The sequence below is a fragment of the Nitrospiraceae bacterium genome (genome assembly GCA_021373015.1).
In the GTDB taxonomy this organism is placed as follows: Bacteria; Nitrospirota; Thermodesulfovibrionia; order Thermodesulfovibrionales; family UBA1546; genus JAJFTJ01.
In genome coordinates this window covers 115,344-346,029 of the sequence record JAJFTJ010000005.1, presented here as the reverse complement: position 1 = coordinate 346,029, position 230,686 = coordinate 115,344, and the positions used below count along the sequence as shown (strand labels likewise).

Below are 230,686 nucleotides of genomic sequence, written 5' to 3'. Positions count from 1 at the left end.
GTGATTTGATGCTCATTGTTCAAAAATACGGAGGAACATCAGTCGCAAATATTGACAGAATAAAGGCTGTTGCAGACCGCGTTGTAAAGACTGCAAAACAGGGCAATAAGGTTGTGGTTGTTGTGTCTGCAATGTCAGGAGAAACAGACAAATTAATAGGACTCGCTAATAAAGTTTCATCCAATCCAAACGAAAGAGAGATGGATCTTCTTCTTTCAACAGGAGAAAGAGTCACAACTGCCCTGACTGCAATGGCAATAGAAGAACGCGGTTGCAAAGCAATGGCTCTTACAGGCAGACAGATGGGAATAATAACAGACGATGTACATACAAAAGCGAAGATTGCAAAGATAAACGGAGAAAAGGCTAAAAAAGCTCTCGAAGAAGGCTATATAATAGTTGTTGCAGGTTTTCAGGGAATTACCGAAGATGAAAATGTTACAACACTTGGCAGAGGAGGCTCAGACCTTTCTGCAGTTGCAATAGCATCTGCTTTAAATGCTGATCTCTGCGAGATATACACTGATGTTGACGGCGTTTACACAACAGATCCGAACATAGTTCCTGAAGCAAGAAAACTGAATAAGATAACTTACGAAGAGATGCTTGAACTGGCAAGTTTAGGCGCTAAAGTACTACAGACAAGATCTGTGGAGTTCGCTATGAAATTTGATGTTCCTGTTGTTGTTAAATCCAGCTTTAATGATAATCCAGGCACACTCGTTACCAAGGAGGATAAAGATATGGAAGAGGTAGCAGTATCAGGAGTTGCATACGATAAAAATCAGGCAAAGATCACGTTGCTGGGAGTTCCTGACAAACCAGGGATAGCAGCAAAAATATTTAATGCAGTTGCAGATGCAAGCATAGTGGTTGACATGATAGTGCAGAACATAAGCAGTGATAACAAGGCAACTGATATTTCTTTCACAGTTCCAAGGACAGACAGCAAAAAAGCCTTGAAAATAACAGAAAATATTGCAAAAGAATTCGGGGCAAAAACAGTTTTGATGAGAGATGATATAGCGAAGATTTCGATTGTCGGGGTCGGAATGAGGACACATTCCGGAGTTGCGGCAAAGATGTTCGCTGCTCTTGCAGAGCACAAAGTGAATATAATGGCAATCAGCACATCCGAGATAAAAGTATCCTGCCTTATAGAGGCGAAATACGCAGAACTTGCAGTCAGAATTCTGCATGAGACATTCAATCTTGCTGAGGGGAAAGCTTAGTGGGCATTGTTGATTCTATAGGAAATACCCCTCTTGTAAAACTTGACAAGATAAATCCAAATCCAAATGTAAATCTTTACGTTAAGCTCGAGGGAAATAATCCCGGCGGTTCTGTAAAAGACAGAATAGCATATTACATGATCATGACCGCTGAAAAACAAGGACATCTCAAGAGCGGTTCAATAATACTCGAGGCAACTTCTGGAAACACTGGGATAGGACTGGCAATGGTAGGAAGCGCAAAGGGCTATAAGGTAAAACTTGTGATGCCTGCATGCGTCAGTATAGAAAGAAGAAGGATTCTTGAGGCCTTTGGAGCTGAGGTCATATTAAGCCCTGGGAATGAGGGCACTGACGGAGCAATAAGACTGGCACACAAAACATATGACGAAGACAGATCAATCTATTTCATGCCTAATCAGTTTGACAACGATGCCAACATAAGAGCCCATTACGAAACAACAGGCAAGGAAATATATGAACAGACTAACGGCGAGGTTAATGTTTTTATTGCAGGCATGGGCACAACAGGCACTTTGATGGGGGCAGGCAAAAGACTAAAGGAATATAACAGCAATATAACCATACTTGGAGTTGAGCCTGTGATTGGTCATAGGATTCAGGGCTTGAAGAACATGACAGAATGCATTGTGCCTAAAATATTTGACCCTAAGCGTCTTGATGAAAAATGGAGTATTGAAGATGATGATGCATTTAACACAACCCGCTTGCTTGCTGTAACAGAAGGCCTTTTTGCAGGGATGAGCAGCGGAGCTGCAATGTGGGCTGGATTAAAAAAAGCAAAAGAAATGAAAAGCGGAACAATTGTTGTGCTTCTGCCGGATAGAGGAGACAGATATTTAAGCACAGCACTGTTTACATCTGTCTGTGCAAAATGCCCGCCGTAGAAACCGATTCTTGCTCGATTCAAAATATTGAAGCTGGTTCTTTTCTTAACCTTTATTCATCTTTTATTTTTCAGCTCAATTCCAGAATTTAGAATTATCAACCTTGATTTATTTAAAATGTTACGATACATATTATGCAATTTGTTGATTATGTGACAGTTAATGTTAAGGCTGGAGACGGCGGCAAGGGATGCGTAAGCTTCAGGAGGGAGAAATATGTTCCAAGAGGCGGTCCTGACGGCGGAGACGGCGGAAGAGGCGGGCACATAATCTTCAGGGCAAGCAGGGAATTAAATACGCTCCTTGATCTGAGATATCAGCGCGAGTATAAAGCAGGCAGGGGCGGACACGGCATGGGGCAGAAAATGCACGGAAAAGATGGAGAGGATAGAATTATACCTGTGCCGGTTGGAACTATAATCAAGAACAAAAACACGGAAGAAGTTCTTGCAGATCTTGATAAAGAAGGAATGGATGCTGTTATTGCAAAAGGCGGAAGAGGCGGACAAGGAAATTCGCATTTTGCGACTGCTGTGAGGCAGGCTCCGAAATTTGCACAGCCCGGAGAAGAGGGCGAAGCAAGAGATTTGATTATAGAATTAAAACTGCTTGCAGATGTAGGATTAATAGGATTACCAAATGCAGGCAAATCAACTTTGATATCAGTTATCTCGTCTGCAAAGCCAAAGATTGCAGATTATCCATTCACAACATTAGTCCCAAATCTCGGAGTTGTAAAACTTAAGAATTATAGAAGTTTTGTTGTTGCAGATATCCCGGGATTAATCGAAGGCGCACACAAAGGCGCTGGACTTGGCTTCCAGTTTTTAAGACATGTTGAAAGAACATCGATACTGCTTCATCTTGTTGATGTGTCAGAAATGTCAGAAGACGACCCTGTTAAGAACTTTGACAAAATAAATAAGGAGCTTGAACTTTACAGTCCCAAGCTCCTTGAAAAACCTCAAGCAGTTGTTGCTGCTAAAATTGACATAAGCGGCAGCAAAGAAAAACTAGACAAACTTGCAAAATACTGCAAAAAACACAAGCTCGATTTTTTCGAGATTTCCTCTGCTACTGGTAAGGGCATTAATAAGCTTCTGGCTTATCTTGCCGCTAAACTTACTGACACTCAATAAAAGAAAAACCATCGCAATACTGCTGGTTGCATATCTTATTGTCTCCGATAACTATTGTTGGTGTGATATGGCCGATATCCCATGCAACTTTCCATGATTTTGCCTGTCTAAAGCCCATCTCTTTACAGAATCTGTCTGCTGCCGGTTTTTCACATCCTGTTCCCCAGTTCAGACATATATCAACCCTGTGCCCTTTGTACATTGGGTTATTGAATCCTTTTGTCTGGGGCTGCTGAGGAGGAATATATCCTTTTTTTGTCCATTCTGAACCGCCGAATCCGCCTGTTTTTTGTTTTGCAACTATTTTCCCTTCATTTATCAACTCAAGCAGAAGAGTGCCGCTGTTCATCATTCTGCCTTTTGGAACATCTGCCCATTGAAGATTGAGCATATTCCCGCTTATGGAACCATGCGAAACATTTGACCATGAAGGACTGTTTGGAGAATTTTCACCGTACCACCAGATAGTGTTCCCTAGTTGTCTAATGTAGTACTGGCCTCCGTCATTGCCCTGCCATGTGCCTGTTATATCTACTGCATAAGCACTGAAACAAAACATAAAGACAAAAATCAAAGACGCTAAAATTATTTTTTTGCTCATGATCCCTCCTCCATATTTTTACGAATTATTGAAGATTATATCAGAATCATTCCTGACATTTCATTTGTTAATTTCCCTTCAGTATAAGCAATTCCACCGTTGACTATAACATGATGTATTCCTTCTGATTTCAGAAAAGGTTTGACAAAAGTTGCTTTATCAATGATTTTTTCAAGGTCAAAAATAACTATATCTGCAAATGCATTTTTTTTAATCACACCTCTATTCTTAATCCCGAATGTATCAGCCGATAACATCGTTATTTTATGAATAGCCTTGCTCATCTCCATGAGTTTTTTATCTCTGACATACCTGCCTAAAAATCTGGGAAATGTCCCAAACCCTCTTGGATGGGGCTTGCCGTGTGATGTTATCCCTGATGAACACCGTGCAGAGCTGTCTGAACCTATCATTGTGTAAGGCAGAGAAAGGAATCTTATGAGATTGTCTTCATTCATAGTGGAAAATATTGCGCTGACTCTGAGCTTTTCTTCCAGAAGAATCTGGAACAAAGTTTCTATGTAATCTTTTTTAATTTTTTTTGAAATATAATGGAGTGTTTTTCCTTCCATCCATTTATTTTTTTTAGTTGAAATGCTTGATATGCTTACCCTTTCCCAATAGTCATTATCAGGATGCAATGCAATGATCTGTTTTTTTATGTTCTCTCTGATTAATTTTTTTTTCAGCCTTGTGATCTCCTGTTCTGTTCCTCCGTCATATGTCCATGATGGAAGTATTGTGTCAAGGTCTGTGCTTGATGCAGTATAAGGATATCTGTCGCATGTAATTTTAATTCCTTCAGACCGCGCATGTTCTATTAGAGATATTGCAGAATTAATCTTGTGCCAGTTATTTTTCCCGCTTGTTTTTATATGGGATATATGAATTTTCGTTCTCCCTTCTCTTCCTATACGTATTATTTCACTTATTGATTCTATGAGTCTGTTGCCTTCACTTCTCATATGTGATGTATAAATTTTTTTATTTTTAGGCATTTTTTTTGTAAGCTGCATAAGTTCTTCTGTGTCAGAATAAATTCCTGGCGGATAGATCAGGCCTGTTGATATGCCTATTGCTCCCTGTCTCAATGTCTCTTTGAGAATGTTCTGCATTCTGCTAATTGTTCTTGAATTATAGGCAGTGTCTTTATAACCGATTACAGATGCACGGATATTACCATGCCCTGCCAGTGTGGCAAAATTAAGAGCAGTTCCTTTTTTTCTTAAAATGTTTAGATATTCTTTTAAACTTTTCCATCGTTCTTTTATCCCAAGTTCTTTAAGGTCTTTCTCTCTATGTTCGAATGCCTCTTTCAATAAAGGAGCGGCTGACATGCCGCAGTTGCCGTTTATTTCTGTTGTAACACCCTGAGATATTTTCCCTTCTGCTCGCGGGTCAGCAAGAATAGTAAATTCAGAGTGTGAATGTGTATCAATAAATCCCGGCGAGACAGCGAGCCCTTTTGTATCTATGATTTTTTTGGCGCTTGAATTCGGAATTGATTTTTCTATAAGTGCAATTTTATTTTTGATTATTCCGATATCGGCATTAAAAGGTTTTTCCCCTGTGCCGTCGAATACAATACTGTTTTTAATAAGCAGATCAAAAGTTGACATTTGTATCCTCGAAAAAGACTTCAGGTTTTTGCAATGTCTCAATGAACATTGGAATAAGAGATTGTGATAAAATTTTGGCTTTTAAAAAAACATTGCCTTTTTTAATGCCCTCGCTGGTATTTTTGAAGTTTTCTGTAAAATATTTTTCTAATGCAGGAATGCATTTTACAGAAAGACTCATTGTCGAGAAAAACTCATCTACTGGCAGTCTGAGTTTTTTAAAAGGCTTGAATATAGCTGCTACAGAGCTGAGCAATGTTTCCAAAGGTATGCCTGCTGTCAGTATCTTAGCTCCGGCAACCATAAGAAATATCCTTGATGAACGTATTGTCGCAATTTTTATGGCTTCTTCTGTTATGAATATTGAACCAGTGCTGTAAATTATCTTTCCTTGGCTGTAAAATAAATTGCTTATAAATGTAAATAGGATGAAAAGTCCTATTGTGAAGCCTCCTTTTTTAAGGGATGAAATTTGAATCCTTGAAAGCAAAATGAAAATTATTAATAAGGCAAACAAATAAAACGCAAGTTTCTGTATGATAAAAAGTGAAATGATAAAGCAGATGTAAATTAATATTTTTATTTGAGGCTGCAAGGTTACCTTAGTTTAGCTATTTTTTGATCCGCAGAATTTTTAGATAGATAAGTATGAATGCCTTTTGCCAGAGCTTTTGCGATATCTCCTCTGTAAGAATCTTTCTTGAGCAGTTTTTCCTCAACAGGATTGCTTATAAATGAAACTTCTGCCAATACAGAAGGCATTTTTGCTCCGAACAATACAAAAAAAAGCGCATTTTTTACGCCAAGATCTTTAGTCTTGCTGTAGTTTTCGTCAAGGGTTGATACAAGTGTTTTATGTATATGCCCTGCAAGTTTAATGGATTCATCTCTTTTTAAGCCTCTTTTGAAATCACCCACTATCTTATCAACATCGCTTTTATATCTGTTCATGTGTTCCTTCATTTTTTTAACTGATATGGCATTTTCTCTTGCAGAGACCCTTATAGCTTCATTGTCAGTAGTCCAATTCAGGAGATAGGTTTCAACTCCTTTTGCATTGCGGGAAGGACTTGCATTTGCATGTATGGATACAAAAAGGTCGGCATTTTTAGTATTTGCAAAAGCTGTTCTCTCTACTAAAGGGATAAATACATCTCTGTCTCTTGTCATATAAACTTTTATATTCTTATTTTCTGATAGAACCTTTTTTAGCTTAAGCCCAATATCAAGGACTACATCTTTTTCATAAAGCCCTTTCCCTCCGACAGCTCCGGGATCATGGCCTCCATGCCCTGGATCGATCACGATAATTATAGGACTTATTTCAGGTTTTTGTGCCGGCTGTTTTGTTTTTTTTGTTGTGCCATAAACATCGATTACAAGTTTCGCAGGATCATCCATAAAAAAAGAATGGAAGTCATCTATTTCCTCAAGGTCAAGAACAACTCGGACAGTCTCGCTGTTGAATTGGCCAGCGCGAACTGTCTTAAGTATGCCGTCGCCAACAGGAAGTGCAGTGTTTATTTCTTTGGATATCTTTGTATTTTGCAGATCAAAATATAGTCTGTCAGGCCCAGATATGCGCTTTGAGATATAAGTTATCGGTTCAGAAAACTCAACAACAACCCTTGTATATCCTTTTGCTGACCAGTGTTTGATATCTTTAACTTCCGATTTTTTTAAAGGTTGATCATCAGCGAATGATAAAAAGGATGTTATCTGAAAAATAATAAATATGATTACAGGCAATAATAGCTTAAATTTTTTCTTATATCCTGTCATTTTATCCTTTTATTAGTTTCCAAAATTTGAATAATTATAAGGGTTACAGGGTATTTTATTCAAGAGTTACTTGAGTGAGGATTGTAGAGTGCGGATTGTATTTGACACATGTTTTTTGTATGGTATACTTTTAAATATGATTGGTTAATTATGACCGGGTTTTTCTAGAATGTTTAACAAATAAAAAGGGAGGTGAATTTTATGAAGATAGTAAAAATCACAAAGAAATCAGCTACAACTTGCAAGTGCAAGAGCTCATGCTAGTCTTTTACAAAAAGGGTCTTTAGTTTAAAAGGGAAAGCATATGAAGACTTTGAAAATGCTGCGTATTTTTTTCACAGAAATAAGCTGTAAATAGCTGTATTACAGGGAGAGAAATTCTCTCCCTGTTTGTTTTTGGGATTAAATCTCCTGTTTAAGAATGTAGGCGAACGAGAAATAAATTTGATTAAGAAAACTTTGAGTTTTTCATGATATGTTTTTAATTCATGCCTGACAAAGAACAAAAAGGAGACAGATAATATGCCATACACAGCGAAAGATTATTCAAAATTAGTAGGAATGGAAGGATTAAGCGAAACACTTTTAAAAAATCATTTTACACTTTATCAGGGATACGTGACTAATACAAACAAGTTGTTGGATACGCTGGATCAGATGCTTAAAGATGGCAAGACAGGACTTCCTGAATTTACAGAACTTAAAAGAAGACTTGGCTGGGAATTCAACGGAATGAGACTTCATGAATATTATTTTGAAAATCTCGGCGGCAGCAAAACAGATAAAAATAAAAAAATATTTAAGAAACTTATTGAGAACTTCGGCAGTTATGAAGCATGGGAAAAGGATTTTAAGGCAACTGGCACTATGAGGGGAATAGGGTGGGCAGTTTTATATGAGGATAAAATTTCAGGTAGAATGATAAATTTCTGGATAAATGAGCATGATGTTGCTCATCCTGCTGGATGCAATCCGTTATTGGTAATGGATTTGTTTGAGCACGCATTTATGCTTGATTATGGACTTAAGAGGATTGATTATATAGAAGCATTTTTTAAAAACATTGACTGGGATGCAGCAGAGTCAAGATTAAAATAAACTGTATTTTATACAATGGAGGTGCTATGGATGTCATTGAGGCGATCAAGAATAGGCGATCGATTAATTTCTTTGAAGAAAACAAGAAAATATCAGAGGACAAATTAAAAGAACTGTTTGAACTGGCGAATCTTGCTCCTTCATCTTTAAACCTTCAACCATGGAAAATTGTAGCAGTTAATGACACAGAAAGGAAAAAAATCCTGAGAAAATGTGCGTTCAACCAGCCTAAAATTGAAGAAGCTTCGATTGTGCTTATTGTTGTTGCTGACCCGAATGCAGTTGAAGAAAACCTGGAGACGGTGCTTGATAACTGGGAAAAGCTTGGATATATTAAACCTGATATGAAAGACACATATAGAGGAATGGTCAAAAATCTTTATGGAGAGAAAGACAGCATTAAAAGGAAAATCTTTGCAGTAAAAAATACATCGCTTTTTGCAATGAATCTTATGGTTGCAGCAAAAGGATTAGGATTGGAAACACATCCTATGGATGGTTTCGATGAAGACAGCGTAAAAAAAGAGTTCAATATTCCACGGGACACGGTTATCCCGATGTTAATAGCATTGGGTTATCTCAGAAGAGGGATCAATCTCCTTCCAAGGGCATACAGAAGAGATTTGAAGGATTTTGTGAAATTTAATTCTTATTAAAGGAGTATGTTAAAGACATAATGCTTACGGGAAAGGAAGATCTAATTCAGTCGCTCATTGAAGCGTATCTTATGGAAAAAGGCACAAAAGATTTTTATTCTGAGGCAGCTCAGAATTCAACAAACAAGAGCGTAGTTAAAATATTCACTGATCTCTCAGGATTTGAAGAAAAACATATGCATTTTATCCAATTTCTCTATCAATCTCTTATCGAAGATAAGGATATTACCGGCTTTGAAAATTTTAAGGACACTGCAGATGCATCTTTTACAGAGGCCGGTATTCCGGTGATAGACCTTGAGGCAAGACTTGAAAAACATATTTTCATAGATGAGAATCAAACGCTTAATCTTGCACTTGAAATTGAAGGCAAGGCATATAATCTATATCGAAAGTTTTCTATTTCAGCGCAAGACAATAATGCTAAAGTTGTTTTTAAGGAAATGATGGCTCAGGAGATAAAACATATAAAATATCTTAACGCATTAAAGAGAAAGCTATCTGTTTGAATAACAGGAGGTTTGTAATGACTGCAATTGAATTGGCAGTGAAAATGGAAACTGATGCAATAAAATTTTACAAAGAAGCAGCGGACAAAACAAAAAATCCCATAGGGAAAAAGATGTTTCTGAGTATAATGGCTGATGAAGAAAGGCATCTTGAAATGCTTTCAAAAATATTTAAGGGTTTGGATATATCTAATTCAGATACCACCCCCATGAGAAATATTAAAACAATATTTGAATTAATGAAAGATGCGATGCTGAAAAGGGTGGAGGCAACTAACTATGAACTTGATGCATTCAAGGTTTCTATGACAATGGAGAATGAAGGAATAAATTTTTATAAAAAAGCCTTGTCAGAGGCAAAAAAAGAAAAAGAAAAACTTTTATTTAAAAGGCTGATCAGCGAGGAAGAGGAACATTATAATATTTTTTCTAATACATATTCATTCATGTTGGATACTGGGAACTGGTTTATGTGGGATGAACACAGTATTGTGGACGGCGGTACTCCGTGGGCATAAAGCCTTTGATTTTTAAAAAAGATCCTCAAAAAATTCTTATAATAAAGCCCAGCTCTCTTGGGGATATTGTGCATAGCCTTCCTTTTTTAACCTCTGTGAGCAAAAAATTTCCTAAAGCTGAAATCCACTGGATGGTAGCAAAAGGACTTGAAGGTATTCTGCAGGGCAATCCAATGATCAGCAAACTTTGGATTATTAATAAAGATAAATGGAAAAAAATTAACAGCATTAATAACACATTCAGTGAAATTATTTCTTTGGTTAAAAATCTCAGAAAAGAAAAGTTCGATATCATAATAGACCTTCAGGGACTGTTTAGAAGCGGGATACTGACAGCATTAACCGGTTCAAAGTTACGACTTGGATTCAAAGATGCAAGAGAAGGAAGCAGTCTTTTTTATACACATAAGGTCATTACTGAATTAAATTCACACGCAGTTGAAAAGAATCTAAAAATAGCAGGGTTTCTTGACTGCCCCATAAGTAATGTTTCTTTTGATTTGCCATTTGTACAGAATAGATTTGATATATCAAAAATTATTCCTAAGAACGAAAAATATGCTGTCATTATTCCAGGAGCCAGATGGGAAACAAAAAAATGGCCAGCTGATAGATTTGGCGAACTAGCCTCAAAATTACGACTCAAGTCAATTATTGTCGGGGGAGAAGCTGATATAGACGTTGCTGCGGATATATCAAAAAAATCTATGAATAAGGGGATATCAATTGCTGGCAAGACTGATATTGGTGATTTAATTGGTATCATTAAAAATTCAGAATTTATTGTAAGCAATGATACTGGTCCGATGCATATTGCCGTTGCACTTGGTGTTCCTGTATTTGCTGTTTTCGGCCCTACAAATCCCATAAAAACAGGACCCTATGGGAAAGGTAATTTTGTTTTTAGAGCAGAAATCGAATGTTTGCCCTGCTATAAAAGAAAATGCAAAGATGTTAAATGTATGAAGATGATTCAAGTTGAGAATGTATTAAATGCAATAGAGAAACGATTTAACCATTGAGACATCAAAAAATATTCACGAAATTTTTAAAAATATGAAACTCGGGATATTAGTTAATACTGACAGACATCTGGATGATATTATGGGCATGACAAGTGCAGCCATATCAAAGGGGCATGAAGTTATTATTTTTGTAATGGACAAGGGTATAAATCTGATAAACAATCAAGTTTTTAAATTAGTGCATAAATTTGAGAGCGTTAAAGTTTTTGTCTGCAGTCAGGATGCTGTTGAAATGGGATTATCTATCGATAATGTATCTGAAGGGATTGTAATGGGCAGTCAGTATGATAATGCTCTTATGGTGCATGAGGCTGACAGGGTTATAGTGCTATGAAAATATTGTATATTTTTATTGATGAACCTACAGAATTATCAGACCGAGTTGTAAGCGTTCATATGAAAGATAATGAGGTTAAGGTTATTGACTTGTCTAAAAAGAAAGTGCCTTATGAAAAAATAATAGATGATGTATTTTACTTTGATAAAGTAATATGCTGGTGAAAATTAAAACAAACGATTGATGAATTTGATTTTTTTATGGGGGCTTAAAAGCCCCCATGTGGAGTGTCGAAACTATTTTTTAGCCTTAACTTCTGGTTTGAAGGTCTTAGGGTCTATAACATACCAGACATTATTTACTCCCTGTCCGAATGTATCACCTGGGTTTTTGTCTTTGAAGAAATAATAGAGGGGATACCCCTTAAATGTTGTCTGTTTTTTACCGTTTTCTCTGGTAATTGTGTTGAAATCTTTTGCCTTTAATCCTGCTCCTACAACTATTTTTTCTGCATAAAAAATAGGCCATTTTTCAAGACAGCCCTCAACGCAAACGCTTACTCCTGGAGAATCTTTTGTAAAATAGTAAAGCGCCATGCCCTTTGAATCAGCAATAAAATTACCAATGCCTTCTTTTGTTGTAAGCTGGATTGTTGATTCGCTGTAGGCATTCTCTGCCACTGATACATTGATTAACATAGACAAAAGCAAGAGAAGAAAAATAAAAGATTTTTTCATGAACCCCCCTTTATTCTAAGTTCTTACAGATAAACTAACCATACTAAAAACAAAAGTCAATGTCAAGCTGACCCCATGGTAAAAGTTTGACAGAATAGAATCTCTTTTATATAATAAAAACCTCCATTTAACTAGCAAAATATTCCCGGGTAGCTCAGTCGGCAGAGCAGGTGGCTGTTAACCACCCTGTCGGGGGTTCGAATCCCTCCCCGGGAGCCATTTTTTGCAATAATTTTCTCAAAATTTTTATTAAATTTCATTAATTTTATTTTTTTGTTTGACAAACTGAGGTCTAAATATTTAAATATACATTCTTTAAATTACACATAGATAGCTATTTAGCAGACAATCCAGGAGGCATTGAAAATGAATTTTTCGTTTAAGATGGATGATTATGAGGGTCTCAAAAAAAATTTTAAGCTTGAAGTTCCTGAATATTTTAATTTTGGATTTGACGCAATCGACCATTGGGCAGAAGATGAGAAAAAGCTTGCTCTTTTTTGGGTCAGTTCAACCGGCGAACAAGAAAATAAATTAACCTTTAGGGATATTTCGCTTGCATCAAATCGTTTTGCAAATGCGCTTAGAAACCTTGGTGTTAAAAAGGGAGACAGGGTTTTAATTATGCTTCCAAGGATCCCTGAGTGGTATTCAATACTTGTTGGTTGTCATAAACTTGGAGCTGTTGTCATGCCTGCTCCAGTAATGCTGTCAACAGCAGATGTTGAATACAGACTTTTAAAAGGCAAGGCTTCTGTGGTTGTTACAAACGCAGCTAATTTTACCAAGGTGGATGAGGCATGTAATAATTTAGGAAACTACAGCGTAAAACATAAAATTCTTATTGGAAGCGAGCAAGGCAGTTGGAGTAGTTATGAAAAAATAACTTCAGATTCGTCAGACAAACTTTCTCCTGATGACATTGAGAAAACATTATCAAGAGATCCTTTTTTAATTTATTTTACATCGGGAACTACAAAATATCCTAAAATGGTTCAGCATGTATGTTCATATCCAATTGGACATTTAAGGACAGCAGCGCTGTGGCATGGAGCAACAAAAGACGATATTATTTGGGTTGTTTCTGATACTGGGTGGGCTAAATCAGCATGGGGATTGTATGGGCAATGGGTTTTAGGAACAGCGCTTTTTGTTCATAATGCAGAGGGCAGGTTTAATCCAGACCTAACTCTCAAATTACTCACAACAAAAGGAATTACCATTTTCTGCGGCCCTCCAACAGTGTATAGAATGCTGATATTGGAAGACTTAAAGAAGTATGATTATTCGGGCTTGAAAAGATTTACATCTGCAGGCGAGCCCCTTAATCCTGAAGTTATCAGAGTCTGGCAGGAAGCTACAAAAAAAGTTATACAAGAAGGCTATGGGCAGACAGAATCCACTCTTCTCGTAGGAAACTATTCTTTCATGTCAGTAAAGCCTGGTTCAATGGGCAAGCCTGTACCTGATATCAATATAGATATTCTCGATGAAGATCTTAATTCTGTACACACAGGTGAAGTCGGCTATATATGTTTAAAATCTAATCCAAAAAGGCCAGCAGGTATTTTCGAGGGATATATTGAGGATCCCGAAGAAAACGCAAGAGTATTTCACAATGGCTGGTATAACACCGGCGATAAGGCCTATAAGGATGAAGATGGTTATTATTATTTTGTAGGAAGAGGGGATGACATAATCAAGGCATCAGGCTATAGAATTGGCCCTTTTGAAGTGGAAAGTGTTGTTCTTGAGCATCCTGCAGTTGCTGAAAATGCTGTTGTTGCAAGTCCCGATCCGGTTCGCGGAGAGATTATAAAAGCATTTGTTGTTTTAGCTCCTGGGTATAAACCATCTGATGATCTAATCAAGGATATCCAGAAATTTGTAAAGTCACGTACTGCTCCTTATAAATATCCAAGAGAGATTGAATTCATGGACGAATTACCAAAGACTGTGAGCGGGAAAATAAAACGTGCAGTTCTGAGAAATCGTGAAATTCAATTGAAGTCTGGCAGGCCAGCATCAGAGAATAAAACAAATAATAAATAATGCAGTAGTATGCTCTGAAATAAACAGGGGACAGATTATTTGGACCAGAATCTGTTCCTTTTCTTTTTGTCTGGTGGTATTTCTTCAGAAAGGTCAGCTGGATTGACTGCTAGTTTTTTGGTTGTGGAATCTTTAAGTTGATCAGCGATGTTTTTTACAGCAAGTCTGGTGCTTATAAGAACTTGGCTCATGTCTTTGAGCTTCTCCATTATCAGGTTCAGTTTCTCTTCCTGCGAAGCAAGGGTTTCCTCTAAAGCCGATACATGCATTTTATATGAATCCTGAGATTTTTTTTCTATCTCATATATTTCTTTTATTATTTCGTTTTCGTCGATCCCTTTCTGTTTGTTATCTTTTATTTGTTTTTCTTTAGATGTTTCTTGTGATTCATCCTCTATGTCCTTCTGAGTCTTTTTCTCTTCGTAAATGTTGTCTTCAAATTCAGGCCGGGTTGAAAGAATCAAAGGTTTTTCAGAGCCATAAGCTGGTATGTCTTCAACATACTGCTCTTCTATAATTTCTTCTTCGGGAGTTTTCTCAATAACAGCTTCAACTGGCTGTTCTTTTGGAGCAGAAAAAAGTATCTGTTTTTGATCAGACAACTTTTTTAGAATTAATTTGGTTATTGCCTGAAAAGTTTCCTGAACTCCCTTGCCGTTAACAGCCTCTGCTTCAATGTATGTATAATCGGACATGTTCAGATCGCTGTTTAATTCATTAACTGTCAGTATGTCGTATAAATCTCGTTTGTTATACTGCAATATTATTGGAATATCGTCAGGATCTATGTTGTTAAGGATGAAATTTTCCTGCATATTTGAAAAACTATCAATATTAGTTTCTCTCATGGCTTTCTGGGAATCAGCAACAAACACAACTGCATCAGCGCCCTTAAGCACAACCTTTCTTGTAGCATTGTAGCGTACCTGTCCCGGAACTGTATATAACTGGAATTTTATAGTGAAATCTTTCACCTTCCCGAGATCAATCGGAAGAAAATCAAAGAACAGGGTTCTGTCAGTCTCTGTTGCGAGTGAAATAAGCTTGCCTTTTTTGTCAGCTTTTAAAGCAGAGTGCAGGTGCTGAAGATTTGTTGTCTTCCCGCTCAGACCGGGGCCGTAATATACAACCTTTAATGTAAGTTCTTTTTTTGCATAATTAAAAAGTGTCATGATTTTTACGAGATTGCATAAACTCCATTTCGTGTAGTGTATTTTACTCTGTACATTGCTTCATCAGCTAGCCTCAGGAGGTCTTCCTTGGTCTTTGCGCTTTCTGGATATGATGCAACACCAAAACTTGCAGTCATTTTAAAAGAGTATCCTTCTTTTTTAAGAAAAACATTTTGTTCAACTGAAGCTCTTATTCTCTCTGCAGTCTGTGCAGCGTGTTTTGGCGATGTCTGAGGAAGAACAACAACAAATTCATCCCCTCCATAACGAGCCACAATATCAATGCTTCTAAGATTTTTTATGATAAGCTGCCCCATTTCTACAAGAATTTTACTGCCTACAAGATGGCCGTGTCCATCATTTATATGCTTGAAATAATCAATGTCTATAAATATCAGTGAGGTAGATGTTCTATACCTGTCTGAGCGATGGGTTTCCATATCTAGAGTTCGATTAAGATATCTGGTGTTGAATAGTTTTGTAAGATCATCAGTAATAACAAGTTCTTCCATTTTGTGATATAAAGAAGTCTTCTCTAGAGTGAGGGCAGCCTGATCTATAAGTCTCATGAGCAAGTTTAGGTCATCTTGAATGAACGTCTTGTCATCAGCTTTATTTACTACCTCCAGAACTCCTATCATTTTGTCCTTGCTTCTTATCGGAACACACATCAAAGATTTGGTTTTGAAATGTATTTTTCTGTCTATTTCTGGAGAGAATCTGGAGTCTTCTGCTACATTAGGTACAATCAGTGGTATTCCTTCTTTTGCAACCCAGCCTGCAATTCCTTCTCCTTGCTTTAATCTGTATTTTTCCATCTTCGATGTTTTCTTGTTGGATTCAGCCTGTTCAAATACCAGATCTCCAGTTTCCTCGTCTATCAAGAACACAGACCAAGCTTCTGCGCCTACCATATCTTTTGTTTTATTCATTATTGTCACAAGGATAGTGTTCAAATTTTTTGATGATGTCAGAATCTTGCCGACTTCTTCAAAAAAAGATATTTCTTTTTTAGCAATATAAAGGTCTTTTTTCAGTTCCTTATTTTCAAGATTGATCGAGTTCTGCTTCAGGATAAACTTAACATGGCGAACCAGTTCATTTTTTGAGGGGTTATATAATGGATATGAAAGAGGTGTCTTTAACCATAAACTTAAGCCTTTTGAAGAATAGTCAGAGGAAATTATAATCTTTGGTATTTCATCTGAGATTTTTACGAAATTTTTAAAAGATGGATTTTTGTACTGCTCTTTTTCAATTATTATTGCATTAATGCTGTCATTTATTCTTGGAAGGGCATTGTCTATTGACCGGAATTTGAAAATTTCAAACCCCTTTATTGAAAGGGGGTCTTCAAAATCTTTTTTTGGGAAGCTTAGTCCTATAAAAAATAGTTTAGGCATTTATACCACAGCATTTTTTAAATTTTTTGCCGCTTCCACAGGGGCAAGAATCGTTTCTTCCGACTTTTCTGCCTTTTTGCAAGGGCTGTTTTGTCCCTGAACCATCACCCTGATTATATACCAATTCCTGCTTTCTTGAAATCTTTCTTATTGGTTCCTCCTTGCTGACCTGAACCTTAAATATTCTGCTCAATGCTTCTGTCGAAATTCTGTCTGTCATGTCTGCAAAGACTTCAAATGCTTCTTTTTTATATTCAGTGAGTGGATCTCTCTGTCCATATCCTCTTAACCCAATGCCTTCTTTGAGGTGGTCCATTCCTAGAAGATGATCTTTCCATTGAGTATCAACAACCTGAAGCAGTATCATCTTTTCAATATACCGCATCAATTCGTTTCCTATTTCTGACTCTTTATTTTCGTATGCCTGTTTGATTGCAGAGATAACAGATTCTCTCGCTTCTTCTTTTGTTTTTGAAGCGAGAGTAAATGAAAACGAAAATGTGCCGTAAATTGCATCGTGAAGTCCTTTTGTGTCCCATTCCTCAGGATGAGCTTCGTCAGGACAGTATATGAACACTAACTCGTCAACGGTATCCTCTATCATTGTATGGATTCTTTCTTTTAAATCTGTTCCTTGAAGCAGTTCTTTTCTAAAGGAATATATTTCCGTTCTCTGTTTATTCATCACATCATCATATTCTATTAAATGTTTTCTTAGGTCAAAGTTGTGAGCCTCAACTCGTTTTTGTGCGTTTTCTATAGCCCTTGTTACCATGCGGTTTTCTATTGGCATGTCTTCGTCCATTCCCAATCTGGTCATGATACCCGAGATTCTGTCTGAGCCGAAGATTCTCATGAGATCATCCTCAAGTGATAAATAAAACCTTGATGAACCCGGGTCACCCTGTCGTCCTGAACGGCCTCTGAGCTGGTTATCAATTCTTCTTGACTCATGCCTTTCAGTTCCGAGAATATGGACTCCTCCTGCATTCACTACATTAGTCCTGTCTATGCTGCAGATATCAGCTGCCTTCTGTAAGGCATTTTTGTAATCTTCATCTGTGTAATCTTTTTTCTCAAGGATAAGCTGTTTTGCAAGCCCCTCAATGTTTCCGCCTAAAATAATGTCTGTGCCTCGTCCTGCCATGTTTGTTGCGATTGTAACAGAACCGCTTCTGCCTGCCTGAGCTATTATCTCAGCCTCTTTCTCATGGTATTTTGCATTAAGCACACAATGAGGGATTCCTTTTCTCTTCAGCATTTGGCTCAATACCTCGGATTTTTCTATTGAGATTGTGCCGACCAAGACAGGCTGTCCTTTTTTGTGCAATTCTGCAATCTCATTAACTACAGCGTTGAATTTACCTTTTTCTGATTTGTAAACCATGTCTGGATAGTCAGCTCTTATCATTTGTTTGTTTGTCGGTATAACCGCAACATCCAAATTGTATATCTTGCTGAATTCCTCTGCCTCGGTATCAGCAGTGCCTGTCATGCCTGCAAGTTTGTTATACATTCTGAAATAATTCTGGAATGTTATTGTTGCAAGAGTCTGATTTTCACTTTCTATCTTAACGTTTTCTTTGGCTTCGATTGCCTGATGAAGGCCGTCGCTCCAGCGTCTTCCAGGCATAAGCCTTCCTGTGAACTCGTCAACTATGACTACTTCTCCGTCCTTGACGATATAATCTACATCTTTCCTAAATAGCGTATGAGCCTTTAAACCCTGCAGAACGTGATGAACCAACTCTATGTTTTCAGGGTCATATAGATTGCCTGAATTAAGAAGTCCTTCGACTTTTATATTGCCTTCTTCAGTAAGAATAGCTGTCTTTGCTTTTTCATCAATTGTGTAATCGATATTTTTTTTAAGCCTTGGTATTATCTTGTCAATCTTATAATATTTGTCAGTTGAGTCTTCAGAAGGCCCTGAGATAATAAGAGGAGTTCTGGCTTCATCAATCAGGATGCTGTCAACCTCATCAACTATTGCGTAATTAAGCTCTCTCTGGACATATTGAGAGAGATCATATTTCATGTTATCTCTGAGATAATCAAAACCGAACTCATTGTTTGTGCCATAAGTAATATCTGAATTGTATTGAGTCTGTCTCTGTTCGTCTGTGAGCCCATGCACAATAACTCCAACGCTAAGGCCGAGAAAATTGTATATCGGAGACATCCAGTTTGCATCTCTCCTTGCCAGGTAATCATTTACAGTAACAACATGGACTCCTCTGCCTTCGAGTGCATTAAGATAAACAGAGAGCGTTGCCACAAGCGTTTTTCCTTCGCCTGTTTTCATTTCTGAGATTTTGCCTTCGTGAAGCACTATCCCACCGAGAAGTTGTACATCGAAGTGCCTCATCTTTAGTGTTCTGCTGGAGACTTCTCTGACAACTGCAAATGCCTCAGGAAGGATTTCATCTAAAGAAGCGCCAAGCTCCAGTTTCTTTCTGAACTCAAAAGTTTTATCTTTTAGGTGGTTGTCTGTTAAGGTAGTAATCACTGGTTCGAATTTGTTAATTTGATCGACTATAGGCCAAAGGCGTTTTAGTTCTCTCTCGTTTTTTGTTCCGAAAATCTTCTTAAGCATAATATTTATCATCGTCTATACTAAATTAATTATCTCAATATTTCAAGAAATCAGTCTGAATTATTAATTTTTGATATCAGATGACAACTAGTGCATATGTGATGTATAATTTTGCAAATGAAAAGAATCGTTGTAAAAATAGGAAGCAATATTCTTACTGATGGGAATAATGGCTTGGATACAAAACGCATCTCGGTCATTACTGCCGACATAGCTGAGCTTATAAAAATGGGCTATGAGGTTATGATTGTATCATCAGGGGCTGTTGCTGCAGGTATGTTTAAGCTGGGGTTAAAGGAAAAACCAAAAGACATACAGCTCAAACAGGCTGCGGCAGCAGTTGGACAGAGTAGTTTGATGTGGGCTTATGAGAAAAGTTTTGGAGACTTAGGAAAGAAAGTAGCTCAGGTTCTTCTTACAAGAGATGATATTGCAGATCGAAAAAGATATATTAATTCCAAGAACACACTTCTAACATTGATCTCATATGCTATTGTTCCAATAATAAACGAGAATGACACAGTTGCAACAGACGAAATAAAATTCGGGGATAACGACAACCTTGCTGCTTTAGTTGCAGGTCTGGCTGATGCTGAAAGACTGATAATACTTTCTGATGTGGATGGACTTTATTCTTCAGATCCAAACAGAACTGCTAATTCCGTCCTGATTAACAGGGTAGAGAAAATCACAGCAGAAATAGAAAAAACAGCAGGCAGTACCGGCAGCGCCGTGGGAACAGGAGGAATGTATTCAAAGATACTTGCTGCAAAGATGGCTATTAAGAATGGAATTATTGTAAATATAATTAATGGCAAAAAAGCAGGGATCATGCTCTCTGTTGTAAAAGGCGAATTGCAAGGCACTGAATTTTCGCCGATAAAGTGCAGGAGATCTGCGAAAAAAAATTGGATAGTCGATGGAAGCCGTGCAAAAGGCAGCATTAATCTTGATGCCGGTGCTGTTAAGGCGCTTGTTTTAAATTGTAAAAGTCTTCTTCCTTCAGGGATTTTATCAGTAACCGGTAAATTTGAAATAGGGGATGCTGTTTATTGTATTGATGAAAACGAAAAACGCATTGCTAAAGGCATAGCAAACTATTCTTCATCAGAAATAAAAAAGATCAAAGGCAAGAAAACCTCTGATATCGAAATAATACTTGGTTATAGATATTCTGATGAAGTTATACATCGTGATAATCTGGTTCTACTGTGATTGACCAGTATTTTCCTTATGCTTTTTTTACTAATTCACGTGCTTTTTCAAACATCTGAACAGTTTTTTCGTTCTGATAATCTGAATATGTGAATATTGACGGAATATATGTCTCGCCCTTTTTATAGATAAGTGTGGTTTCTGCGTATATTCCTTTGCCTATGTAAATTCTGTGTGAGTAATTTTTTGTTGTTGCAAGCACTACGTTGTGTAATGTGAGATACCCAGGGTCTATATTTACTTTTCTTCTATTATTTACAGACAGCATTTCTTCAATCTTGTTCGTCCTAGTCTTGATCTCTGCAAGTTCTCCTGGATTAATTAATTTTTCGAAAAAAAGAAACGTTCTCATAATATCCAATCCCATCTCTTCTTTATAATGATCAGAATAGTTCCACCTATATGGCTGCGTCTCCATTGACAGATAACCAAAAAGCTTGATCAATAATTCTTTGGACTCAATAAAATTGGTTTCATCAGAATATAAGATGCCGCAAAAAAGAAGTGCAGGTGCGGGAGATTTTATTTTAGCCATAGAGATTTTTTTAATCGAGAAGTTTTGTTATAAATGCAAATACATCAGGAGAATCCCATTTGTAAGGCCCAATTATTTTTTGTGCAAGGACCCCGCTTTTATCAACAATATATGTCTCTGGCACTCCTGTTAATCCATATGCTTTTGCAGCATAGTTATCAATATCAATCAGCACAGGGAGGTTGAAGTCATATTTTTTAAGATAAGCAAACGCATCTTTGGGATTATCCCTGTATAGTATTGTCAGCATCTTGAAGTCATTATTGTTTTTGAATTCATTATTAAGCAAGTTAAGTGATGGCATTTCATCCTTGCAGGGCTGGCACCATGATGCCCAGAAACTGACAAATAATACTTTGCCTTTTAGATCTTCTGGAGCAAGTCTTTTTTTACTCGCTGCGTCAATCAGCGATATCTCAGGCGCAGCTAACCCCACTGCAATAGGTTGTTTAACGTATAAATTATTTTTTGCAGCAATAAAAAGAAACAAAGACACTCCAGCTGCAAGTATGGCTATTAGTATTATTCCTTTTTTATTCATCTTTTGCTCCGAATTAAAAATTAATCAAGAGGGTGTCTTATACACCGGAAAGCACCTGGGATTCTTCTGCCTCAATAAAGGTCGGGGTTTCAGCCTCGATAATAACTTTTATTTTATTTATATTTTTAAATCTGCCCTTCAAAAGTTCTTCTGAGAGTGGATCCTCAATAACTTTCCGGACAGCTCTTCTCATAGGCCTTGCACCGTAATTAGGCTGATAATTGTTTTTCAGTATCCATTCTTTTACTGCCTGATCTACATCAATTAAGAGTCCTTGTTCAATCAGCTGTTTGTTGGTTTCTTGTATCAGCAGGTCAATAATTGAGAGCAGATGTTCTTTTTCTAAGGGATGGAAAACAACTATCTCATCCACACGATTGAGAAATTCAGGATTAAAAGTCCTCTTGAGTTCATTGAGAACATTATCTTTAATCTTCTGATACAAATCCTCATTAGTGGTTTTCTGGAAGCCCATAGGTGTTGATTTTTCTATGATCCTTGCGCCTACATTCGAGGTCATTATTATTACAGTATTTTTAAAATCAACTTTTCGGCCATAGCTGTCAGTCAGAACTCCTTCATCTAATACCTGAAGCAGAATATTGAACACGTCAGGATGAGCTTTTTCTATCTCATCGAAGAGAACTACGGAATATGGTTTTTTTCTTATTTTTTCTGTAAGCTGACCGCCTTCTTCATATCCCACATATCCGGGAGGAGCGCCTGTTATCTTAGAAACATTGAATTTCTCCATATACTCTGACATGTCGATTTTTACTAGCGCATTTTCGTCATTGAACATGAATCCAGCCAGGGCTTTTGCTAATTCTGTTTTCCCAACTCCAGTAGGTCCCAAAAAGAAGAATGAACCTATTGGTTTATTTCTGCTTTTTAATCCAGCTCTCGATCGTCTTATTGCCTTAGAAACAGCCTTGATTGCAGGGTGCTGCGCTATAATTCTTGAGTGAAGCGAATCTTCCATCCTCAATAGCTTTTCAGATTCTTTCTCTTCAAGCCTGAGCAAGGGGATGCCTGTCATCTTCGAGACAGTGTAGGTAATATCATCTTCCATAACAAAAGGAATGTCTTTAGTTAAATTATTTTTCCATTGTTTTGTTATGTGTTCGTGTATTTTTTTAAGCTTGTCTTCTTCAATGCGGACTCCTGCAGCTTTCTCAACATCATGAAGTTTTACGTATAAATTCTTTTCTCTGGAAAGTCTTGAAATCTCCTGCTCCAGGTCTTTAAGCTCACAGGGAGGTGTGTAGCGTTTAAGTTTTACCCTGGCGCCTGTTTCATCAATAACATCAATCGCCTTATCAGGCAGATATCTTTCTGTAATATATCTGTCGGAGAGTTTGGCTGCAGACACTACGGCTTCATCGCTGATTTTTATCTTGTGGTGGTTTTCATATCTGCTCTTTAGCCCATTTAGTATTTGTATGGTTTCATTAATTGTTGGAGGTTCAATATATATGGGCTGGAATCTTCTTTCAAGTGCACCGTCTTTTTCAATGTGTTTCCTGTATTCGTCAGGCGTTGTTGCGCCTATACACTGCATTTCGCCTCTGGACAAGGCGGGTTTTAACATGCTTGATGCATCCACAGAACCTTCTGCCGCACCAGCTCCGACCAGTGTATGTAATTCATCTATAAAAAGAATGATATTGTCTGAATGAGCGATTTCTTTCATTACGATTTTTAATCTTTCCTCGAATTGTCCTCGATATTTTGTTCCGGCAATGAGAGCGCCGAGGTCAAGAGATATAATTCGCTTGTTCAAAAGATTTTCAGGCACGTCGCCAGTGATAATTTTTTGTGAAAGCCCTTCAACTATTGCTGTTTTTCCTACGCCAGGCTCGCCAATGATTACAGGATTATTTTTTATTCGTCTGCCGAGTATTTGAAGAACGCGTTCTATCTCATCCTCTCTTCCAATAACCGGATCTAATTTCTCTTCTTTTGCCATAAGCGTAAGATCTCTGCCAAACTCATCAAGGGCAGGGGTAGTGCTTCTTTCTTTAATAGTGTGTGGCTGGGCGCGCATTGAAAGATTAATTGCGAGCTGTCTTGCAGCAAGGAGATTAGCGCCAAGCCCGCGGAGAGTTCTTCCTGCAATACCTTCATCTTCCCTGAGAATTCCCAGAAGCAGATGTTCGCTTCCTATATATCCGTGGCCGATGAGACGCGCTTCTTCAACAGAGAGTTCAAGAACTTTTTTTGCACGAGGTGTAAATGGGATATCTCCGAATGTAAGCAAATTTGTTCCGTATGGAAGTTTTCTTTCAATTTCCATGCGGGTTTCTTCTATGGAAATTCCCATTTTTTTTATAATAACAGCGCTTATTCCGTCTTCTTCTCTGAGGAGGGCTAAAATGAGATGTTCAGTTCCAAGATAGTCGTTTTGACGTTTCTCGGCTTCTTCTCTTGCGTAGATAATTACTTTTCTTCCGCGTTCTGTGAACTTTTCAAACATAGTTATAAGCTCCTTCTAAGAAGCTGCCTTGATTTAATTATTGCTGTTTTAAAGTCTGAAAGTCAACATCGTCATTTGTTAGGTGATTTAATAGATTCTATGGTAATAACCGTTTTTGTTATAGACGAGACAAACAGAAATCTAAAAACAACACATGTTGGGATTAGAAACAAAAACGGTTATTACATAATTTTTTTTTGAAAGAGGCGTTCATAAAAACTATTTGCCTTCTATCTTTTTCTTGCCATCTGTATCAGATGCAACTTCTTCCATACCTTTTTTGAATCCCCTTATTGCTTCACCAAGGCTTTTGCCAAGTGACGGAAGCTTGCTTGGTCCAAAAACCAGCAATGCAATAACGAGAACAACAATAATTTCGGGCATTCCTAATCCGAACATGGTACCTCCTGTGAAAATTTTTGCTAAATATAAAAAGTCTGAATAAAAATAAATTAGGATTATGCGGTTGGCGGAGCTCTATTTAAAGAGGGATTCTTATATAAAAAATGATAAATTTCAGTTTTAGATAATACGCTTACATACAGAATTCCTTCGTTGTGGTAAACAACAGCAGAATATTTTGCAGCAATATCAGGCGGACAGTTTGTATCAGTAAGGTCATCATCGTATAGGATTACGCCTAATCCTGCTATTGTGATTAGAGCAAAGCCTGCAAATAAGAGAGAGGTCTTTTTGTTACAAAAAATAAAGTACATTTTTTTTAACCCTGCTTATAATATTACTGCATCTATCTGCTTATTTGCAAGCTCTGATAGTAGTGAGTTATCTATCTAATTTCCAGACTCGAAAAAAAGAACGGGATCTCATAAGAAGCTGATTCCTTTGAATCTGAACCGTGAACTATGTTGCGTTCAATATCAGAAGCAAAATCTTTTCTTATTGTTCCGGGAGCAGCATTTGCAGGATTTGTTGCTCCCATGATATCACGAACCCTTGATATAGCATTTTCAGCTTCAATAACCATAACAACTATATGACCTTCAGACATAAAATCTGTAAGTGCGTTGTAAAAAGGTTTTTCCTTGTGGACAATATAAAAGTTTTTTGCATCATCTTTCGAGAGTTTCAACATTCTCAGTGCTGCGATTCTCAATCCTTTTTTTTCAAATCTTGATATTATTTCTCCAATCACGTTTTTTTTAACTCCGTCAGGCTTTACTATTGATAAGGTTTTTTCCATTTTTATCCTCTGTTATCCTGTTATTTTTAAGATCATATCTCTAACTGCATCGCATGATGACTTAAATTCTGTTTTTTCTTCTTGAGATAATTTTATTTCTATCACCTTTTCTGCTCCATCTCTGCCAAGTATTACCGGAACACCTATGTGTATGTTTTTTTCACCATATTCGCCGTTGAGGAGTACAGCACAGGGCAGTATTCTTTTTTCATCATTTAGGATTGATTTGACCATCTGAAATGTAGCTGCAGCAGGGGCATAATAAGCGCTTCCTGCCTTTAAAAGGCTGACTATTTCAGCTCCGCCGCTTCTTGTTCGTTTTATTAAGGCTTCAATCGCATCTTTGTTAAAAAGCTCTGTTATGGGTATACCTTTTACTGTTGTGAATCTTGGGAGCGGCACCATCTGGTCACCATGTCCTCCAAGCACAAGAGCTTCAATATCTTCCGGCGATGTCTTCATTTCCCATGCAATAAATGTTCTGAGCCTGGCTGAATCAAGTATCCCTCCCATTCCAATAATACGATTCTGTTTAAATCCTGTTGTTTTCCATGCCAGATGAGCCATAACATCCATTGGATTTGTCACAACTATGATAATCCCGTTTAATGATGTTTTTGCAATTTCTGATGCTACCGCCTTGATAACAGCAGCATTTGCATGAAGCAGATCATCACGTGACATGTTGGGTTTTCTTGGCAAGCCGGCAGTAATTACGATGATATCAGAATTTTTAGTGTCAGTGTAACTGTTTGTTCCTTTCACTGATACATGTGAATTCCATAAAGGACATGCCTCGGCTATGTCTAATGCCTTGCCTTGCGGTATGCCTTCTGCAATATCAAAAAGAACAACATCGGCAAGTCCTGATTGAGCAATAAGCTGCGCTGTTGATGCGCCTACATTCCCAGCGCCTATAACTGATACTTTGCTTCTCATTTTTCTCCTCTTGATTTTATAAAAAGATTAAAAAGGTCTGCAAATAAATGCAGACCTTTTATTACGATCGAGAATATTAGAACTTTTCTACATTTGAAGCTTTTGGGCCGCGTTCGCCCTCTACTATATCAAATTTAACCCTCTGACCTTCTGCAAGCGTCTTAAATCCTTCACTTGCAATAGAAGAATAATGGACAAATACATCTGGACCGTTTTCCTGCTGGATGAAGCCGAATCCCTTGCTCTCATTAAACCACTTAACTTTTCCCTCGAAAGACATGCTTCTTTATCCCTCCTTGAAATGAAAATAAAAATTATAGACTTTTATAGCATTTAGATTTTTCATTGTCAAGAAAAATTGACTGCAATGAAATATGGTTGTTTTTTGACATATTCAGGTGAGATATGGTATTTCTACTTGTGATATATGATAAAAACCTTTTTATTTTTACAGGAGAGAGACAATGCGTAAACCTTTTATTTCTGCAAACTGGAAGATGAATAAAACAATCAACGAGACCAAGGAATACTTCAGGGAATTTATACCTTCTGTAAATAATTTAACTGACAGGGAAATAATAATAGCACCTTCTTTCACATCTCTTAGCATTGCGTCTGAACTAGTAAGAGATACAAATATAAAACTTGCTGCTCAAAATATTTTCTATGAAGAAAAAGGCGCATTCACAGGCGAGATATCTCCTGCAATGCTTTTGAGCTGCGGTTGCACGTATGTTATTGTGGGCCACTCAGAAAGGCGACAGTATTTCAATGAGACAGACGAAATTGTAAACAAGAAGGTTAGTGCATCAAACAAAAATGGACTTAAAGTTATAATGTGCATCGGAGAGTCTCTGGAACAGAGAGAGTCGGGCGAGACTTTTGAGGTATTAAACAGGCAGATAGAAAATGGGCTGAAGAATATAAGCTCTGATAATATTGTAACTGCATATGAGCCTATATGGGCAATAGGCACTGGTAAAACAGCCACAATTGAACAGGCGCAGGAAGCTCATGCACATATAAGAGCTAGGCTGAAAATTTTGTATGGAAAAAAAGCTGATGAAATCCGTATAATATATGGCGGCAGTGTTACTCCGGAAAATGTAGATGCGCTGATGTCCTGCAATGATGTGGATGGCGCACTTGTTGGCGGAGCTAGCCTAAAGCCGGGAACCTTTACAAGGATAGTTAAATTTATGGGGGTAAAATGACAGCATTGCTTTTGATAGCACATATAGTTGTATCATTGTTTTTAATATTTATCGTTCTGCTTCAGAGCGGTAAAGGCGCAGAACTCGGAGCTGCATTTGGCGGTTCAAGCCAGACACTTTTTGGAAGCCGCGGCGCAGCAACTTTTTTCAGCAAGATTACGACAATTGCTGCAGTAGTTTTTATGCTGACGTCCCTGATGCTTGCAATTATTTCATCAAAAGGCAGTTCTGTTATTAAAAATATACCTGCAAAGGCTGATATGCCTGTACAGACTCCGGCAGCCCAGGGCGGAGGTTTTCAGCCTGTGCAACCACAGCAGCAACAGACACCTGCAGTCCCAGCTCAAAAATAATGAGCGATTGGCTGGTGATATTAGAAATCATAGTTCTCTGGCTGGTTTTGCAGTTTGTTGTTTTTCCTAAACTAGGAATACAGACCTGAATACCTAAATCTCCAAAGAGGTCGGGAACCTCAGACAAGACATCAGACAAAGAGCTCTGATACAAAAATAATTTCAACAGTTCCTATTTTCTTTTCTGCTTAAAATTTAGACAATGAATGCTTTTATTTCATACAAATATTTTGAATTCACCTGCAAAACTCCTTGTTTCACTTCAATTTTCTTCTGGCACGATACCTGCAATTAATGATAATTAAAAAAGAATATTGTGGAGGTCAATAATGAAAACTATACTTGCGGTTCTAGTGATAGCTTGTTTTTTTTCAATAGGGAATGCATTTGCTGAGCAGTCAGCACAGAATGCAGCAGCCTCAATCTCAAATATAAATACAGGCGATACAGCATGGGTGCTTACATCAACAGCGCTTGTTATGTTAATGACACCAGGCCTTGCGCTTTTTTATGGCGGTATGGTGAGACGAAAAAATGTACTTGGCACAATAATGCATAGTTTCATTGCCATAGCTGTTGTTACAATTCAGTGGATTTTTATCGGTTACAGTCTTTCTTTTGGTCCTGATGTGAAAGGAATTATCGGTAATCTTGAATGGTTCAGCCTGAATAATGTGGGAATCAGCCCGAACCCAGACTATGCTCCTACGGTGCCTCATATGGCTTTTATGATATATCAGGCTATGTTTGCAGTAATAACCCCGGCTCTAATAAGCGGAGCTTTTGCAGAACGAATGAAGTTTTCTGCTTTCCTCGTTTTCACTCTTTTCTGGTCAACTATTGTCTATGACCCTGTTGCGCACTGGGTATGGGGCAATGGCGGATGGCTAAAAAATCTTGGTGTGCTGGATTTTGCAGGAGGAGTTGTTGTTCATATAACATCAGGTATCTCAGCGCTTGCAGCAGCTATAGTTATTGGCAAGAGAAAAGGATATATGCGCGAGACAATGGCGCCTCATAATCTCCCGATGACAGTGCTCGGAACTGGTTTGTTATGGTTTGGCTGGTTTGGTTTTAACGGAGGCAGCGCTCTTGCATCAGGAGGATTAAGCACAATTGCTTTTGTTACTACACATATTGCTGCTGTGTCAGCAACTCTTGCATGGGTAATTGTAGAGTGGCTTCATAGGGGAAAACCAACAATGCTAGGTGCAGCAACCGGTTCTATTGCAGGACTTGCAACTATAACACCAGCTTCAGGTTTTGTTGGTCCAATGCCAGCGCTTGCAATAGGTTTGTTAGCAGGAGCAGGGTGTTATTTTGCATTGAGTAAAAAAGGAAAGCTTGGTTATGACGATTCTCTGGATGCTTTTGGAGTTCATGGAATTGGAGGCATTATCGGGACAATCGGCGCAGGCTTGTTTGCGCAGAAACTTATAAATTCAACTGGAGCAGACGGATTGTTTTTCGGTAATACAAATCAGCTTTGGATTCAGTTTCTAGCTATAGCAGTGGTTGCTGTATATTCGTTTGCTATAACTCTGGGACTTCTTAAGTTTTTAGACCTGACAATAGGTTTGAGAATTTCTGAGGAAGACGAGGTTATGGGTCTTGACTTAAGTCAGCATGAAGAAAGCGGCTATACCTCATAAGGCTTTCTGGTCTGTGCTAAAATATATGTTATGAGTATAACTTGCAGGTTAATCGCAGGTCTGATATTAGTAGTTTCGATTTATTCTTGCGCTAACGAACCAGAGGTCAAAAATCCCGATGCTATAACAATAGGATCGCTTGCTGATGCAAAGAGATTACTGCCTTTGCTTGCATCTGACAGTGCTTCTGGTGACATAAGCAACAGAATATTTAACGGATTAACAAAATACGACAAGAATATAAATATAACTGGTGACTTGGCACATTCATGGGATATATCTCCCAGTGGTCTTCAGATAACTTTTTATTTGAGAAAAGGTGTACTCTGGCATGACGGAATTGAATTAACATCAGACGATGTAGTCTTTACTTACAACACTGTTACAAATCCAAAAGTTCCAACACCATATGTCAGCAATTACGGGCCTGTTGACAAAGTCAAAGCTCTTGACAGATATACTGTTAGAGTCACTTATAAAGAGCCTTATGCGTCTGCATTAGAGTCATGGGGCATGGGAATTATACCTAAACATATACTTGATGGAAAAGACATAAGTTCCCAATATTACAATAGAAATCCAATAGGAACTGGACCATACAAACTTAAGGAATGGGTTACAGGTCAAAAGATTGTTCTAGAAGCTTTTGACAGGTATTTTGAGGGAAGAGCAGGCATAGATAAATACGTAACAAGGATTATACCTGATAATTCAACGATGTTTCTCGAACTAAAGTTCGGCGGAATAGATGTTATGAACTTGACTCCTCCCCAATTTAAACTTCACGCACGAACAGATTTTTTTAAAAAATATTTTCAAGGATTCAGATACCCGTCTTTTGGTTATACATATCTTGGATATAATCTGCTTGATCCCAAGTTTGCAGACAAGAGGATCAGGCAGGCTATTACATATGCAATTAACAAGAAGGATATTATAGACGGAGTTCTTCTTGGTTATGGAAGTCCTTGCACAGGACCTTTCCCTCCTGAATCATGGGCATACAATCAAGATGTAAAAGACCTGGAATATAATCCCGGCAAATCGCTTGAATTATTTGCCGAAGCAGGATGGAAAAAAGGAAAAAGCGGACTACTTGAGAAAGACGGAAAAATTTTTTCATTCACACTCTTAGTAAATCAAGGCAATGATGCAAGAATAAAAACTGCTCAGATAATGAAGGAAAATCTTATCCAAATCGGTGTTGAAATGAATATTAATGTTCTGGAATGGCAGGCTATGCTGCATGAGTTCATAGATAAAAAGAAATTTGAGGCCGTTATTATGGGATGGTCATTATCCAGAGATCCTGATCTGTACGACATATGGCATTCGTCAAAAATAAAAGAGGGAGAATTTAATTTTATCTCATATAAGAATGAGGAGGTTGACAGACTTTTGATAAAAGGAAGACATGTGTTTGACATAGAGAAAAGAAAAAAAATTTATCACAGAATTCATGAGATACTTGCTGAAGATCAGCCTTACACCTTTCTTTATGTGCCTGATGCTCTACCGGTACTTCATAAACGATTTAAAGGCGTTGAGAAAGCTCCATTGGGGATATGGTATGACTTTATACACTGGCGCGTGCCGAAGAATAAAATGGATTGGTACACGCCATAAGATTCTGTAGTATCATAATGCATGGACCTTCTCAGTGAGATCAGTGAACTGTTTGATAAATCAAACGGCAGAGAATTAACTGCTTTATACACAAAAAAAACAGACGATCTTCTCATCAATATCTTCAATTCAATCAAATCAAAAAACCCTATTGTGCTTATTGCAGTTGGCGGATATGGCAGGGCAGAACTCGCTCCTTTTTCTGATATTGATATAATGTTTTTCGCAAAAGACAAATCTGATTCAAAAAAAGTTGAAACAGTTCTTTATCAGCTGTGGGATAAGGGGCTGACAGTCGGCCATTCATTCAGAACTGCTGAAGAGTGCATTATAGAAGCCAAGAAAGACATTCGCACTCATACATCTTTGCTTGAATCCAGATTTATTGCAGGAGACAAAGAGCTTTATGACTATTTTACTGATAAAGTTTATTCGGAAATAGCATATAAGAATCAAAAAAGTTTTATAAAAGCAAAACTTTCAGAAATGGCTAAAAGGCATATTGATTACGGAGGTTCTGTTTTTTTGCTCGAACCAAACATAAAAGAAGGACAGGGCTGTCTTAGGGATGTGCATACAGCACTATGGCTTTCGAATGTTGTATTAAGACTTAACAAGCTTGAGCAGCTTGCAGGCGTAATAGAGAAGAATGAATTAAGAAGGTTCCTCAAGGCTTATGATTTTCTTCTGAAAATCCGATTTTGCCTTCATATCATCAATGAAAGAAAAAATGATTCTCTTTCTTTTAATCTGCAATCCAGTGTTGCTCTTAAACTTGGATTTAGAGATTCTAAAAAATTTCTTGGTTCAGAAAGATTTATGAGGTATTTTTATCTTAAGGCAAATGTTATTAAAGCGGTTACAAAAAGTCTGATAGAAGCATGTGTTGCTAAGAAGTTTTTTGTGCAAAGGAGATTTTTTAATAGTCTTATAAAGAAACGCATAACTGACAATTTTTATCTATGCACCAATGTAATTGCACATTATCAGCAGGATTTGTTCAGAAAAGAACCATGGAGAATAATTGAAGCATATTATGTTTTTTCTAAGACAGGCAGGGACTTCAGTAAAAGCCTCAGATATGAAATAAAGCAGAATCTTTTTTTAATAAATAAAAAAATCAGGAATTCTTCTAGGGCAGCAGCCTGCTTTATCAAAATTTTGAAGAGTGATAGAGTCTATGAAACTCTTAATCTTATGCATGAAACAGGAGTGCTTGGAAGATTCATACCTGAATTCGGAGCGCTGAGATCGCTTGTTGTGTATGAACCTTATCACAGATATACTGTTGATGAGCATACTCTTATTGCTATAAAAAATCTCGAGCTTTTGAGAAACACAAAATTCAAAAACCTTGAATATCTTTCGAAAATAATTAATGGACTTGAAGAAAAAGAAATATTGTTTATGGCGCTTCTTTTCCATGATATTGGAAAGGCAGCAGGGAGATATCATCAAGGAGAAGGATACAGAATAATAAAAAATATTTTAGAGCGGTTTAACATCCGGACTGATAAACGACAGAGGATAGAATTTCTCGTGAAGAATCATATTCTGATGTCTTTATTAGCCTTAAAAAGAGAAATAGAAGATACTGAACTAATATCTCAATTTGCTGATGCAGTTAGTGACGAAGAAAGTCTTAAGTCAATATATCTTATGACTTATGCTGACATGTCTGCTGTTAACCCAGGATTCTGGACCGAATGGAAGGCATATCTCTTAAACGATCTGTTTGATCATACACTTAACTATCTCAAGGGCATAAGAAGGAATACCCAGAAACATATTAATAAAATATTATCTTCATACATTGGCACAGATAAAAAAGAATTAGACAAATTCATTAAACAGATGCCTGACAGATATATGATCTCAACATCCATAGAAAAGGTATATTCTGATTTTAAACTTGTTTCTCAATTAAAAAATGATATTTTTACAGTTGAGATTAATTCCAAAACTGATTCATTAACAGAGATAATTATTGCAACGTGGGATAGGCCAGGTCTTTTCTCAAAAATTGTGGGATTTCTATCATCAAAATGGCTTAATATTGTTAGTGCAAGGCTATATACCGGGACGAATGGTCTTGTTATCGATAAGATTCAAATTTCAAACTGGAAAGAGCTGTGGTGGGATGGGATGGATGATACTATTAAGAAGGGATTGAGAACCTCTATCTTTGAGGATTTAATTTTTGATCTAACATATTCACGTAAAGAATCTGTTAGCATATTCGGGGTGTTTGTAGAGATAGATAATGAGACTTCCAGTGACAGTACAATAGCTGAATTTTTTTCTACAGACAGGTTGGGACTTTTATATGATGTATCAAATCTTTTTCTAGAAAAAGGGCTGAATATCATATCTGCTAAAATAAATACTGAACTAGGTATTGCTCAGGATACATTTTACATACAGGATGCTGGCAAAAAACTTGATGGGATTAAAACTTTTGATCTGGTTTCTTCAATATGGGAAAAACTAAAAAGATAATTTATATATCAACCGGCTTTTTGCTGCTGTTTACAGTTATCTTTATTTTGAGAGGTCCATACATATCAAATGCATTTAAGAAAGCAATCCTTCCTGAACTTGAAAATATTACAGGAAGAAAAGTAATAGCACAACAGATATACCTTAATATTTTCCCGTTGTTTATCGAGGCCAAAGGACTCAAGGTCTTTGATGAAAAAGGAAATAAAATCTTAACTGCTGAAAGAGCAAAGGCATATATAGGGCTGTCAAATATCCTGAAAAAAGAGATTTCGATTAAAAAAATTGTGATTAAAAAACCGGAAATTTGGACTGATGAAGAACAGATCGATGACATATCTGGAAAAATTAAAGAATATATAAATAAAAAAATAAAAAGCAAATTCAAGATAAAACTGAATCTGATGCAAGTTCAGGAAGGAATATTTGTTTTTGATTATCCTGAATATGACACTGTCTTGAACGGCAAGGGACTGAGCGGCGAATTTGTATTCGACGAAGTTCCGATTTTAAAAGCCAAGATAAAAGAATTCAGTATTAATGCAGAAAATATTCCTGATCTCAGATACGAACTTAACACAATGTTGCTTTTCAAGGATGAGAATATTGATGTAAGGAATTTGAGCCTGCGAATTAATGGGTCAGAAATTAAGAGTGAAGGATACTATTCAATGGAGAACAGCGGGTTATTTAAAACAAATGCTGATCTTTTGATTGACTCTATAAAAAAAGTTTTGAATCTTAAAAATAGAGGCGAGGGTAAAATTTCTGCAAGAGGCTACGTAAAGCTTGAGGAAGGCAAGCCTTTTGTAGATTTTAAAATAAAGGGCAGCTTTTATCTCCAGACAATAATGGAGATGTTTAAAATAAAGGAAAGATTGGAAGGCTGGCTTACAGTAGATACGAAAATAAGCGGAGCACTGTCTGATATTAAGGGCGAAGGTGAGGCAAGACTTAGAAATGGGAATCTTTTTGATGTAGATATAACAGATCTTAAGTGTAAGGTTATTTACAAAGATGGATATTTGAATTTTAAAGAAGGGAAGGGCGAGCTATACGGCGGCAAGGGAGAAGCAGAGCTGCTGCTTAAGATGCCTGATATACAGCATTACACCCTTAAGGTCAAGTTTGAGGATGTAGATGGTCCTTCTGCATTCAAGCTTGTAGGGTTATCCCCGGGTTTTTCAGAAGGCAGAGCTAAGGGAGAGTTATATACCTCAGATACAGAGTTCAATCCTGTTGGATGGTTTGATTATGAATCCAGCAAGACTGGTAAAGATTTCGCCAGCAGAATTAAAAAAATAAAGGGCAAGTATAAAGTTCTTGGCGATACACTAACCTTAGACGATGTAGTTGCAAACACAGACAGGACATCTATTGATATTAAAGGCAGTATCACCCTTTCTGCTTCTATCCTGAATCTTGACGGTAATCTGAAAACAGACGATATGTTGGATATATCATCACCATATTTCACCAGAACACAAGGAATCGGAGAAGCAGCATTTAAAATACTTGGCACTTTTGACGATCCTCTTTTGAAGGGTTTTTTGAAGTTAAATTCAGTTTATCTTGACAAATTATTTATCGGAAATGTTTTCAGCGAAATATCTTATAGAAAAAAACTTCTAGAAATATCAGAATTGACTGCAGAAAGCAAAAATCAGCTGTACATTATTACCGGGAATATAAGATTCGATCATGCGAAAAATCTTTTTGATTTTAATCAGCCTTTTTATAATCTGTCAGTTTCTATGAATAACGCAGATTTAGAAAAGCTAACCGAGATTTTTTATAAAAAGCTCCCTGTTAAGGGCAGAGTTAAAGCTGATATTAAGATAAAAGGCGAAGGTTCCAATCCTGAGTTTTCCGGTTATGCAGCTGCTTCTGAGCTTGATTTGTATTCGATGCAGATTGATTCAGTATCAACAGGATTTAAGTATGATCACAAAAATGTGGTCATCGATAATGCAGTAGTAAAGAAAAATGGCTCTCTCTTGTCATTCAGCGGGAGAATGAATGATAACAAAAATTTTTCATATAAATTATTCTCGGAAAAATTAGTGCTAAAGGATTTTGGAATTAAATGTCTCCCATCTGACTCAATATTCCGTATAGTATCCGATGGAAAGGGCACATTAGACAATCCTGAAATAAATTTTACTTCGACACTTTCAGGAGGAACCTTTAAAGGGAAACCGCTCGGCAGCGGAATGATAAGCGCTTTTGTAAAAAATAAAATTGTAAATGTAGATATATCTCTTTTCAATAAAAAAATAAAAATAATCGGGAAAGCTTATCTGGATGAGAAACTGCCGTGGAATATTAATATTGATGTGGGTAGCGGAAGATATGATTTCATGCTTGTTGAATTCCTTAAGGATGTTCCTGACGATTTATTGCTCAACTTAAAAGGACACGCTGAGCTGTCAGGGACAAGAAATACTATTTCTGGCTCTGCAGTAATAGATCAGATCAATATTGCTCTGTTCGGCCAAAGTTTTTCAAACATAACAGCTCTGGAATTTGGAATCTCGAATAAAAAAATTACTTTCCCAGTGTTTGAAATAAGGAGCGGAACATCTGCATTCAATACGAGCGGGAATATTGAAATCGGGCGCTCATACAACATTGCACTGGAAGGCAGTTCTTCGCTTTCTCCTCTCAAGGCCTTTTCACGAAATATTTCTGTGCTAAGAGGCGACTCTGAGTTCACTTTGAGTATTACCGGTGAATGGGGAAAACCACATCTAAACGGAAGTCTCTGGATAACCGATGGTCAATTTGCGTTAAGGGAATTTCACCAAAGAATAAGTTCTATAGAAGGTAATTTTTATTTTGATGAAGACAAGATAACCATGCAAAGGCTTTCAGGCAAGATTGGCGGAGGAAACATTAACGCTTCAGGTTTTATATACTTGAACGGTTTTGAAATAAAAAGATTTTATCTCGATACAAAACTTGAAAATATCACTACAGCTATCTCTAAAGATTTCTTGGCTAATTTTAATGGAAGTATCTTTTATAAAGGGACGCTTGATTTGCAAAAAATCACTGGTGATTTAAGATTGAACAGGGCCAGCTACAAAGAAAGGGTTGAATGGAAAAGCTGGCTTCTGAAGGCAAAGCCCAAAGAAAAAACAAAAACAGAATTAACAAGATTTGAAAAAGCAGGCCTTAATATAAAGATATCAGGAGAAAATAATATTATTGTTGATAATAATATTGCACGAACACAGCTGAAAGTTGATACTGTTCTAAGGGGGACTGTAGGGCATCCCTTGCTCTTCGGGAGAATCGAATCAAAAGGCGGCAAGGTATACTTCAGGAATAATGAATTTAAAGTGCTTAGTGCTAGCGCTGATTTTACTGATCCCAACAGGATAAATCCGTTGATGGAGATTGTTGCCCAGACAAGTGTTAAGGGTTATAACATTAATCTTTCATTAGAAGGTCAGATAGAGAGGTTCACTTTGTCTTTAGTTTCTGATCCGCCGTTGGAAGAGACAGATATTCTCAGCTTGCTTACAGTAGGTCAGATAGGAAAACAAACAAAAGGGCTGGAAGGCGGTATAGGAGCTGGTGAGGCAGCAGGTTTTCTAACCGGGAAGACCCAGGATATTATTGAGGACAGAATGAAAAATTTAACAGGATTTGACAGAATTCAGATAGACCCTTATATTTCTAAAACAACTGGTACTATAGGTCCAAGAATTACTGTTTCGAAAAAACTTTTAGGCGACAGGCTTTTTGTTACTTACTCGTCAGCTGTTGGCTCGACAGAAGAACAAATATTGTCATTGGAATATTTGCTTGGGAAAAATGTGTCATTAATTGGAGCTAAAGACGAAAGAGGAAGCGTTGGCGGTGACATTAAATTCAGGTTTGAGTTTAAATGATTAGAATAATAATTTTTTCTATCATATTAGTGTTTTTTATCCCTGTTCAGGCAGATTGTGCTGTTATCAAGAAGATAGATATTCAGGGTTTATATTCAATAAGCAGGGAAGAATTCCTTGACATCCTTAATATAAAAGAGAATATTGAACTTAACTCTGCTGCTATCCGAAACGGGATAAGGCTTGCATTTCGCAAGGGAATATTCGAAGACATATCCGTAGAATTTGATTCCGACAAATCAATATTAAAGATAAATGCCAGAGAAAGAGATATTATTGACAATATATATATTACTGGTAATGACCGCATAAAGAAAAAAACCATTCTTGGAGATTTTTATTTTAAGGAAGGTCAGTCAATGAGATATGACTTGATAGAGCGTTCAGTGACAGAGCTTAAAAAATCCCTATCTCAGAGAGGATTCCCTCACGCAGATATAAAGATGTTTACGAAAAAAACAAAAAATCCATACCGTGTTAATCTTTTTTTGACTATAAATGAAGGCGTGCCTGAGATAATAAAAAGTATTGTTATTTATGGCCCAACAGAAGCAAGAGATTTAATGAAATTAACTGAAGGCGACATATATGATCAGACTAAAGTCAGCAAAGACCTGGACAGAATTAAAACATATTACAAAAATAATAATTACATCAATCCTTCTGTGGGTCCGTATCATTTTTCTTCAGATGGAGAATTAGGCATTGATGTTAACCCTGGCAATAGAATCGAAATATTGTTTTTGGGAAATGACTCTGTGAGTGCAAAAGAATTAATTAAAGAAGTTCCTTTTTTCGATGCAGAGGATTTCAGGGATGACCTTGTTGAAGAAGTAGTTTCTAGAATAAGTTCTTTATATCACACCCATGGCTATCCTTCAGTGCAGGTCGCACCTGTTATTTCTAAAACTGAAAATATTATTAAAATCAGTTTCTTTATACATGAAGGACGGCAAATCACAATTAATAATGTTGAATTTAAGGGCATAACACTGCCTGCCACGAAACTCAAGGAGATTATGTCTCTGAGAGAGGGGGAGTTGTATAACTCGGATTTTATTGATCCCGACGTGAAAACACTTACAGAGCTGTATAATGCGCTTGGTTATCTGGATGTAAACATAAGCGATCCTGAAATTAAAATTAAAGATAACTTGGCAGATATATATATTGTTATAAATGAAAATGCGAGAATCTCTATCGAGAGCATTGAAATAAAAGGTTCCAAACTTGTCACAAAAGACGAGATTAATAAAGCTATTCTGCTAAAACCAGGAGATCCTTACAATGAAGTGGATGTTTCAGACACAAGATACAAGATTATAGATTTATATGGGAATCGCGGTTTTGTAAACACAAAGATTGATATAAAACAGGAGATTTCAGATAAAGGAGTAAAAATTATTTTTGAGATCAGTGAAAAACCACCTGCTTTTTTCGGCTCAACTGTGATTAGCGGAAATTCAACAACAAACTATGAGGTAATAAAAAGAGAAATAAGATTTGAAAGAGGTTCTCCTTTTAGTTATGGTCTTTTGAATAAAACACGCCAGCGGTTGTATAAACTTGGTCTTTTTAATGATGTTGACATGGAGTCTATAGACAGGGATGACAATATTAAAGACACTCATATCAAATTGAAGGAAGGAAATGCCGGTGCTGTTGATTTTGGTCTGGGTTATGGAGACTATGAAAAACAAAGGGGATTTTTTGAAATAAGTTATAGAAATCTCTTTGGCATGAACCGTCTGATATCATTCAGGACAGAGCTAAGCACCCTGGAAGAAAGGTTTATCGTAAATTATATTGAGCCATGGTTTTTAGAATCCGATACGCCATTTAGAGTTATATTTCTGAAAGAAAGTAAAACAGAAAAAAATTTCGAAACAAAAGATATTCTGTATAAAATTGAAAGATATAGCGCAAGCGCTGGATTTGAAAAGAAGTTCACTGATAAATTTAAAAGTGAACTTTTTTATGATTTTTCTTTAGTAAAAACATATGATGTAATGCCGGATGTGATTTTGACAAAAGAGGATACAGGCACCCTTGTAATTAGTTCTATAAGGCCGGGGATAGCTTATGATTCCAGAGATAATCCATTTGACCCAAGAAAGGGAATGCTCGCCGGAATATCCCTGAAGGCAGCATCAAATTACATTTTTTCACAAACGGATTTTATAAAAATTATTTTAAATTTTAGCGCCTATCAAGAGATAAGCAGAACCTTTGTTTTAGCAGCATCTCTTAAGACCGGTATTGCAGAAGGTTATGGAGACACGACTGACTTGCCTTTAGTTGAAAGGTTTTTTCTTGGCGGACGCACGACAGTTCGCGGTTATGAGCAAGACATGCTTGGACCCAAGGGGACCAATAATTCCCCTATCGGTGGTAATGCATTCTTTCTTGCAAATTTTGAATTGAGAACCTCAATCACGAAAAGTTTTGGTATAGTTACGTTTCTTGATGGCGGTAATGTTTGGGCAAGGGCTAATGATATGAACCTATCAGGTCTGAAATATACTACAGGACTTGGACTTCGCTATTATACCCCTGTTGGACCGGTAAGACTTGATTATGGATACAAACTTCAAAGAGAAACAGGAGAGAGTTCAGGAGCAATACATTTCAGTATTGGCCATGCATTTTAATTGATATGATTGTTAAGGAGATGTCTTTTGAATAAGAATTATATTTTATTTGTTTTTGGTTTTTTGTTCTTTGTTTTGTGTTGTACTGCACATAGCGAGCTCATTGACAGAATTGTTGCATTTGTTGACGATAGGGCAATACTGCTTAGCGAGCTTGAAGAGACCTATAAGGACACTAAAAAAATTAAATCTGATATAACGATTGAAGAAGTTCTTAACACATCAATCAACAGAATATTGCTTTTGAGAGAAGCGAAAAAACTTAGAATTGAAGCGCCAACAAAAGATGCAGTACTTCAGGAATATATAGAGTTGAAACTAAGAACATTTATCAAGGTGACAGAAGAAGACATCAAAGATTTTTTTGAAAAAAACAAAAAAGAGTTCGGCAACTCTCCTTTAGATGAAGTAAGGGATAAGATTGAAAATTATATAATTGAAAATGAAGTTAACTTAAGGCTCAAAAAACATATAGAAGACCTGAAATCAAAAGCATACATAAAAATACAGCTAAACGAACAAAAATAAACTTAAAGATGAAAAATATAGGCGGCAGGAACATCTAATGCTTCAAACAAACAAAACAACAATTGCATTACACGAGTATTTAGGGGTAGTATTTTATACTTATAAGGAGAAAGATAAATGATTCTTGGAGTTAATGTTGATCATGTTGCAACCGTAAGAAATACAAGGAATGCTTTTGAACCCGATCCTGTAATGGCAGCAACCATGTCAGTACTTGGCGGAGCTGATGGGATTACAGTACATCTAAGAGAAGATAGAAGGCATATAAAAGACAGAGATTTAAGGATTCTTAGAGAGGTTGTGCTTCTGGAATTGAATCTTGAGATGGCTGCTACAAAGGAGATGGTAGAGATTGCCATAAGGACAAAACCTGATCTTGTTACCCTTGTGCCTGAAAAAAGAGAGGAGCTTACTACAGAAGGCGGATTGGATGTACAAAAGCAAAAAACAAGGTTAAAAAATATTGTAAGTGTGATTAATGACGCAGGCATACCAGTAAGTCTTTTTGTAAATCCATTGATTGATGATGTAGATGTATCTAAAGACATTGGGGCTCAGATGGTTGAAATACATACAGGTCTTTATGCAAACGCAAAAGGAGAAAGAAAAGAAAAAGAACTCATAAAAATAAAAAAAGCAGTCAGAGACAGTATGACTCTTGGTTTAAAGGCTAATGCCGGACATGGTCTTGATTATTCCAATGTCAGGCAAATCGCAGATATTAATGACTTGAGGGGCTTATACATAGGACATAGTATTATCTCCAGAGCTGTGCTAGTTGGAATTGAAAGGGCAGTAAAAGAGATGAAGGAAATAATAAAAAGATGATTTATGGCATTGGGATAGACATTGTAAAAATTGAACGAATGAAATCTGTAGTTGAGAAATGGGGGGGCAGGTTTCTTAAAAAAGTTTTCACAAAAGTTGAGATTAATTATTGTTATGAGAAGAAGAATCCTCATCTTTCTTTTGCTGTTCGTTTTGCTGCTAAAGAAGCTTTTATAAAAGCTATTGGTGCTGAAATAGCAATCCCGCTTACTGATGTCGAAATAATAAATGCAGAAAACGGAAAGCCTTGTATAAATATGAACGGAAAACTTGGGGGGTTTTTAAAAAACAAAGGAATCAACGGTGTTCTTCTTAGTCTGAGTCATGAAAAAGAATACGGAGTTGCATGTGTTGTACTTGATAAATAACTTGCCTCAATGCTGCAAAAGGGTTTAGACTTAATAAGTTTTTATATTGTTTCAGTTCTGTCTCTTCCAAGTTTTTTTGCTTTATAGAGTCCATCATCAGCTTTTTTGATAATATCATCTAGGGTTTTATCAACAGACGAGAGGCTTGAAACGCCTATGCTTACGGTAATATTAAGATTATGCGCAGGTTCTTTTTCAAGGTGAAAGGGTTCCTTTATTTTTAATCTTATTTTTTCTGCTATAACCATGGCTTCTTCGAGTTTGGCGTCAGGCAGGACAATAAAAAATTCATCTCCTCCGTAACGTCCGAGTATGTCGTATATACGAACTGAATTTTTTATTCTGCTGGCAACAGAGATTAAAATTTTATCTCCGACAAGATGACCGGATTTATCATTGACTGATTTAAAATTATCTATATCAACAATAATCCCGCTTAAATTCTTTTTTAATCTTTTGGCTCTTTCAAACTCTTCTGCGAATCTTGTCATCAAATGTCGTCTGTTGTGTATTGTTGTCAGGTCATCTGTTGTTGCTAACTCCCTGATTTTCCTTTGACCCTTAAGTATCTTTTTCATAAGTCTTTCTGTAAAGATATAGATAAGTGTTAACAATAACGAGATAGTTAATACAGCAAAGATAGTCATTTTGGTCGCATTTGATTTAAGCTTTTTCTGAACCTCTTCAATATCAAACGTTACGCTGATTCCACCTCTTATTTCGCCTATTTTATATCTTTGTTTTGCATGACATTGCAAGCACGATTCTTCTATCAAAAGAGGAGCCATGTACCTGAAATGAATTCTGTTGTTTATGAACTCATTTTTATAAAATTCAATTTCTCCTCTCTCAAAGCGAAACAGGGCATCTGTTTCAAAAGAATCCGGCTTGTTGTTTGGATTGAGAAGTTTGAGGCTTGTAATGCGAAACTTGAATAGTCCTTCTTTTTCAGCATATTCTGATATTTCTCTTGTCATTAATGCAGGATTTTTATTCGTATAACTTTTCCCATTAGCTGCCTGGATGTCAGGATTATCTAAATAGGGATTTGATTCAACGCCTTTCTTTTTTTCAACATATACACCGCCGTAATGTGCATTCCATTTTCTGGTTAATACAATGCCGTTGAATAGTGTCCGCGCCTGCGCGAGTTTTTCTTCATTAATCAGTTCTTGGATCCTTACAGTGATAAACCAGAACATGCCTGATAAAATGACAGCGATAACAATGCTTGTTGAATAAATGAATGTTTTATAAATTTTTGATTCTCTTGCCATGAATTATTCTACTATAGCAAGACCTGTAAAATACATCTAAGAGCTATTAAAAAAATAAATATTCCCAGCACTGGTTTTATTATATGTTCTGGAACATATTTCTGAAGTCTTGCTCCGGTATACATGCCTATAAGCCCTCCAATTCCAAAAATAAGCCCTAATGGCCAGTCAGGTGCTGTTTGAATATCTGTTTGCAATGGAACAGTGCTGTAAAAAATTACCCCTGCTGCTGAGGCTAAAAAAGCTCCTAATAATGAAGCTCCTGCAACTGTGTGCACAGGCAGCCTAAAAAGTGCTATGCATATTGGAGATATCATTGCTCCACCGCCAATTCCATAAGCTCCACCAGCAATGCCTATAATTAAAGATGCTGATATCATTGAAACAGTACTGAATGAATATTGCTTATTGCAGAACTCATACTCAATTTTTGAAGCATTAAATTGAGTTGTTTTAACGACTAAGTCTTTTTCTGAAATAAACTGCTGCTTCTTTTGTTTCGAGATGTTCTCTTCACAATCTGTTTTTTTAAATAAAACTCCATGTAAAATTATTACGCTTATATAAAGGAGCACCAGCCCTACAAAAACACTAAAACTCTTTGTGTCAGACAGATAAAATATTCGAATATAATAACCTATAAAAATGCCAGGCAGTGTTCCGATAGTTATTGTTAAAGCAAGAGGCCAGACCATTCTGCCTTCTTTTATGTAGCGGTAAATACCGCCAGGAGTGGCGATAATATTAAAAATAAAATTAGTGGCGCTTGCCGAAGGCCCTGAAAAATTAAAGAAGAACATCTGGAATGGCAGTAAAAGAAATGCCCCTGCAATTCCTGCCATGGATGTAAAAAATGAAATCAGCATGCCGGCAAAGAACGGTATGAAGGCATATGTCTTTACTGACGAAACAGAGAAAAATACATATAAAAAATCCATGTGATATTATAACTTAACTTTACAAAGTTGAAGCCTTAAATTATTATTTATCTATGAAGACATTACGCATTGCGCTTGCACAGATTAATCCAATTGTTGGAGATATTGAAGGCAATACATCCAAAATATGCGATTACATGGAAAAGGCAAAACAATTTGGAGCCAAAATAGTCGTTTTTCCTGAACTTGCAATAACAGGTTATCCCCCAGAAGATCTTCTCCTTAAAAAACATTTTATTAATGACAATCTCAATGCCCTTGATCGCATAAACAAAAATACTGACAATATAACTGCAATAATCGGTTTTATTGACAGCAATAATGGAATTTATAATTCAGCTGCAATTCTCAGCAATCAAGTTTTGATTGGTAAATATCACAAAACATATCTCCCTAACTATGGGGTTTTTGATGAATTTCGTTATTTTAAGGCTGGAACAAGCACCCCAGTATATAAAACTGAAGATATAACTATAGGAATTAATATATGTGAGGACATATGGAGTGAGCAGGGGCCTGTAAAATCTCAAGCAGCTCAAGGTGCAAAACTTATTTTTAATATAAGCGCATCGCCCTATCATATGGGCAAGATTCTTTTAAGAGAACAAATGCTCTCATCAAGGGCAAGCGAAAACAAGGTTGTTATTGCATATCTCAATACAGTTGGCGGCCAAGACGAGCTGGTTTTTGATGGAGGCAGCTTAATAGTAAATGAAAAGGGATTGACAATAGCAAGGGCGAGACAGTTTGAAGAAGAGATGGTTGTTAAGGATTTAACATTCCCAATGGAAGTAATTGAAAATATCTCCGCTTGCAAATTGTCGATTGAAGAAGAAGTTTACAAGGCACTTGTGCTTGGGACAAGCGACTATGTTAAAAAAAATGATTTTAAAAAAGTTGTAATAGGGATCAGCGGCGGGATAGATTCAGCGCTTGTTGCATCAATTGCTGCTGATGCAATAGGCAGGGAAAATGTGATCGGTGTTTTTATGCCGTCTAAATTCACATCAAAAGAGAGCAATGAAGATGCAAAGGAACTTGCTAAAAATCTATGTATAAAAATCTTAGAAGTACCTATAGATGCAATATTCAAAAGTTATCTTAAGATTCTAAACGTAGAATTCAACAAGACTACCGTGGATATAACTGAAGAGAATCTTCAGGCTAGAATCAGAGGCAATATTCTCATGGCTTTTTCTAATAAGTTTGGGTGGTTGGTTCTTACAACTGGCAATAAATCTGAAATGAGCGTTGGTTATGCCACTCTTTACGGAGATATGGCAGGAGGATTTGCTGTTATAAAAGATGTCCCAAAAACCCTTGTATATGATTTATGCAGATGGAAAAATTTTAATGAGGGCAGGGCGGCAATACCAAACAGAGTAATAACAAAGGATCCCTCCGCAGAACTGAAGCCAGAGCAGAAAGACTCGGACACCTTACCGCCGTATGCTTTGCTTGATCCAATACTTAAAGCATATATCGAAGATGACAAAAGCTTTGAGGATATTATTTCAGAAGGATACGACAAGGAATGTGTTGAGAGAGTTATTAAAATGGTTAATAAAAGTGAATACAAGAGGAGACAATCTCCGCCTGGAATTAAGATAACGCCTAAAGCATTTGGAAAGGATAGAAGATTTCCTATTACAAATAAATACAGGAGTTATTAACATGGATGAATTAAGAGAATGTATAAACTGTAATTATCAAAAAGGGTTTAACATTTTTTTTAAACGAACAAAAGGCAAGATCAAGATATGCTTGGTTTGTTCAAACTGCGGACAGTCATATGACCTTGACTGGATAACAACAAACATCAAGGATTTTAAGACAGAAAAAGGCCTTATGTTTTAATCTGCATTCAGTTTAACTTAGAAAATAAAATTTTTAAATCGAGGTTAGAATGTCAAAGGTTTACTTTGTATCAGCAAGATCAAAAAAATGGCAATATAACAATAGCATGCCAGGAAAACTTGAACAATTACTTGAAGAAATTAAACTGATGAAATATTTTGAAAAAAATGAGTGGGTTGCTGTTAAAACTCATTTTGGGTCTGAAGGTGCACACAGGATTATCAGGCCGATTTTTTTGAGGAAAGTTGTAGAAAAACTAAAGGCAAATGGTGCAAAACCTTTTATTGTTGACACGGTTAGGATTAAAGGGCTTGATTACCTCGAAGTTGCAAATCAGAATGGTATAAATCACTTATCTGTAGGTGCGCCTGTGATTCTTGGAGACGGACTTTATGGATATGACAACATTATGGTAAAAGCAGGCACAATTCTTGGCGAGATAGCTGTTGCAAGTGTTATTCATGATGTTCCTGCTATGGTAGTCTGTTCACATGTAAAAGGACATATTCAGGCTGGTTATGGCGGTGCAATAAAGAATGTAGCAATGGGCGGTGTCAGCTCCTCTCATCGCCATAGCGGCTGGAAGTGTGGAAGAGGTGCAATGCACACCATAGGAGAAGGCCGATTAGCATGGGATTCTGGTAAATGCACATTATGCTATCAGTGTCAGGATATATGCCCATTACAGCTGATTGAGTTCAAGGATGAATTGTTTACCTATAAAACGATTGATTGCTGGAGATGCGGACGGTGTACTCGAGTTTGTCCTGCTGGGGCTTTGAAATTACCTGAAGATGACAAAAGATTCATGGCAGCGCTCGCAGAATCAGCGAAAGCTGTCTTAAGCACATTCAAGCCAGGAAAGGTTTTATATATAAATTTTTTAACCGAGATACAGCCTGAATGTGATTGCATGCCAACAGCTGATGTGCCGGTTATGCAGGATCAAGGGATACTGATATCCGATGACATTGTTGCAATAGAGCAGGCAACAATTGATTTGCTATTAAAGGCTAAGCCTCTTCCTGAGTCAGCCATTGAAGGTTCTGATGCAGCGGATATCCTGTTTGCGCTTTCTGAGAAGCCTTATAAGCTACAGATTGAGAATGCTGAAAGGCTGGGGCTTGGCAGCAGTAGATATGAGCTCGTAACTCTATGATCAATCCTATCCTATAATTTAACATAATATATCAAATCAGAAAATGTCAATAAAAAAAACACAAAAAACCTATTAAATATTTTTATAGACGCTATATTACTGGCTTATTCAAAATGCTCATTATTTTTACATTTATTTGCTTTGAATCATATACACGCTTTGCAGGAAAAACTAACAAAGGGAGCTTTGCAGACTGCAAAACAGAAGAAAGAAATTCATCACGCTTTTTTCTATCAAACGACAAATGACTAGAATCATTGAGCTCAACAGCAAGACAAGGAGAAATATTTTTAATATCACATAAAATAAAATCAAGATGCTTTGCTTTTATTTTATTAAACGCAACAAGACTTTTGCCTTTAGGCGATACTACATCAAGCAAACGAACTTTAACAAAAACAACATAAGGCAAACCAGAAAGAGAAGAAAGAAGAGACTCATAAAAAGAGAGTTCAGCTTTTGACAACAAAGAACCACGACAAAAATAAGAATCTAATTTCACAACCCCAAGACGAGAACGATAAAAAAAGTAAAGCAAAACAAAAAGAAAAAAAACAAACAAAAAAACTAGCGAAGAATTCATATCAACCCCCCATTCGAATTTGAATTAAAAACAACTTCCCATAATTTACGAGGATAGTATATATAACACCGCCCACGCTTGTAAACATTATCCTCATAAAGAAAAGCACGCCCGCGATACCAGTAATAATCAAAAAGCTCAGAAACAGAGCCAAAAAACTGAACAGCCTTACAAAGAGCAGATAAAGATTGACGATAAAAAGCCTCTATTCGTGAACTGCCTATACGGCGCATTGCCGAATCAAGACCAAGAGCCTTGCCTACATACTTCATAAGATAACCGACTGAAAGAGATTTAACATGGCGTATATCAGCATTGCCATGTTTCCAGTAACTTTGTATCTTTAAAATATCTTCTTTCGTAAACTCTGTCTCATATTCAAAAGCCATGATTATATGCCAGTGCAAAACCTTATCGCCATACCTCATCAAACGCTTTTCCTGTATCTCTGCTGTCCAAATATAAATCAAAGAACCATAACGCTTACGCATACAATTAAAAAAATGATTTAAAAAACGAGGAGAATAGGACTCTCGCCTCTGAGTTAAGGTTATATGTTTAACAACCTTATTAGAAGAAAATTTTATCTTGTTCAGAAACCCTTTAGAAATTCTGTCATACCTTGCCTTAGATAAATCAACCTCAAACTCCTCACCGGTCTCTTTATGCCGTAAACGCAAGAACTGAGACGAAGCAAATAAACTTTTACGAGACATCACAACCCCCCGAAAAACAAAGATATTCAGTAAAAATACAAAAAATTGGTATGACTTATATAACATATATTACTAAATCCCTTTCTTAGGGCTACCAGAAGCAAATCAAGAGCTTGAAGCGTTAAAGACTGCCTATATGCCCCAAAAGAACCGCATACAAAGCCGTCAAGTTCTCTTTTAGCGTGGTTGCCCTTAAGGGGTGTCTTGTTATGGCTTGTCGAGAATGAGAGGCTCCTACAAAGAATAACGCAGTCGAGGATAGGGCAGGGAGAGGCAGCGCGGAGCTAGCGCAAACCGCTTGCTGCCTCTGGTACTGCCACACTATCTTAATTAGATTTATTTTCATCAGGAGACAAATAACTTTTAAAAGTTATACCACCGACCTCCTTGTTAATTAAACGACGAGAAAAAGGTTTGATATAATTCAAATCAGGCGGATAATACATATCAATAAAATTTTTGTATTGAGAATAGAAAGTAAAAAAAGAACAAGAAAGACAAGGATCCTTTAAAGAAGTAAACCAAAGATGAGGAGAGGGAAGATTTTTATCAGTCAAAAGCTGCTTAGTATCATAAAATTTTACATACACACCGCCAAACCTTACAATTCCTGCACCGACAAAAACAGTTTTGCCTTCTGTTTCCATGCCCTTGTTAGCCCATCGTTTAACAAGTAAACCAAGATTAGGAAAAAGACGAAGACCAAAAGGAGCAAAATGACGAAGGTTCTTAAGCTCATAGGATATATCAGCCAATTCTCTCATTTGCCTATCAACAGCACCCCGAAGCTGAGAGACAATAATTATATCAAAGCCAAGTTTTCTTGACATTGAAAAAAACTGAACAAGACGCATGCTTGTATCCTTCCATTGCCTCGCGTTCAAATCAAGATGAATTTCATCCCAAATAAAAAGACGAGAGGATTCTTGAGCTGAGCCCAAAGAGAAACACAACTCAACTGCTGTATCAAGAGTAGAAGAATAAATATATCTAGAGCTATAAGATTTAGCAAGGAACAAACGAAACAAACGAAGCGTAGGCATAGGCGAAAGAAAAAATTTTACAAAAGAAAACAACCCCTTTGAAACATACTGAGCGAGGACATAATCCCAAAAATCAACAAGGCGAATATTTGTATAAACCACCTTGTCAGTGTAAATGAGAGTATCAATAATTTTTGTAACAGCCCAAAGAGTTTTCCCAGAACCGAGACGACCAACAACATGAACAACCATGTTTAACCCCCTTTTGTTTTTATTTTTAAAAACTCAAAAAGACCAGATACCAAACATCATGCCAGTGCAGTTTGAAGCAACCTAAACGATCTGGCTAAGCCGTTTTAAACTTTTTTTTTTGTATTTTTGGCTTTTCAACCCAGCAAGCAAGAAAAAGATACTTACCAGACTCAAAACCTTCACACTTAAATTTACGTTTTCTTTCAAAACAACTCAAACATCTTGCATCTAGCTTTTTTATCATTTCATAACCCCTTTAATTTTTTTATCATGTACATACCGGACCACCACCACCACCACCGCCTATTATTCCGCCAATGCCAAGAACACGAAGAAGAAAACGCACAAGACAAAAAACAAGATAAAGTAACAAAAACATCCTAAACCAAGACAAATCAGGAAAAGTCAACTCTATAGCTCCAAAAAAAGGTACAGATAATACAAAGGGTACAAAATCATCTGGGGAAAAATCGAAAAAATCAGAAATCCAAAAAAGAACAGAAAAAGGAAAAGCAGAATTAAGATTATTAATAACATCATCAAAAGAGGATGAGTCAAAAAAAGGATTGCAACCAGAAGAACAACTAAAATAAAAAGGACTAATATCATTCTCGGAAATAATAGAAGGTGGCAAAAAATAGGAATAATTAAAAGAATAACGCAGACCTATATCAACAACCAAACTTTCAACGTGGGTTATGTCCTGCAACTCCACAAAAGTAGTCTCATCAGTTTCAATATCATATTTTTCTACTTTAATAACTGAATGAGGATTACTAAAACATTCTTCTTCTACTTCTTGACCATCATAAAAAAATTTATGCTCGAAAGTTAGCAAAACCTTGCCTGCCTCCACACCCTCACAAGTAGTAAAATAATTAAACCTATATTCAACAGGCTTTGTCTCAGGGTTACACTCCGAGCCATACACCTCACAAGAGCCAAGAGTATTAACACAAGGAAGACAACTGCAATCAGACGGACTGAAATATGAGCCAGAAGAACAAGAGAAAGGCACACAGGGTATTGGATCAGGTTTATAACCTGTCAATACACCTGCAAAAACATTAAACATCTTACTGCAAGAGCCATTTTGATTTTTATACCCAACAGCACAATCGGAAGAATAAAACAAAACAGAGTCTGTAACCATCTTAAAAGATTGAGTAGCCATCTTTTGATAACCGTCACATTGAGGAAAAGAAGCAGACAAAAAAGCATCTATATCAGACATAGGATAAGTACCAGTATCACCTGCATAAGGAAAAAGACGAAAAATAAACTTCCCATTTGTTGGAGTTTGCATATAAGTAGTAAAATTCAAAGCAACAACGACAGGCACTCTGTAGACCAATCCATAATAATTAAAATCATCAATACGAAAAGGAAAAGACGAAGAACCCTGAAAGGTAGAGTCGTAAGAAAAAGATGAACCCTTCCAAAACAAAGTGTAATCAGTAGGAAACGAAGTAGGCGAAAAATTAAAATATGGAGTGCAATCTTCTGCAAAAGAAACAGAAGACAAAAAAGATATTAAAATAAAAATAATTATCTTTATTTTAAGATCTTTAACCAACGAAGTATCACCCTTCCAACCCAAAAAGAAGAATAAAAAGCAATGAAATATTTTATGAGAGTAGCACCTTCTGAAATTGGCAAGAAATAAGCTGCATATTGAATAAACATAAAATCAGAAATATGAAACGAAGGAGGCTGATATTGTGGAAGCAAATTAAGCAAACCAGACAGGAAAGAATTCAATTGACCTGCCAACTGATTTAAAAAATCAAAAAAAGCAGTAATAATCAAACAAACAAAATCACTTAAATATGCAGAGAAAAAATCAGAAATCCACTGAAAAGCATCCGAGACGCTAAAGCAACCAGGAAGAAGAAACAAACAAAGACAAAGAACAATTATTTTTTTCATATTACATACTCCAGAAGATGTCTAACAATTTGAAAGATAAGTAAAGCTATAAGAGCAATACGAAGAAAAGTAAAAAAAACATCAAAGACACCAAGAGACAAAAAAGAAAAGGGACGAATTGTTAATCCTGTCATTGTTAGCTCAACCTCAGAAAGAGATATGGGCTCAACAGCAGACATTTCATCCAAAAAATTATATGCAACTGCCACAAGATTAATAGGAAAAGATGAACGAAATTGAGACATCAAATCGTCAAACCCAGAAGGATTGAACTCTGCAGAACATTCAGCACTCGCAAGAACAGGAACAAACAAAAACAACAATAAGAAAAAAGAAAAAAATTTCACAATAACCCCCTTTAGATTTTTACTTCCCTCTGAACGTAAAGAAAAAACACGAACAGAGGGAAGAATTTAAACTACTTTGTTATCTTGCGTATAAGTCTCCACGCAAGAGGAATACCCACTACTAGCCCGATAAGGATAGTAAAAGCAGGCAAACCTGTTGTTATCTGGCTCGATATACCAGCAGCTATCTCTGTCCAGTCCATACAAACCCCCTTTCTAAAATTTTTCACGAACACAAAGTATCCGTGTTTTAGCGCTAAAACTTATGTTAAAAGTGTTTTTGCAATCCGAATTACAACAAAAGCGCCAAGCAAAATAGCGCCGATTTTTACAAAACCCCAAAAACCTAAAAGTAGAATATCCATAAACCCCCTAAGAAAATATTTTATAAAGAAAAAGACAAAACAACATGGCACACGAAGCACCAACGCAATACAGCAAAATATTTGGTGATGAAGACTCAGAAACACAAGACAAAGCCGTTAATGCATAAGAATTCCAAGCAACATCTGTACCATATGAAACTTTCAAAATATGATTTATTGAATCGCCACGAAGATTAACAATAAAATTTGTAGAAGGAAAAACAATAACCGTTTTTGAGACACTTGAAGTTGTAAAATACATTTCATATCTATTAGAAGTTAAATTAACAAGACGAAAAGAACCAACAGATTGACCATTTAAAGGACAAGTAAAATCATAAAAACCAGAAGAAGGTAAAGAATAAGAAATAGTGGGCAAGCATAGCAAAAACAAAACAACGGACGAGAATAAAGATCTATACTTACCCACTTTAGATTATACCTCCACTGCGAACTGAACCCGAACGTTTGCAAAAGCAACAATGTCAGTATTAACTGGAACTGGTTTTTTCGTCAGAAGAAACACAACATCTGAACCAGTACCGTCAGGACGAGAACACAAAACATTTGCAAAACTACCACCTTTCTTTGTGCTACCAGTAGAAATAACTTTTCCCTTAATCTCAACTTTCATAAACCCCCTTTAAATCTTTTTTTTTTTTTACTTTCAACATTCCTCGAAGAAGAATGATTAAGCCTAAAAGTAACAGTGCCAGAAGGACACAAAAGACATGTCAAATCACCTGACCTACCGAATAGGTGATTACCACGAAAAGAAGAAAACTGAAAACCACCAGAAGTAAGTATCTTTTCAACATTTTGTTGACTTTCAGATAATGAAAATTTATATTTCTGATTTATTCTCATTCTCAACCTCTGATAAATTGTTAAGACAACTTTTTAAATAAAAAAAGTTCGCAACAGGCTCAACAAAATAACCACGAGACTTAACAAAAGAAACAAGTTCAGCATCCGAAAATGGAGAAGGGCTATAAACTCGGTAACCTTTAACTGTCAGATATTCCATAACATAACCCAATGAATGTACATCAGATACCTGCTGAGGCTCATTAACAGGCAAAGAAGGCAAAGGATAAAGACGATTAAGCATTTTTAGAACATGACCTATAAACTGCGGTGATAAATCCAAACCCTCAAGAACATCCCGAAAATCAAGACGTGTAAACTTTGCAACCAATTTATCAGAATCATATAAAACATAATGCTTTCCTGTGTTTTCCAATCTCAAAGCCACGGAAGAACCCCCTTTTTAAAAGATTAATCACATTTAACATAATATATCTTATCAGACATAGGGTTTAAACACAAACTGTTGATAAGCTGTTATTAAACACGGTAAAAACCACTTCTATGCTAAGTCATTGCTGGGGTTGTACGGTTTTGATTGAGTTTTAGGCAGTTAAAAAATCTTTTAATATCAAATAGTTTCAGATGATTATTGGGCTTCCAAAAAGCGTATTGTTTTTTACTCCTTCTACCCTGACTAATAGCAAGGTTCCGCAGAGATTTGTATTTATCGGTATATGAATTTTCAAGTAATTACTTGTTGTGCCAATGCACTTATCATTGTAAGTTTTATTTTCAATGAGAGTTTGCAGTGTTTTTCCAATTTGGGAAGTCATATACTTTGATTTTTTTTGCTTGTTGAGTTCATTTAATTTTTGTACACGGGTTTTTTTAACAGTAGATATAATTTTATCTGGCATGATTGATGCCTTTGTGTTTGGACGTTCTGAAAAAGGGAAGATGTGGATATAAGAAAATGGCAATTGCTCAAGCATATCATGGGTTTCATGAAATTCTGATTCCAATTCTCCCGGAAACCCGACTATAACATCTGTCCCAATAGAAATGCCCGTGAATTTTTTGTAAATAATCTCTATTTTTTCTCTAAAGTGCTCTGGTGTATATTGTCTGTTCATGAGGCGCAATGTTTTTTTGCTGCCGCTTTGTAATGGTATATGCAGATGATTACATATCCTCGAATCTTGCATTAATTCAATCAGTGGCTCATCCAGTTCATTGATTTCTAATGAACTCAAGCGAATTCTGTTAATTTTAGAGCCATTTAGTATTTTTGTCAGCAGGTCTGACAATCTCATGTGTTCATTGAAGTCTTTTCCATACATGCCAAGATGAATACCAGTAAGTACAATTTCTTTGTAACCAGATGCTACAGCATTATTGATCTGTTTTAATATGGTTTCTGGTTCAATGCTTCTAGAAGAGCCCCTAGCCATTGGAATGGAGCAATAACTGCATGAATTATTGCATCCGTCTTGAACCTTAACAAAGAATCTGCTTCTGGAACATGTTTCATAATCTAAAGCATTATATAACATATTAGGAGACAATATGCTTATAATATCAAGCTTTTTTCTGTTTTGAATCACTGCCTCTACGCCTTTCATTTCTTTGACTAACGCCTCATTTAGTTCAGAGTAACAGCCTGTTACATATACTCTTGCCCCTGCCCTGTTAGCCTTTCTAATTAACTGTCTTGAATGATAATCGCTTTTTAAAGTGACTGTGCATGTATTGATGACGCAAATATCAGGGCTGTTGGAAATATTTACTATTTCATGTCCGGTTTTTTTTAGAGCACTTTCGATCATACTGCTTTCAGTCTGATTTACCTTACATCCGAGGGTCAATACTGAAATTTTCATTTACACCTTAAGTATTGCTTTAAGCGAGTGTTTCAATGCTTTTGTTATTTCGACATTAATAATTTTACCTGCTAAAGATCTATCACCTTGGAAATTAACTATCTTATTTGATCTTGTTCGTGCAATCATATTTTCACTCACAACATTATATGTTTCTTCAACAAGCGCTTCCTGAATTGTTCCTACAAGAGATTTATTTTTTTTCAAAGTTATCTTGTCCTGAAGCTCAAGTATCTGATACAGCCTTTCGGATTTTATATTATCTGGAACATGCTTATCCATTTCTGATGCTTTTGTGCCATGTCTTGTTGAGAAGTTGAAAGCAAAAATACCATCGTATTCAATGTTCTTAAGGGCATTCATCGTTGCAGCATGATCTTCATCTGTTTCTGAAGGAAACCCGGCAATTATATCTGTTGTAATAGATATTTCAGGGATAGTTGTCTTGAGTTTATTGATTTTAGCCATATATTCTTCAAAAGAATAACCCCTGTTCATTAACTTTAATATCCTGCTTGACCCGGATTGCAGGGGCAGATGTAAGTGTTCACAAACTTTTGGCAGCTCTTTAATGCACAATATAAGGTTGTCTGAAAGATCTCTGGGATGTGATGTTACAAATCTTATTCTTTCTATTCCCGAAATCAAATCTATCTTTTTAAGAAGTTCTGGAAAATCAAGATCGCTTTTGTATGAATTAACATTCTGTCCTAAAAGTGTAATCTCCTTTACACCATTTTCAGCTAAAGAAGATATCTCTGTTAAGATGTTTTTGCTTGGCCTGCTTTTCTCCCTGCCCCTTGTGTACGGAACAATACAGTAACTGCAAAAATTGTTGCAGCCATACATTATAGAAACCCATGATCTGTACTTGTCGTTTCTTGATACAGGAAGGTCTGTGTATTCGATTTCAGGATTATCTTCAATCGAAATTACCGGTCCATTTGTTTTTATTATTTCTTTTAATTTTTGAATGTTTTGCGGACCAAATACATAATCTACATGTGAATTATTTTTTGATAATGTCTTGCCATGCTGTTGCGCCATACATCCAGCTACAGCAATTTTAAGCCCTGGATTCCTTTTTTTTAGATTCTTCATCCTGCCAAGTTCGCTTCTGAATTTCTGCTCAGCTTTTTCCCTTATACTGCAAGTGTTAAATATCACAATATCTGCATCTCTAGGCGCTTCTGTAAGTTTATACCCTTCTTCCAGAAGAAGGCCTGCCATCTTCTCAGAATCATGAACATTCATTTGACAGCCAAATGTGTGGATATAGACTTTTTTATCAGACATAAATGAAATTTAACATGTAGACATTACTCTAGGCAAGTTTCTGAATGTTCTAAGTAGTTTTTTTGACAAAAATCTCTTTTGCAATTTCAGGATCAACAGCTATTGTCGCCTCATCAATCTGTATAACATAGGATGGTTTTTTCTGTAAAAGCTTAATAATGCTTCCTGCTGATATCCCCATAGAGCTCAGTTTGTTTAACCTTGATGTCTCAGCTGAGACGATAAACACAATCCTTCCTTTTACCCCGACTTCAAAATCAGTCAGCCTTACAACAAGAGGTTCAATCTCAATCTTGTATTTTTTGCAGCATTCACCTCTTGGAATTGGCTTTCCATGAGGACATTTAGGCGGATGCCCTAAAAAAGTGCATACTCTTTCTGTCAGATTTTCACTTAATATATGCTCCATTTTACAGGCATCTGCCTCAATAGATTTTTCAGGCAATTCAAATACTTCCGTGAAAAGCTGTTCAGCCAGCCTGTGTCTTCTTATAAGGTCTTTTGCAAGCTTGCGGCCTTCTTCAGTCAGCTTAAGTCCATGATCATCTATCACAATAAGTAGTTTCTGTTTTTTTAATTCAGCCAATAATTCCTCAAAATTTTCATCGTCTGAACTCAGCTTAAATCTGTTGAAGTCAGGCTTTTTCTCCTCTTCAAGCAGCCAGAGAAGCTCAAGCGCTTCGTCTATTCTTTCTTGTGATACCATAAATCCCTTTTTTAAATTTGATTAAACGGCAATATTAATGACATTACTTTGTCAAAACTTTTTCTGTGTATTGGACATGGCCCATAATGCTGTAAGCTGTCTAGATGTTCTTTTGTCCCATATCCTTTGTGTTTTTCAAAGCCGTATTGTGGATATAGCTGGTGATACTGCTGCATTAATCTGTCCCTTACAAACTTAGCAATGATCGAGGCAGCTGCGATTGATGCACTCAGGGATTCTCCTTTTATTGGAGATAGCTGCTGAATGTTCACCTTTGGCAATTTTACTGCATCAATTAAAAGAAAATCAGGTCTGTCTAAGAGATCCTCAACTGCATTTTCCATGGCTAGTTTTGTTGCTTTAAGAATATTCATTCTATCTATTTTGTCAGCCTCAACTATTCCAACTCCAACATCAAGGCAGGAACTCAAAACCTCATAAAACAATGTTTGTCTTTCTTTTTCAGGAACTTTCTTTGAATCTCTTAACCCGTTTATTCTGGTTTTAACTGAAAGAACCACTGCAGATGCTACAACCGGCCCTGCGAGTGGTCCTCTTCCTGCTTCATCTATCCCTGCAATTATTGCGAACCCCTTTTTTCTGTAGGATTCATCATATTCGTAGAGATTCATCCCTACTCTTCTTTTGAAATTTCTCTTTCTTTTTCTTTTATTTTTGTTCCCTTGCCTTTTTTGCCTCGAAGATAATAAAGCTTTGCCCTGCGCACAGAACCCTGCCTAATCACCTCTATATTGTCTATGATTGGCGAATAAAGCGGGAATATCCTCTCGACTCCAACACCGAATGAGATTTTTCTTACAATAAATGTTTCTTTTGTGCCGCTTCCGCGTCTTGAGATAACAACACCTTCAAAAGGCTGGAGCCTTTCTTTATCGCCCTCAATAACTTTTACCATGATCTTTACTGTATCACCAACGCGAAATTTTGGCATTTCCTTCATATAGCTTTGTTCAACAGTATCAACAAGATTCATTTTTATTCCTCCCTTATCTCTGACAACAATTTATGATCTTCTTCTTTTAGTGATATCTTTTTAATGAGGTCAGGTCTTTTAAATAAGGTCTGCCTCAATGCCTCTTTTCTTCTCCAAAGCGATATATCCCTGTGGTTTCCTGAAAGAAGTACATCAGGGACATCATGACCACGGAATTCAGGTGGTCTTGTATAATGAGGATAATCTAGTATTCCCCAACTAAATGACTCTTCTTCTGTTGAGCGTTCATCTCCCAACACTCCTGGAATAAGCCTCGCAAAGCTGTCTATTATAACTAAAGCAGGCAATTCTCCGCCAGTTAAAATATAATCCCCTATCGATATTTCATCATCAACAAGCATTTTTCTAACCCTCTCATCAATGGCTTCATATCTTCCGCATATAAAAATAAGAGATGCACTGTCTTTAGACATTGAGAGGGCTATATTTTGGTCAAGTACTGTTCCCTGAGGGCTTAGCATTATAGTACGCCTTGGTATGCCGTCAGCTTTTATTGCCTCAACAGCTTTGAAAAAAGGTTCTGGTTTCATAACCATTCCTGCTCCGCCGCCATAAGGATAGTCATCAACTGTTTTGTGTTTGTCATCAGTAAAGTCACGCAAATTATGCACTTTAATAGATATAATTTTTTTCTCAATGCCTTTTTTTATAACACCTGTATTAAAATATGAATGAAATATTTCTGGAAATATAGTGATTATGTCTATCTTCATTTTGCCCTTGAGAGAAGACCTTATTTTATTTTTTGCTGCAGGATAGTTTTTTCTTTAAGCAGTTTTTCTGCATTTACCTTATCCCCTGATTTCTCATAGACAGAGGTTAATGCATCGATCGCTATTATCGTGCCTTCCATGTCACCAGCATTTCTACTTACTTCATATGCACGGATGAAATAACTTTTTGAATCTTTTAATTCTCCCTGTCTGAAACATAACTCTCCAAGGCTTCTTAGCGTAAGAGCTATCTTTTTGCTGTCGCCTATTTTTTTATCTATTTCCAGTGCATTTTCGTAAAGTTTTCTGGATTCGCTGTAATTTTTCTTGATCATATTCAAATCTGCAAGCAGACGAAGAGAATTGGATTCTTCTTTTGCCTGATTATTGCTTATATTAAGCTTGAGCGCTGTGCCAGCATACAAAAAAGCTTCGTCGTATTTACTTTCAATCAAGGCGATTCTTGAAAGGATATTCCACCTGCTTCCTTCTCTTGTTCCTTTGTGAAGAGATAACGATTTTTTTGCATATTCTCTTGCCTCAGCAAGTTTTATTTCTTTAAGATAAAGCCTTGCATTTTCAAAAAGTGCTTCTGACATTGTTGCGTCATTGATTCCCTGAAGCGCAAAAATATCGTTTATATATTTATGCGCTTCTGCTGTATCTCCTTTTTTAGAATAAAGAACCGCGATGTTTAACATATTAACTGCTGTTCCATCTGTGTTCTCGATGGAACGATTCAATTTTAAAGCTTCCAGATTATAATTTAACGCTTTTTCGTAATCACCCTTTTCAGCGGCCTTAAGTCCCTTTTGGTTATATTCGATTGCCTTTGTATGAACAACAGGAAGAGTTTGGATTTGCTGTCCGCCACAGGCATAAAGAGAAAAATATATAGATGTAATTAGCAATAAAAACAGCAATTGTTTTCTATTCATAGCTATCACCATATATCTGTTTGTTTTTGGGTTCTTCGATGAACAACCTGATAGGCCATATCTGTTTCAGTGATCTCACGACCTCGTCTGTGCCGTCAAGTGCGTCTTCTGTCTTGCTCATGACCGCAGGTATTTTTGGAGAAGATTTATCAACTGCGTCTTTAAGTTTGGCTGTTGTTTTTTCGAGATTGTCCATTGTTCTGTCAAGTTTTGCCATTGCAGGAGTAATATTTGATATTGCCTTATCAACATTCGCTCTGGTATTTAACAATCCTGATGAAAGTGTTTTTAGATTGCTGATTGTTTTTTTCAGATCTCCTTGCGGGTCGTTTATATAAACAAGTATATTTTTTATTTCACCTATTAGCGGCTTTACTTCTTCAAGAATTTCCTCAACGCCCTTCCCTTTCTCAAATTGTATGGATGAATCATTCTGTATAATTGGTTTATCCATACTGCCAACGGTAATGGCAATAATGCTCTCGCCTATTAAGCCTTCTTTCCCAAGAAGCGCTTTTGAGTCTTGTCGAATCCATTTTTGATATTTTTTATTAATTGTCAAGACAACTTTAACTTTTGCGTTCTCATCAAGCGAGAGTTCCTGTATCTTGCCAATTTTAAAGCCAGACAGCTTAACAGGCATTCCTTCAAAAAATCCTGTGCCTTTTTCCACAGTGAGATGTATCCTGAATGTTTTTGTGAATATGCCACTTTCCATGCCGATAAAAATAAGCGTGGCAATAATCCCTATGACAGCGATTGCAAAGAACAACACTGCTTTTCTGCCAAGATTAATAAACCGAGGATCAGTCTCTTTCATCAAATCTCCCGTTTTTCAGGATATGAATTTTTGATGGGCTTATGTCTCTGAGAGATGTTTTGTCTGAAGCAAGAAATAAGGATGCCCTCCCCTCTTTCTCGAAATGAAATGAAGACACAAGATTATGCACCTTTTCTCTGACATTCTGACTCAACCCATCAAATATAGAGTCATATATTATAAGTTCAGGCTCCGTAAGCATTGCCCTTACAAGTCCTGCAAGACGTTTCTTGTACAATGGAAGCGGTCCGGGAAGTATTGTGATTTCTTCATCATATCCTGCTTGCTCCAGGAGTTTCATCATTTTTTGTTCTGAATACAGATGAGATTCAGGTGAATGATAGGAAACAGGCAACATGATGTTCTCACCTACTTTCAGATTACTTATTAGCCCGCCATTTTCAAAAACTACTCCCATCATTTGCCTTACCTCATTGAGCTCATTGTCTGAAATTATTGATAAATCTTTTCCTAAAATATATATTTTGCCTGAATCAGGTTTTACAAATCCTGTCAAGAGCTGGAGCAGAAGACTCTTATCAAAACCTGTTTCTGTGACAACAGCACAGATGTCGCCTCTTGAGACTGAATAATCTGCACATTCCAATAGCCCCTTCAGGCTTACACATTCAATTTTTATCATATGAAAAATATAAAAGTTATTATACCATCAAAAATAAATACAAGAAACAGGCTCTGTATCGTCGCCCTGGTTGTAGCCTGTGGTATCTGGGTAATGCTTTTTTTTACTTTAAATCCTTCATAGCAACTGACTAATGAAATCAGCAGACCAAAAAAAAGGCTTTTAATAAGTGAGACAGTCAGATCATTCATACTGAGAGATGACAGTATGCCTTTCACAAATTGTTCAAACGGCACACCCCAGAAAACTGAAGTTATAGTTATGCTTCCCAAGATGGCTGCAAACTCAAAATAGAAGGTAAGCATTACTGACGACAACGTCAAGGCTGCGACTCTTGGCAAGATGAGATAACGCACAGGGTCTATTCCCATAGTTTCAATGTTTTCTATTTCGCCCTGCACATTCATCGCTCCAAGCTCCGATGAGACTGCAGTCACGCTGCGGGCAATAATAATTATTGCAGCCAGTAAAGGACCCAGTTCTCTGACTACGACCCAGACAAGTATTTTACCGGTAAGCACAGCGCTTCCCAATCCAACGAGACTTGTTATCTGAGTGATTATAACAATGCCAATGAGTATCCCGATTATCATCATTTTTCTGAATGTTTCTATCCCGCCAAAATAAATTTGTTTTAGAAAGACTGATCGAACAGCATCAACCTTTAAATAAGGGAGATTTTTGAACACATAAAAAAGAAGCCCTAGCGGTTCAGTAAAGGTATCAAATAATCCGGAATATTTTATTTTCATTTATGCATTTAAGAAAATTATTTCGTTGTTTTCAAAAATACCGCTGTTTCTGAAAATTCAGCAGGGATTTGCTGTTTATTGCCTGTTGGTTTTTCCTTCAGAACAACTCCGCGTGTTTTGATCCCAACTATCCCCGATCTGGTTTTTATATCATACACTCCGCTTAGCGGCTCTACATCAATCTCTCCTAATTGTGATGTGCTTGCATAAACAATAATGTTTTCCTTGCCAAATGGAGGCGCTACCTCGAGTTCAAACTTGTCTTCCCCAGAGGGTATTTCATAAACAACCCCGCCGTTAAAATAATTATTTTCCCTATGAGGGTTAGGCAAAAGCTGGACAAGTTTGCCGGCTGCATCCTTATAAACAACTCTTGCGTAAAAAGGTTTGTTGCTTTTTATATAAACCTTCATTTTTTCGCCCTGTTTGTATTCTTTTTTCTCAGACCACATTTTAATATATAGCGGAACAGAAGGATCATCAGTTATCAAACTGTCTTTTGAAATTTTTTCCAATGCTTTTTCATCGGGTATTATCTCTGCCTTGATCTTTATGTTCAGGCAGTCACCCATAGCGTCGTCTTTATACCACTTTTTCTCAAGTTCCTGGATTATTTTTACATTTGCATTTGCATAGGCAGCCACAATGTCTTTTTCGAGTTCAAAGTTTTTAACATGTGTCTCGCTTTTTATATAAGTTGTTGTTTTTTCGACTGCCTTTTTCTTTGCATCTGTAAGAGCAGTCTGTTCTGTCTGTTTTCTTGACTTGTCCTCGCCCATACATGCATAGCCTTCAGACTCAGTTATTGTGGATTGAGCGGCATAAAGGCTTGATATATTGAACAACGCTAAAAACAATAAAACAAGCAATCTATGCATATATTCTCCTCCTAAAACTATTATTCTCCGTGCAGGATGAAAACTGCCCAGTAAAACGGATTGGGATATTTTTGTTTTATTTCTTTTCTCGTGAGTCTCAATGCTTCTGTGCTGCTCTTACCGGATTTTATATGCTTGTAGAAGCTCTCCATGTATTCGACCGTTTCTTTTGATGCTACTTCCCAGAGGCTCACAATAACACTTCTTGCTCCTGCGTGTTGAAATGCCCTTGCAAAATTTGAAACTCCTTCCCCTTCAATAATTTTCCCTTTGCCTGTGGAGCATGCAGAAAGCACTATCATGTTTGCATCAAAACCTAGTTCCAAAACCTCGGTTAAAGTCAGGAACCCGTCGTCATTGTCTTTATTTTCTACCTGGCCAAGAATTATAAAAGGCTCTGTAATGCCCTGCACTTTCCCTGGGAGGTCAGCGTGTGTGGCAAAATGAAGATAGCGGTAATCTTTTAACGCTACTTTTCTTAGATTTGTTTCATTCGCTGAAATATTCAGAAGTACATCAGGCGGTATAGGCTGAACATTAAAAAGCCTTGCAATTGTTTTTACTTCTGTTTCTGTTTCAGGAAGTGGCGGATACATGATTTCTTCCCACTTGCCTTCTGACCCGGTTTTTGGAAGAATTGTGATGCCTCTAAATGCGTATTGATTCAAATTCTGGGCAAGTAAAGATTTTTGCGGCTTGCCTTGTTTGTAAGCAACATAGCGCGGATCATTTTTTTCATAGACCGGGTTTGCTATGCCGAAGAAAATTTTATTTGCCTGGGATGGTTTTAACATTCGTGTAAGTGCAAGGGCTGTTGCAGACTGGGAATAAGTTGTCGTCCACTTGTCGCTTACATAAAGATGTTCTTTTAGATTGCTTCCTTCTTTAACAAGTAATGCTTCAAACGGCAAGAGTCCGAGAATACCATCCGGAACTATTATTAGCCTTTCAGTGTCTTTAATATTTTTTAATGCATCAGAGAGCAATAAATCATATAATTCCTTTGCTGATTTTGATGAAAAATCCAAAGGTCTGTTTGAAACAAAAGGTTCCAAAAATTGTTTCACCCTTCTTTCAAGTTCTTCTTTTGTAATTTTTATCTTGTGGACATTCTGGACTCCTTTGCTTTTCACCACAAATACAGTGGTTGTGTTATCTCCTATACTGAACTCCACCAGAACTTCCTTTTCTCTTAACTGCAGTTCTACAGGGGATAAAGGCCGCGGATACTTCAGGGCAGCATATCTAGGATAATCTCTTCGCAAAAGGGATATATGAGATTCTAATTTCCTTAAGACATCTTCTTTTTTCTGAGATAGTTTTTTTACTTCCTGTTCTCCTTGTGACAATGCCTTCTCCCAGTTTTTTTCTATCAAGCTGAGTTCTTCAAACAGTCCCTTTTCTTTTTTTCTAATGCTTTCCGGGATTTCAGATTCATCATATCCTTTTGAAGAATTAGCTATTGTTTCTAGGAGAGTTCGTGCCTTTGTAAGCTCTGCAAAATAAAAAGCAACAGAAGCAGGGTCTTTTCCGTATGCATTAAATACATCAGGCATCCTTGTCTTTTTCTCTGTCAGCTCTGAAAGCATATTAACAAGTTCCCTATGAGGCGTGAGGCGGCCAATATATCGGCTCCCACCAAAAAAACCTGTTTTTTCATTAATTGTTTGGCGCATCTCTTCTATTATCTTTGCAGCCTTTAGGAACTCTTGAGATGAATCATTAAGCACTCCCTTGCCTTTTAACACCATGCCCATCTGGACATGATAATCAAAATGACGGTTCATGCTATTTCTCCATGTTGGCGGGTTTTCCTGAATCAGTATCTGTGCTTCATTAAATCTGTTTGTCTCAAGATAAACCTGTATCAGGCCGGGATGAAGCAACACATTTGGCTTGATCCTTTCCTTCAGCATCATTCTTTCTAAAAATACATTTTCTGCATTTTTATATTTTTTTTGTTTGAGATAAACTGCGCCGATATTATTTAGCCTGAGAGCGATGGAATGAGGATTGTTTAATTGTCTGTCAATTTTCAAGGCATCATTTAGATAATTAATTGATTCATCGTACCTGCCAAGCTTAAAATAGAGCATGCCAATATTATTTAAAACATATGTTAGAGACATAGGCCTGTTTAATTTTTTTTCAAGAACAAGAGCATCATTAAGATATGCAAGCGCTTTGTCAAACATTCCTATGTCAGAATATTTATTGCCGATATTATTCAGCGCTGTGGCAATAGTCGGTTCATTCCGTAGATCTCTGCCTATCTTTAAAGCATTCTCATAATAGGAAACAGCTTTTTGATGCTGGTCTAGGTTGTCGTAAAGCGCGCCCATATTATTAAATGTAACTGACATTTCGAGATTGAAGTTGTTCTTTTTTTGTATCTCGAGTGCCTCCATATAATATGGAATAGATTTATCATATTTCATGAGGTCAGCATATGCATCGCCTATGTTTGTCAGAGTTATAGATATTTCCAGCTGGTTATTTATTTTTTTATTGATGGCAAGCGCCTCTTCGTAATAAGAGATGGGTTTATCATACTGACCGAGTTTTGCATAAACATTGCCTATCAGATTGAGATTTGCCGCCACCGCCTGTGTGTCTTTCAATTCCCTATTCAGCTTAATTGACTCATTGAAATACGACATCGCGTCTTGGTATTTTCCGAGAGAATTTAACGCTTTGCCTGAATGAAAAAGAACAATTGCCAGGCTTGTTTTATCGCCGAGTTCCCTGAAAATCCTTTCTGATTCTTTTAAAAAAATCAAAGACTTTTCGTATTGGTTGAATGTCTCTCTGTATATTGCTCCAACATTGAACAGATTGGTTGCAATACCGTCTTTATTGTTTCTCTGTCTTTCAATTTTCAAAGCCTCTTCATAATACGAAAGCGCTTTTTTATCATCGCCAAGCGCCTCATAACTCCTGCCGAGACCATTAAAGTTAGAGGATCTGCATTCAAGATCAGCCGCGCATAATGATAAAGATTTTTGATAATAAGAAAGAGCTTCATTATATTTTTTTGAATTGTATGCCTTTTCTCCAAGTTCCCAGAGTTTCTCAGCTTCTTTAGCATTATCAGCTGCAAAAGAGCTTTGTTGGATAATTAAAGTTATTGCAAGCATTAATAAAAGCGCTATTTTTCTAAAAATTGAATCTATTTTCATAAAAAATATTCTCCTGCTGAAATAAAAGATCAGTGTTTATTTATTCAAGTCCGATTATTTTTAGGTTTTGTGGATATTCGACATCGAATTTAACGGAAATATTTCTTTTTTCACCAGGATTGAGCTTCATATCCCAACTGATTATCCCGTCATTTGAGATCTTCGCCTCTTCTTTCTTGGGACTCTCAAGTTCTGTTTTTATCTGCTCGTTTCTTGATACTGGAAAATTATCATTGAGTGTTATATCAATAACCTTGCCTTTCCCGTTTATGACATCAATGGAATATTCATATTTTATCCTGGTATTTTTTGAAAATACGCCGGAAGCTTCAGTAAACTTCTTTTGGAGTTTTTTCTCGACTTTTATCCCTTCGTCAACGCCCAGCGAAAGGTTAATGGCCTCGTCAGGCACAATTGTTCTGTTGATGGACGAGGTGTTAACAAACCTTCCGTCAAGAAAAACATTCATTTCGCCAATCAACATGGGAAACGAGAATGGGTTTTGAGCGCTGGATTTGAGATATGCGTATTTTGATAATTTTGGCACTGCGTAATACTCAAATTTAGATTCTTTATTTGAAGCTGAAATAAGAAATTTATGAGGATTATTATCTGATGGTATATTTAACTTCCAAGGCATAATAAAACTGAATGATGTTGTTTCTGCTTTGACCTGAACTTCCTCAGGCATTTCAGAACCCTCTAGTTTCATTTCATCGAATTCTTTTGCGAGTTTCCCTTTTGTTGGAGCAAGAGATTTTTGATATTGAAGAGGTTTGTATTGATAGACATCAACATTCCATGCTGTAAGTTCAGGCAGTGTACTAAAAATAAATGGTTTGGCTGTTGAGATCTCTACGTTTGCATCTTTCCAATCTTCCCCTGTAGACTGGCTGATTAATGCAAAATAACTTATATCTATTTTTGATGAGTTGGAATCAGCCCTTACATCATATTGGGGGTGCCAGCCAGCCATAGTAACTATATAGGAAACAGCTATGTTTGCCTCTCTTGCATCATCTCCGGCATATAAATGAATGATTATGTCTTTGCTGTTTTCCTGTTCTGAATTTATATTTTTCAGCTCATTTTCAACTGACTTGCTTTCTTCGCGTAATTTTTTTTGTTTTACTTCTATCCTAGCTATCTTTTCGAGATTTTCAGAAATAGATTTTTCCATGAATTTCATATATGAGGAGAGATCAGTCAGTGTTGGTTTTTGATTCTGTGAGAATGGGATGACTTTTTTGACAAAATCAATTGAACTGTTCAAAGCAAGTATTTCGTCAGCATTTTTCTTTATAAGTTCATTTAGATTGTCCAGCCTGGCTCGAAGTTTCTGGGTTTTTTCTAGTTGTGTTTTGTGAAGATAGGTTCTTTCAACTTTTACATCAGTTATTTTTATATTAGACTTGCTTTTTGTGCTCACTTGCAAAGACTGATCGACCATGCCTGCAGTTACGCCTGTGATTACAATGATGTTCTCGCCTTTATTGACTGGGACAACAGATTCTTTTTTTATCATTGCCCTGTCGGAATAAACAATGATTCCCTTAATCTTAAATACAGGTGCGGTCTCAGCATTAGCTGAATGAATAAATCCTGATGATGCAAAAATAAAAGCAAGGATTAACAAAGCGTGTATTTGCAAAACTTTATTTTTCATGGTCTTCCTCCAAAAGAAAATTTTTTATATTTTAACATATACCAACAAACCAGCCTTGTGTATTTAATGAACTAAAAAAAGTCTCGAAAATAATTATCTGAATAATATTGGGGTGATTATAATTGCAAGTATTAAAACGCCAGCCGCAATTATCATTGTCATAATAAACCAGTGAGGTACAAAGGTTGTTCTTGGCTCTGGTTTTTCGGAAAGTGTTTTGTCTATGCTTTCAAACAACCTGCTCTTTCTTGCTAAAAACCTTATAAAAATTATGAGCGGAGACATACAAAACAATAATCCAAAACTTATAAAAAGCCATGCGCCGCTTATGTCTCCAGTCTTTATCGTCATGTATGCAAGATAAAAACTTGCTGTTGAGCATATGCCAGAAATAACTACAAAAAATTTATTTACCATTTTTTGCTGGCCGCATATTTGCAATATATATGTTAGCAATAAATCTGTTGGCTATTTTAAAAGGTTTATTAGGCGAGATCCCTGCTTCTTTAAAAGAATATGTAAGGCTGACTTCTTGCTGCATTGCCTTGCAGGAATCTATTTTTGTGCGAACAACAGTAAGAACATCGTTCTTCATTTCAAAAAGAAAATCGCCCTTATCTGTGCATCCTGAACCCACAACATTGATAGTGACCTCTTTTTTGCTGTAGTTTAACGAGATACCGATGAGATCTTCGACATCTCCTGCGTGTGTTATTGGCGCAATGAACAAAACCAAGATAAATACAAAAATTAAAGTCTTTAATGTTTTCATTGTTCTATTTTCCCTTTAAGTTTATTTTTTGTTTTCGACCGATGTCTTCATATCTATTTGTTTAACAAGCATATTGCAGTATGCACCACTCGCCCAATTGCCGATGCAGTTCATATCTCCAATTACCACAACATGCTGGTCTTTAAGTTTTTTGGTTTTTTCTTTTAAATTTACTGGCACAGTGAGCACGACAACATCTGTCGATGCTTCAGACTTAGAACCTTTTAATGTATAAACCAACTCGTCTGAACTCAGCCAATATCCTGTTTCATTAGGCTGAGGGAGAGGGGGGATTGTACCAAGGTGCAAGACTCCTGCAACAATCGCATCGTTCTGTGTTTCGGATGCAACAGGCAAAACATGAGATAAATTTAGCAATAAAAAAATTAAAACAAAAGCCGGCATTTTCATATTATTAATTTTCTCCTCTTTCTGGATGCAATTGAAATCATTAGAATCATAATCCTGCTTACTTATATTGGAGCTGCTATTTGCCTATTCTCTCAAGAAGGAACTTGACCTGTCTGTCTTCCGGGTTAAGCCTCAGAACTTCTTCGAATATTTTTTTCGCTTCAGCCTCATTGCCTTTCTGGTAATACATCATGCCAAGCGACTTATGTAAAATTGAATCTTTTGGAAATTTTTCAGCGCCTTCTTTTAAGTATTTAAGAGCCTTGTCATCTTCCTTCATTTCCTGATGGCAGACAGCAAGATAATAATATGTCTCAGCAGTTGGATTAGACTTTAAAGCTTCTTCAAAATATGTAACTGCCTTGCCGTAATTTCTCTGCCTGAAGTAATTCCCGGCTTCTATCAAAATCTCAGCTGATTTTTTCTGTCGTTCTTCCTGCGTCAATTTGGAATAAGGATTCGATACGGCATCCGCAATCTTGCCTTCGGGAAATTTATTTTCATAGGCTTTTGAAATTATTATCCCATTGGTTTTCATTTCATCAATATTTATAGAACCAAGATAATTTGCAGCAATTTTTATTTCTTGCTTGGAAGAAATATTTATATCGTTGTCAAAAATGTTGTTTTCTTTTATCTCACCAGAAAAACCGCTGACAGAAATCCCTTCTTTATTCTGGAATATATTATTCTGCGATAGTTTTGCATCTGTCTTTTGTAATTTCACGCCAACCATATTCCCTGAAATCACCGAACCTTTAACAGCTACGGACGGAGTACCGGATATATAGATACCTGTATCGCTTTCAGTAATCACAGAATTTTCAATCACCCCTTCCGTGTTTTGAAGTGAAATTGCAGTTACAGCATTTTTTATGCGGAGACCATTCAGTAAAACGTTTCCAGCCTCAATAAAAACTCCTTTCCATCTTTTTTCTCCCGATGATATAAACTCAACAGGTGAGTCTTTTCCGTTAATTATGATTTTCCCCTGTGATTTTAACGATGAATTTTCAGCAAATAGTATTCTTGTATCAGGTTCAATTGTAAGCATCAATCCTTTGGGCACTGACACATTCCCCTTAACAATGTAAATTCCGGAAAGCACGGTATCTTTCTTGATTTCACCTGAAATAACCACAGGTTCTTTGGAAATAATCATTGCCTTAACCGGATCGTGAACTTCTGATTCATTGCCAGTCTGGTCAGATGCTATTATTCTGTAATAATAAACAGTATCAGGCTTTGCATTTTTATCTTCAAATGTATTCAGCTCGATCTTTGCAAGCTCAACATATCCGCTTAACGGCTGTTCGCTTCTTAGAACAGCGTATCCTTTTAGGTCAGGAGTGTTTTTAACAGGTTCCCATGTGATTTCAATTCTGTCATGGAATCCTTTTGCCCTTGCACTTTTAACAGAAGGCGGAGGAGTTGTATCAAGAGTTACAAGCCCGGCTATGTCGATCCACTGGCTCTCAAGTCCGCCTGGTCTGTTGAGATATGCTACAAGCGGCATGTCAGCAGTATTGTCTCCAGGCATTACCGGATATTCTCCAATATAAATTCCGGGCTTTGTTTCTTTCATTAAAATATTTTTCTTAAAATTGCCGATATCAAACATAGCTACAGCTCCGGGTTCTCCTTCCAGCCCTACTCTTATTATTTTCCCTTTTCCAAAAGGGCTTTCTTTGGCATTTGTGAGAACTTCTTTTATTACAGGACGATCTTCTTTGCTTAAGCTTTTTGGTGAAGGGACTTTTTCGTTGAGTTTATAGGCGAGTTCATTTACCAGCCGTACCTGTTGGATCTCTCTTAGATTCATGGCAGCTGTAACAGCGCTCATTATTATGCCAAGAGGCGACATAGGGACACTGCCTTCGTGATAAGTGACGCTGTCTTTTATGCGAAATATTTCCTTGCCGGTTTTTACATTTATCATCCAGACCTCAGTCTCTATAGAAAGCTGTGAATATATTCCAACAAAGACTTTTTTAAAATCAGTCACGTTGCCGTAAACAAGACCGTCACAACCTATGGGCTGACATATATCAGGCGGTTTTATTTCCAGTATTGATTTACCTGTAGATTTTTCCAGATAAACAACTTTTTCATCAACTATCATGGGCTTTACATCTCTATATTGTTTTGAAGTAAAGTGATTATAAAAAGATTTTCTGACTTTATTCCCCAGACCGATTTCCTGTGTCTGATTCTGAAAGGGAAGGACTGCAACCATTTTCGGAAGCTCTGCATCTGCAATTGAAACAGTTTCCAGGCTGTCTTTTTTTATTTCTTGTGACGGGGCACAAGAGAATATGACCATTGACACTGAAAATACTAAAAATAGTTTCTTCAAGATGCACCCCCTGATTTTCATTTTGCAACTTGTTTTGGTTTTTTAAAGATGGCGGTATATGCTGTAATAACCTGTTCTTTATTCGCATAAACAGCCTTTAAATCCAACTGCCACTTGCTCTTGTCCTGATATGGAAGCAGTATCCCTGTTATAAGAGCTTCTGGATTTTTATCAATTACCTTAAAATTTTTCTTTCCGATTTTTTCTAATTGTTTTTTAAATTCCCTTGCCATTGTCTTCCCTCTGGCAGAGGGTTTTTTATTAAAATCAGTGAAGTCTCCCACTGTAACAGTTTTTATATTTTTATTTTTAAGTTCTGCTGCAAAAAATCCTGCTATTCTCTTTAGTTTGGCGATATGCTCTCTTGGAAGAACAACATCTTTGTCTGCAGCAATTATATTTGTTGAAAAGATAATAATATTAAAGAAAATAAAAAACAAACACAGCTTTTTCATCAAATTCTGCCTGTAACTTTGAATACAAAATCATAATTTAATAAATCCTCCCATTTATATCCTTTAACAGTTGAACGAGTGTCATCACTGTCGCCATAAGGATTCCCCGGTATATAGAACCAATTAACAATAGCCTCTCCAGAGTGTCTTAAAATTATCCAGTATTTCCCTTGCTTCAGTATTGGATAAGGCTCCTTGCCTTTAGTAAATGCAAAATCAACCCAATAATAGCCCGGCCTGAATTTTATATTGTTCAGAAAAATCGGGAGGGATCTCTCGCCTGTAAAGCCCGGCTTGCCGTTATCATCCTTGACAACATCGATGTAAATTGAGCCGTCGCCGCCGAATTTTCTGAGTGCAAGAGCAATATTTTTTAGTGACATTGTATTTGCAACTGTGAATGCTTGGGCATAAATATACTTGGATGTGACATATTCAGCGGTCTCCTTATCAAGGATTCTCGTTCCTTCGTTGCCTATAGCCTGATAGGCATCAACTAGCGCAGGAAAATCAGTGTTGCCGAATGCTACATCACCTTTTTTAACAGGAGGAGGTTTTACTGGCGGTTCAGGCTTTATGATTATTGGAGGAAAAGGCGGCTTAATAGGAAGCTCAGGTTTTTCTGCGGAAACTTTTGCTGAAAGATTATTGCTCATTATATATGACTTTGGAGCTTCTTTAGCTCCAGCGAGTTTTATCGATATATCGTCGGTATTAAAAACTGCCTCTATGCTTTCGCTGTACTTTGGAAGATAAGGAGCTGCTGACCATGAATCATTAATGTCTTTTGAATCTAATCCATGTGTCTGTTTTATGTGCCGTGTTGATGTAAATTGTCTTGACTGCTGAGGATCATAAGAAAGCCATCCTAGATCAGGAAAATATATTTCCATCCATGCATGTCCGCCCTGCCCCATGTCCTGGACAAGATAACCGTTCTCTACAGGAACCTTCCATTGTCTTTTGAGACTTATACCTCCGACAATTCTAGAAGGGATTCCTGCGGCTCTGAGAAGAGCCATTGAAAGATGTGCAAAGTTCTGGCAGTTGCCTTTACCGCTTCTGTAAGTATAAACAGCATCGTATTGAGGAGGATTGTAGGTGTATTTGACATTATCAGAAACCCAGTTCAATATTGCATTAACCGCATCCTGCTCTGTTCTGGCATTTGCTGTGAGTCTTCTTGAAAGCTCTGCAATCTCAGGGTCTTCGCTCTGCACCAACCCTGTAGATTTAAGAAAAAGTGATTCAGAACCAGAAATATTGGCAAGCGGGAACTGAGACTTGCTTTCCATATATTTGAGTTCGGATTTTATACGAGAATCGAACGAGATAGTAATATTAACGTTTTGTCTTAGATTGTCCCATCTGACTTTTTTAAACCTATTGCCAAACCTGTCAACATCATCAATAACAGATGATGGTTCAATAGAAAATTTCAGATCAAGTCTTTCTAAGCTTTGCGAGGTTGCCTTGTTTGAAAAAACAGCAGGCAGGGCAAATCTGAATGTCAGTGATTTTACTTCACTGGACACATCAAAGCTGATCTGCTGCGTTGTTTTTATCCTGCTCTCGAGCTCGCCATCAAGTATTAAAGTTTTTGTATAAGACTGTTGAGGAAGCAAGATTAATGAAACTGCAAATATAAATAATAAGCTGCGCATAAAAAAAACAGATTTTTTCATATTATTTTATATAACAGATATCCTTTCTATTGCTTTTATTGAGTCTGTTTTTTCAGTTTGTCCTTGTCTTGTATCGCCTTATTGACTCGTGCAAGCGCTGCTGTTATATTTTCATCAGGCTGATTCATCAATCTATCAGCTTTTTTATACAAGTCTAAGGCCTGTTCTGGAGAACCTGTCACTTCAGCGCAAATGCCAAGGTTGTAGAGTATGGAAGATGAATTTGGAGCTAGTATGCGCCCCTCTCCCCATATTTCACATGCTCTGTCAAGTCTATTATTTTTTGCAAAATCAATCCCCTGTTCAAGTTTGTTCTCGGCTTCTTTTGATGTTATGCCTGATGTTGAATCAAGAAGCTTTATCTGAACTGTTACATAATACGGCGCGACATCAGTTCTGAGCATTGACTTAGCGCGGTCTCTTGCATTTTTAAGCAGGAGTGTTTTGTCAATAAGCGGTTTGCCTGTGTCTTCACATGCTGATGAGTTTTCAGAGCCTGATATGTTGTTGGCATAAACAACCCTTCCTGTTTCAATCTCAATAAGTTTAGGAGTTGCTGAGAATATAGCAGTTCGTTTTGAGCATCTGACATTGTAGTTTTCGTATTGTGCGCAGACCTGATAAGGCTTGCCTTTTTTATCATATTGTGTAGCTGTATATGCACAGCGGGAACGGCTTTCTGTAAAGTAATTATCGCTTACTTTACTTGATGTAATAACCCCGCTGTAAATCCCCTTTGCGCCTACAAGTTTGCCGACCTTTACTGCAGTTTTCTCATCGACTAAAGCGCTCTGCGTAAATTTAAGCTCGCTGATAATCTTATCAATTTTATTCCTATCAACTATAGTGAAATATTGTTTGTCGTTCAGATTAATCCCGGCAAACATGCCTTCAAGTTCAGCGGCAAATTCAGCGCCGCCTTGTCCGTCAAATGGTAGTATTGCTATTTCCTTGATCATTGACGCATCGTGAAATTTTGCAGGTGTAAGCATTGTTGTTTTTACAGATGGCGGAGCACATGATACTAATAAAAAAGAAATAAAAAGTGCATATATTGAAATTCTCATATTCATTTTTAAATGCTCCTGTTTTAATTGACTGCCTTGTTTTTTAAAAAACAAGGCAGTCAATATGAAAATTATTTTAATACAAAAGCTACTTTTGCAGCAGACAGAAATCTTGATTTCTGATTGGCAGAGAATATCGAGACTGCGTCATCATCAGAAACCTGAAGGTCAGATGGATTTACTGAACCGGATGCTTGAATGATCAAAGGATTTTTTGCTCCTCTTTGTTCAAGCGCTGCTTTTGCCTTGTCAACACTGTTTGTGTATTCACCGCATCCCTGCTCAACCAATACCTTCTGGCTGATCTTTGAAGGGTCATATATGACCTCTCCTTTTGTTGTGAAGAGTCTGTTTATCAATGCAGGTCTAAAATTCTGTTTAGTTGCATCGATAATAAGACTGTCATACACGCTGTCCAATGGCACAGGTTTATGTTTGTACTGGGGGATTGGTGTGGGCTGGAGATCTTTTTTTACATCAGGCTGGAGTATTTTGGCATACATTGCGTCTGCAAAACTTCCAGGGCCATTTAACCCGACTTTCATTATAACAAGCGCTGTTTCTTCTTCTTTGTTATATTCCTTATGAACAACCTGAGCGCCTTTTACAAAACCTGCAACTGCTGCCCTTACAACATCATATTTGAGTTCAGCATCTTTTACTAATGTGTCTCCGATAACTGCCACTCCATCCAAAAACTCGGCGAGTTTTCTGTAGGCAAGCACCTCCGCAGCTCTTTCTGCGGTAAGTCTCTTCTTGCCAATTGAGGTTGCATCTGGTTGAGGAAGTCCTTCAGCAACAACCAGTATGTACCCGTTCACAAATGCATCTGTCTGATTTTCTGTAACTGTGAGTTTGCTCTGATTAAGCCATTCGTTTGCTTTCTGGAATCTGTCATCAATCTTAGAGCTGCTGCTTGGCACAGCAGGTACAGATACATTAGGTTCAGATGGCGGTGGAACTGGCTGATTCTGCGCAATAGCAATAGCTACAATTGCAAAAACTAACATTAAAGCAACTACAAGTATTTTTTTCATTTTTACCTCCTTTGTTGTTTTTGATTAATATATGTTCATCTTTTGTTTTAATACTCTGATAGCCAGAAGCGCTTCTGCTCCGTCAACAAAAGAGTCAACTCTGAACTCTCCTGAAATCTCAGGTTCCATTATCCCTCTTGATGTCATGTTCATTACTGCGTTATACCATGGAGCTGTCGGCTTTACATCTGGAAATGGCGATTTTTCATGACCAAAATATGCTGTTGCTATCTTCTCATCCCCAGTCAGCTTAATAAGCACATCTTCGAGAATAAGGGCCATCTCCTGTCTTAATACAGGTTCTGCTGGTTTAAATAAGTATGCCTGGGTTGTCGTGTCAAATTTAGGCTCGAGTCCCCTTACCTTCCATTTCATGACAGTAAGTATCTCATCTTTGAACTGATAATTCATAATGTCAGCAGGCGTAAATTCTGCTTTCATCTTGTCAACTTTTGACTTGGAAGGGATGCGTCCTGCAAAAAGTTTATCAAGTTTAAGTTCATCAATTAAGAGAGCTGTTAAATCTCCTCTTGTTATAGATTCTTTAACAGCAATCTTTTTCCCGACGTCGCCTACTGTTATCCCTGACATTGCTCTGACAATTTTGTCAACGCGCTTCCATGCTTTGTCAGCTTTTTCGTTCCACTTGCCTTCTCTCTTCATGTTGAGCACTTCTGAAAACCTGTCGCGTGCTTTCTGGAATTCTGAAGCCTCAAGGTAAGCAATCCCTATAAAATAAGATGATGCTTCTATGCCCTGATAATAAATGAGCTTCTTTTCCTCAACCTTGAGTTTTCTAGCGTCATTAAATGCATCTTCTGCTTTGTTAAGCCAGTCTTTACCTTTAAGAATTGTATTGACTCTTATTACAGCCAGATTGTAATCAAAACTGTCTTCCTGCGATTCTGCTGATTTATCAGCCTTTTTTAGATATTCTTTTGCGCGCTCAGATTCTACTGCTTTGAACTTAAGATCAATCTGCGCCTTTGCCTTTTCAGCAGTTACAATTGCAAGCCCTCCATATGCAGGAGAAAACTTGGCATCGCAAAAAATCGACCTTTCGAATTTCTCATTTGCAATATCGATCTTTCCTTTCTCAAGATTCTCCATTCCTACCAAATAGTGGTGAGATGGATTGTCTTCAGGGTCTGTGCATTTTGCAACCGGTTTTGCACATGCATAGGCAAATAAGAGAATAAAAACTACAGCTAAAAGTCTTAAAGAATTTCTCATGTCTTCCTCCTTATATCTCAAACTAAATTTAAGCATCGTTATTTTGTTGAACTTACATCATCCCCTGCTTTGAAACTTCGGGGGTCACCTTTAACAATAGTTGCAGTTGCAGAGGTTTTATCAACCTCAGTAACATTCAATTCTGCTACTGTCTCTGTAATTCGTTTAATAACTTCGCCTGTTGTAGGGCTCTTTATCTCTTTCTTTACTTTCACGACATACAGCGTCTGGCCTTTTGATATCCCAGTGCTGCTCCCGCCGTCGAGTATTACTGTTTTTGATCCTGCATCAATGTCAGCAATCTTTACTTTCACTGTCTTAGGAGCATCTTCGCCGTCTGAACTTGAAGTTGCTGCCTTGCCTGTAAGCTGTTTAACTACATCAGCAACGCATTGTCTTGTTGCCTGTCCAAGTATTGTTTCATTAAATCCTTTGCTCGCAAATGAAAGACCCCCGAACCCTTTGTAATTTCCACCGCCAAGCTTCAGGCCTTTCTTACTGTCTTCGGCCTTGCCTTCAGCAACGCCGATGATCTCAGCAGTAGTGGTATCGATCATCCTTGCGTCAATATAAACCTTAGCAACGGTATTTGATACGCCGGCTCCGCCAAACCCAAACTTTGCACCAATACCGCCAAGCCCTATTTCTGATGTATCAATGCTGAACTGAGTAATGCTACCTATAATTACATACTGAACACCGAGTATCTTTCCAATTTGTGCAGCCGTGGAAGCATCAACAAGTCCGCTTGCTCCAAGCTTCTGTTCGCTAATAATCGCATCAAGTTTTTTTCTCTCAATTACAGAATATGTGCCATCCTTTACGAGTTGTGTAACCATCATATCAGCGATTCCCTTGCCTATATTCCATGAGCCCGGCCACCATCTGTCAGTTATCGTGCCGTATTCGAAATCAAGTACTGCAACTTTTTTCTTGGCTGCTTCAGATGTAGTTGTTATGGCAAAGCTTAATGCCAGCGCAATTACTAAGAAAAAAAGAAAAACTCTTTTCATTAAAATCCCCTCCCATTCATAGCTATTGTCTGTATTCCATAGTTGCTGAGTAGCCTGTGAAATTAGAAATCTTAAAATTTTTCTGCGAAAGACTATTAATCAGATATACAATATTTTCAGGATAACCAACAAGAAATTCTCCAAGTGATTTCTCCTCCACAGAGGTGACCCATGCTGTATTCTGCAATATCTCTTTCACCCTGAAGCTTGTGTTTATATCGCTGACTCCTTTTACGCTAAGGCTGATCTTTTTTGAAGCTCCGGCAACATGCTTTGAAAGCACATCAAGGATTGTGGGTGTAATTTTTTCAGAGAGTTCTTTAATCGCCTTTTCAGTTGCGTCTCCAACACTCAGTGCAAGCCCTTTTGCTTCGCCAGTATCTGCATGAATGATAGAATTTCTTCCTGATTGATCTCTTGTTATAAGCCTGTAAGTAAGCCTGGTTGTTACAGCGTAAAAAGGCATGTTAATGCCATACCCAACATCTTCGCCTTTTTTGGTCGAGATTGTATAGTCGATCTTGCCTATCATCAGAACATTTGACAGAAATTTGTACATCAGCGATCTTAACGTCATGTAGTTACCTGACTTAAGGGCGCTGTCAATAGCAGCAGCCTCTATTGCATGAGTAGGCGCTATATCTGCAACCTGATAGCCCTGTTGAAGCAGTTTGTTAATCAATGATTCAGAGAAAAAATTTGTCTCGTCATATTCATCTTTAGTATGTATGTAACTGCTTTTCTTGGTATCATGTTCGCTTATAACCCTTGGTTTTCTTGCAGGAATGTATACTGCAACTGAATTGTTAAGCGCCATGGTCATCAAGGCATCTTTTGCTTTTGTTGGCTCAATACAGGCATTTATTTTCACCCAGAAAGTATCTTTTCTGTTGTCCTCAAGCAGAACCTTGTAACTTTGCACTGTTCCTTTTATATTCTTGCTGATTGCATCGTCAACCAGTGCAAAATTTTGAACAACACTTTGTGCCTTTATTTCTACTCCGACTGTTTGCTCAATAGCAGACCATTTTGCCCTTGCTGTTGCCTCTGTCTTCGCTGAAGGTATGTCGTTGTTTATAATCACTGATTCTCCTTCAGAATTAACGCATTTTACCTGAGCACTTGAAACAACAGGCAAGAATAAAGATACTGCAAGAAACAGTAAAGTTAATCTCATGGCTTTCTTAGACATATTCCTCCTCTATTTTATTCTATGCTAAAACTCAAGCCCTGTTTCAACAAACGGACCCTGGAATTTCAGAGACGCTTTTACACTTTTTTCGTCAATCTTTACATCCTCATATCTGTATCCGCCTGCTATAAATAACGGACCTATAGGTTTAACCTTGAGCCTTGCTACTAAGTCATAATAATGGTTACCGCTAAATGCAATCCCTCTTGCCTCTGCCTCTAATGAAAAGAGCTTTATCGGCTTAAACTGCGCTCCTACATAAACCATAGGAACAGGAAGCGTCATATTCTTTGTTTCTTTAATCCCTGTTGACGGCTGATCAATTTCAGCCTTAAAATCAAAAATTCTTGCATTCAATCCAACCTCTGCATTGAGCTTGCCGAGAGAAAGGGTCTTAAGAAAAGGAAGATTGTAATAGAAACATATGTCATAATGGTCAAGTTGAATTTTTGAGTTGAAAGGCACGCTTCCTGTAAATGTCTTGTCGCCGAATTGAAAGTTTACATTTTTTTGTCCGCTTCCTTCGAACTTCATCGGTGTTGCCATCAAATAAATATTAGGAAATATAAGAGGCAGTTCTATCTTTGCCCTGCCGAAAAACTTGACCTCAGAATCATACTTAAGGTCATTACCCACGCTTAATGATTCCCCTTTGTAACTAATGTCTCCTGAAGGATCCTGATTCCAAACTCCTATTGCAGCCTCAAGACCAATAGCAGAAGCTGCTCCATACATCAGGAAAAAGGACACTAAGAAAGTCATGGCTAAAATTTTAATTCTCATGCAAAGCCTCCATTATAAAAGTTTATTAAAAACAAAATGTTACGTTAATATTTTGAAAGTGCAATCATACACTCAAAGTGTATAAAGATAATCATATAGTGTCAAGTGAAAATTCACCTTGTATGTTTGGATTAAAATACCTCCTGTTCAGCCTTGGGAGATATGAAAAAATGCCGCTCATCTTCTTTAAGAATCTTTCTGAAAATAAGCACTTTTATGACTTTTGATATTGCTTCTCTAGATGCGCCTGTTCTCGCAGCAAGTTCCCGATGCGTTATTTTTCCAATACGCAGAAATCCCTCGTTATTTTTTTCTGATCCAGTTGAAGCAATCTGCAGAAACAGCTTAATCAGTCTTTGGCTGACATCCAGAAATGCAAGAGATTCAATCATTCCATTTGCAGTTCTAAGTCTCTGCACAACAGAAGAAAGAAGGTCTATTGCTATCATGGGATCATTTTTAACAGCAGAAAGAAATAGCTCTCTCTTCAGCATTGCTAATATCAGATCTTCAACAGCTATTATTGTTGCAGATCTGGGCATCCCGTCAAGAAGACTCATCTCCCCGAAAAAATCACCCTTCTTGAATGCGGCGAGGATTAACTCTTGGCCTTCCTGATTCAACAATGAAGCCCTGACAGAGCCATCAAGAACAATATAGAGATCAGTGCTTTGATCTGACTGGTAGAATACTGTTTCTCCCTTTTTTGCCTGAAGGACAACAAAGTCTTTTGCAAGTTTGTTTATATGAGGTTCGGACAGGCTTTTAAAAATAGGCATCTCTTTAAGAAATCCCTGTATTAATTCTTTTTTGTTATCTTTCTCCATTTTAATTAACAAAGAAATTCATTGGTTTTTTTTAACCTCTGGGCAAGTTCTTTTAACAGCATTGTTGCAATCTTTGGTTCCTCTCTTAAAAGAGTTTCAAAATTTTGAGGATTTATCTTAATTATAATTGTATCATCATTTTCAGCATAAGCATTCGTTGTTCTGGGAGTGCCAATAAGAAGCGCCATTTCACCAAAGTACTCATTTTTTTTCATAATTCTGATTATTTGTTCGTTTTCATTGTTATTCTGTAATTTGGATGGCAAGGTTAATCTTACGCCACCAGAGAGGATATAAAACATTTCGTCACCCTTCTGCCCCTGCTTAAAAATCAGGTCTCCGCTTTTGTAGCTTTTGCCGAATTTATTCTTAAGTCTGGATTTTGTTTTGCTGCTGTAATCTTCATAAAACAGTTTTTTTATAAGCAAGACATCTTTTCTTCTGAGATTGGCAATTATTTCTGCGCCAAAGAGTAATACGCTGAACGAATAATAAATCCATATTATGATTATAAACAATGCTTTTAATGAACCAAAGGCAATGCCATACTGAGGGTTATAAGATAAAAACAATCCAAATACTGGCCTGATAATTCCCCAGAAAAATGTCGTTATAATGGCGCCAGTTGCAACGTAAAGAAATGATGTCTTAACAGGGACAAATGCAAGATAAAATACGGATATTATCATCACTGTAACAGTGTATGACGCTGCATTGTAAAAAGCGGTGCTTTCTCCTAAAATATGTATGCTTTTGAATGTCACATGTGTGAAGCTGAGAAGAACAAAGATCGTGAGAGTAAGAAGTATCACTCCAATATCAAGCAAGGTTGTTTTTAAAAAAGAAGGCCTTTCCTCTATTTTAAATATATCAAAAAAAGCCTTGCGAAGAGTGCTAACCAGCGGTGTTGCAGCCCACATGAGAGTGAGAACGCTTATTATCCCCCATATACTTTGATGTTTTGACAGAGAATAAACTTCTTGCAGAATCGTCTCGCTGTAATAAGGAATAAACTCGGAGATTAAAGACGTAATTCTGGACATTACTGCTCTTGAGGATGTTATAAAGAAGCTGAGCGCAAAAAACAAAAGTAATAATAAAGGAATTATCGCAAACAAAGAATGGTAAGCCAATGAAGCTGCTATATTAGAATTGTCGTTCTTTAAAAAAGATTTAACAGACTGCCAGAACACAGCAAAGAATATAAAAACTTTATCTTTTATGTATGTAAATAGTTTAACCATGCGTGTTAATTCAAAACAAGATTTTACATTATTCCATGGATGAAAACAAGCGCAAGAAATCGCTTGCAAAATAAAAGGAAAGGTATAAAATACAAAAGATGATTAAGGACAAATTGCATAAAAATTCCATAAAAGGTTTTTTGTTTTCTGTTGAAGAAGCTGCCATTAAAAAGCCCGGCAGGAAAGATATCGCTCTTATATACTCAGAGACAAAGGCAAATATTGCTGGTGTGTTTACAAAAAATAAAGTACTGGCAGCGCCTGTTAAGCTCGATATGAAAAAGATTGAATCCAATGAAGGTCAGGCAATAGTAGTAAACAGCGGTAATGCTAATGCATGCACAGGCAAACAAGGCATGAAAGATGCCTGCCGAATTGCAGATATTATTGCTGCTAAGATAAAAATAAAACCTTCTCTTGTCTATATCGCTTCCACCGGCGTGATAGGTATTCCTCTTCCTATGGGGAAAATTCAATCTGTACTTCCCAAGCTCACCAATGGTCTGGGGCAAGCAACGTTTGACGATGTTGCATCTGCAATCATGACAACGGATACTTTCCCTAAAATTATTAGCAAAAAACTAAAAATCGACGGCAAAATTGGAATAATTGCAGGGATATGCAAAGGCGCAGGAATGATATGTCCTGATATGGCAACAATGCTCTGTTTTATGATTACAGATATTGCAGTAGAGAAAAAAACATTGTCTGCTGCCCTCAAAGATTCTGTAAATAAGTCATTTAACAGAATTACAATAGACGGTGATATGTCCACAAATGACACTGTATTGATAATGGCTAATGGGATGATCGGGAATAAAGAAATCACAAAAAACTCTCCTGTTTATAAAACATTCAAAAAATCTCTGGATGAGATCACATATGAGCTTTCGAAGCTTGTAGTCAAAGACGGTGAAGGAGCAACAAAACTAGTAGAAATAGAGGTTAAAGGTTTATCAAATGAAAAAGAAGCAGAAACAGCCGCATTTTCAATTGCTAATTCTAATCTTGTAAAAACTGCAGTTTATGGCAATGATGCAAACTGGGGACGTATCATGGCTGCAATCGGGTATTCTGAAATAGCTTTTGACGAAAACAAGGTCGATATATTTATTGGCAATGTAAAAGTAGCCTCAAAAGGCATCTCAACAAACAAAGACAAGCTGGCAGAAAAATATCTAAAGAATAATAATGAGATAAAACTAATTGTTAACCTTAATAAAGGCAGGGCATCTGCAAAGGTTTTAACCTGTGATTTGACAGAAGAATATATTAAGGTTAATGCCAGCTACAGGACATAATCTTTTAATAATACTTGTAAATCAGTTATCCTATTTTTATGCTTGAAAGTTATTCCAAGAATGTAAGGGTTTTTCATGTCCCGTTTAATTACAGGGGCTTTACTGAAAAGCTTTTAAAGCAGGCAATAACTGGGATTAAAAACAAAGACTATTCAGGCATACTCTATCTTGCCCCTACTCACAATAAAATAAGCGAATCTCTAAAAGTCTTCCACAGTCTGGTTGGTGGAGCATACATACCTCCTGAAATGATGACTATAAAAAATCTGGCGAAAAAACTTTATCTTCTATACGGAAACAAAAACATAATATCCAAGCCTATAATCCCTGTTATAATTTCGTCCTTAACAGGTCAGAGTATTGGTTTCGCATCAATGGTAAGCAATTTTATAGATGAAATTAAACAATACCGCCCCGGGAAAGACCTGGGAGAAATCCAGAATGAGTTAATAAATATTTTCAGTAAATTAAATATACCTGAAGAAGTATCAAAGAGAGCGATTAATGCAATTACAATATTAAAAAAATACCAGAAAGCGCTGTTAGAAAATAATCTTAAAGATGAAAATGATCTTCTTGTTGAATGCCCTGAATTAATAAGCACATATAAATACAGACACAAAACCTTAATAATTGATCATTTTTATGAGATAACACCTGTTGAGAAACTGATACTAAAAAATCTTATAGAAAATTCTGAAGAAACAGTAATAGCAATTCCTAGTGAAGATAATTTTACTTCAATAACAGGTACTTTAAATAATTTTCTTATAAATAACTTTAAGTCTGATTTAGAGACCTTACAGACTGAAAAAAGCAGCAGAAATGTTGTGTTTCACCCTTTTCCTGGAATTGACGAAGAAGTCGAAGGCATTGCCAGGAATATAAAAAACATCTATATATCTGGCAAATATAAAATGCTAGACAAGATAACTGTTGCCTTTCCAAAACTCAGCCCTTACTATTCGATTGTCCAGAGGACATTTAAAAGATATGGAATTCCATGTACATTTTTACTTTCAAAACCAACAGGAAACACAAAACCATTTCTTGATCTATTTGCCATGCTAGAATCAATCGAGGATGATTACCCCAGACTTTATTTTTCTCAGTTTCTGACATCCCCATATTTTAAAAAAATTCCTTTGTCATTCAAAGAATGGCTGCCAAGAATATCCCTAAACTCCGGGCTAATTAAGGGCAAGAATTCATGGCTTAATCTAAAAAACCTTTGCGATTCACGCTATGACAATGATATGCAAATTCCTTCAGAGTTTGAACAGGAACTCAAGCACATATTCAACAAGCTTATTCCTCTTGAATCAATAAAGAAATCCGGGACGTATAGTGAAATTTCAAATGCACTCATGAATATTGTCGATAATTTAGAGTTCTCTTTCGAAGACCATGGCATTAAGGAACAGCTTTCGAATGTATTGAAAGAATTCTCTCTAATGGACGCTTTCCCCCAGAATTGTACAAACGAAACAGGATTGCGCAGATTTATAGAAGACCTGAGATACATTTTGAATATGTCAGAGATACAAACAGAAGGTTCAGGAGTGCACGTAACAGAATTATTTGATCTAAGAAGTTCATCTCCGGAATACCTTTATATTGGAGGATTGAAAGACGGCGACATTCCCTCTATGCCTGACATAGATCATATCCTTCCTGATAGCGCAAGGAAAGAATTAGGATTTGTCGACATGAAGAGATACCTTTATTCCCAAAAATTTATCTTTCATCGTCTTCTGGAAGCATCTGTGAATCTAAGCCTTTCATATCCTGCTATGGAAGGAGATAAGTTTTTTCTCCCCTCGCCTTTTCTTCCCTGGAAAGCCGAAGTAATAGAATCCATCCCTGGAATTTTAAACAAAGAAGAGGAGTTGTTATATAAAGGGAGAACACCATTGTCAAATTTCATTAAAGAGATACATACAGTCAAAAATAGATTGCTCGATAAATATTTTTCAGAAACATCCTTTATCAGCGTGACATCAATAGATCAGTACAGAACATGTCCGAGAAAGTTTTTTGTAGAAAAACTTTTAGGCCTTGAACCGCTCGAAGCAAAAGAATATGAGATCGAAGGGTTATTGCTTGGAATAATAATTCATCAGATCATGGAAAAACTCATATCAAAATCATTTAAAGATTATGAAGAATTAAAGAAAAACGCAGAAATAATCATTGAAGAGCTTCTTAAAAACCAGTTGTTAGATCAATACTGGAAAAATTTTGTCAAAGATTCTTTTATTTCATTACTGCCTGAAATATATGAAATTGAAAGTAAGTTAGCAAAAGAAGGATATTCATTCATGAGAGCTGAGCCTAAAGTTGAAGGAGAAGTTTTAAGTGGGATAAAACTAAGAGGAAAGATCGACAGGATAGACAAAAAAGCCGATTCAGTAGAATTAATCGATTATAAAACAGGCTCTGTTCAGTTAAACAGATCGGAAATAATCAACAAAGGCGCAACCTTGCAGTTGTTTTTGTATGCTGCATTAATGAAATCTCTGGGTTTCAAGATAAATAGAGTAGGATTATATTCCCTGAAGGACACAAAAATTACATGGATACCAGGCAAAACTGACATTAAGGAAGGACGAATACTCGAAGACTATATTAAAATTGGTCTTCAGTATCTAGAAAAAACCGTACTGCAGATGAGAAAGGGAGATTTTACAGCCAATCCATTAAATGAACAAACCTGCAGAATGTGCAGTGAAAAACCATACTGTCCCTATATCCAAACTTCTTAATAATTTAAAAAAAGGATACTACTTACTAAGCACAGGCTTTTCGCTAGTCTCCTCTGTCTGTACTAGAACTATTTTTTCTTCAGCTGTTTTTTAAAGTCTATCATATCCCTCATCATTCTGAGGTTGTTTGTCAGCTCCCACCATCCTAGTTTAAAAGCAGTGTAATCAGGAGCTCCAGTCATGGCAGAGGCATATCGTATGGCGTTTGAATAAAAGAACCACTGCTTTACCCACAGTTGTTCAATAGTTTCGTCAAATGGATTTGTTTTATCCTCTATGCCTTCTTCCCATGCCTCAATCATCAATTTCGTGGCTGCAAGCGTCATTTCATTCGTTTCTTTAATCGTGTTATCCAGCTTTGCAAAATGTCCATCGATCCACTCCTTGTTATGGCAGCTGTTGCATACGCTATGCATAATCTTGAACTTTTCTGCCTGTTCTTTTTTATCAAGCAGATACTCTGATGCAGGTTCATTTAAAAAAGTAGTTGGCAATGGCAGCCCATCCTTATTTTTAATTATTGTCGTATCACCTGATTTTGGCTGTGGAGCGCTGTATATAAGCCCAAAAAGCCTTACCCACAGTCTTGAACCAAAATCATGCGACCTTTCTGCAATAATTTTCCCATTTGGAGAAACAAGCAGGCTGTTATGGCAAGCTGCGCAAGTAGGAGCTGTAAAATCTTTTCCTACAACCCATGGCACTGAATTGAAATTCCATTCCTGGTACTTTGAAGAATAGATATTTCCATGCTTGCTCTCTTTATACACATTATATGCAGGAACATCAGGCTCAAGGTGACATTGCGAACAGGTATATGGCTTCCTTGCAATCTCTATAGAAAAACTATGTCTGGGATGGCAGGCTGTGCATGAACCGGTTGTGCCGTCTGGATTTACTCTGCCAATACCCTGATTAGGCCAGTTTGCAAGATCAGGAACCTCTATATCTCCTATTTGGGTATTAATTTTTTTAGTGCCTCTCACTTCTATTTTTGCGCCATGACATCCAAAACATGTCTCTTGAAGCGTTGAAGCTGTCGGCTCGCTTACTGTTATCTTTCCATTTTCTATTTTTTTCAAACCTGTTATTGTGTTTATATATTTGTGATAAACAGGATTATTCCATATATTTTTATACCCGTTAGATTTTTTACTGCCAGTAAACTGTTTAAATTCAACTGGATGACAGGTATTGCAATCCCCTGGAGCAACAATGACATTTATAATAAACCCCATATGGTTAAAATTATCTTTGTGCTTGTCCGGATTCTGGCTGTGGCATTCATAACAACCGACTACAACACCTAAATATTCTTTTGCAAATGAATCAGCTGATACTCTTTTCTGTAAGGCAGGTTTTTTTAGAGCTTCCCCTGGAGTTATTTTTGAATGTTTGCTTGTCAGCCAGTCTTCGACAATTCCTGGCGTATATAGTTTATGGCATGTTATACATGCCTGTGTCTGGGAGCTTAAAACTATCCTGCTCTTTACTTCTTTTTTTTGAGCAGCCCCAATTAAAAACAATGCTAGAGAGGAAAGAAAAACAAACAAGAAAGCCTTTTTAATGGACTTGTTTTTCATTGCAATTATCCTCCTGATTAAATAATGCTATTTAATTTTTACGAAAGCGTCTTTAGGAGCATTACACACAGGACACTTCCAGTCGTCGGGAAGTTTTTCAAAAGGGATTCCTTCAACTGCCTCGTCATACTCATAACCGCATACAGAACATTTCCAAATTGCCATAATTCCCTCTCCTTAAAATTTATTATGATACTCTTTTGTTTTCTTTGCAAATTCTCTGCCGAATTCGTAACACATCTTTTCGTCTTCCAAAGATGGCCTGTAAAGCACCTGTATGCCGGGATCTACTGTCTCAAGACCTATTTTCTTGAATTCTTCGCATACTTCCCTTACAGCTCCGCCGCCCCACCCGTAGCTTCCAAATGCACTAGCGATTCTGTTCTTTGGTCTCAGTCCTTTTAAATGAGATAAAAATTCAGCTATGGAAGGATACATCAAATTATTCAAAGTTGGTGTTCCGATCAGAGTTCCTCTTGATTTCCAGAACTCCTTGATAGCCATACTTGTAGGCGTTGCTCTGAGTTTAATTACCTTGCATCCTAATCCTTCATCTTTTATTCCCTGCATAATAGGAGATATCATGCGTTCTGTGGCAAGCCACATTGTGTCATAAATAATCGAAACACTCAGGTCTGCCTTGTCATTTACCATATCAATATACATCTGGATTACTTTTTCTGGGTTCTTTCTCCAGATTATGCCGTGATCCGGAGCGATCATATCTATTTGAAGACCCATCTTTTTTATCTCATCCAGCTTTGACTTTATCAGTCTGCCAAAAGGCATTAGTATGTTCGAGTAATAATCAACAACACTGTCCTCGAGTTCAGACATCGAAGCGCAGTTAATAAACTCATCGTCAAACCTTGAAGCAGATGCAATATGTTGTCCAAATCCATCCTGGCTTATTAGCAGCTTTTCTTCTTTTATATAACTCATCATTGAATCAGGCCAGTGGATCATTGGTGTTTCGATAAATAGAATCGTTCTCTTGCCTATTTTCAGTGTGTCGCCTGTTTTTACTGTTTTGATATTCCATCTTGAGATATCAAAAAATCTCTCAAGCCCTTTTCTCCCCTTCTCGGTTATATGGATGACAGCATCAGGGGATAATTCCATTAATCTGTCGAGGCTTGTTGCGTGATCATTCTCAATATGATTGATAACTATGTGTTTAATTTTAGAGGGATCAACAACAGACTTTATATTTTTAATCGTTGTCTCTGCAAAATCATACTTAACAGTATCAAAAAGCGTTACCTCATCATCTAATGCCAGATAATTGTTATATGTTGTTCCGCGAGGGATAACATAACCATGAAAATCTCTTACAGCCCAGTCTATTGCTCCGACCCAGAATATGCCGGATTTTATCTCAACAGCATTCATTGTTCCTCCTTACCTGCAAATGGTATGAATATAAACAAAGAATAGCAAAAAATAGAAGAGAAAGGAAGGTAGTTAGCAAGTTAATAAAAGAAAAAACTTAAATGGCCATAAAACAAGGACTTTCTCCTGCTAAAATTATGCATAAATTATCAGCGAAAACGAGTTGGTCTTGTTGTAGTTCCTGTTGTTGGTTTTGTCACTGGAGTTGTTTCTGGTTTTATCTCTGGTTTTGTTGTTGTTACTGCATCAATTTTTTCTCCCATCAGTTTCTTTGCAAGTCTTTTGCTTGATTCTATAAGCTCATCTATTGCGCACTTGCATTTGTCTTCTGAGGATGTTTCTATCTTTCCTGTGGTTACATTTATCAGTGAAAGCGAAAGATAATAAGTACTGCCTACTATGCCCACAGAACCAACTATTATCTTCCCAACCCCAAGAAGCTGGCCTGCCTCTACCACGCATTGCCCTGATACACATCCTGACAGCTGAAATTTCTGCTCACTGAGCACCTTGTTCATGTTGCTTCTGTCTATGACTTCATATTTCCCAGTCTTAACTATCTCCAAAATTATACTATCTGTTAATGGACGGGAGATCTTTTTGTCCACGCCCTGCGTCTCAAGGTCAAAAATCGCAACATAGTTTTCTACAAGCTTTATATTCTCTGGTGCTTTTGTGTTCTGAGTTTTTGCTTTTTGATCCTTGAGATTAGAAGATTTTTCAGCGGCAAAAAGCGGTGTTATTAAAAAAATCACAAATAGAATTACCAAGGTTCTTTTCATTTCAGCAGTCGTCCTGTTTTCTCTCTTAATATTTTGTCTATATTAGCTCTTTCTCCCCAGATAATTTCTTTTACTTTTCCGTCTTTATTGATTATTAGTGTCAGCGGCAGTCCTATTACTCCGTACTTCTCTCCAACTTTGCCGTATATATCGCTGAGAATTACAGGCTTATCAACACTTAATGCATTAAGCATCTCTCCAATTTTATTAAAATCTTCTTTGTATCCGATTATCACAATCTCTATGCCTTTTTTTCTGAATTCATCAACAATAGAGTTAAGAATTGGAAGTTCTTTTTTGCATGGAATACAGGTTGATGCAAAAAAGTTTATGATAACGCCTTTTGAAGAGCTGTTTCTATTTGAACCGATATAATTGCTCAGATAGAAAAACTTTCCATCGCTGTCTCTTAAAGAAAATAAAGGCGCATTGTCATTTACACTGAGGGCAGAGGCTGTTGATGCAGTAAAAATAAAAAATATTATAATTGCAAGTGTTTTCATTACCCATGAAATATACTGGATGACTAAGAAGCAAATCAAGTGAATTTTCACACTGTTTTATTCTTCTGATTGAAAAAACTTTTTTACAGAATGATATTTTTTGCTTCCAGAACAGAAAACGAGACGGTTCTATTTTCTGATTCATCCCCTTTTCTGGTCTATTTCCCCTGTGGAAGCTGCTTTAGGATTTTTAAATCTGTATATCTAATTTCAATAAAATCATCATCATTTTTTTTCGAGGTTTTTTCAGTAGCAAAAGTGACACTTAACATAGTTGAAGCGTGCTCCCATCGCAACTGTGATAATCCTGTATCCCACACAGCATCAGCAGTTGGTTTGCCTAAATCTTTTATATAATGCTCTTTAACGGAGCCTACTTTAGCTGCAATATTTCCCATCACAATGTCGTATAGCACTCCTTTATAAAAGAAGCATGTTATTTTGTTAGTTTTCAATTCGTTTGGTTGAAATGTTACATATGCATCCTTGAATTTGATGGGATTCACATTATCACATAGATTAGTACTCCGAGATTCTTTTGTAATGCATAAGTCTGCTTCAAGTTCTTCCTCTGCACAATGTACACATCTAGCGAGATCTACACCAACAAAAATTTTTTTAAACTCTTTTACAGACATGCCTAAATAAAGCGGTCCATAAGACCTTGGCAGTTTATTTTTTTGTTCTGTATTGGCCAGAGTACCAAATAATATTGTAATTACCAAAATGCTCAAAATTGTCATTGTTTCTTTCTTGTAAAACATTTTAGCTCCTTTTTAATTACCAAACTATGACTTTTCCGGTCGAACCCTTTGGGAAGTTCTTCATAAATTTCTCCCAATCAGTTGGGTCGATCGTTAAGCACCCTTCTGCACATGTCCTATCTTTGTAGCCCTTATGAATCCAAACACCTTTAGCACTACGCGTATTATTATTGTTTGGATTTGACGCAGTGGTTGGTACTGTACCAATAAACAACGCCGGATACCTTGTTTGATCTGCACGCTTCAGTGTTTTTGGAAAATCATCTCGTACAAAATCATATGATCTGCTTTCAATAGTCGGACATCCTTTTTTGCAATTATCTTGCTTTGGATCTGGCTTGATGCTTCCAGAGCTTATATTTACTGGGATACCTTTGTCGTCATAGGTTATTACCAAATGATCGTATGTAGGTTTAAGAGTATGATAAATTGGTATAAAATGCACTTCGTGTAATCCAAACGGATCAATAATATTTATGGGATTATTTCCGACATATCTATATAAATTCACATCCCCACCTTTAAAACCAATCGGATCCTTTGAGATAAATCTCCCGCTATTCGGATCATAATACCTTGCACGATAATAATACATTCCAGTCTCAGCATCATATTCTCTTCCAGTGAATGTATATGGTTGTTTGATGCCACCCTGTTTTTTCATATTCCCGATTATATCAAAAAACTTGGAAAGAAGAAAAAGGATAAGATTGCTAAAAGGATACCTTTATGATATTTTGAATAAAAATGAAAAAATATCTCGACATATCCAAAAGCGTTGTCATCTCATCACCAGCAGGCTCAGGCAAAACAGAGAAACTGGCAAGGCGCTATATCAGTCTGCTGGAAAGCGGTTCTGAGATAGAAAGAATTCTCTGCATCACATTCACAGATAAAGCTGCGGCAGAAATGAAAGAGAGAATCCTAAATATTCTTGAAAAAGAGAATACTGACCTTTTTTTAAAAATTAAAGACAGAATGCCCTTGATTCGTATCTCGACAATACACGCCTTTTGTCTAAAGCTTTTAAAACGTTTTTCTATTGAACTTGGCCTTGATCCGTCTATCGAGATAACAGATGAATTCACTGCATCACTTCTATGGACTGAAACTGTTTATGAATGTCTTATGGAAGAAAGGGAAACACAGGGTCTTTTTTTTGAGATGATGAAAGAAAGAGGAATAAAAGGATTTGACAAGGTTTATTCCATGCTCCATGACTTATATAACAAAAGGCCTGTATCTGAGATGCTCCTTGAAACAAACTGTCCGGCTCCGGAGACTGGAGAATACAGAATACTGCAGTTATTCTCGAAATGTCTTGAAAGATACAGGCAAAAAAAGAATAAAAAACATCTGCTTGATTTTAATGATCTGGAGCTTCTTACATATAATGCTCTTTTAAAACACAGCGAATGGCAGAATATTCTTTATGCCTTTGACGAGCATACCGACCACATACTTGTTGACGAATTTCAGGACACAAATTTCCTGCAATGGAAGATAATCGACAAGCTTACTGAAGAATGGCGCTCAGGCATTGGTTCGAAAAGAGATACTGGAAAAATTCCTACGATTTTTCTGGTAGGGGATGATAAGCAGTCTATATATCTCTTCAGAGGAGCAAATTCAGGAGTGTTTGAGGAAGCAAAAAAAAAGCTGTCAGGATGGCTTGGAGAAGATTATTTTTTTCAGGAAATAAAAGAAAATTATAGAAGCCTCCCGCCTATAATAAATTTCACGAATAATTTATTTCAAAAAATAATGTCCACTGCTTTAATCGAAAGCTGGCGATGCAGGTATCTGCCATTTGAGGCCACAAGAAGCGGCGATGGGCATGTTGAACTTATTCTTCTAAACTCAGAAGAAAATACAAAGAAGAACCGAACAAAAGAAGCGTCCGCAATTGCAAAAAGAATTAATTCTTTAATAGGTTCTTATGAAATATATGATCAAGAAAAGAAAAGGCCGTGTATCTACGCTGACATGGCAATTCTCTTAAAGAGACGGACACACCTTTCTGCTTTTGAGAATGCTCTGAGAAAAGAAAGCATTCCATTCATTGTTGTAAAGGGAATCGGTTTTTATGACGAGCCTGAAGTTGCCTTGCTTCGAGAACTTGTATTATTTATTGTCGACCCATTTGATGACTACAGCCTTTTTTGTATTTTAAGAAGTCCGTTATTTGGCGTTGATTACAATACCCTTCTCTCTTTTGCAAATGAAGATAAACCTTTATTTTTGAAACTTAAGGAACAAAGTGACGATGAAGCAATAAGCAAATGTTTGGGCATTCTCAGTATCCTGATCGAGAAATCAAAGACATTATCTCTTGCAATAATTATTGAAGACGCTCTGACTGATACAGGGGCTTGGCAATTTTTATGGGAAAAACAACGCCTAGCAAATATTAAAAAGTTCATAAAAATAATAGAATCATATGAAACCGCTGGTTATTCAAATCTTCATATCAGGGAAAAACTTATCAGGGCAAGGGACGGTGATGAACCGAAGGCAAATATTAATACGGAAGGAATGAATGCTGTAAAGATAATGACTATTCATGCTGCAAAAGGCCTTCAGTTCCCGATAGTATTTCTGCCTTCGATGGATGAACCTAGTTTCTTAAGAAGCGGGTCAATAGTTATAGATGAAGATAATGAACGTTTTTCAATGGCATATGAAGAAGACTCTGCAAAAAGAAATAAAATCCCCCTCTTCGTTCTCAGAAAAGAAAAAGAGCTTGAAGAGGAAAAGCGCTTATTCTATGTTGCTGTAACAAGGGCAAGAGATCTTTTGTGCATGGTTGGTGTTCACAATAAGGATAAACAGGCATCAGGAAGGCTTGGATATTTGATGGCTAACTTTGACATAGCAAAAAATGAACTGATAAACAAAAAAACTGAATTCTTTGACATATTGACTGAATCAGATGTAAATGAACTAAAAATTAAAAAACAGCATTCTCCTGATCATAGTATTTACCAAAAAAAATTAGAACAAGAACAGAAATTTACAGATGCTATATTTTACGAACCTGAAAGCAAATGGCAGGATGTTACAGAAGATATTGACATAAGGTCAAAACACGGAAAAGACTGGGTTTTGCTCGGCATAGTTTTGCACAAAATATTCGAAGAAATTTCAAAAGGGATATTAACTCTGGACAAGTTAGAAGAACGCTCAACATTCCTTCTAAGAAATGAATTTATGTCGATTCAGGAAATAAAAACGCTCAGCAATATTATTGTTAAAGATATAGAAAACTTGAGATCAAATGGTTATCTTGAAAAAATAATACTACCAAGAAAAGAAGCATTCTGCGAGCTTCCTTTTATGCTTGAGCGCGGGAAAACAATTTTCAAAGGCAGAATTGACAGGGTGATTATTGATAATGGGGTTGCCAGAATTTATGATTACAAGACCTTTCCTGTCAAAGACAGCAAGATAGACGAACTAGCCGAAAGATATAAAGCACAGATGAAACTATACAAAGAAGCCGCAAGTAAAATTTTTCATTTAAAGACAGAGAGTTTTATTTTATTCACGCATAAGCCTCTGCTTGTCAGTATTTAGTAAGCATAAGGTTTATTGAAATACTATTTTTATAAAAAGTTCAATTATTAGAAATAATATTTTCAAAAGATCTGGATTTTAACGGCTTAGAAAGCGTATACCTTATATGGTCATTAAGCATATTGGATAGTTCTGTGACAAGACTTTGCGACGGCTTAAGTCTGCTTACCAATGAGATATTCCATCTGCTCAGGCTTTCATAAAACTTTATTGCTGCAGGAGAAAGCTTCATGGGTGAATTCAATCCCGAAGCGCATTTTTCACATATAATCGACCCGTGCGAAAGATAAAAGCTTAATCCTGATTTTCCGCAAACAGCGCATCCATCAAGCCTGGGCGCATAGCCTGTAAGATACAGAAATTGTATTTTGTAAAGAATAATTTTCAATATAATATCAGAGTTATTGTCAGCAGCTTTCAGCAGATTAAACAGCAATTTAAAAACTTCTTTATTTTGTTCGTGTTCAGGCATAAAGTTCAAGGTAAGCTCTATTGCCTCTGACATCTGCAGAAAGCAGCTCAGGTTCTCTCTTATTGATTTGAACGGAAGTATTATATCTGACTGCGTAAGCTTTGGCAGATTGGCATTTTCTTTTCCCCAGAATGAAATCCTGGAATATGTAAATGGTTCCAGACTACTGCCGAATCTGCTTTTTGTCTTTCGTGGGCTTTTAGCAAAAGCCTTTGCAAGGCCTAAATCATAGGTAAGGTATGTAACTATTAGGTCTGCTTCTCCGAAAGGAGTTGTCTTAAGTACAATGCCTTCAGTTCTTTTTAACATTTACTCTTTGTCGATGACAAAGCTACATCACATTGCCGAAGTCTTCAGGTTTGAGATTTTTAAGCCACTCCTCGAGTTCATCTGTGCTTTTGTTCTCGATTATATTTTCTTCAACATAAATTGGAGCATTCATCCTTAGAGCGATTGCTATTGCATCGCTTGGTCTTGAGTCCAGGAAATTTTCGGTTATTCCGTCATGAAAATAGATTAACGCATAGTAAGTATTATCGAGAACTTCACTAACAACAATCCTTGTAACTCTCATGCCCATTGTCTGCATAAGGCTTTTAATAAGGTCATGCGTTAAAGGTCTTGTTGTTACAACACGGCCTAGAGCAAGCGCAATTGAATCTGCTTCTGGTTTTCCTATCCAGATCGGCAAGGTTGATGCTCCGCTTGCGTCCTTAAGAAGCAGAATATACATATTGCTTCTTGGATCAAACAATAACCCTTCGACTGTCATCTGCACAAGCATTATTAAACCTTCTTAATTTGACCCTTATCTTAAAAACTATTGCAGTTCATCTACTGCTTTTTTTATTCTCTCAACGCCTTTTTTTATGTTGTCCATTGAAGTTGCATATGAAAGCCTGATATGATTGTCGTCTCCGAACGCACTGCCAGGGACAAGTGCAACATTGGCTTTTTCAAGTAAATAAACTGCAAGATCTGATGAAGATTTTATCTTTATGCTGCCGGCTCTTTTTCCGTAAAGACCTGATGTATTTGGAAAAGCATAAAATGCCCCCTTTGGAGTAAGGCATGTTATTCCTCGAATTGAATTAAGCTCCGATGAAAGAAATTTTCTTCGTCTGTCAAACTCTGCAAGCATCGCGCTTAATGAATCCTGAGGCCCTGTCAATGCCTCTACCGCAGCTTTTTGAGCGATAGAATTTGGGTTGGATGTTGACTGGCTCTGGATATTAGTCATGGCTTTTATAATGTCTTTTGGCCCTGCTGTATAGCCCAATCTCCAGCCAGTCATTGCATAGGCTTTTGAAAAACCGTTAACAACCAGCGTCCTTGCCTTTATCTCAGAGCTAAGAGACGCGATACTTGTATGTTTAAATCCGTCATATGTGAGCATCTCGTATATTTCGTCAGAGATTATATAAAGATTATTTTTAATTGCAATCTTCGCAATTTGTTCAAGTGTATTCTGGTCATAGGTCAATCCTGTGGGATTGGATGGAGTGTTAAGTATTATCGCTTTTGTTCTGTTTGTTATGCATGCATTAAGCGTTTCAGGCTTCAGCATGAATGCGTCTTTCTCGTGCGTTTTTGCAAATACAGGTATTGCATCATTCAGCAATACCTGATCAGGATAAGAAACCCAGTATGGCGATGGGATTATAACTTCGTCTCCTGAACCATAAAGCGCCTGTGCGATATTATAAAGACTGTGTTTTGCTCCGCAGGAAACAATTATCTCTTCACGTGAGTATTCAAGGCTGTTGTCTTTTTTGAACTTTTCGATTATCGCATTTTTAAGCTGGTCTATTCCGCCAACAGGAGTGTATTTAGTAAAACCGTCTTTTACAGCCTTAATGCCAGCCTCTTTTATGTTTTCAGGCGTGTCAAAATCCGGCTCGCCGACTCCAAAATTTACAACATCAGCTCCGGCAGCTTTCATCGCCTTTGCCTTTGCATCGATTTCAAGCGTTGGCGATGGTTTTATCTTCTTCACTCTATCAGAAAGCATTCTAACCTCTCATTATTTTTAAGATAAGGCTGCGGGAATTCAAGCGGCATAGCCTTCGAATTCCCGTTAAATTTCACTTGTTGCAGATAATCCGTTAATTAATAAATAATATTGTAATATTTTTTTAAAGCGTCTTTTGCGCCTGCTCTGTTAAGTGACGCGGCTTTTTTCCATGCCGCTACAGCATCATCGTCTTTTTTCTGGAAGTAAAGTGAATAGCCCAAATTTTCCCATGCCAGACCATAACTGGAATCAACTTCCGTAGCCTTTCTGTAAAATCTTTCAGACATCACATAATTCTTTTGTAATTCATAAACCCATCCTAGGTTATTAGAATATGCAGGGTCTTTATCGTAGAGCTGCATAGCTTTTTCGTATGAATTTATTGCCTTTGGATATTCTTTTTTCTCAGTGTAGAGCTTGCCGAGATAAAAATATGCAAGGTCGTATTTTGGATTAGCTACAATAGCCTGCTGATAATAGTATATTGCAGTATCAATATTGTAATTTCCATTTTCTTTATTGTTGTAGAGGAATCCTAGATTGTAAAATGCATATTGGTTATTTGGCTCTACTTCAAGCGCTCTTTTATACCATGTCTCAGCGCCTGCAAAGTCTTTTCTTGTGGTCTCTAAAACCAATCCAAGATTGATCATCGCATTTGTATAAGTCGGCTGCACCTCTAGAGCTTTTTTATAATAAGAAATGCTTAAATCGTAATTTTTTTGATCCTCATACAATATGCCTAGATTGTAGTATGCAAGATGGTATTTAGGATTAGCCTGGATAGTCTTTTTATACCAATATTCAGATTCAGTAAGTTTCTTTTGTTTATACATGACAAGTCCCAAACCATTAAGAGCAAGATCATAATTAGGCTCAAGCTCAAGTGATTTTTTGTACCATTTCTCTGCATTTGGATAATCACCTAATCTTGAATAAGCAAGGCCTATATTGTTGGCTGTATCTTTTGCCTTGGGATTCAGCGCATTAGATCTTGTGTAGTATTCTATTGCTTTTTTGTATTCGCCGAGGTCGTTATATATGTAACCTAATTCAAATAAGGCATTCTCATAGTTTGGATCAATATTAATAGCCTTAAGATAATAATCTATGGCTTTTTCGATATCTTTTTGATTCCATTGAGCGTCATTGCCCTTGGAATAATATTCATAGGCTGTAAGATTTTTTGTGGTTGTGGCCTTGACAGTATCTTTTTTTACATCCTCAGGAACATCGACATTCAAAGATTTTGCAAGAGAGAAGGATACGTCATCCTGAAGTGTAAATATATTCTGGAAAGATCCGGTAACTACCGATGTGCTTGCAACCTTGGCTGTCTGAACTTCAACAAACCTTGCCGAGATTCTTACCTGATCACCTACGACCTGAAACTCGCCTATAACCACAACCTGAACGCCAAGAATCTTACCAGCCTTAACAGCAGTATTGTCATCAACTACACCTGCATGCTGCAAGCCAAGTTCTTTAATGGCAACCTGCAACTGCGACCTTTCAACCAGCGAAAGACCTTTTACATTTCCAAGCTTTGCAGTAATAGTGGACGCAATACCTTCCGAGAGCCAATTCAGATCCTCTTTTTGCATAAGATTACGGAATGGCAGAACTGCTACGCGTATCTCAGCAGCTTCAGCAGCTACTGATAGAAATAAAACAACAGAAATTATAAGCAAAACAATTTTTCTCATATTCTTACTCCTTTAAAAATTTATATAGCGCACTTGTTACTTATCAATATTATCACAAATGCATTAATCTTTTGTAAATTAATGATTGAGAACATTCAATGTTATTTGTCAGTGTTTCAATAGTCTTGCCAGGGCTTCTTTGGCAGCCATTGTTTCTGCCTCTTTTTTGCTTTTTCCCTTGCCTGTGCCTGACTTCCTGCCTTTTATGAAAACTTCAACTGTGAATATTTTCTGATGCTCCTTCCCTTCCTGTTTAACCACTCTATACTCTGGGAGAAGAGCATGTCTTGTCTGCACCTTTTCCTGAAGTTCTGTTTTAAAATCCAGAAAATGTTCTTTAGAAATGACATGAGCAATTTTCCCCTTTAAAAGTTTCAGGATTACATCTTTCGCTCTCTCGTATCCTCCATCAAGATATACAGCGCCGAAAACCGCTTCTATTCCATCAGCTAATATGGATTTTTTATGTGCACCGCCGGTTTCTCTTTCGCCTTTGCCGAGTTTTAAATATTTGCCAAGCGATATGTCTACTGCAACTTCATAGAGTATTGATTCTTTGACAATATATGATTTTATCTTTGACATTATTGATTCCGAGCATGCACTTTCAAGGCTAAAAAGATATTCAACAACAACCAAGCCAAGAACAGAGTCGCCAAGAAATTCAAGTCTCTCATTGTAAGAAACCGCATTCTCTGGATTTTCATGAAAATAGGAACTATGGGTGAGAGCTTCTTCAAGAAATGATTTTTCTTTAAAGGAGTATTTTAGGATCTCTTCAAATTCTTTAATATCTTGCTTTGACACTGTAAAATATAATACACTTGTGAACAGTAAAGTCAATATAATGGATACCAAGCTCTTTGAAAGAATAAAAAAAATTAATCAGGAAATTAATTGTGCTGCAATTAAAGCACGCAGAAAAACTTCTGATATAAAATTGATCGCTGTTACAAAGACTGTTTCTATCGAACAAATACAAAATGCCTTAAATTCAGGACTGCATGTGTTTGGCGAAAATCGCGTTCAGGAGGCAAAAGATAAAATCTTAAAAATTAAAAACCCGTCAATTGAATGGCATTTGATAGGCCATCTTCAGAGCAACAAAGCAAAGCTTGCCGTAGAACTATTTGACGTAATACATTCTGTTGATTCACTTGAACTAGCAAAGGTCTTAAACAGATATGCTGAAACAAACGGAAAAGTGCAGAAAGTTTTACTTCAAGTAAAACTTTCAGAAGAAACTACTAAACATGGGATAAAAAAGGAAAATATATTCACCTTATTAGACCTTATTTCTAACATGAAAAACCTGAAGACACTTGGGCTTATGACCATATCTCCATACTTCGAAAATCAGGATATGGCAAGACCTTATTTCAGAGAGTTAAAAAATATAAGAGACACTGCAGTTGGAGAAGGTTTTAAACTGCAAGAGCTTTCAATGGGAATGACAAATGATTTTGAAGCTGCGATTCAAGAAGGCTCAACAATGGTTAGAATAGGCACTGGATTATTTGGAGAAAGAAAATGACTATCACGGAGGGCATATGATAGGGTTTATCGGAGGCGGAAACATGGCAGAAGCCCTTATCAAAGGAATGACTTCCAAGGGCAGAAAAGACATAATTGCATCTGAGCCAAATAAAGACAGAAGAGATTATCTTAAGCATACATATAAAATCAATACCTCTGGAAAAAATACTGAGGCGGCCTCAACTTCGGATATTGTAATACTTGCTGTCAAACCACAGATAATGTCGTCAGTGCTTGACGAGATAAAAGATGCTATAAATGACAATAAAACAGTAGCCTCCATTGCAGCAGGCATCTCTATTTCGTATCTTTCTGAAAGATTGAATACAAAAAAAATCATTCGTGTTATGCCAAACACCCCTTCTCTTGTGCAGGAAGGCATGTCTGTATTGTCTCTTTCAGCAGAAATATCCGATAAAGATATCGAAGCTGTCAGGGAAATTTTTATGTCAGTAGGGAATGTAATGGTGCTTGACGAAAAATATCTGAACATTGTCACAGCGCTTTCAGGCAGCGGGCCGGCTTTTTTTGCGTTATTTGTGGAAGCAATGATAGAAAATAGTATAAAATTAGGGTTGGGAAGAGAAATTGCGCTTGAGCTTGCAGTCCAGACATTGTCGGGAACTGCAAAACTGCTCAAAACAGGAATGTCACCAATCAAATTAATGGGAATGGTAACATCGCCTGGCGGTACAACAGAGGCAGGGCTTAAGGAATTTAAAGGAAAAGGTTTAATCAACATTGTTAAGGCTGCGATGGATGCAGCAGTAAAAAGAGCAGAAGAATTAGGCAGATCATAATATGAAAGAAACAACGGAAAGGAGTTAATAATGTTTGTATTGTCAGATTTGTTGGCGGCACTGGCAGAGGTTATTGATATAATCCTGTCAATTTATATGTGGATAGTTATTATCGCTGCGCTTATCAGCTGGGTGAATCCTGACCCGTATAATCCGATAGTGAGATTTTTACACGGCGTAACAGAACCAGTACTTCGACCTATAAGGAGGCTTTTGGGCAATATACTTGGCCCAATCGATATTTCACCTTTGATCGTGGTTCTTGTTATTATATTTCTTCAAAAGTTCCTCGTAAGGACATTGCTAAATTTGTCCATAAAAATTTAAAGGAGGGAATATGAGAATAACCCCGCTTGACATACAGCAAAAGCAGTTCCCGATGAAGTTCAGGGGGTTCGATGTAGAGGAAGTATATGCATTTCTTGAGGTCATACGTGAGGAAATGGAAGAACTACTCAGAGAAAACGCCTCTCTTAAAGAAGCTGCTCAACGTGCTGGAAATCAAGTCAAGGAATACAGAGATATAGAAGCAACATTAAGAGAAACTTTGATGAGCACTCAACAGATGGTAGAGGAATACAAGTCCAATGCCAGAAAAGAAGCAGAACTGATTGTAAAAGAATCTGAATTAAAAGCAGACGCAATGCTGAAAGAGGCTCAGGAAAAAGTCATAAAGATACACGAAGACATTGTTGATCTGAAAGGAATCAGACGTCATTTCAAGGAAGAACTCAAACGAATGATAGAAAGCCATCTCAAGATGATTGAGTTCGACAAAACAAGGGAAGGCGAAGGTTCTGACAAATAAATAATGAGGATCAAAGGTGAAATATAACGCTCTCAAAGGTGTTAATGACATATTACCGCCTGACATATATCTTTGGCAGAAAATCGAATCTGCTGCATTTGAAATATTCTCTGCATATGGATTTATAGAAATACGGCTTCCCATAATAGAATCAACCGAAATATTCAAAAGAAGTATAGGTGAAAAAACCGACATTGTTGAAAAAGAGATGTACACCTTTACTGACAAGGGCGAGAGAAGCATAACTCTCAGGCCTGAAGGCACTGCTTCTGCTGTAAGATGTTATGTGGAAAATCACCTCTACAACCTTCCCTCTCCGCAAAAATTTTTTTATTCCGGACCAATGTTCAGATACGAAAGGCCGCAAAAAGGAAGATTCAGGCAATTCTACCAGGTAGGCGCTGAGGTATTTGGTGCTGCTGAACCCAAGCTGGATGCTGAGATGCTCTCAATGCTCAAGGCTTTTTTTGAAAAACTTGGAATTCACGAATTAAGCTTTGAAGTAAATTCCATAGGATGCGAAAAATGCAGGCCTGAATATAGAAAAACCCTGTCTGAATTTTTCTCAAATAAAATTCCTCAGCTCTGTCCTGATTGTAATAACAGATATTCCAACAACCCTTTGAGAATACTGGATTGCAAGGTGCCTTCCTGCATTGAGATGCGAAAGGACGCTCCAGCTGTAAAAGATTCATTGTGCAATAACTGCAAAGGACATTTTGAGAAATTTCTTTCATTTCTCAAACTTCTTAATATTAAATACTCCATTAATCCTAATCTTGTAAGAGGCCTTGATTACTACACAAGCACAACATTTGAGATAACCAGCGAACATCTAGGAGCGCAAAAAGCAGTTGCAGCAGGAGGACGCTATGACAGGCTAGTCGAAGAATTCGGCGGCCCCCCTACTCCTGCAATAGGATTTGCAATAGGGATGGAAAGGCTAGCTGAAATAATGAAAAATAAGGTTGAAATCAATGTTCCAGTGCCATCAGTTTTTTTTGCAACTATTGGAGAAAATGCTGATAAAGAATCAATGATTTTAGCTGAGAAGCTTAGGGCAAAAGGGATCAGAACCGAAACAGGATATGCCAGCGTTTCCCTTAAAAACCAGCTTAGAAAAGCTGACAAGCTGAATGCTGAATACGTTTTCATTTTAGGCGATGATGAGCTGAAATCAGGGAAGATTAAATGGAAGAATTTAAAGCAAGGTTCTGAAGGAGAAATAGACATTACGAATATAGGAGAATTCAAAGGATTTGACTAAATTCCGAATACTATCTCTCTTTCCTCTATATCTACCTTATCAATCCTCACATTAATCTCTTTTCCGATTGTGTAAGAGCGTTTTGTGTTTTTCCCATTAAAGGTCATGGTGCGTTCATCAAATTCATACAGATCATCTGTCATTGAAGAGACATGAAGGAATCCATCTACATAAAAATCTTTTAGTCTTATCTTCAGGCCGTAAGGCGTTATATTCACGATCTTGCCTTCAAATTCACCGCCAACCTTGTCTTTCATGAACCAGACTCTCATTGCATCAATGACTTCATGCTCTGCATCGTCAGCCCTACGCTCCATCCTTGAACAATGAAATGCAATGTCAGGCAGGATGGATTGAAGCTCTTTTATTCTTTTATCTTCGAGCTGTTTTTTCACAAGTGTTTCTCGTAATATCCTGTGCACAACGAGATCTGGATATCTTCTGATAGGCGAAGTAAAATGAGTGTAGCATTCTGATGCAAGGCCAAAATGACCTACATTTATGGCAGAGTATCTTGCCTGCTTAAGACTTCTTAACACCATATAATTAACAATTTCTTCCTCAGGTCTGCCCTTTATCTCTTTTAAGAGCAAAGAAAAATCTTTGGCTTTTTTTATCGTTTTATTTTTGAGTATTGGTCTTACTACCTTGATTATATCCTCCAGTTTCATGAGATCGGGCTCTTCATGAATCCTGTAGATTGACGGGAGATTAAGTTTTGAAAAATGTTCAGCAACAGACTCATTTGCCGAGATCATGAATTCTTCGATGATCATATGAGCAAAATTTCTTTCCGAATTGATTATTGCCTCAGGAGAACCCTGAATATCAAGAACAACCTCAGGTTCAGGAAGATCAAAATCAAGACTGCCACGCTGAAGCCTTTTGTTTCTTAATATGCCGCATAACTCTCCCATAAGTTCAAAATCAGGAACAAGATTGCTGTATTTTTCTCTCTCATATCCATCGTTATCAATGAGTATTTTTTTAACCGTTGTATAAGTCATTCTTTCAAAGCTTTTTATTATGCTGGGGTAATACCTTGAATTTAATTTATTTCCAAGCCTGTCAAAATCTATTTCTACAGTAAAAGAAAATCTGTCAACATTTGGCCTTAGGCTGCAGAGATCCTCAGAGAGCTCACTTGGAAGCATTGGGGTTACCCTGTCAGGGAAATAAATGCTTGTCGCTCTTTTTCTTGCCTCAAGGTCAATAACGGAATTCCATGGAACATAAAAACCCACATCAGCTATATGCACCCAGAGTTTATAGCCATTCTCCGTTAGTTTTATTGACACAGCATCGTCAAAATCTTTTGCGCGCTCACCGTCAATTGTTACTGTTGGAAGAAATCTGAGGTCTTTTCTTGTGTCCGAGTCCTTTGTATTTTTGCTAACAAGCAGTCTTGCTTCGTCATTTACATCTTTTGGGAAATGTCTGGGAATATTAAATTCATCTATTATCGATTCAACTTCAGAAGAAGGATCAGTAGGTTTTGTTATTGCCTTTAAAATCTTTCCGCTGGGAGGCCTTTTCCCAAACGGATAACTTGTAATCTCGGCTATAACTATATCGCCATCTTTTGCCTTTCCAACTTCTTTGTTTGGTATAAACAAATCAAATGGAATTGATCTGTTTTTCGGTCTTACATACACTGCTGTTTTTGTAATGTCGAGCTTTCCGACAATTTTTGTATGAGCCCTTTCAAGTATTCTTATTATTGTTCCGTCTCTTCTTTTCCAGTTCTCAACTCTTACGACAACCCTGTCGCTGTCCATTGCCCCGAGAGTTGATCTGGCAGGAATAAAAATATCTCTTTCTCCCGGCTTTTCCAGAATTACAAAACCATAGCCGTCTCTGTGCGCCTCAAAATAACCAGTTAAGAGATTGACCTCGCCGCCAAGTATGTAAAGTCCCTTGCGTGTGAGAAGAATATCCCCGTCTTTCAACATCCTTTTTAAAACTTTTTTGAGGGAATATGCTTCGGTTTTATCAAGCTTCATAAATTGGACTAATTCTTTAAACCCAAGAGGCTTCTTGATTTTGTCTTTAAAAAAGGATAATACTGTTTGTTTGTTAATCATATTAAATAATTATGTGGAGTGTCTGGAATTATGGGGCAGAGGCTTGCCCTGCCCCAAGTTATGTGAATGGTTAAATATAGTTTAATTTCTATTCTAGTATTTCAAGAACGCAGCGTTTGCCGATTTTAGTGCCAGAAGCACTGAGGATTGTCCTCATTGCGCGTGCTGTCTTGCCCTGTTTGCCTATTACCTTTCCGAGGTCACTCTGAGAAACCCTCAGCTCAAAAACAGTGGTTTTTTCACCTTCTACTTCTGAAACTGATACGTCTTCTGGTTTGTCAACCAGAGCCTTAGCCATTGTCTCAATCAATTGTTTCATCTTCTCTACCTCCGTAGGAATTTAAGGCTGTCTACAACCCTCTGCGTTTTTGAGTTATAGTCCTGCCCTTTGCAAAAGCTTTTTCGTAATTTCAGTAGGTTGTGCTCCACGCTGCAACCAATGTCTTGCCTTCTCAATATCAACTTTTATCTCGGAAGGTTCTTTATTTGGATCGTAAGATCCAAGTATTTCTATAAAAGGACCGTTTCTTTTAGACCTGGAATCAGCCACAACAAACCTGTAGTATGGTTTCTTATGAGCACCAAGCCGTGACAATCTGATTTTTACCAAAACTTCACCTCCTCACCTGTGACATCAGCTGTTAAGCTTATCAGAAAGATAATAAACTGTCAATAATACATAATCAGAGAGGCGTAAGATTTGGAAATTTTATTCCTTTGCCTGTCTTAAATATCTTAAATATTTTTTTCAATTCAAGGTATTGTTTTACAACTTTATTGACATCAGCAGCTGTTGTGCCGCTGCCTGATGCAATCCTCTTTCTTCTGCTGCCATTAAGTATATTGTGGTCTCTTCTCTCAGCCTTTGTCATTGAATTTATTATTGCCTCAATCTTAACCAGTTCTTTATCGTCAATAGAAGCGTTTTTTAGTTTTCCTGCTCCGGGCATCATTCCTAAAAGATTTCCAAGCGGCCCCATACTGCGTATCTTCTTGAGCTGATCCTTGAGATCGTCAAATGTAAATGATTCGCTCATTATTTTTTGCTGAAGTTTTTCTGTTTCTTTTTCTTCAAAAACCTTCTGTGTCTGCTCTATAAGACTGAGAACATCACCCATACCCAGGATTCGCGATGCAATCCTTTCAGGATGAAATGGCTCAAGCATGTTAATCTTTTCGCCTGTACCGATAAACTTTATAGGTTTTCCTGTTATATGACGTATGGATATTGCAGCGCCGCCCCTTGCATCACCGTCCATCTTTGTAAGGATTATTCCGTCAATACCAATCTGTTCATTAAAACTCTTTGCAATATTGACTGCATCCTGTCCCGTCATTGCATCAGCAACGAAAATTATTTCTTTTGGCAGAACAGCGTCCTTTATCTGTTTAAGCTCTGTCATTAACTCATCATCAACATGAAATCTTCCTGCAGTATCAATTATCAGAATATCTCTTGCTTCTTCTCGTGCTTTTTTCAAAGATTCTTTACAGAGCAGCACAGAATCTTTTAGATCTTTTACATGAAATACTGGAACCTCTATCTGAGATCCAAGCCTGACAAGCTGTTCAACCGCAGCAGGTCTTTGAAGATCAGCAGCTGCGAGCATGGGACGTCTGCCTTCTTTTTTAAAAAAATTCGCTAATTTTGCAGAAGTTGTTGTCTTACCTGAGCCATTAAGTCCGGTCATCAGAATAATAGTTGGCGGATTTGGAGAAAGATGTATCTTCTGATTTGAACCTCCAAGAATATTACACAATTCATCATTTACTATTTTTACAACCTGCTGGCCGGGAGTAATGCTTTCAAGCACTTTTTTGCCAACAGCCTTATCCCTGACTTGTTGTATAAAATCTTTTACAACCTTAAAATTAACATCTGCTTCAAGTAATGCAAGACGCACTTCTCTTAAGGCAGCATCAACATCCTCTTCTTTCAGCAGCCCCCTGTCTTTGATTTTTTTAAAGACTGCTTCAAGTTTTTGTGTGAGGGATTCAAACATATTAAAGAAGCGTCTCTATTGACGAAATAAGTTCATTATTCAGCCCAGGCACAGCTCCAGTAATTTTATTTGCAACCTTGCCGTCCTTGTCTATGACATAAAATGCCGGTATTCCTATTATTCCGTATCTTTTTATGATATTTTGATCAGCAGGTACTACCATATACAATACGTTATTATCAATTATGTAACGTTTGATATTTTCAATATTAGTTTCAGGGGTAATTGCAAGAACAACAAGACCTTTGTCTTTGTATTTATTGTGGAGCATATTAAGGAAAGGCGTTATTGTTTTGCATGGCGGGCACCACGTAGCCCAGAACTCTATCAGGACAACCTTGCCTTTGTAATCGAAAAGCGATATTTTATTCCCGTGAATGTCGCTGTACTTAAAATCTAATGCTTTTTCTCCGACTGACGGGACAAATTCGATTTCATCTTTTGTGCATGAGATAAAAGAAACAGAGAGAAAAAATATTATGAGGGCAGCCAGCGCAGCATGACAGGCCATATTTTCTCTTCGAATATTCAAAACGATGACAGCCTAAGCAATCAGCAGGGAATCAATCTTGGATTTAAGCTGGTTTTTAGGAACAGCGCCTACAAGCTGATCTATCATCTTACCGTTTTTAAAAAAAATTATTGTTGGAATGCCCATTATTTTATATTTACTGGCAATGTCAGGATTTTCGTCAGTATTAAGCTTTGCAACCTTAATTTTCCCTGCATACTCTTTTGCAAGTTCTTCAACAACAGGAGCTATCATTCTGCAAGGACCACACCAAACAGCCCAAAAATCAACCATTACTAATTCCTGGTTTTTTATAACTTCATTTTCCCAATTTGAACTTGTTGCCTCAACAATACCTTCTGTCATTGAAAACCTCCTGATTTAACTGGCATGTTTGAATTATATTCAGAATGTTCATTCTTGTCAATTTAATTAAGCTAAAAAGCCTTTTAGCCGGTAAAATGGGTACTTAACAAATAAAAAAAGTAGTTTCTGAACCTTAAAGCAGATATTCCGCAAGATTTATTTTATATTTATTAGGATCCATTGTCCTTACAATCGTTCTGACAAATTTATTTTCTTCGTTTTTCTCGGTTAAATCAACAATATGACTTTCAACTTTCTCGCCGCTGCTGTTCATGACAAGAAGAATTTTGGGTCTGTCAAGATACATGGAATCGCATTGATAAACCAGCCCAAGTTCTTTACTGTCGAGCATAACCAGTGTGCCGACAGGAAAAACTCCAATCATATTGATAAAAAATTTAAATAGGATTGGGTCCAACTGAGTGCCTGCGCGATCCATCATAAGACTCAGCGCTCTGTCCGGAGGCATTGGTATGCGCGAATAAACTCTTGAGGATGTCATACCGTCATATTGATCAGCAAGACTTATTATTCTCGAGTAGAAATCAATCTCAAATTCTTTTTTTACCTTGGGATACCCAGAAAAATCATAGTTCATATGATGTTCAAATGCCACAATTGCAGCCCTCATTGAAAGATCATCAAATCCCCTGAGTCTTAATATTGCCCTGAATCCCCAGAAAGGATGTCTTCTCATTATCTTCCATTCCTCATCTGTGAAACTTGTAGGTTTATTCAGCATATCAGCTGGAATCTCTATCTTGCCGATATCATGAAATATCCCCACCAAACCAAGTTCTGTTAATGCTTTTTTTGTAAGTCCCAGCCTTTGTCCAAGAGCAACAGACAGGATGCTTACATTTACACAATGGTGATATGTATATTCGTCATAATCTTTTATAGCAGTCATGCCTATCAGCAATTGTTCTTCCTCAAGGATTAAATCAACCATTGACTCAACCACTCTTTTTGCTTTTTTTATACTTACGCGTTCTCCTGATTTTATTTTGCTTATAACACCTTTGGTATATGCAACGGCATTAAAATATGTTTTCTTTACTTCCTTGCGAATATCGAATCCTGTCTCTGTATTTTCCTCTTTTATTTTTCTCAGCTTGCCGACCTGCAAAACATCAACAGTTTCCATCTCTTCAGAGAGAGCCTCGAATGGATGCTGGGAAAAGATTGATCCTGTAAAAGCCTTTAAAAATTTTTGCAGATGTTCTAATTTAACAACATCAGTAAAAACAACACTTCCGAGTTCACGTTTTTTAAATTCTCTTATGAGAAAATCAAAATTAGTCAGGTATTCAAGGGAATATCTTATCCGTATCTCGTTTAGATAAAAAAATTCACCTCCAACTTCCAATGTCAGCTTGCCCTGCTGTTTTACAAGCGGATTTAACGTAGCGGCAAGTTTTTCTATTGCTGCTGTAACAGCAATATTATTCACATCATGTATTAGAGCGGTCCTTGCAATAACTGCTAGCTGGTTTACTATATCTTTTGAACTGGACAATAACTTTTCGTTATCTTCCATACTCTATCCTCTTAATCGCAGTATCAACATATTCCCAAACTATCCTGCTCTTTGAATCTCTTGCCTTGTATAAAACAGGCAAAACATCCTTGTTTCCAATAAGTCCGAGACAATATGCAGCGCAAGCTCTGTTTTCGTCATTTGAAGCTCTTCTGAAAAATGATTTCTTGTTTAGAGTCCTGACAAGCAGTTCAATAACATCAGGGTCTTTCCATCTGGATAAAACTTCATAAAACTCCTTTTTTTCATTAATACCTGCTTTATTAAAAGACTTATCTGATAGGTGATTTAGAATTGTGCTTTTAGCTGACGGAGCTGGAATATTAGCGATTGCTCTTGCAGAAGCTGTCCTTATCTGTTCGTCGGTGTCATCAAGACAGTCTCTCAGTGCAGATAACACACTAAGGCTTCCCATCCCTCCCAAAGACTTTATTACCTCTTTTCTAACCCTTATATCACTGTGATTTAATGTCTTCAAAAGAAAATCTACTGATTTTTTATCTCCTATCTTTCCCAGAACGTAAATTACATTTCTTACAACATACCATCTTGTGTCATACAATCCTTTTGCAATAGCCTGCATGTCTTTTTTCCCGAGAACTACAAGTGCATTTATAACAGCCTTCCTGCCTGGAATCGTCTTTAAGTCGCCAAGTATCCCCATTAACGGCTGGATGGCGCTTTTATCAAGGTATTTGGCATATTCCTCAATTGTTTTTTCTTCAAATTCAATACCGCTGTTTAGAAATTCGCCAAGAAGCTTTATGCAAGTGTCAGAACCAAGAAACAGAGAAATCGTCTTCAAATGTTTTTTTACTTCATCAGGAATATCAGATGAATCGATCGTGGACTGAACATAATTCATCAGTCCTAATGCTGCCTCGATATTGCCGTGTGTTATGGAATATTCAACAGTGCCCCTTAAAAAATGAATTACATCCTCATAATCTCCTGTGCTCTCTGCCTGATAAAGCACCTCAAAAATAAGCGCAATAAGCTTGGGTAATTTGTCATGAGAATCTTTTTCGATTTCGATAACGAGTGTCTGCAGGTCTTTATCGCTAAGGGGAACTACTGATAATTCAGAAACAGCATCTTCACCAAAAGCCTCGGAATATGCCCTTGTAAGGTTGTCGTAACCCTCTTCTGCTGCGCCCTTTACTTCATTTACCGCCTTGGTCTCATAACCATCATCCTCTGTTAAAAACGCTTCGTCTACAGCATATTTAATGTTTTGAAAATCCTTTTCCCAGAGGAGGGTAACAACATCATCATCAAGAACTTCCCTGTCATAGTCAACAGTAAGGATTTTCAAAAAATCCTCGAGTTCTTTAGGTGCAAAACCTTTTTTAAAAGTAATCTCTCTAATCCCGTCTTTGAACAGAAACAAAGCAAGATTATCTTCTTTTTCCGGATTATGATATATCTGCTCCGAGTCAAGAAACAACTCGTTCTGTTTTATTTTTATTGTAAGCTGGTCTTTGTAATCTAAGTAAGTTTTAAATTTTACATATGTATCGTCAAGAAGCTTGGTATACATGGGATTGCTTTCAGGATAAAGCCTGAAAGTTTTTTTTGCCTTAAGAAGCGCTGCAATTATATCCTTTACAGCTCGTATATCATCAAGAACATCCATTATGAAAATTTATCATAAGGAATATCACGTGTCAAATCAGACAAGGAGTATCCTTCTTTCCCGTGCAAAATTTTTGATTATCATAATAGCAGACTGTAGCCTTTGTAATCTTACATTTCTCATTCTTATTGACTGTATATCGTTTACGGGAATTTTTTCGCTTCGTATTAATACCTGAACCTGAATTATCTCATGATAAATTCCTGTAAGCGATTCTTCATCAAGCGGCTTTAAAAACAATGGATTGACTGTAATATAGCTGTCAGCTATATCCAATGCTACTGCCTTTAAACTTTTTCCGCGTATGCTACTTAGACTCATCCCCTGCCTCTGCCTTTACCTGTTTCCTGAAAAAAATTCTTGCTATAAGTATGCCTGCTTCATAAAGAACAATAATCGGCACTGCCATAAGAACTTGATTAAATGCATCAGGCGTTGGGGTGAGAATTGCAGCTACGATAAAAGCTATGAGGATAGCGTATTTTCTGTTCTTAGCAAGAGCAGCAGGTGTAACAAGGCCGATACGTATTGCAAAAATTATTAAAATCGGAAGCTCAAAAATTGCGCCGAAAGCCAGCAAAAACTTAATGCAAAAATCCATATACTGCCCTACAGAAAGCATAGGCATCAAAATATCGCCGACTTTATAAGTAAGCAAAAATCCAAGAGCAAACGGTAAAACCACAAAAAAACAGAATGCTGCCCCGATCAAAAAAAGCACTGTCGCAGCACATATAAACGGTAGTACATATTTTTTTTCTTTTTGCAGAAGACCCGGAGATATAAATTTCCAGATTTGTGAGAATATTACAGGAAGTCCGACTATAACAGAAGCAACCATAGCAATTTTCATGTTCATCCAGAAAGCCTCGGCAGGAGCCAGGAATACCAACTTTACCGTTTGCGGAAGTTTCTCCTGAGGGATAATGCTGACAAAAGGACTGTTTATTGAAAACAACATGGTGTACTTAAGAGGGAAAATCATAGCATTAAACAATTCTTCGGAATAATTAAATGCTACCAAAAAAATAGCAAACAAAGAAGAAATAGATATTAAAATTCTTTTTCTAAGATCAACAAGGTGCTCTGTCAACGGCATTTTGAAATCATTAAGCATTGGGGTCAACCTCTTTCAGAATTAAAAATTAAGGAATATGTTTCCTTATGAAGCTTTTTCGTCTTTCTTGTTGTTTTTTTTCTTGTCTTCTTTCGCTGCTTTTTCTTTTTGCTGAGAATCAATTACAGGATAAGCTTCAGCTATTTCATTTATTTCTTTATTGATCCTGTCCAGTGTTTCAGATGAAATAGGTTCCTTAACTTCACGAAGCTCAGAATCCATCTGTTCCTTGACACTATACATAGCCCTCCTGACATCAGTCAGTGTCTTGCCCAGTGTCTTGCCAAGTTCAGGAAGTCTTTTCGGACCAAAAACCAGAAGTGCAACAACAAATATCACTATTAATTCCTGCATACCTATATCAAACATTATTTAAAATCTCCTGTGTTGTCCGATTTCTACTTTTCTTCTTCGTAAATAGTTTTTATCGGCCTTTTCTCTTTTGGAAAAGTTATTGCCAGAGAAAAGAGCAATCTGTATTCCGGATTTCTGTCTTTAAAATCAGTGCCGATGCCGATTGTCGTAAATATGTTCTCAGCAATTATGAATCTATATCCAAGTCTTCCTTCAATCTGATCGAATTTATGAAAATCATTGGTTGCCTTTGAATATATTTCTCCGATTACCTTGAAATTATGAGCAGCTGAGAAATCAAATCCTGCTGAAAAGATAAGTTCATCCTTGAGATTACCAGATGCAGCTTTCTCATAAAATGCATTAAGGTGGCCGCTGACAGGGCCGACTTTTTTGCTCATGATAAACCCTCCGCCTATTCTCCCGTCTGTACTAAATTCCTGTCTGCCAGAATTCAAAGAAACATTGATCATATAAGCTAATGACGGGTCATACTTTCCTTCATCAGAAAATCTATGCTTGATTCCTAATGCAAAATCTTCATAGCCGGATTCCCCCTGATAATCATGCACATAAGGCAATGTTGAGGTAATTTCGATATTATCTTTGATTCCATATGAATACTGTAAAAGATAATTGTAATAACTTACATCTGCCGATTTCTCGATACTGATCCCTGCTGCAGATTTTCCTTTTTGCGGACTGTCAGTTGTAAATGTTGAAAAAATTCCATACGGTGAAATTGGTTGAATACCTTTTATATCATATGCGCCAGCGTCCTTGACCAAGAGGAAGCACCAGAAAAAAAGAAAGATAAGAATGATTTTTTTCATCAGTACACCTTAACAAAAAGAAACTGTGCCTGTCAATTAATCAGTTCTTACTTTTTCATTGATATAAATATCCCATCCCAGCTGTCGGAAGGAGGATTTTTTATATATTCATTGCATCTATCAGCATACATTTTTGACACGTTATCATTATGTTCAGTCGAAAGCTTTTTAAACGAAGCTAGGGCTTTTTTGAACTCTTTTCCCCTGTAAAATTTCAGAGACTTGGAAAATTCTTCAGCAAGTTTTTCATTCTGTTCTGTCATAAGTTCAAAAATAGCTACTGGTTTTTCCTTGCCTACAACTTTAAGAAGATCCAGTTCTCTTAGTATGAATTTGTACTTTACCCTATGTGCTGTGTATTCGCTGAGTATAATGTGAGTGCCGTAATATTTATTCTGGCCTTCGAGCCTCGAAGCAAGATTTACAGTATCACCGATCGCAGTATAATCAAATCTCATGTCAGCTCCCATATTGCCGACTACTGCATAGCCTGTGTTTATGCCGATGCCAATATTAATATTCGGCAATCCATTTTCCTTGAAGCTTTCATTGATAATATTAAGTTCACTCAGCATTTCTACTGCTGTCTGGCATGCCTTTAATGGGTGGTCAGGAACATCAAGAGGCGCATTGTATATTGTCATTATTGCATCTCCAATATATTTATCAAGTGTCCCGTTGTTTTTCAAAACCACCTTTGTCATCGGGCCTAAATACTCATTAAGAAGCGATACAAGCACATCAGGCTGAAGCTTTTCAGATATTCCTGTGAATCCTCTGATATCAGAAAAAAGTATTGTTACTTCTTTCTTTGCTCCGCCAAGTGAGAGCCTGTCAGGATTCTTTATTATCTCACTCACCAGTTCAGGAGAAATGTAACTTGAAAACGCTTTTTTTAAGTATCGGTTCTTTTTTTCGAAAACCAGATTCCTGTATGCTTCAGCTCCGACAAAGGCTATTGCCGTTGATGATAAAGGATAGAGTACGCTCATATCGATCGAGTATGTTTTAAATAACGAGTAATTTAAAAACGCATACGCGAAAATAAGAAGAATAAAGGCCATCAAACCGAGAAAACCATTTCTGAGAAAACCTAGAATTAAGACCAGGATTACAGGCAATAAAAATAAACAGAGCATTTCGATACCGATGATTCTTGTATCTCTTATTATAAATCTCTCTTGTAAAACACTTGACGCAACAGTAGCGTGAATCTCCACGCCGGGAAAAGCTGATTGCACAGGGGTTGCTCTCATGTCATAGATCCCGACTTCAGTTGCGCCGATAAACACGATTTTATTTTCCAGATCATTTTTCTTAATTCTCTTTTTTATTACGTCTACTGCAGACAATGTAGTGAAGGTTCCCCCCCTGCCGTAATAATTGACGACAAGCTTACCGCTCTCATTCGAAGGAATAGACATCTGCCCTAGCCTTAGTGTAGATACGCCAAAAGATGCAATGTCCAGCATTATCTCTTTTTCCGTATAATGCCTCAATGCCTTTAATGCAAGCGAAGGATATATCTCGCCCTGATAAAGCATAAGAAGACTCGCTTTTCTGACAAGACCATCAGGGTCGGGATCAGTATTAAAAAATCCAAAATCCAATGCTCCTTGGCCTATAAGAGGTATATTTGCTTCAATAAAAGGCCGTTCTGATATTGGGACTGATGTAACACCTTCTTGGATTCTGACAAGTTTTATTTTCGAGGATTGCAGCTGTGAGATTGCTTCTGTATCCGGTTTTTCTTCTTCATCCCTGAAAAAATAACCTAATATCACATTCCCGTTTTTCTTTATTGATTTTGATAGTATCTCGTCGTCTTTCTTGTCTGAGGTTTCAGAAAAGACAATATCGAGGGCAGAGACTTTAACCCCGTATTCTTTCAGGCTGTCCAAAAGTTCTGCCATAACTGAACGTTTCCAAGGCCATCTGCCAATTTCATTAACGCTCTTTGAATCAATTGCTACTATTACAATTCTGTTATCAGGCTGAATAGTTTTTCTTATCTTGAATCTTGCATCTTTCAATTTAAGATCAACAGCCTCAAGAAAATCCACCTTTTGTCTATAGAAAAGAAAAGTGGCAATTGCAGCAATAATGCCAATGGCAATGAATTGCAGAAGCTTGGAATATTTCATTTGTGCTGTGCCAGTATCATATTTTCATATAAAGATTATCTATTCTTTTATCGTTTTAAGAATAGTCTCTACATTGCCGGCATTCTTGCCGGACGGAAAATCTTTTATATACTGCTGCAATCTCTCCTTTGCCTTTTTTGTGAAACCCATCTCGTATAAAAGCATACCTGTCAGGTATAAGGCATTTTCTCTCTTTGGATTGTCAGGGTACTCCTCGAGAACAAGAAGGTATTCTGCAAGCGCTGCTTCGCTGTTATTCAAAAACCTTGAGTATACAGCCCCCCTCTCCAGTCTTGCATCGCTTCTGATGTCTGAATTATCCGAAAGATCAATCGAGATCTGAAAAATATAAAGAGCCTCTTCGTATTTCCCTACATCAGCAAGATAATGACCGTAATTTATATTCCATCTTGCAATTATATGAGGAAGATTTCCTGATGTTTCCCATTCTTTCGGCGGTTTTGACGCAGTAATGGAATCAAAATATTTTTTTGCTGTATATAAAGGAGTATTCTTTTCAACTTTAATTGGATCAATAGGAGTGAAGCCTCTTGTGTTCTGCACCATTGTGTCTGTTGTTAAAGGTTTATCGACACCTGCTGCTCCTGATATATCTGCAGTTCCTTCATTGCCAAAGAGAACGTTTGCATATCCCTGGCTCATCATCATGAATTCTGTGCCCTTTATTCCTGCAACAGCAGTAGGGCTTTTTACTTTATAATCTGTCTGCTGGCCTGCAATCTTTGTGACAGTAGCCCTAAGCTTTCCTTGCGCAAGGCTGAAAATACCTTCTTTCTTTGTACTGGAAAGAAGAAATTTATCTATCTCAAGTTCAGTGTTATTGGCAAGAGTAAAAGTGCTTCCATCAGCCAATAAAAGTTTTGCCCATCCATCTTTGCCTGTTTTTACCCAATAGCCGACTTCAAGTCCAGATCCTTCTTTTGCCTTCTGATAAGGAATATTCGCCTTGGTTCTGAAGAGAACTTCGCCGTTTGTTTTTGAAATCTTTCCAACAGCAGCGTAAACCGGAGCAATAAATGCTATTAAACATACTGCGATTAACATCAAAGTTACTTTTTTCATAATGACCTCCGTTTTACAAAAAATAACTGTAATAATGGCACTTTCATCTAAGAGGCTATCAAAAAACTAAAGGCAAAGTCAAATTTGGAAAATAATAGGAGCTAATTTTTTAAGGTGTGTTTTTTACTCAAAACATCATATACTTCTTCAGGCGTCATCATTGCACCGCCTGTCCTGCCGTAGAATGAAACTTCAGACCTGCCATTTACTGCAAGTCTTACATCCTCGACCATCTGGCCAGCGTTCAGTTCTACTGTCAGGAATTTTCTGCCAGGAAAAGACAGAGATCCAAGTTCCTCTTCAGGAAATGGGAATAAAGTAATCGGTCTGAAAAATCCAATCTTAACTCCTTCTTTTCTCAGTCTGTTCACTGCTGATAAAGCAACCCTTGCCGCAATTCCGTATGCAACAACTATTGTTTCAGCATCATCAACATTCAGCGTTTCGCATCTTGTCTCTTTATATTTCATTTTTTGGTATTTATCCTGAAGTATATTGTTTCTAGATTCAAGTTCGCCCTCACCCATATATAGTGATTTAATAACATTAGGCTCTCTGTCAGCACATCCGGTCAATGCCCATGTCTTTGGCGAAAGTTCAGGTTTGATATACGGTGTTGGCGTGAACGGCTCCATCATCTGTCCGAGAATCCCGTCTCCAAGAATCATTACAGGAGTTCTATATTCATCCGCCTTGTCAAAAGCAAGCATAGTAAGATCCCAGAGTTCCTGCAGATTAAAGGGAGCATAAACAAGCATATGATAGTCTCCGTGGCCGCCGCCTTTTACTGCCTGAAAATAATCAGCCTGACTGCCGGAGATGTTCCCTAATCCAGGCCCTCCCCTCTGCATATTCACAATAACTGCCGGAAGTTCAGCGCCGCATAAATAAGATATGCCTTCTTGTTTCAGGCTTATTCCCGGACTGCTTGATGAGGTCATTGCACGCTGTCCGCATGCAGAAGCTCCGAAGACCATATTTATAGCAGAAAGCTCGCTCTCTGCCTGTATGAATACCCCGTTTACTTCCTCCATGCGCCATGAGAGATATTCAGGTATCTCATTCTGCGGAGTGATCGGATAGCCAGCATAAAAACGGCAGCCTGCTGCAATTGCAGCTTCTGCAATCACTTCATTGCCGCGCATAAAAAGTTTTTTGCTCATGAAAGACATTATAACATAAGAAATAATCAGAACTGACAGTTACCTAAAAAACTATAACGACACTAATCTTTGACGATTCCAATATGTGTCTGATATAATCCAGAAAACTTTTCATGAGAGGTAATATGTATTTTCAGGATGTAATACAAAAGCTTAATGAATTCTGGGCAAAGAAGGGATGCGTTCTTCTCCAGCCATATGATATCGAAGTTGGCGCAGGTACATTCCACCCTGCAACATTTTTCAAGGTCATTGGTCCTGAGCCTTGGAAAACAGCATATGTCGAACCTTCAAGAAGACCTACAGACGGAAGATATGGGGAAAACCCGAACAGATTGCAGCACTATTATCAGTATCAAGTAATACTCAAGCCCTCTCCTGAAAACAGCCAAGAGGTCTACCTTGAAAGCCTGAGATATATTGGCATTGACCCCGGAAAACATGACATACGCTTTGTAGAGGATGACTGGGAGTCTCCTACACTCGGCGCATGGGGGCTTGGATGGGAAGTATGGCTTGACGGGATGGAGATTACACAATTCACATATTTCCAGCAAGTTGGAGGAATTGATCTTAAACCTGTTTCACTAGAAATAACTTACGGGATCGAACGAATCACAATGTATCTTCAGAATGTTGACAATGTCTACAATCTCGACTGGTGCGAAGGGATTAAATACCGGGATATTCATCATATCGATGAGGTTGAGTTTTCAAAATATAATTTCGACTACGCTGACACAAAGCTTCTCATGCGGCAGTTTAATGATTACGAAAAAGAATGCAAAAGATTAAATGATATCGGTCTTGTTCTGCCGTCTTATGAGTTTTGTTTAAAATGCTCTCATACATTCAATCTGCTTGATGCAAGAGGCGCTATCTCTGTTACAGAGAGGACTGGTTATATTGCAAAAGTAAGAACACTTGCAAGACTCTGCGCAAATGCCTATTTAAAGCAGAGAGAAGAAATGGGCTTCCCGCTTCTTAAAAGCTTCTAATTATCCCTTAATCTCCACTAAAGCATTTTTATCAAAAGGATTCATTCTTATCGCCATTGAGAAGAGATAGGGATAATCTGCCTTAAGATGCATCATGTATGATATCCATCCGACTATCAGTCTTATATACACCCTTTTAATATCTATCAGCAGGTGCTCATGATCTGCATGCGTCAGATTCGAGACATCATTCCTATTTGTTAATTCCTCTGTTAAATGAAATACTGCCCAAAGAATATCAGTAAATGATTCATGCTCAAGAAGATTTGGATTCTGCAGAAGTCCCAGCAAAAATCCCCTTTTATTTTCGAGAAAATTTCTCAGATTTTTTATGTCATTATAGGTGCATTCGATTTTACAGTCATATTTTTCAAAATATGCATGTCTGCTTATAAATTCTTTGTTAGTCCAGTTATTGTCTACAATTAATTTATTTCTGGTCTTTTCAGACTGGCTGTCAAATGACGAGAATGATTTTAATAACGATATCCCTACTTCGCTGAAAAATGCGCCTATTACCATATTCATCTTTTTAAGCAATGAACGTTTTTCTCTCATACTTAGCAGACGATGAATAATCAGTGTAACAAGCAATACCTCGATCGGAACAAAGGCTATCTCGCCAAGCATATAAATAAATATGTGATGGGAATCTCTGAATATCAGATAATGGATAAAATATATGAGAGCTGAAAGCGATATTAATGATAAACCTAAAACAACCTGCCAGTTAAAAAACTTTTTCATTGTTCCCTCCAGAGAAAAATGCTAACAAACCAAACTTCCCTTGTCAATCACTCTTTTGTAAGGTTATAATGTTATGCTTTTAAATTTTTCATGCAGGAAGAGGTAACTAATGGCTCAGGCTACAAACCAGTTTTCATCACTGCTTCTTGAGATCGGCACAGAAGACATTCCTGCCAGATTTATCCCTGTTGGGATGGAACAACTGAGAGAAAATACAAAGACACTTCTCACAGAAAACCGTATAAAATTCGACGATATAAAAACTTACGGCTCTCCAAGAAGGCTCGCTGTTATTGTTAACGGCATGAGCAAGAAACAGGACAGCAGAACAAGGGAAGTCTTTGGCCCTCCTAAAAAAATTGCGATTGATGCGAACGGCAGTCTCACAAAAGCAGCCACAGGGTTTGCAAGTTCTCAGAAAGTAAGTCCTGAAAGCCTTGTGATAAAAAGCAATGACAAGGGAGAATACATTGTTGCTGTTATAGAGGAAAAAGGCGTTGATGTAAAAGACCTTCTTCCTGAGATTATGAAAAAGATTGTATTTTCCCTGAAATTCCAGAAATCAATGCGCTGGGCAGATAACAATATCAGATTCGTGAGGCCTATAAGATGGCTTTGCGCACTGCATGACAATGAAATAATAAAGTTTGAGATTGACAGAATATCAAGCAACAATATAAGTGCAGGACACCGCTTCCTGTCACAGGGTTCGTTCCAGATAAATGATATTTCCAGCTATGTACAATCGCTTTCTGAAAACAAAGTCATAGTAGACCTCGAGGAAAGGAAAAAGATCATCTTTGAAAAAATTCAGAGCATCTCAGAATCTGTTAACGGAAGACCTATAAAAGATGATCTCCTTATTGAGAATGTAGCTAATCTCGTGGAATACCCCGTGCCTGTTCTTGCAGCTTTTCCAAAAGAATATCTTAATTTGCCAAAAGAACTCCTTGTTACTGTGATGAAAGAGCATCAAAAATACTTTGCAATAGAAGACAGATCAGGCAGGCTGACAAATCATTTTATAGTTGTAAGTAACACAACTGAGAATAACAAAGATAATATCAAGTCTGGAGCTGAAAGAGTAATCAAGGCCAGATTTGAAGACGCAAGATTTTATTTTGAAGAAGACAAGAAGAAGACCCTCAAGTCTCGAGTAAATGATTTGAAGAATGTCACATATCAGGACAAGCTAGGGACATTATATGACAAGACACTGAGAGTTAAAAACATCTCTGTTTATCTTGCATCAAAAATCAATCCTTCCTTAAAGAAAAAAAGCGAGGAAGCAGCAATGCTTTCCAAAACAGATCTTATAACAGGCGTTGTAAGAGAGTTTCCCGAGCTTCAGGGGATAATGGCTAAATACTATGCTGTTCATGACAATGAAGACACAGAGGCTGCACAGGCATTATCAGAGCAGTACTATCACGGAGAAAAGATCCCTGAATCAGATACAGGAACAATACTAAGCCTTGCAGACAAGATCGATAATATAACAGCATTTTTTTCTATAGGACTTATTCCAACCGGTTCTGAAGATCCTTTTGCATTAAGAAGGCAGACACTCTCGTTAATAACAATCCTAACAAACAAGGGATACAGCATTACATTCGAAGACATCATTGATTTCACACTAAGAAACTTGAAAGTAAAAAAACCTTCTGAGATAAAAAAATCATTGTTCCAGTTTTTTGAGCAGCGCCTAGAGCCTTTATTATCATCACAGGGATATTCGTATGAAGTGATACAGTCAGTGCTGTCATCATCAACTCAGACGCCATTATCAGAATTCAGGATGAGACTCGATGCTGTAAAAGAATTTAAAACAGACAGCTCATTCAACGATTTTCTCACTGCGATAAAGAGGGTAAGAAATATTATTCCAGCTGAAAAACTGCCTTTTCTTAAAACAGGACTTCTAAAACTCGAATCTGAAAAAAAACTCAACAAAAGCCTTGCAGACGTGCTGCCTGATTTTGAAGAAGCATTAAAGAAAAAAACCTATCTTGATTCTCTCAAAATACTCACAAGATTAACTGAACCTATTAATAATTTCTTTGATAATGTCCTTGTTATGGACAAGAAAAAAGAGATTAAACTTAACAGATTGTCGCTGCTCAAAAAAATCTGGGATAATGCATCAGAGATTGCTGATTTTTCAAAACTATAGGCATTCAGTTATACTATTCAAAATTCGATTTAAGATTCTCTTTAATGAGAAGATTTTTATAAAGGAGGTATTTCGATGGCAAAACCAGTAATTGATGCAGAAACATGTATCGGCTGCGGAGCATGTGTTGAGATCTGCCCTGAGGTTTTCGAACTTGCAGATGACAAGGCTGTTGTTATAGGCGCTGATAAATGCGATAGCTGCAACTGTCAGGAAGCTGTTGATTCATGCCCTGTTCAGGCAATCTCGCTTGATTAAGGATAAAAACTAAAATGCAGATAACCGCATTTCTCGGAAGCCCGAGAAAAGACGGAAATACAGAATTGCTTTTAAAAGAATCCATTAAAGGGGTTGAGGATTCAGGATTTAGAGTTCAGGTCTTCAACCTCTCTAAGATGAAAATCTCTCCGTGTCTTGACTGTGACGGCTGCGCTGAAACAGGGCTGTGTGTTATTGATGATGAGATGGTTCAGATATATGATTCAATAAGACAGTCAGACAGAATAATACTCGCCTCTCCCATATTCTTTTTTGGGTTAAGCGCCCAGACAAAGATAATGATAGACCGATGCCAGGCATTTTGGTGCGAAAAATATATCTTGAAAAAAAACATTCCTCCAGGAAAGTTCGGAAGAAAAGGGCTTTTGCTTCTTGTCGGCGGGATGAAAAATGAAATTGGGATAACATGCGGAGAAGCAACTGCAAAGGCTTTTTTCAGGACAGTCAGCATGCCTGAACATAAAACCTTAAGCTATCTTGGTGTTGATGCAAAGGGAGAGATTCTTAAAAAACCCGATGCATTAAAACAAGCATACGAAGCTGGAAAAGAACTGGCAAAAACTTAGTTAGCGTACTTCTCCTATAAATTCACAGTTTTTATCTTGTTTTATTTGTGCGTGCTTGCAGTTGAAACACGCAATACAAACTTTTCTCAAGCTGCCTAACCCCAGCCTTGTAAGTTGAAATTTCAAATATTTTTTATCTTAGATTATGAATAAAATTCTTAAGAAACCCTGTCTTGATTTTCGCATTTCGGCTGTTTATTTTTTCCTGAAGCCACACTTTACAAGAGCTTCAAAACAGTGTAAGTTATTATTGGCAATTAAGCATGAAAACATCGAGAGTTATATGACTAACATACAAATTACGATATTATCAGAGCGGTTATTTGGTTGACTAACATCGGATTTCCGTTGTTAGTCCCATTAACGGTCTAATTACTGGTTGTACGAAGATAATAAATTAAGAACAACGGCATAACCTGCTTGCATGCAGAAAAAAGGAGGCATTGTCATGGACGAAAATATTGAAGGATATGAATATGAATGTGCTGGCTGTGGCACCCCTGTAAAACCCGATGAGCCAAAATGTCCAAAATGCGGTGAAACCTTAGAAGGCCTCATTTCTATTCCTTCTGATACACCTGCCTCCTTAGCAGGAATAAATGAAGAAGATTTCGTTACCTTTGTCGAGGAAAATGCAAACAAATATTTACAAAAGTTTCGGAAAATAGAGGCGGGCGAGAAACCATGGCTTTGGCCCGCCTTTCTATTTGGACCTTGGTGGCTGGCACATCGGAAACTTTATTTGTGGGCATTGCTTGCTCTTCTTCTCGAAAGAATTCCTTTCGTTAATATCGGTGCTCATATATGCTGGGGTATTTATGGCAACACTCTTTATTACAAAAGATGTAAAAAGAAAATTCTGAAGATAAGAGCAAAATATCCAGCTTCTGAAATCTCCTCTCAACTGACTAAAAAGGGTGGCGTTAGTATAGTCATGCCGCTACTCTTCGTGATAGCAACAATCGGCGTAATTGCGGCAGTTGTCTTTGGGCACTTTTTCGGCAAATAATGAGCATGGGATTAAAAAATGACCATAAAAAAGGCCGCGTACAACAATACCATCGAGACCGACGCCGAATAGCGTCGGTCATTTTTCCGTAAAGGTTCTGTGGCGGCGCGGCTCATGGCCAGCGTTAGGCACAAAATAAAATGAATAATAACTGCAAAAAGAAATGAACTACATATCTTATAGAGTCTCGCTATTCAAGCTGAATCGCCAACGAAGCAAAGTAGACAAATATTACAAAAAAGAATATAAAGAAGCCAAAAAGACAGGCGACAGCAACAAAGTTCAGGAAGTCGGCTCTCTCGCAAGCCATGAACTGCAAGAAGTAGATGACGAAATTCAATATTTAGAACAAACATATATTATAGCCCTTGCCAGACAAATGCTGTTGACCGTACCACCCGTCATCGACGAAGAAAAGGGCGGACTATGGGAGCAGTCAAACTCCACAGGCAAGTGGCTGCTGACAACTGAAGGACTTAGGCAACTCAGGGCAATAGTACGCACGGAAAAAAAAGAAAGAACTGACTCACTGTCGAGGTGGGTAACAATAATTGTTGGTTTAATAGGCGCAATTACCGGCTTAATTGCAGTAATAAAGACAATAATGAAATAAATGAAAAAATATATTTCACCATTGTTAGTTGCTCGGCTTGTAGCAATCGCCTTACTTGTATGGGCGTTAGATCGTCATCCTTACGGCTACTATCAAATACTACGCTGGGTTGTTTGCGGCTCTGCCGCATACACAGCATTCGTTGCAACTGAGTTAAAGAAAATATTCTGGGCATGGTCTCTCGGCATTACAGCGGTGCTTTTTAATCCAATAATTCCCATCCATTTAGATCGTGAAACCTGGGCGGTTATTGACATCGCTGTTTCAGTACTTTTTGGAGCATCAATTTTCCTGGTACGTGAACAAAGGGGGTAAGCTATGTTGAATCGCATTGTAAGTATTTTTAGTGTTCCAATCATGATAATGAACTTTGCAAGTGGCATCATTGGGGGTATTTGGCTGGCCTTTTTAGGTAAATGGGGCCTAATTGGAATCGGGCTTTTGTTTTCGCTTACTTCGCATTGGATATTTACCCTCTTAATGCTACCAAGTCTGGCACTTATTCCATTGGGTGTATATCTTTATGAAAAAAAGAATCCATTACGTCATGTCGTTAACTATATATCCCAACTATATACAAATATTTTAATCATTATTACAATCTTCTTTGCATATTCAGTCTGTCGAAGTTTTTATACAGGAAATATGGGGGTCGGGTATATTCCGTATCTGTTGTGGTCATGGGGCATGGCTTTAGGCCCTTGGCAATTCTTCGCGTCGAAGGAGCCCGACAATGCGTTTTCAGCCATTACCCTGTTTAGCGCCTCGGTATTCTACTTCCTATTTTTATCCAGTCTTTTTATTAGTCCGGCTCTCGTTATCATCGTACTCTTAGTTTTTGGGTTTGTGCAATTAATCGCGCTTCCCATCTTTAATATGTATCTTGAACGTCAAATGCAGAATGACTAATACAATCAAACGAAAATAAAAAACAAATGCCTAACAAAAAAATCAACCCGACTGGCGATAAGCGCGGTTTGGTTTTCAGTTTTTGCAATTGCGCCAGCGGGTTATTGTTTTCGTTAGCTGGATGCTTCGCGCAAGAGGGGTGGGCGGTATGGGAATAGCAATTCGTCTGGAAAATGAACGAGATTATTTTTATGTTGAGGAATTAACGAGGGAAGCTTTTTGGAATCTATATTTCCCTGGATGTAATGAACACTATCTGTGTCATATTTTAAGAGACCATAAAGATTTTATTAAAGAACTTGATTATGTTGCAGAAATAGACGGAAATGTTGTTGGTTCAATTATGTATACAAAATCAAAGCTTATTGGAGAGGATGAAGAAAGGGTAGAAACAGTATCATTTGGTCCTTTGTGTGTTCACCCAGACTATCAAAGAAAAGGAATTGGTACAGCACTAATTGAAAAAACAAAAAAAATAGTGCAAGAAAGAAATATTCCAGCAATAGCAATTTATGGTGATCCTCACAATTATTGTAAGCATGGTTTTAAAAATGGAATTGACTATAACGTAAGCAATATGATATGAATGGAGAATTTCCATTGGGATTGCTCGTGTTAGAAACGAAGCCCGGATTTTTCGGAGATAAAAAATGGAAAATAGAACAAAGTGATGCTTTTAATATAGATAATAGTCAAGTAGAAGAGTTTGATAAACAATTTAAGAAAAAAGAGAAGAAATTTAAATATAGTCAGGATCTTTTTAGAATGCTGATTAGCGCATACTTGAGATAATTCAGATAACAACTAGATAACTCCAGATAAATTAAGTCTTTTATTTGTCCTTGTTATCTGCTGATTTTTCTTCTGACTCCTCTTCTCCCTTACCCTTTTCCTTTAATGCAGCAGATATCTCGGCCAAACGCTTAGATACCAGATAATTGACTGTGTTCTCAGGATACGTACCGTCTTCATTGAGTCTGCCGGCAGACATTCCTGTAAGTATCTCCATGCCTTCTTCAACGCGTTTGATCGGATAAATAGAAAATTTTTCTGCCTTGACTGCGTCAACGACATCTTTCTTGAGCATGAGATGCCTGATATTTTTTTCTGGAATTATTACTCCATGACTCCCGTCAAGCCCTCTTAATTTACATAATTCAAAAAATCCCTCTATTTTTTCATTTACTCCACCTATAGGCTGAACATCTCCGTTTTGATCCATTGAACCTGTTACTGCAAAATTCTGCTTTAACGGAATGTCTGCAATGCTGCTTAAAAGAGCATAAAGCTCTGCACATGTTGCGCTGTCGCCTTCAACCATATCATACAGCTGCTCGAATGTTATTGACGCAGAAAGACTTATTGGTTTTTTTGTTGCAAACATGCTTCCAAGATAGTTTGTCAGAATGAGCATTGCCTTTTCGTGGATTTTTCCGCTCATCTTTGTCTCGCGCTCTATATTCACAACACCGGCCTTGCCGATATAAGTCTTTGCTGTTATCCTTGAGGGTTTGCCGAAGCTGTAATCCCCCATATCGAGCACAGCAAGTCCATTAATCTGTCCTGATCTTTCTCCTGATGTGTCAACAATCAGAGTACCTTCTGCAATCATCTCACGAAGACGCTCTTCAATCCTGTTATTTCTGAAAATCTTTTCATTTATAGCAAACTCAACAAATTCAGCTGTAATCACATTGCTCTTAGACTTTGATGCCCAATAGTTTGCTTCCATTATCAGATCAGTAACCTCACTGAAACGCGACGAGAGCTTGTCCTGATGCTCGGCAAGTCTGGCTCCATATTCAACAACCCTGGCAATTCCTGCTCTGTCCAAAGGAAGAAGTTTTTCATCTTTGCATTTTGTTGCAATAAAAGAGGCATATTTATGCATGTTCTCTTCTGTCCTCTCCATCCTGCTGTCAAAATCAGCCTTTACCTTAAAAAGTTCCCTGTATTCTTCGTCAAGATTAAAAAGAAGATAATAAAGATTAGGATTGCCGACAAGTATTACCTTAATATCAAGTGGTATTGCCTCAGGCCTGAGTGTTGTAGTTGACACAAGCCTGTACTGCTCCCAGACATCGTCTATTTTTATTTCTTTATTTCTTATAGATCTTTTCAATGCATCATAAGCAAATATATTTTTCAAAAGATCCAGCACATCAATAACGATATACCCGCCATTTGCCTTGTGCAAAGAGCCTGCCTTAATCATCGAAAAATCAGTGACAGCAATGCCGTACTGAATCTTATGTTCAATTCTCCCGAACAGATTAAAATATGTAGGGTTGCTTTCGAATATAAACGGCGCTCCTTCGCTTTCTTTGTTGTTAACTAAAACATTGACCGCATATCTTGTAAATGTCGGTTCTGTTTTTTGCATCCTGAACAAAGGCGATGCTCCTGACTGCTGATCTTCCGATGCCTTAAAATCTTCAAGATGCGCAAGGATATCTTCCTTCACATTTTCGAAATATAAAATTATCTTTTCAGTGTCCTGATACTTATTTTTAAGCTCATCTATCATATGGCCGACAGCGCCTAATGCAGCCTCTCTCTCAAGTCTGTTCAGCGTCTCCTTGACAAGTTTCTCTCCGTCACGCAGTATTCTTACGACATCATCCAGCTTTTCCTGAAGCATTTTTCCAAGCTTGTCTATTTTCTTTTTTGTATTTTCCTCAAGCTCTTCGAATTCTTCTTCGTTTAATGGTTCTCCTGTTTTTTTAATCGGGACTATGATAAGCCCGCTCACTGTCTTTCTAACAGAAAAACCTTTTGTTTTTGCCTCATCTTCAAGTTCAGAAAACAAATCTTTTTGTTTCAGCTGAAATTCATCGATTATAGTGCTCTTTTGTTTTGCATATTCTTTTGTTTCAAAGACCTTTGGTATTTCAGCTTTAAGTATTTTTATCAGTTCATCCATATCCTTCTGGAAAGCAAGAGCCCTTCCGGGTTCTAGTGATACTGCTATTGGCGCATCAGGGTCTTTGAAGTTATAAACATAACACCAGTCTGACGGGATTGGTTCCTGAATAGACTGTTTTGCAAGAATTGATTTTATGGTAGTCATCTTGCCTGTGCCGTTTTCGCCAAGGATAAAAATGTTAAAACCGGAATTCTCGAGATTTATACCGAAATCAAGCGACTTTAATGCCCTTTCCTGCCCTATTGTACCTTCCAGAGAAGGAAGTTCGTCTGCTGTCTTGAACTTGAAGATATCAGGATTGCAGCGTTTGTAAAGCTGATCGACGTTTAATTTTTCCGGCATCACATTCCTCCTGAATTAATCAATGAATGTAAAAAACTTATCATAAAAAGGCCAGAATGTCCATTACGTATTATTTAAGCCCTGGGGTGATGTTTTGTATAGACTTTCTTTATCCTGTCTGTTGTGACTTTAGTGTATATCTGTGTTGTTGCTATATCTGAATGTCCAAGCATCTTCTGCACAGACCTGAGGTCAGCGCCTCCTTCAAGAAGATGCGTAGCAAAACAGTGTCTTAGGGTATGAGGCGATAAATCCATTCCTATTTTTCTGCCTAATTTTTTAATTGTCTGCCAGAATCTCTGTCTTGTCATTGCACTGCCTCTTGATGTAACAAACAGATAATCTGTCTGTTTCTTTTTCAGAATCTCAGGCCTGAGTTCTGTGATGTATGTTTTTATTTTTTTAAGCGCTCTGGAATTAACAGGCACAACTCTCTCTTTTGATCCCTTGCCTATAACACGCAGGAATCCGGCCTCAAAATTTATGTTCTCCAATTTAAGACAAACAAGCTCGCTTACCCTGAGCCCTGATGAATAAAGAAGCTCAAGCATGGCAGAATCTCTGATAAACATAGTGTCATCGGGTTTTGAATCAAGTAGGGACATCACATCCTCGACACTTAATGCCTTCGGCAGTCTTTCCCATTTTCGCGGAGTCTGGAGGCTTTCCGAAGGATCCTCCTTGATAATCCTTTCTATGAGCAGATACTTACAAAGACCTCTGATAGTAGATATGAACCTGCATATGCTTGAAGCAGAATAATCCTCATTTTTAAGCTTATTCATGAAATCAATGATATCTTTTTTTGAAAATTTATCGAGTTCTCTGTTTCGCTTTGAAAGAAACTCTTGAAAAGACTCGATATCTTTTGCGTAGGACTCTATAGTGTTTTTAGAGAGGCCTTTTTCCGCTGATTCATAAATAAGAAAATCTTTTAAAATTTTCATATACTGTATGCAATCTCATGTTTATTATACATGCATGGACATACTTAAACAATTTTGCTGTTAGTTTTAATAATTTGTATGGAGTATAATATTTTCATCTGATGGTTTTTTATGATCGGCAGCGAGATGTCAGCATGAGGAGTTAATTTGCATGAATGATTTACCGAAGAAAGATCAATGCAAAGCTGAAGTAAAAAACACAAAACAATTTCGTGAGCATATACCTGAGATTGTCGACCAGTTGGTTCTGTCTTGCAACACTGAGGATAACTATAATCATCTCGGACAGGAGCCGATTCCGTCAAGAGAATCCATTATCGAGATCATTAAGAAAGCAAGCAGAATATTGTACCCAGGATATTTCATCAATACACGTCTGGACAAATTAGGCCTGGATTATTATTTTGGACAGGAAGTCACCGCTCTTTTTGAAATTCTATCCAAACAGATAACGCTGGCCATACGCCACGACTGCTTACGACACAACCTGCCATGCACTCATTGCGAAGAAAGCGGGCATGAGTCAGCAATAAAATTCATACAGCAATTGCCGCAGATGCGTTCCATCCTCGCAAAGGATATTCGTGCAGCGTATGACGGAGATCCTGCAGCTAAAGGTTACGACGAGGTTATAATAAGTTATCCTGGACTATTTGCAATTACCGTATACAGGATTGCTCATCAGCTGTACGAACAGAAAGCTCCGCTGATTCCCCGCATCATGACAGAATATGCACATAGCCAGACAGGAATCGATATACATCCAGGAGCAGTTATTGGAGAGAGTTTTTTCATTGATCACGGCACTGGGGTTGTAATCGGCGAGACAACAAAAATAGGAAACAACGTAAGGCTATACCAAGGCGTAACACTCGGCGCCCTTTCTCTGCCCAAAAATGCAGGCTCTCTTCTAAGAAACAAACAGCGCCATCCAACTATAGAAGATGATGTTATCATTTATTCAGGCGCAACCATCCTAGGAGGCAACACTGTGATAGGTACATCCTCGGTTATCGGAGGGAATGTCTGGATAACTGAGTCTGTGCCTCCCAACACCCAGGTATTCATGAAAAAACCTGAACTAATCTTAAATAAAATCACAAAGAATAAATAAGACAGAATGTAAATATTCTGGTGAAAAAATATGAGCCAAATTTTTTCTGATATTACTTTAACCACAGGTTCAACGCCTTTAGTCCGTTTAAACAGGATATCAAAAGGTCTTAATGCAGCAATTCTTGCCAAGCTGGAATTTAAGAATCCTCTAGGCAGTGTCAAAGATCGAATTGGCATTGCCATGATCGAGGCTGCTGAGAGAAAAGGCATTATTAAAAACAATACTCTGATTGTAGAGCCCACCAGCGGGAATACAGGAATCGCTCTTGCATTTGTATGTGCAGTAAAAAAATACCGTTTGATTTTAACAATGCCTGAGACCATGAGCATGGAGAGAAAAAAGCTCCTGAAACATCTTGGAGCGGAACTTATTCTCACTCCTGGAACAGAAGGTATGAAGGGAGCGATAAAAAAAGCAAAAGAGATACTATCTGAGACGCCAAATGCATATATGCCTGACCAATTCAGCAATCCTGCCAACCCTGAGATACACCGCAGAACAACAGCCGAGGAAATATGGAAAGATACAAATGGCAAAGTTGACATACTTGTTGCAGGCGTAGGTACTGGAGGCACGATCACAGGAGTAGCAGAAGTGATTAAAGGCAGAAATCCTGATTTCAAGGCTGTAGCAGTCGAGCCAGCTAGTTCACCTGTTCTTTCAGGAGGAAATCCGGGTTCTCATAAAATTCAGGGGATAGGAGCTGGTTTTATTCCTGAAATTTTGAACACAAAAATTATAGACGAAGTAATTCAGGCAACCAATGAACAGGCGTTTGAAACAGCAAGAGATATTGCAAAACAAGAAGGAATATTGTGCGGGATATCTTCTGGTGCAGCTGTCTACGCTGCTTTAGAGATGGCTAGACGCCCTGAGAACAAAGGCAAAAACATTATAGTTATTCTGCCAAGCACCGGTGAACGTTATCTGAGCACAGAATTGTTTCAGGACTAAAAATCTATCTTTTGAACTAAATGCGGATCAAAACAAAACAGTAATTTTATTTTTTTATAAAGATTTCAACCTCAGCAACCTTTTTTCTCTTGATAGAAAAAACTCTTATAGCAGCATCTTTTTCAGCAAGACTTATAATCATATATACTGGTTCTTCGTAAACAGCCAGCGTCTTGTCTTTCCGTGAAGGGTAAGCAGAAGATTTTGGATGTGAATGATATATGCATACAATATCCAGTTCATGCTCCCTAATTTCTTTCATGACACTGAACTGCTCTTTTGAATCCATAAAATAACTTTCAGGGGATTTTTCAATATTAGTCATCTCATAGATTTTCGATATCACATTCCCCTTGCCGGCAAGAATACCGCACGCCTCATTAGGCGCTGTTTTTTTGCAATGACGAATTATTTCATCCAGTATTTTTTTTGACAAGCACAATCTCTGAGCTAGAATAGTTCTCATTTATTTTTTAATATTCTAATTTTATCAAGCGTATCCTGATAAATTTCTTTTTTCTCAGGATTAAGTTCTATTGCTTTAAGTGCAAGCGCCTCTGCCTCATAAAGTTTTTCCTTCTTTGTGTAATAGAGCCATGCAAGATTATTATGTGCATCAGCATTCCCAGGTTCTTTTGCTATGGCTTTTGCATAATTATATTCAGCTTCGTCAAAATCGTTTTTTTGAAAATAGATATTGCCGATATAAAGATATGCCGTAGGAATTTTTTTCGAAGCTGACTTATACTCTTTTAGGGCATTGTCCAGCTCTCCTTTTTTTTCATATGCAACCCCTAAGTTAATATGCTCTTCAGGACTCAGAGGATCATCAAGAATAATTATGCGAGGCAAGGAACAGCCGGAAGCAAACAAATAGCAACCAGTAAATAGCAAAGAAAAAACAATGTATATAATTTTTTGCCTTAGTGTTCTTTCACTATTCACTAAATATTGCTCACTTTCTTTTTAATATTAAAGTCCAGTTTTTTGTTTTCTCCCATATCTTTTTAAAATCCTCATAGATGATTGTTTTGTGTTTGTCTTTGCCGCTGTTAGCAATAACTCCATGCTCATTATAGCCTACAATCACCATAAAATGATTTGCCTGAACGGATAAAAAACCATAATCAACAAACACTATCAAGGGATATCCTGAATCGATTTTTTTCTTAACATCTTCTATATTTCCTGAATACTGTTCTGAGATCAGCCCTTTTGTCTGAGGGTAAAAAATCATATCTATATTCAATGTGCCTTTGGCAGATTTGCTGTATATTTCTTTTGCAATCTCTTCAGGAGTAATCTCAACACCCAAAAAGTTCATCAACCCAGCTAACGAAGCAGGACCGCATTGGTATTCTTCCTGCGAGTAAAAAGGAATATTATTTATAACACGGCTTTGTTTTGGTTCAGGCAGTGAGCTGATAGATGAGCAGGAATTGAATAGAAATACTAAAAATACCAAAAAAAAAGCAGGCGCAGCTTTTAACTGTTCCTGCTTTTGAAAAAGCTTTTGCATTTTCATTCTATTTTGTAATAACCACTTTGTGACCAGTAAGCTCAATAAGCACAACAACGAGAATAGCAATAATAAGAAGTACAACAACTAATCCCAGAGCGTCTCCGCCGACTTTTATATCATCAAACTGAAGAGCAACATTATGTATCTGCTGGTCACTGAGATTGCTTAATCTTTGCTGAATCTCATCCTGAGTCAACCCAAGCTTTTCAAGCCTTTCTCTGACCACTTTAATCTCGAGAATTTTTTGAATCTTTTCGATGTCCGCAGCCCTGTCAGTCATTGATAAGGAAATTATATCTGAAGGAGAAAGACCTGCATCAACTTTGGGGACAATTGCAATAATGAACATAGCAACAACCAGATAACATGCAACATATCTCATTAAAGGTGTTCTCATAATCTTCACCTCCCTCCGTAACAGTTTTTCACTTCAATAAATTACAGACTTTTATTTCTTTTTATGCCTTCTCTTGTTATCGCTACCTTGCCTGTTCTTACAAATTCTTTTATCCCCATCGGCTTCATAAGTTCTAAGAATGCCTCAATCTTTTTCTCATCACCAGTAATCTCTATTGTATAGGTCTTTTGACTGGAATCAACGATCCTTCCCCTGAATATCTCCGCAAGATTGAGAACTTCTGACTTATCCTCTGATCGAGGGGCAACTTTCAGCAGAACCATCTCGCGTTCAACATGATCAAGCTCAGTCATGTCTGTAACCTTGATAACATCAATAAGCTTGTTAAGCTGTTTTGTTATCTGCTCGATCACCGAGTCGTCTCCGATTGTGACTATTGTCATAATAGATATCTGAGGATCGATAGTCTCGCCCACAGAAAGGCTCTCAATGTTATAGCCTCTTCCACTGAACAACCCTGATACGCGTGATAATACGCCAAACTTATTCTCAACCAATACAGATATTGTATGTCTCATTTATTCACCAGCCCTATTTTACTGCCTTTAATTTCTTTTCTTCTTTTTTCTCGTCATCTTCAAACATCATATGGTCTATTGAAGCTCCTGCAGGCACCATTGGATAGACCTTTTCTTTCCAGTCAACAACAAAATCCATAAACACAGTGGCTTTTGTCTTGAATGCTTCTTTTAGCACTGGTTCAACCTCGCTTGGCTTTGATGCCCTGAGACCTACTGCACCGTATGACTCTGCAAGCTTAACAAAATCAGGATTCCCTTCATCAAGTCTTGTATGAGAATACCTTTCCTTAAAGAAAAGCTCCTGCCATTGTCTTACCATCCCGAGATACTTATTATTCAAAATTGCAACTTTAACAGGAAGCTTGTTCACAACCGCAGTAGCCAACTCCTGTATATTCATCTGGATGCTTCCGTCTCCGGCAATGTCTATTACCAGCTGGTCAGGATGTGCAAACTGCGCTCCTATTGCTGCAGGGAAACCAAATCCCATTGTGCCTAATCCTCCTGAGGTTATCCATTTTCTTGGCTTGTCAAATTTATAAAACTGCGCTGACCACATCTGGTTCTGCCCAACCTCAGTTGTGATTATCGCATCTCCTTTAGTTAATTCGTAAATTTTTTCTACCACAAATTGCGGTTTTATCAGATTATCGCTGTATGTGTATTCCAACGGCCTTTCAGTCTTCCATGCATCAATCTGTTTAAGCCATGACTTTCTTATTTCATCCCACTGTTCTTTTACTTCTTCCTTTATGATCTTGTTCATAACAGAAAGAACCTTCTTTACATCACCGACAATCGGGATATCAACCCTTACATTTTTTTTAATTGAGGTTGGGTCTATGTCTATATGCACAATCTTTGCATTAGGTGCAAATGAGTCAACCTTGCTTGTAACTCTGTCGTCAAAACGCATGCCTACAGCAATAAGAAGATCCGCATCCTGAACTGCCTTATTGGCATAATAAGTTCCGTGCATTCCAAGCATTCCCATCGAAAGTTTGCTTGTCCCAGGGAAACCTCCCAATCCCATAAGGGTCAGAGTAACAGGGCTGTGTGTCAGCTCTGCAAGCTCCTTTAACTCTTTTGAAGCATTTGAGAGGATTACTCCACCGCCTGCAATAATCACGGGTTTTTTTGCTTTTGCAAGAAGATGAGCAGCCTGTCCGATCATCCACTTGTTGCCTTCATATGTAGGCTTATAGCTTCTCATCTCTATCTCAGGCCATGTAAAATCTCCCTTGCCTGCTGTCACATCCTTAGGAAGATCGACAAGCACAGGACCCTGTCTGCCTGTCGATGCGATATAGAATGCTTCTCTTATTGTCCTTGAGAGATCATTCACATCTTTAACTAAAAAATTATATTTTGTGCACGGTCTTGTGATCCCGACAATATCTGCTTCTTGAAAAGCATCATTGCCTATAAGCGTTGTCGAAACCTGACCTGACAAAACAACCATGGGAATAGAATCCATCGCGGCGTTAGCAATCCCAGTAACAGTGTTTGTTGCACCGGGACCAGAGGTTACAAGAGCAACTCCAACCTTTCCTGATGCGCGGGCATATCCGTCTGCTGCATGAACAGCGCCCTGCTCGTGTCTTGTGAGGATAAGGTGGATGTCTTTGCAGTCAAAGAGAGCATCGAATATATTCAGGACAACTCCGCCCGGATAACCAAATATATGTTTGACTCCCTCTTTCTTAAGACTCTCTAACAATATCTCTGCTCCGGACATCTTAGTATGCATATATCCCCTTTACTCTATTGAAAAAATTTAATAAATTTTACCAAACAGCTTTACTAAATGCAAAGCAAAATCACTTCATCACTGCGCCTGTTCCTGCTGATGTGACCATCCTCGCGTATCTCGAAAGATATCCCTTCTTGATCTTAGGCTCTGGAGCTTTCCACTTGCTGAACCTTTGTTTTATCTCATCATCAGAAACAATCAGATCTATTTTCCTGCCGGGGATATCTATCTTTATTCTGTCTCCGTTTTTAATAATCGCTATAACCCCGCCTTCCATTGCCTCGGGAGAAATGTGTCCTATGCACGGTCCTCTTGTTCCGCCTGAGAATCTTCCGTCTGTAATCAATGCAACTGATTCGCTCAGCCCCATTCCAGCTATTGCTGCTGTCGGAGAAAGCATCTCGCGCATTCCAGGACCGCCTTTTGGGCCTTCATATCTTATAACTACAATATCTCCTGATTTTATCTCGTTATTAAGGATCGCCTTCATTCCCTCTTCCTCAGAGTCGAAAACTTTTGCAATGCCCTCGAATCTCATCATGTTCTCTGTTACAGCAGACTGTTTCACAACTGCGCCTTCAGGAGCAAGATTCCCTCGGAGAATCGCTATCCCGCCTTCTTTGTGATAAGGCTTATCAAGAGGTCTTATAACATCTTCGTTTATTACTTCTGCTTTATCAGCTATCTCGAATATTGTCTTTCCGCTCACAGTCATAGTGTCATTCAATAGTTTTCTCAGTCTTTTCATTACAGCAGGGATTCCTCCTGCCCAGTCAAGGTCTTCTAAATAATGCTCACCGCCTGGGAGCATGCTTGCCAGATGCGGAGTTTTTTTGCTCAGCATATCAAATGTTTCTAAAGGAAGATCCACTTCTGCGTCATGCGCTATTGCAGGAATGTGAAGCACTGTGTTCGTAGAACCTCCAAGCGCAAGATCTGCCATTATTGCGTTCTCGAACGCCTTTCTGTTCATTATCTTTCTCGGGGTTATATCTTTATTCACAAGTTCGACGATCTGTTTCCCGCTTGTAAAAGCTATTCTTCTTTTTTCAGCTGATACTGCAAGAGCTGTAGCACACCCGGGCAGGCTCATTCCGAGCGTTTCTGTTATACATGCCATTGTGTTTGCAGTGTACATCCCCTGACATGAACCGGCTCCAGGACATGCACACATTTCCAGACATTCGAGTTCATCGTCTTTGAGCAGACCTTTTTTATATTTTCCTACCGCCTCAAATGTATCATTAACAAGAGAGAGTCTCTTGCCCCTTAGATGACCTGAATACATCGGGCCTGCAGTAACAACTATGGTTGGTATATCTATTCTTGCAGCAGCCATAAGCATTCCTGGCGTAATCTTATCGCAGTTTGTAAGAAGCACAAGTCCGTCAAACTGATGCGCCTGTGAAACAGACTCGACCATATCAGCAATAAGTTCACGTGAAGGAAGCGAATAGTGCATGCCTGAATGTCCCATTGCAATGCCGTCGCAGATCCCGGGAATCCCGAAAAAAAACGGGTACCCTCCGCCTGTATGTACTCCTTTTTCTATAAACCTCTCAAGGTCTCTCATCCCTATGTGCCCTGGGATAATATCAGTGAAACTTGTGGCAACCCCTATAAATGGTTTCCCCATCTCGCTTTTAGGAATGCCTGTTGCATAAAGAAGCGCTCTGTGTGGAGCGCGTTCTAGTCCTTGTTTAATTGTCTTGCTTCTCATAAAAAAATAACCCCCTTGTGTCTTTAAACTTAATTTTTAATTATTAATTAATTTGTTTAATGGCTTTTCTTATAATCCCTCACAAGCTCTGCCATTCTGTCTTTCCCTGTAAGCTTTACTTTTTGTACCCTCTTCTTCTCAACTTCTTCTTCAGGAGTAAGATGCACTTTTTTGTTAAAATCATTGAGTATTTCTTTTAGATGCTTATGCTCTTGACTAAGCTTTCTGAATTCCTCGTTTTCTTTTAAGAGAATCTCTGAAATCTCCTGTTCATTCATCTCAAATACCCCCCTTGCCTGTTATTTTTTCTGCTAATTTATACGAGTTTTCTATGCAGTCATTAACACTTATGCCGTAATATGCGTTACCTGTAAGATACATGTCTTTGTGTTTAAGAACCATATCTTCAACTGTATTCATCTTGCTTGCATGTCCGATATTATATTGCGGGATTGATTTATCATGTCTGAAAATTTTCACAAAATCGGGCGGTGCGTCAATACCCATTATGTCTTTTAATTCCCTGAAAACCATGTCTCTTAAATGCTTGTCATCATACATCGCAATCTCAGACGCTCTTGCGCCTCCGGCCATTGTTCTTAAAAGCGCATATCCTTCAGGAGCCCTGTTTGGGAAAATGCTCGAATCCCAGAGAGTTCCGAGTATTTTTCTTTTCTCTTTGAAGGGCACAAGGAAACCAAATCCATTAAGCTGATGTTTGAGTCTTTCCTTTTTATAGCCAAAGCAGATAACTGATAATGCAGGATATGGTATTTCTCCAATGATTGACGAGAGAGGCTTGTCAAAATTCCTGAGCATCTCAGAAACAGCGTATGCAGGCGAAGCGATTATTAGAATTTCAGACTCAACAACCGAATCATCTGAAAGCACAACAGCATAGCCGCGGTGTTTTTTCTCTAAAGCAACAACCCTGCTTTCGGTTCTTAATCGGTCACCCAAAAAGTTTTTTAATGAATCAACCATTACTTCCATTCCATCAAAGAATGATGTCAGTGTCCCGCCGGGTCCTGCACCAATCTTGCCCTTGTTTGTCTTCTTTGCTTCCAGATTCATCTTTATCATGCCCTTAATAAGACTGCCGTATTTCTGTTCGAGATTATCCACGCGAGGGAAGCAGCTTTTAAGACTGAGAGTTTCAGGATTTCCAGCATAAACTCCTGATGCCATGGGATCTATCAGTTTTTCATATGCCTCTCTGCCAAGCCTTCTTTTTGCAAAATCTGCAAGGCTTTCGTCATTATTCCTGCCTTTTGGAGCAAGGATCTCATAAATAATCCTTAGTCTTCCCCAAAAACTTAAAAGGTTGGAAAAGAAAAATGCCGGTGGTGTCTCAGGAATAAGTTTTAATCTGCTCTCAGAAAAAATAAATCTTTTGCGAGCCGCATCACTGCTTCTTAAAGGACTAAGCAGAAGCTTTCGGCTTAATTCCAAAGTCTTTGGCTTGTTATCAAGAAATCCGTTTACTCCGCCCTCGCAGAGAAACCCATCTATCTTCTCAGTCCATATCTTTCCGCCGGGTTTTTTCTCAGCCTCGAAAATTATTATCTCTGCTGAAGGGTCTTTTTCGAGTATCGCATATGCTGTTGAGAGCCCTGATATTCCTCCGCCGACTATTGCTATTCTTCCCAATCGCTCTCCTTAACTTTATCCATAACAATATTCTTTAAAGCGTTTATGAACAACGGATGAGTATTTAAAGATTCTGTGCGCTTGAGAGTAATCCCAAGCCTGTCAGCCATCTGTTTATATAATATATCAATTTCATACAATGTCTCAATATGGTCTGAAACAAAACTTATCGGGACAACAAGAACCTGCCTTACGCCCTTGTCTGCAAGCTCACTGAGTTTTTCCCCTGTTGTCGGACTCAGCCATTTCACAGGACCAGTTTTTGATTGATAACTGAGATGCCAATTTATCCTGATTTTTTCTGAAACTTCTTCAATTGATTCCATAAGCTGATGAACATAAGGATCGCCTTCATCTATCAGTTTCTGCGGCAGGCTGTGGGCGCTGAACAAAACATGAACATTTTTGTCTGAAAAAGACTCCATGCCTTTTTTAATAACATCAACCAATGCATCAATATACCCAGAGTGTTTAAACCACGGATGGATACACAAAGGACTAATAGTGGGATAAGACTGCAGGACTTCTCTTGCCTTAGAATAAGCAGAGCCTGTTGTTGCGATCGAATATTGCGGATAAAGACTGAGAACAACGAGTTTGTTAATGCCGGCATTATGTATCTCTTTAATAGTATCTTCTATTAATGGCCGCCAGTAGCGCATTCCAACAAAAACTTTGAAAATCGCAGACTTTTTATTTAGTGTTTCTTCTAATGCCGCTGCCTGTAATTTTGTTATATCAAGCAGAGGAGATCTGCCGCCGATTAATTGATATAACTTCTCTGTTTTCTTTGACCTTATAGATGATATGAGGCGTGCCAATGGTTTCTGTAAAAAACCTGGGCCAAGCTTGATAATCTGTCTATCAGAGAATAGATTAAATAAAAATGGCCTTACAGCCTGCATCGAATCAGGCCCGCCAAGGTTTAGAAGTAATACACCTATTGTTTGTTTTGCCAATTCCAGCCTTTCTTTTAAAAGGATTTAAAGGCAAAATCTATCTTTCACTATATTTATGCACTGCCTCAACAAACGCAACTGCATTTTCTACGGGTATTTCAGGCAGTATGCCATGACCAAGATTGAAGATATGCCCTTTTGCATCTTCTGCCTTTACAAGTATATCCTGAACGCGTGCTTCTATCTTGTCTTTTGGAAGCAATAATGCTGTTGGATCGAGATTTCCCTGAATTATCTTGTCTCTTCCGAGTTTTTTAATTGCATCCGAAATATCTATCCTCCAATCAATCCCAAAAACATCAGCGCCTGTTTTTTTTACTTCCTTTATTATTCCAGCGCAGTTATTCGCAAAATATATTATCGGCGCATCAGGATTGTGTTCTCTGAGCGCACTTATTATTTTTTTCACATAAGGCAATGCTGATTCCTTGAAATCAAGAGGCGAAAGGATCCCTGCCCATGAATCAAATATCTGAACTGCCTGCGCTCCTGCATCCATCTGGCTTGAGAGATACGCGATGACAGTCTTTGTAAGTTTCTTCATGAGTGAATCAAATGTCTTTTTATCCTGGAACATCATCCTCTTTGTGTTGATAAAATTATGCGAGCTTCCGCCTTCGATCATGTATGTTGCCAGAGTAAAAGGCGCGCCTGAAAAACCAATGAGCGGGACTTTGTTGCTGAGTTCTTTTCTAAGAATTTTTATTGTCTCTAAAACAAAAGGCATGGACTCTTCTGTTACAGGCACCTTCAGCTTATCAACGCCTTTTTTATCTCTTACAGGCTCAGCGAGCACCGGCCCTTTTTTATCCGTGAATTCAAGAGGCATACCCATAGCCTCAACCGGGATAAGAATATCTGAAAAAAGTATTGCTGCATCAACCCCGAGTATATCAACAGGCTGGATAGTAACCTTTGCTGCAAGCTCAGGAGTCTTGCACAGAGTCAGAAAATCAACCTGGCTGCGCACAGCCTGATATTCAGGAAGATATCTGCCTGCCTGTCTCATTATCCACACAGGAGTATGTTTAACTTCTTCACCGCGGCAAGCCTTCAGAAATGTATCGTTCATTTTTCCTTCCTTTTCTTTATTTTTATTGGCATATAACTGCAGAATGGTTCTTCATCAAGATAATCCCCTGTAACAGCATAAGCCCTTGCCCTGCATCCTCCGCATACACTTATATATTCGCATGAACCGCATTTGCCCTTGTATTTTTTAAAATCGCGCAGGTCATTGAAGAGTTCAGAGTTTTCCCATATGTCTTTGAATGATTTTTCATGTATATTTCCTGCTGATTTCGGGAAATAACTGCAAGGAAGAACATTCCCGTCAACATCTATCAGACATATCAACTGTCCGGCAATGCAGCCTTTGGCTCCGCCTGTGGAGAATTTCAATGTCCTCTTCTCGAATTTTACGCCTTTTTCTTTTGATTTCTGTAATATCACCCTGTAATAATGAGGTGCGCACGTAGGCCTTACCAGCATGTCCTTCTCATCTTTTTCCATCTGATAATGCCAGTCAAGTATTTCTTCATACTCTTCTTTTGATATAAGTTCGCTCATTATTTCCTCGCCTCTTCCAGTCGGAACTATCATGAACATATACCATGCTGTTGCTCCGAGCTTTTTTGCGAGCCTGTAAACCTTGAGTATCTCTTCCTGATTTCTCTTTGTAAAAGATGAATTTATAATAAATTCTATTCCATGTTTTTTAAAAAGCCTTGCAGCATTGATCGTGCTTTGAAAAGCTCCTTTTTGGCTCCTGAAATCATCATGAACCTTCTCATCAGAGCCGTCGAGGCTGAGAGAAACTATTCTTATGCCTGATGCCTTTATGTTCTCGCATATCGCATCATCAACGAGAACGCCATTAGTTGCAAGACACATCCTGAGTCCCTTAGCAGTGCCGTATCTTGCTATTTCAAAGACATCTTTTCTTACTAATGGTTCGCCGCCTGAAAGCACGATGACAGGCTTTGCATAACTCGAAATGTCATCCAGTATCCTGAATGCCTCGTCTTTAGAAAAATCAGGATGGTCTTTTACTTCCATTTCAGAAGATGAGCGGCAGTGAACACAGCGGAGATTACATCTGCGTGTTATTTCCCATGCTATCCATTTAGGCGCAAATTCCATAGTTCAATATTATACCTGCAAGACTGATTCTTTTTCATCCCATATGTTTTTTTCTATTACATCGAGAAGTATTTTAAATGTTTGTTGATTTATAGCGGATATTGCAATGGCATTGTAACGGTTTGCTATGCCCTGCGCTTCACTAAGTGAAATCTTGTCTATCTTATTAAAAACCATAATCTTCTTTTTTTCTGATAAATTCAATTCTTTTAAAATATTCTCTACGGAAATTATCTGCTGCTCAAATCTAGGATTGGATATATCAACTAAATGCAGAAGCAGGTCAGCATCTTGAAGTTCTTCAAGAGTTGTTCTGAAAGCCGCCATCAAATCCTTAGGAAGGTCTCTTATAAAACCAACAGTGTCTGTGATGATTATCTCTCTTTCCCTTGGGAATCTTAAGCGCCTGCTTGCTGTATCGAGCGTTGCAAACATCTTTGATTCAACAAACACATCGCTCTTGGTGAGCGAATTAAGAAGAGTTGATTTCCCTGCATTCGTATAGCCGATTATAGAGACAATCGGCACTTTCCTTTCAACTCTCCTGTGTTTTCTCTGCCTTCTTGCCTCGCTCAATGATTTAAGTTCTTTTTCAAGAAGAATAATCCTGTCCCTCACACGCCTTCTGTCAATCTCGAGCTTCATCTCACCCGGACCTCTTCCGCCAATGCCGCCCATGAGACGTGACATTGCTGTTCCCTTGCCTGTGAGTCTTGGCAGCCTGTATTTGAGTTGTGCAAGCTCAACTTGAACTTTGCCGTCCCTGCTATGAGCGCGCCTCGAAAATATATCAAGGATCAACTGAGAGCGGTCTATTACCTTTAACTCGGTCAATCCGCCAATCTCTCTTACCTGTGAAGGACTCAGATCCTGATCAAATATAAGAAGTGATGCGCCTTTGTTAAGAGCATTTATGACAACATCCTTTAGCTTCCCCTCACCCATCAAATACTTTGGATTTATTTCTTTTGGTCTTTGAATGACTGTATCAAGCGCAAGCACGTCAGTTGATTCTGCAAGCTCTTTGAGTTCTTCTATTGAATCTTCCTGCTCGTGTTTGGGCTTTAGAGACACACTAATCAATATCGCTTTTTCGCGTTTATCTTTTTGATTAAAGACCCGTTTCCTCTCCATCTCTTTTTCAAGAGACTCGACAAAATACATAAAATCAAGATCAAACTTATGGAAATCTTCAGAAACAGAAACCTCTATGCTCTTTTCAGAACCCTGCGGCATGAGGTGCGCGGTATAAATGCTATGAGGCAGACCATTTTTTGCTCCTATGGCTGCAATGATATCGAGTCTTAAAAGAACAAGGTCTGTTAAGTCGTCCTGATTTAATGGTTCGTTGTTTAAATGGGTGTGGACAAGACGCAGGCCTCTTAAAGCACTTCTTCCAAGGCTGTAATCTTCAAGAGAAGGAATGAATATCTCTTTTGCATCTCCGGCAATAACATGAGTTATCTGGCCGTTCCTTGCTATTAAGATGCCGATCTGTCTTCCAATGCCAGCTGAAAGCTCTGTAAGATATCTTGCTAGCTCAGGAGTAATGACCTTGTCATGCGGAATCCTGCGGCGGTAAATTCTTTCAAGTAATTGGAGAGAATTTGTTTTTAATCCTGAGATATTTCCGTAGACTGATGGAATTTTTCTGTCCTCCTTTTTTATTGTATCAGAGTTAATCAAACCTTGACAATAAATGAAATCTTAAATTGTTGTCTCTGAACAACTAATCTTGTATGATACAATCTCTGGATATTATGAAAATATTTCGAACAATAAGAAATATATTAGATCGAATCCGCAAACCTAAAGCCGGTGTCAGGGAAATCTTTTCTTTTACCGTTATAGTGGCTGCTCTTGGATATTTTGTGGATATCTACGATCTTATCCTATTCAGCATCGTTCGAATCCAGAGTCTTAAATCAATTGGGATTGAGGGACAAGCTCTTATGGACAAAGGCGTGCTACTTCTGAACATGCAGATGGCAGGCATGATGCTCGGAGGAATTATGTGGGGCGTTCTCGGAGATAAAAAGGGAAGAGTCAAAATACTCTTTGGCTCAATTTTTATATATTCAATAGCGAACATTGCCAATGGATTTGTCAATTCAGTTGAGAGCTATGCCCTTTGGCGTTTTATAGCAGGCATAGGACTCGCTGGAGAACTTGGAGCAGGAGTAACTCTGGTTCTGGAGAATCTGTCTAAACAAACCCGCGGCTATGGGACGATGATCGTAGCAACAGTCGGAGTAACAGGCGCAATCCTTGCCAACTTTATTTCAAAATATTTCGACTGGAGAGCTGCATATTTTATTGGCGGCGGACTCGGCATGCTGCTCCTCATCATGAGAATCGGGGTATTCGAATCAGGCATGTATAAAAAAATCGAAGTAAGAAATATCAGCAAAGGCAATTTCTTTAAACTTTTTACAAGAAAAACCCAGTTTTTCAAATACATGAAATCAATACTCATTGGACTGCCTATATGGTTTAGTGTCGGAATACTCATCACATTTTCTCCTGAATTTGCAAAGGCATTGTCAATCAAGGAAACTATTAATTCAGGAGAAGCTGTAATGTACTGTTATATGGGGCTGGTATTAGGTGATTTTGTGAGCGGATTCCTGAGCCAATATTTTAAGACAAGGAAAAAAATCGTCTTACTATTCCTTATTTTTTCATGCATATCAACAGCAAATTATTTTATGTCAAGCGGAATAAACGCAACATCTTTTTATTTAAACTGTTTGTTTATCGGATTTGCTGTTGGTTACTGGGCAATTTTTATAACAATTGCCGCTGAACAGTTCGGCACAAACCTCAGGGCAACTGTCGCATCAACTGTTCCTAATTTCATTCGCGGAACTGTTATCCCAATCACTTTGCTGTTTCAGATTGCAAAAACACAATTCGGAATTCTTTATGGCGGAGCCGTTATTGGAGTTTTCTGCATTCTTATCGCATTCCTTGCACTTTACATGCTGGAAGAGACCTTTCACAAGGAACTGAATTACATTGAAGGAGTGAACTGAATTTCTTTTTCTGTCCGAAAATTATCTAATTATTGCGCATGAACAACACATCCCCTATTTTCAGCGCTCGAGAGATTTATTTGTTCTATATTTTTATTTAAAAATACTTTTCAAAAATTTCTCCAGCTCTTTCCATGATTTTTTATCAGCATTCTCGTTGTATGCAACCTTCATGTTGAATTTCTTTGCGTACATATCAGCATCAGGATTGGTGAAACTATGTATTGCTCCGGGATATGAGATAAATTTGTAATTAACTCCTGCATCCTTCATCTCTTTTTTGAAAGATTCAATCTGCTCTTTCGTTGCAAATGTGTCGTCTGCTCCATGCAGCACAAGGATTTTAGCTTTAACAATCCCTTTTTGTGCAGGTTTTACAGGAGCAAGCCCTCCATGAAAACTAGCCACTCCCTTCAGATCAATACCTTCTCTTGCCATATTAAGAACAATGCTTCCTCCAAAGCAAAAGCCGATTGCAGCGATCTTTTCAGAATTGACTGTTGTCTGTTTTTTGAGAAATTCGAGCGCCGAGTTAAAGCGTAATTTGGCAGTATCAAAATTTTTAAAAAGCTCTGATGAGAATTTTTTAGCGTCATCGGGATGCATTAACTGTTTGCCGTTGCCGTACATATCAAGGGCAAGCGCAGTATATCCCATTTCAGCAAGCATTCTTGCGCGTTTTTTAGAAAATTCATTAAGTCCCCACCATTCATGAACGATCAGCACCCCTGGCTTCTTGCCTTTGATATTTTTGTCATAAGCAATGTAGCCCTTCATCACAACTTCACCGTCTTTGTAGCTTACTTCTTTGCCCTCAATATCAGGTTTTGCAAAAGCAAGACCTGTGAGAATTAACAAAAAGGAAATCGCAAATAACAGAATCAATATCTTCTTCATATTGCCTCCTTATGAGTTTTGGGTTTTTGAATAATGCCTTAGCGCCCAACCAATCTTAATATTTATTCACTTCATCTCTGTTGGGTATTCTGCTTTCATCCATGCGCCCCAACCGCCTTGAAGCGCAAACACATTTTTAAAACCCTGCTCTATTATTATCCCTGCCACACGGGCACTGGTGTGTTCTTCTTTTCAAGAACAGTAGGCAACAATAAGAGCGTTCTTGTCTCTATCTTTTAAAAAATCCTTAATCCCTTCTTCATTGTTTGGATCAAGATAAACAGACCCTTTTATCTTTTTATTGCTTCCAGAATATGCTGCTGGCTGGCGCACATCAAGTATTGTAACTGCCTCTTGTTTGTCTATCATGCCTTTCAGGGTATCGATGCTTATTCTAGTGATTTCCATAAATTACCTCCCATGTGAAAACATTTTTTGATAAACCGTATTTTGAGTAAATTATACTCCAAAAGATTAGACTTGATAAGGTGGAAAATTTTTTAAATCACTATCTCACAAATCCCAATAAGCACAAGCAAAACTCCTGAAAGAGGATCTGATATCCCATTAAACCATCTCCTTCCAGCATACCCTCCTATTCTCATCCCAAAAGAGATAGCAAGAATGCTGAACAGAAAAACTCCAAGTGTTGTAATAGTGAGATTCAGGCCGATTAATCCTGCGCCTATTCCTGTGACAAGATTGCTGAATGTCAATGCTAAAGCAAGGATAAACCCTTCTTTAATGCTTGTATTACCTTTACAGTAAAGGTGGATGACAGATTTTTTGTCGAGCTTCACAATCTTTCTGCCAAGAGAGCATTTACTAGGGATAGCTGCTTTTTCGAAAATCATGTCTGCATCAAGTTCAGCATTATTTAGTTTTTTAAGAATATATTTAATTATTAACCATGAGCCTGCAATGAAAAAAATTCCTGAGCCAACATAAGCTGCGATGGATGGCTGCATGAAATGATATATTCTTTCGCCAATAAGCATTGAAACAAATGTCCCGCCGCTGTTAAGAACAGCAATAAAAAGATTTGCTGCCAGCGGAATGCAGATTGCTCTCATGCCATAGGCAATCCCTACCCCAAAATTATCAAGGCTTGTTGACAATGAAAGCAGTAAAATTGAAAACAAATGTACGTTTTCCATTTTGTCTCTGAATTATTTTATAAAACTTTATAGATTTTAGATACATTAAAACAATATTTTCTGTAAAATATTGCTATGAATTCAGGGGAACAAAAAGCATGGGAAAAGCTCTCAAGGCTTAATCCAGACGACGTATGTAAAAGAGCCTGTGTTTTGCATGATCATGATAATGAAAATTATATTCTTGCTTCATTCGGGATGGAATTCAGCATATCGCCAAAAAACAGAACTATAAAAAATCTACATGATAGCGGTGAAATATTTATTAAAAAACATGGTTATTTTTTTATTCTCTCGGTTCTGCTTTATCTCATAAACGCAAAAGACATTCCCTTGACCAATAAACAGATAAAACCGGAAAATCTCAAGGGTGGAGATATTTTTTTCAAAGGTTCTCATGTGCTTCCTCTTCAGGCAGTTACTGAAAAATACGGCAACGATAAAAACAATTTTGCTCTTAAGGCAAAAAATCTTTGCGGCAGGAGACTTAATTATGGGAATATTTCTTTTGAGTTCAGGCCTCTTCCCAGAATACCAATAACATTAATTCTATGGCTTCATGACGATGAATTCCCTGCAAGGGCAGACCTGCTCTTTGATTCTTCATGCGAGTATCATCTGTCGATTGATATTTTATGGTCGCTTGCAATGATGAATATACTGGCAATGCTATGAGCATTAACCGGAAACTTATAGAAAAAACAAGAGAAATCCTTTCAAAAGAAAAAGGCACTGTATACAAAGATCCCGGAGGCAGAATAAATGTCTGCCTTGCATTTCCAAACACATATCACATCGGAATGTCCAATCTAGGATTTCAGGGAATATATACTCTGTTGAATGAAAGAAAAGATGTTGTATGCGAAAGGGTTTTTCTTCCGGACGAAAAAGACATCACAGAGTATTCAAAAACAGAAACAGAGCTTTTTTCTATGGAGTCTTTAAAGCCTCTGAACAGATTTGACATCATCGCATTCTCAGTCTCGTTCGAGAATGATTATCCAAACATTCTGAAGATTCTGGAACTTGGGAATGTTCCACTTAGAAGCGCTGACAGAAATGAGCGCCATCCTCTCGTGATATTGGGAGGAGTCTGTGCCTCGTTCAACCCTGAACCGCTGGCTGATTTTTTTGATGTGTGTTTTATTGGAGAAGCTGAGGAGATGCTAAGTGAATTTACAGAAGCTTACAAAAAATCATCCTCAAAAAATGATTTACTCAAAAATATCATTGGGATTGAAGGCATTTATGTTCCAAAGTTCTACAGCGTTGAATATGAAAAAGGCATTTCAAAAAGAACATGTTTTGCAGGCGCTTTTGAAAAAATAAAGAGAAGATACATTGAGAACATATCTGAAAAAAAAATCAGGCCGTCAATCATAACCCCTGATACAGAGTTCTCGAATATGTATCTTATCGAGGCAATGAGAGGCTGCCCATGGCAATGCAGATTCTGTGTTGCTGGACATATTTACAGCCCTGCGCGCAAAAAAGAACTCGCTACAATAAAAAGTGAAATAAACTCAGCCATGGAGATCACTAAACGCGTTGGTCTTATAGGTCCATCTTTGACTGATTATCCTTATGTGAATGAGGTGTTGAGCACAGATGGCGTTGATTTTTCGATAACATCATTAAGGGCGAATCCTAAGAGCGCTGAATTATTAAGACATCTGAAAAATCACAAAAGCATATCAATTGCACCTGAAGCTGGGACAGAAAGACTTAGAAAGGTAATAAACAAAAAAATAACTGAGGAAGATATAATCGAGACATCAAGACTTATTCTGGAACAAGGCATCGAAAACATGAGGCTTTATTTCATGGTAGGTCTTCCTACAGAAACAGACGAAGACATAAAAGGTATTATTGAGCTCGTAAAAAAAATACGGTCTTTATCCAGAACAGGGAAGATATCTCTGACTATCAGCACCTTTGTGCCAAAACCATTTACGCCATTTCAATGGCATCCCATGGAAAAAATAGATATCGTAAAACAAAAGATTAAAACAATAAAAAAATTGCTCTTGCCAGTATGGGGAGTAAAGGTATTGCATGATGTACAAAAATATGCATATATGCAGGGTCTTTTGTCTATGGGTGACAGGAGAATTTCGTACACACTAGAATCAATGTTAAAAACAAATGACTGGAAAAAATCATGCATTGAATCAAAAATTGATACTGATTTTTATATTTTCAGAAATAAAGATATCAGGGAAACCCTTCCTTGGAACTTTATAGAGCAATGGACACCTAAGCAAAAACTCTGGGAAGAATACCAGAAAGCCTTGTCTGAAAAATAATCTGACATGTCCGACTGTAAAAATCTATTTTTTCGAGTTCTTCTTTTTATGCCATAAAACATACAGAATAACAAGAACCGCACATCCTGATATGGCGTAAATACTCCATTGTCTGCTGACTTCAAGGACTTTTTCCTGGTTATTCCCTACAAAATAGCCTATGTATGCAAGCACCCAGACCCATATTCCAGCGCCAAGTGATGTGTAAAAACAGAATTTTTTAATATCCATTCTGGCAAGCCCGGCAGGAAACGAAATATAATGTCTGATTCCAAGAATCAGCCTGCCGACAAATGTGCTTATGCTTCCATGAATTTTAAAAAACCTTTCGCCTTTTTCAAAATGCTCTTTGGTTATAAAAAAATATTTCCCGTATTTGAGTATAAATCTTCGTCCATAATGGACTGCTATAACATAATTGAATAATGCGCCAAACAGACTTCCTGCTGTGCCTGCTATTAAAACACCAGCCCAGCTCATCTGATTCTGAGATATTAGATAACCGGCAGGTGGAATGACAAGCTCAGAAGGTAAAGGAATGAATGTGCTTTCGATAAACATGAGAAATGCAATCCCAGGGTAACCCATCACCCCTATTAAATCAACAAGCCACTTGAAAAATGTCTCTAGCACCTGTCTGTTTTAACATAGTTTAATAAAAAGCTGCAAATGCAACATTGAGAATTATCAAGATATATATGTATATTAATATTTATAATCAATTAGTTACACAGGATACCTAAACCGATAAATTATATATTAATTTTTATTATCAAGCCTAAAATGTATTGAATTTTCTATTCTTATGAGGTATTTTATCTAACCGTAGAGGAAAATTCCTTATTTCTGGAGGAGATTGAATGGCTAAAAGCAGAAAGAAGTATGTATACTTTTTCGGCGCAGGAAAGGCAGAAGGTAAAGGCGACATGAAAGACCTCCTTGGAGGTAAAGGTGCCGGTCTTGCTGAAATGACAAATCTGAGAGTTCCTGTACCAGCAGGGTTTACGATCACAACATTAGCATGCAATGAATATTTCAATAACAAGAAAAAATATCCTACTGGAATGTGGGAAGAGGTACTGAGTACTTTAAAAAAAGTTGAAAAAGCTATGGGCATGAAGTTTGGGGATACAAAAAATCCACTTTTACTCTCCGTTCGTTCAGGCGCAAAATTTTCAATGCCAGGAATGATGGATACAGTGCTCAACCTCGGACTTAATGAAGCAACTCTCAGAGCTATCATCAAGAAAACGAATAATGAGCGTTTTGCATATGATGCATACAGAAGATTCATAACAATGTTTGGAAACATTGTTATGGGAGTCGACAGACAGAAGTTTGAGAGAGTTCTGGAAGAGATAAAATCCAGGAAAGGAGTTCAGCTTGACACAGACCTTACAACAGAGGACATCAAAGAAGTTGTTGTTGAATTCAAAACTATATATAAAAGAAGTGTAGGAGAAAATTTTCCTTCAGACCCTTATGACCAGCTAAAGAAAGCTATCAACGCCGTTTTCGGCTCATGGTTTGGCGAAAGGGCAATAAAATACAGAAAACTGAACAACATACCTGAGAATCTGGGAACAGCATGTAATGTTCAGACAATGGTATTTGGAAATATGGGCGATAACTCAGGAACAGGGGTTGGTTTTACAAGAGACCCATCCAATGGAGAGAGAAAATTCTTTGCAGAATGCCTGATAAATGCACAAGGCGAAGACGTTGTCGCAGGTATCAGAACGCCTCTTCACATCAGCGAGCTGAAGAAAAGACTGCCAAAAGCCTATGATGAACTTAATAAAATTTACAAAAAGCTAGAGAAACACTATAGAGACATGCTCGATATTGAGTTTACTGTGCAGGAAGGCAAGCTCTATATGCTCCAGACAAGAGTCGGCAAGAGAACTGCTGCTGCTGCACTTAAGATTGCCATTGATATGGTAAAAGAAGGATTCATTGACAAGAAAACAGCAATACTCAGGATTGATCCACAACAGCTTGACCAGCTCTTGCATCCAATGATAGATCCAAAAGCTCATGTTAAGGTGATTGCAAAGGGACTGCCGGCATCACCCGGCGCAGCAGTCGGCAAGGTAGTATTCACAGCAGAAGATGCTGAAAAAGCTGCTGTACAGGGCGAAAAAGTGATACTAGTAAGAACCGAAACATCTCCTGAAGATATCGGCGGGATGCATGCTGCGCAGGGAATACTCACAGCAAGAGGCGGAATGACATCACACGCAGCTGTTGTTGCAAGAGGAATGGGCAAATGCTGCGTTGCAGGATGCGGAACAATAAATATAAACGAGAGCCAAAGACTATTCACAGTAAACTCAATGACAATCAAAGAAGGTGAATACATCACACTTAATGGAACAACCGGTGAAGTTATTGCCGGAGAGGCTCCGCTTACCCAGCCTGAACTTACGGGTGAATTTGGAACATTTATGAAGTGGGTCGATGAATACAGAAAAATAGGAGTAAGAAGCAATGCTGACACTCCTCACGACTCGGCAGTTGCAAGAAAATTCGGCGCTGAAGGAATCGGCTTATGCAGAACAGAACATATGTTCTTTGATCCTGAAAGAATCAGCGCAGTAAGAGAAATGATATTGGCTGATGATACAGATGGAAGAAAGGCGGCGCTTGCAAAAATTCTTCCTATGCAAAAAGGCGATTTCAAGGGAATATTCAAGGAAATGAAAGGACTGCCTGTAACAATCAGACTTCTTGATCCTCCATTGCATGAATTTATCCCGCATTCTGATGAAGACCTCAAAAACCTTGCGCATCAGATGGAAGTGCCATTCGAAAAGCTTAAAAACAGGTCTAAGTTTCTCCATGAGTTCAATCCTATGCTAGGACATAGAGGCTGCAGACTTGGAATAACCTATCCTGAGATATATGCAATGCAGGCACAGGCAATTGTAGAAGCCGCATGCGAACTTTCAAAACAGGGGATCAAGGTCATCCCAGAAATAATGATTCCATTAGTAGGACATGTAAATGAGCTCAAGATTATGAGAAATTTAGTTACAAAAACAGCTGATGAAGTTCAGAAGAAATACAAGACAAAAATTAAATATACTATTGGAACTATGATAGAGCTTCCAAGGGCTGCCATAACAGCTGATGAGATTGCAGCACACGCCGAATTTTTCTCCTTTGGAACAAATGACCTTACCCAGACAACATTTGGTCTTTCAAGAGATGACGCCGGGAAGTTCCTACCATTTTATGTTGAGAAAGGCATTCTTGAAGATGATCCGTTTATCTCCATTGATCAGGGAGGAACTGGGCTGCTGATGAAAACAGCTATTGAAAAAGGCAGAAAGGTTAAGAAAGATCTAAAGATGGGAATATGCGGAGAGCACGGCGGAGACCCAAAATCAGTTGAGTTCTGCCATAAAATTGGACTTAATTATGTAAGCTGTTCTCCGTACAGAGTTCCTATTGCAAGACTGGCTGCAGCGCAGGCAGCTTTAAAGGAAAAAACAGGGAAAGACCTGAGCAAGGCTACTGTCTAAAAGCTGATTAATATCTCTAAAAGGATATCGGCAGAATAATTTGTCGATATCCTTTTTTTATGCTATATTAAACATTATTATCTTGTAAAAATTTTTACATGTTAAAAAGAGGGTTTTAAAATGATAAAAAACAATGTTAATCATGTTATCTTTTATCTGCTTCCATTAATTATTTTATCTTTTATAGGCTGCGTTCCTCCTGCAAAAATACATGCAAACGTTACTATGCCTGCAAAATTTCATGAAGCGACACTTGTTAGGGAAATAGCTGTGCTTCCATTTGATGGACCACATGGAAAAGAGTTTGCTTCTGAGATAGAAGAAACTCTGGCTACAGTAATAATTAGCGATAAACCTTATTACAAACTCATCGACAGAATGGCGATAGATAAAACCATAAGCGAACTGAAACTTTCTCAAAGCGGGCTAGTTGAACCAGAAAATGCTGCAAAGATTGGGAAACTGCTTGGAGCTAAGGGCATATATACAGGAGTTATCACAACTCTAAGTATTAGTGACACTCCATATACTGAAAATCGTACACGCTGCGGCCAGTACACCACAACATATTATCCTTACGGCAAAAGCACTATCCCTATAACAACATGTGCTGTGTGGGAACCCTATCCTGTAAATTGCACAAAAAGAGTTGCAAATTTCACCTTTGTGCCAAAGCTCATAGAAGTTGAAACAGGCAGGGTTTTATACTCAAACAGCATTAGCGGTAGTTCTTGGCATAGTGCCTGTATTGACAAGGGAGCAGTTACAGATAAATCAACTCTTCTTATAAATGCAAAAAATTATACAAAGCAGGTATTCAGAAAAGATGTTGCACCCTATCAGGTGGCAGTAGATATTGAGGTTGACGAATCAACTGACGGAATTACTTCAGGCGATTCAAAGAAAAAGTTTGAAAGCGGACTTGAGTTCGCAAAAGGGAATCGTCTGGACAGGGCATGCGATCTCTGGAAAGAATCCAGCATAAAATCACCTAATGCAATACCGATTTTATATAATCTAGGCATCTGCTATGAAGTATCAGGCGAACTGGAGCAGGCATTAATTTATTATAAAAAAGCAGACAGTCAATTAAGTAAGCCTGAGAATAGAATATCTGCTGCAATTAACAGAGTTGTCAATGCAATAAGCAGGCAGAAAAAACTCATGGAACAGCAGAAATAATTTTTCTTTAAAAAAGGAGATAATAGATGATCAAAGAATTCAAAGAATTTGCAATGCGCGGTAATGTATTAGACATGGCAGTTGGTATTATAATTGGTGCTGCTTTTGGGAAAATAATAACATCTCTTGTTAACGATATCCTTATGCCGCCGCTAGGACTGCTTATAGGAAAAATGGATTTCTCAAGCCTTTTTATAAATATCTCAGGACAGTCTTTTGCAACCTTAAAAGATGCAAAAGCTGCAGGAGCTGCTACTCTGAATTATGGTTTGTTCTTCAATACTATTCTTGATTTTATACTAGTTGCCTTTGCAATATTTATTCTTATTAGACAAGTTAATAGATTAAAGAAACAGCAGCCTGTTGCAGCTCCTTCAACAAAAGAATGCCCTTATTGCCTGTCTGTAATTAATACAAAAGCTGTTCGCTGCCCTAACTGCACATCAGATATAAAACAGGTTAGCAACAATTAGATAAAAAAATATGCATGAAAGCACACATGCAAAAAATATGCGCTTTTTTAAAGGAACTGTGAATAATTATATTTTTTCATAAGCTGTTTTATTATTCTATAAACAAAAAGAATCGTAAATATCCCAGCATATATCAGAGGAATCCTGATATCTCTTTTCACAAGCAAGAGGTAATGAATAATCCCTCCTATTGCAGCAAGATATATTAATTTATGAAATATTTTCCAGCGCATCCCAAGCTTTTGCTTAATCCTGTCATTTGATGTTATTGCAAGAAAAGCAAGAAATAAGAATGTTATAAAACCTACAATTATTCGCTTGTGTTTCTGAATGTCAAAAAAAATTGAATCAAAAGAGAACAGCTGATCAAGCCCTGCATACGCAAGAAAATGCAGACATGCATAAAAAAACGAAAAAAGACCCAGCATTTTTCTAAGATTTGGAAGCCAGGGTAAGCCTGTGATTTCTCTTAACGGAGAAATCAGAAGAGTGATGACTAAAAAATTCAGTGTCCAGTCACCTGTTATATGAATAATTTTTTCGATTGGATTTGCGCCAAGTCCTGAAATAAAGAAATTAAATACAAGCCATGCAAACGGTAAAAGTGATAGGAAGAAAACAAACGGTTTTATTTTTGATAGCATTCTTTAAAAAAACTTTCTCAAGTCCATTCCTTTGTAAAGATCTGAAACCTCTTTTTCATAACCATTGAACATCAAGGTCTTTCTTTTCAAAAACTCCCCTATTCTTCTTTCCTGTGCCTGGCTCCATCTAGGATGATCTACATTGGGATTCACATTTGCATAAAAACCATATTCGTCTGGGATTGCTTTCATCCATGAAGTTACAGGCATCTGTTCAACAAGTCTTATTTCTACAATTGATTTTATGCTCTTAAAACCATATTTCCACGGAACAACAAGGCGTACCGGCGCACCGTTTTGGTTTGGCAGAATCTCTCCGTACATTCCGACGGCAAGTATTGTCAAGGGATTCATTGCTTCATCCATTCTCAAGCCTTCCATATAAGGCCATGCCAGCACATCGCGTTTTTGTCCTGGCATTTGAGCAGGGTTATAAATTGTTCTAAATTCAACATACTTGGCTGCTGATGTTGGATTCGATCTTTTCAAAAGTTCACTCAAAGAAAATCCTATCCACGGGATAACCATTGACCATGCTTCAACGCAGCGAAAGCGATAAATTCTTTCTTCCAGTTGGAATACTTTTAACAGTTTATCAATATCATAAACATGAGGATTTTTAACATTTCCTTTTACAGCCATTGTCCATGGCCTTGTCTTGAAATTCCTGCTCAGTTCTGCAATATTGTTTTTTTCTGTGGAGAATTCGTAAAAATTATTGTAGCTTGATGCGTCTTTGAACGAAGTAGTTTTTTCGTCAACTGTATATCGGCTTTTTTTATTTATACTAAGCTTCTGTCCGCCGTCTGCTCCAGATCCAAATACCACGCCGGTTACACCAAGTCCTGCCAATGTAAGCGCAGCATTCTGGATGAAGCTTCTTCTATTCAGGTAAAGCTCTTTTGGCGTAATCTCCGAAGGGTTAATGCTTTTAGACTTGCACTTCTTAATATCCATTAAGAAAAACTTACTTTACTTCAAGCATTCTGTCAAGAGCTCTTTTTGCAGGCATCCTTATATGATCAGGAACCTTGATAATAAAATTATTCTGCTGCAAAGCCCTGAACACGCTGTCTAAGGTTGTTTTCTTCATATTGAAACAGACCATATCTTTTCTTAGCAGGTAAAAAATTTTTGCAGGATTTTCTTTTCTTAGCCTGTGAAGTATTCCTATTTCCGTGCCTATAATAAATTCTTTTTCAGTCGATGCCTTTACAAACCTGAGCATTCCAGATGTACTTGTCACGTGATCAACGATTTCAAGAACATCGGGTCCGCATTCAGGATGCGCAAGCACAACTGCATTGGGATGTTCTGCTCTGGCTTTCCTCACATCATCAGACGTTACCCTTTCGTGCACATGGCAGAATCCATCCCATGATATAATTTTTTTCTTGGTACTCTTCGCTGCCCATTGAGCAAGATTTTTGTCAGGGACACATATAATCTCTTCAGCTTCTAATGATTCTATAACATTAATTATGTTTGCCGATGTGCAGCATATATCGCTGTTAGCCTTAACAGCAGCAGATGTATTCACATACGCAACCACTGGGGCGCTTGGATGCTGAGCCTTAATGTCGCGAAGGCTGTAATTCACAGGGTATACATATGAAGGAGGATTTGTGAATCCAGGAAAGTTTCTAAATACCGGCCTCGGAGTATCAACTTTTATCATATCAGCCATCGGGCATCCAGCCTCAATTTCAGTCAGAAGCACAGTCTTATCAGGACATAGTATTGAAGCGCTTTCTGCCATAAAATGCACGCCAGCGAAGACTATTGTCTTGCAATCGATTTCAGCAGCCTTGCGGCAAAGCTCAAGAGAATCTCCTACAAAATCAGCTATATCCTGCACCTCGTCTCTCTGGTAATTATGCGCAAGGATAATTGCGTGCTGTTCAGACTTTAGTCTTAAGATTTCTTCTTTAACAGCATTATGTGTTGAAGACATTTAGAACCTTGCAGAAGAGTTCTTCAAAACAGGGGAATTTGTAAAAAGTACTGATCCATCTTCCAAAACTATTTTGTAAATATTTTCAGGTTTTTTTGTATTGATGGTATATTCTGTTCCATTATACAGAGTCATAACCTTTTTTACATATTTTCTGGTCTCGGAAATAGGAGGGATAGAACCGTATTTTTCTACTGTTGTAGGTCCTGCATTGTAAGCAGCAAGCGCAAGAGTCAGATTGCCGTTAAATCTTTCTACTAGGTACCTCAGATATTTGGTCCCACCCTGTATATTTTCCTCAGGATCAAATGGGTTTTTGACCTTCATTGCATTGGCAGTATTAGGCATAAGCTGCATAAGACCCATAGCGCCCTTTCTTGATACAGCCTGATGATTCCAGTTTGATTCTGTTTTTATAACAGCGTGGACAAGCGAAGGGTCTAAGTTGTTCTCTTTTGCTTTTTCCTCTGCGATCTGCGAGTAAGCGCCTTTGTAATTGTTTGGTGTGTTTATAGTTTGATGTTTAGTCTTAGCTTGTGATCTTTCTTTTTTCTCTTTTACAACTCGCTCGTTTTTCTTGCCTGCAGGCGCATTAGTGTATAGAATTACACCGTCATCATCCACCTGCTTATATATTTCAGCATCTGAAACATTGGCAGTGGCTAACAAAATAGCTATTATTAATATAAACATCTTGTTCAAATATTATCACTTAACCCCTTGTTTGTCAATATTTCTTAGAGACCTTTGGTTCAAACTAAGCCATCTTAAATACACTTAAAGCCAAAGGAGGGATTGTTATTGAAATAGAATATTCCCTGCCATGATACTGTTTATTTTCTGTTTTGATTATGCCTCCGTTCAGCATATTGCTTCCGCCGTACTCAGAATTATCAGTGTTAAAAACTTCTTTGTAAATTCCATCAGCAGGAACGCCTATCCTGTAATCAGTTCTCGGCACTGGAGTAAAATTACAGACAAACAAAAGAAAATTTTCAGAGTTTTTAGCTTTTCTTATGAATGATATAATGCTCTGTTCAGTATCATGGAAATCAATCCATTCAAATCCATTGTGAACAAAATCTACTTCATACAGAGAAGCTTCTAATTTGTAAAATTTATTCAGATCCTTAACATACTTCTGAAGCGATCTATGTGATTCGTATTCTAACAGATGCCAGTCAATGCTTTTGTCAAAATTCCATTCATCCCATTGACCTATATCATTGCCCATAAAAAGCAGTTTCTTTCCCGGATGTCCAAACATAAATCCATATATAAGTCTGAGATTGGCAAATTTCTGCCATGTATCTCCCGGCATCTTGTTAAGCATTGAACATTTTTCATAAACAACCTCGTCATGCGAAAGCACAAGCATAAAATTCTCGGTAAATGCATATAAAAGACCAAAGGTAAGATTGTGCTGGTGATATTTCCTGTAAACAGCTTCTTTTGAAAAATACTCAAGCGTGTCATGCATCCATCCCATATTCCATTTTAAGCTGAATCCAAGACCGCCAAGGTAAGTGGGTCTTGAAACACCTGACCACGCTGTTGATTCTTCTGCAATTGTAAGAATGCCAGGATGATTGAAATGCATGACTTCATTAAATTTTTTGATAAAATCTATTGCCTCAAGATTCTCTCTGCCGCCAAAAATATTAGGAAGCCATTCGCCTTCTTCCTTTGAATAATCAAGATAGATCATCGAAGCTACTGCATCAACCCTTAATCCATCTATATGATATTTTTCTATCCAGAACAATGCATTGGAGATCAGGAAATTTTTAACCTCGTTTCTCCCATAATTGAAAATCAGAGTACCCCAATCTTTATGTTCAGCCTTTCTTGGATCTCTGTGCTCATATAGAGCAGTTCCATCAAAATTTGCCAGACCATGAGAGTCTTTAGGAAAATGTGCAGGTACCCAGTCGAGTATTAAACCGATATTATTCTGATGACATCTATCCACAAAATACATGAAATCCTCTGGACTGCCATGCCTGCTTGTAGGTGCGAAATATCCTATTACTTGATACCCCCATGATGCATCAAAAGGATGTTCCATAATCGGCAATAGTTCTATATGTGTATATCCCATATTTTTTACATAGGGGATAAGCTTGTCTGCAAGTTCTCTGTAGGTTAAAAATCTGTTCTTTTCATCAGGCACGCGCATCCACGAGCCAAGATGAACTTCATATGCTGAGATCGGCGCTTCAAGCAGATTCTTATTTGATCGTTTACTAATCCACTCTGTGTCATTCCATTTATATTTATTAATGTCATGAACAATTGAAGCAGTCTTGGGTCTGTATTCAGAATAAAAAGCATACGGGTCTGATTTAAGGATTATGTCATTCAATTTTGTTTTTATCTCGAATTTGTATAACTCACCTTCGTTAAGACCTGGGATAAACAACTCCCATATTCCTGACGAGCCCAATACACGCATCTGATGTCTTTTGCCATTCCAGTTGTTAAATCCGCCTACAATACTGATTCTTTTTGCATTCGGAGCCCACACAGCAAAATGAACTCCTTTAATGCCATTAATTTTCATTACATGTGCGCCAAGTTTTTCATAAGCCTTGTAGTGATTTCCTTCACCTATAAGATGAAGGTCAAAATCTGATAATATTGGTAGAAATGAATACGGGTCATAAAATTCTGATGTCTTATTATCTAAGGTTCTAATCTTTAACTTATATCTGAAAAATTTTTTCTTTCCTTCAAAACGTTTTTCGAAAAAACCAGTCTTGTCAATCTTTTCAGCTTTGTATGTTTTTTTATTTTCTTCTTCAACAATCCAAGTTTCATCAGCATCCGGTATAAATGCACGCACAACTATTCCTTTTTTGTTATTTTCATCAACATAATGCATGCCAAGGACGCTAAAAGGATCCCAGTGTTCACTTTTGATAATACGTTTGATGTGATCATTGATGAGCATTTAGATGCTAGCTTTCCAGGGCTTGAAGAGCTTATGTTCAATTCCAATGGAGTCAAGAATTTTACCTGCTATAAAAGCAACCATATCATCAAGATTTTCAGGGTTATGATAGAAGGCAGGGACAGGAGGACATATCTTGACTCCGAGCCTTGCAAGTTTTAGCATGTTTTCAAGATGTATAGCACTCAAAGGCATTTCTCTTGGCGAAAGAAGCAGCATACGTCCTTCTTTAATTGTCACATCAGCAGCACGTTCAATAAGACTATTAGCATAGCCACTTGCAATTCCTGACAAAGTCTTCATCGAGCACGGAACAACCAGCATCCCGTCTGTCTTAAATGAACCGCTTGAAACAGGAGCAGCCAGATTGGATTCACTGTGGAAATAAATTTTATCTGAACTGAAGTATTCTCTTATTTTCTTTTCTGTTTGCTCGGCTGAGCTGCTTCGCCATTTTATTTTATTCTCAGATTCAAGAATCAAAAAAGATTGTTCTGATATCATCAGATGGACTTCTGAGGTTTTTAAAATTTCTTTTATTACTTTTATTCCAACAACAGATCCCGACGCACCGCTTATCCCAAAGACAAATCTTTTCATGTCTGCTTAATCTCTTTTAGTTTTTCAAGAACTCTCTGCGCATCTTCCCATACACGCCATTTTTCTTTTGGATTTCGCAGCAGATATGCAGGATGAAAAGTCGGCATCAATGGTATGTGACCATATTTTGAAAAATTACCTCTGAGTTTTGTTATAGGAATTTTCGACTCAGTCAATGTATGTGCAGAGATTCTGCCGAGCGAGATTATTATTTTAGGCGAGATTATCTCAATCTGTTTTTGCACAAAAGGGAGGCATGCTGCAATTTCATCCTCTTCTGGGTCTCGATTCATCGGAGGTCTGCATTTAACAATGTTTCCTATATAAACATTTTCTCTTTTAAACCCCATCTTCTCTATAAGTCTTGTCAGAATCTGCCCTGCATCACCGACAAAAGGTCTTCCCTGAATATCTTCTTCTCTGCCTGGACCTTCACCAATGAACATAATATCAGCATCAAGGCTGCCTTCACCAATAACAATATTTTTTCTTTCCCTTGATAGTCTGCATCTCTGGCAGTTTTCTAATTCCTTCCTTAACTCTTCTAATGCTGCAGCCTTTTCTGCTGAGGAAGAAACAACCGCAGATTGCTTTTTAATCTCTTGAGTTTTTATCGATAATGATTTATTAACAGACAGATTCAAAGGAAGTCTCTCCAACCCCAGTGCCTGATAAAATTTCAAAACTGTTCTTATATTATTTATTATCTCTTTGTCGTGTATTTGCATGTTTTTTAAATTATATCATAAACAATAAAGGAGTGAATTTGAAAAGGCAGTACGAAAACCAGTCGCTGTCCCTATTTTTTATTCTATTTTTTTATTAAAAATCACAAAATTATTTCTCCGAAAGCAACAAACGGAATCCGAAATCGCCGTAGAAGGTGCTGTACTGTTTTGTGGGCACATAACTGTACCGGGCAGATGCCTCCATATGCTTAGTCCCGTTTAGCTGGGAACCGCCGCGGAGCACCTTTTCAGTTCCGTTATTGGGCCCGGTCGGATTATTCTTTGGGCTGTTCTTATAATAATTCTCATCATACCAGTCTGCTACCCATTCCCATACATTCCCACTCATGTCATATATCCCAAGTCCATTAGGTTTTTTCTGGCCTACTGGAAATATCTTTCCATTTTTAAAAAATCCAAATCCTGAGTTTTTGTCATACCATGCATAATCCCCAAGCTCTTCTTCATTGCTTGTGCCTGCATATTTTTCTTTTTTGCCGCCGCTTCGAGCAGCATATTCCCACTGGGCTTCTGTCGGAAGCTTATAGTTTTTTCCTGTTTTTTTATTTAGCTTAGTTATAAAATCCTGAATTTCATTCCAGCTTATCATATCCACAGGACATAAGTTCTCTCTGCAGTTTTCGCGTGAGTTGTTGTTGCCCATTATCTCTTTCCATTGTTTTTGTGTTACCTCATATTTCCCAATATAAAAATCATCTATGCAAACTTCATGAACTGATTTTTCATTACTTTTTCTATCTCCAAAGGTGTCTCCCATCTGAAAACATCCGCCTTTGACAAAAACCATTTCTATATCAGGGGTTGTGCCTGAGGTTGTTGCAGTCTCCAGAGTTGTGACCTGTTCGCCGAGAAGTCTTTTTACAAGTCTCTTGGTCGATTTAATCAGATCATCAACTTCACACTTACATTCATCCTCCGAAACATTTTCTATCTTCCCTGTCTCAACATTTATTAATGAAAGTGTGAGATAAAATGTCTTTCCAACGATGCTCACAGAGCCTGTTATTATCTTTCCAACGCCAAGTATCTGTCCTGCCTCGACTATGCACTGGCCTGAAACACACCCTGAAAGCTGCAATTTTTGCTCACCGAGGATTTTGTTCATATTTCCTCTGTCTATGACCTCGTATTTGCCTGACATCACAAGCTCGCGCCTGATGCTCTCGGTCAAAGGCCGGGAAATCTTTTTGTCCACCCCCTCGGTTTCAACATCAAAAACAGCAATGTAGTTGTCCATGAGTTTTTGATTCGGCTTCTTTTCATCAGCAAACCCGGAGACAGCAAAAACAAGGATAAGGATCACGAATAATGCTTTTCTCATTATCTGTAAATATCTCCTCTTGAGTCTATAGTCTCCAGCAGAATAAAACATACTGATAAAATTATTGTTTTCATGGAAAAAAGCGTATCGCATTCATAAAAAATAAATCATGGTGCTTTTCATCTTTTACTTCAGCGTTCTCCCCATTTTAATTTTGTCCTTAAAACCTGGAAATAATCCCTGTCTGGAGGAATGAGAAGTTTTGTCGTATATAGTGACTTTTTGATTTTTACAATATCATCTTTTTTTAAAGGCATTCCTACCTGACCGTCAAGAGTAAGAAACACATCTTCGCTGGAAGATTTAAGCACAATTTCTATCAAAACATTGTCAGGAATAACTATTGGTCTGTTTGTCAGTGTATGAGGACATATTGGCGTAATTATTATACTCGCAATTGTAGGGTACAGAATTGGACCGCCTGCAGACAAAGAATATGCTGTTGAGCCTGTTGGCGTTGATACAATCAAACCGTCAGCTTTAAAAGTAGTTACACATTTTCTATCAACATATGTTTCGAGATCTACAATTCTTGCAAGCGCACTCTTGTTTATTACAATGTCATTAAGAACTGAATACTCGCCAATAATCTTTTTTTCTCTCTGAAGCTGGGCATGAAGCATCACTCTTTCTTCGCACTGGAACTGTCCAGAAAGCAGTCTGCCAATCACTTCATGCAGCTCGGAAACTTGCACCTCTGTTATGAAACCAAGTCCGCCTAAATTTATTCCGAGTATTGGAATATTATTCTTACATACAAGTCTTGCCACACTCAGAAGAGTTCCATCACCTCCAAGAACGATCACAACGTCAGAAATCTTTGCGATTTCCTCATTGGAAAAACCTTTAAGACTGAGAGCTTCCGCTGTTTTTAAATCAAGGAATATATCACAGCCTTTTTTTTGAAGCCAAGTTAAAAGTCCGTCTTTCCCTTGTCTGCCTAAAATTTCAAGTGGTTCTGTTCTTCCTGCCTTGCAAATTATTCCTATCTTTTTCATCTATACCCTCGATTGTAATATCTCTTGTCTCTTCATCTATGATAGCAAATTTTACTCTTATAAAATCAGCAGCAGGTTCTCCTAAATGTTCTGCCCATTCAACAACAGCAATGCCGTTTCCATAAATGTAATCCCATATTCCGGTTCCATCGATATCTGAATTCTTTTCAAGTCTATAAAGATCAATGTGGTAAAAAGGTATCCTGGTTTTATACTCAGCAATAATCGTGAAGCTTGCGCTCGTTATATCTCGCTTTGGAATACCCAGCGCCTCAGCAATTCCTTTTACAAAAGTTGTCTTGCCAGCTCCAAGGTCTCCATATAAACATATAACATTCCCTGGAGTAAGTCTCTTGCCAAGATCAAATCCTATTTCCTCGGTTTTTTCGCTATTCTTGCTCGTAAATTTTCTCATATTAAAAAATTCCTATAAATCCACCCTGTCTGCTCATAGAGTCGAATCTCCGACCAGCATGTCCCTTTGAATACCTGTATGAATAAAATTTGTCCGGGGAACAAAAAGTACACTCATCTGATATCCAGATATTATTTTCCAAAACACCAAGAGACAATGCCTGATATTTATTAGCTGATGCAATGTCCAGACAGTATTCTCCGTCTCTGATCATGTGGTATTCTCCTGCGCCGGTGGCTTTTATAACAGGGTCAAGAACATCATTTTTAACCTTATAGCAGCACCATCTTATGCTTGGCCCTATTGAGACACGAATATCTTCGGGTGAAGACCCGAAACTATCATGCATTGCTGTTATAGTATTCTTTATAAGTCCTGACGCTGTGCCCTTCCAGCCTGCATGAACAACGCCTATTGCTGTTTTTTTAGGGTCATATAAAAGCACAGGCACACAATCAGCAACCTGAACACCGATGAGGACTTGCCTGTTATTAGTTATGACCGCATCAGCAATAGCTGGAGAAAAGTCAAAGTCCAATAAAAGCACTTTGTCTGTATGCTTCTGTATCGGCATATATATATTTTCTTTTTTAAAAGAAGATATCTCTGCGATTCTGTCAAGATCAGCGCCAGGTTTCTTGCCAGAGAAAAAGGCTCTTATATTAGAATCATATATATCTGGGAATATTAAAATATCTGGCGAATTGTACATTTAATTATTGCCTCAGCGATAAAAATGCACCAGGAATTGAATCAATTATGTCTGATGCAAGTATTGAATAAGCTCCTTTTTTTCTCAGAACAATATCGCCAGAAAGTCCGTGCATAAAGACTCCAAGGCTAGAAGCGTCTACAGGACTTAAATTCTGACTGAGAAATGCTGAGATCATTCCTGTCAGCACATCTCCAGAACCTGCCTTTGCCATTCCTGGATTTCCTGTTGTATTAATAAAAGCATTACCCTCAGGCGCTGCGACTATTGTCGGAGCTCCCTTAAGCACAACATATGCAGAGCTTAACTTTGAAAAATTTATTGCTGAATTAACTCTGTCTTTCTCTATCTCTCTTCTGGTCTCAATTTCGTTTCTCGTATTTCTTGAAGCCTTAAGAAGCCTTGCCATCTCACCTGTGTGCGGTGTGAATATAATAGGAGATTTTGCATTACATAATAGACTAACAATATCAGGGTGCTTACCCAGGGCATTAATTGCATCTGCATCCATTACCATTGGCACTGTTGCAGCTCCTGCAATCTTAAATATAAGGGCTGTAGTATCATTCGTAACAGTAAGTCCAGGACCTATAGCCAATACATCTGCTTTTTCAGAAAGGAAATTTAATATTTTTTCAGAGGCATCAGCAGACAGTGTCCCGTCTCCTCTGTCAGGAAGAGCAAGAATCATCTCTTCTGTAACCCTTGGTTGAAATGCACTAACTAAAGTTTCCGGAATGCCTATAGTAACAATCCCAGCGCCAGTCATCAAACATGACTTTGCACACATAAATGCAGCGCCTGTTTTTTCTCTTGAGCCTGCCACAATCAACACATGTCCATAATATCCCTTATGCGAATACTCCGGTCTTTCAGGCAGGAGCAAAGACATTTCTCTTTTTTCAAGAAGTTCTGTGCTTATATTTTCTGATTTTAAAAGTTCAGCAGGGAATCCGATCTCTTGAACAAAAAGTTTTCCTGAATATTTAGCTCCTGGATATAAAAAGTGTCCTCTTTTTGGAAGACCGAAAGTAACAGTATAATCAGCTTTTACAGCCTCACCCATTATTTGTCCGGTATCAGCAGATATGCCTGAAGGTATATCAACAGCAATAACAGGAATATTTTTAGAATTCAACAATGCTATTGCATCTGCAATCGAGCCTGTTATTTCTCTTTGCAAGCCAGTGCCGAAAAAAGAATCAACAACCAATGAATCAGCGATATGTTTTTCTTTCAGTTTACTAATATGTTCGATACTGACACCTTTTTTCTTTGCCAGTTTACACTGGAGAAGGCATTCAGGACTGAGTTTTTTTTGTTCTTCAAAAAGCAAAATATTTACATCCCATCCGGATTCATGAAGAATTCTTGCAGCTGCAACGCCGTCTCCGCCATTATTTCCTGCGCCTGCAAGAACAACAACTTTCTGAGGTGCAAACAGCTGCTTAATTCTTAATGCAACAGAAAACCCTGCCCTTTCCATTAGAGTTTTGGCAGGCACTTTACAATGCTTTATAGTCCTGCTGTCAATTTCCCGCATTTCTAATGCAGTAGCAACCTTCATTTCCCCTCACAAAAAATATTTATATGATTTTATACGCACTATATCACACTGTTATAAAGCGTATCAAGTAATCAAACTCCTTCTTGATTTCCAGTTTCCCTACCTGATAAGCTACTTATCATGCTGAAAGGATTTTTCATAAACCTCTCGCTTAACAAAAAACTTATTCTTATGATGCTCTTTCTAAGCTCTATTCTTACGGCAGTTTTAATGGTTCTATATTTACAGGCTGAAAAAGCTATGTTCAAGGAGTTCGAATCACAGATAAGCGAGCTCTCAAGGGCTATACAAGTGGGCGTTGAAGAGATCACAAGTGAAAAACCTGCGGATGAGATGTGGCTTTACCAATATCTCCAGAGCCTTAATACAAAAGGAGTCAAAGAGATATCATTAATAAATAATTCTGATGAGATAATCGCAAGCACCAATCTTGATAAAGTTGGACGGCCGGTGGGAGACAAGAAAAAAGAACTATTGATAAGAGCAGAATTTGGCGAGTCCATATCACGTGAAGAAGGCAGAGGTTACAATCTGATATTGCCTGTTATTGCAGGCAAAGAACACTACGGATATATACAACTGAAAATTAATGCAAATTATTTTTCCAAACTCCTGAGGGACAATATGATCAAGAGAGTTGCAGGAACCTTATTTGTGTTTGGAGTTGGTATAGGAATAGTTTTACTTCTGTCTTGGAGATATACAAAACCAATTCAAGACGTTGTGTCAGCTGCAAAGAGAATTGCAGCAGGCGATCTCCACCAGACCCTAAACGAAACGCGCAAGGATGAGATCGGCGATTTGACTGACAGTTTTAACTTCATGATAGGCAAATTGCGTGAGCAACGCAATATGGAAAACAAGCTTCGCGAAGCTGAACACCTGTCAGGCATAGGACAACTATCCCGCAGCATCGCACATGAGATAAGAAATCCTTTGAATTTTATCAGTCTTAGCATCGATCATATAAAAGAAAAATACTCGCCTGCAAGAAACAATGACTCGAAACAGTTTAATTCTCTTATCGAAAACATAAAAAAAGAAATCCACAGACTTAATAAACTTATTGAGGATTTCCTTGTTTACGGGAAACCACTGAGGCTTAATCTTAAAAAGGTGCAGATTGACAGCATCCTCAATGACATAATCGAGATAATATGGGCAAAAGCAGAAGCAGAAAATATTAAGATAATAAAAAATTACAAATCTATTCCGGTTGTGAACATCGATCCAGAGCTTATAAAAACATGCTTATTCAATGTAATATTAAACGCCTTTCAGTCAATGCCAAAAGGCGGAAAGCTTACTATAAAAACTGAAAACATAAAAAATATGCTCATAATAGCAATAAGTGATACTGGAATGGGTATTTCTGCTGATAATAGCCAGAAGGTCTTTGAACCCTTCTTTACTACAAAGAGAAACGGACTTGGACTCGGGCTAGCAACAACAAAAAGAGTTATAGAAGAACATAACGGAAAGGCAGACTTGCAGAGCGAAATCAATAAAGGCACAACTGTAATAATAACTCTGCCAATATATCAAAATGAAGCAGAAACACGGATTGCTTCAGAATAACTGGAGGAGATTTTGCCCGGCATACTTGTAGTTGACGATGAACCTTTACAGAGAAACATATTAAAAACAATTCTGGAAGACAATGGCTACGAGACCTTTGTTGCCTCTTCAGGCGAAGAAGCAATAGATATCTCAAAAAAATTCAATCCTGACCTGATTCTTACAGATCTTAAGTTAGGTGAAATGGACGGCGTTCAGGTACTTAATGAAGTTAAGAATGGCGCGATATCACCCGCTGTAATAATAATGACTGCTTTCGGCACTGTTGCATCAGCTGTTGAAGCAATGAAAAAAGGCGCATTCGATTATCTGACCAAACCGCTAGATAAAGATGTTCTGCTCCTGACCGTAAAACGCGCTTTAGAGAGAATGGATCTAATAAAAGAAAATAAGCAGCTGCATCAGGCTTTATATGAAAAATTCAGTATAGAGGGGATTATCGGGAATTCTTCAAAAATGAAAGAAGCATTGAACATCGCAAAAAAGATATCTACAAGTCATGCAACCGTCTTGATACTTGGTGAAAGCGGCACAGGGAAAGAGCTGATGGCGCATGCAATACACTATAACAGCACAAGACGCGCAAAACCTTTTACTGCAATAAACTGCGCTGCAATACCGGAAAATCTTCTTGAGAGTGAATTATTCGGCTATGAGGCTGGTGCCTTTACTGGCGCAGCATCAAGACGCACAGGGCTATTTGAGGCATCTACGGGCGGCACTCTGTTTCTTGATGAGATTGGCGACATGCCGCTTATAACTCAATCAAAAATACTGCGAGCTTTACAGGAAAAGGAGATAAGAAGACTTGGCGGAAAAGAATCTATAAAAGTCGATGTTAGAATAATTACAGCAACAAACAAAGACATTGAACAGGAAATTAAAAAAGGCAATTTCAGGGAAGACCTTTATTACAGGCTCAAGGTCGTAAGGATTGAGCTTCCTGCCTTAAGAAACCGAAAAGAAGACATCCTTGAACTTGCCAATTACTTCATTAATAAATATAACAATGAATTTGGCAAAAGAATAAAGGGAATAGACAATTCTGCAATTAAAGCATTGATCGACTACCACTGGCCCGGTAATATCAGACAGCTTGAATCAGTTATTGAGACTGCAGTCTTAATGTGCGACTCTTCTTTGATAACAATGAAGGATGTCAAAAATGAGCTAAGACTTTCTGAACATGCAGGCACTTTTGATATGGACATACCTGAAGAAGGCATTAATTTTGAAGAACTTGAAAGAAAATTATTGAAAAAAGCCATGATTAAGTCAAACAATGTTGCTGCAAAAGCTGCCAGACTTCTCGGTATGAGTTATAAAACTTTCTGGTATAGATGGGAGAAATTCGGGCTTAATACTTCCCTAAAAGAGGACATACTTCCCTAAAAAGAAAGTCTTTCAGTATAATATCCAAGTTTTCAAGGCATTTAGTGCTGGCATGATTATTGTATGTTATTTAACAGTTAAAATCTAAATTGAGAGGAGGTGAATTGAATGAAAAGAATAATCGCACTTATGGTTGCAATGCTTTTCGTATTTGCAGTTACATCAATATCAATAGCAGCTGACGAGAAGAAGGCAACAACAGCACCAGTAGAAAAGAAGGTTGACACAAAGACTGAAAAGAAAGCTGAAAAGAAAGCCGAAAAGAAAGTAAAAGAAAAAATTCAGTCAGTTACTGGTGAAGTCAAGGCAGTTGACGCAGTTGCAAAGACAATCACAGTTGCAGGCAAGAAAAAGGGTGATGTTGTTATCATCGTTGATGACAAGACACTCGCAGACGTAAAGGCTGGAGACAAGGTTCTTGTAAAATACACAACAGCTGACGGTAAAAACACAGCAAAGTCAGTTATGAAACAGACCTCAGCAAAGAAAGACAAGAAAGACGTAAAGAAGGCTGAGCCAAAGAAAGAAGAACCAGTAAAGAAAGAACCAGCAAAGAAATAATTTATTTCACTAAAAAAAGGCATTTATTTATTAAATGCCTTTTTTTATTTTTTTATTTTTTTAACCTTTTCTACAGTATCCTTCACGCGTGAGTAATAGAAATCTTCAAGCTTCCTTAACGAATCAGGATATTTATCAAATATTTCTTCGAGTGCAACCCTGTTAAGCTCAAGCACTTCAAGCCTTTCTGCTGCTATAACAGAAGCTGTTCGTGGCCTTCCTGTAAGAAAAGCTACTTCACCAAATGCATCGCCAGGCGAAAGCTTTGCAAGCTGTATCTCCTTTCCCAAAATGTGAGCTACGACATTCGCATGCCCGGATTTCAAGATGTAAACTGAATCTCCAGTGTCACCTTCTTCTATAATCGTCTCATTAGCCAAATATGTCGTAGGTTGAATTTTTTTAAATATCTGGATAATTTCTTTTCGTGGTATTACTTCCATAAATGCAGGCACCTGAACAGGAATCTCATCTTTCTGCAGTTTGTTTTCTTCAAATGATGGCTTTTCCAGAGAAGTTCTTTCTATCAGGTCTTCCATATTGCCAGTAAACACAGGTTCAATATTAATCTCATTATCCTGAGACTGTTCAGCCTGTGAATATTCTGTCTGTGATATTTCTGGTTCCAACTTTTGCTCTGCCTCCTTAGCTTCCGAAAATGTTTCGATTCCTGAGGCGAGAGACGGAATTGCCGATGTCTTAGATTTTGAACTCTCCAGTTCCATCATTAGATTTTTTGTTTTGTTTACAGCCTCTGAATTATTTGGATCTAGCCTGAGAATTATTTTGTATATTGCAAGTGCCTTTTGCAAAAACCCCTCTTTCATAAAAAGCCATCCAGCCTGATGATATGCAGCAATTGCATTATTCATATCATCTGCCTTCTGGAAAATATCGCCGATCTTCAGGTGAACTTGAGGATTTTTAGGTTCTTTTTTTAGAATTGAATTAAGGGCAGTTAATCCCTTTTCCCAATCCTGATTTTTTATAGAATTAAAATATACTTCCCAGAGATTTTTACTCATAATTTTACCACATGTAATTCTAAAGAATAGCAGCTATAAAGTCAAATTCTCACACAGATGTAAGTTTATTGTATAATAGTTAAAATTTTAAAAGGAGCCTTAAAGTCAATGATATCTGTGCAATTAGCTGACAGAGTAAAAAATCTTCCGCCATATTTATTTGCAACAATAGACAACATGAAACAGAAAGCGCTTGCTAAAGGAGTCGATCTTATAGACCTCAGCATTGGCGATCCTGATATGCCTACGCCAAAACATATAGTAGATTCCATGAAAATGGCTGTAGAAAACACAACTCACCACCGCTACCCCTCATACGAGGGAATGTTATCTTACAGAGAAGCTGTAGCTGAATGGTACAAAAAAAGATTTAATGTTACGATTGACCCAAAAACAGAAGTTTTATCTTTGATTGGCTCAAAAGAAGGGATAGGACACATACCTTTTGCATTTATAAATCCTGGTGATATTGTGCTTGTGCCTTCACCCGGCTATCCTGTATATCCAGTCGCTACATTGTTTGCCGGCGGAGAGAGCTATTTCATGCCTTTAAACAAAGAAAATAAATTTCTTCCTGATATAAAATCGATACCTGATTCAGTTCTGAAGAAAGCAAAACTTATATTCATTAATTATCCGAATAATCCTACTTCTGCAACTGCGCCAAAAGAATTTTATCAAGATGTTGTCAGACTTGCCCAAAAAAATAATATCATCGTATGCCATGACGCAGCATACTCAGAAGTATATTACGATAATGAAAAACCTATGAGTTTTATGGAGATAGATGGAGCAAAAGAAGTAGGCATAGAATTTCATTCTTTATCAAAAACATACAATATGACAGGATGGAGAATAGGATTTGCCGTAGGAAACAAAGATGTTATAGCAGGACTTGGAAAAATAAAATCAAACCTTGACTCTGGGATATTTCAGGCTGTTCAGGAAGCGTCAATCACTGCCTTAAAAACTGAAGATTCAGTTTTGTCAGCCATAAGAAATACATATCAGGAAAGACGAGATGTCCTTTACAAAGGACTTGTGAATCTCGGACTGGAACTCGAAAAACCTAAGGCAACATTCTATCTTTGGGCAAAAGCGGCATCAGGTTTTGACTCCTCCACTTTTGTTGCACATCTCCTTGATAAAGCAGGGGTTCTCACAACGCCAGGAAATGGATTCGGAAAACCAGGAGAAGGATATGTCAGGTTTGCGCTGACAGTATCGGCTGAGAGAATAAAAGAAGCAGTAGAAAGAATTGCAAAAACTCTGCGCTGATATTTTTAATGCACACTGTTTATTTATGCATTGGCTCTAATATCGGCAGCAGAAAGGAAAACTGTGAGAAGGTTATAAACCTTATAGAAGAATCCGGTATTTCAATAAAAAAACAGTCACAGATGTATGAGACAGAGCCATGGGGGTTTAAAGACCAGCCAAAATTTATCAATATGGCTCTTGAAACAGAAACCAATAAAACCCCAGACGAGCTTCTCAATATACTTAAACAGATTGAAAAAAAAATGGGGAGAACAGATGAAATAAAATGGGGGCCCCGCATCATTGACATTGATATCCTTTTGTATGATGATTTGGTAAAAAATACAGAACTTCTTGAAATACCCCACCCTTTAATGCATGAAAGAGATTTTGTACTAAAACCATTGTGCGAAATCGCTCCTCATATAACACACCCTGTATTTAAAAAAACAATAAAAGATTTATTAAATTTTTTAAATAATGTTTAGCTTTCATAAATCTATCTCAAACAGAATATCCGATAGAAGTATGGTAAAATAAAATACTTTTTTGATGAATATGATCAGCAGATTTTCTAACCTGGAATAGATGCAATTTAAAAATATTAACAAAATTCTGGTTGTCAAACTCCGCAATATCGGAGATGTTCTCCTTACAGTCCCTGTTTTCAGGGCTCTGCGTGAAACATTTCCTAAAGCACATATTTCAGCGCTGGTCAACTCAGGAACAGAGGAAATGCTCAGTGGAAATTCTCTGATTGATGAAATCATAGTATTCAATAGAGCGATAAAAAAAAATAACATTTTTAAAAGACTAAAAAACGAATTCAGCTTTCTCAAAACAATCAGAAAAAAACATTTTGATATGATTGTTGATTTAACAAGCGGCGACAGGGCCGCTGTGATTTCTTTTATATCTGGAGCATCTTACTGCCTTGCTTTTCATCCTGGCAGAAAAGGATTTATCGGGAAAAAACATTTATATACACACCTTGGTAAACCAACTGACGATTATCATACAGTTGTACAAAATCTTGACTTGGTCAGACAGTACGGTATTTCAACAGACAATTTAAATGTGGATTTTTATACATCTGAAGATGCAAAGGTTTTTGTAAAAGAAATATTTATCAAACACCAAATAAAAGATTCTGATATTGTCGTGCATATACATCCAGTTGCCAGATGGCTTTTTAAATGCTGGAAAGATGAGTATATGGCTGATGTAATAAGCTGGCTTTTAAAAAATAATATCCGCGTTATTATCACAGCATCTCCAGACAAAAGAGAGATGGAAAAGACTAAGCGAATCCTCTCATTAGTAAAGTCAGAGAAATCATCAGTAGATTTATCAGGGATGACAACAATGAAACAACTTGGTGCAATATCAGAAGCATCTGATTTATTTTTTGGAGTTGATTCAGCTCCCATGCATATAGCCGCTGCTGTTGGAACTCCTGTATTAGCGCTTTTCGGACCAACAGATGAAAAACGCTGGGGCCCATGGCACAGTTCAAAACATACTGTAATAAAAATGGATCTGAAATGCATGCCATGTAAAAAGGGCAGCTGTGAAGGCATTCCATTAAGAGACTGCATGCGGGCCATAAAGCCTTTAGATGTGATTAAAGCCATAAAGTGTAAGATAAACCATGTTTTCAAAGATTGATCAAAATTCAATAAATAATATTATCGTCTTCAGACTTAACAAAGTTGGAGATATGATATGCACACTGCCTTTTTTAAAAACTCTTCGAAACCATTTCGAAAAAGCTAAAATTACAGTTTTCACAGAACAACCTGCTCAAGAGATAATGCAAGTCCTTGATTATATCAATGGATTTATCATTTATAAAAACAATAATAAATTATTCTTAAATAAATATCTCGAATCTTACAGGCTTATTAATAATTACAAGAAGAAATCATCCATTAAAAAATTCGATATTGCATTTGGAGTAAAAGGCGGTTTTTCCAGCTCTCTTGCGCTTCTGACACTGATAAGCGGTGCATCACTTCGCGCTGGATATGTTAATAAGAATCATATATTAAGACATTGCTACAATCTTCCTGTTGCTTCTGTGGATTTTGCACATACACATCAAGTTGAAACATGCCTTAATATTTTAAGCGTTATTGGGATCAAAGATTTCGCAAAAGATATCAGCATTGAAATCCCTGCTGATTTCACAAATAAGGTCCATGAATTTATTGCATTAAACAAAATATCTTCGGGAAAACCCGTCATCTTATTCAACATAAGCAATAACAGAGAAAAATCTTCGTGGGATATCGATAAATTTATCGAACTTGGCCGCATCCTCATAGAAAAACATGCTTTCACATGCATTATTTCCAGCACAGATAAAGATGAAGAACAAGGACATACACTCTGCAGAACAATTGGCACTAATGCCTTTTATTACAAAACCAAAAAACTAATGGATTTTGCTGCAATAGCATCCTTAAGCAGTTTTGTTGTTGCCGGAGATGGAGGAGCAAGCCATATAAGCGCTGCAGCAGGAGCTCCCGTCATATCTATTTTCGGAGAAACTAATCCTGCAATCTGGAAGCCTTACGGAACACAGAACATTGCGTTGCAGTCTAAAGATAAGAACGCTAAGTCTATAACACTAGAAGATGTTCTCAATTCTATACTCTCTAATTTGGCTTTACTTAACAAAAAAAAATCAGGCAAAAAAAATATGGGGAACATATGAAAATAATTTTGTCTGTCCCCGAACATTTGAAAACTGTTCCAATGAATACCTATGTTTATGAGACCCTTGTTTCAATGGGTCATGAAGTGGTTGTTTTCAATTTCGGCAGCACTCAGTTTCATACAAAGATTTTGAAAAAAATTTCTAAGCCTGCATTCATCTCTAACTTAAACCGTCAGCTTAAAAAAACCATTAAAACATTTAAACCTGATATTTTCTTAACAATTTTCGGCTTTGATCATGATAAGGAGATACTCGAATATATAAGAAGCAAGAATATTCTGACTATTTGCTGGTGGCTTAACGACCCGTTTCAGATAAAACGTTCAATTGAAAAAGCATCTCACTATGATTACTACTTTACTAATGCCAGAGGCAGTCTTGCAGATTACTGCAACCATGGAATTCAAAAGGCATTTTATCTTCCTGTTGGAGCATTCCCTCTGGTACATCGCAAAATAGCAGGAACCGGGCATGAATACGATATAAGCTTTGTAGGCGATTGGGGACCTGCACGTGAGAATATTCTTACTGAATTATCTCGTGATTTTAATATATCAATATTTGGTCCCTGGATAAAAAAGTTGGGAGAAAATTCTATACTTCGAAAAAAGATAGCAAGAGGTGGTTTTTTTAAGCCCGAAGAAATGGTTGTTATATATAGCAAATCCAAAATTGCACTTAACATTCATTCATGGTTTGGCAAATGGGATTATGGAACAAATCCAAGAGTATTTGAGGCAAGCGGATGCGGAATTCTTCAAATTTGCGACTACAAAGATGAGATCCCTGACTTGTATGAACCTGACAAAGAGATTGTTTTATACAAAACAATTGAAGAGCTTAAAGATAAATTGCGTTATTTTTCTTTAAATCAAGCAAGCAGAATATCTATCGCAGAAAACGCTTGCCTGAGAACTTTAAAAGACCATACTTATGAAAAAAGGCTTCAGGAGATGTTCAGTATATGCAGACTGACTTAATTAAATTAATCTAATTTATTCCTATTATGCTTTACATCTGGCTCAGATGCCAAATCAGAATGCAATCTCTTTCTTTACAAAATCCCCAAACCCCTTCAATATCTTCAACCCCAGTTCCTGACTTTTTTCAGGATGAAATTGGGTTGCCAGAACATTATCCTTCCATATCATTGAAGTGAAGCTGGTTCCGTAATCAGTAGTGCCTGAAATCACACTCTCATCATCCGGCACCACATAAAACGAGTGTACAAAATAAAAATATGATTTTTCCGGTATTCCACTAAAAATAGGAGAATTTTTCTTGATATCCACTGTATTCCATCCCATATGAGGAACTTTAAGTTTGTTCTTAGGAAATCTTACAACCCTGCCCTTAAGCACATTAAGTCCTTTGCATGTTCCAAATTCTTCTGATTCAGTAAACAAAACCTGAAGACCAAGGCAGATCCCAAGATAGGGCTTGCCCTTTGATATCGACTTTATAATTGCATCAGTAAGATTCATGTCAGTAAGATTTTTTATGCAGTCGATGAATGCACCGACCCCTGGAAGCACAACACCATCTGCATCATCTATTGACTTAGCGTCTGAGACAATGCGCGCATCAACATTAACTTTTTGAAAACCTTTTTCTACGCTTCGGAGATTTCCCATTCCGTAATCTACAATTGCGATCATTGTTTAAATTACTTTTTTGTTATGTGGTTTGTCAAATATAGCTTTCATTATTGATAAAAAGCATTTGATTTAAAGTTGCTTGCAGAGCAAGGCAAAGCTATAATGTTGATATGAATGCGGTTAAACAAAAAATTATAGATAAAATAAGAAAAGACGGCCCTGTTACTTTTAAGACTTTCATGAAAATGGTCTTATTCGAGCCTGGGTTTGGATACTACACATCAGAAGAAGCAAGGATTGGAAGATACGGTGATTTTTACACAAGCTCTCATCTTCACCCTATATTTGGTGCAATGCTCGGCAAACAGATTGAAGAAATGTGGATGCTTATGGAAAAACCAGATGATTTCAATATTATTGAAATTGGCTCTGGAGTTGGTTATTTATGCAAAGACATTCTTGAATATTTTTCAGGAGTAAAAATCAGAGGACAGAAACCACGTAATATCTACAAAAACATTAAATACATAATTATTGAAATAAATCCAGCAATGAAGGAAGAACAAAAAAAACTTCTTTCTGAATTTGATGATAAGGTTATCTGGAAATCTTCCATCAAAGAGCTTAGCGAGATAAAAGGATGTATCTTGTCGAACGAGCTTCTTGACTCATTTCCAGTTCACTTAATAGAGATGGAAAATGGAATCAAAGAAATATTTATTAAATCAGATGGCGAAAATCTTGCCGAGCTGAAGCAAAAACCAAGCACAATTGAAATAATAAATTACCTGAGAGAATTCTCAACTAAACTTGAAAATGGCTATAGAACAGAAACAAACCTTGAAATCAAAAAATGGCTGAAAGAAATAAGTGAGATTTTAAAAGAAGGCTTTATTTTAACAATAGACTATGGCTATCCTTCATGGGATTACTATAGTGAAGAAAGAAACAGAGGCACCCTTCTATGCTATTACAAACACCAAATCAGCGAAGATCCATATCAAAACATTGGAGAGCAGGATATTACTGCTCATGTGAATTTTTCATCAGTAAAGAAATGGGCGGAGGAGTTAGGCATAAAAACAATTGGATTTTGCCAGCAAGGAGCATTTCTTTTAGGGCTTGGCATTGACAAATCAATTTCGAACATATATAAAACATCATCTGACTATTTTGCTGAAATAGATAAGATTAAAAATCTGATTCTTCCTGGAACTATTGGTGAAACGCATAAGGTTATGATTCAATATAAGGGACATAGAAAACCAGAGCTGAAGGGTTTTTCTATTAAAAATCAGCTGAACAACCTATAAGTACTGTTTTAATCTTTCGATGCTTTTCATTACATGTTCGGCAGTATGAGCCTCAAGTGTGTAAATAATATCTTGTCCTTTAATCGATTCGAATAAAGTCTTAAAATCAAATGTGCCATCTCCTATCGGCAAATGCTGGTCAGCGGTCTTGTTATTATCATGCAGGTGAAATTCAAGAATATAAGGTTTTAAAGCCCTTATCCATTCATCAAGTGGCATCTTTGAAAACAGATTTAAGTGACCAGTATCAAAGCAGAGTCCAAAGTGAGATGAAGACATCTTTTTCATCAATGCCATTAGACTTGAAGGCTCGTCCTCAAAGATGTTTTCGATTGCTATTTTCACGCCAATGCCTGCGGCCTTAGTGGAAAGCTTATCCCATGTCAAAAGGCTGTTCTCAAGCCAGAGATTCATGTTAAGCCCGTATTTCCATTTTTCATATCCTGAATGAAATACAACTGTCTTAACATCAAGGCATTCTGCGATATCCAGAATATAATCAAATCTTTCTACTGTTATTTCACGAACTTTAGGATCCACAGCGCCTGGGGATAAGTCCATAAACGGTGCATGAATCGACAAAGACGGGTAATAGCCAAGTCTCTTCCTCATCTTGCAGATATTTTTTTTATTTGAAGAGTCAAGCGATTTAGAGCTGAAATAAATTTCGAGATTGAATTTATGTTTTTTTATAAATGAAAGATGCTCTTCAAGCACATCGTATGGAATGTGAATATGGAAATCCTGCACTATGTTTTTACTGTTTCTTTCTTTTGTTCGGATTTTGTCTCGGTTTTGGCTTCAGGTTTTATGTCTGACTTTCCATGTTTCTTTTTATCTTTTTTAGGTGCTACGGCATTATCAGTCTTATACCAGCCAGTGCCTTTTAGAACAAATGATGTATTGGAGATCAACTTTTTAACTTTTCCTCCACATTTAGAACAGACATCAAGCGGTTTATCGCTAAATTTTTGCAATATCTCATGCGTTTCTCCGCATTTCAGACATTCATATTCATAAATTGGCATTAAGAACCTCCTGAAGCATTGTAGAATGAACTGTATAAATAATAACTGAATATAGAACTTCAGGTCAATTATCAGTCTTGTAGTATTGAAAATAATAATGTATATTCTGATATGCCGAAATTAGTAAAAACCGGAGCAGATTTATTCGAAAAACACTGGCCAGCTGAATTGAAAAACTTACGCTCAGGCCTGTTGGTTCATCCTGCATCAGTCAATAATAAACTTGAACACACTACAAATCTTTTTTTAAAAACAAAAAAAACAAAACTAACTGTTCTTTTTGGGCCGCAGCATGGAGTAAGAGGTGAAACTCAGGACAATATGATTGAATGGCAGGGATTCAAAGATAATGTCACAGGACTTCCCGTATACAGTCTCTACAGCCAAACAAGAAAACCTGATTCTTCAATGTTAAAAGACATAGACATAATGATAGTAGACATTCAGGATATAGGCTCTCGCTATTATACTTTTATCTGGACAATGGAACTCTGTATGCAGGCTTGTCTTGAATCAGGCAAATCCATAGTAGTGCTTGACAGACCAAATCCGATAAGCGGCGCTCTTTTTGAAGGCCCTGTTCTTGATCCTTCATATTCTTCATTTGTCGGGCAGCGCCCCTTACCTGTTAGACATGGGATGACAGTAGCTGAAATAGCTAATTACCTAAAAGACAAATTTTATCCATCGCTTGACCTGAAGATTATCAAAACACAAGGCTGGAAAAGAAAAATGTGGTTTGATGATACAATGCTTCCATGGGTTATGCCTTCCCCTAATATTCCGACGCTGGATGCAGCAACAGTCTATCCTGGAATGTGTCTGCTTGAAGGCACCAACTTAAGCGAGGGCAGAGGAACAACACGTCCATTTGAAATTTTCGGGGCTCCATTTATTGACCCTGAAAAAATAGTAAAAAAAATAAAAGAACACAAACTGAATGGAGTTGTATTCAGACCTGTTTATTTCCAACCGACATTTCAGAAATTCTCAGGAGAATTATGCGGAGGCGCGCAAATCCACGTTATTGACAGGAACAAATTCAAACCATTCAAAACTGGAGTTGCTGTTTTAAAATCTATTATGGAACTTTACAGAGACAAATTTGAATGGAAACAACCGCCATATGAATATGAAGCAGTGAAACCTCCTATTGATATACTAGCAGGAACAGACATACTAAGAAAAAGTCTGGAGAAAAATGAATCCCTTAAAAACATGGAAGAATGGTGGAAAGAACAATCAAGAGAATTTCAAAAAACACGAAAGGAATATCTTATTTACTCCTGAATGCGTAGCAATAGAAAGCAACCCATAAAAAATGTCAAAATTTTCTTTTAAAATCTTCCTTCCGGCAGCAGGCTTAGGCGAAAGACTGAGACCCATCACAAATCACATGCCCAAGCCATTACTGCCTTTACTCGGGAAACCTCTGATAGAAATCATTCTTAAAAAATTCTCAGATATTTCATCAGGTAAAATAGGAATAAATCTCCACTACAAACCAGAGGCTATCAGAAAATGGGCTGATGAATCAGAATACAAGGACAGGATCGAGTTGTTTCCTGAAGATCCAATCCTAGGTACTGGAGGCGCATTAAAAAATGCTGAAATTTTTCTTTCTGATAGTTATTTCATGGTGCATAATGCCGACATAGTATCTGACATTGATTTTATTAAGCTTGTAATGACGCATATAATTTCCGGCAACATTGCAACTCTAGCAACTCACAATTATCCTAAATATAGCAATGTCATCGTTAATGATAAAGGTCTTGTTATTGATGTTGAGAATCCCGGGACATCCATGCCAAATCCCAGCACTGACAGGTTTAAAACTGCTTATACAGGAATAGCTGTATATTCTCCTGAAATATTCCAATTTCTTCCATCCGGTGAATCACATGCAACATCTGCATGGATAGAAGCATCAAAAGCCGGGAAGAAAGTCCAGGCGCTTGATTTTACTGGATGCTGCTGGAGTGATGTTGGAACTCCCATGTCTTATGCCTCTGCAATAATAAAAAACCTTCGCTCAGAAGGAGAGACCACTTATTTTCATCCGTCAGCAAAAAAAATTGATAATTTAGAAATAGATGGTTATGTAATAATTGAGAAAGAAAATACATTTAATAAAAAAATCTCTGTCAGAAATTGTATAGTCCTTCCGGAAAGCGGACTGGATCAAAACACATACTATGAAAACTGCATAATCGGCCATGATTTCAAGATAGACCTCAATGAAGCAGATTTGCTCGGAACAAAAAATAACGGAATACTCATCGGCACAGGAGGTTCCAATAGAGAATATTTCAGGGTAGAAAAAAACTACAAAACATTTGTCGTAATGAAATGCAAAAATAGTGATTCAGATTATACAAGACACATAGAATACACTAAATTTTTTTTAAAGCATTTAGTTCCAGTACCAGAACTTGTTGATTATGAACCAGACAAAATGCTTGCAACATTTGAAGACCTTGGCGATGTATCACTATATACCTGGCTTAAAAAAACACATGATGATAAGACAATAGAACAAATGTACAGAAAAGTCCTTGATATCCTGATTCTCATCCACACAGAGGCAACAGCAAGAGTTGCTGAGTGCCCACTGCTCCAGAACAAAATATTTGACTATGAACATTACAGATGGGAAACATCATACTTCATCGAACAGCTCGTAAAAAACATAAAAGAAATTTCAATCAAAAATACATCTTCGTTAAATGATGAATTTCACAATCTGGCCGCAAAAGCAGTATCTTTTCATAAAACTATAATTCATCGTGATTTTCAATCACAGAACATAATGATACATAATGGTATCCCTAGATTGATTGATTTTCAAAGCGCCAGGATAGGACTTCCTGCATATGACATTGCATCCATACTTTGGGATCCATATTACAGGCTTGAAGACAAGACCAGAAAAAATCTTTTGAAATATTATGCTGCTCAAATCAAAGCAAAAGATGCTTTTTTTGATAAAGATAAGTTTGAAGAATCATTAATTATTTGCAGACTCCAAAGACATATGCAGGCGCTCGGAGCATTTGGCTTTCTTTCTTCTTCAGCAGGCAAAAGATACTTTTCAAAATATATTCCAAAAGGAATCAAATTACTAAAAGAAGATATTTTTCTTGTTAAAGATGAGTATCCTGAACTCTATAAACTTATCGCAGTGCTATGAATTATCCTCTTCCAGTTTTAACTTATTGAATTCTTTTAAATTTTTGATGAGATCTTCGTTTGAAATAGCGCCGATTTTTACCAGCGCTTCGCCAAAAAACATATAAGAATCTTGCTGTTCTTTAAGAAGTTGTTCGATTTGATTCTCAGTTAATAAATTCATTTTTACTGCGGTATCACCAAATTTTTCCAAAGTCTCTTCTTGAACAACAAGAATCCTTTGAACATTTTCCTCAGTAATCCAGCCCTTCTCCACCGCAATTTCTCCGATCAATCTATTATTTTTCTTTTGAACAAAACGGGCTTCGAGTATATCCTGACTTGTAATAAGTTTTTTATCTGCTAGATAATGACCGAATTTTACGGATTTATTCATAGTTCGTTGATCTATATCCCATTAGATTATATTCCTTTTATAAATACTATAATAAACCACCTGATGTTGCAAGTTTTTTTAACTGATATATTCATAACTATTGACATCACTCAACATTAACACTTAGAGTTTAATGGGAATGGATTTAACAGAAAAAGTTAAAAAAACTATTCAAAAACACTCAATGATCACAGAAAGCGACCATTTGCTTGTTGGTCTTTCAGGTGGTCCTGATTCAGTATGTCTTCTCATCCTCCTGAAGCAAATACAAGAAATATACAAATTCAAACTGTCAGCGCTTTATGTAAATCATAATCTGAGGCCAAATGAAACTCCTGAAGAGATAAAATTCTGCACAGACTTGTGCAAGAAATTCAACATATTGTTTTTCGTTGAGTCAGTTGATGTCATTTCCTATGCCAAAAAAGCATCATTAAATAAGCAAGAAGCTGCCAGAGAATTGCGATATAAGACATTTGAAGAGATTGCATATAAAATAGGCGCAAGCAAAATTACCCTTGCACACAATGCAGATGATCAGACCGAGACTTTTTTCATGCGTATCTTAAGAGGTTCAGGGTTGAAAGGGCTTACAGGAATACCTCCTGTGCGTGGCAAAATTATCAGACCGCTTATTGAAATCGCACGAGAAGAGATAGAAATATTTCTTGAAGCGTCATCTCAGTCATATGCTGTCGATTCGTCTAATTTAAAGAAGGATTATTTAAGAAACTGGTTCAGACTGTCTATAATGTCCGAGTTTAAGAAAAAAAACCCCGAGTTGATTAAAACAGTAAGCAGAATGTGCAATATCTTCAGAGAAGAAGACAGATATCTGGAGATCATTACCACAAAAACACTCATGAGACTCATTACAAGAAAAACCGATGACATGATCGAGCTTTTTCTAGTTCCTCTGGAGACAACAGACAAGGCAATTCTCTACAGGATCATCAGGAGAGCGATTGATTCAGTAAAGGGGCTGAGAGGAATAAGCTTTATTCATGTTGAAGACATTATTGACCTGATAAAAAACGGCCGATCAGGAGACAGGATCAATCTTCCAAAGGGCATAAGGGTCATAAAAGGCTACTCGACTTTAATACTCACATCAAAGCTGCCTGAAAAGATTGGACAATACACCCTTAATCTTCCTGGTGAATTGTTAATTAAAGAAGCTAATCTCTTAATTAGAGCAGCTTTTACAGAAGACAAAGAAACCTTAGATAAATCAACGATGTTATTTGATGTTGACAAAATAAAATCACCTCTTATTGTACGCTCAAGAAAAGAAGGTGATTTCTTCTATCCTGCAGGTTTCGGCAGGAAAAAAAAGCTTCAGGATTTCTTTGTAGATGAAAGAATTCCAAGAGATGAGCGGGATACAATCCCAATCGTGCTTTCAGATAAAGACATTATATGGGTTGCAGGCTATAGAGCAGACGAAAGATTTAAGATAACATCCAATACCAAGGAAGCACTGCTTTTGGAATTAAAGCTAACAAAATAAGACCGTTCTTAAGCTCACTCTTCCTATATTTAACCCTATAATGTGTTATATTTATATACTTAAATTTTTCGGAGGTATTTAAACAGTAAATGGTAAGAGTTCGCTTTGCGCCAAGTCCAACAGGCCATCTCCATATCGGAGGTGCAAGAACTGCGCTTTTTAACTATCTTTATGCCCGCAATAAAAACGGAAAATTCATACTACGGATTGAAGACACAGACACAACCCGTTCTACAGAAGAATATATAGATGCAATTATTGAGGGGATGAAATGGCTTAATCTCGAATGTGACGAAGGCCCTTTCAGACAGACAGAAAGATTTGATGTATACAGAAAATATGCAGAAAAACTTATCAATGAAGGCAAGGCATATTATTGTTATTGCTCTCCTGAAGAACTCGAAACCAGAAGGCAGGAAGCATTAGCACAAGGAAAAACCATAAAATACTCCGGCAAGTGCAGAAATATCAAAAATAAAGACGGCAAAAATGCTGCTATAAGATTCGCAATGCCGCAAACAGGAGAGACTGTTGTAAATGATCTTATCAGAGGCAAAATTGTGTTTGATAACAGTCAGCTGGATGATTTAATAATAATGCGCTCTGACAATACTCCAACTTATAATTTTACTGTTGTTGTTGATGATGTGGATATGAAAATAACGCATATTATAAGAGGCGATGACCATCTTAACAATACACCGAAACAGATTCATATATATAAAGCCCTGGGTTACAGCATCCCAGACTTTGCTCATCTGCCTATGATACTCGGCTCAGATAAAGCAAGACTGAGCAAAAGACACGGGGCAACTTCTGTAATGGCATACAAAGACATGGGCTATCTTCCTGATGCTTTGGTTAACTATCTAGTGCGTCTTGGCTGGTCTTATGGAGACCAGGAGATTTTTACAAGAGAAGAAATCATAAAACATTTCACTTTTGAGAATGTCGGAAAATCATCTGCTGTTTTCAATCCTGAAAAACTGCTCTGGCTTAACAGCCAGTATATAATGAACACGCCCTCAGAAAAACTTGCTGAACTTGTTATTCCATTTCTGATAAACAAAAAAATCATCAGTGACAATCAGAAGCTTGACATGAGCTGGCTTGCAAGAGCGATTGATACTCTAAAAGAGCGTTCAAAAACTCTGCTAGAACTTGCAGCTTCACTACAGTACTATATATCTGAAGATGTTGATTATGATGAAAAAGCAAAAACTAAATTTCTGAACGAAAAAAACAAGAATCTACTTGTAGAGATCAAGGCCGGCCTTTCATCCATTTCTGATTTTAAAGCAGGAGATTTAGAAAAAATATTTAAATCAATAGTTGAAAAAAACAATATTAAACTCGGAGGTCTTGCTCAGCCTGTACGTGTTGCAATAACAGGCGGAACTGAAAGCCCTGGTATATTTGAGGTTCTGGAAGTTATAGGCAAAGAAAAGACCTTAAAAAGACTGGACAGAGCAATAAATTCTATAACAGCAACTGCTCAATTTTAAAAAGGATAATTATTTTTTAATGACAATTCAAGATTCTTCAAAAACTATTGACTTTGTAAGAGAGATCGTTAAAAATGATATTGATTCCAACCGGTATAATAAAAAAGTTCACACGCGTTTCCCTCCCGAGCCTAATGGATATTTGCATATAGGTCATGCTAAATCCATATGTTTGAATTTCGGAATAGCTGAAGAATTCAAAGGTCTTTGCAACCTGAGGTTCGATGATACTAATCCTGCAAAAGAAGATACCGAATATGTCGAAGCTATAAAACAGGATGTAAAATGGCTTGGATTTGAGTGGGGAGACAGACTTTATCATGCATCTGATTATTTTGAAAAACTTTACAATTACGCAGTTGAATTAATAAAACTCGGCAAGGCATATGTCTGTGATCTTAACGCTGATGAGATGAGACAATATCGCGGCACATTGACTGAGCCAGGCAAAGAAAGTCCTTATCGCAGCCGTTCAATAGAAGAAAATCTGAGCTTATTCGAATCCATGAGAAAAGGTGATTTTCCTGATGGCTTACGCACTCTCAGGGCGAAAATAGACATGAAATCAGGGAATATCAATATGCGTGATCCAGTGATGTATCGTATTTTGCATGCAGAACATCATATGACCGGGCATAAATGGTCTATATATCCTACATATGATTATGCTCACTGTATCTCAGACTCGATAGAAGGAATAACTCACTCAATATGCACTCTCGAATTTGAAGACCACAGGCCATTATACGATTGGTTCCTGAATGAACTTAAGATTCATCATCCGCAGCAGATAGAGTTTGCACGCCTTAATCTGAGCCACACAGTAATGAGCAAGCGCAAATTATTCCAAGTCGTAAAGGAATCATTTGTAAAAGGATGGGATGATCCGCGAATGCCTACTCTTGCAGGGTTGAGAAGACGCGGGTATACGCCTGAATCAATTCGGAATTTTTGCGAGCGCATAGGCGTAGCAAAAAGAGACAGTATGGTAGACATTGCACTGCTGGAATTCTGTATCAGAGAACACTTAAACAAAACAGCGATGCGTGCAATGGCAGTTATAAATCCTCTAAAAGTAATAATAGATAATTATCCTGATAAAAAAACAGAGGAGCTTGAAGCAATAAATAATCCTGAAGATGCGAGTATGGGAATTAGAAAAGTGCCGTTCTCAAAAATAATCTATATTGAAAAAGATGATTTTAAAGAAAATCCTCCAAAGGAATTTTTCCGCCTGGCTCCAGGACGTGAAATAAGACTTAGATATGCTTACTACATCACATGCACAAAAGTTGTAAAAGATGAAAAAACTGGCGAGATAATCGAACTTCATTGCACATATGACCCAGAAACGCGCGGAGGAAATTCACCTGACAACAGAAAAATAAAGGCAACACTTCACTGGGTTTCAGCTGAGCATTCGCTAAATGCAGAAGTTCGTCTTTATGATCACCTTTTTTTTGAAGCAGATACTGATACTGACGAAGAAGGACTAGACTTTAAATCTTATGTAAACCCCAAGTCTCTTGAAACAATCAAGACATGTTACATAGAGCCAAGCCTTTCAGGAGCAGCATCTGGAAGTAAATATCAGTTCGAAAGGCTCGGTTATTTTTGTGTTGATCCTGATTCACAAGGCAATAAATTAGTATTTAACCGCACAGTTGCTTTGCGGGATACATGGGCTAAAATAGAAAAATCTCAGAAGAAAAATTAAGTTATCGGGAGTTTAAGCCTGAAGGTCGTACCTGTTTCTGCGCTCTCTACTGAAATAGTCCCGCCGTGTGAAATTATTATCTTATGGACTATTGCAAGACCAAGACCGGTTCCTTTTTCTTTAGTTGTATAAAATGGAAGAAATATTTTGTCTTTTATGCCTTCAGGTATCCCATGCCCAGTATCTGATATTTCTATCTCAGCGTATTTGTCCTGTTGAGCATATCTAAAAGCAAGTCTTCCGCCATTTTTCATTGATTCAGCTGCATTTTGTATCAGATTAGTAAATGCCTGCCTTAATAAAACTTCATCCCCAGATATATTCAATAATTTATCTATATCTATGGTTGCATCTATATTTTTTTTGTCAGTTGAAATATGAAAGAAACAGCTGCTAATCATTTCATATAAATTTATTTTAGTCGGAACTACTTCTATTGGTTTTGCAAATGAAAGAAAATCCAAAATAATCCTGTCCATTATCTCGATCTCTTTTGTAATTGCATCAACTGTCGGAAGCAATGCAGGATCAAGTTTCCTGGAAAGAAGTTTGGCATATCCAGCAATAACTCCAAGAGGGTTTCTAATCTCATGAGCAATGCCTGCTGACATCTCGCCAAGGTTTGACAGTCTTTTTCTCAGCTCAGCCTGTGATTCCAGCGCCTTGAGTTCAGTAAGGTCTGTAAACACAAGTATGCTCCCAATCTTTTTCTCAGCATTGTCAAGAAGCGGTGAATACGTAAGTCCTAGACGAAGTGTTCTACCTGTTGATATCTTATATTGAACGTCTGCTCTTTCAATAAAACTGCTTTCTTTTATAAGGTTTGTTATTGGTTGAATTAGAAATTCATTATAAGATTTATCTATTACATCTTCAGATCTCAGCAAAAGAATTTTTTGCGCGGCAATATTTATGCTTTTAATTTTCAATCCATTGTCAAAACTTATTACCCCGCTCGGAACGCTCTGAAGAATATTTTTATTGTAGCTCTCAACATCCTCAGCCCTTTGTTCTGCTATCTTCTTGAGAACTTCCAGCTCTTTTTCTTTTTCTTTTAGTTTTGCGACAAGTTCATGAAAGGTATCAACAACAAAACCGACCTTTGATGTGCTCTTGTATTCCACTTCTTTATCTTTACTGCTGTGACGGATGAAAAATCTGAGGAGATAAAGAAAAACAACTAAAGAAAAAAGAAATACAAATGAATATAGGAATAACGATTCTGTATTCATCTTTTAAGGTATAGGTAAAGAATCTCCTGTCCGTAAAAAAGTGTTATTAATGCTCCTGCAGCGAGAAATGGCCCAAAAGGTATTTTAGTTTTTCTGCTTTTGCCTTCAAATATCATGAGCGAAATTCCCCATATTGCTCCTAAAAAACTGCCTGAGAACGTTGTGAGCAGAACAGACTTCCATCCCATAAATGCCCCAAGCATTGCCATCATCTTGATATCACCGCCTCCCATGCCGCCTTTGCTGAGAACAGCGATAAGATAATATAATCCGAATCCTGTTACAGCTCCTATCAGTGATGCTTTATATCCCAAAGGAGACCATCTTGAAAAAGGATCAGGAAGAAGAAAAGACCCTAAGATTAAACCTAACACAACACCAGGCAGTGTTATAGAGTCAGGGATTATCTGATAATCCAGATCGATAAAAGTTATAACTATCAAAGAAGAAACAAGCGCGAAATAAGTAAGCAAGTGCAGCCCTATTCCAAATCTCCATAGAAGAAGACAGTAAAACAAGGCATTTAAAGCCTCGACAACAGGATATCTAAAAGATATTTTTTCCTTGCATGCTCTGCATTTTGAGCGAAGGAATAAATAACTTAGAATTGGAATATTATCCCAAGCCTTTATTGGTGTCTTGCATGAAGGACAATATGAAAAGGGCATTACAATTGATTCTTGCTTTGGAAGCCTGTAGATGCATACATTAAGAAAAGATCCGACAAGAGAACCAAAAATAAAAATAATTACATACATCGTGATCATAGTTTTTTGTTTATTCCTCTATTTTGCTGATCTCTGCTGTTTTTTGCTTTAGGTCCTCAATCTCTAAATCAAGTTTTTCAATTTCAGCAATTGTATCAATTACTATTTTGTCCTTAAAAATATTTTTTTCTCCGCTGTTTTTCAGTTCTAGTACTCGTTCACCTATTATCTTTGCTTTATCAGCTTTTGTTTTTTCTTTTTTTTCTCTGTCATTTAAAAGTCTAAAAATTGAAAATTCGATTTTTACCCTCTCTGCAATAAAAGACGATATACGTTTTATTTTAGCTGTACCTTCCTCAAAGTTATCTTTAATCCTTTTCCACATATTTCCTCCGCATCTTTTTAAAGGCCGATTATATTAACTTTGCAATGCTTCTATAATAAATCATCCTGTTTTAAATAGCTCTATTTTGCCTTCCCAGAAATGCTCGAGCCTGTTCTTTAAAACAGGATATGATTTAAGCTCTGCATCTTTATCAATTAAATCAAATGCCTCTTTTCTTGCGCTTTCAAGCAGTTTAACGTCTCTAATAATGTTTGCAAGCTTAAGATCAGGCATTCCTGCTTGCCTGGTTCCAAAAAATTCACCGGGGCCTCTTATATCTAGATCCTCTTCAGCAATTCTGAATCCATCTGTACTTTCTGCCATTATATCAAGTCTTCGTCTTGCATCTTCACTTATTGGTTCATATGCCAATAAAAAACAATATGACTGTTCATTGCCTCTTCCAACCCTGCCGCGGAGCTGATGAAGCTGTGCAAGTCCGAATCTTTCTGCGTGAATTATTAGCATCATCGAAGCATTAGGCACATCTACCCCTACTTCTATTACAGTTGTACTCACAAGTATATCAATATCTCCTTTTTTAAAAGATGCCATAACATTCTCTTTTTCCTGAGGCTTCATCCTCCCATGGATAAGGGTTACCTTCAGATTAGGAAACTTTTTTTCAATAGCCTCTTTGCCTATTATTGCTGATTTAAGATTTGATTTCTCGCTTTCTTCGATAATCGGATAAACAATATAAACCTGTCTCTTCTTGCATGTCTCTTCTGTTATGGCTTTGTAAACATTGTCTTTCTGTTTGTCATTAAAAAGCTTTGTTATAATTGGTTTTCTGTGAGGAGGGAGTTCATCAATAACAGAAAAATCAAGGTCGCCGTAAAGTGTCATCGAAAGTGTTCTTGGGATTGGAGTTGCTGTCATGACAAGCATATCAGGATTTACAGCCTTCTTTCTTAAAAGCGCCCTCTGCATAACACCAAACTTGTGCTGTTCATCAATTACTACAATTCCTAAATTCTTAAATTCAACACTTTCCTGGATAAGCGAATGTGTCCCAATCACGATATTAATCTTTCCTGATGCTATTTCGTCCAAAGGCTTCTTTTTTATGCTGCTCGTAAGAAGACATACTGAAAGTCCCATATCCTCGAGAAGCCTGTGTAAATTTATATAATGCTGTTCGGCAAGTATTTCTGTTGGAGCCATGAGCGCAGTCTGATAACCGCATTCTATTGCTGTAAGCATTGCCATAACAGCTATTACTGTTTTTCCGCATCCAACATCTCCCTGAATCAGCCTGTTCATTGGATGTGGTTTTTTCATGTCCTCTGAAATTTCCTGAAAAACTTTTTTCTGGGCAGAGGTCAGTTTAAATGGCAATGCCTCAGTGAGTTTTCTAAGTAGAATCCCTTCCGGCTGAAAAGCTATTCCTTTTTCCAAAACCTTTCCTTTTTTCATAACTGAAAGCCCAAGTTCAAACATAAAGAGCTCATCAAAATAAAACCTCTTTTGATAAATGCTTATCCCTCTGTTTAATATATTGATATCAGCATCGTTATCAGGAAAATGGGATTGAACAATGCTTTGTTTTAAAGGAAGGAGAGCAGCTCTTTGCAGTATTTCATAAGGGATATTATCTTGTGCATCGCCGGCAAATTCATTAACTACATTGAACATTATTGTTCTTAGCTGTTTTATGCTTAAACCTGCAGTTGTTCTGTAGATTGGGACAATCCTTGCTGTGTGTATAAGACTGTCTGTTTCTGACAATGTTTCTTCGGTCAGATATTCATATTCCGGATTCTCAATTTCTAATCCAACACCCCAATAAGGATTCCTCTTTACAATTCCGCTTAGAATTACTTCCTGCCCGACTTTAAAATTTTTCTGCATGAACGGCTGGTTGAACCATTTGCCTTTAACTAGGCCGCTTCCGTCAGTTACTATAAGCTCGAAAATCTTCAGATTGCCTCTTCGCGGCACTTTTATCACATCAGCAGATATAATTTTTCCAACTATTGTTTCGAGGCTGCCATAGGTAAGATTACTTATCTTTTTAATATTTTTTCTGTCTTCGTACCTGTATGGCAGATAATAAAGAGCATCTTCTGCAGTCTTTATCCCAAGGCTGTAAAGAAGCTTAGCCCTTTTAGGACCAACCCCTTTTACATATTGAATTGAAAATTCTGAAAGGTTTTTACCCATCCTCAGATGGTCAACAGCTCATAAAACTAAATTTTATATTTCTTCCGTCTTATCTTCTTCCTTGTCAGGTTCCTTGTTCATATTCTCTTCAAGCGCTTTGTCAGCTTCTTCCAGCTTGATCTTTGCATATTCTGTATCGCTTATTATATCGATGTCCCAGCCAGTAAGCTTCATTGCAAGTCTTACGTTCTGGCCTCTCTTCCCGATAGCAAGGGATAACTGCTGATCATTCACAACAACCATAGCAGTCTTTCCCTCTTCATTTATGCCTATCCTCTCAACGCTTGAAGGACTCAGGGCACGCGCAATAAGCATGCGTACATCATCAGTCCATGGGATAATGTCTATTCTTTCACCTTTGAGCTCACGGACAATAGCCTGCACTCTTGTGCCTTTCATTCCAACACATGCGCCAACAGGATCTATCGAGGTGTCCTTTGAAAAAACCGCAATTTTAGTTCTCTCTCCAGGTTCACGCACAATGTCTTTTATAACCACAAGCCCCTCTGATATTTCAGGAACCTCCATCTTGAATAATCCTGCAACAAACTGCGGGGTTGCCCTTGAGACCAGTATCATAGGCCCTTTTGCTGTAACCTTAACATCCGCTATGTATGCCTTAACCAAGTCGCCTCTTCTTAAATTCTCGCCTGTAAGCGCCTCGCTCTGAGGCAGCATTGCTTCTGTTTTTCCGATATTAAGGAAATATATATTTCTTTCTTTTCTAATCACAGTGCCGGTAACAATCTGACCGACTTTATCCTTGAACTCGTTAAAAATTACATCTCTCTCTGCCTCGCGCACTTTCTGAAAAATAACCTGTTTTGCTGTTTGTGCAGCAATTCTGCCGAAATCGTGTACATCCAGCATAATCTCTACATCGTCGCCAACTTTATTGTCTGGCGCAATCTTTTTGGCATCTTTTTTTGATATTTCAAGGTCTTTGTCAACAACCGCATCAACAATCTTCTTTGTTTCAAAAATTGCTATATTGCAAGTCCCGGGATCTATTCTGAGATTTACATTTGCCCTGCCGCCATGTTTTTTTCGGGCGGCAGAAAGCAATGCTGATTCAAGAGCATTTATAAGGATTTCTCGTCCAATGCCCTTTTCTCTGCTTATCTGATCAATTACATGACATAGTTCTTTTGTCATTTTATCTCAATCTCCAGTCGTGCCTTTGATATATTGTTAAGCGGGATAGTTATGGTTTTATTTTCTAAAGCCATAACTACATAATCAGCTTCAATCCCGACAATTTTCCCTAAAAAGGATTTCTGATTATCTATGCCTTCCTTATCCTTAATATTCATTCTCACAAGTTTTCCTATAACCCTCTCAAAATCTCTTGCTGTAACCAATGGTCTGTCAAGCCCCGGTGACGAAACCTCAATATTATAAGAACTTTGAATAATATTGTTTTCTTCTATAAGCAGGGCAACTTTCCTGCTGAATTCTGCACATTCATCGAGTGTTACGCCATCTTTTTTGTCAATCACGATTTTTAGGCGAAATCTATTTTTTCCGCCTGAAACTTTAACTTCAAATACTTCAGTACGCTGCTCCTCTGAAACAGCTTCTGCAAACTTTAGCAGTTTCTCTTCTATATATTCAGCTTCAGTATGCATTTTCCTCAATAAAACAAAAGAGTGGGAAAACCCACTCTTCCAGTTTAAACATAATTTTAAGAGTAAATATAATATATCAGTTTTTGGATAAAAATGCAATTTCAGGGATGGTTATTTTCTAACCACCCCTGAAATATTAAAGACAAGCTTATTTCTTTGCTGGTGCTACTGGAGCTGCTGGTGCCTTCTCTGGTGCTGCTGGAGCCTTCTCTGGAGCTGCTGGTGCTGCTACTGGTGCTTCTGGTGCCTTTGGCTGCTCAGCCTTTTTGCAACCTGATACTACAAGTGCAAATGCTACGATAAGCACTAGTGAAAGTATTATTGCCATTGTTTTCTTCATTCAATTCACCTCCTTTGATTTTAGTGTAAAAACTGATTGATATTATTAGCACAAGCATCAAATATTGTCAAGATTTTATGCATCCGCTATAATTAGGCATCAGTTAGCTTATATGTCTATGAAAAACCTTAAGAAAACAAAGCTTATCATCTTTGATCTCGACGGCACTCTTGCTGATTCAAGCATGGATATTACAAATGCTCTAAATTTCTCCTTAGAGCATTTTAATTATAAACCCCTAACCAAAGATGATGTCGTAAAGCTGGTTGGCGATGGACTGACAAGGTTAGTTGAAAAAATATTGGGAGATAAAAATGCCGTATTAAAAAAAGATGTTCTTGACAGGTTTTTAAACTACTATTCGAAGCACCTTTCTGATAATACAAAGCTTTATCCGGGAATAATAACAATCCTGGAACAACTTGATTCCTACAAAAAGGCAGTCATATCAAACAAAATGGAATTTCTTTCAAAAAGACTTCTCGAGCAGCTTAATATTATCCATTTTTTCGATATAGTAATAGGCAGTGACAGTGTATCAGAAAAGAAGCCTTCTCCATTACCAATAAAAAAAGTGCTCGAGACTCTGGATGTCAAGCCTGATGAGGCGGTAATTGTAGGAGACAGCGACATTGATATTCAAGCAGGGAAAAGAGCCGGGATAAAAACTATTGCAGTGACATATGGATATAGAAGCAGGAATTTATTAAAAAACGCTGATTTTATTATTGATGATATCAGAGAGTTATCAAAACTATTAGAACACTAAAAATAACATATTGATTTAAAAACATGGAACTGACACTTGACACAATAGCAAATATCAAACTTTATCAACATAAAAAAGGTTATAGGTTTTCTGTTGATGCACTTATCCTATACTCATTTGTAAATTTATTACGGTCTGAAAAAATTGTTGACCTAGGGGCTGGGTCAGGAATTATAGGAATATTATTGGCAAAAAAATTCCTCAATTCTGAAATAACACTTATAGAGCTGCAAGAAAAACTTTCAAAGCTTGCACAGAAAAACATTAAACTAAACGAGCTTGATAAAAGAGTTGAGATTTTAAACTTTGATATTAAAAAAATTTCATCATCTAGTTCTGAACATGATGACAATATGTTAGTTAATGCCAATTCTTATGACCTTGTCGTATCAAATCCGCCTTTCAGGCGAACCCAAACAGGATTCATAAGCCCTGTTGATGAAAAGGCTGTTGCAAGGCATGAACTGATGTTGAAAATAGATGATCTTGCTGATGCTGCCCGTTATCTCCTGAAAAATAAAGGCAGATTTTGCATTATATATCATCCGTCTCGATTACTTGAGCTCATAGATATTCTAAGGAAAAAACAGCTTGAACCAAAAAGACTTTGTCTTGTTTACTCAAATCAGGAAAGTGAAGCCAAGATGGTTCTTGTTGAGGCAGTAAAAAATGGACGCCCTGAAATAAAAATAGAAAAACCTCTTTATCTTTATAAAAAAAATGGAGAGTATACAGAACAGATGCAAAAACTATATAAAACAGGAAACTGTGAATAGAAACTTACTTTCCGTCTTTTTCTTTAGTGGAAGTACGGTGCAGTCTTTTGAAAATATATTCCAGTTTTTGCCTATAAACCATTGCCAGAAAGATAAGAATAATTGCGATCCCTATAAGGATCGAAAAACTGTAATATTCTTTACGCTGAATGTAATCCCCTCCTAGTGTGAGTAGAACTGTTCCTGCAAACCTCCCCACTGTGCTTATGATTAAAAATTCTTTTGCAGTAAGGTGTCCAAGGCCAAGGATATAGCAGAGAGAATCTTTAGGAAAACCAGGGATCAAGAAAAGCAGGAAAACAAGAAAAGCTCCTTTATGATGCAATAGATAATCATACTTCTCCATAGTCTCTTTTTTTACAAATTTTTCTATAAATGGATGCCCGAAATATCGAGTAAGGGAAAAGGCCACAAATGAACCTATGGTCAGACCGATTGTAGAAAACAATATGCCGCCTAATATCCCATATGCATAACCGCCGATAAAACCTGTCACCTCTCCTGGAATAGGAGCAGCAATAACCTGTATAGATTGTAGTGCGATGAAACCAAGAAATGAAAATGGACCGAGAGAATTAAGAAATTCAGCTATGCGTTCTCTGCTGAGAAAAAACGCAACTAGACCTGATTTATAAAGTATAAATATTGACCCTGCAACAATTAATACAAGCAGGGCCATTTTGAACCAAGTTCTATTTTTAAAAGTTGTTATTATCCAACTCCTTTTCGTTGTGAATCTCTGACAAAACACAGTCCTGTCTCACAGAGTCGTACCGACTTTATTTCCCCATCTTATCAATAAATGGTTTTATTAAATCTATCGGCACAGGGAATATTATAGTAGAGTTTTTTTCTGTTGCAATCTCAGTCAGTGTCTGGAGAAATCTAAGCTGCAGAGCTCCGCTTTCAGTTGCAATAATCTTTGCTGCATCTGCAAGTCTCTGCGATGCCTGAAATTCTCCCTCTGCGTGTATGACCTTTGCCCTTCTTTCACGCTCAGCCTCTGCCTGTTTTGCAATCGCCCTTTGCATCTCTACAGGAAGGTCAACATTCTTTACTTCAACTGCAGTAACCTTTACCCCCCAAGGCTCTGTCTGCTGGTCTATCACCTTCTGAAGTTCAGCATTGATGTCCTCTCTTTTTGCCAAGAGGTCATCAAGCTGGCTCTGGCCGAGAATACTTCTTAAGCTGGTCTGCGCCATCTGTGAGGTTGCATAATAAAAGTCCTCCACAGCTGTTATCGCCCTTATAGGGTCTATGACTCTGAAATATACAACGGCATTAACCTTCACCGAGATGTTATCCCTCGTAATTACATCCTGCGCAGGGACATCAAAGGCAATGGTCCTGAGACTCACCCTTACAAGCTTATCGATTACAGGAAAAATAAGGACAAGACCCGGCCCTTTAACAGGGATGATCCTTCCAAGCCTGAATACAACGCCTCTTTCATATTCCCTCAGAACTTTGATTGCACTTGAAAGAAAATAAATTATAAAAAATAACGCGAAAATCGTTCCCAAACCTAAAGAACCCATGTTTTCCTCCTGTTTAAATTAAGATTTCCTTACTTTTAATTTTAAACCTGATACATTCTCAACAATTACTTTTTCGCCTTTTAGTATGTCTGGATCAGAATGTGCTGACCAGATTTCTCCATTTACCAATACCATGCCTCCGCTTTTTGTTATATCTGTATTGGCAATGCCTTCTAAGCCGATAAGACCCTCAGCTCCTGTAATAGGTCTTATCCTGTATGCCTTGTATGCAAGTCGAAACACCATTATAAAGAAAAATGCTGTTACAAGCACTGCTGGCAGGACAAGGAGAATCGAGAGCCTCATAAAAGGTTCAGGAGAATCAAAAAGCATTAGAGAACCGAAGATCATCGACACTATTCCTCCAATAGTAAGCGCTCCATGAGAAACTATCTTAACCTCAAGAACAAAGAGTATTATGGCCAAAACAATAAGCAGTAATCCGGCATAATTAACAGGCAGCATCTGGAATGCGTAAAAAGCAAGTATCAGACATATACCGCCAACAACACCAGGAAAGACTGCACCCGGACTTGTAAGCTCAAAAAACAGACCGTAAAATCCTAAAAGCATGAGAATGTATGCAACACTGGGATCAGTTATAACATTCAATATCCTATGCCTGAATCCCATTTCACCCTTCACAATTCCTGAGTTGGCAGTATGAAGTGTTTTATCTCCCATAATGGTTTTAACTTTTTTGCCGTCTATTTCAGAAAGCAGTGATTTTATATCCTTACTTACCAAATCAATGACATTTTCTTTCAAAGCCTCTTGTTCAGTTGCAGATATACTTTTTCTTACAGCATCTTCAGCCCACTTTGAATTTCTTCCTGTTCTTTCTGCAAGCGACTTTACATAAGCTGCAGCGTCATTCGTTGCTTTTTGAGCCATTGTCTTGTCCATTTTTTCACCAACTCCAACAGGATGCGCAGCGCCGATGTTAGTTCCAGGAGACATTGCCGCTACATGTGCTGCAAGAGTTATGAATACTCCTGCTGAAGCAGCTCTTGCTCCGCTTGGAGAAACATAGACAACAACAGGGACTTCACTTGCAATAATGTCTTTAACGATCGTCCGCATTGATGTATCAAGGCCGCCAGGTGTGTCGAGCTGGATTATAAGAGCTTGATATTTTTGTTTGTTAGCCTCTTTTATACTCTTGCTTATATATTCAGCTGATGAAGGGTTAACTACTCCGTTGACAGTAATGACCATAACATAATTTTTAGGCGTTTCAGAAAAAACAAAAAAAGGCAGAAATAAAACCAAGAAAAAAACTATGCTGATTAGTTTACTGATGTTTTTTAACATGATAAAATTATAGCATAAAGCTTTGCGATATATTCATGAAACTGATAACTGAAAAGACTATTCAAAACCGTACATTAAGAATCGTTCAAGGTGATATTACAGAACGAAAAGTCGATGCTATTGTCAATGCGGCTAACTCTTATCTTCAACACGGAGGCGGCGTTGCAGGAGCAATAGTCAGAGAAGGCGGAGCAGTAATTCAGGAAGAAAGCGACAAGATCGGCTATACGCCTGTAGGCACATCAGTGATAACAAATGCAGGCAGACTCCATGCAAAATTTGTCATACATACAGTTGGACCAATTATAGGCGAAGGCAATGAAGACAACAAACTGGGGAATGCTGTGCTTAGTGCGCTTAAACTTGCATCTGAAAACAACCTTAAAAGCATCTCTATGCCTGCAATAAGCTCAGGCATATTCGGGTTTCCAAAGGACAGATGTGCAAAAATATTGGTCAGAGAATCTGCAAATTATTTTAAAGATAACCCTAAAACTTCGCTGGAGGTTATTGAATTCTGCGTCTTTGATGAAAGAACAATGGAATTTTTTAAAAAAGAGCTTGAGAGTTTAGATTAAAAATCCGAGTATTTTTTATGGTTCAAGTAAAAATTATCCCCGTTAAAATTCTTTGAATACACCCAACGAAAAACCATATTTTTTATAACCGTCCTGAAGCTTGAAAAAACTTACATCACCCATTACACCATAATCCTTGCCTATCCAAGTTTTATTTCTTAATCCTACTCTTAAGGCATTTTGATCAACCTTTTCCGGGCTTTCTAAATTGGTTGCATTATAAGCCTGATTGCCAAACGAAACGTCAAGATATGTCCACTGCCATTTCTCCCTTCCATACCCCGCACTTATCAGATGAGAATAAGAAATAACATTTCCAGGGCTGCTGTCGTTTCTGAAAATTCTGTATTCCCATACCCAATCTTCAGGGTAGTATAATGCAACTCCTGTTGATAAGATTAGGTCTCTATGATCGCCGAAATACTGCAAATAGCTTATGCCTGCTATCCATACAATATTTTTTTCAGGACCTAATTTGAAATTAAAATCATGGTCTATTCTGAATTTCGGCAGATATTCTGAATTAGTTCCAGCAGAAACTGCAGAATAGGTATAAAGTCTTTCAAGCCAGTCTTTATAAGCGCCGACGGTTCCCGTAAATCCGTTTCCTTCTTTTCTCCAGAAAGTTCCTCCCTGAATAAAATATGTCAGGTCACTAGAAGGCGTTCTGTAAAATGCAAGGGAAAGCCCTTTCCACTCTCCATAAGTTTCATTAGGGTTCAGATATTCATAAGAAAAAACTGCTTCTATTCGGTTTTTCTTTTCCTGATCTGCATCTTCCGCATGAATAATACATGGGAAAAACACAAAAAATACAGCGGCTAAAACAATTGTTTTTTTCAGTTCATTCTTTAAATTCATCTACTTTTCCTTTTACATTTAGTATCTGTTCCGATGAGGCAGGGTAATTTTTTATAAAACTTTTCACTTCATCCAGCAGGAGAAAATCCAGAATCCTTTTCGAAGCCTTTCCGTCTCCAAATGGATTAGATTTCTTCGAAATATTACTATAAAATTCTTTATCTTCATATAAAGAAGTAAATATATTCACTGTTTTGTCTATATTGCATGCTGTAAGAAAACCTATGCCTTTTTCAACAACTTCTTGTCTTTCTGTTGATTCTCTCAGAATTATCAAAGGCCTATGAAATGTAGGCGCTTCTTCCTGTATGCCTCCTGAATCAGTCATTATTATATGAGAATTTTCCATTAAATAAATCAAAGTTTGATATGAAAATGATTCAGACAATATTATATTATCTGAATTTCCTGAGATTTCATCCAACACTATCTTTCTTATATCAGGGTTTTTATGAAGAGACCACAAGAAAAATGCATCTTTATACTTGTCCGCAAGCTGTTTCACTGCCCTGCATATATTTCTCAGCGGTTCTCCAATGTTTTCTCTTCTATGTGATGTAATCAGTATTAGTTTTTTAGAATGGATTTTCTTTTCTATTCCTTGATTAGTCTTTGCAAGCTCTTCAAAAACCGTCTTTTCATTAATATTTTTCTTTGTATAAAGCAAAGAATCAACCACAGTATTCCCTGAAATAAATATTTTGTCTTTTTTTATGCCTTCTGCAATTAGGTTCTCAGCTGATCTTTTTGTAGGAACAAAATGAAAACATGCAAGGCGCGACACCAAAAGCCGCAGCATCTCTTCAGGAAATGGAGAAAAATTATTGAAAGTTCTTAATCCTGCCTCAACATGCAAAACAGGTTTTTTAAACATAAAGCCCAGAAAAGCTCCTGAATAAGTACTCAGGGTATCTCCCTGAACAATCAAAAGGTCAGGATTTTCCTTATCGATTATACGCTTCATTTTTAAAATAATTTTCTCGTAAACTACCATGAGATCCGGTTTTTTTGGCATACAAGCAAGGTTATAATCCAGTTTTATCCCAAAAAAATTAATTGCCTGATTGGTTAGTTCCAGATGCTGGCCTGAGGACAGAATCTTTACATCAAACTTATCCTTCAGCAGATGAATCACAGATGAAAGTTTTATAGCCTCAGGTCTGGTGCCAAACACAACTAGAATTTTCATTTACTGCTCATTTTCCTCTCTGTAAGCTCGAAAATCAACCTCTGCTCAGAAGAGAAAAGATTCATTTTATTCGAATATTTATCTTTAAACTTTTTCCACATAATTTGCTTTAACTCCTTATTCTCATCCATTAAGTCATAAAGTATCGGGAATATCTGTGACAAAGCATCAGGGTAAAACTTATTATTGTCAGGCACAAAAACCTTCTTGCCTTCTATTGCCCAATAAAAATATTCTTTATCTTCTTTGTATAGATACGACAAAATGCCGTCCTTAATATTCTGTTCGAGTTCGACATAATACGCATTTACACCCCAGCCTATTTCTTTAGACAATTTATTAAATGCTCTTATGCCTGCGTATGCTTCACAATTATCCATCAAATATTTAGTATTTTTACCTGGTAAAGCACGTGTAAGACCATCTTCATCCTGGAGATGAGCTATAACATATGCTATATCTTCAAGTTTTTGTTTGTTCTTAAAAATTATTTCTTTATCCTTAGTCTTTGTAAAATATTCGTAAACCAGAAAAAGAAATGTCCCTGCATAACCATCAGCCGAGTCGTATGATTCTAATGCCCTTTCCCAACCCTTGCAGTATATTTTGTAATCATACATTGTGCCTGTAAGATCAAATTTATCTGAATAATTCGTGTGATTTAAATACCAGGAGATATAATCTCCAATCATCCTGGGTTCTGTGCCTTTTTGAAGAAGGTATATTGACTCGATATTGGCTATATAAGGATTAATATAATTCACATCTTTTTCATCAGGGACAAAATGCCTTGATATTTTTAATGCAGGATGGTTCTTGCAAATATCAATGTCAGCATAAGCTGCAGAAAGCAAATAGAGACTAAATGCCGTCAAAATAAAAAGTTTCTTCATTTTTTTTGTCCTTGACCACTAAATAATAGTAATCTTTATCCTCCTGAATTAATGCTTTTTCTGTTACAGGTTTCTTATAAAGATTTTTAGGAACAGCCAACGTTATTCCTTCAAGATTCTCTTTGTTATACAGATGCGCCGCGAGTCTACCATCCTTTTGTTCAAATATAAATTTTGTATTTAAAAATCTTTTTATAAAGTACGTGAAATAACTCATTGATTTAACCTGAAGTTTATTTTCTTTGTAAAGTTTTTCGATATAATCAATAAAATATTTTGTCCCTTTTTTGTAATCTTCGATATTGTATGGATGCGAATAAACCAGCCTGATGTTTCTGTTTGCGACAATATAATCAACAGTTTCTTTAAACCATTTTTTAATCTCATTTTCAGATTTACCGGCTTTCTTCATCTCATAAAGCGAAGCGTATTTTCCAAAAGGCATGACAGGAAAAGCAAAGACTTTGTCGGAAACCATTTTGTTTGCTATGAATGATCTGTTCGGATGTGAGCCAGTATCTCCTGTAGAGTAGTATGAGATAACGCCAAGTTTATCCAATATTTCGGTTGTTACAGGCTGGGGATGAACACCGTTTGGCGCAGAGTATTCTATGACTTTTTGTTTTGTTACACTCTCAAGACAGTCATTGTTCTTTTTTATGTATTTCGTTATTTCATCCTTTTTAAAGATTCCTTTTTCAATATTATCTGCAAACCAATTGTGCCCCCATCCGCCGTGAGATCCTACAAAACCAAAATCCTTTATCATTAGAATAAATGGCCTGCCTTTTCCGCATGCCTGGAACCCTATTCCGTCTCCGGGCTTATCTCTGAAATCACCCGCAGTTACATGCATAGAATAATCTATGCCTTTTCGGAAATATCCATTATCTATCATATACGGAAGCCATTCCCAATCATCATTAGAGTCAATATGCCAGTTTACGACAAGTCCTCCTTTTCCGTACGGAACATTAAGCAGATGAGGAATCCTTACAACTTTAAATAAAAATGTCCTTAAAATAGCTCTCATAGGGAGATCATCGGTGTTGCTCTTAAGGTGTCCCAATGGAAGATTCACATAAAGAACATTTCCTTTAGCAAAGGGCCTGATTGCAACAGCAGGATATCTTTTACCATCTTTTGAAACCACATAAGCAATCTCGTTGATTTTCTGGTCTTGTTTTATTTCATTTCTCGAAATTGGATATTCTAAGGCGCCGTAACCATAACTGCTCAACGTCAGGTCATTCTCCAGCTTGCCGCGTGGGATTTCTAAAAAATCAGCTTTTTGATAACTATCAAATTTAAGAAATCCTGTTGTGAATGCATCTTTTTTGAGCTGATTATATTGAATATAATTTATTCCTGCGATATCCGAAAAAACCGTATTATCTACAAAGTTTCCTTTTCGGCTTTTTGTGCCCGCATCATATATAATCGCTATACTTCCTCCGCTGGAAAGATATCCATTAATCCATGATGTCATTCCATGTGGAAGGATCTGGGCTGCTCCGTCAGGAAATATTATTACAGGCTTGGTTTTTGCTGTTTCTTCGGCTTTTAACATTATAAGGGAATAAGCGTTTATTTTTTCATAGGAAACACCTTCTTCTTCCAGAACGCTTGAGTATGCTTTCAAAATTGAATTATTGTCCGTTTTATAGGGGCTGTAAACCAAAAGAACCTTCATAGACAAATCTTTTGACAATTTCCAACGCTGATATATTGGCAGCGTACTATACAAAATAATACCAAGAGAAACTACAATTAAAACCATTGTCAAGATTCTTTTCATGTTATTAGCCCTGCTCCCTCAGTCATTATATATCCGTGTATGGTAACATCCTGACCTATCAGAACGCCTTTCTTCCCAATGACTGACTTCATCTTATTATTAGTTCCAATTTCTACATTATTTCTAATTTGTATATGCCCCTGAGAAAAAACATTTCCTTTGATTTGAGAACCTTCTAATATATCTATGCTTTTTTCAGAAAAAAGATTTCCTGAAATCTGAACATTCTTACCGATAATAATATTCCCGTATGCCTTTACGCTCTCTCTGAAAATACAATTGTCTTTAATTAAGAGATCCTGCTTGATGATAATGGTTTTTGCTGTTTCTGTGTTTTCAGGTATTACAGTGCACTTCTCATCATCAACCAAAATCGCATGCCTCTCTTTGTTCGAAACAGACATCCTGCCATTAGATTTTCTGAAAGTAATAACAGGAGAGCCCAAAATACGCTTGAATCTGCAGTTATCGGCAATCCTGAATTCTTTGGAACAGGAAGAGCTTATACCTAAATCACAGCCATTTTCTGCTGTTATTTTCCCCTCAGCATCAAGCCATCTTATTACATTCACATTTTCAGAAAGAGATATATCCCTGTCGCAAGCTATCGCCCTCACAATGCCATTTGCCCCTATCTCCACGCTATCAGCAACGTAAATCTCCTTGTCAAACTTTACGTTATCTTCGGATTCAAGCTTGCCAAGAAAATAAATAATAGTAGAAACTTCTGTGTTTCTTTTTATATTTTCTGAGCTGGATATTTTCACAACTTCATCTTTGGATAATCTTACATCTTTATTCCCTTCCTTAAGGTCTGACAGACTCTCTTTCAGGAGACTTTTAAATGCAGTTCCAAAATATCTTGGGTCTTTCGTATAATCCATTTTTATAAAAAGCGGATCCGAATCTTTTGGTCTGAGCATTTCTATTATCCCAGGGATAAAAGGTATCATAATAAGAATAAAGAATCCTATAAAAATCAGCATTATAGACATTAGACCTTAACCGTTCCGTTCCCGTATCTTTTAGTTTTCTGCCATACGGATCTTCTTTTCGTAAATAAGTCAATTATTGCATCGACAAAACCGAGAGATGTGTACCATATATTGAACAAAAAATTGAAAATAAAAAATGGCAGAAGGCGCACCCTGTAACTTGCGCCGTCAAGCACCGCACCAGTACCGATTTGATAAAATGTCGCAAAATTTCCAAATGTGTTATAAATACCAAGAAATAGAAAAACAATAAGGTTTGAAATAATATTCATTTCTCCCAAAAAAAACAGTATTGCCGCATTGATAAGTCCTGTAAGAAGAACAAATGGAACTGTATAGACAAACATCAATAAAGAACCGTCAAATTTTTCTCTGAAAGACAGACACTTTGATTTAAGTAATGGAATTAGATATTTAAACATTACCTGCGAATGTCCTCTTGACCATCTCCTTATCTGTCTTGCCCTTACACGCCATTCTTCAGGTGATTCTTCGTAACATTCGACTCTGTTCGCATAAACCACCTTCCATCCATTAATAAACAATTTAAATGTGAGTTCTGTATCTTCTGTCAACACATTTGGGTCAAAACTGCCGAGTTCAATTATAAGATCTTTTCTGAACCCTCCGACAGTGCCTCCATACTGAGGGATTAATTTAAGATTATATCTTGCCTGCTGATCAACCTGATAACCTCCTGTTCTTTCCAAATCCAGACATCTTGTCAGAAAATTTTTTCCTGTGTTTATTGGGATAACACGTCCCATAACTGCTCCGACTTCAGGGTCGCTGAATGAAACAGCTATGTCTCGTATAATTCCCTTCGGAGGCAGATAGTCGGCATCAAATATTACAACTATCTCTCCCTTAGCCTCTTTCAACACATCATTCAATGCTGATGGTTTTCCGCGGTCACCTGTATTCCTGTGAAAAGGTTTTATCGTTGAATATTTTTCAGCATATTTATCAAGGATTACCGAAGTCTGATCTGTTGAATGGTCATTTATTGGTATTATTTCAAGCTTCCCGCTTGGATAAACATTTCCGTCCAGAGGAACTATCTCGAGCTTTTCCTTTGGATAATTGACGGTTACAAGCCTATCCAGAATATTTGAAGCCATTTTTTCTTCATTGTGCATTGGAACCAGAACAGAAACCGAGGGGAGCTCTGAATCTATTATGTCCTGATAATAAATCCTCTGTTCTCCAAACATCCTGTTTAAAATAAAAATGTAATGCCTTACAGCATAAATCATCATTATAAAAGCCACAAATATAAAATAGGCTTTCAGGACTAAGACAACCATTTCCATATTCTGAGGTCCTTTCCTATTTTTTTAGCATAATTGCTTATATACAAAGAATACATTCCTACGATATATACAAAGTCCATAAACGGTCCGAAGGCAAAGAAAAGAAGAGGCATAAAGATCAGAGAAAAATCTGCGAGAACATAAATAAATGCTACATATCTTATTAGCCCGAGTATCATTGAATAGATGATTGTCAGAACAACTAACCCTACCTTCGAAAATATTCTAGACGGCAGAGATGAAAGCGCCATGCCCATTATAATCGGGATAAAAATCCATATATTTACTTCAGTCTTTATATATAACTCAGTAAATGCCTCAATGTTATAAGGGAACTGGTCGTAAAAAAATATAAAAAATATCGAAGAAATAAGATTTACTATTGAAGAATATACTATCCATATAACAACAGGAGCTGGAAGTTTTGTTTTTATTATCAAAAAGATACTTAACAACGAAAATAAAAAAAGTGCAGGAGGAAGCAGAGGCTCCGGATATTTCTCAGGCATACTAAGAATATAGATATCCTTAACAAAAGACTTTTCGATTATGTTTATTAAATCTGAAGGAAAATAATCTGAGAGAATGTTTTTTGCAAAATCATTTATAAAAAATGTCACGGAAGGAGTAATGAAATATATTGAAGCAGACAGTACTAGCATTAAAACAACGAAGAGTAAAAAATGCTGTTTTGTATTCGATAACTGTATATGCGCTCTGTGATAAAATATCACAGATTTTTCAGAAGATTTAACTATTTTACACCTCCGTAATAGAGAGAGTTTCACCTCCGTTTTACTGGGTCAGGCGACCTGAATTGAGAGAATACTAGCATATAGAATCACTCAATAACAAGTTAAAAAATAATAGTATAATAGAAAAATTGCAAAGGAGGTTTTATGATTGAACAATGGATTAAAGAAGTGAAACAGAGAGCCAACCCTGAAGAATTGGGAATGATTTTGATACACAATGGGCTTGTCAGGGCAACATCCAAAGAGGGCAGAAAAATAAAAGGGATGGATCTATCATATGACAAAACAAAGCTTGAAACCTTGGTATCAGGATACAATCGCAAGGAAGGTGTAATCGCAATAAGAGCATGGATTAATGAAGGCAGGCTGAATATTGGAGATGACATTATGTATGTACTTGTCGCAGGCCATTTCAGAAAAAATGTTTTACCTGTTTTTGAAGCGCTCATTTCAGGTATTAAGAAAGATGTTGTAACAGAAGATGAATTTTAAAGATTTCCTATTGCAAACCTTTTTTTTTCCTGCTACACTTTTGCAGAATAAGCAGTTCTATAACATTTTTTTAAAAAGGGGGACAGGTAATGGAGAGTGGGAAAAACATTATTGAAAACTTACTTTCAACAGCAGTAAAGGTCATCACAAATCCCTGGGGCTTTTACAGGGAAATGCCGAAAACCGGCGGATTTCAAGACCCAATAATCTTTTTCATAGTAATGGTTGTAATTGCAATGGTAATAGGCTTTATCGGCGCATTACTGCACATTGGCGGAGCGCCGATTGGAGTAATGGCCGGCACTGCAGGAGCGCTGATCGGGATAATCATCGGCCCTATCGTAGGCTTGGTATTCAGTTTTGTTGCAGCTGCAATTCTTTTCGTAATATGGAAAATAATGGGTTCGCAGGAAAACTATGAAGTTGCTTATCGCTGTGCAGCGTACAGCAGCGGAATAGTCCCAATCACAACAATTCTCGGTTTTATCCCTTATATTGGTTCTTTACTGGCTTTAATCTGGGGATTTTATTTATTGATAGTAGCGTCAATCGAAACACATAAGATAAAGTCTAATGTTGCATGGCTGGTATGGGGAATAATTGCTGCGATATTCATAATAGTTTCACTTTCAGCGCAGATCGCTGCAAGAAAGTTTGCATCTGACTGGCCAACAAAAGCTAAAGAGATGGAAAAAGCATCTAAAGAAATGGAAGAGGCAGTAAAGAAAATGCAGGAAGAACTGGCTAAGCAAAAAGAAAAATAAATAACAACTCTTGAAGCTGCCCTGCGCTGACGCAAGGGCAGCTTTTTTATCAGTTAACCGCTTTTTTGTCAATGGCAAAAATATCTACGGCTGCGATAAAACAGTAAATATCTATGTTTCTTTCTGATTAGTATGATTAGCTGAAGCAGGCAGATATAAGTGAAAGGTTGATCCTGCGCCATATTTTGATTCAAAGGTAATCAATCCACCATGGTTTTTTATAATAGAGTAGCAGACGGCAAGACCAAGACCCATGCCTTTCTGGCTTCCCATTTCTTTTGTCGTAAAATACGGGTCGAAAATCCTTGAAAGATTTTTTTCTGGTATGCCGACTCCGCTGTCACTTATTGATATCTTTACATATTTTCCTGGTTCAAGCGTAAGATTGTCATTTGGATGAACAATCAAATTGTCTACGGATATCTTAAGATTACCGCCCTGAGGCATTGCTTCTTTGGCATTTATTAAAAGATTATTTACAACCTGTCGCATCTGCCCTTCGTCTATCTCAACAAGATAAGGTTCCTGGCTTAAATAAAACTCAGTTTTTATATTTGTATTTTTAAGCAAAGAATCTGCGGCTTCCTTGATAAGCGTTAATATAGATGATATTTTCTTGAAAGGTTCTCCTCCTTTTGAAAATGTGATAAGTTTGTAGCTCAGCTCTTTTGCCTGCTCGCATGCTTTTTCTGCTGTTTCAAGAAGCTCAGATGTATTTTTATCTGATTTTATACGCATCCTTGCTAAAGATATCCCGCCGATGATAACAGTCAGAAGATTATTAAAATCATGGGCTATCCCTCCGGCGAGGATGCCTATTGATTCGAGTTTTTTTGTTTTAAGCCTCTCTTCCTCAGCTTGTTTTTTATCTGTAATGTCATAACAGGAGCCTATATATCCAGCGAACTTATTGTCAAGATCATAAAAAGGTCTTCCAAAATCAACTATCCACCGATATTCCCTGTCATAACGCCTTAGTCTATACTCCATCTCAAAAGGTTCTCTTTTATTAAACGCATCAAGGTATGTCTTTACACATCTGTCAATATCTTCACGATGAACACCTTCAGCCCATCCATCTCCCATCTCTTGTTCAACAGTCCTGCCTGTGAAGTCAAGCCATGTCTTATTGAAATAATCGCATTTTGCATCTGTGCCAGAACGCCAGATCAGAGCAGGAAATGTCTCGAGCAGAGTTAGATAGAAATCCCTTGCCTTTAAAATTCTCTCACTTATTCTTTTATGCTCTAAAAGCTTCCACATGTCATGCATAAATAACGAAAACTGGCGCACATCCGCTTCGTCATAAGGTTCTTCTTTATTCCCTACTCCTGCAACTGCTATTATTTTATCGCCGTCGAATATCGGGATGCTCATATGCCTTGTTATATGCACATGCCCCTGAGGATATCCTTTCTTGTCTTTATTATTTTGATAGTCATTATGAATAACAGGGATCTTCTGTCTTATGCAGTCAGCCCAAATCCCGGCTTCATTTAAAGGATAATGTTTTATTTTTTCAGCAGTGCATATCTTAGCAACTTCTTTTGACCATAAAAAAAGTTCAAGGCTTATATGATCTTCATTAAAAAAATACAGATATCCTATCTTGCTCCTTGTTAGGTTGACTCCCTGTTCCAAAGCAAATTCTGTAATTTTTGCCTCTGACTCGCCTGACATTTGACTGAGTTTATACAATGCATTAAGCCTGGCCTCATCTAAAGCTATTGCATTTTTTGACCATTCAGTCTCAGCTGCATGACGTTCAAGTGTAAGCATATATGCAACGAGCATCATTGTGAATATGAGTCCAGCAGATAAAACTGCCCAGGAATACCATGTGTTCTGGGCAGATAAATATTTTTCACTCGGATAAATCTTTATAATCCATTGGCGGCCTGCAATATCAAACAAAGTCTTCGATGCAAATATCACACTTTTTGGCTTTTGTTCATTTGTATTTGTATACAAAAGTTCTTCATCTGTCTTTGAACTTAAATCATAAAGGTATATTCCAAAATCCTGATAATTAAGATTTTTTAAGCTAGATTCTACAATATCACCAACTCTGAACACACCAAGTGCAAAACCTGCAAGGTTTTTCCTACGTTTACTAAGAGTATTGTGAGAACCGCCATTAAAGTAAATAGGCTGAAAAATCAGAATACCATATTGCTGGCTTGTTTCTTGTATTAATTTAATTCTTGCCGTTCCAGCCATTTTCCCTAAATCACGAGCCTTTTCCAATGCCTCCAGACTTATGGGATTTGATGCTACGTCAAATCCAAGCGCAGATTCATTGCCTTTTAAAGGTTCAATAAAATACACAGGAAAATATTCTTTGCGTTTTGCTGCTGTTATCAGTTTGTTTTGAGAATTGAGTTCTTTAAATTTGAATTTTACAAATCCGTCCTTGACAGCAGCCTGCTCATAAATATTTCGTTTTGACTCTGGAACAAATGGTAACCATTCCACTGCCTGAATTCCTGAATATTGAGCTAATATCTTCGCTAAAAAAACCTGAAATTCATGACGACTAACCTGCTTTGAAGCAGTATAAAAAGCATTAACAGAATTTAAAACTTCCAGATTTTCATCAATGTTTTTTCGCAATGTAGCTGACAGAATGCCTGCATGTTTATCGAAACTGTCTCTGGAGCTTTTTTGTTCTAATTTGTGCGCAATAACTGCCATTGTAATTGAGAAAATAACACCTGTAAAAAATGCCAGAACAACAGGATAATATCTTTGATTAAATAAATGACCTCTTGAAAAAATAATTAATTGGCTTGTTCTGAACTTAACATGAGATATATCAGACATAATCATTCCTGCACCTGAGACAACAAATGCGACCGCTGTTGGCAGCGCTACAGGGACAATGCCTCCGCTGTAAAGAAGCGGCCTTCCTGTCATATATCCGGAAACAATTATCAAACCAATAGAAACAACTATTAATGATAATCCTGCAGAAAGGTACTTTGTATCTAACCATTTGAAAGAACGTGTTGTAAGAGCAAGCAGTGAAAACCCGCTAAGCAGAAAACCCAGAGAAGTTATGGGAGACATATGGCCTATTGAGATGTCTTTAAGAGTATCCTGTGCCCTTACAAGAAAGGTATCTATGCCTATATCAGCGTTTACAATAAGTTGAAGAAGCGTCAGAAAACTGTAAAAAATAACTGTAATTGCAGCAACCCTGGCAAACTTACGGGAAAAATCTGAAAAGCTATGAATATAAGTTAGAAATGAAAGACTGATTAATGCAAAAAATAAAGCAGTAGTAAAAGCCATTGGAATATATTTCGAGCTGTAACTCGCGACAATCAGTCTGCCGGAAATCCAGCCAACAATTGAAACTACACTGATGAATAAAACTATTGACATACACAGCAGTGCAATTTTATTGAAGATATTATGGGTCGGCTTGCCCTTATGCACAGGCTTTACATCCATATGTAAAGATTATATCTTAAAAAAATGATATTGATAAGGCATCTATATGATAAAATGTTTTTATGGCAAGAAAGTCGCTAAGCCTTCTTCAGGAAAGAATAGACTCTGTAATCAAGGGAAAGCCCAATTCTGTTAGAATGGCAATTGTCACACTCCTGAGCAGAGGACATCTTCTTATCGAGGACGTCCCGGGAGTCGGGAAAACAACACTCGCGTTCACACTTGCAAAGGCAATTAACTGCTCATTCCAGCGGATACAGTTTACAAGCGACATGCTTCCGACTGATATTATAGGATTGAGTATTTACAACTCTGATTCACAAAATTTTGATTTTAAACAAGGACCGATATTTGCAAATATTGTCCTTGCTGACGAGATTAACAGAACCAGTCCAAAAACACAGTCTGCTCTGCTTGAAGCAATGAACGAAAGAAGGGTATCGATAGACAGAAAGACATATACTCTGCCAGAACCTTTTATGGTTATTGCAACCCAAAACCCGTTGGAATATCACGGCACTTTTCCTCTGCCTGAAAGCCAGATCGACAGATTTCTTATGCATATAAAACTAGGCTACCCTGAAAAAGAATATGAAAGACAGGTTCTTATCGGGCAGCAAAACCTTGAAATTATAGAAAAAATGGAGCCTGTTATAACAGGGGAAGAGATCGTTAAAATGCAGTTGGAAGTTGACAGCGTGATAGTGGAAAACAGTCTTGTCGATTATCTTATTTCAATAATAACCGCCACAAGAAATAATGAAAAAATAAGACTTGGCGTAAGCACAAGAGGCGGGCAATTCCTTATGAAGGCTGCAAAAGCAAGCGCATATTATGAAGGAAGAGATTATGTTGTTCCAAACGATATAAAAGATATGGCAACCCCTGTGCTGGGGCACAGACTGATATTAAAAGCAGGTCATTCCTTGAATTACGCAGAATTAATAATGAAAGAGATTTTAGAGCGCATTCCAGTCCCTGTATAATGCTGTGAAGCCGACAAGAGAAGGCAAAAGATTCCTGCTCGCCGCATTACTTATAGCAGTTGCTGCTGTTAATACAGGGAACAACCTTATATATCTTATATTCGGAATGATGCTCGGAATTCTTGCAGTATCCGTATTACTGCTCATTATAAATTTAAAAGGACTTGCTGTCATTTTATCAGCAACACAGCCTGTCTTTGCCAATAACAGCTCAAATATCAGCATATCCATTAACAACAGAAAAAAATTAATCCCCTCATATTCTATCAGAATAATATTTCCAAAAAACATAGAAGGCGATTGTTTGATGCCTTTTATCCCTGCTGCATCGTCCTCCATAGAAAATTCATATGTCGTATTTAAAAAAAGAGGATTATACAGCCATAGTGATTTTTTTATTGAGAGCGGATTTCCTTTTATTCTTTTTAAGAAAAGGATAAAACCTGACATTGTAGGAGATATAATCGTGTATCCAGAAATAAAACATATAGATGAATCATTGTCTGCAGGAATAGGCTCCAATTTTAATTCACATCTTACAAAACACGGTTATGGCGACGAATTCATGTCAATACGTGAATTCAGATACGGCGATGCAATCAGAAGGGTTCACTGGAAATCCACTGCAAAGACAGGAAAGCTTATGATAAAAGAAATGGGACAGCCAGAGGCAAAGCTTGTCACTATAATAATCGATAACATAAAACCTTCAAATAAAGAATTTTTTGAAAAAGCTGTTTCATTTGCTGCATCTTTTGCATACAAATACATAAATTCCGGCTTTCTTGTAAGACTTGCAACATGCAAAAAAATACTGCCATTTGGCAACGGCAGCGAACAGCTTTTCAAGATACTTGATCTGCTGGCGATGATTGAGGAAGAAGACACATGGGACTGCCCTATGATTTATGAAATGCAGGGATCAGGAATACTGATACTAAAATCTGACAGCTCTTCATTAAAAAAAATGGAATCAATATCCAATATGGTGATATATGCCTCGGATTTATAAAGCGCTCACAATCATACTTGCATTTACAGGCTGCATAGGACTAATAACAACAGGCGAATTAAACCCATTGATGATTGTTGCAGGAACAGCCATTATTCCCGGTTACATACGCTTCTGGAAAGACAAACCGGCACTGACAAAATTGGCAGTAGGCAGTCTTTCGATATCCGTACTTCTTGTTTTTATTCTAGATTCTTTGTTGATATCCGGCGAGATATTTATTGCAGTTGCACATCTCACAATAATATTTCAGGCACTAAAAAGTTATGACATCAAGGAACCATGGGACCATTTGCAGGTTTATTTCATGTCACTTTTACAGCTTATCATTGCATCAGAGCTTACGCAGTCAGGAATCTTTGGAATAATATTTATTGTTTTTCTTATAACACTGGTTGCAGCCATGGTCATATCGCATTTCACAAAGGAAGGCACACTGAAAAAAATAAAACTTAAAGCGCCTGTAACAGCTATAACAGTCATTACACTGATTGTGACCGTAGTATTTTTTATTGCAGCGCCGAGATTACAAGGAGGATTTGGAGGCAAACATTACAAAAAGTCCGTAAAAACATCAGGGTTTTCAAACAATGTCAGTTTTGGATCCTTTGGAGAAATAAAACTTAATCATGAAATAATCATGAGAGCCGAGATGTCAAAAAATTTACCTTTTTCTATTTACTGGCGCGGCGTCATGCTTAATTACTTTGACGGTATTTCATGGCAGAATACATTCAAAAAAAGATACAGAATATACAGAGATAAAGATATCTTTGAACTTGTAAAAATACCCGAGGAAAAAATATTAACACAAAAAATTTTTGTTGAGCCGCTTGATTCTGATGTAATCTTCGGAATTGGAACTATATCAAGAATTGAAATGGAAACCAGAGTCTTGTTTGCAGACTATGGAGGTGGAGTATATACCCATGATAAATCATATAAAAGATTAAATTATGTTATTTACAGCACACTGGAGGAACAGACTGCAACCGAACAGACATATGATTATCTCAACCTTCCCTCGGAGCTGATAAGAACAGCAGATTTTGCAAGAAGGATAACAAGAGGGATAAATAAAACTATTGATAAAGCAGTTAAAATAGAAAATTATCTTAAGGCAAATTACAGATATTCTCTAAAAACCCCTCCACCTCCAGAAGACATGAACCCAATAGAAGATTTCCTCTTTAACACCAAACAGGGATACTGCGAACACTATGCTACGTCAATGGCGCTTATGCTGAGGGCTTTAGGGATACCTTCAAGAATCGTTACAGGCTTCTTGAATGGAGAAAAAAATGAATACGGCAACTATATAATTGTTAGACAGAGCGACGCACATTCGTGGGTTGAGGCTGTAATTGACGGGAAATGGAAACGATTTGACCCTACCCCGCCAGCGCCTCCGACAACAACGCCTTCAGCTTATTCACTATTCCTCGATTCTTTGAGGATGAAATGGTACAGTTATGTTGTAAGCTTCAGTTCAGCTGATCAGAAACAGCTCTTCAGCAACTTCTCATTGAGATTCTCAAAATTGAAAGCTATTCCCAAGATAACCGGTTTAAATATCAGAAAGCTTCTTGTAATTATTCTTATTACTGCAGGAGCTGCTTTTTTCTTCTTCGTGATTAAAAGGGTGAAAAGAACAAAGTATAGTTTTATAACACAAGAGTATCTGAAATTTAAAAAATTTTTGAAGCGCAAGGGAGCAAAGATAAATCAGTCTTCCACTCCTTCGGATATTCTCAAGGAAGCCTCAAGACTTGGGATTGGACACAATGTTTCAGAATTTATAAGCCTCTACCAAATAGTGCGTTTTGGTAAAAAAGAATTAAACAACGAAGAAAAAAATAAGTATAAAAACCTTATTTTGTATTGAACCCTGTATATCTGGTATTATTAAACATCTTATATGTCTGAACTGACTCCTTTAATGAAACAATATTCGAGCATCAAAGAAAAATATAAGGACTCGATCCTTATGTTCAGACTCGGAGATTTTTATGAGATGTTCGGTGAGGATGCAAAACTTGCATCAAAGATCCTTCAGATAGCCCTTACCTCAAGGGACAAATCAAAAGAAGAACCTGTTCCAATGTGCGGAATTCCTCATTTCGCATCGGAAACATATATAACAAAACTGATAAAAGCAGGACACAAGGTGGCGATCTGCGAACAACTCGAAGATGCAAAAGAGGCTAAAGGAATTGTTCAGAGAGATGTTATAAGAGTCATAACACCGGGAACCCATGCTCCAGAACATCCAAAGGAAAATAACTACATATTAAGCTTTTATCCTGACGGTACAAAACATGGAGTTGCGGTTGCAGATATCTCTACCGGAGAGTTTATGATTTACGAGACAGTTGAACCCCTTGAAGATGAACTCAGCAGATTCGAACCAAAAGAAATACTCTGTCCAAAAGTTTTAAAGGACAATATTCATTATGCAGAAGTTCTGAATGATTTTTATGTCACTCCTTATGATGAATGGGCATACGAATATCCTGAGGCTTATAAATCCCTGCTAACTCATTTTAAAGTCTCATCTCTTGAAGGATATGGCTGTGAAGGCATGTCTGCTGCCATATCTGCTGCTGGAGCTCTTATAAACTATCTTGAGGAAACTCAAAAAGAAACTCTAAATTTCAAAAAAATATCACCATTAAAACAGACATCGTTTATGCTGCTCGATGCTGCCACACAGCGCAATCTTGAACTCATTTACAACCTAAAAACCCGAACAGAAGAATATTCACTATTATGGGCTCTTGATGAAACACTCACTCCGATGGGAGGAAGATATCTCAGAAATCTGATACCAAAACCATTTACAGATATAAAAGAAATTCAGCAGAGGCAAAATTCAGTAGAATATCTTGTCGGAAGCTACGAACTTATCGAGTCTCTACGCAATAATTTCAGAAAGCTTCAGGACATTGAAAGGCTTTCTAACAGAATTGCAACGCGTACAGCAAACCCTCGCGATCTCATCGCAATCAAGAATTCAATTTCTCAGCTTCCATCAATAAAAAAGTCGCTTTTGTCATCAAAAGAAACTCATCTCAAATCAATGGCTGATGAGATATCAGAATTTTCGCTCCTCAAGTCTCTCATTGAATCAGGCATTATCGACGATCCTCCTATGAACATAAAAGACGGAGGGATAATCAAGACCGGCTATAAAAAAGATATAGACGAGATAAGAAAAATATCAACAAGCGGCAAAGACTTCATCGCAGAACTTGAGATGAGCGAGCGAAAAAAAACAGGTATTTCATCACTAAAAGTCGGCTATAACAGGATATTCGGTTACTACATTGAGATCACAAAATCAAATCTAGATCAGGTTCCTGATTATTACATAAGAAAACAGACTCTTGTAAACGGAGAAAGATTTATAACGCCTGAGCTTAAGGAATATGAAACAAAGGTCATAAGCGCGGAAGAAAAACTCAAGAATCTGGAATATCAGGTTTTTATGGAAATTCTCGACGAGGCGCAAAAAGAGGCACAAAGCCTTGCAAAGACTGCCCACTCAATCGCCTCAATAGATTTTCTTACATCAATGGCTGTTATAGCTAAAAGATACAACTATACAAAACCAATTATTGATGAAGGAAGTATCATCGAAATAATTGACGGACGGCATCCTGTTATCGAAAGACTTTCAAACGATGAGCGGTTCATTCCTAACAGTGTTTATCTTGATAATGAAGATAACAGACTCATGATAATAACAGGCCCGAACATGGCTGGAAAGTCAACTTACATGAGACAGGTAGCTTTAATCGCACTAATGGCACAGATCGGAAGTTTTGTTCCTGCATCAGAAGCAAGAATCGGCGTAGCAGACAGAATCTTTACAAGAATCGGGGCATCAGATTTTCTGACAAAAGGACAGAGCACATTCATGGTCGAGATGATCGAAACAGCAAACATACTTAATAATGCCACCTCAAAAAGCCTTATAATTATTGACGAGGTTGGAAGAGGAACAAGTACTTTTGACGGCATAAGCATTGCGTGGGCTGTGGCGGAATATATTGCAAAAAATCTTATGTCCAGAACGCTCTTTGCAACTCATTACAATGAACTTACAGAACTTTCACTCACACTCGAAGGTGTAAAAAACTATAATGTCTCTGTAAAAGAATGGGGAGACGAGATAATATTTCTAAGAAAGGTTGTTGACGGCCCTGCTGACAAAAGCTATGGAATACAGGTTGCCCAGCTTGCAGGACTGCCAACTGAAGTTATTGCAAGGGCAAAAGAGGTTTTAAACAACCTGGAAAAAGAAGAACTTAATGAAGCCGGCGAGCCAAAATTCGCTTCACAAAAACATAAAAAACATCGGGTTCAGTTAGACCTTTTCTCGCTCAGGCAGGATCCTGTTCTGACTGATATCATGAACATTGATCTCGAAACAATAACACCAGAGGAGGCGCTTGAAAAATTAAAAAAATTAAAGAAAAATTCATAAAATCCTTCAATAAACTTTCCCACCTAATCTTAATCTCTATAATTTTATATAAAGTTTTTCTTTAAGTTTCTTTTGTTTTAAGATATTGAAGAAATTCATTAAGTCTCCCGCAAAACTATAAGTTTTAATGAAATTTGTGTGTCTCATTTAAATTTTTTATTTTAAGTTTAGTTGTTCAGACATTTATGTGCTAGTCGCTAATCATACAAAATCTAAAGTTAAACTTGAAGAAAACAACTACTAGAATGAAACCATGATAAATATGATAAAGTAATCTCATGAAACATGGCTGCGTACATATATACACTGGCAAGGGCAAGGGCAAAACAACTGCTGCTGTGGGATTAGCTGTCAGGGCAAAAAGCAGAGGATTAAAGGTTTTGTTCATCCAGTTCATGAAAAGTGATGTTGATAAAGGAGAGACAAATGTTCTAAAAAATTTATCTGTAAAAATTAAAAAGTTCTCTAAAATATCTTCGCCTTTCTTTAATCCGGATATAAATAGAGATCAACTTAAAAAAAATACGACAAAAGCCCTCAGTTTTATAAAAAAAATAACGCGCAATGAAAAATTTGACATGATAATACTTGATGAATTTAACTGTCTGCTCTCAGAAAAACTAATTACAGAAGATGAAGCGCTGGATTTAATCTTAAATAAACCATCCAGTCTTGAACTTGTTCTTACTGGAAGAGGAGCAACCAAAAGACTTATTAGGAATGCAGACTATGTTACAGAAATGAAGATAACAAAACATCCTTTTTCAAATGGAGTTAAAGCTCGGAAGGGAATTGAATTTTAGTTCAGGAAAAAAACCCTGATAATATACATTAGATATATCAAGCCGCAGCACATCAATACCCACGAAGGCAGTCTTTTCATGGTGTTAACAACAAGGAGAATCGCTGCTGCTACAGTAAGAGATAAAATAATGTTCAGCAATTCAGTGCTGCCCAGTTTCCATTCTGTAAACATTAATCCGATGGAAACTGGGATTGTCGACTGAAAGACCATTGCCCCTGTAATATTCGAGATTGCAAGTGTATCTTTTCTTTTTATAGTCCATGTTATTGAATTGAATTTTTCAGGAAGCTCTGTTGCAACAGGCGCAAGTAAAAGCGAAAGAACAAGTGATGAAATACCTGATTTTATGGACAATACAGTAAGATAATTAACAAAAATGTGCGCACCAACAACAATAAGTCCTAACCCAATAAGGGTCTGAATTGTTATCCATATCCTGCTGGCAGGGCAAGCCATGATGAAACTGAAATGGAAGTGTTCAGAATATTCCTCGCCTTCTTCTGCAGAATGACTGAATGACACTTTTACAAAAAAAGCGTAAACCATCAGCAATGATATTGCTCCAATGTGATTTATCAGGCTGCTATTTAACAGAGAAATCATCAGAACACCGGTCATCACAGCAATAAAAAATATGAGCTCTGTTTTCAAAGAAGAAATATTGGTATGTACAACAGGATGCTTTCTTTTTTTCAAAAACCATAGTATCAAAGAAACAGTGCCAACCATGAAAAAAGCCAATGTGCAGAGCATAAAGGGAGCTCCAAGTATTGCGCCGACTGCTATTGATTCAGCATGACCCTTCTGTCCAAAGATCAGAGCAAGCGCAGGAAGAAGAGTTTCAGGAAGCGCTGTGCCTACTGCTGCAAGTATACTTCCAGATGTTGCGTGAGATAACTCAAGCTTTCTGCCTACATGTTCTATCCCGTTTGCAAATAACTCGCACCCTGTAAGAATGACTGCCATAGCTAAAAGAAGAAACAAAACAATAGTTACATAACCAGCAGAATTATCGCAGCAGAACTGACCCGACAAAAGTAAAAGTATATAAATTACAATAATAAAAACTGAAAATACGCTGATTCTTCTAAGCAAAGCCTTCTGATTGGGAATATCTTTAAGTTCTATTTTAGTCTTTGTCATGTAGTAACCTCTTTGTATATTAATTCAGTTATCAGAATTTTGTAAACGAACAGAATAGTTGACGATTTCATTTGATGATTTTATGGTCGGGGCGAGCAGATTTGAACTGCCGACCACTCGCACCCCAAGCGAGTGCGCTGCCAGGCTGCGCTACGCCCCGATTCCCGATTACTTTATCTGACTCAAAATATCTCTGAGTCTTTTTTTGACATGATCTACAACCCTGCTGGCGGGGATGCTATCAGCAGCCTTTGACTCTAATATCTGTTTGCTGTGTCCTATTTCTTCAAACTGTTTTCTTACTCCTTCAATAGTATATCTTTCCTGATATAGCAGTTTTTTTATCTGAAGGATAAGCTCAAGATCTTTTTTAACATAAACTCTCTGCCCTGATTTATTTTTCCTTGGTTTTAAAAAAGAGAACTCAGTTTCCCAGTATCTGAGTACATAAGGCTCGACCTCTGCAATTCTGCTGACTTCTCCAATTTTATAGAAAAGTTTGTCAGGATAGGGCTTTTCTGCGTTGATTATTCTTGCTGTAGATTTATACATTTTTACTGTTCGATAATTAATTTAAGCTTATTGCTGATCCTGAAAGTAATAACCTTTCGCGGAGTTATTTCTATATCCTCGCCTGTCTTGGGATTCCTTCCTCTTCTTGAAGCCTTTTTTCTTACTATGAAAGTGCCGAAACCAGAGATCTTTACAGACTCGCCTTCTTTGAATGTTTGTTTCAGAGAATCAAAAATAATCTCTATTATATCCTGTGCTTCTTTTTTGGAGAGACCTACTTTCTGAAAGATTGCATCTGCAAGATCAGCCTTTGTCATACATACCCCCAAAAAAGCTACGCCTTGAAATGATGTTTTTCTTAATTATATTAAGCAGATAGGGCATTGTCAAGAAGAAATTAGTTTAATTTTCTTGTCATGACTGATTTATACTATGTGGTATTATACTTGAGAGGTTTTATGGCATACAAAGACCTAAGAGAATTTATTAAAATATTAGAGCAAAAACAACTGCTTCATAGGATAAGAACTGAAGTCGACCCAATACTCGAGATAGCTGAGATTACTGACAGAATGTCAAAAAGTAAAGATGGAGGAAAGGCTTTATTTTTTGAAAAAGTAAAAGGTTCAGCTTTTCCTTTAACTACAAATCTATTTGGTTCATTTGAAAGGATATGTCTTTCTTTAGAAGTTAAGAATCTTGATGATATTGGAAAACGTATTGAAAAAATACTTAATCAGGCGCCGCCAAAAACTTTGACAGAAAAACTTGCATTATTGCCAAAACTGGTTGAGTTTTCCAAATATCTTCCTAAATATGTAAAAAACTCTCCATGCCATGAAATTATAGAAAAAAACAATCCTAATCTTTCCAAATTTCCAATAATAAAATGTTGGCCTCATGATGGCCGGCCCGAAGATGAAGGAAGATTTATAACATTTCCTATGGTTTTCACAAAAGACCCTGAAACAGGAAGACAGAACTGTGGAATGTATAGAATACATATTTACGATAAAACAACAACAGGTATGCACTGGCATATACATAAAGACGGAGCACGGCATTATGAGAAATACAAAACACTTGGCATGAGAATGCCTGCAGCAATAGCAGTTGGAAGCGACCCTGCTGTTATATATTCTTCAAGCGCTCCTTTGCCTGAATCGATCGATGAGATGCTTTTTGCAGGATTTTTGAGAAATGCACCTGTTGAAATGGTTAAATGCATAACAAGCGATATAGAAGTGCCTGCAAACTCTGAGATGGTTATCGAAGGATATCTTGAACCTGGCGAGACAAGAATGGAAGGACCATTCGGCGACCATACTGGTTTTTATTCTCCTGCAGAGCCCTATCCTGTTTTTCATGTCACATGTATAACTCACAGAAAAGACATGATATATCCTGCAACACTTGTTGGAAAACCTCCAATGGAAGACTGCTACATGGGAAAAGCAACCGAGAGGATTTTTCTCCCTCTTTTAAGATTAGACTTCCCTGAGATAAAAGACATTAATCTTCCAATGGAAGGCGTATTCCATAATTTCGCGCTTATTTCGATAAAAAAGAGCTATCCGGGACATGCAAAAAAAATAATCAACGGCCTCTGGGGAAAAGGACAGATGATGTTCTCAAAATTACTTATAGTTGTTGATGATGATGTGGATGTGCAGAATCTTTCTTATACAGCATGGAGAGTGCTTAATAATGTTGACTGGAAGCGTGATGTAATAGTAACTGACGGACCGCTTGACGCCCTTGACCATGCTTCAAATTGGCCAAGATATGGGGCAAAGATGGGACTTGATGCAACAAGAAAAACACGCGAAGAAGGGATGATGCGCGACTGGCCTGAAGAAATCTCCATGAGTGATGACATAAAAAGATTGGTTGACAAAAAATGGAAAGAATACGGGTTCTGACAAGTTTTTCTCTTTACCCTAACCATCATAATGTATAAAATACAGCGTTTTGAAGATATCATAAAATTTGTATGCTAGAAAAACAAAAAACATCAACAGGCATAATCAAGGCTCTTGGCCTTGTGTTTGGCGATATTGGCACAAGCCCTATATACACCATGACAGTAGTTTTTTTATCCCTTGAGCTTCAGCATACTGTCAATAACATCCTCGGAGTCACATCTTTAATAATATGGACTCTTGTAACGCTTGTCACTGTTCAGTATGCATGGCTTGCAATGAGCCTTAGCAGAAGAGGTGAAGGCGGTACTATAGTCTTAAAAGAAATACTATCCTCGCTTTTCAGCTCAAAAAGGAAGACTATTTTTGTATTTTTTCTCACAATAATCGGGGTTTCTCTCTTGATTGGCGACGGAGTAATCACTCCAGCAATAAGCATACTCAGCGCTGTTGAAGGTTCTTTGCTAATCCCAGGATTAGAAAATATTTCCAAGAATGTTACAGTAATGATTGCCGCAATAATAGCGATTTTGCTCTTTGCCTTTCAAAAAAAAGGCACTGAAAAAGTTGCAGGTGCATTCGGACCAATTATGCTTGTATGGTTCGTAGTTATAGCAGGGATCGGTTTATTTTCTATTGTTCAGACACCTGTTATCGTAAATGCATTGAATCCATATTGGGGAATAAAATTCTTAGTTGATAATGGCTTTATTGGATTTATTGCTCTTGGAGAAATAATTCTCTGTGCAACAGGCGGAGAAGCATTGTACGCAGACATGGGACACTTGGGCGGCAAACCCATAAGACAGGCATGGGGAGGAGTTTTTATTGCACTAGTGTTTAACTATCTTGGGCAGGGGGCATTTCTTATAGCAAACCCAGATGCAAAAACAATTTTATTCGGAATGATAATGTATCATGCAAAACTTTTGTATATACCCTTTGTTTTCCTGAGCATAATTGCAACTGTTATAGCATCGCAGGCAATGATAAGCGGAATGTTCTCGATAGTTTATCAGGGAATTACGACAAGAATAATGCCAATGTTCAAGGTTCAATACACCTCTGTTGAGAGAAAATCACAGATATACCTTGCATCAATCAACTGGTTTCTTCTTGTTTCAGTGCTTTTTATAATGCTCGAGTTCAAGGAATCGAGCAGACTTGCTGCTGCTTACGGGCTGGCAGTTACAGGAACAATGACTCTGACAGGTATCATTATGGCATGGATATTCTATCTTAAGAAAAAACCTTTTTTAACATTCATAAGCCTTTTTGTAACATGTATTGATATATCGTATTTGATTTCAAATTTTTACAAGATACCTCATGGAGGCTATTGGTCACTGATAATTGCAGCAATCCCTTTTATAATGATAATCCTCTATACACAAGGGCAGAAAATGCTATACAAGATGATGGATTTTATGTCTATTGATGAATTCGTGCACAAATTTAACAGAGTTTACGATACAACTACATTAATAAGAGGAACAGCGCTTTTTTTGATAAAAGACACAAAAGAAATCCCCTTTTATATTACACAGACAATGTTTTATCACGGGGTGCTGTATGAGGACAATATCTTCATCTCAATAATTAAAAGAGATGATCCTTTTGGAGTAGTAGGTTTTTTTAAAGAAGATATTAGCAAGGGGCTGCGCGTATTTGAAATACAAATGGGATATATGGAATTAGTAGATATTGAAGAGATTCTCAGGGAAGCAGGGATAGAAGAGCGCACTGTTTTTTATGGAGTTGAAGACATAAGCACAAGAAACATTATATGGAAAATATTTTATTTCATCAAGAGAAACACCTCTACCTTCATACAGTTTTATGAATTTCCAGCAAAAAAACTTCACGGAGTTCTTACAAAAGTTGAAATGTAGTCAATAATTATGATTGAAATCATATTTGTGTTTAGTTAAAAATCGCATACTAAAGCAAGTAGTCTTAAAGGGGAGGCTATGAAAAAAGAACAATGTCCTGGAGCAGGCAATTTAAGAACTCCTACAATCAAAATAAAAAAATGCCCTGACTGCAACAGTGAGGTCGAGGTTTTTTCTACTGATATAGAAGTTCAATGCAGCAACTGTGGATTTACCGTATACAATGACATTGGGTCATGCATTCAATGGTGTAAACATGCCAAGGAATGTGTTGGAGAAGATCTTTATAGGAAGCTAAAAAAAGAAGATTAATGCCTTTTTCAGTCCTTGATTATTCCATATAGATTCCCTGGCGGAGGCGTGCCTCTTTTTTCCAATGAGATGTTAACCTGACTATAACTTGGACTATCCTTGCGATTATGTGATACCAAAACTCTAACAGCTTTTAATCCTATTTCTTTTCTTTCAGCCATAGCTGTAAGCTCTTCGATAGCAGTTCTATTATCATAAGATATTGGTCTGTATGGTCTGGGAGATACAAGCGCGTCATATATGTCACAAACAGTTATGATCTCCACTATTTCATCTCTTAGTTTTATGCCTCTCGGATATCCAGAGCCGTCTTTGCGCTCATGATGATCCCTTGCAACCATCCCATAAAAACTATGAGCATCTTTCAAATAGTAATTGAGCAATACGTATCCAGCCGCCGAATGGTGTTCTAACAACCCGCGCTCAGTTCTTGTCAATGGATTTGTTTTTTGAAGCACGTTAAGAGGCAGACATATCTTTCCAATGTCATGATTTGTACTTGAAACAATTTTAGAAACAAAAGACTTATATTTTGGGATAATATCCTGCGCAATAAGAGAAGTCATTGCGAATACAATAAGAATATGTCTGTATGTATAAAAGTCGTAGTGCCTGAAATAGTCAAAAGCTTGAAGAAGCGGCAATAAAATTTTCACTTCTGACATTGTTTTGAAAAAACTTTCTATTCTCCCCTTATTAGAAAAAATCAAATTGTATGGAGGCTGTTCAAGAAACTCTGTTAAATCTTTTTTAAGATTTCCATATTCAAACAATGTATATTGTCTGCAGCTCGATCTGTTATTAGACCTGATAAGATCATTGAGTACTTTTTCTGTAAGCTCAATGCCTGATTGAAGCAGCATTTTGCCTTCAATTGTATGAACAGGATATTGGAGTTTTACATAATGCATTTAGTCTTCCATTAAAAAACACTTGATACTAATGTTTTTGAACAGACTATTTCAACAAAAAAAACGGCAGGCCGATAAAAGTTAAACAGCTTTTTTTATATAATAAAAATATTCTCCCTCAGCCTCTTCCTTGCCGATAAATTCATGGCCTGAACTGTTCAGATATCCAAGCATATCATTTTCTGCATTGGTGTCCGTTGCTGTTATCTTAAGTATTTCACCTTTGCTCATATGATCGAGCGTCTTCTTAACCTTTATAACAGGCAGTGGTGACCAAAGTCCGCTGCAGTCAAGTTTTAAATCAAATTTGAATTGTTTAATGATATCTTCTCCATTCAAACTGAATTTGAATTATGTGCAAAAAATTTTATTGCCTCTTTGACTCTTTCGAGGTTTACCTGTGTATTAAAACAAGGTCCGAAAGGCCGTTCATTAGGGATCCCAAGCACAGGCATGGGATACATATCGACAATTCCTTCGCTGAGGTCTGCCTCACATGCAACCGCAACTATTGCCTCAGGCGATATATCTTTTACGATTCTTCTTGCGAGTCTTCCGCCGGAAGCAATAAAAAGTTCAAGCTTATATTTATCTGCTATCTGTATAAGTTCCTTTATCTCACATCTCCCGCATTTTTTGCAGTTGTGTATGTTGTGCGTCAGCCTGATGTCACAATCATTTATCTGGAGGCAATGAGGAAGGAGCAGCAATAGCTTTTTGGTTTTTTTGCCTTCTGATTTAACAAGCTTGTTATTAAGATTTATTATAAATCGCTGAATATCTTCTTTTTTATCTTTTTTAAAAGATCCTGCAATCATAAAAAGAGGATACATAATCCTGAGTACAAATCCTCTTGTTAATTTATTTTTCATCAAAATACATTCCTTCTTTAATATCTCTGCCTTGAATAAAAGCCCCTGCTGGCATCATGCCCTTCCCTTCTGGTTGAAGTTCGACTATTGAAATCAGTCCGCTGCCTGTTCCCACAATTAAATTATTCTTACCTATCTTCTCAATTCTTCCAGGAGTTCCAGAGCCTTCAATTGATTCTACTTTTATAAGTTTAATTCTCTCATTTCTTAAATAGCAATATGCTCCAGGCCAAGGATGCATTCCGCGGATAAAATTATACAATTCCTCAGATTTTCTTGACCAGATAATCAAACCATCTTCTTTTTTTATAATAGGAGCATAAGTTGCCTCATCTGGCTGTTTTAATGGTCTTATTGAACCGTTTTTCAATTTATCTATGGTTTCCAGTAGAAGCGATGCTCCAAGCTCAGACAGCTTAATGCTCAAACTTTCTGTTGTATCATCACGGGTTATCGCAAGTTCTTTTTGAAGCAGAATGTCTCCTGTGTCCAAACCTTTATCAATAAGCATTGTAGTAACTCCAGTTGTTTTTTCACCATTAATAATGGTCCATTGAATTGGAGCTGCTCCGCGGTATTTTGGAAGAATCGAGGCATGAACATTGACACATCCCATGCAAGGCAGATTAAGAATTTTTTCTGGCAGTATCTTTCCATAGGCAACAACTACTATAAGTTCTGGCTTTAAAATTTGAAGTTTGTCAAAAAAATTCTCATCTTTCATTCCCAATGGCTGTAAAACACGAATACCTTTTTTTAAAGCAGTTTCTTTTATAGGAGATTCAGAGAGAATCTTCCCTCTGCCTTTTTTCTTGTCTGCCTGTGTTACTACTGCAATTACGTCTTCTCCTGCTTCAATTAGTTTATTTAATGATGAAACTGCAAATAACGGAGTGCCGAAAAAAACTATGCGCATTATCTGTTTTTAACGCTCTTTTTTTTGTGCTGCTTTTTGAAAAAATCTTTTTTAATAGGCGTCAGCCTGTCAATAAAAAGGAAACCGTCAAGATGATCAATTTCATGCTGAAGAACTCGGGCAAGAAGATCTTTTGCTTCTATCTCAACAAGCCTGCCTGTTATATCCATTCCTTTAACAAATATCTGTTCAGCCCTTCTCACTTTTGCTCTGTAATCAGGGACACTCAAGCATCCTTCTTCAGCCTCAGCTATCCCAGTTTTTTCTATAATTTCAGGGTTTATCAAGACGATGAGCGGAGTTTGCTCGTTTGCAGCCCTTAAATCAATGACACAAAGCCTTTTAAGGATGCCGACCTGATTAGCCGCGAGTCCGATTCCGCCTGCATCATACATTGTCTCCAACATATCATTAACAAGATGTTGTATATCAACATTAATATCAGTTACAGGCAAAGTTTTTGCCTTCAATACATTCTCAGGATATTTCTTAATATCAAGCAGTGCCATGTTTTTATTATAAATCAACTAACAGATCATTTTATGAAATATTTTCAAAAGATTGTTCTTTTAAATTTCCCTGTGGATAACACTAATATCCACCGAATGTTGGCTTATCATTTTTTTTATTTTTTCAGCTATAGCAGGAGCTCGATGCTTGCCTCCGGTGCAGCCTATGCCGATGGTCAAATAAGACCGCCCTTCTTTTATATACATCGGCACAAGAAAATCAAGAAAAGACTTCAATTTTTTAATGAAATTTTTTGTATCTTTTTTGTCTAAAACAAATTTTTTTACAGCTTTATTAAGCCCGGTTAAATCTTTTAGTTTTGGTATAAAATGGGGATTTGGTAGAAACCTGACATCAAAGAGCAGATCAGCATTTAGAGGAACTCCGTATTTATAACCAAATGACAATAGAGTCAATGACATTCTCCTGCTGATTGACACGCCCTTATATAGAGATGTGATTAATTGCCTTAACTGATGAGGCGTGTATGAAGAAGTATCGATAATTCTGTCAGCCTCTTTCCGCAGTATTAGAAGCATGCGTTTTTCCTTATTTATCGCCTTGTCAATATCAGAGATCCCGGCGTAAAGAGGATGAGGCCTTCTTGTTTCTTTATATCTCCTTGCTAAAATTCCAATCTCTGCTTCAAGAAATATAATTTCAACATTGTATTTTTCTCTAAGAGTTTCAATTGTAGGGCTAAATTTTAAAAGGAATGTCTGTTCCCTGATATCAATGCCTATCCCGATCTTTAATACATCTTTTTCCTCTGCAAGATGAGCGATAAAAATATCAACAAGAGTAATTGGAAGATTATCCACACAAAAAAAACCAACGTCTTCAAGAGCTCTTAGCGCAACAGTTTTCCCTGAACCTGAAAGTCCTGAAATTATGACAACAGTTGCTTTTGTCATGTTTTTATATGTGTAAGCATTATTAAAACACCAAGCACTCTTATTTCGCAGGCTCTATCAACCCAAAATTTCCGTCTTTTCTTCTATAAACTACATTAATGTCTCCGCTGAGTTCATTTGTGAAAACATAGAAGTCTTTATGCATTAAGTCCATTTGCATAACAGCCTCGTCAGGGCTCATCGGCTTCATATCAAACTGTTTTCTTTTTATAATGCTCCCTATCTCATCTTGGATTTTCTGTAACGGAATGTCCTGTTCTTTATTTTCACCCTTTCTGTAAGAAGAAAGTTTTTCTTTGTATTTCTTTAATTGTTTTTCAAGTTTATCAACAACTTCGTCTATTGCAGAGTATATTTCCTCTGTAGTGCTCTCAGCCTGCATCATCACCCCGTTGACCTTAATAAGCACTTCAACTTTATGCCTGTATTTTTTCTCAACACTAAAGGTGACAACTGCTTCTTGAATATTTGCAAGATACTTCTCAAACTTACTAATCCTTTTCTCAGCATACTCTTTTAATGCAGGAGTTATTTCCATATGTCTGCCGGTTATTATGATGTTCAATTTCCCCTCCTATGCAAATTTTTTTCTATGGTTTTGGGAAGGAATCTTAAGTTCTTCCCTATATTTTGCGACAGTCCTTCTTGCAATTCTGATATCGCTTTTTTGAAGCATCTCTGTAATCCGCTGGTCATTCAGAGGTTTATTTGAATTTTCTTCTGAAACTATCTTTTTAATAAGGTCTTTCACAGAAGTCGATGATACGTCTCCTGTGCTTCGCTGCAGGGCACTGCAGAAAAAAAACTTAAAACATATAACTCCATGATCGCATGAAAGATATTTATTAGACGTTACTCTGCTTATAGTGCTCTCATGCAGGCCAAGTTCCAGCGCAACATCCTTTAAATTAAGAGGCTTCAGATGCTGGATTCCCTTATCGAAAAAATCTAATTGAAATTTCAGTATGCTCTCCGTTACCCTGTATATTGTTCTGCTTCTCTGGTCAAGGCTCTTCAAAAGCCATGTTGCAGAACGAAATTTTTCTTCAAGAAACTGCCTTTCCTCCGGAGAAAAAGAATCTTTCTGAGTAAGAAGTTTCTTATAGAAACTGTTTATTTTCAGTTTTGGAATCCTGTCATCATTAAGAATTATCTGATAGCCGTCTTCATTCTTAACAAGAAATACATCAGGCGTAATGTAATCAACAGTTGCAGAAGAAAAATTTCTTGCAGGTTTGGGTTCGAGCCCTTCAATAACCTTAACAGCAGTCATCACATCTTCATGAGTCACATTGCATATGCGTGCAATCTGGCTGTAATTTTTTTTCCTGAGTTCATTGATATTGTTAACTACTATTTTTTCTGCAAGAGTCCCGGTGAGCCCTAAAAGTCTAAGTTGTATGAGAAGACATTCTTTTGTATCTCTCGCACATATTCCAGGAGGATCAAACTCCTGGATAAGCTTAATTGTATCAGCGACATTTTCTCTATTAACTCCGGCTGACTGCGAAATTTCTTCGTCAGTTGCTGTCAGATAGCCGTTCTCATCAATGTTTCCAATTACAATTTCCCCTATTTTTCTTATATCTTCAGTTGCATTGGAAAGGCGCAGCTGCCACGTAAGATGATCATATATATCATCAGCTTTTGTCGCAAACTGATCAAATACAGGCATGGTGTTTGTTCCTGGGACAAAATAACCAAGGTCTCGTCCGTCGCTTCCTCTTTCCTCGAAATATTCATCATTGCTGAATCCCTTCATGTTCGATATCATTTTTTCAAGGGGAGACTCAGCATCATCATTTGCAGTTTCATTTTCTGATAAATCTGGTTCGCCATTTATAAATTCTTCTTTTGCAGTATCTTCAATAATTTCTTCAAGAAAAGGATTTTCAGTAAGTTCCTGAGAAAGTGTTTGGGAAAGTTCAAGCTGCTGCATCTGAAGCAGTTTGATTGCCTGCTGAAGCTGTGGAGTAAGTACAAGTTTTTGAGAAAGTTTAAGCTCTAATCTCTGTCCTAGTACCATTAATTAAACTTAAATCCTTCTCCAAGATACGCTGTCTGGACTTGAGGGTTTTCAACGATTACATGAGGCGCTCCCTCTGCCAATACATTTCCGTTACTTATAATATATGCCCTGTCTGTTATAGACAGTGTATCTCGGACATTGTGATCTGTTATTATTATGCCCAGCCCCTTGTTTTTAAGATAGGTAAGCATTTTTTTAAGCTCTATAATTGCTAACGGGTCAATACCAGTAAAAGGCTCATCAAAGAGTA

Annotated in this window: 223 protein-coding genes, 2 tRNA genes and 4 pseudogenes (2 of these 229 only partly in view); 79 read left to right on the top strand and 150 right to left on the bottom strand. The window is 37.3% G+C overall.

Translation table 11 applies throughout. From position 1 onward, the window contains the following. The 4 genes from LLF28_03065 to obgE form a co-directional block, all read left to right on the top strand. A protein-coding gene (locus tag LLF28_03065) for a cofactor-independent phosphoglycerate mutase (protein MCE5194426.1) crosses the window boundary here: on the top strand, positions 1-4 show its end. 1,205 nt of this gene lie to the left of the window's left edge; only the last 4 of its 1,209 coding nucleotides appear in the window; the start codon falls outside the window, past its left edge; it ends in the stop codon at positions 2-4. 4 nt (positions 5-8) lie between these two features. After that, positions 9-1,232, top strand: coding sequence for an aspartate kinase (locus tag LLF28_03060; GenBank protein MCE5194425.1), 1,224 nt, complete (start codon positions 9-11; stop codon positions 1,230-1,232). Next, complete coding sequence (locus LLF28_03055) at positions 1,232-2,140, top strand: cysteine synthase family protein (GenBank protein ID MCE5194424.1); 909 nt, start codon at positions 1,232-1,234, stop codon at positions 2,138-2,140. The genes LLF28_03060 and LLF28_03055 overlap by 1 nt, the downstream gene beginning before the upstream one ends. Before the next feature lie 134 nt (positions 2,141-2,274). Continuing rightward, positions 2,275-3,279: a GTPase ObgE gene (gene obgE / locus LLF28_03050; protein MCE5194423.1), complete on the top strand. Its 1,005-nt coding sequence runs from the start codon at positions 2,275-2,277 to the stop codon at positions 3,277-3,279. Here obgE and LLF28_03045 read toward each other — a convergent pair. The 4 genes from LLF28_03045 to LLF28_03030 are packed head-to-tail and all read right to left on the bottom strand — an operon-like array spanning position 3,263 to position 7,281. Continuing rightward, positions 3,263-3,880, bottom strand: coding sequence for a hypothetical protein (locus LLF28_03045; GenBank protein ID MCE5194422.1), 618 nt, complete (start codon positions 3,878-3,880; stop codon positions 3,263-3,265). The two genes, obgE and LLF28_03045, sit on opposite strands and share 17 nt — an antisense overlap. A 35-nt stretch (positions 3,881-3,915) precedes the next feature. After that, a complete protein-coding gene (locus LLF28_03040) occupies positions 3,916-5,499 on the bottom strand; it encodes a D-aminoacylase (GenBank protein ID MCE5194421.1) in 1,584 nt (527 codons plus the stop codon). Then, on the bottom strand, positions 5,486-6,094 hold the full coding sequence (locus LLF28_03035; GenBank protein MCE5194420.1) for an energy-coupling factor transporter transmembrane protein EcfT: 609 nt from the start codon (positions 6,092-6,094) through the stop codon (positions 5,486-5,488). The genes LLF28_03040 and LLF28_03035 overlap by 14 nt, the downstream gene beginning before the upstream one ends. A gap of 2 nt (positions 6,095-6,096) precedes the next feature. Next, on the bottom strand, positions 6,097-7,281 hold the full coding sequence (locus LLF28_03030) for an N-acetylmuramoyl-L-alanine amidase (GenBank protein ID MCE5194419.1): 1,185 nt from the start codon (positions 7,279-7,281) through the stop codon (positions 6,097-6,099). A gap of 522 nt (positions 7,282-7,803) precedes the next feature. On the opposite strand from LLF28_03030, the gene LLF28_03025 reads away from it, so the two are divergent. The 7 genes from LLF28_03025 to LLF28_02995 are packed head-to-tail and all read left to right on the top strand — an operon-like array spanning position 7,804 to position 11,588. Continuing rightward, complete coding sequence (locus LLF28_03025; GenBank protein ID MCE5194418.1) at positions 7,804-8,379, top strand: Fe-Mn family superoxide dismutase; 576 nt, start codon at positions 7,804-7,806, stop codon at positions 8,377-8,379. Between the two features lie 26 nt (positions 8,380-8,405). Then, a complete protein-coding gene (locus tag LLF28_03020; GenBank protein MCE5194417.1) occupies positions 8,406-9,035 on the top strand; it encodes a nitroreductase family protein in 630 nt (209 codons plus the stop codon). Between the two features lie 20 nt (positions 9,036-9,055). Further along, positions 9,056-9,544, top strand: coding sequence for a hypothetical protein (locus LLF28_03015; GenBank protein ID MCE5194416.1), 489 nt, complete (start codon positions 9,056-9,058; stop codon positions 9,542-9,544). Positions 9,545-9,561: 17 nt separating this feature from the next. After that, complete coding sequence (locus LLF28_03010; protein MCE5194415.1) at positions 9,562-10,062, top strand: ferritin family protein; 501 nt, start codon at positions 9,562-9,564, stop codon at positions 10,060-10,062. Next, positions 10,053-11,084 (top strand): lipopolysaccharide heptosyltransferase I, encoded by a 1,032-nt coding sequence (gene waaC / locus LLF28_03005; protein MCE5194414.1) that lies wholly within the window; start codon positions 10,053-10,055, stop codon positions 11,082-11,084. Before LLF28_03010 ends, waaC begins: the two co-directional genes overlap by 10 nt. Before the next feature lie 34 nt (positions 11,085-11,118). Then, positions 11,119-11,421, top strand: a complete 303-nt coding sequence (locus tag LLF28_03000) for a DsrE family protein (GenBank protein MCE5194413.1) — start codon at positions 11,119-11,121, stop codon at positions 11,419-11,421. Beyond that, positions 11,418-11,588 (top strand): hypothetical protein, encoded by a 171-nt coding sequence (locus LLF28_02995; protein ID MCE5194412.1) that lies wholly within the window; start codon positions 11,418-11,420, stop codon positions 11,586-11,588. Before LLF28_03000 ends, LLF28_02995 begins: the two co-directional genes overlap by 4 nt. A 72-nt stretch (positions 11,589-11,660) precedes the next feature. On the opposite strand, the gene LLF28_02990 is transcribed toward LLF28_02995, so the two are convergent. Then, positions 11,661-12,101 (bottom strand): hypothetical protein, encoded by a 441-nt coding sequence (locus tag LLF28_02990; protein ID MCE5194411.1) that lies wholly within the window; start codon positions 12,099-12,101, stop codon positions 11,661-11,663. A gap of 143 nt (positions 12,102-12,244) precedes the next feature. On the opposite strand from LLF28_02990, the gene LLF28_02985 reads away from it, so the two are divergent. Then, positions 12,245-12,320: transfer RNA gene (locus tag LLF28_02985), tRNA-Asn, on the top strand. Between the two features lie 147 nt (positions 12,321-12,467). Then, positions 12,468-14,153 (top strand): AMP-binding protein, encoded by a 1,686-nt coding sequence (locus LLF28_02980; GenBank protein MCE5194410.1) that lies wholly within the window; start codon positions 12,468-12,470, stop codon positions 14,151-14,153. Between the two features lie 35 nt (positions 14,154-14,188). Here LLF28_02980 and LLF28_02975 read toward each other — a convergent pair whose 3' ends face one another. From LLF28_02975 to secA, 4 genes and pseudogenes are all read right to left on the bottom strand, one after another. After that, the gene (locus tag LLF28_02975) at positions 14,189-15,325 is read right to left on the bottom strand and encodes a GTPase domain-containing protein (protein MCE5194409.1); all 1,137 of its coding nucleotides are present in this window, start codon (positions 15,323-15,325) and stop codon (positions 14,189-14,191) included. A gap of 5 nt (positions 15,326-15,330) precedes the next feature. Further along, positions 15,331-16,728 (bottom strand): sensor domain-containing diguanylate cyclase, encoded by a 1,398-nt coding sequence (locus LLF28_02970; protein ID MCE5194408.1) that lies wholly within the window; start codon positions 16,726-16,728, stop codon positions 15,331-15,333. Beyond that, on the bottom strand, positions 16,721-16,948 hold the full coding sequence (locus LLF28_02965; protein ID MCE5194407.1) for an SEC-C domain-containing protein: 228 nt from the start codon (positions 16,946-16,948) through the stop codon (positions 16,721-16,723). Before LLF28_02965 ends, LLF28_02970 begins: the two co-directional genes overlap by 8 nt. 6 nt (positions 16,949-16,954) lie before the next feature. Then, positions 16,955-19,324 (bottom strand): annotated as a pseudogene (gene secA / locus LLF28_02960) (preprotein translocase subunit SecA). Positions 19,325-19,441: 117 nt separating this feature from the next. Here secA and proB point away from each other — a divergent pair. After that, on the top strand, positions 19,442-20,539 hold the full coding sequence (proB, locus tag LLF28_02955) for a glutamate 5-kinase (GenBank protein ID MCE5194406.1): 1,098 nt from the start codon (positions 19,442-19,444) through the stop codon (positions 20,537-20,539). A gap of 16 nt (positions 20,540-20,555) precedes the next feature. Here proB and LLF28_02950 read toward each other — a convergent pair whose 3' ends face one another. From LLF28_02950 to LLF28_02915, 8 genes are all read right to left on the bottom strand, one after another. Continuing rightward, positions 20,556-21,074 (bottom strand): DUF4416 family protein, encoded by a 519-nt coding sequence (locus tag LLF28_02950; GenBank protein ID MCE5194405.1) that lies wholly within the window; start codon positions 21,072-21,074, stop codon positions 20,556-20,558. Positions 21,075-21,084: 10 nt separating this feature from the next. Beyond that, positions 21,085-21,615, bottom strand: coding sequence for a TlpA family protein disulfide reductase (locus LLF28_02945; protein ID MCE5194404.1), 531 nt, complete (start codon positions 21,613-21,615; stop codon positions 21,085-21,087). Positions 21,616-21,652: 37 nt separating this feature from the next. Then, the gene (locus LLF28_02940; GenBank protein MCE5194403.1) at positions 21,653-24,091 is read right to left on the bottom strand and encodes an ATP-dependent Clp protease ATP-binding subunit; all 2,439 of its coding nucleotides are present in this window, start codon (positions 24,089-24,091) and stop codon (positions 21,653-21,655) included. A 219-nt stretch (positions 24,092-24,310) separates the two neighbouring features. Next, the gene (locus LLF28_02935; GenBank protein MCE5194402.1) at positions 24,311-24,490 is read right to left on the bottom strand and encodes a twin-arginine translocase TatA/TatE family subunit; all 180 of its coding nucleotides are present in this window, start codon (positions 24,488-24,490) and stop codon (positions 24,311-24,313) included. 59 nt (positions 24,491-24,549) lie between these two features. Further along, complete coding sequence (locus tag LLF28_02930; protein ID MCE5194401.1) at positions 24,550-24,807, bottom strand: hypothetical protein; 258 nt, start codon at positions 24,805-24,807, stop codon at positions 24,550-24,552. Positions 24,808-24,878: 71 nt separating this feature from the next. Next, positions 24,879-25,292 carry a nucleoside-diphosphate kinase gene (gene ndk, locus LLF28_02925; GenBank protein ID MCE5194400.1) on the bottom strand — a complete coding sequence of 138 codons (414 nt, stop codon included), beginning with the start codon at positions 25,290-25,292 and terminating at the stop codon, positions 24,879-24,881. Positions 25,293-25,304: 12 nt separating this feature from the next. Beyond that, complete coding sequence (gene mdh / locus LLF28_02920) at positions 25,305-26,231, bottom strand: malate dehydrogenase (GenBank protein ID MCE5194399.1); 927 nt, start codon at positions 26,229-26,231, stop codon at positions 25,305-25,307. A 76-nt stretch (positions 26,232-26,307) separates the two neighbouring features. Continuing rightward, positions 26,308-26,511 (bottom strand): cold-shock protein, encoded by a 204-nt coding sequence (locus LLF28_02915; protein ID MCE5194398.1) that lies wholly within the window; start codon positions 26,509-26,511, stop codon positions 26,308-26,310. Positions 26,512-26,695: 184 nt separating this feature from the next. On the opposite strand from LLF28_02915, the gene tpiA reads away from it, so the two are divergent. The 10 genes from tpiA (at position 26,696) to acpS (ending at position 41,849) form a co-directional block, all read left to right on the top strand. Next, positions 26,696-27,445 carry a triose-phosphate isomerase gene (gene tpiA / locus LLF28_02910; protein ID MCE5194397.1) on the top strand — a complete coding sequence of 250 codons (750 nt, stop codon included), beginning with the start codon at positions 26,696-26,698 and terminating at the stop codon, positions 27,443-27,445. Further along, complete coding sequence (secG, locus tag LLF28_02905) at positions 27,442-27,798, top strand: preprotein translocase subunit SecG (protein MCE5194396.1); 357 nt, start codon at positions 27,442-27,444, stop codon at positions 27,796-27,798. Before tpiA ends, secG begins: the two co-directional genes overlap by 4 nt. 329 nt (positions 27,799-28,127) lie before the next feature. Next, positions 28,128-29,450: an ammonium transporter gene (locus LLF28_02900; protein ID MCE5194395.1), complete on the top strand. Its 1,323-nt coding sequence runs from the start codon at positions 28,128-28,130 to the stop codon at positions 29,448-29,450. A gap of 30 nt (positions 29,451-29,480) precedes the next feature. Beyond that, a complete protein-coding gene (locus LLF28_02895) occupies positions 29,481-31,076 on the top strand; it encodes a peptide-binding protein (GenBank protein MCE5194394.1) in 1,596 nt (531 codons plus the stop codon). Positions 31,077-31,097: 21 nt separating this feature from the next. Next, on the top strand, positions 31,098-33,575 hold the full coding sequence (glnD, locus tag LLF28_02890; GenBank protein ID MCE5194393.1) for a [protein-PII] uridylyltransferase: 2,478 nt from the start codon (positions 31,098-31,100) through the stop codon (positions 33,573-33,575). Next, positions 33,554-37,474 carry a translocation/assembly module TamB gene (locus LLF28_02885; protein ID MCE5194392.1) on the top strand — a complete coding sequence of 1,307 codons (3,921 nt, stop codon included), beginning with the start codon at positions 33,554-33,556 and terminating at the stop codon, positions 37,472-37,474. Before glnD ends, LLF28_02885 begins: the two co-directional genes overlap by 22 nt. Beyond that, positions 37,471-40,125 carry an outer membrane protein assembly factor BamA gene (bamA, locus tag LLF28_02880; protein MCE5194391.1) on the top strand — a complete coding sequence of 885 codons (2,655 nt, stop codon included), beginning with the start codon at positions 37,471-37,473 and terminating at the stop codon, positions 40,123-40,125. The genes LLF28_02885 and bamA overlap by 4 nt, the downstream gene beginning before the upstream one ends. Positions 40,126-40,152: 27 nt before the next feature. Further along, entirely contained in the window at positions 40,153-40,653 is a 501-nt protein-coding gene (locus LLF28_02875; GenBank protein MCE5194390.1) for a SurA N-terminal domain-containing protein, read from the top strand. Positions 40,654-40,770: 117 nt separating this feature from the next. Continuing rightward, complete coding sequence (locus tag LLF28_02870; GenBank protein ID MCE5194389.1) at positions 40,771-41,481, top strand: pyridoxine 5'-phosphate synthase; 711 nt, start codon at positions 40,771-40,773, stop codon at positions 41,479-41,481. Beyond that, a complete protein-coding gene (acpS, locus tag LLF28_02865) occupies positions 41,478-41,849 on the top strand; it encodes a holo-ACP synthase (protein MCE5194388.1) in 372 nt (123 codons plus the stop codon). The genes LLF28_02870 and acpS overlap by 4 nt, the downstream gene beginning before the upstream one ends. A gap of 41 nt (positions 41,850-41,890) precedes the next feature. Here acpS and LLF28_02860 read toward each other — a convergent pair whose 3' ends face one another. Together LLF28_02860 and LLF28_02855 are read right to left on the bottom strand one after the other, a co-directional pair. Next, positions 41,891-43,126: a diguanylate cyclase gene (locus LLF28_02860; GenBank protein ID MCE5194387.1), complete on the bottom strand. Its 1,236-nt coding sequence runs from the start codon at positions 43,124-43,126 to the stop codon at positions 41,891-41,893. A gap of 11 nt (positions 43,127-43,137) precedes the next feature. Continuing rightward, positions 43,138-44,064 (bottom strand): sulfite exporter TauE/SafE family protein, encoded by a 927-nt coding sequence (locus LLF28_02855; protein ID MCE5194386.1) that lies wholly within the window; start codon positions 44,062-44,064, stop codon positions 43,138-43,140. Positions 44,065-44,117: 53 nt separating this feature from the next. On the opposite strand from LLF28_02855, the gene LLF28_02850 reads away from it, so the two are divergent. Genes LLF28_02850 through LLF28_02840 form a run of 3 tightly spaced genes read left to right on the top strand, consistent with a single transcriptional unit; the run spans position 44,118 to position 47,080 of the window. Next, positions 44,118-45,737: an NAD+ synthase gene (locus LLF28_02850; GenBank protein MCE5194385.1), complete on the top strand. Its 1,620-nt coding sequence runs from the start codon at positions 44,118-44,120 to the stop codon at positions 45,735-45,737. A 1-nt stretch (position 45,738) separates the two neighbouring features. Next, the gene (locus tag LLF28_02845) at positions 45,739-45,921 is read left to right on the top strand and encodes a hypothetical protein (protein ID MCE5194384.1); all 183 of its coding nucleotides are present in this window, start codon (positions 45,739-45,741) and stop codon (positions 45,919-45,921) included. Positions 45,922-45,970: 49 nt separating this feature from the next. After that, positions 45,971-47,080, top strand: coding sequence for a DUF362 domain-containing protein (locus LLF28_02840; GenBank protein MCE5194383.1), 1,110 nt, complete (start codon positions 45,971-45,973; stop codon positions 47,078-47,080). A 91-nt stretch (positions 47,081-47,171) separates the two neighbouring features. Here LLF28_02840 and LLF28_02835 read toward each other — a convergent pair whose 3' ends face one another. The 36 genes from LLF28_02835 to LLF28_02660 form a co-directional block, all read right to left on the bottom strand. After that, positions 47,172-47,663 carry a DUF2726 domain-containing protein gene (locus tag LLF28_02835; protein MCE5194382.1) on the bottom strand — a complete coding sequence of 164 codons (492 nt, stop codon included), beginning with the start codon at positions 47,661-47,663 and terminating at the stop codon, positions 47,172-47,174. Then, positions 47,660-48,091: a hypothetical protein gene (locus LLF28_02830; GenBank protein MCE5194381.1), complete on the bottom strand. Its 432-nt coding sequence runs from the start codon at positions 48,089-48,091 to the stop codon at positions 47,660-47,662. The genes LLF28_02835 and LLF28_02830 overlap by 4 nt, the downstream gene beginning before the upstream one ends. Positions 48,092-48,705: 614 nt before the next feature. Beyond that, on the bottom strand, positions 48,706-49,614 hold the full coding sequence (locus tag LLF28_02825) for a zonular occludens toxin domain-containing protein (GenBank protein ID MCE5194380.1): 909 nt from the start codon (positions 49,612-49,614) through the stop codon (positions 48,706-48,708). A 268-nt stretch (positions 49,615-49,882) separates the two neighbouring features. Next, entirely contained in the window at positions 49,883-51,190 is a 1,308-nt protein-coding gene (locus LLF28_02820) for a hypothetical protein (protein MCE5194379.1), read from the bottom strand. Next, positions 51,169-51,543 (bottom strand): hypothetical protein, encoded by a 375-nt coding sequence (locus LLF28_02815; protein MCE5194378.1) that lies wholly within the window; start codon positions 51,541-51,543, stop codon positions 51,169-51,171. The genes LLF28_02820 and LLF28_02815 overlap by 22 nt, the downstream gene beginning before the upstream one ends. After that, positions 51,540-51,890 carry a hypothetical protein gene (locus LLF28_02810; protein MCE5194377.1) on the bottom strand — a complete coding sequence of 117 codons (351 nt, stop codon included), beginning with the start codon at positions 51,888-51,890 and terminating at the stop codon, positions 51,540-51,542. Before LLF28_02810 ends, LLF28_02815 begins: the two co-directional genes overlap by 4 nt. A 372-nt stretch (positions 51,891-52,262) precedes the next feature. Beyond that, entirely contained in the window at positions 52,263-52,685 is a 423-nt protein-coding gene (locus LLF28_02805; protein ID MCE5194376.1) for a hypothetical protein, read from the bottom strand. Between the two features lie 6 nt (positions 52,686-52,691). Continuing rightward, on the bottom strand, positions 52,692-52,889 hold the full coding sequence (locus LLF28_02800; protein MCE5194375.1) for a hypothetical protein: 198 nt from the start codon (positions 52,887-52,889) through the stop codon (positions 52,692-52,694). Positions 52,890-53,099: 210 nt separating this feature from the next. Next, on the bottom strand, positions 53,100-53,510 hold the full coding sequence (locus LLF28_02795; GenBank protein MCE5194374.1) for a hypothetical protein: 411 nt from the start codon (positions 53,508-53,510) through the stop codon (positions 53,100-53,102). Positions 53,511-53,703: 193 nt separating this feature from the next. Next, the gene (mtaB, locus tag LLF28_02790) at positions 53,704-54,945 is read right to left on the bottom strand and encodes a tRNA (N(6)-L-threonylcarbamoyladenosine(37)-C(2))-methylthiotransferase MtaB (GenBank protein ID MCE5194373.1); all 1,242 of its coding nucleotides are present in this window, start codon (positions 54,943-54,945) and stop codon (positions 53,704-53,706) included. Then, on the bottom strand, positions 54,946-56,241 hold the full coding sequence (gene miaB / locus LLF28_02785; GenBank protein ID MCE5194372.1) for a tRNA (N6-isopentenyl adenosine(37)-C2)-methylthiotransferase MiaB: 1,296 nt from the start codon (positions 56,239-56,241) through the stop codon (positions 54,946-54,948). 49 nt (positions 56,242-56,290) lie between these two features. Then, positions 56,291-56,947, bottom strand: a complete 657-nt coding sequence (locus LLF28_02780; GenBank protein ID MCE5194371.1) for a metal-dependent transcriptional regulator — start codon at positions 56,945-56,947, stop codon at positions 56,291-56,293. A gap of 11 nt (positions 56,948-56,958) precedes the next feature. After that, positions 56,959-57,579 carry a ribonuclease HII gene (locus tag LLF28_02775; protein MCE5194370.1) on the bottom strand — a complete coding sequence of 207 codons (621 nt, stop codon included), beginning with the start codon at positions 57,577-57,579 and terminating at the stop codon, positions 56,959-56,961. A gap of 2 nt (positions 57,580-57,581) precedes the next feature. Then, positions 57,582-57,941 carry a 50S ribosomal protein L19 gene (rplS, locus tag LLF28_02770; GenBank protein ID MCE5194369.1) on the bottom strand — a complete coding sequence of 120 codons (360 nt, stop codon included), beginning with the start codon at positions 57,939-57,941 and terminating at the stop codon, positions 57,582-57,584. Positions 57,942-57,943: 2 nt separating this feature from the next. Further along, positions 57,944-58,675 carry a tRNA (guanosine(37)-N1)-methyltransferase TrmD gene (gene trmD, locus LLF28_02765; GenBank protein MCE5194368.1) on the bottom strand — a complete coding sequence of 244 codons (732 nt, stop codon included), beginning with the start codon at positions 58,673-58,675 and terminating at the stop codon, positions 57,944-57,946. A 20-nt stretch (positions 58,676-58,695) separates the two neighbouring features. Then, positions 58,696-59,613 carry a tetratricopeptide repeat protein gene (locus tag LLF28_02760; GenBank protein ID MCE5194367.1) on the bottom strand — a complete coding sequence of 306 codons (918 nt, stop codon included), beginning with the start codon at positions 59,611-59,613 and terminating at the stop codon, positions 58,696-58,698. After that, on the bottom strand, positions 59,606-60,433 hold the full coding sequence (locus LLF28_02755) for an MlaD family protein (protein MCE5194366.1): 828 nt from the start codon (positions 60,431-60,433) through the stop codon (positions 59,606-59,608). The genes LLF28_02760 and LLF28_02755 overlap by 8 nt, the downstream gene beginning before the upstream one ends. Further along, positions 60,420-61,040 carry an ATP-binding cassette domain-containing protein gene (locus tag LLF28_02750; GenBank protein ID MCE5194365.1) on the bottom strand — a complete coding sequence of 207 codons (621 nt, stop codon included), beginning with the start codon at positions 61,038-61,040 and terminating at the stop codon, positions 60,420-60,422. Before LLF28_02750 ends, LLF28_02755 begins: the two co-directional genes overlap by 14 nt. Positions 61,041-61,072: 32 nt before the next feature. Beyond that, a complete protein-coding gene (locus LLF28_02745; protein ID MCE5194364.1) occupies positions 61,073-61,828 on the bottom strand; it encodes an ABC transporter permease in 756 nt (251 codons plus the stop codon). A 17-nt stretch (positions 61,829-61,845) separates the two neighbouring features. Beyond that, on the bottom strand, positions 61,846-62,706 hold the full coding sequence (locus LLF28_02740) for a DUF4384 domain-containing protein (GenBank protein ID MCE5194363.1): 861 nt from the start codon (positions 62,704-62,706) through the stop codon (positions 61,846-61,848). Positions 62,707-62,726: 20 nt separating this feature from the next. Beyond that, complete coding sequence (locus LLF28_02735) at positions 62,727-65,885, bottom strand: CHAT domain-containing protein (protein MCE5194362.1); 3,159 nt, start codon at positions 65,883-65,885, stop codon at positions 62,727-62,729. Positions 65,886-65,925: 40 nt separating this feature from the next. Beyond that, positions 65,926-67,551 carry a mucoidy inhibitor MuiA family protein gene (locus LLF28_02730; GenBank protein MCE5194361.1) on the bottom strand — a complete coding sequence of 542 codons (1,626 nt, stop codon included), beginning with the start codon at positions 67,549-67,551 and terminating at the stop codon, positions 65,926-65,928. A gap of 93 nt (positions 67,552-67,644) precedes the next feature. Beyond that, positions 67,645-67,968, bottom strand: a complete 324-nt coding sequence (locus tag LLF28_02725; GenBank protein ID MCE5194360.1) for a hypothetical protein — start codon at positions 67,966-67,968, stop codon at positions 67,645-67,647. After that, entirely contained in the window at positions 67,958-68,323 is a 366-nt protein-coding gene (locus LLF28_02720; GenBank protein ID MCE5194359.1) for a hypothetical protein, read from the bottom strand. Before LLF28_02720 ends, LLF28_02725 begins: the two co-directional genes overlap by 11 nt. Before the next feature lie 21 nt (positions 68,324-68,344). Further along, positions 68,345-68,734 carry a hypothetical protein gene (locus tag LLF28_02715; protein ID MCE5194358.1) on the bottom strand — a complete coding sequence of 130 codons (390 nt, stop codon included), beginning with the start codon at positions 68,732-68,734 and terminating at the stop codon, positions 68,345-68,347. A gap of 76 nt (positions 68,735-68,810) precedes the next feature. Then, complete coding sequence (locus tag LLF28_02710) at positions 68,811-71,090, bottom strand: DUF799 family lipoprotein (GenBank protein MCE5194357.1); 2,280 nt, start codon at positions 71,088-71,090, stop codon at positions 68,811-68,813. Between the two features lie 17 nt (positions 71,091-71,107). Then, the gene (locus tag LLF28_02705; GenBank protein MCE5194356.1) at positions 71,108-71,545 is read right to left on the bottom strand and encodes a hypothetical protein; all 438 of its coding nucleotides are present in this window, start codon (positions 71,543-71,545) and stop codon (positions 71,108-71,110) included. Next, on the bottom strand, positions 71,545-73,209 hold the full coding sequence (locus LLF28_02700) for a transglutaminase-like domain-containing protein (protein MCE5194355.1): 1,665 nt from the start codon (positions 73,207-73,209) through the stop codon (positions 71,545-71,547). The genes LLF28_02705 and LLF28_02700 overlap by 1 nt, the downstream gene beginning before the upstream one ends. A gap of 56 nt (positions 73,210-73,265) precedes the next feature. Then, positions 73,266-74,297, bottom strand: coding sequence for a hypothetical protein (locus LLF28_02695; protein ID MCE5194354.1), 1,032 nt, complete (start codon positions 74,295-74,297; stop codon positions 73,266-73,268). A 71-nt stretch (positions 74,298-74,368) separates the two neighbouring features. Continuing rightward, positions 74,369-75,334 (bottom strand): hypothetical protein, encoded by a 966-nt coding sequence (locus tag LLF28_02690; GenBank protein MCE5194353.1) that lies wholly within the window; start codon positions 75,332-75,334, stop codon positions 74,369-74,371. A 24-nt stretch (positions 75,335-75,358) separates the two neighbouring features. Continuing rightward, on the bottom strand, positions 75,359-76,567 hold the full coding sequence (locus LLF28_02685; GenBank protein MCE5194352.1) for an S-layer homology domain-containing protein: 1,209 nt from the start codon (positions 76,565-76,567) through the stop codon (positions 75,359-75,361). A gap of 38 nt (positions 76,568-76,605) precedes the next feature. Continuing rightward, complete coding sequence (locus LLF28_02680) at positions 76,606-77,580, bottom strand: CsgG/HfaB family protein (GenBank protein ID MCE5194351.1); 975 nt, start codon at positions 77,578-77,580, stop codon at positions 76,606-76,608. A 22-nt stretch (positions 77,581-77,602) separates the two neighbouring features. After that, a complete protein-coding gene (locus LLF28_02675) occupies positions 77,603-78,772 on the bottom strand; it encodes a hypothetical protein (protein MCE5194350.1) in 1,170 nt (389 codons plus the stop codon). 24 nt (positions 78,773-78,796) lie between these two features. Beyond that, positions 78,797-79,555, bottom strand: coding sequence for a TIGR04219 family outer membrane beta-barrel protein (locus LLF28_02670; protein ID MCE5194349.1), 759 nt, complete (start codon positions 79,553-79,555; stop codon positions 78,797-78,799). Between the two features lie 131 nt (positions 79,556-79,686). After that, positions 79,687-80,382, bottom strand: coding sequence for a Crp/Fnr family transcriptional regulator (locus LLF28_02665; protein ID MCE5194348.1), 696 nt, complete (start codon positions 80,380-80,382; stop codon positions 79,687-79,689). Positions 80,383-80,387: 5 nt separating this feature from the next. Next, on the bottom strand, positions 80,388-81,626 hold the full coding sequence (locus LLF28_02660; GenBank protein ID MCE5194347.1) for a YihY family inner membrane protein: 1,239 nt from the start codon (positions 81,624-81,626) through the stop codon (positions 80,388-80,390). 98 nt (positions 81,627-81,724) lie between these two features. Here LLF28_02660 and argJ point away from each other — a divergent pair, with 98 nt between their 5' ends. Both argJ and LLF28_02650 read left to right on the top strand, forming a co-directional pair. Further along, complete coding sequence (gene argJ / locus LLF28_02655; protein MCE5194346.1) at positions 81,725-82,927, top strand: bifunctional glutamate N-acetyltransferase/amino-acid acetyltransferase ArgJ; 1,203 nt, start codon at positions 81,725-81,727, stop codon at positions 82,925-82,927. Positions 82,928-82,965: 38 nt separating this feature from the next. Beyond that, the gene (locus LLF28_02650; protein ID MCE5194345.1) at positions 82,966-85,692 is read left to right on the top strand and encodes a PD-(D/E)XK nuclease family protein; all 2,727 of its coding nucleotides are present in this window, start codon (positions 82,966-82,968) and stop codon (positions 85,690-85,692) included. Positions 85,693-85,760: 68 nt separating this feature from the next. On the opposite strand, the gene LLF28_02645 is transcribed toward LLF28_02650, so the two are convergent. The 7 genes and pseudogenes from LLF28_02645 to LLF28_02615 all read right to left on the bottom strand — a co-directional run bounded on the left by LLF28_02645 (position 85,761) and on the right by LLF28_02615 (position 91,338). Further along, on the bottom strand, positions 85,761-87,275 hold the full coding sequence (locus LLF28_02645) for a hypothetical protein (protein ID MCE5194344.1): 1,515 nt from the start codon (positions 87,273-87,275) through the stop codon (positions 85,761-85,763). Positions 87,276-87,302: 27 nt separating this feature from the next. Further along, positions 87,303-87,440, bottom strand: a complete 138-nt coding sequence (locus tag LLF28_02640; protein MCE5194343.1) for a rubredoxin — start codon at positions 87,438-87,440, stop codon at positions 87,303-87,305. Between the two features lie 12 nt (positions 87,441-87,452). Continuing rightward, positions 87,453-88,667 carry an FprA family A-type flavoprotein gene (locus tag LLF28_02635; protein ID MCE5194342.1) on the bottom strand — a complete coding sequence of 405 codons (1,215 nt, stop codon included), beginning with the start codon at positions 88,665-88,667 and terminating at the stop codon, positions 87,453-87,455. Positions 88,668-88,816: 149 nt separating this feature from the next. Then, the gene (locus LLF28_02630; protein MCE5194341.1) at positions 88,817-89,449 is read right to left on the bottom strand and encodes a CsgG/HfaB family protein; all 633 of its coding nucleotides are present in this window, start codon (positions 89,447-89,449) and stop codon (positions 88,817-88,819) included. Next, positions 89,446-89,952, bottom strand: coding sequence for a TlpA family protein disulfide reductase (locus LLF28_02625; protein ID MCE5194340.1), 507 nt, complete (start codon positions 89,950-89,952; stop codon positions 89,446-89,448). The genes LLF28_02630 and LLF28_02625 overlap by 4 nt, the downstream gene beginning before the upstream one ends. A 158-nt stretch (positions 89,953-90,110) precedes the next feature. Further along, on the bottom strand, positions 90,111-90,716 hold the full coding sequence (locus tag LLF28_02620; GenBank protein MCE5194339.1) for a hypothetical protein: 606 nt from the start codon (positions 90,714-90,716) through the stop codon (positions 90,111-90,113). 451 nt (positions 90,717-91,167) lie between these two features. Further along, positions 91,168-91,338, bottom strand: a pseudogene (locus LLF28_02615) (RHS repeat-associated core domain-containing protein). Positions 91,339-91,463: 125 nt separating this feature from the next. Here LLF28_02615 and LLF28_02610 point away from each other — a divergent pair. After that, positions 91,464-94,292 (top strand): UvrD-helicase domain-containing protein, encoded by a 2,829-nt coding sequence (locus tag LLF28_02610; protein MCE5194338.1) that lies wholly within the window; start codon positions 91,464-91,466, stop codon positions 94,290-94,292. A 40-nt stretch (positions 94,293-94,332) separates the two neighbouring features. Here LLF28_02610 and recO read toward each other — a convergent pair whose 3' ends face one another. From recO to rnc, 5 genes are all read right to left on the bottom strand, one after another. Then, a complete protein-coding gene (gene recO, locus LLF28_02605; GenBank protein MCE5194337.1) occupies positions 94,333-95,073 on the bottom strand; it encodes a DNA repair protein RecO in 741 nt (246 codons plus the stop codon). 22 nt (positions 95,074-95,095) lie between these two features. After that, positions 95,096-95,548 (bottom strand): bifunctional nuclease family protein, encoded by a 453-nt coding sequence (locus tag LLF28_02600; protein MCE5194336.1) that lies wholly within the window; start codon positions 95,546-95,548, stop codon positions 95,096-95,098. A gap of 36 nt (positions 95,549-95,584) precedes the next feature. Beyond that, positions 95,585-96,775: a pyridoxal phosphate-dependent aminotransferase gene (locus tag LLF28_02595; GenBank protein ID MCE5194335.1), complete on the bottom strand. Its 1,191-nt coding sequence runs from the start codon at positions 96,773-96,775 to the stop codon at positions 95,585-95,587. Positions 96,776-96,873: 98 nt separating this feature from the next. Continuing rightward, on the bottom strand, positions 96,874-98,484 hold the full coding sequence (locus LLF28_02590) for a tetratricopeptide repeat protein (protein ID MCE5194334.1): 1,611 nt from the start codon (positions 98,482-98,484) through the stop codon (positions 96,874-96,876). 108 nt (positions 98,485-98,592) lie between these two features. Continuing rightward, positions 98,593-99,291 (bottom strand): ribonuclease III, encoded by a 699-nt coding sequence (gene rnc, locus LLF28_02585; protein MCE5194333.1) that lies wholly within the window; start codon positions 99,289-99,291, stop codon positions 98,593-98,595. A gap of 40 nt (positions 99,292-99,331) precedes the next feature. On the opposite strand from rnc, the gene LLF28_02580 reads away from it, so the two are divergent. From LLF28_02580 to hisS, 5 genes are read left to right on the top strand one after another with little or no spacing between them, the layout of a single operon-like run. Continuing rightward, complete coding sequence (locus tag LLF28_02580) at positions 99,332-100,018, top strand: YggS family pyridoxal phosphate-dependent enzyme (protein MCE5194332.1); 687 nt, start codon at positions 99,332-99,334, stop codon at positions 100,016-100,018. A 16-nt stretch (positions 100,019-100,034) separates the two neighbouring features. Beyond that, entirely contained in the window at positions 100,035-100,820 is a 786-nt protein-coding gene (gene proC / locus LLF28_02575; GenBank protein ID MCE5194331.1) for a pyrroline-5-carboxylate reductase, read from the top strand. Positions 100,821-100,850: 30 nt separating this feature from the next. Continuing rightward, complete coding sequence (locus tag LLF28_02570; protein ID MCE5194330.1) at positions 100,851-101,147, top strand: YggT family protein; 297 nt, start codon at positions 100,851-100,853, stop codon at positions 101,145-101,147. Between the two features lie 10 nt (positions 101,148-101,157). Then, positions 101,158-101,628: a DivIVA domain-containing protein gene (locus LLF28_02565; protein ID MCE5194329.1), complete on the top strand. Its 471-nt coding sequence runs from the start codon at positions 101,158-101,160 to the stop codon at positions 101,626-101,628. 16 nt (positions 101,629-101,644) lie between these two features. Then, entirely contained in the window at positions 101,645-102,895 is a 1,251-nt protein-coding gene (hisS, locus tag LLF28_02560) for a histidine--tRNA ligase (GenBank protein MCE5194328.1), read from the top strand. On the opposite strand, the gene rnr is transcribed toward hisS, so the two are convergent. The 15 genes and pseudogenes from rnr to LLF28_02485 all read right to left on the bottom strand — a co-directional run bounded on the left by rnr (position 102,892) and on the right by LLF28_02485 (position 117,729). Further along, positions 102,892-104,979 (bottom strand): ribonuclease R, encoded by a 2,088-nt coding sequence (gene rnr, locus LLF28_02555; protein ID MCE5194327.1) that lies wholly within the window; start codon positions 104,977-104,979, stop codon positions 102,892-102,894. The genes hisS and rnr overlap by 4 nt on opposite strands. 88 nt (positions 104,980-105,067) lie before the next feature. After that, entirely contained in the window at positions 105,068-105,298 is a 231-nt protein-coding gene (locus LLF28_02550; protein MCE5194326.1) for a KH domain-containing protein, read from the bottom strand. A 54-nt stretch (positions 105,299-105,352) separates the two neighbouring features. Beyond that, positions 105,353-105,589, bottom strand: coding sequence for a 30S ribosomal protein S16 (gene rpsP, locus LLF28_02545; protein MCE5194325.1), 237 nt, complete (start codon positions 105,587-105,589; stop codon positions 105,353-105,355). A gap of 73 nt (positions 105,590-105,662) precedes the next feature. Continuing rightward, positions 105,663-106,982, bottom strand: a complete 1,320-nt coding sequence (ffh, locus tag LLF28_02540; GenBank protein ID MCE5194324.1) for a signal recognition particle protein — start codon at positions 106,980-106,982, stop codon at positions 105,663-105,665. 1 nt (position 106,983) lies between these two features. Beyond that, a complete protein-coding gene (locus LLF28_02535; GenBank protein MCE5194323.1) occupies positions 106,984-107,493 on the bottom strand; it encodes a TlpA family protein disulfide reductase in 510 nt (169 codons plus the stop codon). A 33-nt stretch (positions 107,494-107,526) separates the two neighbouring features. Then, the gene (trxA, locus tag LLF28_02530; GenBank protein MCE5194322.1) at positions 107,527-107,859 is read right to left on the bottom strand and encodes a thioredoxin; all 333 of its coding nucleotides are present in this window, start codon (positions 107,857-107,859) and stop codon (positions 107,527-107,529) included. 133 nt (positions 107,860-107,992) lie between these two features. Further along, positions 107,993-109,399, bottom strand: a complete 1,407-nt coding sequence (locus LLF28_02525; protein ID MCE5194321.1) for an HD-GYP domain-containing protein — start codon at positions 109,397-109,399, stop codon at positions 107,993-107,995. After that, complete coding sequence (locus LLF28_02520) at positions 109,389-111,035, bottom strand: HEAT repeat domain-containing protein (GenBank protein ID MCE5194320.1); 1,647 nt, start codon at positions 111,033-111,035, stop codon at positions 109,389-109,391. Before LLF28_02520 ends, LLF28_02525 begins: the two co-directional genes overlap by 11 nt. A 36-nt stretch (positions 111,036-111,071) precedes the next feature. Next, entirely contained in the window at positions 111,072-111,356 is a 285-nt protein-coding gene (locus LLF28_02515) for a hypothetical protein (protein ID MCE5194319.1), read from the bottom strand. Next, on the bottom strand, positions 111,343-112,152 hold the full coding sequence (tatC, locus tag LLF28_02510; GenBank protein ID MCE5194318.1) for a twin-arginine translocase subunit TatC: 810 nt from the start codon (positions 112,150-112,152) through the stop codon (positions 111,343-111,345). The genes LLF28_02515 and tatC overlap by 14 nt, the downstream gene beginning before the upstream one ends. Positions 112,153-112,398: 246 nt before the next feature. Then, positions 112,399-112,521 (bottom strand): annotated as a pseudogene (locus LLF28_02505) (twin-arginine translocase TatA/TatE family subunit). A gap of 29 nt (positions 112,522-112,550) precedes the next feature. Beyond that, complete coding sequence (locus tag LLF28_02500; GenBank protein ID MCE5194317.1) at positions 112,551-113,339, bottom strand: hypothetical protein; 789 nt, start codon at positions 113,337-113,339, stop codon at positions 112,551-112,553. A 47-nt stretch (positions 113,340-113,386) separates the two neighbouring features. Next, on the bottom strand, positions 113,387-115,483 hold the full coding sequence (locus LLF28_02495; protein ID MCE5194316.1) for an adenylate/guanylate cyclase domain-containing protein: 2,097 nt from the start codon (positions 115,481-115,483) through the stop codon (positions 113,387-113,389). A 39-nt stretch (positions 115,484-115,522) separates the two neighbouring features. Beyond that, positions 115,523-116,566 carry a FecR domain-containing protein gene (locus LLF28_02490; GenBank protein ID MCE5194315.1) on the bottom strand — a complete coding sequence of 348 codons (1,044 nt, stop codon included), beginning with the start codon at positions 116,564-116,566 and terminating at the stop codon, positions 115,523-115,525. A gap of 101 nt (positions 116,567-116,667) precedes the next feature. Next, a complete protein-coding gene (locus LLF28_02485; protein ID MCE5194314.1) occupies positions 116,668-117,729 on the bottom strand; it encodes a 3-methyl-2-oxobutanoate dehydrogenase subunit VorB in 1,062 nt (353 codons plus the stop codon). A gap of 125 nt (positions 117,730-117,854) precedes the next feature. On the opposite strand from LLF28_02485, the gene glyQ reads away from it, so the two are divergent. Next, positions 117,855-118,727 (top strand): glycine--tRNA ligase subunit alpha, encoded by an 873-nt coding sequence (glyQ, locus tag LLF28_02480; GenBank protein ID MCE5194313.1) that lies wholly within the window; start codon positions 117,855-117,857, stop codon positions 118,725-118,727. Here glyQ and LLF28_02475 read toward each other — a convergent pair whose 3' ends face one another. After that, positions 118,728-119,474, bottom strand: coding sequence for a hypothetical protein (locus LLF28_02475; GenBank protein MCE5194312.1), 747 nt, complete (start codon positions 119,472-119,474; stop codon positions 118,728-118,730). 109 nt (positions 119,475-119,583) lie between these two features. Between LLF28_02475 and glyS the strand changes: the two genes are divergently transcribed. From glyS to LLF28_02435, 8 genes are all read left to right on the top strand, one after another. Beyond that, positions 119,584-121,647: a glycine--tRNA ligase subunit beta gene (gene glyS / locus LLF28_02470; protein MCE5194311.1), complete on the top strand. Its 2,064-nt coding sequence runs from the start codon at positions 119,584-119,586 to the stop codon at positions 121,645-121,647. Positions 121,648-121,722: 75 nt separating this feature from the next. Next, entirely contained in the window at positions 121,723-121,905 is a 183-nt protein-coding gene (locus LLF28_02465) for a ferredoxin (protein ID MCE5194310.1), read from the top strand. Between the two features lie 14 nt (positions 121,906-121,919). Next, positions 121,920-122,492: a flavodoxin family protein gene (locus LLF28_02460; protein MCE5194309.1), complete on the top strand. Its 573-nt coding sequence runs from the start codon at positions 121,920-121,922 to the stop codon at positions 122,490-122,492. 448 nt (positions 122,493-122,940) lie between these two features. Then, positions 122,941-123,501: a zinc ribbon domain-containing protein gene (locus LLF28_02455; protein ID MCE5194308.1), complete on the top strand. Its 561-nt coding sequence runs from the start codon at positions 122,941-122,943 to the stop codon at positions 123,499-123,501. Positions 123,502-123,664: 163 nt separating this feature from the next. Beyond that, positions 123,665-124,114: a hypothetical protein gene (locus tag LLF28_02450; GenBank protein ID MCE5194307.1), complete on the top strand. Its 450-nt coding sequence runs from the start codon at positions 123,665-123,667 to the stop codon at positions 124,112-124,114. A gap of 21 nt (positions 124,115-124,135) precedes the next feature. Further along, positions 124,136-124,429 (top strand): hypothetical protein, encoded by a 294-nt coding sequence (locus LLF28_02445; GenBank protein ID MCE5194306.1) that lies wholly within the window; start codon positions 124,136-124,138, stop codon positions 124,427-124,429. Between the two features lie 3 nt (positions 124,430-124,432). Continuing rightward, complete coding sequence (locus tag LLF28_02440; protein ID MCE5194305.1) at positions 124,433-125,023, top strand: hypothetical protein; 591 nt, start codon at positions 124,433-124,435, stop codon at positions 125,021-125,023. 148 nt (positions 125,024-125,171) lie between these two features. Next, positions 125,172-125,609 carry an N-acetyltransferase gene (locus tag LLF28_02435; protein ID MCE5194304.1) on the top strand — a complete coding sequence of 146 codons (438 nt, stop codon included), beginning with the start codon at positions 125,172-125,174 and terminating at the stop codon, positions 125,607-125,609. A 246-nt stretch (positions 125,610-125,855) separates the two neighbouring features. Here the strand turns inward: LLF28_02435 and LLF28_02430 are convergent, their stop codons facing one another. Together LLF28_02430 and xerD are read right to left on the bottom strand one after the other, a co-directional pair. Beyond that, positions 125,856-128,291, bottom strand: coding sequence for an AAA family ATPase (locus LLF28_02430; GenBank protein ID MCE5194303.1), 2,436 nt, complete (start codon positions 128,289-128,291; stop codon positions 125,856-125,858). Between the two features lie 74 nt (positions 128,292-128,365). Continuing rightward, the gene (xerD, locus tag LLF28_02425; GenBank protein ID MCE5194302.1) at positions 128,366-129,238 is read right to left on the bottom strand and encodes a site-specific tyrosine recombinase XerD; all 873 of its coding nucleotides are present in this window, start codon (positions 129,236-129,238) and stop codon (positions 128,366-128,368) included. 151 nt (positions 129,239-129,389) lie between these two features. On the opposite strand from xerD, the gene LLF28_02420 reads away from it, so the two are divergent. Together LLF28_02420 and cysK are read left to right on the top strand one after the other, a co-directional pair. Continuing rightward, complete coding sequence (locus LLF28_02420; protein MCE5194301.1) at positions 129,390-130,352, top strand: hypothetical protein; 963 nt, start codon at positions 129,390-129,392, stop codon at positions 130,350-130,352. Positions 130,353-130,382: 30 nt separating this feature from the next. After that, positions 130,383-131,309 (top strand): cysteine synthase A, encoded by a 927-nt coding sequence (cysK, locus tag LLF28_02415; protein ID MCE5194300.1) that lies wholly within the window; start codon positions 130,383-130,385, stop codon positions 131,307-131,309. A gap of 46 nt (positions 131,310-131,355) precedes the next feature. On the opposite strand, the gene LLF28_02410 is transcribed toward cysK, so the two are convergent. From LLF28_02410 to hflX, 13 genes are all read right to left on the bottom strand, one after another. Next, complete coding sequence (locus LLF28_02410) at positions 131,356-131,775, bottom strand: M67 family metallopeptidase (protein MCE5194299.1); 420 nt, start codon at positions 131,773-131,775, stop codon at positions 131,356-131,358. Then, positions 131,772-132,161 (bottom strand): tetratricopeptide repeat protein, encoded by a 390-nt coding sequence (locus LLF28_02405; GenBank protein MCE5194298.1) that lies wholly within the window; start codon positions 132,159-132,161, stop codon positions 131,772-131,774. Before LLF28_02405 ends, LLF28_02410 begins: the two co-directional genes overlap by 4 nt. A gap of 103 nt (positions 132,162-132,264) precedes the next feature. Continuing rightward, complete coding sequence (locus LLF28_02400) at positions 132,265-132,834, bottom strand: C39 family peptidase (GenBank protein MCE5194297.1); 570 nt, start codon at positions 132,832-132,834, stop codon at positions 132,265-132,267. Between the two features lies 1 nt (position 132,835). Beyond that, positions 132,836-133,228: a PA2779 family protein gene (locus LLF28_02395; GenBank protein ID MCE5194296.1), complete on the bottom strand. Its 393-nt coding sequence runs from the start codon at positions 133,226-133,228 to the stop codon at positions 132,836-132,838. 41 nt (positions 133,229-133,269) lie between these two features. Next, positions 133,270-133,767 carry an acetolactate synthase small subunit gene (ilvN, locus tag LLF28_02390; GenBank protein MCE5194295.1) on the bottom strand — a complete coding sequence of 166 codons (498 nt, stop codon included), beginning with the start codon at positions 133,765-133,767 and terminating at the stop codon, positions 133,270-133,272. A 13-nt stretch (positions 133,768-133,780) separates the two neighbouring features. Then, entirely contained in the window at positions 133,781-135,520 is a 1,740-nt protein-coding gene (gene ilvB, locus LLF28_02385; protein MCE5194294.1) for a biosynthetic-type acetolactate synthase large subunit, read from the bottom strand. Between the two features lie 70 nt (positions 135,521-135,590). Further along, positions 135,591-137,243: a dihydroxy-acid dehydratase gene (gene ilvD / locus LLF28_02380; protein MCE5194293.1), complete on the bottom strand. Its 1,653-nt coding sequence runs from the start codon at positions 137,241-137,243 to the stop codon at positions 135,591-135,593. 56 nt (positions 137,244-137,299) lie between these two features. Beyond that, positions 137,300-137,521, bottom strand: a complete 222-nt coding sequence (locus LLF28_02375; GenBank protein MCE5194292.1) for a DUF465 domain-containing protein — start codon at positions 137,519-137,521, stop codon at positions 137,300-137,302. 1 nt (position 137,522) lies between these two features. Beyond that, on the bottom strand, positions 137,523-138,893 hold the full coding sequence (gene hemG / locus LLF28_02370; GenBank protein ID MCE5194291.1) for a protoporphyrinogen oxidase: 1,371 nt from the start codon (positions 138,891-138,893) through the stop codon (positions 137,523-137,525). After that, on the bottom strand, positions 138,881-139,852 hold the full coding sequence (gene hemH / locus LLF28_02365) for a ferrochelatase (GenBank protein ID MCE5194290.1): 972 nt from the start codon (positions 139,850-139,852) through the stop codon (positions 138,881-138,883). Before hemH ends, hemG begins: the two co-directional genes overlap by 13 nt. Before the next feature lie 37 nt (positions 139,853-139,889). Then, on the bottom strand, positions 139,890-140,924 hold the full coding sequence (gene hemE, locus LLF28_02360) for a uroporphyrinogen decarboxylase (GenBank protein MCE5194289.1): 1,035 nt from the start codon (positions 140,922-140,924) through the stop codon (positions 139,890-139,892). Further along, on the bottom strand, positions 140,921-141,994 hold the full coding sequence (locus LLF28_02355) for a radical SAM protein (GenBank protein MCE5194288.1): 1,074 nt from the start codon (positions 141,992-141,994) through the stop codon (positions 140,921-140,923). The genes hemE and LLF28_02355 overlap by 4 nt, the downstream gene beginning before the upstream one ends. Before the next feature lie 9 nt (positions 141,995-142,003). After that, positions 142,004-143,680, bottom strand: a complete 1,677-nt coding sequence (hflX, locus tag LLF28_02350) for a GTPase HflX (GenBank protein MCE5194287.1) — start codon at positions 143,678-143,680, stop codon at positions 142,004-142,006. A 74-nt stretch (positions 143,681-143,754) separates the two neighbouring features. On the opposite strand from hflX, the gene LLF28_02345 reads away from it, so the two are divergent. Then, positions 143,755-145,029: an MFS transporter gene (locus LLF28_02345; protein ID MCE5194286.1), complete on the top strand. Its 1,275-nt coding sequence runs from the start codon at positions 143,755-143,757 to the stop codon at positions 145,027-145,029. A gap of 93 nt (positions 145,030-145,122) precedes the next feature. Here LLF28_02345 and LLF28_02340 read toward each other — a convergent pair whose 3' ends face one another. The 3 genes from LLF28_02340 to LLF28_02330 form a co-directional block, all read right to left on the bottom strand. Continuing rightward, on the bottom strand, positions 145,123-145,926 hold the full coding sequence (locus LLF28_02340; protein MCE5194285.1) for a dienelactone hydrolase family protein: 804 nt from the start codon (positions 145,924-145,926) through the stop codon (positions 145,123-145,125). A gap of 192 nt (positions 145,927-146,118) precedes the next feature. Continuing rightward, positions 146,119-146,334, bottom strand: coding sequence for a hypothetical protein (locus tag LLF28_02335; protein MCE5194284.1), 216 nt, complete (start codon positions 146,332-146,334; stop codon positions 146,119-146,121). Between the two features lie 92 nt (positions 146,335-146,426). Continuing rightward, entirely contained in the window at positions 146,427-147,083 is a 657-nt protein-coding gene (locus LLF28_02330) for a hypothetical protein (GenBank protein ID MCE5194283.1), read from the bottom strand. Positions 147,084-147,158: 75 nt separating this feature from the next. On the opposite strand from LLF28_02330, the gene LLF28_02325 reads away from it, so the two are divergent. Next, positions 147,159-147,758 carry a DUF3786 domain-containing protein gene (locus LLF28_02325; protein ID MCE5194282.1) on the top strand — a complete coding sequence of 200 codons (600 nt, stop codon included), beginning with the start codon at positions 147,159-147,161 and terminating at the stop codon, positions 147,756-147,758. Then, positions 147,719-149,389, top strand: coding sequence for a radical SAM protein (locus tag LLF28_02320; GenBank protein MCE5194281.1), 1,671 nt, complete (start codon positions 147,719-147,721; stop codon positions 149,387-149,389). The genes LLF28_02325 and LLF28_02320 overlap by 40 nt, the downstream gene beginning before the upstream one ends. A gap of 24 nt (positions 149,390-149,413) precedes the next feature. Here the strand turns inward: LLF28_02320 and LLF28_02315 are convergent, their stop codons facing one another. Next, a complete protein-coding gene (locus LLF28_02315) occupies positions 149,414-150,022 on the bottom strand; it encodes a DedA family protein (GenBank protein MCE5194280.1) in 609 nt (202 codons plus the stop codon). 227 nt (positions 150,023-150,249) lie between these two features. On the opposite strand from LLF28_02315, the gene ppdK reads away from it, so the two are divergent. The 3 genes and pseudogenes from ppdK to mscL all read left to right on the top strand — a co-directional run bounded on the left by ppdK (position 150,250) and on the right by mscL (position 154,475). Further along, positions 150,250-152,916, top strand: a complete 2,667-nt coding sequence (gene ppdK, locus LLF28_02310; protein ID MCE5194279.1) for a pyruvate, phosphate dikinase — start codon at positions 150,250-150,252, stop codon at positions 152,914-152,916. Between the two features lie 120 nt (positions 152,917-153,036). Next, positions 153,037-154,098: a hypothetical protein gene (locus LLF28_02305; protein ID MCE5194278.1), complete on the top strand. Its 1,062-nt coding sequence runs from the start codon at positions 153,037-153,039 to the stop codon at positions 154,096-154,098. Positions 154,099-154,124: 26 nt separating this feature from the next. Continuing rightward, positions 154,125-154,475 (top strand): annotated as a pseudogene (mscL, locus tag LLF28_02300) (large-conductance mechanosensitive channel protein MscL). A gap of 143 nt (positions 154,476-154,618) precedes the next feature. On the opposite strand, the gene LLF28_02295 reads toward mscL, so the two are convergent. The 12 genes from LLF28_02295 to LLF28_02240 all read right to left on the bottom strand — a co-directional run bounded on the left by LLF28_02295 (position 154,619) and on the right by LLF28_02240 (position 166,484). Further along, on the bottom strand, positions 154,619-155,215 hold the full coding sequence (locus tag LLF28_02295; protein ID MCE5194277.1) for a sulfoxide reductase heme-binding subunit YedZ: 597 nt from the start codon (positions 155,213-155,215) through the stop codon (positions 154,619-154,621). Positions 155,216-155,218: 3 nt separating this feature from the next. Further along, entirely contained in the window at positions 155,219-156,172 is a 954-nt protein-coding gene (msrP, locus tag LLF28_02290) for a protein-methionine-sulfoxide reductase catalytic subunit MsrP (protein MCE5194276.1), read from the bottom strand. 10 nt (positions 156,173-156,182) lie between these two features. Beyond that, the gene (gene nadA, locus LLF28_02285; protein MCE5194275.1) at positions 156,183-157,169 is read right to left on the bottom strand and encodes a quinolinate synthase; all 987 of its coding nucleotides are present in this window, start codon (positions 157,167-157,169) and stop codon (positions 156,183-156,185) included. Further along, positions 157,170-157,862, bottom strand: a complete 693-nt coding sequence (locus tag LLF28_02280; GenBank protein ID MCE5194274.1) for a lytic transglycosylase domain-containing protein — start codon at positions 157,860-157,862, stop codon at positions 157,170-157,172. Between the two features lie 64 nt (positions 157,863-157,926). After that, positions 157,927-160,122 carry a 1,4-alpha-glucan branching protein GlgB gene (gene glgB, locus LLF28_02275; protein ID MCE5194273.1) on the bottom strand — a complete coding sequence of 732 codons (2,196 nt, stop codon included), beginning with the start codon at positions 160,120-160,122 and terminating at the stop codon, positions 157,927-157,929. Then, entirely contained in the window at positions 160,123-160,722 is a 600-nt protein-coding gene (locus LLF28_02270) for a UbiX family flavin prenyltransferase (GenBank protein ID MCE5194272.1), read from the bottom strand. Next, positions 160,719-161,450, bottom strand: coding sequence for a uracil-DNA glycosylase (locus LLF28_02265; protein ID MCE5194271.1), 732 nt, complete (start codon positions 161,448-161,450; stop codon positions 160,719-160,721). The genes LLF28_02270 and LLF28_02265 overlap by 4 nt, the downstream gene beginning before the upstream one ends. Positions 161,451-161,559: 109 nt before the next feature. Next, complete coding sequence (locus LLF28_02260) at positions 161,560-162,792, bottom strand: SUMF1/EgtB/PvdO family nonheme iron enzyme (protein ID MCE5194270.1); 1,233 nt, start codon at positions 162,790-162,792, stop codon at positions 161,560-161,562. Between the two features lie 131 nt (positions 162,793-162,923). Next, entirely contained in the window at positions 162,924-163,790 is an 867-nt protein-coding gene (locus LLF28_02255; GenBank protein ID MCE5194269.1) for an NAD(+)/NADH kinase, read from the bottom strand. Then, a complete protein-coding gene (gene tsaE / locus LLF28_02250) occupies positions 163,741-164,205 on the bottom strand; it encodes a tRNA (adenosine(37)-N6)-threonylcarbamoyltransferase complex ATPase subunit type 1 TsaE (GenBank protein ID MCE5194268.1) in 465 nt (154 codons plus the stop codon). The genes LLF28_02255 and tsaE overlap by 50 nt, the downstream gene beginning before the upstream one ends. Before the next feature lies 1 nt (position 164,206). Beyond that, positions 164,207-164,917 (bottom strand): peptidoglycan editing factor PgeF, encoded by a 711-nt coding sequence (gene pgeF, locus LLF28_02245; protein MCE5194267.1) that lies wholly within the window; start codon positions 164,915-164,917, stop codon positions 164,207-164,209. A gap of 4 nt (positions 164,918-164,921) precedes the next feature. After that, positions 164,922-166,484, bottom strand: a complete 1,563-nt coding sequence (locus tag LLF28_02240) for an NAD(P)H-hydrate dehydratase (GenBank protein ID MCE5194266.1) — start codon at positions 166,482-166,484, stop codon at positions 164,922-164,924. A 120-nt stretch (positions 166,485-166,604) separates the two neighbouring features. Between LLF28_02240 and LLF28_02235 the strand changes: the two genes are divergently transcribed. The 3 genes from LLF28_02235 (at position 166,605) to LLF28_02225 (ending at position 170,015) form a co-directional block, all read left to right on the top strand. After that, entirely contained in the window at positions 166,605-168,062 is a 1,458-nt protein-coding gene (locus LLF28_02235) for a HAMP domain-containing protein (GenBank protein ID MCE5194265.1), read from the top strand. Between the two features lie 12 nt (positions 168,063-168,074). Beyond that, positions 168,075-169,454, top strand: a complete 1,380-nt coding sequence (locus LLF28_02230; GenBank protein MCE5194264.1) for a sigma-54 dependent transcriptional regulator — start codon at positions 168,075-168,077, stop codon at positions 169,452-169,454. Between the two features lie 108 nt (positions 169,455-169,562). Continuing rightward, complete coding sequence (locus tag LLF28_02225; protein MCE5194263.1) at positions 169,563-170,015, top strand: hypothetical protein; 453 nt, start codon at positions 169,563-169,565, stop codon at positions 170,013-170,015. A 44-nt stretch (positions 170,016-170,059) separates the two neighbouring features. Here LLF28_02225 and LLF28_02220 read toward each other — a convergent pair whose 3' ends face one another. After that, positions 170,060-171,040, bottom strand: a complete 981-nt coding sequence (locus tag LLF28_02220; GenBank protein MCE5194262.1) for a cyclic nucleotide-binding domain-containing protein — start codon at positions 171,038-171,040, stop codon at positions 170,060-170,062. Between the two features lie 108 nt (positions 171,041-171,148). On the opposite strand from LLF28_02220, the gene LLF28_02215 reads away from it, so the two are divergent. The 5 genes from LLF28_02215 to LLF28_02195 all read left to right on the top strand — a co-directional run bounded on the left by LLF28_02215 (position 171,149) and on the right by LLF28_02195 (position 176,002). Next, positions 171,149-172,318 (top strand): LL-diaminopimelate aminotransferase, encoded by a 1,170-nt coding sequence (locus LLF28_02215; GenBank protein ID MCE5194261.1) that lies wholly within the window; start codon positions 171,149-171,151, stop codon positions 172,316-172,318. 8 nt (positions 172,319-172,326) lie between these two features. Next, positions 172,327-172,788: a 2-amino-4-hydroxy-6-hydroxymethyldihydropteridine diphosphokinase gene (folK, locus tag LLF28_02210; GenBank protein ID MCE5194260.1), complete on the top strand. Its 462-nt coding sequence runs from the start codon at positions 172,327-172,329 to the stop codon at positions 172,786-172,788. A 100-nt stretch (positions 172,789-172,888) separates the two neighbouring features. Then, positions 172,889-173,968 carry a putative lipopolysaccharide heptosyltransferase III gene (rfaQ, locus tag LLF28_02205; GenBank protein ID MCE5194259.1) on the top strand — a complete coding sequence of 360 codons (1,080 nt, stop codon included), beginning with the start codon at positions 172,889-172,891 and terminating at the stop codon, positions 173,966-173,968. Further along, positions 173,952-175,019: a glycosyltransferase family 9 protein gene (locus LLF28_02200; GenBank protein MCE5194258.1), complete on the top strand. Its 1,068-nt coding sequence runs from the start codon at positions 173,952-173,954 to the stop codon at positions 175,017-175,019. The genes rfaQ and LLF28_02200 overlap by 17 nt, the downstream gene beginning before the upstream one ends. Next, positions 175,016-176,002, top strand: a complete 987-nt coding sequence (locus LLF28_02195; protein ID MCE5194257.1) for a glycosyltransferase — start codon at positions 175,016-175,018, stop codon at positions 176,000-176,002. The genes LLF28_02200 and LLF28_02195 overlap by 4 nt, the downstream gene beginning before the upstream one ends. 54 nt (positions 176,003-176,056) lie before the next feature. On the opposite strand, the gene hisH is transcribed toward LLF28_02195, so the two are convergent. Beyond that, positions 176,057-176,680 carry an imidazole glycerol phosphate synthase subunit HisH gene (gene hisH, locus LLF28_02190; protein ID MCE5194256.1) on the bottom strand — a complete coding sequence of 208 codons (624 nt, stop codon included), beginning with the start codon at positions 176,678-176,680 and terminating at the stop codon, positions 176,057-176,059. A 110-nt stretch (positions 176,681-176,790) separates the two neighbouring features. Here hisH and LLF28_02185 point away from each other — a divergent pair, with 110 nt between their 5' ends. Next, positions 176,791-177,933: an SAM-dependent methyltransferase gene (locus tag LLF28_02185; protein ID MCE5194255.1), complete on the top strand. Its 1,143-nt coding sequence runs from the start codon at positions 176,791-176,793 to the stop codon at positions 177,931-177,933. Here the strand turns inward: LLF28_02185 and LLF28_02180 are convergent. Together LLF28_02180 and LLF28_02175 are read right to left on the bottom strand one after the other, a co-directional pair. Then, positions 177,928-178,683, bottom strand: coding sequence for a sugar phosphate isomerase/epimerase (locus LLF28_02180; GenBank protein ID MCE5194254.1), 756 nt, complete (start codon positions 178,681-178,683; stop codon positions 177,928-177,930). The two genes, LLF28_02185 and LLF28_02180, sit on opposite strands and share 6 nt — an antisense overlap. Further along, positions 178,683-178,961, bottom strand: coding sequence for a hypothetical protein (locus LLF28_02175; protein ID MCE5194253.1), 279 nt, complete (start codon positions 178,959-178,961; stop codon positions 178,683-178,685). The genes LLF28_02180 and LLF28_02175 overlap by 1 nt, the downstream gene beginning before the upstream one ends. Before the next feature lie 111 nt (positions 178,962-179,072). Here LLF28_02175 and LLF28_02170 point away from each other — a divergent pair, with 111 nt between their 5' ends. Together LLF28_02170 and LLF28_02165 are read left to right on the top strand one after the other, a co-directional pair. Next, positions 179,073-180,251, top strand: coding sequence for a DUF1343 domain-containing protein (locus LLF28_02170; protein ID MCE5194252.1), 1,179 nt, complete (start codon positions 179,073-179,075; stop codon positions 180,249-180,251). Between the two features lie 31 nt (positions 180,252-180,282). Continuing rightward, positions 180,283-182,154: a phosphotransferase gene (locus LLF28_02165; protein ID MCE5194251.1), complete on the top strand. Its 1,872-nt coding sequence runs from the start codon at positions 180,283-180,285 to the stop codon at positions 182,152-182,154. On the opposite strand, the gene LLF28_02160 is transcribed toward LLF28_02165, so the two are convergent. Next, positions 182,149-182,529, bottom strand: coding sequence for a hypothetical protein (locus tag LLF28_02160; GenBank protein ID MCE5194250.1), 381 nt, complete (start codon positions 182,527-182,529; stop codon positions 182,149-182,151). The genes LLF28_02165 and LLF28_02160 overlap by 6 nt on opposite strands. 139 nt (positions 182,530-182,668) lie before the next feature. On the opposite strand from LLF28_02160, the gene tilS reads away from it, so the two are divergent. The 3 genes from tilS (at position 182,669) to LLF28_02145 (ending at position 187,261) form a co-directional block, all read left to right on the top strand. Next, positions 182,669-184,039: a tRNA lysidine(34) synthetase TilS gene (tilS, locus tag LLF28_02155; protein ID MCE5194249.1), complete on the top strand. Its 1,371-nt coding sequence runs from the start codon at positions 182,669-182,671 to the stop codon at positions 184,037-184,039. 89 nt (positions 184,040-184,128) lie between these two features. After that, positions 184,129-185,544 (top strand): glutamate--tRNA ligase, encoded by a 1,416-nt coding sequence (gene gltX / locus LLF28_02150; GenBank protein MCE5194248.1) that lies wholly within the window; start codon positions 184,129-184,131, stop codon positions 185,542-185,544. 19 nt (positions 185,545-185,563) lie between these two features. Next, entirely contained in the window at positions 185,564-187,261 is a 1,698-nt protein-coding gene (locus tag LLF28_02145) for a glutamine--tRNA ligase/YqeY domain fusion protein (GenBank protein ID MCE5194247.1), read from the top strand. On the opposite strand, the gene LLF28_02140 is transcribed toward LLF28_02145, so the two are convergent. The 7 genes from LLF28_02140 to LLF28_02110 form a co-directional block, all read right to left on the bottom strand. Further along, the gene (locus LLF28_02140) at positions 187,258-188,385 is read right to left on the bottom strand and encodes a PAS domain-containing protein (GenBank protein ID MCE5194246.1); all 1,128 of its coding nucleotides are present in this window, start codon (positions 188,383-188,385) and stop codon (positions 187,258-187,260) included. The two genes, LLF28_02145 and LLF28_02140, sit on opposite strands and share 4 nt — an antisense overlap. Before the next feature lie 104 nt (positions 188,386-188,489). Next, positions 188,490-189,260 (bottom strand): prepilin peptidase, encoded by a 771-nt coding sequence (locus tag LLF28_02135; protein ID MCE5194245.1) that lies wholly within the window; start codon positions 189,258-189,260, stop codon positions 188,490-188,492. A 10-nt stretch (positions 189,261-189,270) separates the two neighbouring features. Further along, entirely contained in the window at positions 189,271-189,585 is a 315-nt protein-coding gene (locus LLF28_02130) for a hypothetical protein (protein ID MCE5194244.1), read from the bottom strand. Positions 189,586-189,645: 60 nt separating this feature from the next. Next, a complete protein-coding gene (gene recG, locus LLF28_02125) occupies positions 189,646-191,751 on the bottom strand; it encodes an ATP-dependent DNA helicase RecG (GenBank protein MCE5194243.1) in 2,106 nt (701 codons plus the stop codon). 33 nt (positions 191,752-191,784) lie between these two features. Then, entirely contained in the window at positions 191,785-192,906 is a 1,122-nt protein-coding gene (gene nusA, locus LLF28_02120; GenBank protein MCE5194242.1) for a transcription termination factor NusA, read from the bottom strand. Continuing rightward, positions 192,903-193,379 (bottom strand): ribosome maturation factor RimP, encoded by a 477-nt coding sequence (locus tag LLF28_02115; protein MCE5194241.1) that lies wholly within the window; start codon positions 193,377-193,379, stop codon positions 192,903-192,905. The genes nusA and LLF28_02115 overlap by 4 nt, the downstream gene beginning before the upstream one ends. Before the next feature lie 148 nt (positions 193,380-193,527). After that, the gene (locus tag LLF28_02110) at positions 193,528-193,719 is read right to left on the bottom strand and encodes a hypothetical protein (protein ID MCE5194240.1); all 192 of its coding nucleotides are present in this window, start codon (positions 193,717-193,719) and stop codon (positions 193,528-193,530) included. Between the two features lie 112 nt (positions 193,720-193,831). On the opposite strand from LLF28_02110, the gene LLF28_02105 reads away from it, so the two are divergent. Together LLF28_02105 and LLF28_02100 are read left to right on the top strand one after the other, a co-directional pair. Further along, positions 193,832-194,488, top strand: a complete 657-nt coding sequence (locus LLF28_02105; protein ID MCE5194239.1) for an HAD-IA family hydrolase — start codon at positions 193,832-193,834, stop codon at positions 194,486-194,488. Positions 194,489-194,511: 23 nt separating this feature from the next. Continuing rightward, the gene (locus tag LLF28_02100) at positions 194,512-195,264 is read left to right on the top strand and encodes a tRNA1(Val) (adenine(37)-N6)-methyltransferase (protein ID MCE5194238.1); all 753 of its coding nucleotides are present in this window, start codon (positions 194,512-194,514) and stop codon (positions 195,262-195,264) included. Positions 195,265-195,268: 4 nt separating this feature from the next. Here the strand turns inward: LLF28_02100 and LLF28_02095 are convergent, their stop codons facing one another. The 3 genes from LLF28_02095 to LLF28_02085 form a co-directional block, all read right to left on the bottom strand. Continuing rightward, positions 195,269-195,943: a TVP38/TMEM64 family protein gene (locus tag LLF28_02095; protein ID MCE5194237.1), complete on the bottom strand. Its 675-nt coding sequence runs from the start codon at positions 195,941-195,943 to the stop codon at positions 195,269-195,271. A 100-nt stretch (positions 195,944-196,043) separates the two neighbouring features. Continuing rightward, entirely contained in the window at positions 196,044-196,802 is a 759-nt protein-coding gene (locus LLF28_02090) for a slipin family protein (protein ID MCE5194236.1), read from the bottom strand. Positions 196,803-196,820: 18 nt separating this feature from the next. Next, positions 196,821-198,074 carry a nodulation protein NfeD gene (locus LLF28_02085; GenBank protein ID MCE5194235.1) on the bottom strand — a complete coding sequence of 418 codons (1,254 nt, stop codon included), beginning with the start codon at positions 198,072-198,074 and terminating at the stop codon, positions 196,821-196,823. A gap of 77 nt (positions 198,075-198,151) precedes the next feature. On the opposite strand from LLF28_02085, the gene LLF28_02080 reads away from it, so the two are divergent. Further along, on the top strand, positions 198,152-198,694 hold the full coding sequence (locus tag LLF28_02080) for a macro domain-containing protein (protein MCE5194234.1): 543 nt from the start codon (positions 198,152-198,154) through the stop codon (positions 198,692-198,694). A 42-nt stretch (positions 198,695-198,736) separates the two neighbouring features. Here the strand turns inward: LLF28_02080 and LLF28_02075 are convergent, their stop codons facing one another. Genes LLF28_02075 through LLF28_02045 form a run of 7 tightly spaced genes read right to left on the bottom strand, consistent with a single transcriptional unit; the run spans position 198,737 to position 206,405 of the window. Next, positions 198,737-199,555 carry a YaiO family outer membrane beta-barrel protein gene (locus tag LLF28_02075; GenBank protein MCE5194233.1) on the bottom strand — a complete coding sequence of 273 codons (819 nt, stop codon included), beginning with the start codon at positions 199,553-199,555 and terminating at the stop codon, positions 198,737-198,739. Further along, entirely contained in the window at positions 199,539-200,744 is a 1,206-nt protein-coding gene (wecB, locus tag LLF28_02070) for a UDP-N-acetylglucosamine 2-epimerase (non-hydrolyzing) (protein ID MCE5194232.1), read from the bottom strand. Before wecB ends, LLF28_02075 begins: the two co-directional genes overlap by 17 nt. Further along, entirely contained in the window at positions 200,741-201,637 is an 897-nt protein-coding gene (locus LLF28_02065) for a hypothetical protein (protein ID MCE5194231.1), read from the bottom strand. Before LLF28_02065 ends, wecB begins: the two co-directional genes overlap by 4 nt. Next, positions 201,606-203,435 carry a hypothetical protein gene (locus tag LLF28_02060; GenBank protein MCE5194230.1) on the bottom strand — a complete coding sequence of 610 codons (1,830 nt, stop codon included), beginning with the start codon at positions 203,433-203,435 and terminating at the stop codon, positions 201,606-201,608. The genes LLF28_02065 and LLF28_02060 overlap by 32 nt, the downstream gene beginning before the upstream one ends. Next, positions 203,432-204,430: a hypothetical protein gene (locus LLF28_02055; protein MCE5194229.1), complete on the bottom strand. Its 999-nt coding sequence runs from the start codon at positions 204,428-204,430 to the stop codon at positions 203,432-203,434. The genes LLF28_02060 and LLF28_02055 overlap by 4 nt, the downstream gene beginning before the upstream one ends. Continuing rightward, positions 204,430-205,743 (bottom strand): glycosyltransferase family 2 protein, encoded by a 1,314-nt coding sequence (locus tag LLF28_02050; protein MCE5194228.1) that lies wholly within the window; start codon positions 205,741-205,743, stop codon positions 204,430-204,432. Before LLF28_02050 ends, LLF28_02055 begins: the two co-directional genes overlap by 1 nt. Continuing rightward, positions 205,725-206,405 (bottom strand): hypothetical protein, encoded by a 681-nt coding sequence (locus LLF28_02045; protein MCE5194227.1) that lies wholly within the window; start codon positions 206,403-206,405, stop codon positions 205,725-205,727. The genes LLF28_02050 and LLF28_02045 overlap by 19 nt, the downstream gene beginning before the upstream one ends. 237 nt (positions 206,406-206,642) lie before the next feature. On the opposite strand from LLF28_02045, the gene LLF28_02040 reads away from it, so the two are divergent. Continuing rightward, positions 206,643-206,990, top strand: a complete 348-nt coding sequence (locus LLF28_02040; GenBank protein ID MCE5194226.1) for a molybdenum cofactor biosynthesis protein MoaE — start codon at positions 206,643-206,645, stop codon at positions 206,988-206,990. 89 nt (positions 206,991-207,079) lie between these two features. Beyond that, positions 207,080-207,754 carry a YIP1 family protein gene (locus LLF28_02035; GenBank protein ID MCE5194225.1) on the top strand — a complete coding sequence of 225 codons (675 nt, stop codon included), beginning with the start codon at positions 207,080-207,082 and terminating at the stop codon, positions 207,752-207,754. A 111-nt stretch (positions 207,755-207,865) separates the two neighbouring features. Here LLF28_02035 and LLF28_02030 read toward each other — a convergent pair whose 3' ends face one another. After that, a complete protein-coding gene (locus LLF28_02030) occupies positions 207,866-211,210 on the bottom strand; it encodes a CHASE domain-containing protein (protein ID MCE5194224.1) in 3,345 nt (1,114 codons plus the stop codon). Positions 211,211-211,272: 62 nt separating this feature from the next. Between LLF28_02030 and LLF28_02025 the strand changes: the two genes are divergently transcribed. The 5 genes from LLF28_02025 to LLF28_02005 all read left to right on the top strand — a co-directional run bounded on the left by LLF28_02025 (position 211,273) and on the right by LLF28_02005 (position 218,500). Then, the gene (locus LLF28_02025) at positions 211,273-212,196 is read left to right on the top strand and encodes a MoxR family ATPase (GenBank protein MCE5194223.1); all 924 of its coding nucleotides are present in this window, start codon (positions 211,273-211,275) and stop codon (positions 212,194-212,196) included. A gap of 4 nt (positions 212,197-212,200) precedes the next feature. Next, positions 212,201-213,208 carry a DUF58 domain-containing protein gene (locus LLF28_02020; GenBank protein MCE5194222.1) on the top strand — a complete coding sequence of 336 codons (1,008 nt, stop codon included), beginning with the start codon at positions 212,201-212,203 and terminating at the stop codon, positions 213,206-213,208. Continuing rightward, entirely contained in the window at positions 213,192-215,093 is a 1,902-nt protein-coding gene (locus LLF28_02015) for a DUF3488 and transglutaminase-like domain-containing protein (GenBank protein MCE5194221.1), read from the top strand. Before LLF28_02020 ends, LLF28_02015 begins: the two co-directional genes overlap by 17 nt. 33 nt (positions 215,094-215,126) lie before the next feature. Continuing rightward, on the top strand, positions 215,127-217,697 hold the full coding sequence (gene mutS, locus LLF28_02010) for a DNA mismatch repair protein MutS (protein ID MCE5194220.1): 2,571 nt from the start codon (positions 215,127-215,129) through the stop codon (positions 217,695-217,697). 278 nt (positions 217,698-217,975) lie between these two features. After that, positions 217,976-218,500 (top strand): cob(I)yrinic acid a,c-diamide adenosyltransferase, encoded by a 525-nt coding sequence (locus tag LLF28_02005; protein MCE5194219.1) that lies wholly within the window; start codon positions 217,976-217,978, stop codon positions 218,498-218,500. On the opposite strand, the gene LLF28_02000 is transcribed toward LLF28_02005, so the two are convergent. The 4 genes from LLF28_02000 to LLF28_01985 all read right to left on the bottom strand — a co-directional run bounded on the left by LLF28_02000 (position 218,497) and on the right by LLF28_01985 (position 220,475). Beyond that, positions 218,497-219,645 carry a hypothetical protein gene (locus LLF28_02000; GenBank protein ID MCE5194218.1) on the bottom strand — a complete coding sequence of 383 codons (1,149 nt, stop codon included), beginning with the start codon at positions 219,643-219,645 and terminating at the stop codon, positions 218,497-218,499. The two genes, LLF28_02005 and LLF28_02000, sit on opposite strands and share 4 nt — an antisense overlap. A gap of 83 nt (positions 219,646-219,728) precedes the next feature. Then, positions 219,729-219,805: transfer RNA gene (locus LLF28_01995), tRNA-Pro, on the bottom strand. Positions 219,806-219,813: 8 nt separating this feature from the next. Continuing rightward, a complete protein-coding gene (locus LLF28_01990) occupies positions 219,814-220,197 on the bottom strand; it encodes a MerR family transcriptional regulator (GenBank protein MCE5194217.1) in 384 nt (127 codons plus the stop codon). A gap of 2 nt (positions 220,198-220,199) precedes the next feature. Further along, entirely contained in the window at positions 220,200-220,475 is a 276-nt protein-coding gene (locus LLF28_01985) for an integration host factor subunit alpha (protein MCE5194216.1), read from the bottom strand. A 141-nt stretch (positions 220,476-220,616) separates the two neighbouring features. On the opposite strand from LLF28_01985, the gene LLF28_01980 reads away from it, so the two are divergent. The 3 genes from LLF28_01980 (at position 220,617) to LLF28_01970 (ending at position 224,284) form a co-directional block, all read left to right on the top strand. Continuing rightward, on the top strand, positions 220,617-222,080 hold the full coding sequence (locus LLF28_01980) for a menaquinone biosynthesis decarboxylase (GenBank protein ID MCE5194215.1): 1,464 nt from the start codon (positions 220,617-220,619) through the stop codon (positions 222,078-222,080). Positions 222,081-222,151: 71 nt separating this feature from the next. Then, a complete protein-coding gene (locus tag LLF28_01975; GenBank protein ID MCE5194214.1) occupies positions 222,152-223,972 on the top strand; it encodes a KUP/HAK/KT family potassium transporter in 1,821 nt (606 codons plus the stop codon). A 78-nt stretch (positions 223,973-224,050) separates the two neighbouring features. Continuing rightward, complete coding sequence (locus tag LLF28_01970; GenBank protein MCE5194213.1) at positions 224,051-224,284, top strand: hypothetical protein; 234 nt, start codon at positions 224,051-224,053, stop codon at positions 224,282-224,284. A gap of 8 nt (positions 224,285-224,292) precedes the next feature. Here LLF28_01970 and LLF28_01965 read toward each other — a convergent pair whose 3' ends face one another. The 9 genes from LLF28_01965 to lptB all read right to left on the bottom strand — a co-directional run. Beyond that, on the bottom strand, positions 224,293-225,195 hold the full coding sequence (locus LLF28_01965) for a hypothetical protein (GenBank protein ID MCE5194212.1): 903 nt from the start codon (positions 225,193-225,195) through the stop codon (positions 224,293-224,295). Positions 225,196-225,276: 81 nt separating this feature from the next. Beyond that, positions 225,277-225,534, bottom strand: a complete 258-nt coding sequence (locus LLF28_01960) for a sulfurtransferase TusA family protein (GenBank protein MCE5194211.1) — start codon at positions 225,532-225,534, stop codon at positions 225,277-225,279. Beyond that, positions 225,531-226,067, bottom strand: a complete 537-nt coding sequence (locus tag LLF28_01955; protein ID MCE5194210.1) for a DUF116 domain-containing protein — start codon at positions 226,065-226,067, stop codon at positions 225,531-225,533. Before LLF28_01955 ends, LLF28_01960 begins: the two co-directional genes overlap by 4 nt. Then, a complete protein-coding gene (fmt, locus tag LLF28_01950; GenBank protein ID MCE5194209.1) occupies positions 226,057-226,983 on the bottom strand; it encodes a methionyl-tRNA formyltransferase in 927 nt (308 codons plus the stop codon). Before fmt ends, LLF28_01955 begins: the two co-directional genes overlap by 11 nt. Then, positions 226,983-227,492 (bottom strand): peptide deformylase, encoded by a 510-nt coding sequence (gene def / locus LLF28_01945; protein MCE5194208.1) that lies wholly within the window; start codon positions 227,490-227,492, stop codon positions 226,983-226,985. Before def ends, fmt begins: the two co-directional genes overlap by 1 nt. A gap of 60 nt (positions 227,493-227,552) precedes the next feature. After that, a complete protein-coding gene (gene rapZ, locus LLF28_01940) occupies positions 227,553-228,407 on the bottom strand; it encodes an RNase adapter RapZ (protein MCE5194207.1) in 855 nt (284 codons plus the stop codon). Positions 228,408-228,447: 40 nt separating this feature from the next. Next, positions 228,448-228,972: a ribosome-associated translation inhibitor RaiA gene (gene raiA / locus LLF28_01935; protein ID MCE5194206.1), complete on the bottom strand. Its 525-nt coding sequence runs from the start codon at positions 228,970-228,972 to the stop codon at positions 228,448-228,450. Positions 228,973-228,981: 9 nt separating this feature from the next. After that, the gene (gene rpoN, locus LLF28_01930; protein ID MCE5194205.1) at positions 228,982-230,433 is read right to left on the bottom strand and encodes an RNA polymerase factor sigma-54; all 1,452 of its coding nucleotides are present in this window, start codon (positions 230,431-230,433) and stop codon (positions 228,982-228,984) included. Beyond that, on the bottom strand, positions 230,433-230,686 hold the final stretch of the coding sequence (gene lptB, locus LLF28_01925; protein MCE5194204.1) for an LPS export ABC transporter ATP-binding protein. Its footprint extends 472 nt past the window's final position; the window shows 254 of its 726 coding nt (coding positions 473-726); its start codon lies off the right edge, out of view; it ends in the stop codon at positions 230,433-230,435. Before lptB ends, rpoN begins: the two co-directional genes overlap by 1 nt.

Bases quoted from the DNA above. Each gene is read 5' to 3' on its own strand.
- LLF28_02460 (MCE5194309.1), top strand. From the start codon at position 121,920: ATGCAGATAACCGCATTTCTCGGAAGCCCGAGAAAAGACGGAAATACA.
- LLF28_02065 (MCE5194231.1), bottom strand. From the start codon at position 201,637: ATGAAGAAACTTTTTATTTTGACGGCATTTAGTCTCTATTTGCTTTCT.
- LLF28_02690 (MCE5194353.1), bottom strand. From the start codon at position 75,334: ATGAAAAAAATACTTGTAGTTGCTTTAATGTTAGTTTTTGCAATTGTA.
- LLF28_02135 (MCE5194245.1), bottom strand. From the start codon at position 189,260: ATGATCACGATGTATGTAATTATTTTTATTTTTGGTTCTCTTGTCGGA.
- LLF28_02490 (MCE5194315.1), bottom strand. From the start codon at position 116,566: ATGAAAAAAGTAACTTTGATGTTAATCGCAGTATGTTTAATAGCATTT.
- LLF28_02650 (MCE5194345.1), top strand. From the start codon at position 82,966: ATGCTTGAAAGTTATTCCAAGAATGTAAGGGTTTTTCATGTCCCGTTT.
- LLF28_02115 (MCE5194241.1), bottom strand. From the start codon at position 193,379: ATGCATACTGAAGCTGAATATATAGAAGAGAAACTGCTAAAGTTTGCA.
- LLF28_02430 (MCE5194303.1), bottom strand. From the start codon at position 128,291: ATGCCGGAAAAATTAAACGTCGATCAGCTTTACAAACGCTGCAATCCT.
- LLF28_02220 (MCE5194262.1), bottom strand. From the start codon at position 171,040: ATGAGTAAAAATCTCTGGGAAGTATATTTTAATTCTATAAAAAATCAG.
- LLF28_03020 (MCE5194417.1), top strand. From the start codon at position 8,406: ATGGATGTCATTGAGGCGATCAAGAATAGGCGATCGATTAATTTCTTT.
- LLF28_02435 (MCE5194304.1), top strand. From the start codon at position 125,172: ATGGGAATAGCAATTCGTCTGGAAAATGAACGAGATTATTTTTATGTT.
- LLF28_02420 (MCE5194301.1), top strand. From the start codon at position 129,390: ATGAATGATTTACCGAAGAAAGATCAATGCAAAGCTGAAGTAAAAAAC.
- LLF28_02265 (MCE5194271.1), bottom strand. From the start codon at position 161,450: ATGCAAATACACGACAAAGAGATAATAAATAATATAAGAACAGTTTTG.
- recO (MCE5194337.1), bottom strand. From the start codon at position 95,073: ATGTTAAAAAGAACTGAAGGCATTGTACTTAAGACAACTCCTTTCGGA.
- LLF28_02450 (MCE5194307.1), top strand. From the start codon at position 123,665: ATGAACTACATATCTTATAGAGTCTCGCTATTCAAGCTGAATCGCCAA.
- LLF28_02440 (MCE5194305.1), top strand. From the start codon at position 124,433: ATGTTGAATCGCATTGTAAGTATTTTTAGTGTTCCAATCATGATAATG.
- rplS (MCE5194369.1), bottom strand. From the start codon at position 57,941: ATGAATCTTGTTGATACTGTTGAACAAAGCTATATGAAGGAAATGCCA.
- LLF28_02700 (MCE5194355.1), bottom strand. From the start codon at position 73,209: ATGCGCAGCTTATTATTTATATTTGCAGTTTCATTAATCTTGCTTCCT.
- LLF28_02485 (MCE5194314.1), bottom strand. From the start codon at position 117,729: ATGAGCAAAAAACTTTTTATGCGCGGCAATGAAGTGATTGCAGAAGCT.
- ppdK (MCE5194279.1), top strand. From the start codon at position 150,250: ATGGCTAAAAGCAGAAAGAAGTATGTATACTTTTTCGGCGCAGGAAAG.
- LLF28_02335 (MCE5194284.1), bottom strand. From the start codon at position 146,334: ATGGAAATCACTAGAATAAGCATCGATACCCTGAAAGGCATGATAGAC.
- LLF28_02325 (MCE5194282.1), top strand. From the start codon at position 147,159: ATGAATTCAGGGGAACAAAAAGCATGGGAAAAGCTCTCAAGGCTTAAT.
- LLF28_02465 (MCE5194310.1), top strand. From the start codon at position 121,723: ATGGCAAAACCAGTAATTGATGCAGAAACATGTATCGGCTGCGGAGCA.
- LLF28_02620 (MCE5194339.1), bottom strand. From the start codon at position 90,716: ATGTTTTACAAGAAAGAAACAATGACAATTTTGAGCATTTTGGTAATT.
- nadA (MCE5194275.1), bottom strand. From the start codon at position 157,169: ATGTCTTCAACACATAATGCTGTTAAAGAAGAAATCTTAAGACTAAAG.
- LLF28_02330 (MCE5194283.1), bottom strand. From the start codon at position 147,083: ATGGAAAACGTACATTTGTTTTCAATTTTACTGCTTTCATTGTCAACA.
- LLF28_02270 (MCE5194272.1), bottom strand. From the start codon at position 160,722: ATGAAAAGATTTGTCTTTGGGATAAGCGGTGCGTCGGGATCTGTTGTT.
- LLF28_02675 (MCE5194350.1), bottom strand. From the start codon at position 78,772: ATGTCTAAGAAAGCCATGAGATTAACTTTACTGTTTCTTGCAGTATCT.
- LLF28_02825 (MCE5194380.1), bottom strand. From the start codon at position 49,614: ATGGTTGTTCATGTTGTTGGTCGTCTCGGTTCTGGGAAAACTCTTTGG.
- glnD (MCE5194393.1), top strand. From the start codon at position 31,098: ATGGACCTTCTCAGTGAGATCAGTGAACTGTTTGATAAATCAAACGGC.
- LLF28_02500 (MCE5194317.1), bottom strand. From the start codon at position 113,339: ATGAAAAAAATCATTCTTATCTTTCTTTTTTTCTGGTGCTTCCTCTTG.
- LLF28_02340 (MCE5194285.1), bottom strand. From the start codon at position 145,926: ATGAAGAAGATATTGATTCTGTTATTTGCGATTTCCTTTTTGTTAATT.
- msrP (MCE5194276.1), bottom strand. From the start codon at position 156,172: ATGGATATTAAGAAGTGCAAGTCTAAAAGCATTAACCCTTCGGAGATT.
- LLF28_02990 (MCE5194411.1), bottom strand. From the start codon at position 12,101: ATGAAAAAATCTTTTATTTTTCTTCTCTTGCTTTTGTCTATGTTAATC.
- LLF28_02080 (MCE5194234.1), top strand. From the start codon at position 198,152: ATGAAACTGATAACTGAAAAGACTATTCAAAACCGTACATTAAGAATC.
- LLF28_01980 (MCE5194215.1), top strand. From the start codon at position 220,617: ATGGCATACAAAGACCTAAGAGAATTTATTAAAATATTAGAGCAAAAA.
- rapZ (MCE5194207.1), bottom strand. From the start codon at position 228,407: ATGACAAAAGCAACTGTTGTCATAATTTCAGGACTTTCAGGTTCAGGG.
- LLF28_01970 (MCE5194213.1), top strand. From the start codon at position 224,051: ATGAAAAAAGAACAATGTCCTGGAGCAGGCAATTTAAGAACTCCTACA.
- mdh (MCE5194399.1), bottom strand. From the start codon at position 26,231: ATGAGAAGCAAAGTATCAGTTATAGGCGCTGGGAATGTAGGCGCATCA.
- LLF28_02090 (MCE5194236.1), bottom strand. From the start codon at position 196,802: ATGGGTTCTTTAGGTTTGGGAACGATTTTCGCGTTATTTTTTATAATT.
- bamA (MCE5194391.1), top strand. From the start codon at position 37,471: ATGATTAGAATAATAATTTTTTCTATCATATTAGTGTTTTTTATCCCT.
- LLF28_02060 (MCE5194230.1), bottom strand. From the start codon at position 203,435: ATGAAAAGAATCTTGACAATGGTTTTAATTGTAGTTTCTCTTGGTATT.
- LLF28_02835 (MCE5194382.1), bottom strand. From the start codon at position 47,663: ATGAATTCTTCGCTAGTTTTTTTGTTTGTTTTTTTTCTTTTTGTTTTG.
- rpoN (MCE5194205.1), bottom strand. From the start codon at position 230,433: ATGGTACTAGGACAGAGATTAGAGCTTAAACTTTCTCAAAAACTTGTA.
- LLF28_02915 (MCE5194398.1), bottom strand. From the start codon at position 26,511: ATGTCTTTCGAGGGAAAAGTTAAGTGGTTTAATGAGAGCAAGGGATTC.
- ilvN (MCE5194295.1), bottom strand. From the start codon at position 133,767: ATGAGACATACAATATCTGTATTGGTTGAGAATAAGTTTGGCGTATTA.
- pgeF (MCE5194267.1), bottom strand. From the start codon at position 164,917: ATGTACAATTCGCCAGATATTTTAATATTCCCAGATATATATGATTCT.
- proC (MCE5194331.1), top strand. From the start codon at position 100,035: ATGATAGGGTTTATCGGAGGCGGAAACATGGCAGAAGCCCTTATCAAA.
- LLF28_02165 (MCE5194251.1), top strand. From the start codon at position 180,283: ATGTCAAAATTTTCTTTTAAAATCTTCCTTCCGGCAGCAGGCTTAGGC.
- LLF28_02945 (MCE5194404.1), bottom strand. From the start codon at position 21,615: ATGAATAAAAAAGGAATAATACTAATAGCCATACTTGCAGCTGGAGTG.
- LLF28_02075 (MCE5194233.1), bottom strand. From the start codon at position 199,555: ATGAATTTAAAGAATGAACTGAAAAAAACAATTGTTTTAGCCGCTGTA.
- LLF28_02525 (MCE5194321.1), bottom strand. From the start codon at position 109,399: ATGGAAGATAACGAAAAGTTATTGTCCAGTTCAAAAGATATAGTAAAC.
- recG (MCE5194243.1), bottom strand. From the start codon at position 191,751: ATGGGTAAAAACCTTTCAGAATTTTCAATTCAATATGTAAAAGGGGTT.
- LLF28_02175 (MCE5194253.1), bottom strand. From the start codon at position 178,961: ATGCCAATTTATGAATATGAATGTCTGAAATGCGGAGAAACGCATGAG.
- LLF28_02240 (MCE5194266.1), bottom strand. From the start codon at position 166,484: ATGAAGGTTGCTACTGCATTAGAAATGCGGGAAATTGACAGCAGGACT.
- mtaB (MCE5194373.1), bottom strand. From the start codon at position 54,945: ATGAAAATTTCAGTATTGACCCTCGGATGTAAGGTAAATCAGACTGAA.
- LLF28_02145 (MCE5194247.1), top strand. From the start codon at position 185,564: ATGACAATTCAAGATTCTTCAAAAACTATTGACTTTGTAAGAGAGATC.
- LLF28_02565 (MCE5194329.1), top strand. From the start codon at position 101,158: ATGAGAATAACCCCGCTTGACATACAGCAAAAGCAGTTCCCGATGAAG.
- LLF28_03010 (MCE5194415.1), top strand. From the start codon at position 9,562: ATGACTGCAATTGAATTGGCAGTGAAAATGGAAACTGATGCAATAAAA.
- glyS (MCE5194311.1), top strand. From the start codon at position 119,584: ATGGCTCAGGCTACAAACCAGTTTTCATCACTGCTTCTTGAGATCGGC.
- LLF28_02295 (MCE5194277.1), bottom strand. From the start codon at position 155,215: ATGCTATCAAAAATAAAACCGTTTGTTTTCTTCCTATCACTTTTACCG.
- LLF28_02845 (MCE5194384.1), top strand. From the start codon at position 45,739: ATGGATGAATTAAGAGAATGTATAAACTGTAATTATCAAAAAGGGTTT.
- LLF28_03040 (MCE5194421.1), bottom strand. From the start codon at position 5,499: ATGTCAACTTTTGATCTGCTTATTAAAAACAGTATTGTATTCGACGGC.
- LLF28_02665 (MCE5194348.1), bottom strand. From the start codon at position 80,382: ATGGAGAAAGATAACAAAAAAGAATTAATACAGGGATTTCTTAAAGAG.
- LLF28_02885 (MCE5194392.1), top strand. From the start codon at position 33,554: ATGGGAAAAACTAAAAAGATAATTTATATATCAACCGGCTTTTTGCTG.
- LLF28_02870 (MCE5194389.1), top strand. From the start codon at position 40,771: ATGATTCTTGGAGTTAATGTTGATCATGTTGCAACCGTAAGAAATACA.
- LLF28_02400 (MCE5194297.1), bottom strand. From the start codon at position 132,834: ATGAAAATGCAAAAGCTTTTTCAAAAGCAGGAACAGTTAAAAGCTGCG.
- cysK (MCE5194300.1), top strand. From the start codon at position 130,383: ATGAGCCAAATTTTTTCTGATATTACTTTAACCACAGGTTCAACGCCT.
- rnr (MCE5194327.1), bottom strand. From the start codon at position 104,979: ATGATTAACAAACAAACAGTATTATCCTTTTTTAAAGACAAAATCAAG.
- gltX (MCE5194248.1), top strand. From the start codon at position 184,129: ATGGTAAGAGTTCGCTTTGCGCCAAGTCCAACAGGCCATCTCCATATC.
- LLF28_02235 (MCE5194265.1), top strand. From the start codon at position 166,605: ATGCTGAAAGGATTTTTCATAAACCTCTCGCTTAACAAAAAACTTATT.
- LLF28_02455 (MCE5194308.1), top strand. From the start codon at position 122,941: ATGGACGAAAATATTGAAGGATATGAATATGAATGTGCTGGCTGTGGC.
- LLF28_02000 (MCE5194218.1), bottom strand. From the start codon at position 219,645: ATGACAAAGACTAAAATAGAACTTAAAGATATTCCCAATCAGAAGGCT.
- LLF28_02255 (MCE5194269.1), bottom strand. From the start codon at position 163,790: ATGAAAAAGATAGGAATAATTTGCAAGGCAGGAAGAACAGAACCACTT.
- fmt (MCE5194209.1), bottom strand. From the start codon at position 226,983: ATGCGCATAGTTTTTTTCGGCACTCCGTTATTTGCAGTTTCATCATTA.
- LLF28_02195 (MCE5194257.1), top strand. From the start codon at position 175,016: ATGAAAATAATTTTGTCTGTCCCCGAACATTTGAAAACTGTTCCAATG.
- ilvD (MCE5194293.1), bottom strand. From the start codon at position 137,243: ATGAGAAGCAAGACAATTAAACAAGGACTAGAACGCGCTCCACACAGA.
- LLF28_02215 (MCE5194261.1), top strand. From the start codon at position 171,149: ATGATATCTGTGCAATTAGCTGACAGAGTAAAAAATCTTCCGCCATAT.
- LLF28_02725 (MCE5194360.1), bottom strand. From the start codon at position 67,968: ATGGTAAATAAATTTTTTGTAGTTATTTCTGGCATATGCTCAACAGCA.
- LLF28_02535 (MCE5194323.1), bottom strand. From the start codon at position 107,493: ATGGCCTGTCATGCTGCGCTGGCTGCCCTCATAATATTTTTTCTCTCT.
- mutS (MCE5194220.1), top strand. From the start codon at position 215,127: ATGTCTGAACTGACTCCTTTAATGAAACAATATTCGAGCATCAAAGAA.
- LLF28_02110 (MCE5194240.1), bottom strand. From the start codon at position 193,719: ATGAAGAAAACAATGGCAATAATACTTTCACTAGTGCTTATCGTAGCA.
- LLF28_02630 (MCE5194341.1), bottom strand. From the start codon at position 89,449: ATGAAAAGAACCTTGGTAATTCTATTTGTGATTTTTTTAATAACACCG.
- LLF28_02185 (MCE5194255.1), top strand. From the start codon at position 176,791: ATGAATGCGGTTAAACAAAAAATTATAGATAAAATAAGAAAAGACGGC.
- LLF28_02735 (MCE5194362.1), bottom strand. From the start codon at position 65,885: ATGAAAATAGATTCAATTTTTAGAAAAATAGCGCTTTTATTAATGCTT.
- LLF28_02640 (MCE5194343.1), bottom strand. From the start codon at position 87,440: ATGGCAATTTGGAAATGTTCTGTATGCGGTTATGAGTATGACGAGGCA.
- LLF28_02375 (MCE5194292.1), bottom strand. From the start codon at position 137,521: ATGAATGAACAGGAGATTTCAGAGATTCTCTTAAAAGAAAACGAGGAA.
- LLF28_02580 (MCE5194332.1), top strand. From the start codon at position 99,332: ATGGATACCAAGCTCTTTGAAAGAATAAAAAAAATTAATCAGGAAATT.
- folK (MCE5194260.1), top strand. From the start codon at position 172,327: ATGCACACTGTTTATTTATGCATTGGCTCTAATATCGGCAGCAGAAAG.
- LLF28_03015 (MCE5194416.1), top strand. From the start codon at position 9,056: ATGCTTACGGGAAAGGAAGATCTAATTCAGTCGCTCATTGAAGCGTAT.
- LLF28_02930 (MCE5194401.1), bottom strand. From the start codon at position 24,807: ATGTACTTTATTTTTTGTAACAAAAAGACCTCTCTCTTATTTGCAGGC.
- LLF28_02855 (MCE5194386.1), bottom strand. From the start codon at position 44,064: ATGGATTTTTTATATGTATTTTTCTCTGTTTCGTCAGTAAAGACATAT.
- LLF28_02660 (MCE5194347.1), bottom strand. From the start codon at position 81,626: ATGGTTAAACTATTTACATACATAAAAGATAAAGTTTTTATATTCTTT.
- LLF28_02730 (MCE5194361.1), bottom strand. From the start codon at position 67,551: ATGAAAAATAAAGTTTTGCAAATACACGCTTTGTTAATCCTTGCTTTT.
- LLF28_02035 (MCE5194225.1), top strand. From the start codon at position 207,080: ATGGAGAGTGGGAAAAACATTATTGAAAACTTACTTTCAACAGCAGTA.
- LLF28_02740 (MCE5194363.1), bottom strand. From the start codon at position 62,706: ATGCATAGATTGCTTGTTTTATTGTTTTTAGCGTTGTTCAATATATCA.
- tatC (MCE5194318.1), bottom strand. From the start codon at position 112,152: ATGCTTAATGATTTCAAAATGCCGTTGACAGAGCACCTTGTTGATCTT.
- LLF28_02680 (MCE5194351.1), bottom strand. From the start codon at position 77,580: ATGAAAAGAGTTTTTCTTTTTTTCTTAGTAATTGCGCTGGCATTAAGC.
- LLF28_02760 (MCE5194367.1), bottom strand. From the start codon at position 59,613: ATGAATAGAAAACAATTGCTGTTTTTATTGCTAATTACATCTATATAT.
- LLF28_02800 (MCE5194375.1), bottom strand. From the start codon at position 52,889: ATGAAAGTTGAGATTAAGGGAAAAGTTATTTCTACTGGTAGCACAAAG.
- LLF28_01985 (MCE5194216.1), bottom strand. From the start codon at position 220,475: ATGACAAAGGCTGATCTTGCAGATGCAATCTTTCAGAAAGTAGGTCTC.
- LLF28_02975 (MCE5194409.1), bottom strand. From the start codon at position 15,325: ATGACACTTTTTAATTATGCAAAAAAAGAACTTACATTAAAGGTTGTA.
- LLF28_02590 (MCE5194334.1), bottom strand. From the start codon at position 98,484: ATGAGAAAAATTGTTTTGCTTATAATTTCTGTTGTTTTATTTCTATCA.
- LLF28_02055 (MCE5194229.1), bottom strand. From the start codon at position 204,430: ATGTCTATAATGCTGATTTTTATAGGATTCTTTATTCTTATTATGATA.
- def (MCE5194208.1), bottom strand. From the start codon at position 227,492: ATGGCACTGCTTGATATTAAGAAATATCCTGAGAATGTATTGAAGGCA.
- LLF28_03025 (MCE5194418.1), top strand. From the start codon at position 7,804: ATGCCATACACAGCGAAAGATTATTCAAAATTAGTAGGAATGGAAGGA.
- LLF28_02320 (MCE5194281.1), top strand. From the start codon at position 147,719: ATGGTCGCTTGCAATGATGAATATACTGGCAATGCTATGAGCATTAAC.
- LLF28_02260 (MCE5194270.1), bottom strand. From the start codon at position 162,792: ATGAGAAAAGCATTATTCGTGATCCTTATCCTTGTTTTTGCTGTCTCC.
- obgE (MCE5194423.1), top strand. From the start codon at position 2,275: ATGCAATTTGTTGATTATGTGACAGTTAATGTTAAGGCTGGAGACGGC.
- LLF28_02715 (MCE5194358.1), bottom strand. From the start codon at position 68,734: ATGAAAATGCCGGCTTTTGTTTTAATTTTTTTATTGCTAAATTTATCT.
- LLF28_02830 (MCE5194381.1), bottom strand. From the start codon at position 48,091: ATGAGGTATGGCGATAAGGTTTTGCACTGGCATATAATCATGGCTTTT.
- glgB (MCE5194273.1), bottom strand. From the start codon at position 160,122: ATGCTCATCAATGATCACATCAAACGTATTATCAAAAGTGAACACTGG.
- LLF28_02025 (MCE5194223.1), top strand. From the start codon at position 211,273: ATGGCAAGAAAGTCGCTAAGCCTTCTTCAGGAAAGAATAGACTCTGTA.
- LLF28_02980 (MCE5194410.1), top strand. From the start codon at position 12,468: ATGAATTTTTCGTTTAAGATGGATGATTATGAGGGTCTCAAAAAAAAT.
- tpiA (MCE5194397.1), top strand. From the start codon at position 26,696: ATGCGTAAACCTTTTATTTCTGCAAACTGGAAGATGAATAAAACAATC.
- LLF28_03045 (MCE5194422.1), bottom strand. From the start codon at position 3,880: ATGAGCAAAAAAATAATTTTAGCGTCTTTGATTTTTGTCTTTATGTTT.
- LLF28_02355 (MCE5194288.1), bottom strand. From the start codon at position 141,994: ATGGAATTTGCGCCTAAATGGATAGCATGGGAAATAACACGCAGATGT.
- LLF28_02940 (MCE5194403.1), bottom strand. From the start codon at position 24,091: ATGTTTGAAAAGTTCACAGAACGCGGAAGAAAAGTAATTATCTACGCA.
- LLF28_02950 (MCE5194405.1), bottom strand. From the start codon at position 21,074: ATGGCTAAAATAAAATCTCCCGCACCTGCACTTCTTTTTTGCGGCATC.
- LLF28_02850 (MCE5194385.1), top strand. From the start codon at position 44,118: ATGAAGACATTACGCATTGCGCTTGCACAGATTAATCCAATTGTTGGA.
- LLF28_02040 (MCE5194226.1), top strand. From the start codon at position 206,643: ATGATTGAACAATGGATTAAAGAAGTGAAACAGAGAGCCAACCCTGAA.
- LLF28_02815 (MCE5194378.1), bottom strand. From the start codon at position 51,543: ATGAAAAAAATAATTGTTCTTTGTCTTTGTTTGTTTCTTCTTCCTGGT.
- LLF28_02610 (MCE5194338.1), top strand. From the start codon at position 91,464: ATGAAAAAATATCTCGACATATCCAAAAGCGTTGTCATCTCATCACCA.
- acpS (MCE5194388.1), top strand. From the start codon at position 41,478: ATGATTTATGGCATTGGGATAGACATTGTAAAAATTGAACGAATGAAA.
- LLF28_02720 (MCE5194359.1), bottom strand. From the start codon at position 68,323: ATGAAAACATTAAAGACTTTAATTTTTGTATTTATCTTGGTTTTGTTC.
- LLF28_02595 (MCE5194335.1), bottom strand. From the start codon at position 96,775: ATGCTTTCTGATAGAGTGAAGAAGATAAAACCATCGCCAACGCTTGAA.
- LLF28_02550 (MCE5194326.1), bottom strand. From the start codon at position 105,298: ATGAAACAATTGATTGAGACAATGGCTAAGGCTCTGGTTGACAAACCA.
- secG (MCE5194396.1), top strand. From the start codon at position 27,442: ATGACAGCATTGCTTTTGATAGCACATATAGTTGTATCATTGTTTTTA.
- glyQ (MCE5194313.1), top strand. From the start codon at position 117,855: ATGTATTTTCAGGATGTAATACAAAAGCTTAATGAATTCTGGGCAAAG.
- LLF28_02965 (MCE5194407.1), bottom strand. From the start codon at position 16,948: ATGACAGACAGAATTTCGACAGAAGCATTGAGCAGAATATTTAAGGTT.
- LLF28_02280 (MCE5194274.1), bottom strand. From the start codon at position 157,862: ATGTTTATATTAATAATAGCTATTTTGTTAGCCACTGCCAATGTTTCA.
- LLF28_02225 (MCE5194263.1), top strand. From the start codon at position 169,563: ATGAAAAGAATAATCGCACTTATGGTTGCAATGCTTTTCGTATTTGCA.
- argJ (MCE5194346.1), top strand. From the start codon at position 81,725: ATGATTAAGGACAAATTGCATAAAAATTCCATAAAAGGTTTTTTGTTT.
- LLF28_02045 (MCE5194227.1), bottom strand. From the start codon at position 206,405: ATGCTAGTACTGTCTGCTTCAATATATTTCATTACTCCTTCCGTGACA.
- trmD (MCE5194368.1), bottom strand. From the start codon at position 58,675: ATGAAGATAGACATAATCACTATATTTCCAGAAATATTTCATTCATAT.
- LLF28_02570 (MCE5194330.1), top strand. From the start codon at position 100,851: ATGTTTGTATTGTCAGATTTGTTGGCGGCACTGGCAGAGGTTATTGAT.
- LLF28_03000 (MCE5194413.1), top strand. From the start codon at position 11,119: ATGAAACTCGGGATATTAGTTAATACTGACAGACATCTGGATGATATT.
- ndk (MCE5194400.1), bottom strand. From the start codon at position 25,292: ATGGAAAAAACCTTATCAATAGTAAAGCCTGACGGAGTTAAAAAAAAC.
- LLF28_02600 (MCE5194336.1), bottom strand. From the start codon at position 95,548: ATGCTTGTGCAGATGACAGTCGAAGGGTTATTGTTTGATCCAAGAAGC.
- LLF28_02995 (MCE5194412.1), top strand. From the start codon at position 11,418: ATGAAAATATTGTATATTTTTATTGATGAACCTACAGAATTATCAGAC.
- miaB (MCE5194372.1), bottom strand. From the start codon at position 56,241: ATGTCTGATAAAAAAGTCTATATCCACACATTTGGCTGTCAAATGAAT.
- LLF28_02095 (MCE5194237.1), bottom strand. From the start codon at position 195,943: ATGGCCCTGCTTGTATTAATTGTTGCAGGGTCAATATTTATACTTTAT.
- LLF28_02775 (MCE5194370.1), bottom strand. From the start codon at position 57,579: ATGAATCTCTACGAATATGATGAATCCTACAGAAAAAAGGGGTTCGCA.
- LLF28_02160 (MCE5194250.1), bottom strand. From the start codon at position 182,529: ATGAATAAATCCGTAAAATTCGGTCATTATCTAGCAGATAAAAAACTT.
- LLF28_01955 (MCE5194210.1), bottom strand. From the start codon at position 226,067: ATGAAAAATAAATTAACAAGAGGATTTGTACTCAGGATTATGTATCCT.
- LLF28_03060 (MCE5194425.1), top strand. From the start codon at position 9: ATGCTCATTGTTCAAAAATACGGAGGAACATCAGTCGCAAATATTGAC.
- hemE (MCE5194289.1), bottom strand. From the start codon at position 140,924: ATGAACGATACATTTCTGAAGGCTTGCCGCGGTGAAGAAGTTAAACAT.
- LLF28_02895 (MCE5194394.1), top strand. From the start codon at position 29,481: ATGAGTATAACTTGCAGGTTAATCGCAGGTCTGATATTAGTAGTTTCG.
- nusA (MCE5194242.1), bottom strand. From the start codon at position 192,906: ATGACAAAAGAACTATGTCATGTAATTGATCAGATAAGCAGAGAAAAG.
- LLF28_02130 (MCE5194244.1), bottom strand. From the start codon at position 189,585: ATGTGGAAAAGGATTAAAGATAACTTTGAGGAAGGTACAGCTAAAATA.
- proB (MCE5194406.1), top strand. From the start codon at position 19,442: ATGAAAAGAATCGTTGTAAAAATAGGAAGCAATATTCTTACTGATGGG.
- LLF28_01975 (MCE5194214.1), top strand. From the start codon at position 222,152: ATGCTAGAAAAACAAAAAACATCAACAGGCATAATCAAGGCTCTTGGC.
- ffh (MCE5194324.1), bottom strand. From the start codon at position 106,982: ATGTTTGAATCCCTCACACAAAAACTTGAAGCAGTCTTTAAAAAAATC.
- LLF28_02900 (MCE5194395.1), top strand. From the start codon at position 28,128: ATGAAAACTATACTTGCGGTTCTAGTGATAGCTTGTTTTTTTTCAATA.
- LLF28_02520 (MCE5194320.1), bottom strand. From the start codon at position 111,035: ATGGATGTTCTTGATGATATACGAGCTGTAAAGGATATAATTGCAGCG.
- LLF28_02305 (MCE5194278.1), top strand. From the start codon at position 153,037: ATGATAAAAAACAATGTTAATCATGTTATCTTTTATCTGCTTCCATTA.
- ilvB (MCE5194294.1), bottom strand. From the start codon at position 135,520: ATGCATACTAAGATGTCCGGAGCAGAGATATTGTTAGAGAGTCTTAAG.
- xerD (MCE5194302.1), bottom strand. From the start codon at position 129,238: ATGAAAATTTTAAAAGATTTTCTTATTTATGAATCAGCGGAAAAAGGC.
- LLF28_02705 (MCE5194356.1), bottom strand. From the start codon at position 71,545: ATGAAAAAGCTGTGTTTGTTTTTTATTTTCTTTAATATTATTATCTTT.
- rfaQ (MCE5194259.1), top strand. From the start codon at position 172,889: ATGCAATTTAAAAATATTAACAAAATTCTGGTTGTCAAACTCCGCAAT.
- LLF28_02015 (MCE5194221.1), top strand. From the start codon at position 213,192: ATGCCTCGGATTTATAAAGCGCTCACAATCATACTTGCATTTACAGGC.
- LLF28_02030 (MCE5194224.1), bottom strand. From the start codon at position 211,210: ATGGATGTAAAGCCTGTGCATAAGGGCAAGCCGACCCATAATATCTTC.
- LLF28_02840 (MCE5194383.1), top strand. From the start codon at position 45,971: ATGTCAAAGGTTTACTTTGTATCAGCAAGATCAAAAAAATGGCAATAT.
- LLF28_02345 (MCE5194286.1), top strand. From the start codon at position 143,755: ATGAAAATATTTCGAACAATAAGAAATATATTAGATCGAATCCGCAAA.
- LLF28_03030 (MCE5194419.1), bottom strand. From the start codon at position 7,281: ATGACAGGATATAAGAAAAAATTTAAGCTATTATTGCCTGTAATCATA.
- LLF28_02685 (MCE5194352.1), bottom strand. From the start codon at position 76,567: ATGAGAAATTCTTTAAGACTTTTAGCTGTAGTTTTTATTCTCTTATTT.
- LLF28_02670 (MCE5194349.1), bottom strand. From the start codon at position 79,555: ATGAGAATTAAAATTTTAGCCATGACTTTCTTAGTGTCCTTTTTCCTG.
- LLF28_02625 (MCE5194340.1), bottom strand. From the start codon at position 89,952: ATGAAAACACTTGCAATTATAATATTTTTTATTTTTACTGCATCAACA.
- LLF28_02970 (MCE5194408.1), bottom strand. From the start codon at position 16,728: ATGCCTAAACTATTTTTTATAGGACTAAGCTTCCCAAAAAAAGATTTT.
- LLF28_02745 (MCE5194364.1), bottom strand. From the start codon at position 61,828: ATGAAAATAAAATATTCCGGATTATTTGATACCTTTACTGAACCGCTA.
- tsaE (MCE5194268.1), bottom strand. From the start codon at position 164,205: ATGAGAAAATTTACGAGCAAGAATAGCGAAAAAACCGAGGAAATAGGA.
- LLF28_02050 (MCE5194228.1), bottom strand. From the start codon at position 205,743: ATGGAAATGGTTGTCTTAGTCCTGAAAGCCTATTTTATATTTGTGGCT.
- LLF28_02495 (MCE5194316.1), bottom strand. From the start codon at position 115,483: ATGAAATATTCCAAGCTTCTGCAATTCATTGCCATTGGCATTATTGCT.
- LLF28_02780 (MCE5194371.1), bottom strand. From the start codon at position 56,947: ATGGTATCACAAGAAAGAATAGACGAAGCGCTTGAGCTTCTCTGGCTG.
- tilS (MCE5194249.1), top strand. From the start codon at position 182,669: ATGGATTTAACAGAAAAAGTTAAAAAAACTATTCAAAAACACTCAATG.
- LLF28_02475 (MCE5194312.1), bottom strand. From the start codon at position 119,474: ATGAAAAAGTTTTTTAACTGGCAGGTTGTTTTAGGTTTATCATTAATA.
- LLF28_02645 (MCE5194344.1), bottom strand. From the start codon at position 87,275: ATGAAAAACAAGTCCATTAAAAAGGCTTTCTTGTTTGTTTTTCTTTCC.
- LLF28_02410 (MCE5194299.1), bottom strand. From the start codon at position 131,775: ATGAGAACTATTCTAGCTCAGAGATTGTGCTTGTCAAAAAAAATACTG.
- LLF28_02200 (MCE5194258.1), top strand. From the start codon at position 173,952: ATGTTTTCAAAGATTGATCAAAATTCAATAAATAATATTATCGTCTTC.
- hisH (MCE5194256.1), bottom strand. From the start codon at position 176,680: ATGATCGCAATTGTAGATTACGGAATGGGAAATCTCCGAAGCGTAGAA.
- LLF28_02170 (MCE5194252.1), top strand. From the start codon at position 179,073: ATGCCGAAATTAGTAAAAACCGGAGCAGATTTATTCGAAAAACACTGG.
- wecB (MCE5194232.1), bottom strand. From the start codon at position 200,744: ATGAAAATTCTAGTTGTGTTTGGCACCAGACCTGAGGCTATAAAACTT.
- LLF28_02515 (MCE5194319.1), bottom strand. From the start codon at position 111,356: ATGAGTCTAAGTAGCATACGCGGAAAAAGTTTAAAGGCAGTAGCATTG.
- LLF28_02005 (MCE5194219.1), top strand. From the start codon at position 217,976: ATGAAACATGGCTGCGTACATATATACACTGGCAAGGGCAAGGGCAAA.
- LLF28_02635 (MCE5194342.1), bottom strand. From the start codon at position 88,667: ATGAATGCTGTTGAGATAAAATCCGGCATATTCTGGGTCGGAGCAATA.
- LLF28_02100 (MCE5194238.1), top strand. From the start codon at position 194,512: ATGGAACTGACACTTGACACAATAGCAAATATCAAACTTTATCAACAT.
- LLF28_01990 (MCE5194217.1), bottom strand. From the start codon at position 220,197: ATGTATAAATCTACAGCAAGAATAATCAACGCAGAAAAGCCCTATCCT.
- LLF28_02395 (MCE5194296.1), bottom strand. From the start codon at position 133,228: ATGAGAACACCTTTAATGAGATATGTTGCATGTTATCTGGTTGTTGCT.
- trxA (MCE5194322.1), bottom strand. From the start codon at position 107,859: ATGACAGAAGGTATTGTTGAGGCAACAAGTTCAAATTGGGAAAATGAA.
- LLF28_02105 (MCE5194239.1), top strand. From the start codon at position 193,832: ATGTCTATGAAAAACCTTAAGAAAACAAAGCTTATCATCTTTGATCTC.
- LLF28_02695 (MCE5194354.1), bottom strand. From the start codon at position 74,297: ATGAGAATTTCAATATATGCACTTTTTATTTCTTTTTTATTAGTATCA.
- LLF28_02935 (MCE5194402.1), bottom strand. From the start codon at position 24,490: ATGTTCGGATTAGGAATGCCCGAAATTATTGTTGTTCTCGTTATTGCA.
- LLF28_02860 (MCE5194387.1), bottom strand. From the start codon at position 43,126: ATGGCAAGAGAATCAAAAATTTATAAAACATTCATTTATTCAACAAGC.
- LLF28_01965 (MCE5194212.1), bottom strand. From the start codon at position 225,195: ATGCATTATGTAAAACTCCAATATCCTGTTCATACAATTGAAGGCAAA.
- LLF28_02755 (MCE5194366.1), bottom strand. From the start codon at position 60,433: ATGAAAGAGACTGATCCTCGGTTTATTAATCTTGGCAGAAAAGCAGTG.